We start from the raw sequence: 230,686 nt of genomic DNA on the forward strand, positions 1-230,686 counted from the left end.
CACTTCAACCTGTACTCTGGTGACATCTATAGTGATTGTCCTGCGCTAGACCCAACTCAATTCAAGCAAGACATGGCCGCTCTGCAAGCTAAAGGTAAGAAGTTTGTTCTGTCTCTTGGTGGCGCAGAAGGCACAATCACGCTCAACACAGACCAAGATGAAGCAAACTTCGTTTCAAGTCTGACCGGATTGATTGCTGAGTGGGGTTTTGATGGTTTAGATGTGGATCTAGAAAGTGGATCTAACCTGCTGCATGGTTCGCAAATCCAAGCTCGTTTAGGTGGTGCTTTGTTGCAAATCGAGCAGAACATGGGCGGCGATATGTACCTAACCATGGCACCTGAGCACCCTTATGTACAAGGTGGCTACATTGCTTATAGCGGTATTTGGGGCGCATACATTCCTGTGATTAACGAAACACGCAGCACACTCGACCTGCTACACGTTCAGTTATACAACAACGGTGGCTTGCCAAACCCTTACTTACCAGGATCGGCACCAGAAGGCTCAGTGGATATGATGGTGGCGCAATCTAAGATGTTGATTGAAGGCTTTGAATTAGCAGACGGCACCATGTTTGAGCCACTGCGTGATGACCAAGTCGCGATTGGCTTGCCGTCGGGTCCAAGTTCAGCTAACTCAGGTCAGGCGCCAACACAGAACATCCTAGACGCATTAGATTGCTTAACCAAAGGCACTTCATGTGGCACAGTGAAACCAGCATTCAACTACCCGAACTACGCTGGTGTGATGACATGGTCAATCAATTGGGATGAACACGATGGCTTTAACTTCTCGAAACCAGTGGGCGATAAGTTAACTCAGATGAATGCGGAATAACTCGTATAGATACTGAATAGTACCCATGTAAAAAGAGCGCCGATAACAGGCGCTCTTTGTTATTTGTGTTTCGCGAATTAAATCGTGAAGACTTGGTAATCTTTTAACGCTGGGATCTTCTTCAGCAGATCTTGCTCTTCACCTGCCATATTATCCAGTGATTCACACAAATCTTCCGCTTGTTTTTCGACGTCTTTCGAATGCTCAGCTAAGCGTTCTTGTACCTTGGCTTGCAGTTCCGTCATGCTTTCAGACAGCGCAGTCAAGTTCAAACCACCGTCTTCTTTCATCTTGGCAGACAAAGCGTCAAATGCGCTGGTTAGGAATTCTTTGTTAAAGATTTCTTGTGCCTTTTCGAAGTCTTGTGACCATGATTCTGTCATCGAGTCAAAACTGTCAGCAGGCAGAATAAAATCACCGTCTTTGTAGTAACGGGCTTCTACATCGGCAAAGAAATCCTTTACCGCAACCTTAACGTTATCAAACGAATCAGGCGCATCAAGGCTTACTGCGATATCATCGATGATGTCATTTGCTAGGGCTAAGCCATCACTCGCCAGCTGTTTCGCTTGCGGAATATAAGCATTCATCTTCTCGCGGTAACTTTCAATTGCCGCTTTTTGATCATCGTCTAGCTCGATCATTTCACCTTTGATGAACAAGTTATTGTCTTCATCGACGACCGCTTTTTCACCATTGGCATGTACGATTTCTAAGTTCTGACCATCCATACGAACTTCGTTGTTAATATCAACGCGACACTGAGCTGCGTAGCCACTGGCACTGATAGTCAACAAGGAGAGCGTGAGCAGTTTCTTCATTACTTTCTCTTTTTCATGGTTATCCTGTTTAACTATAACAGCCACCTATGGGTGGGATGTCAGCAAATCGTCACGACTTCATAACAAGTTGTTTTATCGCCAATTTTCATCTCCACTTCCTCCCCTTCTTCTTTCCCCATCAAAGCACGACCAAGGGGGGATTTCGGCGTAAGAACAAACACCTCTTTGCCTTGCCATTCGACAGTCAATCCGCCAGAGCAAGGCCCTATAAAGAAAGCTTTTTCGATATCATTTTCGTCCACTAATTCAATATAAGCACCAACCGCGATACGAGCATCGACAAAATCACGCAACACAAGAGTGCGGTACTGGCGAAGCTCTTCTTCACTTTCTTGCACGCGCAAGGCCTGTCCATGCGCAAGATAAGATGCCTCAAGTGCTAGTGTATCGTATTTATGCTCAGGGACAGTTTCTTCATCTGTCGCGGCGTCAATTGCTCGTTGTGTAGAGGCGTGAGCAACTTGCAGCTTCTCTTCTAAGTGTTGAATGATAATTTGGACTAAGTCAGCTTTGTTCATACTTTTAGGGCGCGCATTAAGCATTTAGAATGTGGTAATTTAAAGAATCGTTTTCTGCGACAGTTTACCATCAAATAGAGGTTTCCCTATTATGCAAAGTGACCCACTTCAGCAAACACTTCAGTCTGTGTTTGGTTTTGATTCTTTACGATCAGGACAGCAACCCGTCATTGAAGCTGTGATGAGTGGTCATTCCGCTGCCGCAATATTTCCGACTGGCTCAGGTAAATCACTGTGTTACCAACTGCCCGCGACTTTGCTACCCAATCTAACGTTAGTGATCTCGCCGCTTTTGGCTTTAATGAAAGACCAATTAAGCTTTTTACAAAGTCGAGGGATTCCTGCAGCATCAGTGGACAGCAGCCAAAGTCGCGAAGAAACTCAACAAGTAATGGCGGGCGTAAAAAGTGGCAAGATTAAAATCTTGATGATCTCGGTTGAACGCTTGAAGAACGAGCGCTTTCGAGAGTTTATTCGTCAAATTCCTATCTCTTTAATGGTGGTCGATGAAGCGCACTGTATCTCTGAATGGGGCCACAACTTCCGCCCTGATTACCTCAAACTTCCGCAATATCAGCAAGACCTCAACATCAAACAATCTCTATTGTTAACCGCCACTGCAACCCCTGCGGTTATTGAAGATATGCAGAAGAAGTTCAATATCGCGAGTGAACACATTACAGTGACTGGCTTTTATCGCCCTAATCTTGATATCTCCGTTATTCCTTGTGAAGAAGCGAATAAGCCCACTCAACTTGGCGATCTTATTACGGCTGCACCAAAACTTCCGACCATCGTCTACGTGACACAGCAGCAAACCGCCGAGCAAGTGGCAAAGTCTTTGATCCATTTAGGCGTCAATGCACATGCTTACCACGCTGGCATGAAAAGCGAAATCCGCGAACAGATTCAACATCAATTTATGGCGTCACAAATTGACTGCATTGTCGCGACCATCGCGTTTGGTATGGGAGTCGATAAATCCGACATTCGCCGAGTAATTCACTTTGACTTACCCAAGTCAATCGAGAACTACGCGCAAGAAATTGGACGTGCAGGGCGTGATGGCGAGCGTTCAGAATGCATTTTACTTGGGAATACTTCGGGCTTAACCGTCCTAGAAAACTTTGTGTTTGGTGATACCCCAGAACCGAGCTCAATTCATTATGTGTTGGAGCAAATTCGCGAGCATGCTCCTCAATGGGAAGTAATGGCTTTGCGTTTATCTCGAGACAGTAACATTCGTCAATTGCCATTAAAGACACTGCTAGTTTATTTGGAACTCGCCCAAGTTATTACCGCAAAATACAGTTATTTTGCTGAATATCGCTTCAAGTTTTTGCAAGATCAGCAATTCATTCTCAACCAATTTCACGGTGAACGTCGCCAGTTTATTGAGGCTATTTTTACCTGTTCGACAAGGGCCAAAGTTTGGTGTCAGGTTGATTTGGAAGCGCTGTGGATGCATTACCAATCGGAGAGAAGTCGAGTGGTTGCGGCTTTGGATTACTTCCATCAAAACGGCTGGATTGAGCTGGAAAGCAAACAACTAACAGATGTGTATTCTGTCCTTCCAGAAACTCAAAGCCAAGACGGACTCGCTCAGCATTTGGTTGAATTATTTCAATCCAAAGAACGCAAGGATATTGAACGTATCCATACCATGCTGAATTTATTCCAATCTGACGATTGCTTGAGTCATCAACTGGCCCATTACTTCGCTGATCACAATGCACCGACGCAATGTGGTCATTGCTCAGTATGTCGCGGGCACGTCGCTACGTTTCCAAGCTCTCAAAATGAAATACCTGAACTCACTCACCTATCAGCAAGGATTAACGAATTCATCCAACTATCACCTACCGCCCTCAGTAATGCAGCGGTTTCTCGCTTTTTATGTGGCATTAGTACGCCACTTATCACTCAGTTAAAAGCGAGTAAACTGCAAGGTTATGGAGCAATGGCGAATGTCTCTTTCGAGCAAGTATTGAAACAAGTGGAAATCGCTCGATCCTAGAAAAAGCTCAATTGACGAGCTTGTGCTTCGGGCTTGAGCATCACACTCAAGCCCAGCAAACGAATTTCTCGACCATTTTGGCGTTTAAGAATATCACGCAGCAGCACCTTGAAATCCTCTAGTTCCAACTGGGGATGAATGTGCTCAATCGTAGTAAGCTGAAAGTCAGCAAACTTGAGCTTGATGCCTTGCTTGATGATCGATTTATCTGGATTGGCTTTCTCTAGCCGTTTTTCTAATTCTGGGTAGAGTTTTTCTTCTATTACTTTCCAGCATTCATCGTAAGTCGAGATGTTCTCGCTAAACGTACGCTCAACACCAACTGATTTACGTTCACGCTCTACCACTACTTCACGATCGTCAATACCGTGACTGCGTTTCCATAACGAAGCACCTTGACGCCCGAACTGACGCAGCAGTTCACGATAGTCACTGTTTTTAATATCTTCACATAAGTAGAACCCAGCTTGATGAAGCTTCTCCAAACTGACTTTGCCTACTCCAGGAATTTTTTCGAGTGGAAGTTTGTCCACCACCTCCTGAACTTTATCCGGCGGGATCACAAACTGACCGTTTGGCTTATTCATGTCAGAGGCTACTTTGGCAAGAAACTTAATCGGTGCGATACCCGCTGATGCGGTTAATCCCAGTTCAACATGTATATCGTGGCGAATCGATTCGGCAATTAAAGTTGCAGAGCCTCGACATGCTGATGAGTCCGTGACATCGAGATAGGCTTCGTCTAAAGAGAGAGGCTCGATGATTTGCGTGTAACGCTCAAAGATGGCACGAATCTGCTGAGAAACTTGTTTATACACGTGCATACGCCCCGGAACCACAAGCAGGTTCGGACATAGTTGTAATGCTCTTGCGGTTGGCATTGCACTGCGTACACCAAACTTACGTGCTTCGTAATTGCACGTGCTGATAACGCCTCTCTGCTTTTCATGCCCACCAACCGCAAGGGCGACTCCCCGATAATTTGGGTTATCGCGCATCTCAACGGCAGCATAGAAACAATCCATATCAACGTGAATTATTTTTCTTATTCTTTCAAGCACGATCTACACACAAAACAAATACTGTTTAAAAAAACAGTATAGCCATAAATAGCCGCTTTGAAAATAGTGTTATCTGGAGTCAATAATCTGAATTATTGATAGCACTGTATTCACATTTCGTTATTATTGATGCAAGTAACACTAAAAGTAGGGACACTTCTTTGAGTAAGAAAATACTGGTTGTCGAAGACAGTCGCGCCTTTAGAAATTATTTGCATCAAATCTTAAGCCAAGCTGGTTATGAAGTGCTTGCCGTAGAGAGTTTTGAAGAAGCTAAATCCTTTTTGATGAATGAACATGACTTATTATGTGCCGTTCTCGACTATTGTTTGCCGGACGCACAGGATGGAGAGATCATCGACCTCCTCCTTGCTTGTAAACATAAGGTCATTGTGCTGACAGCCATGTTTCAGGAAGATATTCGAGAGCAAATGTTGGCAAAAGGTGTATTGGACTACATCCTGAAAGACAGCATGGCATCTGTCTCTTATCTTCTGCCATTGCTTAAGCGCTTGACCAATAACCAGCACCACAAATGTTTAGTTGTTGATGATTCGATGACCGTTCGTCACCATGTTGTTCAGCTATTAGAACATCAATATATTCAAACGCTTCAAGCCGAAAATGGACAAAAAGCCATTGAGCTCATCGAGCAAAATCCCGACATCACCTTGGTTTTGACAGATCATGACATGCCGGTAAAAGACGGCATCACTATGATCCGAGAACTGCGCCAAAAGCTGGATAAAAACCAACTGGCTATCCTAGGCATCTCTGGCAGTGACGACCACACCATGACCGCACGCTTTCTGAAGGCTGGCGCTAACGACTTTTTATATAAACCCTTCAACCAAGAGGAATTTTTCTGTCGTGTCCATCAAATCTTAGACATGAAAGAAGCGACTACCGAATTGTTCCGGATGGCCAACCAAGATTCATTAACTGGCTTATGGAATCGTCGATTTTTATTTGGTCAAGCTTGTTGCGGATGTGAACAGCGCAACATCGCGATGCTAGATATCGATTTCTTCAAAAAGGTGAATGATAATTACGGGCACGACGGCGGGGATGCAGCCTTGGTGATGGTAGCGAATATCCTGAAGATCTATTTCCCAGAAGACGTGATTGCACGCTTTGGTGGTGAAGAGTTCTGTATACAATCTTGTGGCAGTTATGATGAATTCGTCAATCGACTGGAACAAATGCGTCAACGTGTAGAGAAAACACCCGTACCTTATCAGGACGAGAGTATTCAAGTAACGATTAGCGTTGGAGTATCAAACATCGACGGCAACCTTGACCAACAGATTAAGGTAGCGGACGACCGGCTGTATCAAGCAAAAGGGAATGGCCGAAATCAGACCATTTACCAGTAACGAACATTCACTGCTCAGAAAAAATAAAACCCAGCGCGAAGCTGGGTTTTTCTGTTTAGGATTCACATATTAAGCAATGCGATCTTTTTCCCATGCAGCAAGTTTTTCAGCACGTAGTGCTTCACGAGCTTCACGCTTTTTACGCGCATCACATGGTTCAGGACAGTTACATACCTTCTCGATGCCTACCGCACCAAGACCACCACAACTGCCTTTCACTACCTTCTTCTGGAAGATGTAGCCAACTGCCATCGCGGCAATCACCGCAACAAAGACAGCAAAAGTAATTAGAAATGTACTCATTGGGACATGCTCACTAAGTTGTTATTTCTTCATGAACGGCTTGTATGCTTCCGAAGCCAGTTCTTTAAAACCATCGTCCGTTTTCACAATCATGAAAACTGGGATGTTATTTTCATTCGCGATTTCCATGCCTTTGTCTTCACCTAGCACCATAATACCAGTAGCAAGGCCATCAGCTGTCATCGACGACTTATCCAGTACCGTTACAGACACTACCTTATGATGAATAGGTTTGCCTGTTTGAGGATTGATGATATGAGAGTATCGCACACCATTGCTCTCAAAGTAATTACGATAGTCACCGCTTGTTGCAATTGCCATATCACCAGGCTCAATAATTTCTTGGATTGAGCGCTCATCAACAGTTGGCTTTTCAATCGCGATGCGCCATGGCACACCTTCGCGGTTAAGGCCTTTCAAGCGCATCTCACCACCAACTTCCACCATATAGTTGTGAATGCCTTGAGAGTGCAAGTAATCGGCTACTACATCCACCCCCCAACCTTTCGCAATAGTCGATAGGTCCACGTATAGGTTCGGGATGTCTTTTGACATCTTGTTACCTTCAACGGAAAGATGATGAATGCCAGTATTCGCTTTGCGTGCTGCCAGTTCTTCATCTGAAGGCACCACATCAGGGCGCGCTTCAGGGCCAAACCCCCAAAGATTAACCAATGGTCCTACCGTTACATCAAGTGCACCTAAAGTAAGACCGTTAAGACGAATCGCTTCTTTCACTACCGTAGCGGTTTGTGGCGAGACTTCAAACGGTTCACTGGTTTGATGCTGATTAAATCGACTCAGCTCTGAATCTTCACGGTATGTCGACATTTGATCGTTCACTTCTTCAAGTAAGCGATCAATCTCTGCCTGCAAGACATCTGGTTTTGGTAAACCATCTTGCTCGATGTATTTGATGTTATAAGTCGTACCCATTGTTGGGCCACTTAGGTGAATTTGATCTGCTGGTTGGTCACAGCCAGCTAAAACCAATAGAGAAGCGAATGCAACAAGCCATTTACTCACTTGTTTACTCCTATTGTTGTTAAATTGATATGGAAAATGGGTTCTCTTGAGATAAACCGATTTCCTATAGCAACTGTTGAATATCATTTTGTATTTTACAAAAAAGAATGGCTAGCTCTTAGAGAGCTAGCCATAGATTCAATCACTTAGAGGGATTAACCACCGAAGTCATCTAGTAGGATGTTTTCATCCTCTACACCTAGATCTTTTAGCATGCCGATTACAGCAGCGTTCATCATAGGTGGACCACACATGTAGTATTCACAATCTTCTGGTGCTTCGTGATCACGTAAGTAGTTCTCGTAAAGAACATTGTGAATGAAGCCTGTGTAACCATCCCAGTTATCTTCTGGCATAGGGTCAGACAGAGCACAGTGCCATACGAAGTTATCGTTGTCAGCCGCTAGGCCATCAAAGTCTTCTACGTAGAACATTTCACGCTTAGAACGTGCACCATACCAGAATGACATCTTACGCTTAGAGTGCAGACGTTTTAGCTGGTCGAAGATATGAGAACGCATTGGAGCCATACCTGCACCACCACCAACGAATACCATTTCAGCGTCAGTGTCTTTCGCGAAGAACTCACCGAATGGACCAGAAATCGTACACTTGTCACCTTCTTTTAGAGACCAGATGAACGATGACATGATACCAGGTGGTACGTCTGGGTTGTTCGGCGGCGGAGTCGCGATACGAACGTTAAGCATGATGATACCGTGTTCTTCTGGGTAGTTAGCCATAGAGTACGCACGGATCGTTTCTTCGTTTACCTTAGACTCGTAGCGGAACAGGTTAAATTTATCCCAATCACCACGGTACTCTTCAGGTACATCGAAGTCAGCGTATTTAACGTGGTGAGCTGGCGCTTCAATCTGGATGTAACCACCAGCACGGAAAGGTACTGATTCGCCATCTGGGATTTGTAGCTTAAGCTCTTTGATGAATGTTGCTTTGTTATCGTTAGAGATAACTGAACATTCCCACTTCTTAACGCCGAAGATTTCTTCAGGAAGCTCGATGTCCATGTCAGTTTTCATTGCAACTTGACATGCTAGACGCTCACCTTCACGTGCTTCACCTTTAGTAATATGGTCAAGCTCGGTAGGTAGGATGTCGCCACCACCTGATTTAACTTTTACGCGACACTGACCACATGAGCCACCGCCACCACAAGCAGAAGATACGAATACGCCAGCACCAGCTAACGCAGATAGTAGCTTACCACCTGGTTGTGTAACGATCGCCAGTGAAGGGTCATCGTTCACAGAAATTGTAATGTCACCTGTTGGTACAAGCTTAGACTTAGCGAAAAGAATCACTAGTACTAGCGCAAGTACGATCAGAGTAAACATCACTACACCAAGAATAATGTCCATTGACTATTCCTTAATTAATGCGGTTTACCCGACTTACAGTTGAACACCAGAGAAAGACATGAAGCCTAACGCCATCAGACCTACAGTGATGAACGTGATACCAAGACCACGTAGACCAGGAGGTACGTCTGAATACTTCATCTTCTCACGGATACCTGCAAGAGCAACGATTGCTAGCATCCAGCCCACACCAGAACCGAAGCCGTAAACAACAGATTCAGCAAAGTTGTAGTCACGTTGTACCATGAAAGATACACCACCGAAGATCGCACAGTTTACTGTGATCAGCGGTAGGAAGATGCCAAGCGCGTTGTACAAAGGTGGGAAGAAACGGTCAAGAACCATCTCTAGAATCTGTACAAGTGCCGCAATTACACCGATAAAGGTGATGAAGTTTAGGAAGCTAAGGTCTACGCCCTCAACTAACGCGTTCTCTTTTAGAACTAGGTTGTAAACTAGGTTGTTCACAGGAACCGCGATAGTAAGTACTACCACTACTGCAACACCCAGACCAAAAGAGGTCTTAACTTTCTTAGATACGGCAAGGAAAGTACACATACCTAGGAAGAAAGACAGTGCCATGTTTTCGATGAAAATCGATTTAACTAGCAGACTGATGTAATGTTCCATGACGTCCTTACTCCTTCGCTTCGATTTGTTCAGGTCTGATAATGCGGATAGCCCAGATCATGAAACCGATTAAGAAGAATGCTGATGGTGCAAGTAGCATCAGGCCGTTTGGCTGGTACCAACCACCGTTGCTCACTAGAGGTAGTACTTCTAGGCCAAATAGTTTGCCTGAGCCAAATAGCTCGCGGAAGAAACCAACAGTGATAAGAACGAAACCGTAACCAAGACCGTTACCGATACCATCAATTAGAGATGGGATTGGCGCAGACTTCATCGCAAATGCTTCAGCACGACCCATTACGATACAGTTCGTAATGATCAGACCTACGAATACAGATAGCTGTTTAGAGATATCGTATAGGTATGCTTTAAGCACTTGGTCTACCACGATTACTAGAGATGCGATGATCGCCATTTGAACGATGATACGCACACTGTTAGGAATGTGGTTACGGATTAAAGAAACAGAGAAGTTCGACAGTGCGGTTACGAATGTTACCGCTAGTGTCATTACAAATGCTGTTTCTAGTTTAGTTGTTACTGCAAGAGCAGAACATACACCAAGAACCTGCAACGCGATCGGGTTGTTATCCAACACCGGCGCCATAATGCTCTTTTTAATGTTTTGTGCGCTAGACATTAGTTCAGACCTCCGTCACGAACTTTTGCTAGGAATGGACCAAAGCCCATGTCACCTAACCAGAAGTCGAATGTACCTTGAACACCGTTACCAGTTAGTGTCGCACCAGATAGGCCGTCAACGCCGTGTTCAGAACCTTCTGGAGCACCACCTTTAACAATCTTGATTGCTGGTTTGTGGTTCTCGTCGAATAGTTTCTTGCCAACGAATTGAGCACGCCATGCTGGGTTCTCTACTTCACCACCAAGTCCAGGAGTTTCACCTTGCTCGTAGTAAGTGATACCAGACACAGTGTCACCGTCAGTTTCAACCGCAACGAATGCGTACATCATTGACCAAAGACCTGTACCGTGAACAGGGATGATAACTTTAGATACTTCATCACCGCTTTTCACTAGGTAAACGATACCTGTATTAGCACGACGTAGGATCTTAGCTTTGTCTTCATCAGCTGTTAGCTTGATAGACTCTGCAGGATCTTTCGCTGCTTTACGTTGGTCATAGTTAGCTGCTGTAGAACCGTCTTCTGCAGTCTCGACAAAATCACCTGTTTTGAAGTCAACTAGACGAGGTTCAATGTACTCAGCAAATAGCTCAGGTACTTTTTTACCGTCAGCTTCAATGCCAGCAACTTCTACAATCTTTGATTGCTTATCTAGGACAGCGTTAGCTTTTTGCTTATCACGCAGGCCTACTGCCGCTGTTGATACGATGATTGAACAAACAAGGCTCAACCCGATAACAACACCCAGCGTCTTTTTAATGCTGTCGTTATTACTTGCCATAGCGTGCTAGTCTCCGCTTGATGTTCTTCTCGATAACTACATGGTCGAACAGAGGTGCGAATAGGTTCGCGAATAGAATCGCCAGCATCATACCTTCTGGGTATGCTGGGTTAACTACACGGATCATCACACACATTGCACCGATAAGGATGCCGTACCACCACTTACCACCGTTGGTAAATGAAGCTGATACTGGGTCCGTCGCCATGAAGAACATACCGAATGCAAAACCACCTAGAACTAGGTGCCAGTGCCAAGGCATGTTGAACATTGGGTTGGTGTCAGAGCCAATCACGTTGAACAACGTAGACACTGCAATCATACCGATCATTACACCCGCAATGATGCGCCATGAAGCGATTCGCATGTATACGATCATCGCTGCACCGATCATTAGAGCTAGAGTCGATACTTCACCAATTGAACCTGGGATGTTACCGATGAAAGCATCCATCCAAGTGATAGGAGCGCCAGTGATGTTGTTGATCAACGCGCCGCTACCGCCGTGAGCCCATTGGCTAAGAGCAGTTGCACCAGAGAAGCCGTCAGCTGCTGTCCATACTACGTCACCCGAGATTTGAGCTGGGTAAGCGAAGAATAGGAACGCTCGGCCTGCAAGTGCAGGGTTAAGGAAGTTACGACCAGTACCACCGAAGATCTCTTTAGCTACAACAACACCAAATGTGATACCCAGTGCCGCTTGCCATAGAGGTAGCGTTGGTGGAACGATAAGTGCGAATAGAATAGAAGTTACAAAGAAACCTTCGTTAACTTCGTGCTTACGCACCATACAGAAAAGCACTTCCCAGAAACCACCAACAATAAATACTGTTGCGTAGATTGGTAGGAAGTAAGTCGCACCTAGTAGCATTTTACTGCCAACACCTGCTTCAGCACCTATGGTGCCGCCAAGCATTTCTGTTAGCCAGTAGTGCCAGTTACCAGAGATAACTGTCGCTAGTTGATCACCAGCGTACATGTGGTTAAGTGCTGCGATAGCTTGGCCACCCGCGTTGTACATACCCCAGAACATTGCTGGGAATACCGCGAACCAAACCATGATCATGATACGTTTTAAGTCAACGCTATCACGGACGTGCGAGCTACGTTTTGTTACTAGACCTGGCGTGTAGAAAAGCGTTGCCGCTGCTTCGTACAGTGCAAACCATTTTTCGTGTTTGCCGCCTGGTTCAAAATGATGCTCGATATCCTCTATGAATTTCTTAAGCATGGATTACCCTTCCTTCACAATGGTATCTAGGCATTCACGAAGTAGCAGACCGTACTCGTATTTACCAGGACATACAAAGGTGCACAATGCTAGATCTTCTTCATCCAGTTCAAGCGCACCCAGTGTTTGAGCACTGTCAGTATCGCCTGCACATAGATCACGAAGCAGCAAAGTAGGCTCCATATCAAGTGGCATTACACGTTCGTAGTTGCCAATTGGAACCATTGCACGATCACTACCGTTAGTCGTTGTTGTCATGTTGAACAACTGACCTTTAAAGATGTGACCAAGGAAAGATTTCGTGATTGAGAATTTGTTTTTACCAGGAACAGCCCAGCCAAACAGTTCTTTCTCACGACCTTCACGCAGGACAGAAACCTGCTGATGGTAACGACCAAGGTAAGCATGTGGACCAGACGCGTGAGTACCTGAAAGTACAGAGCCTGAAATCACACGAACTTCACCTGGCATCAATTCGCTGTCAGTTAGGTCTTCAAGAGAAGCACCTACAACAGTACGAAGAAGACGTGGGTTATTCACTACAGGACCAGCAAGAGATACAACACGATCTGTGTATAGCTCACCAGTAAGGAATAACTTACCGAACGCAATAACGTCTTGGTAGTTGATGCTCCAAGCCACGTTTTGTGCATTTACTGGGTATAGGAAATGCATGTGGGTGCCAGCAAGACCTGCTGGGTGAGGGCCATCGAAGACGTGTTCTTCTACGTTAGACTGAGAAGAGCGTGGCAAACTAGTGCCAGATTTACATACGTAAACCTTGTCTTCTGTCAGGGCTGAAAGAATGTCTAGACCTGCAACGAATGCTTCTTGTTGTTCATTAATGATCAACTCAGGCTGAGCTGCTAGTGGATTAGTATCCATTGCAGTTACAAAGATAGCCTTAGAATTTGAATCGATTGCTGGAACCTTGCTAAACGGACGAGTACGTAAAGCGGTCCAAAGGCCAGAATCAACCAGTTGAGTCTTGATCGCTTCACGATCTAGATTTGCTAGTTGAGCTGCTTCGAACTTATCAAATGTTACCTGCTCTTCGCCTGCCACTTCAATCACTACAGATTGAAGAACACGCTTAGCGCCACGGTTAACTTCGATCACTTTACCGGCTGCTGGTGCTGTGAACTTAACGCCAGGGTTCTTTTTGTCTTCAAAAAGAACTTGCGCTTTTTTCACTTCATCACCAACGCGGACATGCATGGTAGGACGCATGCCAACGTACTCTTCGCCAAGCAAGGCGACTTTTTTGATGGTCTTACCATCATTAATCACCTGGGATGGAGTTCCTGCGATAGGAAGATCCAAGCCCTTCTTTATTGTAATCATACGCACTTGCACTACTTTTATCGGGAAAAAGATTCTTTTGATTGCGTAACTTTTAGACACGACATCAGTGTCCGGTTTCGATGTTGTTTAAAACATCAAAATCGCAACATCCTATTAATTATCTCGTCACAAATATTAGGCGAGATTTATCAGGTGCGGTAGTCTAGCATTTTTTAGGAACTTGATGCCATGACCAATCTTAGGAAAGGAGGGTTTATTTCGGTAGAATTGAGTGTAAAAGGTTAAAGAATAGTCATAACTTTGACCCATCGCACAAATGCCAAATCCCTTGCATCTGCTAAGGAAATAAAACATTCACGCTTTGAAACATGCGTTAATTTTCATTCATTTGTTGAAACACTGTTAACACATTTTTTAACCTTTATTTGTGCCACATTTTAATCCCGTAAAGATGTAAAACAAAAAAAGATGGTCGAAACCATCTTTCTAAATCAGTGTTTTAATTACACTCTAACGACCGCCACCCATACACATCGGACTATCTGGTGCACCGTCTTGCTCTTGTTTCCATTCTTCATTGGTGTAGGTATGAATCGCCAATGCGTGAATGTGATTATCAAGTTCATCAGCCAGTACAGTGTGTACTTGACGGTGACGCCCAATGAGGCGCTGACCAGCGAATGCATCACTGACCACTATCACTTTAAAGTGACTTTCTGAACCCGGTGGAACGTTGTGCATGTAACTCTCATTGATCACTTTCAAATAATTAGGTTGCAACTCACTATGCAGTTTCTTTTCTATGATTTCTTGGATCATATTTCATCCTCATCGATGCCAATTCGCTAAGTATATACTCTCGATTGGCAAATTAAATAAGCGAACTCATATTCCCCTCTCTTTCAATGTGCCATGATTTAGCAAAAGCCTGTGAAAATCAGTAAATTTGACAGCTTTTTGTATCTTGAGCTCTCATCATTTGCGACAATAATCACTTATTTCCAAATTGACTTACGTTTAGCTATGAAAACCGAACTGAATCTTCACGAGAGAAGCCTATCGCTTCATCGTTTCCCTAAGCGCTCTAACGAGACTCTTCAAGCATGGGATGCGGGGGATGAGTACCTCATCAATCACGTGGAAGAGTTAGCAATACCAGATAACCAAAACATTGTTGTTATTAACGATAGCTTCGGCGCTTTGGCATGTTGGTTTTCGGACAATCACAATGTCACCCTCATGAGTGACTCCTTCATCTCACACAAGGGTGCACAGCAAAACCTCGAAGATAACCAATGTAAGCCAGTCGCCTTTCTCACTACGATGGACGATATCCCTGAGAATACAGACTTGGTCTTGATGCAATTGCCAAAAAGTAATCGCCACCTAGTTTGGTTATTAAGTCAACTACGTAAAACGCTACCTGACTCTTGCCCAATTATTGCCGTCAACAAAGCAAAAGAGATTCACACTTCAACACTTAAATTGTTTGAAAAACACTTAGGTGAGACAAAAACGTCTCTCGCGTGGAAAAAACATCGTTTGGTGTTTTCTAATGCTAATGCACTGCCAGTCCTAGAAGTCGATCCGATGACCGTTTGGGGAGTAGATGGAGAAAACATTCAACTGAAAAACCTACCAAATGTTTACTCAGGCGAAAGTCTGGACTTAGGTGCACGTTTTATGCTTCAACACCTACCTCAAGATCCAACGTTGAAACACATCATCGACCTCGGCTGTGGCAACGGTGTGCTATCAGTGAAAATGGGCCAATTAAACCCTCAAGCCCGCCTAACGAGTGTGGATGAAAGCTTTATGGCTATCGAGTCAGCTAAACAAAACTTAGTTGATAACCTAGGCGAACCTTACGACATTCAATGCATTGCAAATAACTGTTTGGATGGTTTTAACCCTGATAGTGCTGACATGGTGATGTGTAACCCACCATTCCACCAACAACAAGCAGTAACCGACCATATCGCTTGGCAGATGTTCTGCGACTCTAAACAAATTTTGAACAAAGGTGGCAGATTACTAGTCATAGGTAACCGTCACCTTGGTTACGATGCGAAGCTAAAACGTCTGTTTGGCGATAAAAATGTGAAACTAGTCGCTTCTAACAGTAAGTTCGTGATTTTACAGGCAACAAAAGATCCTGCTAAATTAGGCGCAAAGCAATAAAGCCCTGACTTTAGCAACATGTTTAAAAGGAATAATAAAATGAGAAAACTGGTACTCGCGGCTTCGGTTGCCTTGCTTGCTGCATGTTCAGCGCCACAACAACCACAACTGAACCTACAGGCTGAATCGACACTAAGCACTAACCCGATCGTGCAAGGCAAGACGTACAGCTTAACCAGTAAAGACGTTCGTGCAGCGCAATACGTTGCACTTGTCGATAACGGACGCTCTAACATTCTGCCAATCCATGCCAAGCAAAACCTACGTATTTCGCTAGAAGAGGCGCTAGAGAAACAGTTCTCTTCTCAAGGTTTTCACTCGGATTTAAACAGCGATAATTCTATTCAATTAGAAGTACAAGAAGCGCTAGTCAACGTTAAACATTCTGTGATGGAAAACGAGATGGACGCGAAAGTGATTCTTGAAATCACCGCAGAAACTCCGCAAGGCAAGCTAGTTAAGACCTATACTGGTACAGCTAAACGCTCAGGCACACTTAGCGCTTCAGACTCAGACATTGAACAAACATTGAATGATGTCGTGGCTTTAACTCTGAAGGAAATCGCAAACGATCCTGAGCTTCGTCAATACATGCAGGAGCGATTCTAATGTTACGCAAAGCGATTCTTTCTTTGGCACTATTAAGTTGCAGTGTTTTTGCAGGCCCTAAAGTGGCGTTTGAAACAACACTAGGTAACTTTACTGTTGAGCTTAATGAAGAGAAAGCACCTATTACTGTCGCTAACTTCCTTAAATACGTGGAAGATGGCAGTTACGAAGGTACCATTTTCCACCGTGTTATCCCTGGTTTTATGGCGCAAGGTGGCGGCTTCAACCAAGACATGCAGATGCAAAAAACTTACGCGCCAATCAAGAACGAGGGTAACAACGGCTTGAACAACGACCGAGCAACGATCGCTATGGCTCGTACAAACGCACCTGATTCTGCAACACGTCAGTTCTTTATTAACCTCGTCGACAATGACTTCTTAAACTATGGTGCTCGCCCACCTGGTTATGCGGTATTTGGAGAAGTGACGGAAGGTTTTGACGTCATTCAGAATATGGCGAAGCAGCCAACCAAGTCTATCGGTCGCATGCGCGATGTCCCAGAGACGCAAATCGTCATTACCAAAGCAACTCTACTCAAGTAGCCAAAACCATAAGCCCTTTGAATATTCGAAGGGCTTTCTCTTTTAGTGGCTCTATTTTAACGGATTGATTTATGTCTTCATTACCTTCCATCACTTGGTTGGAAACGGTAAAAAGTTACCTCGATAAACGCCTACTTTGGGTTTTCATGCTGGGTTGTTCCAGTGGTTTCCCTTGGGTCCTTATCGGATCTAATATGTCTGGCTGGCTAAAAGATGCGGGCCTGACGCTTTCTGCTATCGGTTACTTTGGTAGCGTGTTCGCGGTTTACGCGATCAATTTTATGTGGGCACCTCTGGTAGACCGACTTAAACTGCCCATTTTGCATCGTTTGCTTGGGCAACGTCGAAGCTGGATATTCCTTTGCCAAAGTATCGTGTTAGTGGCGACGCTGTTTATTGCCGGTGTAAACCCTGCCGAGAATCTTGTGTTGGCATCATTACTAGCACTCTGCATTGCGACCGCTTCTGCGACACAAGATATTGCTATTGATGCTTTCCGTATCGATACCTTCCCAAAAACAGAAGAATCTAAACTGCCACAAGCTTCTGCTATGGCGGTGATTGGTTGGTGGACGGGTTACTCACTCCCTGGGTATCTAGCCTTTATCAATGCAGACAGTATCGGTTGGAATGGTGTCTACTACGGAATGGCGTTTATTGTCATTTTACTGATGATTTTTACGCTGTTGGTCGGTGAACCGAAAACCCAACGAGAGCAACTTCAATCTGAAGCTGAGCAACGCCATAAAGAAGTGGTGGGTTCTAAAGTAGTAGCTTGGTTTACCGTAACGGTTGTAGAGCCCTTCTTAGACTTCTTTAACCGAAATGGTGTTCGCGTCGCTATCACGCTATTGCTGTTTGTTTTCTTATTTAAGATAGGTGAAGCTTTCTTAGGTCGAATGTCGATTGCCTTCTACAAAGAAATTGGATTTAGCAATGAACAAATTGGCTATTACTCTAAATTGATTGGTTGGGGCGCAACCATGTTGTTCACCTTTGTCGGCAGTATGTTTAATGTGAAGTTTGGTATCGTACGCGGCTTAATGATAGGTGGTATCGCAATGGCAGCAAGTAACCTGATGTTTGCTTGGATTGCGAAAGTGGGTCCAAACGAGCATCTTTACTTGGCAACGATCATTGTCGACAACTTTACAACGGCATTCTCGACCGTTGCATTTGTGTCCTTCTTGACTATCTTAACCGGACAAGCCTTCTCGGCAACTCAATACGCCTTGCTTGCATCTCTTGGCAACTTTGGTCGCACTACCCTCGCCTCTTTCAGCGGGGAACTGGTGGATTATCTCAATGATTGGACGACTTTCTTCATACTAACCGCATTGATGGTTGTGCCTAGTTTGATCATGCTTTATTCACTCAGACACTACTTTACTGAGCTACTTGAGAAAGCAAGGCAAAGAGATTAAAGAAAAATGATTGAAAAAAACCACCGAGATTCGGTGGTTTTTTGGTTTTGTCTGCCGCAGTGTTTAAGGGTACATACCTTTACCAAACAAGTTAAAGATTCTTGCTACGCCTTGTGTAAATATCATCGGCTCGGTGAGTACGGTTAAACATAAACAGTCTTCACCTGCTTTAGTAAATGGGCTGTGTTTAACAGACGCATCTCTGACAAGTACATCACCCACTTCGTAGTGACCATCTTCATCACTAAATCCACCGTGCAAAACCAACGTTGACTCTTGCCCTTTGTGTGTATGCTGAGGAATTCTCACGTCTTCACTTATGTACATAAGATTGACACGTGCATCTTCGCCCAAATCAATCTGTGCGCTGTAGACTTTACCACCGTAACTCTTCCATTCACCGACTAGATCAGAAAAACGACTCAGCGTTTTCGGCAACTTAAAATCTTTACCAGCCACGGCAACTCGCGCAACATCTTTTATAATAATGCTGTCTGATTTTGGCTCAGCGGTGATGATGTCATTGAACATACTGTCAAATTCGACGTCATATTCCATCACCGAGCTTTCTATTACTACGTCGGCCTGCGCCGCTTCTAACTGGTTTACATACGCCCGGCATTTTGAACAGGTTTCTAGGTGAGTGGCAACCACCAAACCAGAAACTGCATCAATGCTTCCCGAAGCGTACGCCTCTAACAAGTTGTTATCTGGATGTTTGTTCATAATTGCTCCGTATGCATCGAATGCCTCAGTTTTTCTACCGCTAACCTCAACCGAGATTTCACAGTGCCCAAAGGTATGTCGAACAACTCAGCGACCTGTTGGTGCGGCAGTTCTTGAAGGTACACCGCTTGGAGTACTTCTCTTTGGTTTTTCGGCAGTATGTCTAAAAATTTGACTACCTGATCTTTGAGCATATCTTGCTCTGGTGAGTAATGGTCAACCAAATCAGGCGGGTAATAATCTGAAGGCCAAATGTCGTCAGAATGAATATGTAAGTCTTTGCCTTTCTGCTTTCTCAGCAAATCAAAACAGAGATTACGAATTATGGTGTAAATCCATGTGGATAACGCACTCTTTGTACCATCGTACAAATGAGCTTTCTGCCAAACGGTTGCCATGGTCTCTTGTACCATCTCCAAAGCAACTTGCTCGTTTCCAACATGCTTGTAGGCGAACTGTTTCAACTTAGGCGCATAAAAACGAAAGACAAATTCGAACGCATTTTTATCCCGCGCCTTCACCTTGTCCATGTATTCATTCCAATCGCTACGCCCAAGTTTCTGCGGGCTTTCACTCATCATAATCGGCCTTAATCATTGGGAGGAGTGCCCTCCTCCCCCTTCGTCCTTAGTCTGTGATGTCATCAACGATTAGGTTGAAGCCACCATTGTTGCCATCATCGATAGCGACTACTTGGTATACGACGCCATTCTTTACCGTTACGGGTGCAGAATCTATGGCTACTGTAGATGGGTCACCGGCAACCGTCACCGTCACAAAATAAGACCCTTCCGTCACGTATACGCCTTGTACACTTTCTTTGTACGCAAAATTAGCTATTGCTGGATCACTTCCTTCGATTCCCGCGCTAGAAGTGAGATAAATATCGACCATTTCAGCCACAGGATTCGCAGCTGCATGCGTTACGTTCAAGGTTGCGCTGGTTGCAACTGCACGACGCATGTCTTCAACGACCAGTGGTTCGATTGCAATTGCAGGAGTGACAACACCAACTGCATAAACGCTATAATCCATACCGCCTTTCACTTCTAAACCGTCAACATCGATAATTGGGTCCGTCGTTGTGCCATCGACAAACACATCAATATCATAAGCTTTTGGCGCAAGGTCCAAGTACCCTCGAATCTGTTTAAACTCCAAATCCGCAAGCGGAGCAAACGCAGCGCCATCAACGTGGACGTCTACAACCGGAGCACCGTCAACTAAGTGCCCTACTCGCACTTCGGCTTGGCTTCCCATATCTTCAAGTATAGAAGAGCCAGAACCATCTAATACCACTAACTTCACCGGAGAGGTGCTATTTGAATCACCAGTCTTAATAGCAGCAATGGTCAAATTAGCATTGGCTGGGAGAGGAATGGTTCCCGAATCAAACGCTACTGTGTCACCCACGGCCAATCTCACTTGGTAATCGCCTGCAGGAATATTCAGCACATCCGTTGACGCTTTATAAGCGAGATTAGTAATCGGTGATGAATCTGCCAAGGCTGCACCGGGTGCAGTAACATAAAGGTCTACAGCTGGGACGCCAGAAGCGGCATGTACCACCTGAACATCTAAGCTGTTAGCATCCGCCATCGAAGTCGCGCTACGAGTAACAATTAAAGGTTCAACAGGATTTGGTGTTCCTGAAGCGTCACCCACGACAAATGCTGTATAGTTTAGGTCCGAGTCGAGATCTAATGAAGTTTTTGGTACGACAGTTACCGTTTCAGCGCCTGGAAGCTGTACATCAACTTGAACAGAGTTACTGCCCTCAGGTAACTTCACATATCCCGACCCGACGCCATAGTCTACGCCGGTTAACGCCGCTCCATCATTTATCCAAACGTTAGCCAACGGCGCGTCAGCGGAAGCATGTACTGCTTGAAGGTTTGAATATTCTATCGAGTCGCTATCTGAGCCGCAGGCAGCAATCCCTAGCACAGCAACCAGCGTTACTGCAGTTTTGGTTAGTCCTTTCATATCCTTGTCTCTCTTTGAGGTGGGGCTTCGATGGCATCATTAAGAAAATCGAGTGCCGGAAGACAGTCCTCTGCACTCACCAATCGTTCAAATAGAGCGCTGTCCAATGGCAATAGCTCGAGCCATCTTTGCACTACCCACGATGGGTCATCATAAAAACGATGTTGGTAAAGTGTCCCTAGTTGAGGAAACTGTTCGTACACGTGAGCGAGTTGATGACTTAGGTAAATGAAGTCTGGTGACGACAAAGGCTGCTGCCAGTTGTCTAACCACTCAACCTCTGCATGACGCAAACCATCTGAGTCTGCTCTAATTCGCTTGACCGTAAACCGTTTTTCACCGACTACGGTGATACCAAGAAGCCCATCACTGAGTGTTTCAAAATCAACGATGGTGACCAAAGTTCCGATGGATGACACATTTCCCACCGCTTTAGGGTCCCCCTCACTACCGACAAGACAAACACCAAAACCCACGTTTTGGAGGCTGCATTCTTTTACCATTCTTGTGTAACGTGGCTCAAAAATACGCAGATTCATTTTGCCTTCCGGTAAAACTACTGAGGTTAATGGGAATAACATGACTTCTTTCATTCAAACGTCCTCTTTGGTTCCCACACTCATACGAACGGACTATTAGTCAGATCACTAACGATTTATGTTGGTTAATCGACTGGCTTAAAAAGTCATAAAAACGTTTACGCAAACGACACTCGTCACATATTTATTGCAAATCAATGCAACAACCAAAAAGTTCCGTGAAATAAATGAATTTCGTGACAAGCCTCACTAAAAACCTTCATTTTTGCATCCTTTATCACTTTCATTTGAGATTTTTATCGCTATTATTCCCGCCAATTGGAAAGCGCGGCACAGATTGCGTGTTCTGAATCATTACAAACATAGAGAGTCCCCTTATGCGTAAATCACTTTTAGCTCTTAGCCTTCTAGCGGCTACTTCAGCTCCAGTTATGGCTGCTGACTACTCAGACGGTGACATCCACAAGAACGATTACAAGTGGATGCAATTCAACCTAATGGGTGCATTTGACGAACTTCCTGGTGAGTCTTCACACGATTACCTAGAAATGGAATTCGGCGGCCGCTCTGGTATCTTCGACCTTTACGGTTACGTTGACGTGTTCAACCTAGCAACAGACAAAGGCAGCGATAAAGTAGGCGCACCTAAGATCTTTATGAAGTTTGCTCCTCGTATGTCTATCGACGGCCTAACTGGTAAAGACCTGTCTTTCGGTCCAGTTCAAGAGCTATACGTTGCAACGCTAATGGAATGGGACGGTACAGATTTCAAAACTAACCCATTCTCTGTAAACAACCAGAAAATCGGTCTAGGTTCTGACGTAATGGTTCCTTGGTTGGGCAAAATCGGCCTGAACCTATACGGTACTTACGATGGCAACCGTAAAGACTGGAACGGTTTCCAAATCTCAACTAACTGGTTCAAACCATTCTACTTCTTCGAGAACGGTTCATTCATTTCTTACCAAGGTTACATCGATTACCAATTCGGTATGAAAGACGAATACACTACTGCAAGCAGCGGTGGCGCTATGTTCAACGGTATCTACTGGCACTCAGACCGCTTCGCGGTTGGTTACGGTCTAAAAGGCTACAAAGACGTATACGGCATCAAAGATACAGATGGCTTCAAGTCAACAGGCTTCGGTCACTACCTAGCTGTAACTTACAAGTTCTAATAGAACCGATAAGTTCCCCAAAAATGGCGCCTCTTGGCGCCATTTTTATTTGCTTTCCTTCTTTCCCTCATTATCCTTGCAGCAAACCTTTTTAATGAGAGCGTTTGGTGAATATTCTTATCCTTGGACCTGGAGCCGTTGGCTCACTCTGGGCGACCAAATTCCAACTTGCCGGACACAACGTCTCCTTGTGGGGAAGAACCTCAGATAGTAAGCAACTGCTTCAACTTGATGACTCTCCTGCAATTAATTTTGCTAATCAACACCTTCCTTCTGTACAAGCCGCAGACCTGATTGTTGTGACAGTAAAAGCATGGCAAGTGGACGAAGCGATAACCCCTCTTTTGCCGTATATCAACACTGATACCATTGTAATGCTGATGCACAATGGCATGGGAACAGCACCACTTTTGGAAACAAAGCTCACTGATAACCCTATCGTGATTGCAACCACCACACACGGTGCCTATAAACCAAGCAAAGCACAGGTTCTTCATACTGGTCATGGTCACACCCAATTAGGTGGTTTTAATACCAAAGGCAATCAATGCGAATTTCTCGCGCAAGTGATGAACCACGCTTTACCAGAAGTCAGTTGGAACCCAAATATCAACGCTGCATTGTGGACCAAGCTTGCGATCAATTGCGCTATCAACCCTCTGACGGCCATTCATCAATGTAAAAATGGTGAGCTTGCCGCTCCGGAATTTGCCACCGAGTTGGCGAACATCACCCGCGAGTTGGTGGAGGTCATGAATAAAGAACAGATAAAGGTCGATTTTGATTCTCTTCACACCACTGTTATGCAAGTGGTGAACGCAACAGCAGCCAACTACTCTTCAATGAGACAAGATGTTTTTCACCAACGTCGCACCGAAATTGATTTTATTACCGGTCATTTGCTGAAAGCTGCTGAAAAGCATCACATTAGTACGCCAGAGAACGCCAAACTCTATCAACGCATCAAACAGATTGAACAAAGCTGGACAGAACAATGAATAAAAAGATCTTAGTACCTATCGCTCCGGGCACAGAAGAAATGGAAGCGGTAACCGTTATCGACTTAATGGTTCGAGCAGGCTATGACGTAACCATCGCAAGCGCAGATTTCGATGGTGCACTGACTATGAAAGCGTCTCGAGGCGTGACACTAACCGCGGATTGCAAGCTAGTTGATATTGCCGATGACGAGTTTGATGCGATTGTTCTGTCTGGGGGCGTAGGTGGTGCAGAAACCTTCCGTGATAGCACCATCATGATTGAGATCCTGAAACAGCACATGTACGAAGGTAAGCTGGTTGCGGCAATTTGTGCAGCGCCAGCTTTGGTTTTGCAACATCACAACCTTTACCCAGAAGCCTTGATGACATGTCATCCAAGTTTTCAATCTCATATTCCTGAAGACAAATGGCGAGCTAAACGTGTCACCATGGATGTGAATCACAACCTACTGACAAGTCAGGGGCCAGGAACCGCACTTGAGTTCGCGATGGAAATCATCATCAAACTTTCTGGTAAAGAACATGGATGGATGGTCGCAGAACCGCTAGTTACCATCCCAACACTGCATTATCACGAGTTCGGTGACGAATAATGTTTGACGTAAACGCTGTACGCGAACAGTTCCCAGCCCTAAATCAAGACGTAAACCAATCACCTTTGGTTTACCTTGATAGCGCAGCAACAACGCAAAAACCACAGTGCGTGATCGATGTGATTAGCCGTTACTACAGTGTACAAAATGCTAACGTGCACCGTGGCAGTCATAGCTTAACAGCCAACGCGACCAGCCAATTTGAAGCGGCTCGTGAAACCGTTGCGAATTTTATTGGGGCGAGCAGTTCAAAGGAAATCATTTGGACTCGAGGCGCAACCGAAGCACTAAATCTCATCGCGCAAACTTATGCTCGAAGCACACTCCAAGCCGGTGATGAAATCTTAATCAGTGAAATGGAACATCACGCGAACATCGTGCCTTGGCAAATTGTCGCAGAGCAAACGGGCGCGAAAATCGTTAAAGTTCCTATGACCTCCGATTGCCAGTTCGATATCAATGCGTTTGAAGCACTGTTGTCGGAGCGCTGTAAAATCGTGGCGTGTGCACAAATCACCAACGTCACTGGCTCTCGTCAACCTATCGAGAAAATCATCGCCATGGCACATACGGTAGGCGCAGTTGTCGTTGTCGATGGAGCGCAAGGTATCGTTCATGAACAGTTGAACTTGGCAGAGCTCGATGTCGACTTTTATGTCTTCTCTGGCCACAAGCTGTATGCACCTGCTGGGATTGGCGTACTGTATGGCAAGCTTGAGCTGTTAGAAGCGATGCCACCATGGCACGGCGGCGGCAAAATGGTTGAAAGAGTCTCGTTCGAGAAGACCACCTTCTCTGCCTTGCCGGGTAAGTTTGAAGCGGGTACACCGAACGTCGCCGGCGCGATTGCTCTAGCGAAAGCCATCGATTGGTACCAAGGCTTCGATCAAACCGCAGTAGAGGCACATCTGCATTCTCTGCAGAACAAGGCTTACCAAGCACTAAGCCAATTGGATGACATTCAAATCCTCGGTTATCAGCCGAATGCTTCAGTGCTTACTTTTGTAATGGATGGCGTTCACCACCAAGACATTGCCACGCTGCTTGATCAACAAGGTATCGCTATTCGCGCTGGACATCACTGTGCTCACCCTCTGATGGATGCGCTTAACGTCAAAGGCACGGTGCGTGTTTCTTTTGGTATCTACAATACGTTAGAAGATGTTGAGAAGCTGATTGCAGCAATCGAGAAAGCAGTCGATATGCTTTAACAATATAAATACCACTGTAGATTTATAGGAAAAGGGTTGAAACCGTTTGGCTTCAACCCTTTTCTTTATTCTGTTCTTAGTGCGGTTTTAACTAACGCCAACTACTGAGCTTGTACTTTGATCTGCTCAACAATCGCTTTCAAACCATTGCCACGCGATGGGCTTAGGTGAGCAATTAAACCCAGTTTTTCAAAGTAAGCATCAATATCAAACGCTTGGATTTGCTCTGCCGTTTTGCCATCGTAAGCCGCCATCACCAAGGCAATCAAACCACGCACGATACGCGCGTCAGAATCAGCGCAGAAGTGCCATACACCTTCTAGCTCTTTACTCACCAACCACACTAAGCTTTCACAGCCAGATACCGTAACTTGCTCTGATTTAAGCTCTTCAGGCATTTGAGGCAGCTTTTTACCCCATTGGATCACCTGACGGTAGCGGTCTTCCCAACCTTTAAATTGCTGCATGGTTGCGGCGATGTCTTCACTGGTGATGTCAGTGCCAAACGGCGAGACAGGGAAATCAGTCATGATGCACTCTCTTCTCTGAATTACTTCTTATGCTTTTGAATCAGCTTTTCAACGATGCGTGATACCGCAACAAAACCGAACGTTGCAGTTACAACCGTCGCCGCGCCAAAACCACTCGCACAGTCCATACGTTTTGGACCTTCTGCTGTCGATTTCACGCCACATACTGAACCATCGGCTTGTGGGTACTTCAATTGCTCGGTAGAAAACACACAATCGATACCAAACTTACGCGCTGGATTTTTTGGGAAGTTATGATGACGACGTAATGTATCTTTGATCTTCTTCGCCAGTGGATCTTGGATCGTCTTAGTCAGATCCGCCACCATGATTTGGGTTGGATCGATTTGACCACCAGCGCCGCCTGTCGTGATCACTTTAATCTTGTTACTACGGCAGTAAGCCAATAGAGACGCCTTTGCTTTTACGCTATCGATCGCATCCAGCACGTAATCGAACTCTTTGCTCAAGTACTCGTGCTGGTTATCTGGTGTGATGAAATCGTCAATCAGATTGACCTTACACTCTGGGTTAATCAGCTTAACGCGCTCTGCCATCACTTCAATTTTGCTTTGACCAACCGTGCCAGTCATCGCATGAATTTGACGGTTAATGTTGGTCACACACACGTCATCCATATCGATAAGCGTCAACTCACCAATACCAGTACGTGCGAGCGCTTCTACCGCCCATGAACCAACACCACCAATACCAATCACACACACGTGTGTAGCGCGAAGGATTTCTACTTCGCTATTGCCGTAGAGACGACGAGTGCCACCAAAACGTTGGTTATAGCTGTCAGATGCCGGAGTATCGAGTTCACGCATATTGAAGTTCCAGATGATCGATAGAAAAACAAAGAGTGCGATTTATACGCACTCTTTGAGGAAATGTCTAGATGATGAGAGGTGATTCCTCTCGCTAGGCAGCTATTGTAACTTCTCTGGCGGCAAAGCCCAAGGTGCTTGCGTTGGCGTGTTTTCCAAACCCAACTTCCACACGCGACCAAAGTGCTTGTAGTGACCCGCTTCTGTACCAGCACGTGGTCCCATACCGTGGTATAGATCGAGATGGTTTTGCTTCACCGCGCCGCCAGTGTCTAACACAATTAGAAGACGAAGCTGGTGCGCGCCACTCCATGTACCGTCTTTATTAAGCAATGGCACTTCCGCCAAAATTGGCGTACCCATAGGTAGAATCGAACGATCGCCTGCTACCGATGCCATTGGTAATAGTGGAATACCTGCAGAGCCCGTTACTGGCGCATCCGCTTGTGGAGCAAAGAACACATAAGAAGGGTTTTGCTCTAGCAACTCACGAACCGTTGCTTCATCATTCTTCATCACCCAGTCTTTGATGGCTTTGAGTGACATCTCTTCACGTGGCACTTCACCACGCTCAATTAGAATTCGGCCAATACTCACGTACGCTTTATTGTTCTTACCTGCGTAAGCAAAGTATTCCAGCGTATCGTCATCTTCGAAATGAACAAAGCCACTGCCTTGCACTTCCATCATGAATGGATCAATACGGTTGGGTGCGTAACCCAATACCAGACCTTGACCGTCTAACGCTCCGTTATAAATTTCTGCACGTGTTGGGCAGTTTGAACCACAATTTGGCTTGCCATAAACCGGGTACTTATATGTTGCATTTGGTTGATGACGCAATTCCATCACAGGAGAGAAATAGCCTGTGAACAACACGTTGCCCTTCTTATCACCACCACCAAGCTGCGCAGCTTGAATACCGTAAGCACTGAGCGCTGTCGTATCACCACTCTGCAATGCCCATTCACTCAACTTCTCGTAAAGTGGCTGGTACATTTTTGCCATTGAAGGCGACTTAATCACAACCTGTTCAGCTTGTTTGTTGAACTCAGTGAAATCTTGCGGCTTGTTGGATTCAACGACATCAGCTTTGTTCAAGATATGCGAAAACTCGCCATCGTAATCTTGCTTAGCAAGTAGGTTCTGTTCTGGCTCAGCGGCACAGCCAAATAGCAGGCTCAAAGAAACAATAGGAAGGAGTTTTTTTAACACGTGTCTTTTCCGTAATAGAAGATAGCAAAAGGATGGCAAACAAATGCAAACGACGCAATTGAAAAGCTGCGACAAAGTGTATCAGCGATAAGGCAAAGGCTTTAGTTGCTGCCAATTCATCCATAAAAATAGAGAAGCTAGATAATAACAGCAATGTAATCAAACGATTGTCCGGACAATGTCTGATAGAAGTGGCAGGAATCTAAAGATCCCCAAAAACGCTGACCCTCTCACACTGAGACTCAGCAAGCAGTTATAGAAAGAATTTTACGAATATGAAGCACTAGCGAATAGCTAGGTTCGAATGACCTTCTAGGTGAAAAACGGGCAGATAGTGGGCATTTGAATCCAACTTCATTTCAGAATGATGCTGATCGAGAAAGTCAAATCGACGCACTGTAGAGCCAACCTTATAAGAAAGTGTGTCGCCATCAAATTCGAAATCCGTTGCGACGGTTGAACCTCTCACCATTACACCACGCTCACTAAGAATAAACTCTTCACGAGCATATGGCGCCACGTCTTGCTCTACCCACTTGCCATAAATCACTGACTTAGAAATTGGTGGGTTTATATATCGAGTAATCAAATCACCATACATCATAAATACAACTATCGTACCTACGATCGCCGTTAGCATAAGCGAACGCTCAATCCATTTACGAAGTGGCGATTTTGTAGAGATATTTTGCTCTGATTGAGCAGCGATCGCAGCATTCTTATTTACAACTGAAGACATGAGGCTCACGTGTTTGAACTAGACGAGAACATTGTACCCTCATCAACCAAATACAACCAAGCATCACGCTCACGATGTTTGTGCTTTATTCCAAAAAATTACCTTGCTAACTTTTGAATAAAAAGACAATATTAAAGCATAAATAAACACAAGGAATGACTGTAGTGAAAATTCGTAGTACTGCTCTGGTTAAAGGATTCCGTCAATCCACACCTTATGTGAATGCTCACCGTGGAAAAACCATGGTATTAATGCTAGGAGGTGAAGCGGTTGCCGATAAAAACTTTGGTAACATTATCAATGATATTGCTTTAATGCATAGCCTTGGCATTAAAGTCGTCGTTGTTTATGGTGCCAGACCACAGATCAACCAACTACTAGAGAAACAAGATCTTACTACGCCATACCACAAAAACGTTCGAATCACAGATGAAGCCGCACTTTCGGTAGTTATGCAAGCCGCAGGACAGCTTCAACTGGCGATTACCGCGCGCTTATCCATGAGTCTTAACAACACGCCAATGGCGGGTACCCAACTTAACGTTGTGAGCGGCAACTTTGTCATTGCTCAGCCACTCGGTGTTGATGACGGCGTCGACTATTGCCACAGCGGGCGCATTCGTCGAATCGATACCGATGCAATCCACCGCACACTCGATCAAGGCTCAATTGTGTTACTCGGTCCAATCGCCAGCTCAGTGACAGGGGAATGCTTCAACCTTCCCTCAGAAGAAGTCGCGACCCAACTAGCGATTAAGCTTGGTGCGGATAAATTGATTGGGTTCTGCTCTGAGCAAGGGGTTATTGATGATAACGGTAACGCCGTCGCGGAATTGTTCCCTATTGAAGCAGAGCATGTTATCACGAAACTCATGGCTGACACCTCACCAGATTCCGACTATAACTCTGGAACATTACGTTTTCTCAAAGGTTCGATTTCTGCGTGCCGTGCAGGTGTGCCAAGAAGCCATCTTATTAGCTACAAAGTTGATGGCGCACTCATCCAAGAATTGTTCTCTTTCGATGGTATCGGTACACAGGTTGTCATGGCCAGTGCCGAACAGGTGCGTGAAGCGGACATCGATGACATTGGCGGTATTTTAGATCTTATTCGCCCACTAGAAGAACAAGGTGTGCTAGTAAGGCGATCTCGCGAGCAACTTGAGCAAGAAATTAATAAGTTCACCATCATCGAAAAAGACGGCTTGATCATCGGTTGTGCGGCTTTGTACCCATATATTGAAGAGCAAAAAGCGGAAATGGCTTGCGTGGCTATTCACCAAGATTATCGCGATGGTAACCGTGGATTATTGCTACTCAATTACATGAAGCACCGTTCAAAATCAGACAACATCAATCAAATCTTTGTGCTGACCACACACAGCCTTCATTGGTTTAGAGAACAAGGCTTTTATGAAGTGAGCGTTGATTATCTTCCGGGGGCAAAACAAGGACTGTATAACTTCCAGCGTAAGTCAAAAATTCTGGCATTAGACCTGTGAGAATTAAAGAAACATAATTCAACCTAAACCTAAATAGTTATGCAAACCTTTACATTGACATTGGTCGCAATTTAACCTTTTCAATATACATACTGTTGGTTATACTCTGCGCGACAAACGGTCGTATTTTAAACAATCGGAAAATGGATCTAGGTGAATAACTATCACCCTAAAGTGCGGAGCAAGCTTGGCTGCTCTGCATGACGCATCAAGGACAGTTGTTACTCTTACAATGAATAAGATGAGCACTGTTATGAAAACCATTATTTGTAACTCACTTCAAAGCTTCTGGGATATGGCGGATAACCATTTTCTCGAAGGGCTCGACGTCCACTGCGTATTTCCCGTCAATGACGCCATTAAAGATTTTATCTTGGCTTATCAGCAACAATACAAAATTCGCAGCGTGTCATTTACCAATGCGTTTACACAAAATTAAAGAAGACCGAGCATCGCGCTCGGTCTTTTTGTATGTATGTTCAATAAAAGGTCATAATTAATAACGTCGAGAATATAACGAATAGAATGATTAGCAGTATCAACCAATAAACCAAGCTAACGTTAATTAGCCATTGAGGACTTAGACTGCGTACATCGCTCAATCCTCTTTTTCGACCAAGTCGAGGAAACGCGATGGCAGCAAGCAAGCCCGTGCCATAGATAAGAGAGCCAAAATGAAAACCGGAACTGATGGCTAGCTCAACTTTCATATAATGCTCCCGTGTATAAGCGTATTGCTTAACCTCTTCAGGAGTGACACATGTAAGAATTATACCGACAATCAGATACCAAAAAATGAGCATACCACCAGCTATAAAAAATACGACAAACGATAGCTCTACCAAAGACATGATAAGTCCAACTACCTTTGATAATTAAGAGATGGATAGCCATGTAATCATTGAGATAATGACTGTAAACATCAGAAGCAACATTACCGTTGTATAAAACACACACACATAAATAAACCCTCGTCCGCACACACTCCGAATATCTGCCAGCCCTCGCTTTCTTCCCAACAGGGGGAAACATACGCTAGCGATCAAACCAACTCCATAGATAAGAGAGCCAAAATGAAAACCGGAACTGATTGCTAGCTCAACTTCAGAAAAATGTCGCTCATTGAAAGCGTATTGCTTTATATTTTGGGGTGTAAAAAAGACGAGAAAAGCACCTAACACCACAAACCAGGCAAATAACGCCCCCCCCGAGACAAAAAAGGTAACAAACGCAATATCTAATAACTGCATACGTCACCAATTCCTGTATTTGCAGCAATATTAATATCCGAATAATGTTCCTTATAAGTTCTTGCGGCCATTTTACCTATAGTGTAACTCCCAAAAGAAGACACTGTACCCAGCACTAGTACACTGACCCAGCCAACAGGCGTTGCAAGAACAACTAGAGCTATCGCTGCGCCTGCGAGAGTGCCAACGGCTGTACTCGCCGCGGTTTCTACGATAATCGAACTCCTCTCTACATCAGTTTTAGCACGTGCAATTTGGTCACAAGCCAACCCAAGATTCACAGCGGTTAGAACCGTCCCTCCTTTTGCTGCCGCTTTTGACAACCTAGCAAGTTTGTCTGTATTTTTCTTTATAGCAGATGTTGCTGGAACTCCCCCCCTCCTTGAAATCCTCATTGATTCACGCGCTTTCTGACCGTTAAAGAAGAGCTTTTCTGTGGGACCTAGATTTTTTGCGACCGTCTCCAACAGCTTTCTTCTGCGATAGTCATACTGACCTTTTGTTAATCTACCGGCTTTATAGTCTTGATAAAGTCCATCGAGCTTTTTGAGTTCTGATATGTTCCCTTTGGATTCACTCCCTAACAAAAATCCCATTGAAGCAAAACTAGCACCTATTCCAGCACTTGCAGGTCCCCAGTTATCATCTAACCAAGACAGCGCCCAAAAAGCTTCTCGCTCAGGTATAGATAATGCTTTAACTGTAGAATCAAACTGTTTTTGGTCTGCTTCAGAGATAGTTTGGGCATTTGCACTAATTGGTCGACTTTCAACACTAGTTTGAGTATCTAACTTTCTTAGAATGAGCGATTGTCCAATCTTTATCTTATCGGGTTCATTGACTTGAGGGTTATCTGAAATAATTTGCTGAAGTGCAGCTTTATATTTATTACTTCCATATCTGACTTGATAAAACTTGAGTATTATTTTTGATAAGGTATCGCCTGGTTTTACGCTATAGATCGAAGTATATCGATTAACGCTATTGAAGTGAGTTGTGTTCATTGAAAGTCTAAAAATGCACCAAAGTGCATAAAATGATATCGCCAAGAATTCCAACACTTCAATTTTGAAAAAGAATTGCAGACATAAAAATGGCGGGATTACGACCCGCCACATAAAAAACATATTCAGTTCGTGAAAAATTCTCATTTTTGAATGAGTAAAATCAGTTTCTAAGTCGCTCAACCAACCCACTCGCTCGAGTAGTTTTCACCTTAATACCACGCTTGAGGACATTCATCTCGGCGTACATCGCAAGCCGTTTCTTCGCGCGAGTAATACCGGTGTAGATCAGCTCGCGAGTGAGGATTGGACTGAAATCTGGCGGCAAAATCATTAGCGTGTATTCAAACTCACTGCCCTGTGATTTATGAATGGTCATCGCATATGCAGTTTCATGCTCAGGCACTCGGCTTGGCAGCACCGACTTCACGCTGCCATCCGGCAATTCAAAGAACACTTTAAGACGCAGTTCACCTTCGCTGTCGTCTCGCATACAAATGCCGATATCACCGTTATACAATCCTAAACCATGATCGTTACGCGTGACCATCACTGGCCTGCCGTGATACCAAAGCTCGTCTTGGGTTTGAATCAACTTACGTGCAGCTAGTGCTTTTTCAATGCGTTGGTTTAAACCTGTCACACCAAAATCACCTTCACGGATAGCACACAATAATCGGCATTGATTAAAGGTATCCAACACGGCTTTAGCTTTGTGGGTCAGTGTTTCTGGTTCCCCTGTCTTTTGGTCAATCTCTTGCTGTCCGATGCGTTTTAAATAACGACCATATTCGGCAACCAAAGTCTGCATCATCTGATTGTAGTTTTGGCTGCTCAGTGCGAAATGCTCGATATCAGCAAAATCACGATTCCAAACGTCGTCTACTTTTGCGGCTGAGCCAGCGTTGACCGCTTTCGCTAGCTGACCGATACCGGAGCGAGCATCGAATCGGTAACTCTTTTGCAGCATACATAAGCTATCGGCAATCGAAGCATTACTGTTGGTGCTGTACGCCAAGGTGTCAAAGCCTGTCAACTTCGCGACCGCAGACGCCTGCTCTTTGCCAAAGCCAAATGCGTGGAACGAACAGATATCACCGAGCACCGCGCCAGCTTCTACCGATGCCAACTGGTCTTTATCTCCGAGGAGAATCAAACGTGCATGTTTTGGTAGCGCATCGACGACTTTGTACATCATCGGCAGATCGACCATGGAGGCTTCATCCACCACTAAAATATCGAGGTGCAGCGGATTTTGTTTGTTGTGACGAAACTCTGCACTGTTTGGGATCGCGCCCAGTAGTCGATGCAAAGTGCTCGACTCGGTTGGAATTTTCGCTTTAAGCTCAGGCTCCACTGGCAACTCTTGAATCGCTTTACCAATAGACTCCGTCAAACGCGCTGCCGCTTTACCTGTTGGCGCCACCAGCTTGATGGTGAGGTTTTTCTCTTGTCCTGCTTGCTCAATCAGCGCGGCAAGCAGTTTGGTTACCGTTGTGGTTTTACCCGTACCCGGACCACCTGAAATCACCGCGAAACGACGAGTCAGTGCTACTGCTGCCGCGACCTTCTGCCAGTTAACACAAGCCGATAATGGTACAAGCTTGTCCAGCACTTGCAGATCGTGAACTTGTTTCGCTTGGCAGACTGCCGCATCAATGGCAGCCCAATCGAGACTGTCTACAGTAACCACATCCAAATGGTCACAGACTAATTGCTGGCGTAGCACTTGGTTGCTGGTTCCTGCCTCTGCCACTTTGGCTAATGCATTGAACAGAAAGTGGTACTGACGAGCGAATAAATGATGCAGCAACTCAGACAAACGTGTGAACTCTTGAGGCTGAAGGTTTACAGCCGCACTGAGTTGATTGAGCTTGTCCGCCAACGTCACTTCATAGTGCCAGTAACGATGCAGGTAGAGACGCTCGCCATCAAACATCATTGGTAAGGCTTCACCTTGTGCACCGACCAAAGACGACGCTTGTAAAAGCTCACCCCAATTAACGCCTTGCAGCTGAGTATTAAGCGTCAGCGCAGACTCCCCAAACAGACCGAGCTTACTGGCAAGGTCTGTTGGCTGCCCTTGGCTGTCAAACAGAGACAAACAGATATGCCCTTTACCTAATTCACTGCTGACCACACCAGCAATAAATGCCAGTTCTTGGCTGCTCGCTTGTTGCTCAACTTGCGAATAGATAAAGCGCGCGAACTGGAAATCCAATTGGCGAATCGCCCCTTTACTCGCTAACGATTCTAAAGTTGCCACTAGATCTGGCGTTGTCATTGCGCTGCTTTGCTCAGAAAGAAGATCATTGGTTTTCATCAAATTAACTCCATCTGACCCGATTCACTGGATCGCGTGTCAGGTGCTTGACCATCAATCAAATGATCCATCTCTTGTAAAAATTCAAAGGTTGGCTTGGCAGAAAAAATACCGTGATCACTTTGCCCATCCATACCACGTAAGAACAGGTAATAAACACCGCCAAAGTGCTGTTCATAATCATAATTTGGCAATCTACTGCGTAAGAAACGATGCAGCGCCAAAGCATAGATTTGGTATTGCAGATCGTAGCGATGATCCGCCATCGCCGACTTCAACGCATCGCCATGGTAATGGAATACATCATCACCTAAGTGGTTCGATTTCCAGTCAAGGACGTAGTATTTGCCTTGGTGCTCAAACACCAAGTCAATAAAGCCTTTCAACATGCCTTGCACGGTTTGGAAACCCAGATCGCCCGCTTTGGCAGAGAGCGGATCATGACGTTGAATCACACGGTTCAATGCTGGTGCAGACAGCACTTCAATCGGCAGTAAGAATTCCATCTCAACCAAACGTTGCGCCGGACCTTTCTGATTGAGCAGCAGTGCTTTACTATCCAAAGGCGTTGCCAGCACGGTATCAATCAACTGTTGCAGGATTGGCAACCACTCTTCATCAAGCTGCTCACTTTCCATTAAACCGAGGATGATTTGGGTGTTCTCTTCCGTCGTCGCAGGTTGAGTAAACTCAATTTCCTCAAATAAGCTGTGCAGGAAGGTACCTGGGCGTGCGCCACGGGGGAAGTTGAAGATAGAGCGTTCTGGCTCAACCAATTCCGCTTCATCTTGCTCTTCTGAAGAGTCGATATCAAAGCCGGTGATTTCAATCGTCGCGTCATGTTCAGCATGATGAGAACCTTGCTTAACCAAGCCCGAGTAACTGGTGATGCGCCAGTTTCTATCAATTGGATTTTGCAGCTCTTTGGCAGTCAACGCTGCTAACTCGGTTTGCTCCGCAACATACATCTCATCGTGCTGCTTTGGAGGATCACAAATCACCACGTTATCGAGATTCTCTTGTTGCTTCTTCAACCCTACGAACAGGTCGTTGATGCCGCCTTCTTGACCGTTTTGCACCAAGTAACCAATCGCGCTGTGATGCACGCCAGTTGGCTCTTTGGTTGAGCGGCCATTGCGCAGCGGCGAAGCACCAATAAAGCAGGCATACACGGCACGCGTTAGCGCTACATAGATAAGGCGTAAGTCTTCAGCAAGGCGTTCTTTATCTGCCCGTTTTAACGACGCATCATTGCCCGTGATATCAAGTACGGTGCGATCGTTCTCAGCGTCGTAGTATTTGGCTTCACTCGCTTCTCGGTAACCAAACACAAATGGCAAGAAGACCAAGTCATATTCCAGACCTTTGGATTTGTGAATGGTGACGATTTGCACCAAGTTACGCTCTGATTCCAGACGCTGAATTTGGTCATCGCTGCCACCTAACCCGTGCTCTGCATCGCTGATGGATTGGGCTAACCAACGCAGCAAGCCGTGGTCGCTGTCTAATTCGTTGCTCGCTTGCTGCAATAACTCACCAATGTGCATCAGATCGGTAAGTACTCGCTCACCGTTTTCGCTTTGTGAGCTCGCCCCTTCTTCTAGCAGACGCTCAGCAATATGGCGCTTACTGATCACTGCTCGCAGCATAGGTAGCACACCACGTTGCACCCAAAGTTTGCGGTATTCTTTGAACTCGTTAACGGCGTTTTCCCACACGGTTTCATCGTTGTTGAGGGCGTCTAAGCTTGCCGCATCCAGTGCGAACAATTCTGATGCTAGGCTGGCGCGTAATGCTCTGTCATTTTCTGGCGTTAACACCGCTTGCAGCAAACGTTGTAAGTCTTGCGCCACAGAGCTAGTAAACACGCTATCACGGTTAGAAAGGTATACGCTGGCAATTCCTTGGCCTGCTAACGCCTGCTTGACCATGCGACCTTCGCTACCCGTGCGCACCAACACTGCAATGTCACCCGCTTTGACTGGATTCTGCTTTTCGCCATTGACCAGACACGCTTGACCTTGTTGTGCTGCGGTCAAAATGGTTTGAATTTGGCTTGCTGTCGCCTCTGCCATAGCGGTGAGGTATTCACCTTTTGGCAGAGGTTTATCTTCCGCTTCTTGCAGCCAATAAGTCAGTGCAGGCTGTTTTTGACCACCCATGGTCCAAACGCGTTTATCGGCACTTGGGCTGTAATCCACAGAATGGAATGGAATGTCAGAGTCATAAATAAACGGGCTATCTGGCAGAGCAAAAATCTGGTTCACTGCCAATACCATATCGGCACTTGAGCGCCAGTTGGTGCCAAGCGTGTAGTGAGCACTAACTTGGTTACGCGCCTTGATGTAGGTAAAGATGTCCGCACCACGGAAGCCGTAAATCGCCTGTTTCGGGTCACCGATCATAAACAAACCGCACTCAGAATTATTCAAATAAATGCGACTGAAAATACTGTATTGCAGTGGGTCGGTATCTTGGAATTCATCGATCATCGCAACCGGATAAAGCGTCCGAATGCGCTCTGTCAGTAGTGCGGTTTCATCGGTATCAATCGAGGCAGAAAGCTGAGTCAGCAAGTCATCAAATGACAACCATTGCTTCTGATTTTTTGCTTTTGCCAGCATCACACGACAATGCTCAATCGCATGAGCTAACAATGGCGCTTTTAAGCTGATTGGGTTGGCAAGAAAAGCTTCAATCGCGTCAAACACCGGGTGCTGTGGCGCAGTGCCTTTCGGGGTTTTCTCAAGCAGTACATTCTGGGCGAACTTCTCCAGTTTATCTGGATAGTCATAACCAGTGGTTTCTGTCGAAGCCCATACGTTGACCGCTTCTAACCATGTCGGTAAGGACTTTTTGGTGTAGCTGCGTTTGTTGACGTCGGAATCAGAAATCAGTGCGAGGAAATCTTCTTGGCTATCACACCATTGGGCTTTCAAAGCATCAATTTGCTTTAAATTTTGCTCATGCAAATCGGCAAGGCTACCTTGCATTGCAGGAACAGAGAGACTTAGCGGCGCGCCTGTGAGGTAGTTGCTGATGTCATATAACAGATCCGATGGCGAGCCCCAGAGTTGGCGAACTTCTCCAGCCAAAGCGAATGGCAGAGGGTAGAAGTTACGACGCCAGTAATCGGCAACGACTTGCGCTTTAAGATGGCTTTCGTCTGTCACAAACTCATTATTGAAACGACTACCGGATTCGAATGCGTTTTGCGTCAGCATGCGTTGGCAAAAACCGTGAATGGTGTACACCGCGGCTTCATCCATTTGGCGCTCTGCTTGCAAAAGGATCTCAGCGGCTTGCTTATGATCCTCAATTTCTTCCAACAAAGGCTGAATCACAGGATCTGAGCTTTTCCCGCGAGCGAATGCGATCCTCGCGTCGTGAATACGCGCACGAATACGATCACGCAGCTCCGCCGTTGCAGCCTCTGTAAAGGTCACTACCAGAATTTGATCCACGGTCAACGGCACACGGTGCTTCGTATCGACAGTGCCATGCCCTAGTAGGAGTCGCAGATACAAACCCGCGATGGTAAAGGTTTTACCCGTACCCGCCGATGCTTCAATTAGCCTTGAACCATGCAGTGGAAAAGTCATGGTTTGCAGTGGAGTTGGAACTGACATTTGCGCCATAACGCTGAATCTCTCCGGATTATCGACTGATCGAACTGTGATCTATCGTTAAAAATTCTATTAATATGTCTAATAGGTTGGAATATTTAGACCTTTGTGGGATCTCACTCACGGTTATCATTACGGAGTACCGTTAGTATGCGCCTCACGAGATAAGCCAAGCCTTTCAGGCGGCTACACTCAAACGAATCATGGTCCCTCTGACCTTGTGGCCGTACAGCGAACGCCCTACAAAAAATAATGATTTTCTGGCGGCCACCCTACTCTCTTTTTTATCTAAATAATCCAACTTACTTTTCATCATCGGCATCCATCGCCGTCAATCTTGCGCCTTGAAGAACCAATGCAGTCAGTGTGCGAACTTCTGCTGCAAGATCATCATTCCAAGCAGACCAAATACGCGAAATATACGCATTGTTTCCTTCGCCTGGACTCATGTAACCATCATTGAATGCATCCGCCATTTTCTTCAGCGATTTCTCTTCATCATCAGCCCAGTGGCCACGACTAAAGCCCGCCTCGACACCCGCCAGTGCTGTTTTCGGGAAGTATGGTAATGGCTTGGTCATGCCTTGAAAAAACAGACGTACTAGTTCAGCAAGCAGTTGTTTCGCTTGCACAGCGTCTGCCATTGCAGGGTAAACCAAATGCACCGCGCCTTCCTTGCGGTCATAACCGATAACGTGGGTCTTTCTAGCATGACCAGAGGCAGACATAGCAAGATGATCAATCCATGCAGCGAGGTAATCCTGCGCACGAATTTTACCGCTGCGGTAGCGAATCAAACCAGATTGATAGCATTGAGTTAGCCAACCGGTTAGACGGATATTTTTTCCTTCACCAAGCACATCGAAGGTAAGGTCAATTTCTAAATCGTCTTGCGATGCGCCGGATAAGAACGCCAACTTATCCACCAGCTCTTCCGCTTGCACGCGGTTGGTTTCAAACTCGATATCACCAAATGCGCCAACCGGTAATTTGCCCTGCGCGCGTTGCTCACTCATAAAATGTTTGAGTACGTCTGCTTTTGCGGACGGTTGAGTAATGGCGGTTTCGAGCAAGGTTTCTAGTAACTCATCGCGCATCTGATAGCTTTCTAAGCCACCTAACACGAATGGCTCATCATCTTCCATCACAGGCAATGGCGGCTCGAACATCACTTTCAAACGGCGGTTAAAGAAATACTGTACTGGCAAACGCCAGAAGCGCTGTAATTCCACCAAGTCCAATTCGATTGGGAAGGTTGCGCCAAGTAAGTAATCATCCAATGCGCGGTTAAACTCGCCACGCGCATGACCTTGCGATTGATTGCTTTGGGTCAACGCCGCTGGAATCCACTCTTTGGCATAGCTTGAGTGAGAACCTTGGAATGCACTTGGGCTAAATGGCACCATGGCATGTACGTTCACTAACTCGTTGAGTAGTTTATCTCCCGAGTCATCGACGGGCTGGTCTTGATCGCCATCTAGGCAGTAGTTCTGATGGCAATATTCCATCAACTCCGACACCAGAACAGACGGCACGCGCTCGGTGTTATCTTGGATAGAACGCCCAACGTAACTGATGTACAAACTTTGCTGCGCAGACAACATGGCTTCTAAGAATAGGTAACGGTCATCGTCTCGGCGCGAACGGTCACCCGGTTTAGTGCGCCCCGTCATTAAGTCAAAACCTTCCGGTGGCATTGAACGCGGGTAAACACCATCGTTCATACCAAGCAGACACACGGTTCTAAATGGGATCGAGCGCATCGGCATCAGAGTACAGAAGTTCACTTGTCCGGCAAGGAAGCGCTGGCTAACCCGTGTTCCTGACAGCTTGTTTTGCAGATACTGGCTAACAATAGAAGGCGACAAGGCATCATCAAATGCTGCATCGGTTAGCTGTTCTTTCAGTTGGCTTAAGGTATCTCGAATCGACTTAAGCGCCATTTCCCCTTCTAGCTCAACAGAGAAGAAGTCATCCAACATCGCCACCAAGGTTTCACGCCATGCATCAATCGACTGAACATGGGAAAGTTTGCGGCGATATTGGCTAATTTGTTGAATAAAGTGAGCTAACTTACCGGCAAGTTCTGCGCCCATGCCTTGCACTTCATTGTATGGCGAGAGGCTACCCTCTTGCGCTTCAAACAAACCGGCAGATTCTGGCATCGCGTAACCTAATAACATACGCTGAATACCAAATTGCCATGTGTTTTGGCGTGTTTCTGGCAGTTCAAATTCGCTGCCCGTATGGCTATCTAGCCCCCAGCGAATGCCAGATTCTTCCACCCATTGTTTAGCTTGAAGGAAGTCATCTTCGCTTAAGTCGAATCTCTTCAAAATCGCCGGCGTTTCTAACAGCTCAAGTAATTCAGAAGCCAAACAACGTGTATTCGGTAAATTAACAAGTTGCATGAAAGCCGCCAAAATTGGGCTTTCTTGATCGGCCGTTCGGTCTGAAATCGAGTAAGGGATAAATCGCTCACCCGGTGCATTGCCGAACACCGCCTGAATCGCAGGGCTGTAGGCATTGATGTCTGCCACCATGACAATAATATCGCGCGGTTTCAGTGTTGGATCAGCATCGAACATTGCCAAAAGCTGATCGTGTAGCACTTCCACTTCTCGCATTGGGCTGTGGCAAGAGTGCAAGCTCAGAGATTTATCGCCCAAACTCACCACTTGTTTGTGCTGACTGCTGTCGATTTGCTCGTCGTCTTGGTGCTCTTCTAAATTAAGAATATCGGCTTGAAGTTGATGGAGTAGACTGTCGCGCTCGACATCAACAAAAGCTTCTATCTCATGGGATTCAAGCTGCGACAACAGATACATGTTATCGCGTCCAAGTTTACCCATCGACGCCAACAAGCTGTTACCCACCACATCGGTATGCAGCTCATCCACTACGTTTTCTTCTAGTGAACCTTTTAACTGCTCACTCTCACCTTGCACTTCAGAATGGTCTTCTTGCCAGACCACGTGCTGGCGATGTTTTGCTGCTAAGCGAGCTAGGAATTTACGGTCGCGTACCTCCCCCCAGTAATAACGACAAGGGTTGGTAAACATCAAGTGCACATCAATGTGTTCACCAATGGCTTTGAGCGCATCCATGTAACGTGGCGGCAGTGAAGAGATACCAAATACAAACAGACGCTTCGGCAGATGGTCAAAGTTACCGTTGAAGTTTTCGAGCGTATCAATGAAGTGTTCGTACAAATTGGCACGATGATAAGGCGATTGCCCAAGGGTAACCGTGTGGTCGTACAATGCCTGCCACAAAACTGGCTGCCATGGGTGTTCGTCTTCAAGTTCAGGCACCGTTTGTCCTGCTTCCCAGCTTGCAATCCATTCTGGGCGATACACTAAGTAACCATCGAAAATATCGGCAATTTTCTCTGCCAATTGATACAGCTTGGAGTTGTCAGTGTCGTCTTGAAGATAACGTGCCAAAGGTTCGAATGATGCTTCGTTGAGCAACCCCGGAAGCAAGTGCATCAGCTTCCACGTCATGGCTTCTTTGTTGAAGGCACTGCGCTTAGGCACATCAGCCAATACTTGGGTGAACATGTCCCAAATAAAAGTCGCTGGCAGCGGAAATTCTAAGTTTGCCGCAACACCAAACTCTTTCGCCAATTCCATTTTTAACCACTGAGACATGCCCGGGCTTTGCACCAGAATTTGCTCTTTTTCGAATGGGTTTTCTAATGGATTGATGCGAATCAGTTCAACAAGAAGTGATTTTAGAACATCGACCTGATTGGAGTGATAGACAGTAAACAAAGTAGGAGCACCGAATGCCAATGGAAACTGCTAGCAAGCTTAGCACAGCCACATTTATTCCTAGAGCGATCTCGATAGCTTAAATAACAAAAGGTTAGAGATTAGACAAAGTTTGAACAAGTAATCAACTGGCTGTAGACAATGACTTCCCTTCCTCACTGAGTACTCAAGGTAGATATATAAAAATAGAGTGGAGTTGGAAGGAAGGGATAACTCACACCAGAGTATCCCCACTAGCGAGCATATTGATGAAGTAAGTGTTGCCTTAACACAGACACACTCGACAATATCACCCTCCTTTGGAACAAATGAGGGTGATAGTTCTTTGAACTGTAGCCGACAGGAAGCCCAGTTTTGTCATCAACTAACCAAGAGCCTGCTGGGTGACACTTATCCAATTTATAGATAAGTGACCAAACGCTGACACCTAGGATTTCAGCGACCGCTTTATTACTGGCTCTAAAATGGTTGTCGTTTAAGTAGTGTAAGATTTCTTCGAGAGAATACTGCATGCTGATACCGTGTCTGAGCATGTTATTTGCGCAGCAATCGGAACACAAAAAGCAAAATGACAGCGCCGATGGTCGCTGTAATAATCCCCTCAACGCTCAACACGCCAACAGCACCAAAACCAAACATTGAACCTACGTAACCACCGACAAATGCACCGAGCACACCAAGAATGATGGTTGCTAGCCAACTATTTGAAGTTCTCGTCGGCAATATCCATTGAGCCAATACACCAGCAACTAACCCTAAAACCGCCCAAGCAATGATAGCCATGTAAAAATCCTTCCTATTGAGAAAGTTAACATTCTAGAAAGTTATATTTTTTATACATTAGCACTCGGTAATTTATACATTTGCGAGTGCCTAAGTCAGCCAAAGGTTATGACTTTGAGTAGGCATAGTGAAGAGAGGTAAATTTCGAATTGCCATTTTCTGCATGAGAACTCTCGCTACAATGGCTGCGGTTACTAAAGTTTGATGTATTAAAATTGTATCTAATTTTCCGCCACCCTTTTGGGGTGGCATTTTTTATCTGCAGATTGGCTTTAGAGCCCACCCTACCGATACAAAAAAAGCCTCTTGGCGAGAGAGACCAAGAGACTTTGCTTTACGAGTAAGACTTATGCGTGATGTGTCGTCATCAAGCGTGGTTGGATTAGTAAGTTATTGATGTATTGCAAACCTACGTAAGTCACCACAATCGTTGCCACAATCAATTCGATGCCTGCTAGACCGCGAACTTGTTGTACATAGTGCGCTGCTAGACCATTTGCTTCCATCCAGTTTGCTGTTTTGAACAGAGCCGTTGCACCAATCACCATTGGGAAGGTAAACGCTGCGTAACCTGGGCTAAATGGCAGTCTTAGCAATTTAAAGAAGGCTAAGTAGATGATGGCTGTCATCAATACTGCGATACCAAACAACAGAGCAATAATCACTGGTGAAGGTGTTGCCGTTACGGTTAGGTAACCAGCCAACGATAGGCTTGCTGGTGCCGCCATGATTGCCATGGTTGGTTTTGCTGCATCTGGGATTTCATGAGTGAACATGAAACGGTAGATCATCATTGGCAACATCACCGCGTAAGCCACCATACCGAAGACCAACGCACCATGTGCAATAGGTGCAAGTACTGGGTTACCTGAGAAAGACACGTCTGCAACGATAATACCCACTGGTGGTACGAACCAGCTTGGCACCATGTGGTGTAGTTCGAAGTCTTTCGCGCGGTGGTACAAGAAGCTCACTAGGAACACGATATGTAGAGCTACCGCCACTAACCAAAGCACGTCACCTGCAACAGGGAAAAAGTGCCCTAGAGAATTTGAAACCACCATGGTTCCCATCGCGAAAGTTGGAACGACACTACCCACCACAGGGTGCGCAAGATCTTGTCTCAACAAATGATTGTGAAAAAGAAATTTAGTCGCCAAGATTGCTAATAGTACGCTTGCAATACCTGCGCTAATCCACTGTCCATAGCCATGTAATTCGGCGAAGTTTTCCCAACTCCAACCTAAGCTCGCAATACCAAGAGCCAGACCCGCCATTGGGGTTGGTGCTCCCATTACTTTTGCTTTTGTTCTTTGAATCATTACGACCTCAAAATCTAGGCTAACTTTCTATGGGGTGTATATTACTCTTGCACTTCGTTCCAATATATCTAATTATTTAAAACTAACGTTCAGATAAACTTAACGGAATGTCATGCCTAGTCATATCTCTCTTAAACAACTGAAAGTTTTTACTACGATCACTCAGCACAAAACGCTAACTGCGGCTTCGGAAAGCCTGTTTCTTTCTAAGGCGGCCGTGAGTATGGCGCTGTCTGAGTTAGAGAAACAAATTGGTCATCACCTATTTGACCGGGTGAACAACCGCTTAATTCTCAACCAAGAAGGACAAAAACTTTTGCCCCTCGCGGATGAACTCCTCAACCGAGCTCGGGATATTGAGAGTGTGTTCGATGGCGACCAAACCTTATCAGGGCTGCTTCGCATCGGTGCCAGTGACACCATCGGCAACCAAGTTGCACCTTACCTGTTAAGTGATTTTCGTGATGAAACGAATCACCAATCGCAAAGTTTGTTCATCTCCAACTCCGCCCAGATTTGTGACATGTTGATCGCGTACGAACTCGACATCGCGCTCATCGAGGGCAAGACCATACACCCAGAGTTGGAATCAACGCAATTCACTGAAGACGAAATGTGTGTGATTTGTCCGCCGGACTACCCTAACTTCGATGAAGGGCCAATCAGTCTAAACGAACTCGAAGACACAGAGTGGATTCTGCGTGAGGCGGGGTCTGGTTCTCGTGAGTTCTTCATGCGCGCCATCGCTCCGCGTCTAGAACACTGGCATGAGGCTTTTCAACTCAACACCACCGAAGCGCTGATCAATTCGGTATCTGCCGGACTTGGCCTAGGTTGTTTATCACGCCTATCTGCTGAACCTGCAATTAGCGATGGTCGTGTGAAAATGCTCAACATGCCACTGGACATGAAGCGTCGCTTCTGGCTTTTGATCCACAAAGAGAAGTATCAAAACCCGCTCCTGCGTACGTTCATTGAATTCTGCCAAGATTGGGAGCGACCAGAGAACCCACATCTTAAAGATGGCTAGTGCGAGATAGCTCGTTCACGGGAGATAGTTCAAGGCAGATAGTTCAAATGCTGGTCACTTAGTTGTACACGGCTCTCATTCTGAGGCTTGTCACTAGACTTAATTGGTCAAAAACTGTATAAAAAGCCAGTATAAAATTTAACAAATTAACTTAGAGGACCAACCATGGCTGTAATCGTCAAGTACGTGGTAGAACGCAATGGAGAAGAGAAAATGACTTTTACCTCTAAAGCGGAAGCTGACGCATACGACAAAATGCTGGATATGGCGGACGAGTTATTCTCACTGCTAGGTAAGAGTGAACTTCTAGAAGACGAAGGTAAGCAAGAAGATCTTGCAATGTACCTTGCGCAAAACAAAGAAGAAGTGCTTTACGCTCTAGGTGCAAAACGTAAACCTGCACCAAAAAAAGCAAAGAAGCTTGAAGCTGTTGAAGAAGATAGCGAGCAAGAAGACGCTGCATAAGCCTCTCATTTGTTTAGAGAAAACGTCGCATTATGCGGCGTTTTTTTATGCGTTGCATTTATCGCCATATATCTCTGAGAACATAAAGAACCGATTTAATATCCCAAATTGCTCTAAATTTCATGTTGCAGATTAATGTGACTTAGATCTAATCTAAATGGGCACGGTGATGGGGTGCCACCGGAATCGAAAGATTCGAACCGCTTTAAAGCTAATGACTCCTACAGAAACGAAAACAGGTCAGCCCTGTTGGAAATGCTTTCGCCTATATTGTGAAAGCAAGAGTTCTGTAGTGAGCAATTCAACTCTTCTCCAACCCCGCTCCTGTTTTCTCAAAAATTAAAAAGATATCCAAAATAGTTGTTAACTCAACAAGGCGACAAACGCGTGAGCCTCCTGAACATAGTTTTTCTATCTGATGGAGCGAATAAGAGCAGTCAACGCCGTTGAGTCTGACCAATATGCCGGATATCGTACACTGGGAAAACATTATGCAATACTCACACGAAATCCAATCAATGTGCCCGATTCAACGCGGCGATCTTCATGCATCTGCACCGATCCCTGTTGAAGGCGCAATGATTAATCCAAAAGACGTTATCGCGATTTCTGGTCTTAGCCACGGCGTTGGCGCTTGTGCTCCTCAACAAGGCGCAGCAAAACTGACTCTTAACGTCAAAAGCGGCATCATCGAAGAAGCTTTGATCGAAACGATCGGCTGTTCAGGCATGACTCAATCAGCAGCGATGGCCGCAGAAATTCTAACTGGCAAAACCATTCTTGAAGCACTCAATACTGACTTAGTGTGTGATGCTATCAACGTCGCAATGCGCGAAATTTTCCTTCAATTTGTTTACGGTCGTACTCAATCTGCTTTCTCTGAAGGCGGCTTAGAAATTGGTGCGGCACTGGAAGACCTTGGTCAAACTCAACGTAGCCAAGTGGGTACTAGTTACTCAACTAAAGCAAAAGGCGTGCGTTACATGGAGTTAGCTGAAGGCTACGTAACAAAACTCGCGCTAGACGAAAACAAAGAAGTGATTGGTTACCAATATCTCAACCTAGGCAAGATGATGAAAGCCATCAACGAAGGCGTATCTGCTGCAGAAGCCGCAGACAAAGCAACGGGGACTTACGGTCGTTTTGACGAAGCCGTAACTACTATCAACCCACGCCAACAATAATTGCCACCTAGAGGAAAGAGATTATGAACACTCCAATTACTGAATCTGTACGTCGCACATTAGACGAAATGCAATTTTCTTCTCTGGAAGAGGCTTACCAATACTGTATGGATCGTGGTATCGACCCTAAAGCACTAGTGATGGACACTCAACCTATCGCGTTTGAAAGTGCTGCCGATGCCTACACGCTAGGCACTGCTTTGGCGATTTTCCGCGGAGCAAAAACAGCAGAAGAAGCAGCAAACATCATCGGTGAAGGCCTTCAAGCCTGCACAAAACCAGGCAGCGTAGCAGAACAACGCCGAGTGGGTATCGGTCACGGCACATTGGCGGCTCGTCTATTAAATGAAGAGAGTGGCTGTTTCGCTTTCCTTGCGGGCCATGAGTCATTCGCAGCGGCAGAAGGCGCAATCAAAATCGCATTGAACGTCAACAAATCACGTAAAAATCCGTTGAAAGTTATCCTAAATGGTTTGGGTAAAGACGCCGCTTACCTAATCTCACGCATTAACGGTTTCACTTACGTGCGCACTCAATACAACTACCAAACTGGTGAATTAGTGGAAGTAGAACGTCGCCGTTTCTCCCAAGGTCCACGTGGTGAGATCCTTTGCTACGGTGCAGACGATGTACGTGAAGGCGTGGCTATCATGCATAAAGAACAAGTGGATGTGAGCATCACTGGTAACTCAACCAACCCGACTCGCTTCCAACACCCAGTAGCAGGCATCTACAAAGCAGAACGTAACCGTGAAGGCATGCCTTACTTCTCTGTGGCATCAGGCGGTGGTACTGGTCGTACTCTACACCCAGATAACGTGGCGGCAGGTCCTGCCTCTTACGGTATGACCGATACCATGGGTCGCATGCACGCCGATGCACAATTCGCAGGTAGCTCTTCAGTACCTGCACACGTAGCGATGATGGGCTTCATCGGTATGGGCAACAATCCAATGGTAGGTGCAACTGTTGCACTTGCCGTAGCCGTCGGTGAACTTAGCCTTTAAGCCGATTTAATCGCTTTCTATCCAAAGCGATTAAATCCAACAAACCCAGTGTAGGGGGAGTGACTTCGGTCCTTCCCTTATTTTTTGCTATGCCCCTTTTCCAACTTCACTTTGTCTTTACCCCAAATCGGTCTGAGAAGGCTTTTGCGACACATTTCTCATCAGACAAACATATCTCTAAAAAGACAAAAGGTATCCATCTACAGACTTTCTACATTTCCCCTCTTTAAACTCCCCAACACTCTCTTTATGATGACTGACAACTTAATTATTTCTTGTCAGTGAACAGACGAGACACAAGACTCAACACATGGAGATCAACTATGGCTTTCTTCTCTCTAGCTTTTGGTACGGCAACTAAAAATCGCGACGGCAAAATCATCGAAGCGTTTTTCCCAAACCCAGTTCTTAACCCAAGCGAAGCGCTTGTTAACGCACTAGCAGCAGTAGCAGGTTACGAGCAAGGCAACCAAGCTATCGAGATCTCTGCAGCACAAAGCGCAGAACTGGCAGCAGCATTTGAAGCAAACGGCGATGCGGCAAACGCTTCTTTCGCAGCAAAAGCAGCAGAATCAGCACAACCACTTGTACTGGTTATCCTTGCCACTGACGAGCAGCCACAAAGCGTTGCTGAAGGTTTCCTAAAACTTCAACTTATCTCTAACCGCCTAGTTCAACCGCACGGTACGGTACTAGACGGTATCTTCGGTCTACTACACAACATCGCATGGACTAACGAAGGTCCAATCGACCTACCTGAACTAGCAGAGCGTCAAATCGAAGCTCGCCTAGCGGGTCGTGCACTAAGCGTAGATTGCGTAGACAAATTCCCTAAAATGGTGGACTACGTGGTACCAACTGGCGTTCGTATCGCTGACACTTCTCGCGTACGTCTTGGCGCACACGTTGGCGAAGGCACAACGGTAATGCACGAAGGCTTCATCAACTTCAACGCAGGTACAACTGGCGTGAGCATGGTTGAAGGTCGTATCTCTGCTGGCGTAGTGGTTGGTAACGGCTCTGACATCGGCGGCGGCGCATCTATCATGGGTACGCTTTCTGGCGGCGGTAAAGTTGTGGTTTCTATCGGTGAAAACTCTCTACTAGGCGCGAATGCAGGTCTTGGCTTCCCAATGGGTGACCGTTGTACTATCGAATCAGGTCTGTACGTAACTGCTGGTTCTAAAGTGCGCATGCTAGATTCTGCTGGTCAAGAAGTAGAAGTAGTGAAAGCACGCGATCTTGCTGGTGTGTCTGACCTACTGTTCCGTCGTAACTCTGTAACAGGTCAAATCGAGTGTCTTGCAAACAAGAGCGCGGTTGAACTAAACAGCGAACTGCATAAAAACAACTAATAAGAATACCCAAATAACCTCGAGATGCTTGATTCAGCGAGGCTGACTTGGCTTGCAGACGCGGCAACGAGTTGAAGATCTAGTCAGTCTAAATCAAAGCTCGTTAACAAAGCATGAAAGCCAAGACAACTAGCCCTTTGGGAGCATCTTGAAGTCATTTGGGTATTGCAGTGAATTAGCCCTACGAAAAATCCCCCAGCAGGAAACTGTTGGGGGATTTTTTAATTATCAGTCTTAACTAGCGCTTTATCGGACGAATCCACATCGATAAATCAGGGCATTCGTACTTTAAGTGATCCATTAATTGCTTTGCTTCCGAGTATTTGAAATACACGTCACTAAACAAATAGTACGAGCCGTGAATATGGTGCTCATATAAAGGTGCAGTCGCACATTGTGCAAATACCTTGTTCGGAGGCTTAACGCCAGAGTAGAGCTGAACAACATAAGCCTTAGAGTTTGATGTCGATGGTCGAGATGGTTTTGGTGGTGGCGCTGGATTCGATTTCTTTTGACCAGTTTTTTTCTCTAATAATGAACAGCTGGCAGCGTTGATATCAAAAGACATCACTTTCGATTTATCCGCGGCATCCAGAATATTGACGCGCTGAGCCTTCGCATCTCCAAAACACTCTTTTGCCAACGCATAAGTTGCCAGTTCGCTCAATACACAAGATGACGAGTCGTAATAGATTTGCTGCACACCGTTGTTCAACTGCGCTTGCGGAGAGCATTTCACCATCTGACGGAACTCTGCGCCATCCAAGATCCACAAATCGACCGCTTCTTGAATCGTGAGCTCTGCTTGTGCACTAGAAGCAAACCCAAAACAACTCAATAGTAAGCCCCCCCAGAAATAAGGCTTACCTTTATTCGACGAAAACACCTACTCGTCTCCACCACCATCTTGATCCGAAGACGCTGGCGCTTTTCGTGCGTAATTTGAGAACGCCTCTGAGCCATCTCTCTCTGCAGCTAGCTTCTCGATTTTTTTATCCGTTTCGTAATTAACTAATGCGTATACAGACCAAATGGCAGCGGGCAACCAACCAACCAAAGTAATCTGCAATAACAAACAGATCACGCCCGCCCAATAACGGCCAATAGTAAAAAATTGAAGCCAAGGAATTAGAATGGCAAGTACTAGTCTCATGTCATGTCCTATTAAGTCTTTTATTATTCATGCTCGTATTGCGCACTAATGCTCGGCTTATCAGCGAATGAATTGCCGTCGGGATCGCTTTGTTCAAAAGAAAAGGCCGCCTAAGAATTTGGAGCTACGAGCCGACATGTGAAGCAAGACTTAAGCGGCAAGCTGAAAGGGCAAACTAAGCCACTGGAACACAGTCTTCTCCACAATGGCATTAGCAAAGGGCACCAATTTACAATACCCCTGTATAGTAACCATATCGGTGGTGTGAATATTTAGCATCTGCAAATCAAGAACAATGGGAATGCATACACAGCGGGAGCAATGAAAGAGAAGTAAAAGGTGTTGATCGCGTTCCATACATATAAAAAATCCCCCAACAGGAGAGTCACTGTTGAGGGATAATGATTGCTCAATGAGAGCCTATTGTTACGACATGGCGTGTGACGTAATACTGAGCGTTTCAAACACTCAGTTTTTTAGAACTTTACTTGTTCAAAAAGTTCACCGCTTTATCAGGGAAGTCAGTAAACAAACCATCCACTTTCACCTGATTGTAGAAGATGTCCATCATCCCATCGAAGCTGTCGGTGTAAGCAGGAATACGCCCAGGGTCCGCTCGGAAAGTATAAGGGTGTACTTGTAAGCCCGCGTCTTTTGCCGCTTTCATCAAAGGTTTGATGATAATGTTATCCTTGGTTGATTTGTCATCCACCAACATTGGCTTCCAAGGACCGATCCCTTCTGCGTATTCCGCGACCTTCTTCATACCATTGGCTTCAAACATCCAGTCATAACTGTATGGTGTTGCCTTGTCGCCTTTGTACTCCATGGTCTCGTTCCAGTCGGTGTAAGCCATGAGCTGAACGAGCTTTAAATCCATGTCCATTGCAGGCATGAGCTCACTGTTGATGCGTTGAAGCTCATTCGCATCAAAACACTGAAGGTATACTTTGTCGTCTTGCGAATCGTAACCGTACTGCTTTAAAACGTTAAGCACCGCTTTTGATATGTCTTTACCTTCATGGCGATGGAACCAAGGCGCTTTAATTTCTGGGTAGATACCGATGTCATAACCCAGTGTTTTATTTAAACCTTGGATCAACTCAATCTCTTCCGCAAAAGTAGGAACGGTAAAATCTGATTTCCACATTGGGAATCGTGTCGGATAACCAGCAACCTTGTTACCTTTATCATCGATGTTAAAGCCTTCAGTGACTCGCAATGATTTGATTTCTTCCAAAGTGAAATCAATCGCGTAGTAGCGACCATCTTTACGAGCACGGTCTGGGAATCGCTCAGCCACATCGGTCACGCGATCGAGGTAATGATCATGCAATACGACGAGTTGATCGTCTTTGGTCATCACCACATCTTGCTCGATGTAGTCCGGCTTCATTGCATACGCAAGAGCTTTTGCTTCTAACGTATGTTCTGGCAGATAACCCGATGCTCCTCGGTGCGCGATAACAAGCGGTTGTGCTACCACTCCAGCCGAAATGCCGAGAGCGAGAATCGTCATGCAAATTGACGTTGTTTTCATTGTTCTTTCCTTAACTTATTGAAGGAGCAGTATTCCACCGCCCCTTTAATGTTTTATGACGCCAATGCTTCTTTCTCACGTGCTTTTTGTTCGTGATGAGCGCGTTCACCCAAGAAAGCGTAAATCAAGCAGATAATAGAGGTAATACAAGACCCGACAAGAATGATGAACCCACCATCCCAACCGAAGTGGTCAACGGTGTAACCAAGAATAGCGTTCGCAGCAACAGCGCCACCTAAGTATCCGAATAGCCCGGTCAAGCCAGCGGCAGTACCCGCCGCTTTTTTAGGAGCAAGCTCTAGTGCATACAAACCAATCAACATCACTGGGCCGTAAATCAAGAAACCGATAGCCACCAGCGCCATCATATCGACGGCTGGATTACCTGCTGGGTTAAACCAGTAAACAAGCACCGCAACCGTGACAAGAACCATAAATAAGATGCCAGCAGGGGCGCGGCGGCCTTTAAACACTTTGTCAGAAATCCAACCACACAATAACGTGCCAGGAATGCCAGCCCACTCGTATAGGAAGTAAGCCCAAGAAGATTTATCTACTGAGAAGTCTTTTGCTTCTTTTAAATACACTGGAGCCCAGTCCAACACACCGTAGCGGATCAGGTAAACAAACGCGTTCGCGATCGCAATTGACCACAACAATTTATTAGAAAAGACATACTTGAAGAAAATCTCCTTCGCACTCATTTCTTTCTCATGAGACTTGTCGTAATCGTCTGGGTAGTCGTCTTTATACTCTTCAATTGGCGGAAGACCACAAGATTGAGGTGTATCTCTTACCGTGAACCAAATAAAGACAGCTACGAGCGTGGCAAAAAATGCAGGAACATAGAAAGCGGTGCGCCAATCGTCGTTAAATGCCCAAAGACCAAGAATAAATAGTGGACCAATTAAACCACCACCTACGTTATGCGCCACGTTCCAAACCGATACGATCTCACCACGTTCTTTACGTGACCACCAGTGAACCATGGTTCGACCACAGGCAGGCCATCCCATACCTTGGAACCAACCGTTTAGGAACAATAGAATAAACATCGCGGTAATGCTGCCCGTAGCCCAAGGCATAAAGCCGAAGCAGAACATCACAAGCGCAGACATTAACAGACCGCCACTTAAGAAATAACGAGGGTTAGAGCGGTCAGAAACACTGCCCATTAAGAATTTTGATAAACCGTAAGCAATGGAAACTGCAGCTAAAGCAACACCTAAGTCACCACGGCTAAAACCTTGTTCAATAAGGTAAGGCATCGCCAAGCTAAAGTTTTTACGCACTAAATAATAGCCAGCGTAACCGACGAAGATACCGATGAAGAGTTGCCAACGTAAGCGAGAATAGGTGCCGTCGATCTTATCGGACGATAAGCGATCGATATGCGCCTTAGGTTTGAATATTCCAAACATAGGAACCTCATTAATTATGTGAGCGATGGTAGGGAGTAATAAATCGCGAACGAGCAAAAAGGAGTTTCGTTCGAAAGTGAATGCATTTTATGAAATACAATTTTTATTTCTGTGATAAATGTTGCATAGGAATTAAATTTCAGTAAATACAGTAAACTAGAAGCATTTAATTAGACAGTGCTTCCATTTCCCCCACATTCCGTTACTGTCTATATAGAGCATGAAGTGCGCAAACGAACAAAACCATCGCTATCTTAAGTAAACCAAGCGCTCAAATGACCACATAAATGGATAAAAGGTAGAGGTTGAAGAGATAAAACACGCTATTTAAGTAATTAAAGACCAGCATGACGTGTTGCAACAATGTCACTTCGTTAACAATTAGCATCGACATCAGCCAACCAATCCCAAAGCGCATTCAAAACAAATCTCTAGTAAAAGACGTCGTATCAACCACAAATAAACTTCTTCATTCTTAACGGTGGTTTAACTCAGAGCAACGAGCTCATCAATATCAGCCTCCCCCTTATCATCATTAGTGTCAGCTAGCTCTTTAGGGTTAGTTTTCAACCAGTAATCTGAGTAATTTCCCACCATTCGCGAAGCAGCTTCACAAAACTCCTCTTACCAGTTTGTGCATTGATTTTCACATCGGTAGTTTTAGGCCGAAAAATAGAAGTAGAAGCTTCTGAATCGTTTTATCGAGTTTCCTTTTTGAGCAAAAGATGCGTCAATTAACAAAAACGAAGAGTTTGATTAACAAATTTATGCTCAAACGCTCACTTTTAACGCTCGTTTGTTTTCGCAAACGTTTATATATGCACAATAGAACCGTGCTAGATAAGCATAAATATTAAAGGACTCTTAACATGACAACGAACAAACACCCCTCACTGCTCGGAGAATGTTTGGCCGAGTTTATCGGTACCGGATTACTTATCTTTTTTGGCGTAGGCTGTGTTGCTGCACTCGTTTTGACCGGAGCTCAATTTGGTCAATGGGAAATCAGTATTGTATGGGGCTTTGGCGTCGCCATTGCAATTTACTGTACTGCGGGCGTATCCGGTGCACACATCAACCCTGCAGTTACCATCGCGCTGGCGATGTTCCATGGATTCGATAAGGCGAAAGTGGTGCCTTATATCATTGCGCAAATGCTCGGTGCATTTTGCTCTGCCGCTTTGGTTTACAGCTTGTACAGCAACCTATTTACTGATTACGAAATCGCACACAATTTCGTTCGTAGCAGCCAAGACGCATTAGCAACAGCAGGTATTTTCTCGACTTACCCACACGCTTCTCTCTCTTTCTTTGGCGCTTTTGCTGTGGAATTCGTGATTACTGCAGTGCTAATGTTTGCCATTCTTGCTCTTGGTGATGAGAACAACGGTGCACCTCGCGGCGCTATGAACCCATTACTTATCGGTATTCTCATTGCGGTTATCGGTGGTTCTTTAGGCCCACTGACTGGCTTTGCGATGAACCCTGCTCGTGACTTCGGCCCTAAACTGTTTGCTTACTTTGCCGGCTGGGATTACGCACTGACCGGTGCGCGTGAAATCCCATACTTTATTGTTCCAATTCTTGCTCCTATCGCAGGTGCTTGCTTCGGTGGTTGGTTGTACCCGAAAGCGATTGCTACATATCTGCCACAACAAGGTCATGGCTGTACTATCCCTAACCAGTGCGAGACCGAAGAAGAAGCAGAACAAGCTCAAGCTTAAAACCAACTCATTCGAACATTTACTAAAATATAAATAACGAAACAAAAGGATTCTTACCATGACTGAGCAAAAATACATTGTTGCCCTAGACCAAGGCACGACAAGCTCTCGTGCTGTCATTCTGGATCATGACGCGAATATCGTAAGCGTCGCTCAGCGAGAATTTACTCAGATTTATCCAGAGGCTGGTTGGGTTGAACATGACCCAATGGAAATCTGGGCAACTCAAAGCTCTACTTTGGTTGAAGCACTTGCAAAAACCGGTATCCGTAGCGACCAACTTGTTGGTATCGGTATTACCAACCAACGTGAAACCACAATTGTATGGAACAAAGAAACAGGCAAGCCGGTTTACAACGCGATCGTGTGGCAATGTCGCCGTACTGCCGATATTTGTGAAGAATTAAAAGCGCGCGGACTAGAAGATTACGTTCGCGACAATACAGGTCTGGTTTTAGACCCTTACTTCTCTGGCACAAAAGTGAAGTGGATTCTAGATAACGTTGAAGGCGCGCGTGAAGAAGCGGAAGCGGGCAAGTTGTTATTCGGTACAGTGGATACTTGGCTGGTTTGGAAAATGACACAAGGCCGCGTTCACGTAACCGATTACACCAACGCTTCGCGCACTATGCTTTTCAACATTAACGACCTATGCTGGGATCAGAAAATGCTGGATGAATTAGGCATTCCAGCGTCGATGATGCCAGAAGTCAAACGCTCATCAGAAATCTACGGTCAAACTAACATTGGTGGTAAAGGCGGTACTCGTATCCCAATCGCGGGTATTGCAGGTGACCAACAAGCCGCGCTTTACGGTCAGATGTGTGTTGAAGCTGGCCAAGCGAAGAACACCTACGGTACAGGTTGTTTCTTGTTGATGAACACAGGTCAAGAGAAGGTCACATCGAAAAATGGCCTGCTGACTACGCTAGCATGTGGTCCAAAAGGTGAACCAGCTTACGCCCTTGAAGGTGCAGTATTCATGGGTGGTGCTTCAATTCAATGGCTACGTGACGAAATGAAGATTCTGGCTGGTGCTGAAGACTCGGAATACTTCGCAACTAAAGTCGATTCTTCAAATGGGGTTTATGTCGTTCCTGCCTTTACTGGGTTAGGTGCACCATACTGGGATGCTTACGCTCGCGGTACGATTGTTGGTCTTACTCGTGGTGTTAACTCTAACCACATAATCCGTGCAACGCTGGAAGGTATCGCTTACCAAACTCGCGACGTGCTAGATGCAATGCAAGCAGACTCTGGCATCAAGCTCGCGAACCTGCGCGTTGATGGCGGCGCAGTGGCGAACAACTTCCTAATGCAGTTCCAATCTGATGTGTTAGATACCGAAGTTCACCGCCCTCAAGTGACCGAAGTGACCGCTTTGGGTGCTGCCTACCTAGCCGGCCTAGCGGTTGGTTTCTGGGATAGCATTGATGAACTGCAAGACAAAGCTGTGCTCGATCGCACATTCGAACCACATGATGATGAAGAGAAACGTAACCGTCGTTACAAAGGTTGGAAGCGCGCGGTGAAGTGTGCTCAAACCTGGTCTGAGCTTCACGACGAAGACGATTAATTTCTGATAAACGATTAGTTTCCCCCTGATTAATCATAAAGAGCGCCGAGTTGGCGCTCTTTTTTTGCGTTCGATCGCGGATTCCCTATTCCCACGACTTCTCACAATGCGCCAATTCGAGCACAATAGAGCGAGTTTCTATATTCGAATTTGAAGCATTGGCGATTACCAGTGCACAAGGGAGTGCTAAGTGAAGCAAATACCAAGACACCAACAGATTGTTGAGTTGGTGAAAAAACAAGGCTATGTCAGCACGGATGAGCTAGTAGAAAAATTTAATGTCAGCCCTCAGACTATTCGCCGCGACCTAAATGACCTCGCAGATGAAAACAAGATTCGTCGCTACCATGGTGGCGCAACTATACCTTTAAGCTCAGAGAATACCTCCTACAACACGCGTAAAGCACTTAACTTCAACGAAAAGGACGTAATTGCTGACGAGTTGGTTAAACATATTCCCGATGGCGCAACTCTGTTTATTGATATCGGAACGACACCAGAATCGGTTGCTCGTGCGCTCAATAAAAATCATAAACAGCTTCGCGTGGTGACCAACAACATTAATGTTGCCACCATTCTTTTACCCAACCCGGAGATCAAAGTGATTTTGGCGGGCGGTGAAGTTCGCAACCGAGACGGCGGCATTGTCGGTGAAGCAACACTCGATTTCGTCAAACAATTCCGCCTCGACTTCGGTATTTTGGGCATCAGTGGTATCGATTTTGATGGCTCACTACTGGACTTTGATTACCACGAAGTTCGCGTTAAACAGGCGATTATCGATAACAGCCGCAGCGTTTTCCTTGCGGTTGACCATTCGAAGTTTGGTCGTAATGCGATGGTGAAACTGGGCAATATCGCGCAATTGAACATGGTATTTACCAACAAACAACCACCAGAAGAGATTCTTGCGATTCTAAAAGAAGCAGCCGTTCCGCTCGAAGTGGTTGATACGCAAATGGAAAGAACCATAACCGAATAGCGTTTACACGCACTATTTACGCGCATAAATGACCTCTGTCTTAATTAGGCAGAGGTTTTTTTGTGCCCAAATCACACAAAACGCTCATAAACGAAAATAAATAATGACCACAAACGAAACCTAAGCTAGGATAAACTCATGTTCTAAAATGCTCGTTCGCTCACCAAGAGGTCAAATTTATGAGTATCCAACAAAATACTTCCACGACGAATTCATCCCCTACTCTAGACATGATCGTGATCGGCGGCGGCATTAACGGGGCTGGTATTGCTGCAGATGCTGCTGGCCGTGGTTTAAGCGTCGGTTTGTATGAAGCTAACGACTTCGCATCGGCAACCTCTTCTGCAAGTTCAAAACTGATCCACGGTGGATTACGTTACCTTGAACACTATGAGTTTCGTTTGGTTTCGGAAGCGCTCGCTGAGCGTGAAGTGATCTTACGCAAAGCGCCTCATGTGGCTCTGCCAATGCGCTTCCGTTTACCTCATCGTCCATTTTTACGCCCAGCTTGGATGATCCGCTGTGGCTTGTTCCTTTACGATAACTTGGGTAAACGAACCACTCTTCCAGGCAGCAAAACCGTCAACCTAGCAAAATCAGGTCTATTAAAACCTGAAATGAAAACCGGTTTCGAATACTCAGATTGTTGGGTAGATGACGCACGCTTGGTGTTGTTGAACGTTCTAGCGGCTAAAGAGAATAACGCAGAAGTTCGCAACTACTGCCGCGTAGAAAAAGCACACCGTGAAGGCGGCATTTGGCATGTCACTATTCATGACGTCACCACAGACCAACGTTTCGAACGCAAAGCGAAAGCTCTGGTTAACGCTGCTGGTCCATGGGTGAAACAGTTCTTTGATGAAGGATTAGAACAAACCTCCCCTCGCAACATTCGTTTGATCAAAGGCTCGCACATCGTTGTTCCTCGTATCCACAACGAGCCGCAAGCCTACATCCTACAAAACAAAGATAACCGCATCGTATTTATGATCCCTTACCTAGATAAGTTCTCGATCATTGGTACAACAGATGTGGAATACAAAGGCGATCCGCGTGAAGTCGCGATTTCCGAAGATGAAGTCGATTACTTGATCGATATCGTTAACCAACACTTTGTCCACCAGCTAAGCCGCGAAGACGTGGTGTGGACATACAGTGGTGTACGTCCTTTGTGTGATGATGAGTCTGACTCACCGCAAGCGATCACACGTGACTACACACTAGAACTAGACGCTGAATACGACCACGCACCTTTACTTTCAGTGTTCGGTGGCAAGCTCACGACTTACCGTAAGCTTGGTGAAGCAGCAATGAAGAAACTTGCCCCGTTCCTACCTGAAATGGGTAAAGATTGGACAGCAAACCAAACCCTTCCTGGTGGTAACTTCAGTTGCAACCGTGAGCAACTTGCGAAGATGATTCATGCGAAATACTCGTGGGCATCAGAAGCGATGTTGCTGCGCTACGTGACTCAGTTTGGTACACAAACTTGGGACCTAATGGAAGACACTAGCAGCGTAGAAGATCTTGGTCATTGCTTCTCAGAGCAAGCAAGCGGCGTATATCAACGCGAAATTGATTACTTGATGAATCACGAAATGGCGCTAACCGATGAAGACATCTTATGGCGTCGCACAAAACTTGGTTTATACATGAACGAAGAGGAGAAAATCGCACTGGCAGAATATCTAAAAGAGAAGCTGCAACAGAAAGTCGTTAGCCTCTCACAAGTAAGTTAAATTGGACTCTCCTAATACAAAGCCTGCACCCCGCAGGCTTTTTCTTTTTCCGGTGAATACTCAGCATCAAACGCTTCTATCGAAAGCACAAAAAGTTTTAATTTCAGGCGATTAGCACTCTTACTTATTATTTTCTTCAGTCGGCAATTGCCCTCACCTCTAATTTAATCGGTATCCGATGAAGAAATCGCTAATCCTGAGCTTACTCCTTCTCGGTGGTTGTTCTGTCGCTCCTGAAGAAACACCACCATGCGCATGTGATGACTACGTTCCTCCTTATGTAAAGCCACCAAGCGCAGCGAACGAAGACAACATCAAACAGTTACTGGCTTACATCGCTCAAAAAGCCAAAGATCGCTGGGGTGAAGATGAGTTCGTTGAAGCAGGCAAACACCGTTACGTGAAGTACCTTGACGGTTACAACACCCGAGCACACATCGACTTCGAAACGGGTAAGATTTATGTTTCGACAATTTCTCAGTACCAACCAACGGAGAAGCTGCAAAAAGCCATCGTTCAAACTCTGCTCATGCCTGCCGATCCAACTCATGCAGAATTGTTTAGTGACAAAGAAGCGGTTCTGCGTGGAAAACCCTTCTTGCTTGGCCAAGTGCTTGATCAAGATGGTAAACCAATAGAGTGGGAATGGCGTGCTAATCGTTATTCGGATTACCTGATCGAGAATAAGCTACAAAAGAAAGCCATCAAACGCGGCAGTGCTTACTATGTCGAAATCAATATGGTGAAAGATCACCTAGAGCAACGTGAGTATCAATATGCAGGCTTGGTTCGCGATGCTGCTAAACGGTATGGATTGCCAGAAGACCTTATCTTTGCCGTGATCAAAACCGAAAGTAGCTTTAACCCTTATGCGGTTTCTCATGCCGGTGCTTACGGCTTGATGCAAGTAATCCCCAAAACAGCGGGGGCAGATGTGTTTAATTTGGTGAAAAACAAACCGGGCATTCCAACCAAAGAGTACTTGTTCGATCCTGCCAATAACATTGATACAGGCGCGGCGTACTTCTACATCTTGAAGAACCGTTATCTAAGAGATGTAAAACATCCTACCTCGAAACACTTTAGTATGATTTCCGCCTATAACGGCGGTACTGGCGGCGTGCTTTCTACCTTCGATAGTGACCGAAAACGCGCGATGAATGAGCTTAACAGCCTTAACCCGACTCAGGTTTATGATGCGTTAACCACTCAACATCCAAAAGGGGAAGCAAGACGCTACTTGCAAAAGGTGCTGTATTTCCAGAAAGACTTTAGCGAAGGGAATATCTAATTTTATCTAGCCACAAAACGAAAAACGCCGCTTAGTTCCACGGAGGGATAGAACTAAACGGCCATGTAATTACACGAGAGACACCTATGGGTCTTAAACGTCAATTGGCTAGTTAATCACTCGTGTGCATACGAGTAATAACACATACAGGTTAGCGGACTCCGCGACTTCTAGCACGCTCAAATCCCGCTTTAGAATTCAACGTTTTTCACATTCCTAACAATTTCCTTACTAGAAATAGGTTAATTGCTAAACCAACCTCAAACAAAAGGGGCTCAGCATGCCGCTAAGCCCTTAAATTTGTCTCATTTTTTGCTGAAGATAATGATTATCCTGGGTGTCCATCCACACGAGGGGTCATCAACATCATGCCAAATCGCCATACGAACATACCGAAAGCCAGGATCCACAAGCCACCACTAATATCGATCCAAAGTAACATGTTCGCTGGGTCTAATATCACACCGAGACTTCTCACCAAGGCTGCTAAAAAGATCGCGACGAAGGCGATGCTCATGTTCGGGCCTTTGTAAATCATGCGACCTGTGTGCCCCATAGTCACTCGAGCAATCATCGCTAAGATCAATCCACCTAATGCGCCGATAGCAAACAGATGAATTAAGTTGTGGTTCGCAAACGCATTATCCCAACTTCCACGTAAAATCAGACTCAAAGGCAGACACAAATAAGCCGCATGTAACGACCACACCAACGGCTCGCTAAGCGTCAGCCAAGGCTTCCAGCGCAGGAATCGAACCAACTGCGCCACACCGGCAAACAACATAAGTGGCTGACCAAGTTCCGCAAACGTCACAGGGAAGAAACTCAATACGAACAACATGACTAAAGGTAGGTTTGCTAGCCAATCTAACCACATTAGCGGCTGAGCCTTTTCGAAGTTAAATCGACGAGCAGTGAAAAATGGAATCACTCGTCCACCCATGACGGAAAGCAGCAGAGTGAACCACCAAAGCATTGCTTGCCATACCGCTGACGAGGTAAATGGCGGCATGCCTTTCACCGTTGCGTAACTGGCAAAGTTGGCAAAGATGGCGAGCAAGAATAACGGCACAAAAAACAGGTTCCGCCAACCTTTCGCACGGTAAACACGAATGCCCACTTCGTACGCTACAAACAGCAAAAACAGCGCTTCAATGCTGCTGGTTAGCCAAAGTGGTGCTGGTGTCCAAAGCAGTATTCTCGGTGCAAGCCACAATGCAAATATCGCTAACAAGGTGTAGCGTTTCGTGCCATTAATGCCCGTCCAGTTTTGCACTGCAGTCAGCACAAAGCCCACTACTATTGCCATTGAAAAACCAAACAACATTTCATGAACGTGCCACCACAACGCCGGAACACTCAACGCACTTGGCTGTCCGGTTTGGAACATCCATACCCATACCGCAATTGCAACAACGGCATAAATAGAGCCAAATAGGAAAAACGGTCTAAACCCTAATCGCAGCCATGCAGGGATTTTCTCTTCCACTTTTTTATCGGTGATATTCAGCATTGTGATGCCCTTAAGTACCCATTTGATACCGTTCAAAAATTCTACGCGTTCGATATTAACACAAACATGCATAAAAAATACATGTTATAAAATCAAACTATCCTTTCGAGGTAAAACCTGTGCTTCACACGTTGCTTGGTTGGTAGTGTTTAGGTATAACGGATAACAGTGATTTCGTCGAAGCAAGGGAAGCAATCGAGATGTATATATTTGGCTACGGCAGTTTGATCAATGCCGCCTCGCGTAAGTTAACGGGTCAAACGGGAGAAGCCATCCCAGTCATCGCTCATGGACTGGTGCGCTATTGGGGCAAAGTTGACGACAGCTATATTTTGTCACCCTTGGTTGTGAATGAAGGCAAAGGGCAAGTCAATGGCGTACTGCTTGAAGTCAACGATCAAGCGCTAGCGGATTTTGACCGACGCGAGCGTGGCTACCATCGCATTCAAATCCGTCCTGATCAGATTGAAACAGAGGCCACTTTTAACTCTGAGCACAGCATTTGGGTTTATGTGAAAAACGATCCATTACCACCCTGCTCGCTCAGTCCCATCATGCAAAGCTATGTTGATACGGTCCTCGCTGGATGCTTAGAAGTCTCCCACGCCTTTGCTGAGCACTTCGTTCGCCATACCGTTGGTTGGCATCATGCCAAAGAAAACGACCGCCACCAGCCCAAATACGGCAACTTAGCGGGCGTACAAGATCATCATTATAAGTTGATTGATAACCTAATTAAAAAGGGAGCCTAGTGGCTCCCTTTTGCTATTCATGTTCTGTTAGTGTGAGATTAGAACTTGTAATCAACACCAGCGTATAGGCTGTCGAAATCAAAGTCGATATCACCACCGCCTTCAACATCGATCGTTACTGTAGAAACACGGTAACCACCAGAGATAATTAGGCCTGAAGCGAACTCATAGCCAACTTCTGCACCGTAGTTGAAACCAATATCACTACCATCGGTTTTAACATTAAGGTGTGAAAGGTTTGATTTAGACTCAAAATCGACACCCATTACGCCAAGACCAGCCACGGCACCGACGTAAAAGCCAGTACTAGAGAATTGGTATTTCGGTTTTGCATTTAGGTTGAAGCCGTAACCATCAACAGTCACTTTTGCCCAGTTCCCCATGCCTGACGCTTTTTCTTCAAAGCTACCGTAATAGACGTATTCGCCTTCTAGCGCCAGTTTAAAGTTTTCTGAATATTGCAGCTCTTTACCAACCGCAATACCAAGACCAGTCGCTGAAGAGCTTGACGAGTCCCCTTCAACTTTAAGGTCTGAATTTAAAATATCGGCACCAATATACCAGTTACCATTTGCTTGAACCGACGCTGAAGCAACCACTGCACCTAAAGCCAATAATGGCAATACTTTTTTCATTATAATGTCCTAATTTTTCATGCTGTTAGACAGCTTTTAAAAGCGCGGAGATTATAAATAAAGGTGAATATGATTCTATTGATTCATTTATAAAATGAGATCTAAAACATAAATAACTGTTATACAAACAATATATGATTAGATACTAAACGATTCTCACACCAGCAGGCATCGCGCGTTCAGGCGTTAGCAGAACACTTTCTGATTCATCATCGGTTTCGGCACAAAGCAACATGCACTCAGAGGTTTCACCACGCATCTTAGCTTTCGCAAGATTACACAGCACCACCACTTGTTTCCCCATCAACTCTTCTTCTGTGTAGTAAGGCACCAAGCTGGTGACGGTTTGCACTGTTTTCTCACCGATGTCGATCTGCACGATGTAAAGCTTATCTGCGTTTTCGTGACGCGCCACTTCGATGATTTTTCCGGTGCGAATTTCTAGCTTTGCGAAGTCTGAGTAAGCGATCGTTTCCATTGATTAAAACCTCAAGTAAAATTTTACTAAAACAAACTCTACATTATCACTTAGTACTTCAAATACAAGAGGTGAAGATCGCATTTTGATGAGCAAAGATCGTGCTGATTACAATCGCCCTTTACCAAATCTCACTCAACTTCGGCCAACCCCACGCCGTGATCTCTACACCTTTGAATATGTCTTGAAAGCTAAGTGTTTGTCTGTGGTGAAGCATAGGGCTGACTACGCCTTCATAGATCAGCACAGAGCCAAGTTGCTCTAACTGGGTGAGGTAACCTTCCGGAGCGCTAAACTGTCGAATTTGGTTGATCTCAGCCACCAGCCAGTCGCTGACGTCAGATCCGATCGTGGCGTGCAAAATGGGATCGCTGAGGAAAAACAGTAAAGCCGAGACTTGTCGGTTGTCATCCAAGTTAAAACTGCTCAAGACAATCTCTTCACTAAAGCCCTCTCCAAGCGCTTTTTCAATAAATGCTTCAAACGAATAAACGTTTACTTCAGCCTTGATGCCATGTTCCGTCAAGATTTGCTCAGCGGCTCTCGCACTGCGTTGAATACCAAGGTGGAAATAACAGGCGATTCGGATTGAACTCGGTAGCGCTACTTCATCGCTTCTCAGATATTTGACGTTGTGCCAGAAGGGGAAAAAGTTATGTGCGATCTCAGCCCCAAAGGTGGTTTCGTTACGTTCCAATTGCTGCCAAATGTTCTCACCACTCAAGGCATCACTCAGCCAACGTCGCTGAGCGTGTGATAAGTTAGGATGATTGTGATTGAAAATCATAAACAAGCATCCTTCTTCCACACGATCTTTCGATGCTGTGTGTTTGGCATCGATGATGCGCTCACCCACTTCTTCATCTGAAGAGTTGGTGATGACCTTTTTCGAGTACTGCTCTGTCTTAGGTAAATCGTGGGGGTAATTGGAAGCCTTTGCACCTTCCTTCTTTTCACTGTTTAACGACCAGATGGTGACTTTATCTGTGAGGGAGCGAAATCCGTGGAAGCGCTCATTCGCCATCAAGGTAAGTTTGTTGTTCGTGTGCGATTCCAGAGAGAAAATGCCACAGCCGATGCTGTCAGAAGATAGGTTATTGAGTTGCTCGACAGGTTGTAAGGAGTATTTCAGGTCACTCAATAATGCAGCGAAGCCTTTGTCTGGACGAGTAAGTTGAACGGAAAATCGATAAGGCGACTCGACGGAAACCGTTTCAAGGTGATCGAGTTCATTTTGATAATATGGAAGCTGCTGCCAATGATTTAGTAACTTCACCATCAACTCTGCATCCACTTTTCCGCCATGATGAAAGCAAACAGACGGACGAAGATAAAACGTCCATGTTCGCCACTCTTCATCGGCTTGCCAATGATGCGCAATGTTTCCGACTAACTCGCCATCAGATGTCATAGAAACCAAGCAAGCGTGAATTTGACGAATTAAGAAACGCTCGCTGTTTCGTTGCGGTGTGATTGGATTGAGCGTAGCAAAAGAGCGGTTATAGGTGAGTTGTACACTGACTTTGCCTTCTGTCACTTGGGCGCCGGAAGTCTGCTTGAGCAGTTGCTCAAACACGACTTGGTCGAAGCCAAGAAACTCAAGTGCTCGGTCGTATTTGCTCTCTTTGATCCATTCAAGAGCGATAGAGCGCTTCACCTCTGTACGATCGATGTTACGAATTAAGGTCGAACGTTGGTTACGCCCCACTCTGGGTATCCAAGCGATCCAGTTGAGCGCATTCATCTGCTTGAGAATAGCTCGGGCATGCCTTGGGCTGGTGAACATCTTGTCTGCAATCTCGGCAAGCGTCACCGCGTATTCCTCTCGCAGCTCAAAACTCTCTACACGTTCGTAGTAGCGAAAAAGATTAATACTCTCCAAAACAGGCACTCCAAAACTAAAATTCTGTTCCTTATATTAGCGTTTAATGCCTTCATTCAAGTAAAAAGGTCTAAAAACTTAGTTATCAGGAACAAGAAAAACAAAATTCACTCTGTTTTTTCATGCCTTATTTTTACCCAAAATACACTTAGATTCTGACGCAGTCCTAAGGTTGAGCGATCGAAACGGTGCCCTTCAATTAGTAAAAGCGCCCTATTTTTTAGCTCAGCACACCACTTATAAAGCTTTAGCGATAGCAACCAGTTTTTATGTTTATGCTCCAACCCCCGCAAACCATAATCACGATGCTATCGCTAATCTCCCCGCTTCCCACAGTTTATTCATGACTGCGCCACTCAAGATTTTTATCTAACAAGTTGGAGTATTTTTATGTTTGCTAACTTTTTTGCCAACCTTTCTAAGGTCGGTAAGGCGCTCATGTTGCCTATAGCCTCGATGCCCGCGGCGGGTATCCTTTTGGGTATTGGCTCGGCGCAATTTGGGTTTATTCCACCCGTCGTTTCTGAATTGATGGCAGAAGCGGGGGGCGCGGTATTTGGTAACCTGCCGCTTATCTTTGCGCTTGGCGTTGCTATCTCATTTACCAACAATGATGGTGTTGGTGCGGTTGCGGCAGGTATTGGTTATTACGTATTAGTCGCGACGCTAAAAGTCATGGCTGGCGTGCTGGGTGTGGATCATATCGACACAGGTGTGCTTGGCGGCATCATCTCCGGTGCAGTTGGTGCGTATATGTTTAACCGCTTCTACACCATCAAGATGCCAGCTTACTTGGCCTTCTTCGCGGGTAAACGATTTGTCCCGATCGTCACGTCATTTTCTATGCTGTTTTTAGGCATTGCGATTGCCTTTATTTGGCAACCAATTGGCTCCGGCATTGATTGGTTTGGCACATGGGCAACCGAGCAAAACCCATTGGTGGCATTCTGGGCTTACGGCACCGCAGAGCGTGCTCTGATCCCATTTGGTCTGCACCATGTGATTAACGTAATTATTCAGCTTCAAGCCGGTGAGTTTGTGAACGCTGCTGGTCAAGTATTCCACGGAGAGATCCCTCGCTTCTTCGCTGGAGACCCAAATGCGGGCAACCTAGCGGGTGGTTACCTATTCAAGATGTTTGGTCTTCCTGCGGCGGCAATTGCGATTGGCCGTGCAGCAAAACCAGAGAACCGCACCAAAGTTATGGGCATCATGATCTCAGCTGCGCTAACGTCGTTCCTAACTGGTATCACTGAACCTATCGAGTTTGCGTTCTTGTTCATCTCGCCTGTGCTTTACGTGATTCACGCGATCATTGCGGGTCTGGCTTACCCACTGTGTATCATGCTGGGCGTTAAACATGGCTACAGCTTTAGTGCAGGTCTTATCGACTACGTGACCTTCTTTGGTATTTCGACCAAAGGCTGGATGATCATCCCACTAGGTTTGGCATACGCAGCGCTGTACTACGTAGTGTTCACTTGGTTCATTAAAACGTTCGATCTGAAAACACCAGGACGTGAAGATAAAGACAGCAGCAAAGCCGTCAATGACACCAGTTCAGAGTTTGCCAGTGAGTTGGTTAGCGCGTTTGGCGGCAAACAAAACATCTTAAGCACCGATGCTTGTATCACTCGATTGCGAATCCAAGTCGCAGAGCAAGACAAAGTCGACGAAGCGAAATTGAAAGCACTTGGTGCAGCGGGTGTGGTGCGAGTCGGTACAGGCGTACAAGCTATCTTTGGCGGCAACAGCGATGTGTACAAAACTCAAATGGTTGATTGGATGAACAACAACTAGCATTCTGAGCGCCATTTTCTGTGGCTTGTAAAGAGAAAATAGAAACGACAAATCGCGGTCACATCAATGACCGCGATTTTTGTTTTCATGCGACTAATCAACGCCCGACTCAAGATAACGTTTACACATCACATATATTCAATAAATTCATAGAGTAAGGCCAAATTCATCGCAATATAAAAATGGTGTTGATTGCACTTATTACACAATGGGTGTTTAATACCCCAATTAACGTTTTTTAGCCCACGAAAGGTCCCTCATGGCAACAATCAAGGATGTCGCGAAAGAAGCCGGCGTATCGGTCGCGACCGTCTCTCGCGTGATCAATAAATCACCGAAAGCAAGCCAATCTTCTATCGACGCAGTGACGCAAGCAATGAGCAAACTGGGATACCGTCCAAACGCAGCAGCGCGTGCACTCGTCAGCCAAAGTACCAATACCATGGGCGTGCTTGTGGGTGATGTCTCAGACCCGTTCTTCGGCACACTGGTGAAATCGGTAGATAACGTGGCGCGTGAAAACGGCAAACACATTCTGATTGGTAATGGCTACCACAACCCAGAAGACGAACGCCAAGCGCTAGAACTTCTGATCAACAGCCGTTGTGAAGCCATTGTGATTCACTCTAAGGGTTTATCAGATGAAGAACTGATCGGTTACGCCAAAGAAGTCAAAGGCATGGTGTTGATCAATCGCCATATCCCAGAATTGGCAGAGCGTTGCATCTCTCTTGATAACCTTAAGGGCGCGTACTTAGCGACGGAATATTTGATTCGTCATGGTCACACCAAGATCGCTTGTATCGCCTCATCCCATGATATCGAAGATACCGATGAGCGTTTACAAGGTTACCAAGCGGCACTAAAAGATCACGATATCGAGCTATCAAAAAGCTATGTCGAATATGGCGAGCCAAACAGTGACGGTGGCGAAACAGCCATGACCAACCTGCTGACCAAATCACTCGCAATCACTGGCGTGGTGGCGTACAACGACTACATGGCAGCAGGCGCGCTGGCAGCGTTAGACCAAAACGGCATCGACGTACCAGAAAAAGTGTCCATGGTTGGCTTCGACGATGGCTTAATTGCTCGCTTCGTCAATCCAAGTTTGACCACGATTCGTTACCCAATCGAAATGATGGCAGAGCGTGCCGCGCGTTTGGCACTAGCGTTATCACGTGATGAGCAAGTGGAAGATGACACCATCATATTTAGCCCGACTTTAGTTCGCCGTAACTCGGTAGATCGCCTTTAGTTCTAATCTCTAAAAGACAAATACAAGAAAGCCCGCTCAATCCGATTAAGCGGGCTTTTTCACTTCAAAGGTTTATTAGCTTAATGCCTCATTGGCATTAGTCTGTGTCACTTCAACCCCATCCGCAAATTCACCACGTTGCAGTTTCTCACGCAGGATTGCATGCTGGTCTTCTGTGAAGGTATAACGAGACATAATAAAAATACGAACCAAAGCTCCTAGTGCAGGCAATAAAGCTATACAGAAAAACATGCCATTTAGCGCTGTTTCAGTCTGCTCCACATTCGGTACGTAGCCAATCATCGTTAGGATGATACCTGTTAAACCACCAGCGACTGCTACGGAAAGTTTGCCTGTGAAAGTCTGCCCAGAAAACGTAATCGCTGCCGTACGCTTTCCACTGTGGTAGTAAGAATATTCTACCGTATCTGCAATCATTGCTGAGATTAGTGGGTTCGTCATCATGAATATTCCCGTAACAACAGCTAACCAAGTCATAACTGCCGTTGGGTTATCGTAACCGGTAAGGTAAAAGCCAACGCGAGCGATGATCTCAAGCACACATAAAGCGATGAATATGTCGCGCTTTTTGAATCGCTTCGTTAGTACTGGCGTGGCTAAACAAGCGATCGCACTCACCAAAGTAATAGTACCAATCAAAGAAACCAAGCCTGCATCACCCATGTTGTAAGTAAAGAAGAAAATGTACAGGCCATTTACTAGGTTAAAGAACACATTCATAAAGAAAGCGGCAAGAATAAAGAATAATGGCTTGTTCTTACGTACCGCTTGGAAAGTTTGTTTAAGCGTGACCTTCTCACAGCTCGCAGTGGATATACGTTCTTTAGTGTTGAAAAAACCGTTCAACATGAACAACAGACCCGCAATCATCAACACTGCCACTGCAGGCAGGTAACCCTGATCTGCACGTCCGTCGGCAAAATAAGCACTCAGTTTAGGGAAAATAACTAACGTCGCACCAATACCCGCATTTACACCAAGCATTGCGCAAGTTGCTGCTTTAGCACGCTCTTGCGGCTCGTCTGTCATGACAGAAGACATTGACCAGAAAGGCACATCTGAAATGGTGTAAAGCGTTCCCCAAAGAATGTAAGTGATACCCGCGTACATTACCTTTGTAGAAGTATCGGCATCAATGTTGTAGAAAGAAGCGATCGTCACCAAGACGATAAGAAATGGTGTAAACAACATGTACGGGCGGAACTTACCAAACCGAGATTCAAGCGTATCCATATAGCCCGCAATCAAAGGATCGTTCACCGCATCCCAAACTCGGGCAATTAAGAATATCGTACTCGCCGCTATCGGCGATATACCTAAGATATCGGTATAGAAGTAAAGAATAAAAGAGCCGACTAGGCCAAAGCTAAAGCACTGGCCTACTCCGTAGCCGAAGTAAGACATCAGCTCCTTATTCGTTAATCTGTTTTGTAGAGTAGTCATAGTTCACGTCTCAATTGAGTTAATTATAGATTGGCTGCCGACCTAAATCTCAAGGTCGGCTCACAGGCAATTAATCCACTTCTGCGAGTATTTTGATTAACTGCACTTCACTTGGGTCATATGGCTGTCCTTGCTCATCAAGCAGATCGTGGAACCATCGACTTGCGTAGTCGGTATCGTTACGTTTAATTTCTGGCCAAGGTAAGTGAGTTTGAGTCTTGCCTTTCACTAACCCCCACTGGTAACAACCAATGGTTTTCTGTTTGAAAATAGGCAGTTGTTCATGCAGATGAGATTCAGCGTGACGCGCTAACCATTCAGTGCACATCATTGGGCGGTTATAAGCTTCCACAATTTCGACAGCGTTATGGAAGAGGTCGATGGGAAGATAAGCGTGGAACGTGATGATATCTGACAGCTCTAAAGCTTTGCGATCAGTAGGGTGTTCGAAGATCGGTAGGCTTCGATCTAGAATGCTAGGGGCGTGCCATGCTCCCACCGTAAGAGGCTGTGATGGGTTTTCATCTCGCGCCCATTCAAATGCCTTTACCATCAGATCATGACTGAATACTTCCATTTCTTCGTCATATGCAAACTCACCTTCATTGGTGAAAATCATACGATTGGTCGGTTCGTTATACAGATCCCAGATAACAATACGAGGGTCATTCTTGTAAGTTGAAATAATGTCTCGAATATAGGTTTCAACCTCTCCCCATAGTGTTTTATCCATTACGACATTACGGCCTGGGCTTGCGGCTGCTTGGCTATTGTGCAAATCCGGAACGGGTGCTTTTTGCTCACCAAGATAAGGATGATCGCCAGAAAAACCGCAATCATCCATCGGTGTCATCATCACCTTAATTTGGTTACGTTCACAAATATCTAGAAAGCGCTCAATACGCTCATGCAAACCTTGGCGATCCGCCTGCCAAACAATGAAAGGTAAGTTAGTACGTAATGTGTTGTAGCCAACTTCTCTCGCCCACGCTAACTCCTGCTCCATAACTTCAGGAGAGAACGATTCGGCTTGCCACATCTCATTCCAGTTAACCGCGGTTCTTGGCAAATAGTTAAAGCCACGCAGCCATCCATGTTCTTTTTGCCACTGCCATGCTTTCTCTTCTGACCATCTTGTCATCTTACTAACCTCAAAACTAAATTATTAACTAATAATATTAGCTAATATATTAATAAATAATTTGGCCGCCAGATCATCACAAAATAAACGTGGTGCTCATCACAACTTTAGTGGCTCTATGACATGACTTTGTGATCAACATCTTTTGGGGATGATCTGGTCTTAATCTTTAGCTAATATCTTTAGCTAAGAAAATTATCCGTAAATCGAAGAATGGCTAAAAAAGTAACTATGAGTGATATTGCTGCGGAAGCAGGGGTATCCCAGTCAACCGTGTCTTTGGTGTTGAATGGCTCTACATCGGTAAAAATTGCAGATACCACCAAACAAAAGGTCCTTGAAACCGCAGAGTCGCTTGGCTATAAGAATAAGAAAGTGGCTCATGCGCTTGGTCGCCCCCAAAAAATCGCCTTGGTGATCAATGGACTGACTAGCTACGATCCTTTTATTGATGCAATTAACGCCGCTCGTGAAGAAGCGTGGGCGAACGACTTTATTCTAGTGACGTTCAATTACAGTCACGATGAAGTATTGGCGAGTAAGATTGAAGCAGAAATAAATAGCGGTGATTATGCTGGCTTGGTTTATGCGTCGAGCATGACCCGTGAACTTGAACAACAACGCGTCAATACAGCACTACCAACCATACTTTTAAACTGTACAAACGAAAGTGCTCACGAAACACCAAGCGTTTTACCCGCAGATATGATAGGCGCTTACAAAGCAGTCTCTCACCTTACTCAACAAGGTTATCGTCATATTGCAATGCTCACTGGTGAAAACTGGATGCTTGCAAGTCAGCAGCGCAGAGAAGGGTATCGTCAAGCATTGATTGACGCCGATATTATTCCGAATAACGCGTACGTTGCTGAAGCGAATTGGTCTCTAAAAGAAGCGCACCAACAGACGCTAGCGCTGTTTAACTTGGAGCAACCACCTGAAGCGATATTCTGTGGAAGTGACTACATGGCGATGGGGTGTTACCAAGCATTGGCGGAGTTAGGTCTTAAGATTCCTCAGGATGTTGCGGTGGTTGGATACGATAATCAACAGATTGCCTCTGAAAGCTTTCCCGCACTATCCTCTGTTGAGCTGCCTTACTCAGATATGGGTAAGCTCGCCGTTGAATCCTTGATGGCTCTGATAGAAGAGCAACCTTTACTCTCCAACAAGCGAAAAGTAGAAGGTGAATTGATTATTCGAACTTCTTCGACAAAAACAAAAAAGGTGGGCATTTAGCCCACCAAAAAAGCTATCTAAAATTCAAAGCCATAGATGGTTTGATGCTGATAGCAGTCCCCAGAGTTCAACACCCCACTGTTGATACCCCATTCAGGTTTATTCGGCCCATCAGGAAAGTACTGTGTTTCCAGTGCTAGTCCATCATAGAGCTCATAACTTTTGCTCTTACCTGGTGTTCCTGCGAGGAAATTACCAGAGTAAAACTGCACGGCTGGTTTTGTCGTTTTGACCGTCATCGTGACTTCTTGTTGAGGTGAAATCAGAACCGCGGCGACAGACACGCCATTGGTCACTTCAGGCTTGAACACAAAGGCGTGATCGTAGCCGCCAGCGGTTTTCTGATCGGGTTCACTCAGGAAATCTCTCCCTACTAATTTAACGGATGAGAAATCAAAACTGGTTCCTTCTACGGGCTTTAGGTCTCCTGTAGGAATTAGACCTTGATCAGTCGGTAAGTAGTGAGCGGCATTTAGCTGTAATTTATGATCTAAGCTTTTAGCGTCAGAACCTTCTCCCGCCAAGTTAAAGTAAGCATGATTCGTTAAATTTACCGGGCATGCTTTATCTGTGCTTGCTTCATAAGCAATCGACACTTCGTTATCGTCCGTTAAAACGTAAGTCACCTTAACGTCTAGATTACCCGGGTAACCTTGGTCACCATCTTCAGAATGAAGTTCAAATACAACTTGCTGAGAATCCTGCTCGACAATAGTCCAACGCCTTTTGTCAAACCCCTCTAAACCACCATGCAGTGAGTTTTCACCATTATTGATGCCAAGTTGGTAGCGCTGTCCCTCAAGCTCAAACTCCCCCTTGCCAATACGATTAGCAAAGCGACCAACTATCGAGCCAAAGTAAGCCCCCTGCTTCATATGCTCATCCATATTTGGCGAGCGCAGTAACACTTCGCGATACTCTCCATGGATAGGCAAAGTGCAACTTAACCACGTCGCACCGACATCCATAAAAGACGCGGTCATTCCGTTACTGTTGGTTAAGTGAATCAGCTTCGCTGGGAGACCATCAAACGATGGTGTATTGGCCATCGCTTGCTGTAAATTTTCAAAATACTCTCTCATTCCAGCCTCTTAAAGTACTTCGACTAAACCAGCGCCATTTTTCGCTTGGCACACGTAGATGGATTCTTTTAGGCCCGTTGCTGCTTGGTACTTCGCTTCTACCGTTGCTTTCACTTCGTCAACCAATGCTGGCGGTACCATTGCAACGATACAACCACCAAAGCCACCGCCCGTCATGCGCACGCCGCCTTGCTCGCCAATCACTTCTTTCACCATCTCAACTAACGTATCGATTTCTTTGACTGTGATTTCGAAATCATCACGCATGGACGCATGAGACTCAGCCATCAGTTCACCCATACGCTTAATGTCGTGTGCGCGAAGTGCTTGTGCTGCTTCTACCGTGCGGTCGTTTTCTGTGATGACGTGACGAGCACGTTTTGCGACTATTTCATCTAGCTCAGAGACTTTCTCGTTGAACTGTTCAATGGTCACATCACGCAGTGCTTTTACACCGAAGATGCGCGCGGCTTCTTCACACTGCTCACGACGCGTGTTGTATTCGCTGTCGACCAAGCCACGTTTTTTGTTTGAGTTGATGATCACCACGGCCATGTCTTCAGGCATCGATACAGCTTCAGTTTCTAGACTACGGCAGTCCAATAGCATAGCGTGGTTTGCACGGCCTTCTGCCGAAATCATTTGGTCCATAATGCCGCAGTTACAACCGACGAATTCGTTCTCTGCTTGCTGCCCATTTAGTGCGATTTCCGCTTGGCTGATTTCTAGATTGAACAACACTTTGAACGTTTGACCGATCACGACTTCCAACGCTGCAGACGAGCTTAAACCCGCACCTTGAGGGACGTTACCGCTAACAGAAATATCCGCACCAGAGAATTGGTAACCACGAGCAAGTAGACACTTCACCACACCGCGAATGTAGTTCGCCCACATTTTGTCTTGTTGGAAGGTGATTTCTTGCGTGATGTCGAACTCATCCACGGCGTTGCCGTAATCCACAGAAACCACGCGCACTAAGTTGTCTTCACGCTTCGCTGCCGCCACAACGGTTTGGTAGTTGATCGCACATGGCAGTACAAAACCGTCGTTGTAATCAGTGTGCTCACCAATCAGGTTTACACGACCAGGCGCTTGAATAATATGACTTGGGGCGTAACCCAGCACTTGTTCAAAAGAGGTTTTCACATTTTGGATTAGATCAGACATAGGGACGTTCTCTTAAATTATAAATTTGGTATTGGTGTAACCAGCGTTAAGTCCTGATTTCCAGTTTCGTATTCACTCGGTCTAATCCTCCCCCTTAATAAGGGGGAGTTAGAGGGGGTTAGCCCTCCCCTCCCGAATAAAAGGGAATTTGACCGAGCTTTAGGTAAAACCAGCGATAACTCCGGCTATTCATTAATTGGTTTATTGCTCTTTGTAATGCACATCGCTTAAGTCACGCAGACGCTGCGCCGCTTGTTCTGCGGTTAGGTCGCGTTGGCTTTCTGCCAGCATTTCATAACCAACCATGAACTTACGAACCGTTGCACTACGCAGCAGTGGCGGGTAGAACAACGCATGCAGTTGCCAATGGTCGATATCGGTACCTTCTTCAAAGAACGGCGCGTAATGCCAGCCCATTGAGTAAGGGAAAGAGCATTGGAATAGGTTGTCGTAACGGCTGGTTAGCTTTTTGATTGCAACCGCAAGATCATCGCGTTGCTCATCGGTTAGCTCACTCATTCGACGAATGTGCGTTTTAGGAAGTAGCATGGTTTCGAATGGCCACGCCGCCCAGTAAGGAACAACAGCAAGCCAGTGTTCGGTCTCAACCACGGTACGTGAACCGTCTTTAAGTTCAGCTTGCACGTAATCCACTAGCAAGTTGCTACCATGCTCTTGGTAGTACGCTTTTAAGTTGTGTTCTTTGCGTTCGATTTCGTTTGGCAAGAAGCTGTTTGCCCAGATTTGACCGTGCGGGTGAGGCTGAGAACAACCCATGGTCTCGCCCTTGTTCTCGAATGCTTGCACCCAAACGTAGTCTTTCCCCAACTCTTCGATTTGATCATTCCACGTGTCAATCACGCCACGAATTTTGTCGACCGGTAGCTCAGGCAAGGTTTTGCTGTGATCAGGCGAGAAACAAATCACTCGGCTCAAACCGCGCACACCTTGTGTTTTGAACAGTGGGTTATCTGACTCAGGAGCATCTGGAGAGTCCACCATCAGTGCTGCAAAGTCATTTTGGAACACGTACGTGCCTTGGTAATCTGGGTTTACATCACCAGAAATACGCTCGTTGGTTGGGCAAAGGAAACACTTCTCGTCGTAGCTTGGTAGCTCATCAATCGCAGGTTTCTCATCAGCACCACTCCATGGGCGTTTTGCACGATGCGGTGACACCAAAATCCACTGACCCGTTAGTGGGTTGTAACGACGGTGTGGGTGATCCACTGGGTTAAATTCAACATTCGACATCTTACTTACTCAACTTTTAGAATTTCTTTCATCTGCATTCCCCAATGAAATTGGAGTTGCAGCTAGGCGGTCAATCAACAACGCTGCAGCATCAATTACGCAGGGGAATAGCCTTGCGGGTTATTTGACTGCCACTTCCACGTATCTGCCGTCATTTCCGCAACACTGCGCGTCGCTTTCCAACCAAGGTCTCGCTCCGCTTTATCTGTACTTGCCCAGCATTCTGCGATGTCACCCGGACGACGAGGACAAAGCTCGTAAGGCACTGGATGGCCGCAAGCCGTTGCGAACGCTTCTACCATTTCAAGCACGCTAGAGCCTTTGCCCGTGCCTAGGTTGTAAATGTGCAAACCGGCTTTTTCACCTACCGATTTCAGCGCTGCGATGTGGCCATCAGCCAAGTCCATCACGTGGATGTAATCACGCACGCCTGTGCCATCCGGCGTTAGGTAGTCATTGCCAAATACCGACAGTTTTTCGCGGCGGCCTACTGCCACTTGCGCGATAAACGGCATCAAGTTGTTTGGGATGCCCTGAGGGTCTTCACCCATAGTGCCTGATGGATGCGCACCAACAGGGTTGAAGTAGCGCAGCAAAGTCACGCTCCAATCGTTTTCTGCATTGAACAAATCGCTCAAGCACTCTTCCACCATGTACTTGCTGCGACCGTATGGGTTAGTGGTAGCCCCCGTTGGAGAGTCTTCCGTAATCGGCACAATGTCAGGATCGCCGTAAACCGTTGCCGATGAGCTAAATACAATGCTTTTCACGCCCGCTTTACGCATGCTGCGCGCCAACACCAATGAGCCATTCACATTGTTGTCGTAGTATTCCAATGGTTTCGCGACAGATTCGCCCACCGCTTTCAGGCCAGCAAAGTGAATCACAGCTTGAATGTCATGCTTGGCAAATACTGAGTCCAAAAAGGCTTCATCGCGAATGTCGCCTTGGTAGAAAGCCGGTTGCTTACCGGTTAGCGCTTCAATGCGGCTTAACACTTCCACTTTGGCATTACACAAGTTGTCGACAATGATTGGCTCCATACCTGCTTCAATCATCTGGACACATGTGTGACTGCCGATGTACCCCATACCGCCTGTGACAAGAACTTTCACTTTTGCTTCTCCACTTTTGCTGCTCGATGCTTGGAAATTGGTTGAGCCTGCTCACCAAGCAAATTCGCTTATCTCTTAACTGGCTAAAAGTCTACCAATCAAAACCGATCCAGATCCGTGATCAAACTCAAAATAGTGTAAACGTTTCCACAAAATTACATCACGATTTAAAATCAATAAAAATAAAGGAAACTGAGTTAGAGCAGAAAAATGGTAAAGATTTATGACACTTACATGTATAAACGTTTACACAATGTAAGAAAAACACGGTAATTCACGCAGACCAGAAAGATGATTTTCCGCAATCGATACCTGACATTGCTCTTACAAAGCAAGAGATAAAGCCCGCTACAGTAGCCTCGCCCCAAATGTAACCTTTTGTAACAAGACTCAAATCTGCGTCTTTTTCCTTTTATCGGGGCATGCTGAGAACAAAAACAAATCTGAAGGGCCCTCATGCTACGCAAGCGAAACGAATTTCGAGATCATAATCAAGAAGTAAGGTTATTTAAAAACCGTGCCGTCGTTGCCTTTCTCGGCATGGTTATTTTGCTGGGAGGATTGGTCGCGAACCTCTACAACTTGCAAGTTAATCATTTCAAAGATTACCAAACTCGCTCTAATGACAATCGCATTAAGATTCTTCCTATCGCGCCCACTCGCGGTCTTATCTATGACCGCAATGGCGTTTTGATTGCTGAAAACCGCCCAGTTTACAACCTCGATATGATCCCTGAGCAAGCAGGCGACCCCGATGCTTTGCTTGAGAAACTCGCTCATTACATCGACATCACACCAGAACAAATTGAGTCATTCAAAAAACGCTACAAGCACACTCGCCGTTTTCGTTCTGTCACCATTTTGAACGAACTCAACGACAAACAAGTTGCGCGTTTTTCGGTGCATCAACATGAATTTGATGGTGTATTTGTAACTGCAGATCTTAAACGTTACTACCCTTACGGGAAGGAATTAACACACGTTCTAGGCTATGTTTCTCATATTAATGACCGCGATCTACGACGCTTAGACAAAGAAGGCAAAGCACAAAACTACCAAGCGACTCAGAACATCGGAAAACTAGGCGTGGAGCGTTACTACGAAGACATTTTGCATGGCACCAAAGGCTATGAAGAAGTAGAAGTAAACAGTCGCGGGCGCGTGATTCGTACCATTAAGTACGTGCCGCCAATTGCAGGGAAAGACATCGTTTTAAACCTCGATATCGAACTACAAGAGTATGTTTATCAGCAACTGGATAATCGTCAGGGCAGCGCTGTTGTACTCGATCCAAGAGATAATAGCGTCCTTGCGATGGCATCTAGCCCAAGTTATGACCCAAACCCATTTGTGAACGGCATTTCCAGCAAAGCCTACAGCGCATTGTTGAACGATCCAGCCCACCCGCTCGTAAACCGAACCACGCTAGGTGTCTATCCACCCGCTTCAACCGTCAAACCCTTTATGGCAGTCGCTGGGCTTGAAGAACATGTGATCACGCCAAGTACGGTGCGTAACGATCACGGTTCTTGGCGTATTCCAGGTTCAAAACCGAATTCAAAAGCTTGGCGAGATTGGAAACGTTGGGGTCACGGCAACGTGGATGTTACCAAGGCAATCGAGGAATCGGTTGACTCGTTCTTCTACCAAACCGCATTTGATTTGGGTATTGACCGCATCTCTAAATGGATGAACAAATTCGGCTTCGGATTGCCGACAGGCATTGATATCTATGAAGAGAGCAGTGCCAACATGCCGACACGAGAATGGAAAATTGCCCGTCACCGTACGCCTTGGTATCAAGGGGATACCGTTCCGATTGGGATCGGACAAGGTTACTGGACAGCCACTCCGATGCAAATCGCCAAAGCCACTTCATTCCTTATCAATCATGGCGAGATGAAAGCACCACATCTGCTAAGAGCGGTGATTGAGCACGGCGAAGATTTTGAAAACCAAGTCGAAGTCGCACCGAAAGATCTACCACCAATTGAAGGTGTGCCAGATAAATACTGGGACATTCCAATCAATGCGATGCGCTTGGTAAACAATGGCGCACATGGCTCTGGTCGTCGCGCATTTAAAGGCGCGGAATACAGCAGTGGTGGCAAATCCGGTACCGCCCAGGTATTTGGCCTGCGCAAAGACGAGGTCTATAACTCGAAAAAGCTCGCGAACCACCTGCTTGACCACGCGTTGTTCACTGCGTTTGCTCCGTATGACCATCCAAAATACGTGGCGACAGTGGTTATTGAGCACGGTAACGGTGGTTCAAAAGTCGGGGCACCGTTCATTCGCCATGTATTTGACCACTTGCTTGTCGAACCAGATAAAACCAAAGGTAAAAAGTCTTAGGTTTAACCTTACCGCCCTACCACTCGTGTTAAGTGGTAATGATAAATAACAAAGCCCGAACGGATTGTCCTAGCCGTTCGGGCTTTTGTTTGCTTAAAAATTCCGCTTCTCGCGGTGATCGCTTCATTTCACTCCTCGCACAGTTTTACTAAAAATTTGTGCATCCATAAGTAGCTGTTTACAATGGTGGGATTATTGCTTATCTCACTGGGACAGTGAGCTTTGCCAACGGGAAGTGAACATGGCAACACTAAAAGATATCGCTACAGAAGCGGGCGTCTCACTTGCAACCGTATCACGCGTGTTGAATGACGATCCGACTCTGAGCGTAAAAGAAGAAACCAAACACCGCATCTTAGAAATTGCTGAAAAGTTGGAATACCGCACCAGCAGTTCAAAAAAGGCTACGAAAGAGGCCAAACTAAAACATCACTTTTTAGCCTTGTACAATTACAAGCAAGAAGCAGAAGTGAATGATCCTTACTATTTATCCATTCGCCACGGGATTGAAACCCAATGTGATAGATTGGGCATTACGCTAACCAATTGCTACAACAGCGAAATTGACGTCGAAACACAAAAGATCACCGGCATCCTTTTGGTTGGTAAAACCGATAAAGCGATCATCAATAAACTACCTAAGCGCCTCGCAGACAGCATTTGTTATATCGACTTCTCAGACAGCGAAAGCATGTACGACAGCGTTGATATCGATCTTGCTCGCATCAGTAAGCAAGTCGTCGACTTCTTCGTCGAACAAGGTTACCAGCGCATTGGTTTCATTGGTGGACAAGACGAACCAAACGCCGCGGACATTCGCGAAAACGCGTTTGTGGAATACGGCAACCTAAAAGGTGTCGTGTCAGAGAATGACATTTACCGCGGCGATTTTTCTAGCCTATCGGGTTACGACTTAGCCAGAGCGATGTTGGCAAAAGGCGATTTTCCGACAGCACTCTTTATCGCATCAGACTCGATTGCGATTGGGGTTTTACGTGCCATCCATGAATTCGGTTTGAACATTCCACAAGACATTGCTCTGATCAGTGTGAATGACATTCCAACCGCGCGCTTTACCTTCCCACCGCTTTCTACCGTGCGAATTCACTCAGAGATGATGGGCATACAAGGGGTAAACTTATTGGTAGAAAAATACCGCGATGGTCGTGCGCTGCCATTGCAAGTCCACGTACCAAGCAAACTCAAGCTGCGCGGCACGACTAAGTAGTTATCCCTCTTTATTCTTATTTTATAAAGCACTGAATCCTCAGTGCTTTTTTTATTTCTCTCATCTAAATTCCCGTCATTTTTTACTCATTTCACCCAGAAAATAAGCTTGGGATGCTATTCCTTTATGCTGATCACATCTTGCTCACCAATCACGTATTAAAACGTGATCAAGTTAAAGTTAAACGTTTTCACTAATTTATTTTAGTAAAACTTTTACTAATATCTTTCCCAGATAACTAATAAGCCTTTTCACAATACATCGGCTGCATTTCTTTTGGGCAGATTCGACGCTGACGATACCGCGTCGAAATGACCAAGCTAAGCCGAGGGGAGAACAAACGTGAACAACTGGGAAAACTTCCTTCACCTACATGAGAACCGTATGGCACCACGTGCTTACTTCTTCTCATACGATTCAGTTAAAAACGCACAAACGTTCCAACGCGAGCTGAGCAGCCGCTTTAAACTGCTGAGTGGTCAATGGACATTTAACTATTTCACTAACCCGCTTTTGGTGCCTGAAGCGTTTTACTCTCAAAAAATGGAAGATTGGGGACGCATTACCGTTCCGAATATGTGGCAAATGGAAGGCCACGGTGACCTTCAATACACTGACGAAGGTTTCCCATTCCCTATCGACGTACCGTTTGTCCCAACCGACAACCCAACTGGCGCATACCAACGCACTTTCACGCTTGGCCAGCAATGGGACAACAAACAAACCATCATCAAATTTGATGGCGTTGAAACTTACTTCGAAGTTTACGTAAACGGTCATTACGTTGGCTTTAGCAAAGGCAGTCGCTTAACTGCCGAGTTCGACATTTCTTCTTACGTTCAACAAGGCGAGAACTTATTGTCTGTGCGCGTCATGCAATGGGCAGATTCGACTTACATTGAAGACCAAGATATGTGGTGGACGGCGGGTATCTTCCGTGATGTTTACCTTGTCGGAAAAGAGCACGTTCACGTCCAAGATCTGACGGTTCGTACTGATTTCGCCGACGATTACCAAAGTACCACTTTAAGCTGCCAAGTTGAGCTAGAAAACCTGTCTACTACGGCTGTATCTGGTTACATGCTGGAATACGCACTACAAGACAAAGGTAAAGTGATTGCCAGTGGTCAATGTGATGCACTGACTATCCAAGACAACAGCCAAACAAGCTTTGCCATTGATGTAGTGAACCCAACCCATTGGACAGCGGAAAATCCATACCTATACCAACTGTTCATCACACTGAAAGATGCACAAGGTAATTTAGTTGAGGTTATCCCGCAGCGAGTGGGCTTCCGCGACATCAAAGTGCGTGATGGTCTGTTCTACATCAACAACCAATACGTAATGCTGCACGGTGTGAACCGCCACGACAACGACCACCTAAAAGGTCGTGCAGTCGGCATGGAGCGCATCGAGAAAGATCTGATTTTGATGAAGCAACACAACATCAACTCAGTTCGCACCGCGCACTACCCTAACGACCCACGCTTCTACGAACTGTGTGACATTTACGGCTTGTTCGTAATGGCAGAAACCGACGTAGAAACCCACGGCTTCGCGAACGTTGGCGATCTCAGCCGCATCACCAACGACGCTGCATGGGAAAGTGTGTTTGTAGACCGCGCAGAACGCCACGTTCACGCCCAAAAGAACCACCCTTCCATCATCATGTGGTCACTAGGTAACGAGTCCGGTTACGGCTGCAACATCCGCGCAATGTACGACGCAACCAAAGCGATTGATGACACCCGCTTGGTGCATTACGAAGAAGACCGTGATGCAGAAGTTGTCGACGTGATTTCTACCATGTACTCACGTGCGCAGCTCATGAATCACTTTGGTGAGCACCCACACGAGAAACCACGCATCATTTGTGAATACGCACACGCGATGGGTAATGGCCCTGGCGGTCTAACGGAATACCAAAACGTGTTCTATACGCACGACCACATTCAAGGTCACTACGTATGGGAATGGTGTGATCACGGCGTATTAGCACGTGATGAAAACGGCCAAGAATTTTACAAATACGGCGGTGATTACGGCGATTACCCGAATAACTACAACTTCTGTATGGATGGTTTGATTTACCCAGACCAAACACCTGGACCGGGCTTGAAAGAGTACAAACAAGTCATCGCTCCAGTGAAAATTCAAGCAGTAGAAGGCAAGACAAACACCTTCACCGTAGAGAACAAATTGTGGTTTACCAACCTTGATGATTACACCATCACAGCAGATGTCCGAGCGGAAGGTGAAACGCTGCGCAGCGTGCAGTTTAAGGTCGAAGAACTTGCAGCAAACAGCGCTCGTGAAATCACAATTAACCTGCCAGAACTGGACGAACGCGAGGCCTTTATTAACTTCACCGTGCGTAAAGACAGCCGCACTTTGTACAGCGAAGCAAACCACGATATCGCGGTGTACCAATTCCAACTGAAAGAGAACACAACAAGCGAAGCCGAATTTGTTAGCCACAATGCACAAGCGTTAGTCACCACAGAAAGCCGCTTAGAGCACGTGATTGAAGGTCACAACTTCGCGCTGACCTTCTCTAAAGTCAACGGCAAGCTGACCTCTTGGCGCGTCAATGGTGAAGAGCTGATTCAGTCAGAACCTAGACTGAACTTCTTCAAGCCAATGATTGATAACCACAAACAAGAATACGAAGGTTTGTGGCACCCAGCGCACTTACAAATCATGCAAGAGCACTTCCGCACACTACAAGTCGAAGCAATGGATGAATCGGTTTCGATTACGACCACCAGCATCATTGCGCCACCGGTGTTCGACTTTGGCATGCGCTGTACCTACCGCTACCAAATCAACGCACAAGGTCATTTGAATGTGGAACTGAGCGGAGAGCGCTATGGCGATTACCCGCACGTTATCCCTGTAATTGGCTTGGATTTGGGCATCAATGGCAACTTTGACCAAGTGAGTTACTACGGTCGTGGCCCTGAAGAAAACTACCAAGACAGCCGCCAAGCGAACTTGATTGATGTTTACCACAGCACGGTAGCCGACATGTTTGAGAACTACCCGTACCCACAAAACAACGGCAACCGCCAACACGTTCGTTGGGCGTCACTGACGAATCGCCACGGCACGGGGTTGTTGGTGAAACCACAGCAAGAAATCAACTTCAGCGCTTGGTTCTACACCAACCAAAACCTGCACGAAGCGCAACACACCATTGAGCTAGAAAAGAGCGGCTACATCACGCTCAACCTTGACCATCAAGTGATGGGACTGGGCTCAAACTCATGGGGCAGCGAAGTGCTTGATTCATATCGCGTGTACATGGATGAATTCCGCTATGGCCTAACGCTGATGCCACTTCAAGCAGGCGATTGCAGTGCACAAGCCATGGCAAACCATGATTTCGACAATGTGTTCTTCACTCAATCCAATACTCAAACAGCAAACGAGGCGTAATCCATGATCGTGTTAGACAACTTAGAACAATTCAAAGTCGTGTACCGCGACGGTCGTAAATGGAACCGCTGCGTGGAAGCAATTGAGAACATCGCCAACATCAAAGACGGCGTGATGTATTCGATTGGTGACTCTCTGGTTTACATGATTGAAGACGGCACAAAACTAACCGAACTGTTTGAAGGGAACCGCCGCTACTTCGACGTGCATTACTACCTAGAAGGTCGCGAAACAGTGGAGTTCGCCGACAAATCCGATTTACGCCTAGAGCAAGCATACCAAGATGAAACTGACCGCGAATTTCTCTCCGGTCAAGGTGAGACTCGTGAGCTTTGCGAAGGCCAAGTGGCAATTTTTGATAACGATAAAGCGTACCGCTTCCACGGTGACAACCGAGTAAGAAAAGTGGTGCTCAAAGTGACCATCGAAGATGGCTATTTCCTAAATAAATAACGGCTTACAGGCAAGGCCAGACAACGCGTCTGGCCTAACAACAAAATAATTAAATAAACCCAAAGTAATTCAGATCACAGATCAGTTGTAGACCTCAGCAACCCAACGCGATTACAAATAGTATTCGCCCAAGGATGATAAAACGGTCAATAGCACTATCACTGAGTTACGAAGGGAATTGACGTGATTCATCGGAGGACTCTATGTCTGAATCTATGCGCGGCACCATTGGCAAATTCGCCTTGCTGTCGATGACATTTGCGGCGGTATTTAACGTCCGTAACATCGTGAACAACAACATTGAACTTGGCCTTAGCTCTGCCCCTATCTTCCTTTTCGCGACGATCGTTTACTTCATTCCATTTGTATTCATCATTGCTGAGTTCGTTTCGGCGAACAAAAACTCTGAGTCAGGCATGTACGACTGGCTTAAACAAGCGCTTGGTTCTAAAGCGGCTTACCTAGGTTCGTTCCTCTACTGGTTCGTGAACCTATTTTGGTTTGTGTCTCTGCTACCAAACGTGATTGCTTACGCGTCTTACGCGATGCTTGGTTACGAATACACCTTCTCACCAATGGTCACGTCGGTAATTTCGATCGTTCTGTTCGCAGCGGCGACCCACATTTCAACCAAAGGCGCATCTTGGTTAGGTAAAATTTCTGAGCTGGTTGCTTACGGTGTGTTTGCCCTATTCGGCATTTACGTTCTCGGCGCGCTAATGGCGCTGGGCGGCGACACTTACACGCCAGCAGAACCAATCACACTAGAAGCAATGAGCCCAACCATTAACTGGGCAACGTTAGGCATTATGTGTTGGATCTTCCAAGCAGCAGGCGGTGCAGAAACAGCAGCGGCGTACCTAAAAGATGTAAAAGGCGGCCAAAAAGCCTTCATAAAAGTGATCATCATGGCGGGCGTCTTGATTGGTGCGATGTACGCTATTGGCTCACTTTTGGTGAACGTGTTCGTTCCGCGTGAAGACCTAACATACGCAGGCGGCATGGTAGAAATCTTTACCGGTATGGCTCAATACTTCGACATTTCAACAGTATTGGTTGGCCGCTTCGTTGGCATCATTTTGTTCATCGCGATGTTTGGCTCAATGATGATGTGGACTGCGGCACCAGTAAAAATTCACTTCTCTGAAATTCCAAAAGGTGTATACGGCGAGAAAACCACAGAGCTAAACGAGCATGGTGTACCTGTACGTGCAGCATGGTGGCAATTCGCGTTCGTTGTGGTGATGCTGATCGTTAACGGCTTTGGTTCAGAATCCGTGCAAGACATGATGAACCAAGCGATCAACCTAACCGCAGGTACGGCGATGCTACCGCCAATCTTCATCATGGTGGCGTACTTTGTGTTCCGTCTAAAACACGATGATACACCGCGCGACTTCCGTATGGGTTCACGCAAAGTGGGCATGAGTGTGGTGTCTGTACTAATTGCAATCTTTGTGGTGAGTATGACCGCGTCGGCATTCCCAACAGGCGTTGACTTGGTACGTGCGTTCTTCATCAACGTGTTTATGACTGCCGTCTTCTCTGCTCTGGCTTGGTGGTGGATCTCTCGCTTTGAAAAGAAGCAAGCTATCAAACAACAAGCAACGCAAGAAAAGGCGCAAGAGCCAGTAACGCAAGTATAAACGACCTATAGCTCGGTTACTTAAAGGGCACCCTCGTGGTGCCCTTATAAGATCAATTACCTGTAATCAATTCTGCCACCAGCTGACGCAGCCAAATCCCTTTATCCTCGTTGTTACGGCTGGTATGCCACAACATCGCGATATCAAAATCCGCTACCGCAATCGGCGGCTGGACGCTCACCAAATCGTCCGAGAACCCTTCCGCTTGCGCCATTTTCTCCGGCACAATCGCAACCAACTCACGCTGTTTAAGCAAGTTTCGAATCGTAAGGAAGTTACGTGAAGCAACGGTGACTTTTCGGCTCAAGCCATGCTCAGCAAGCTTTTTATCTACTTGTGTGCTCAGGCTACCATCAGGACTCACGAGGGCTTGTTCAATATTGGCAAAAGCGTGAATCGACAATTGTGTTTCGCCTTTCAACACTCGCTTATCACACAGACATACGTGCTTTTCTGTGTAGAGGTACTGGCTCTCAAAGTTATCGTCGAGTACCGGCATGCTGCCGATGATGACATCTAGCTTATCGTGCTCCGTGATCGCCACGTAATTGCTGCGATTGACGTTGATAAAACTGATTTGGGCTTCTGGCGCACGCTTACGGATTTCATCATAAAGCAGTGGGGCGAAGATAAATTCGGCGTAGTCGGTTAAACCAATGCGGCACACGCCAGCGTAGTTTTCTGGTTGGAAAGCGGACTTCGTCAGTAAGTCTTTGGCAATCGAGTCCAATAAATGATGCACCGTTGGCGCAATATGATGCGCATGCTCGGTTGGGTCCATCTTATGGCCTTTCCGTTCAAACAATGGGTCATCAAACAGCACGCGCAAACGCGACAAGCTGTGGCTCATGGCAGACTGACTGACAAAGCTTTTCTCGGCCGCCAAACTCACACTTCGATAGCGATACAGATAAGAAAAGGTCACCAACAGATTTAAGTCGATATTGCGCCACTGGATGTCATCTTTCACAGAACAAACCTCATCCCATTTAATTCATAGATGAAATTAAAACTATTAATTTGAATCATCTTAGTACATTTTTTACAGTAGATGCAGTTTTATTGAAGATTTAACAGGCTCAACATGTTTACCATTTTTAAAACCTTTTTTTGGCTTGGTTGGATCAGTTTCGGTGGCCCTGCGGCGCACATCGGTTACTTCCGCCAAACGTTCGTTGAAAAGCTCAAATGGATTGATGACAGCGAATACGCACAGATCGTGGCTTTGAGCCAATTCTTACCGGGCCCTGGTTCTAGCCAAGTTGGCTTTGCTCTGGGTTACAAACGCGGAGGCTTAGGCGGCGCATGCATGGCGTTTCTTGGCTTCACACTGCCTTCCGTGATCATCATGTTGGCGTTTGCTATGGTAAGCAGCCAGATCACTGATACCGCGCTGTTCCAAAACATCGTTCACGGCTTGAAGTTACTTGCGGTCGTTGTGGTGGCGGATGCGACTTGGGGAATGTACAAAAACTTTTGCCAAAGCAAACTAACAGCCGGCTTGTGTGTGGCAACCGCGATTGCGTTATTGGTTGCACCGAGCATCGCAACTCAAATGCTGGTGCTTGTGGTAGCGGGTTTGATTGGTACTCAATATCTAAAGAAAGAATCCACAGCACCTGCCGAACCTTTTAAACCAACCATTGCACCATTGGCACTGTTCGCGGTACTTCTGATTGGTTTGCCGTTTGTGGCTCATTCCCTGCCAATGCTTGGATTGTTTAGCGACTTCTTCCAAGCAGGTAGCTTAGTGTTCGGTGGTGGTCACGTGGTACTTCCCCTACTGCAAAACATCGTTGGCGATCAATTAAGTCAAGACGCGTTCCTAACGGGCTATGCCGCAGCGCAGGCGGTACCGGGGCCAATGTTTACCTTCGCGACTTACATTGGTTACGAACTATCTGATGCACCTATCCTAGGCGCGCTAGTCGCAACCTTAGGTGTGTTCTTACCGGGCTTCTTATTGCTACTTGGCGTGCTAAAGAACTGGCAAGCGCTGGCTGGTAAACCGGCAGTGTCAGGTGCAATCAACGGCGTAAACGCATCGGTCGTTGGTTTGCTATTGGCAGCACTTTACCAACCGGTATTCAGCAGCGCTGTCGTTGCCCCAATTGACATCGCTCTTGTGATAGCTGGCTTCTACTTACATAAGAAACTTAACTTGTCGGTGCTTTGGATGATTGTGTTCTTTGTCGCAGCAGGCATCGTAACAGGCATGATGTAAGCGCATCGCTAAGACAAAGACAAAGACAAAGACAAAGACAAGAGTACAACGCCCGCTTCCAATTGGAGGCGGGCGTTTTTAATTCCATCGAATCAGTAGTTAACACCTATTCCGTTGCTGATGGTTTTTCCTGTTCATCCGCTGGAATATAAACGTCTGCTCTACGGTTTTTAGAACGACCCGAAGAGGTATTGTTGGTTGCTATCGGTTCAGATTCACCAAAAGATTTAAGCGTGGTTTTCTGTTCGCTCACCCCGTAATAATGCAGCTCACGAGCGGTGCTTTTGGCTCGATTATGACCCAAGGTTTGGTTATAGGCTTTGGTGCCAATCCAATCGGTGTGCCCTTCTACTGTTACTTGATAGTTCGTTTGAGCAAGTTGACGAGCCACATCGCTCAATACATTTCTGGCCAACGGGGTAAGGTTAAACTTGTCAAAGGCGAAGTGCACTCGCGCAATCAATTTACCTTTATCGCTGACCTCTCCGCTAAACTGAGCAATACCTAAATTGGAGATATACGTCAGGCAATCATTCGGGTTAGTGAGCAGTGATGAGTTCTTCATCAGCGCCCACTTCAGTGCGGGGTCATTACTCACATCCGTTACCTGCAAATAGCCATCACGATGCGATGCTACACCCGTCACGTCGCCAACCTGAATCGAGTGCGAGTATTCATAATATGACGTCCCACAGTATTCGGTTACTTTTGAACTGACTTCACTGGCATTCGCACTAACGGTCGTGAAACCGGCCACCAGCATCCCTGTAATTAGCATTGTTTTGGTCATATCTCTCACCCATATAGTCTCGATACACCATTACCACGAGATCCTTTCTGAATTAGTTCTTCGATTTTCTTAATGAAGTCTTCCGTCTCTGTTACATCGATGATGTCTTCATCCGGATTCAACACACAATCTTGGAAACCGCTTTGCGAAGATGCACTGAAGTTCACGCCAATGACGCCAATGTACAAATTGCCGTTCTCGGTTTGGAAGTGCTCACGCGCTTTATCGCACATACCTTTGTTTACTAAACCAGGCAAAATTTCTGTGTATGGATACTCCATACCATCACTGATTACTATCAGCATTTTAAGACGGTCATTGTATTGCTCTGTTTCTTCTTCGCTATTGCCGTTTGGACGTCCATCTTCCATGATTTGCAAGCCACGCAGCATGCCTTGATAGGCAGCGGTATTCCCACCCGAGCTCATGGTTTGTACCTTGTCGAGGTTTGTTTTGTTGGCAGTCAGTGGAATGGTATAAAAGCCCGAATGACCAGTCCGCGTCATACTGGAGTTATAAAGCTTGTTATTGTTCGACCTAAAGTGAAAGGTCAAATTGTTATTCGCGACTTTATCGTCAAACATGTGTCTAACCGATTTTGAGTAACCGACATAGTCAGGAATCTCCAAGCGATTATTATTGATATTCACCACATCTGCGACTCGCTTCGCTTGGTCTCGCTCCCAACTTTTTTTGTTTGGGCAGTCGGTGCGTTTGTTGGCACATTCCTCCACAGCTTCTTCAGAGTAAGGAGACCAATAGTCCCAATTTACCTGCTCATACTTCACTGAAGAGACGCTTTTGCGGTAGTTACCTTTGTACCTTAACTGACTGGTAGAGTAGAGGTTGTCATTGATCTTCTCTTGCACTCGCAGGTTAAATGGAATGATGGCAATACGATTCAGTACCTCACTCTCGCCTTCTCGCGGAACTAAGATACGATTTGAAATTTGCTTAACCGCATCTTTGAGGAGATCAATTTTAATTTCGCCATCCCAGCTGTTGTTCATCGACCCAGAAAAGTCAGTCACCAAAACCAGATCAATGATTTTGTCTCCTAAATAAAAAGGATATTTCGCTGCAACGGCTTGTCCAGCGAGTTTCTCTTGAGCCTCAAAAGATGGAATTAAGTTACTGGCAAACCAAGAGTTGTGAGTGGTAACCGCTTGCACGGAATACTGAATTTTTTCCGTATTATCATTGTCTTCTGTTGGCTCTTCGTACGTCCTCACCGTTTGGATATCAACATGGGAAATATCACGCACATAGTCATTGATGTACATCGTCGCCAATGCATCCGCTTGGTTCGATTTGTCGTCTATCGTAATAGCCAATGCAGCAGTTTGCGCTGCGTCTCTCAGTCGACTTGTCTCTTGGATATAACGCGTCCCCTCTACAGCGAAAAATGTCATACCAAAAACAGGCACTAAACTCAGTGCGAACCAAATTGCCGCAATCCCTTTTTGACTGCGACCTGAATGAATTGGAGCTCGTTGTTTAATAGTGAAATTCATCGTTACCTCCCCACCACAACAGAACTGGATGTGATTGTCATCGTGGATGCGCCTGAATTCCCCCAAAGCTGGGTAAACCAAGAGTTTTCTTGCTGACAAAGCGTTACTTGATACAAAGAGAAAATCACGCCATTCTCAACGGGTGCTAACTCTGACTTCGTATCTAAACCCGCAGCCTCACAGCCGAGATTTTTGTACTCGTTACTTTCAAAAGCATTTAACGTCGCCTTATTGTGCAATGCTTCAATTTTGATAGCGACGCTGCCTGGTGTCGTATCAAGTAGACGTGACGCAAGTGTCTGCATGTCCGTTTCATCACTTGCGTTTAAAGGTAATCTTTCGTCGTAATAACGACTTCGCTCTTTAAGGATATTAGCTAGCGCAAAACTCCCACGATCAAGTTGAGCACGAGCTAATAACTTGTCACTAATGTCCGTCATGAAATAAAAAATGCTGATGAGAGCAATCAAAACAAAAAACAGCTCAATCGCAAAAACACCTTTTTGTCGGGATCGTATTTTCATCATCACTCCTCCCAACCTTCATGTTCTAGGTTAATCAGTGTGCTTTTGGTAATCGGGATAACATCGTTGGAAAATACGTTCAAAATTGGCGTGTAGTTATAGGTCAACGTAATTTCAGCGATTGCATACCCTTGATCGTCTTCTCCCATCTCGGCATCAGAATAACTGGTACCTGAAATCAGATCGGCGTATGTCAAATAGTACCGACCAGACACTTCAAAGTTTTCAGCAGGAACGAGTGACGTCCATAATGCCCCTCCGTCCTTCATCGCCGAATCCAATGTTAGGTTGTAGTTATCGTAGGAGTTTCCGCCTTCAAACACCTTTGTATTTCTGACTGACTCCCTCAACGCATACTCAACCAAGTTGGTTACGTAAATTCTAAATCCCATTTCAAAAAGCATGACGAGAGCAAGAGCAAGAACCCCGGCCCCTAATGCAAATTCAACTACGGTTACGCCCTTTACCTTTCTTCGAGAATACTCCATACCGTCCACCCTTATTACCGGTGTAACTTCCTCGAGATTTGCGCTACTTGAGAATCGGTAAATGCTCCTTCAAGTAAATCTCTCGCTTGATAGACATCCCCTACTTTGAACAGTGCGATAGCCAAATTCGCTCGCACTTTCTGGTTACTTGGGTTCTCTTGATAAACAGGAACCAATAGCGATATCACGTCGTCATACTGTCGTTGTGCAAGATAAACTACGGCTAAATTGTTTTTCACCGCCACGTCGTTATAGCCTTTTAGACGAGCTTGATTGAACGCATTTTTTGCTTGAGAGAACTGGTCGGTATTGCAATAGGAGATGCCCGATAAAACATAGATTTCTCCGCTGTTGTTGCCCATTTCAATCGAGCTTTTATAGCGTTTCAGAGCCAAAGAATCTTCACCATCTTGGCTATGAATCTGACCTCTTAATTGCAGGAGCTCACTATTCTTCACCCCTTGATTGAGCAAATGGTCAGCATAAAACTTAGCCGACTCGATATCGCCCTTATCAAAATACACTTTTGCCAATTCCTGCATGATCTGGACGTCTTCAGGTCGCTTTTCTAGATGCCCTTTATAGTGATTAATCAGGCCTGTATGGTTATCAACACGCTCCATGTTTTGCACCACACTCTCTTCACTCTCTATTGTGGAAGAGCAACCAAACAGCAAAAGTAGTGGAATACTCAAAAAAGTCGCCTTATTCATTATTTACCCCCTCTAAAGCTCGTAAAGTCGATTTGTAAAAAGCCAGGAGCAAGAATAAAAATGACGATTGGAAACATGATCAGCAAGATCAAAGGCACACTCATTTTGGCTGACAATTTACCCATTTTCTCTTCAATTTCGAGTAATTGAATCCGACGCATATCTTCGGCTAAATCACTTAAAACATTCGCAACGGATGCGCCATAGTGAAGGTTTTGAATAATCGTTAAGACAAAGCTGTTGATTTCTGGTGCAGGCAAGCGAACGGAAAGATCATGCAATGCTTTTTCTATCCCATGTACTTTGCCGGCTTCTGATGTTTTATTGATTTGATAACATAAATCTTTATCGAAGATTTTTAGCTCTTGTGCTAAATACGCAAACGACGCTTCAATTGTCATACCGGTTTGCACGCAAACAGACATAATATCGAGGACATAAGGAAGGTTTTTCGAAACCTTTCGCACTAACATGCGCTTTCGCATCTCGAGCAACAGATCTGGAACAATGATGATACTAATAACAGCAATGATTGAAACTAATAACTTATTAATTAATGCCATGTCTAACAACCATATAAATACGGTTACTAAAAGAAAAACAACTGCTTTTAAAGGGAAGTAATATTTCGCTAAATCTTTATTGTAGTATCCGGCGTTAAGAAGTTTTTGCTCTAAATCTTTTTTGTTTCCTTCACCAAATTTAACAATGAAGGAATCGATTTTTTTCTTTGCCGGTTGTTTTTGGCCATATTTAAGATACTTGCTCAGTACCAACTCTTTTTTACGAGTGAAATAATAGTCATAAATCAAAAATGACAACGAAAAAATAATCAATAAAATACTCAGCGATAAAATCATCGTCTTACTCCTTTTACAAGAAGCCAAACAACGAATAAACCTAACACCTCACTACCTACAACATAGTAAAGTACCATCCGCCCTTGAGGGTCATTAAGAATAAAGTCGATGTGGCTCGGATCAATTTGATTGACCATGAATGCAAATGCGATCGGTATTGCAGCGACTACTTTAGCGGAGATACGAGCCTCAGAGGTCATCGCCATTTTTTTCGACTCTAACGTTCTGGCATCAACCAAAATGCGAATTAGCCTTGCCAATACATTTTTTAGTTGTCCACCACGGTTAATATTGGCGCGTATCGTAATGGTAAAGAAGATGTATTCTGGATAAGGAAATGCTTTACAAGAGCGAAGTAACACCTTTTCTGCATTTTCCCCCAGCTTAAGTCGATCGCCCATCTCTTTAAATTCTCGCCCGACTTCTCCTTCCATGTTTTCGCCAACAAAAGAAAAAGCGTGCATTAAACTCTCACCAGCGGTTACGGCACTCATCAAAATGTTCAATGCGTCCGGAAATTTCTTCTCGAAATCTAAGCGACGTTTGTTTTGCAACCAGTAATAGGCCCAAACTACTGAAAATGTAAAAATACCAATAGAAAGTAGCATTGATTTAATATTGAGAACTTCATAAATGACGTAATAACTTAAATAAGCAGAAAGAACGATAAACACAAAAATAATGAAATTTGCTCTTGGTCCTAAAACCTTTATTGCGGGAGATAAATTATTTTTGAATCTCTGCCAACGCTTTTGTTCCATCAATGCGTTCAAATTAATCGCCGCAATAATATCTTCGTCGACTTCAGTCTCTGGAAAATAATTCCCTATTTTGCTTCTTCGATGGCTCGTTAAAAGCAAAACGGCAATACCAAATAAGATAAAAGCAATCCATAACATCATGATCTTGCTCCTTGGAAGGCTTGCATTAGCTCTTCATACAAGCCGTAAAAATGTGCTTTCTTAACAAGCTCGGAGCGCTGCATAAGGCCCTCGGTCATAAAGCGTCCTCTTACTGCTTCACCATAACCCACTTCGTCGTATTGAAAACGGAAGATTTCCTCCATCACCACGCTATCGCCTTCGAGCCCTACGATTTCAGAGATGCTGGTTATTTTCCTTGAACCATCACGCAGTCGGTTCACTTGAACCACCAGCTCAATAGCACTCACAATCGCGCGTCGAATAGCATCGAGAGGCTGATTTAAGTTCGCCATCATTACCATGGATTCCACGCGTGATATTGCATCTCGTGGCGAGTTAGCATGCAGTGTCGACATGGAGCCTTCGTGACCCGTATTCATTGCTTGGAGCATCTCAAATGCTTCTGAGCCACGACACTCACCGAGGATGATTCGATCAGGGCGCATACGAAGCGCATTAATAACCAAATCACGCTGAGTCACTAAGCCCGTGTGTTCCACACTCTCCGCTCTCGTTTCTAGGCGAACTAGGTTGGGTTGCTCTAAACGAAGCTCTGCCGCATCCTCAATTGTCACAATACGCTCGTCTTCACTGATGTATTGTGAAAGCGAATTCAATAAGGTGGTTTTACCTGAACCCGTACCACCCGAGATCAGAATGTTCATTCGGCAACGGGAAGCAATTGATAACAATCTCGCCATGTCCATCGACAGTGAACCAAAATCAACAAGCTCTTCTAGCCCGATATTTTGTTCGCGGAATTTACGTATCGAAATTGAGGTACCATCTAAGGCAATGGGTGGGATAACGATGTTGACACGACTACCGTCCTCAAGACGCGCATCTACGGTAGGAGAAAGCTCATCCACACGACGTCCGATCCGCGCAGCAATTTGTTTTGCTATCGTCAGGACTTGCTCTTCATCGATGAAGGTAATGTCCGACTTTTCTAATTTGCCATGCTTCTCAAAAAAGACGTTATTGGGGCCATTTACCATGATGTCGGTTATCGCTCGGTCATCAACCAGCGATTGAATCGGCCCAAGACCAAAGAGTTCATCCAGCATGCTTTTGACCAAACTTGACTTCATCATGGTCGTGACTGGACGATCAAAGTTCGTCGCTAAAACATCGACAGCGTTTCGGATTTGCCCTTCAATTTCCAAACGAGAAAGGCTTTGTATTGCTTCAACATCTAAAGCCTCAAAAATCTGTGACCGAAAAGCCGTGTAGATCTCTTTATTTGAACTCATCTTACCCCCAATCTAGCGAGCCAACCGCTAGCATGTTGAGTGGATTGTCCATTGATCAAACGAGTAAGATCATCGATAGCATGATTGATATTTCGATCGTGTTTGTGCGCGCGCTTGCCCTCAATAAGAAGGTGAGCCAGTGAGCGACAATACCCCATATCAAGATTGACTTCAGAACCAAGATATTTCTGGAGATCATTTTGTTCGATAACAAACGTGTTCTCTGGTCGGTGGTGATTTGCAAGTGTAATAATCCGGATCCGCTTGCTCATTGAAAGCTGCTTATTCTCAAGCTGTTCAAGTAACGCTTTGGCATTGCGGACGGAAGAAACCGAAGGCTCAAAAACCACCACGACCACGTCGTAATTTTCAATCAACATATTGGGGTCAACACGAAAGTCGACGCTTCCCGAGAAGTCTTCGATCATAAAGTTGGTATTTCGACTCAGTAATTCGCAAAGTGTCTGGCTATAACTGAAAATGTCTGACTGAGATCGGTCACTATTAAGTGAAAGTAAACGTAGGTTTTTACGCACTTTGGTCAGATGACTTAATGCCCCTTCCGTATCTAACTCATGGATAGGGACAGAGTATTCGTCGATGGAGCGAGATTTGAAGTCATCTAGCGCAAGGAGCACATCAATATTGCTGTCATTGTATTGATGGTCGACCAACACATTATCGATATTATTGGAGGCTAACTTCGAGCTAATTTCAGTGGCAATAAACGACGTCCCTATCCCACCTTTGCTTCCGACAACTGCAACACGCTTTGCTTTTCGCTGTTTACTTACCCCTGTGTAAGTCTGCAAATTACGATGTACATTCATGACGAAATCAGCAAACTCGTGCTTGTTGATTGGCCAATAAAGATAATAGAACCCTAACTCTTTGAGCTGACGTAAGACGCAGATGGAGTCTTCTGTACCGATGACAATAATACCTTTGTGGGTCGGCATTTGGTTGGTTAACGCTTGAGCATCCGTGACAATGTCAGATGACTCCGTGAGTTCAAGAATGACAATATTTCCGCTTTGCTCTGAGTAAAAACCTTTAGGAACTGAACTCTGTTTTACACACGTTGGTGCACTCCACCCTTCAAACTCGAACATTTCTTGAACCAGAGACATACATTCCAAGCTCTGGTAAAGCAGTACACACCCTGTTGGCCCATGTGCACTTTCTATGATTTGCGGTTTGCTCTCTTTGAGAGATTTTCCTAAGTCAAACATCACAATCCCTCCACGATACGTTCCTTGTGTGAGACTTGCTTCATCCGAGCTACTTCAGAAAAGCAATTCCGACTGACATTCACCTCTTCTATCTCAGAAGGTGCGCACTGGTGCGTCACTAATGCGTGGTAAGTAATCGTCAGTTGGATGTCATTCGACAGCGAACTGTTTTGGCGCACAACAAACTCATCCGCTCTCAAACGCAACGCCGTCTTGTCTTTAAGTGATTTATAAACCACTTTTTTACCCTTATTGCTCCGATATTCAACAAGGTAACTCGCCCCTGAATCTATCTCGTCAACCGTGTCAAAAATCATGTTCAACTTTTCTTCCGTTTGTTGAGTAGATTTCACCGTAAACTGATAGATATGGGTTTCAGGGTAAATAAGCGCTTCCGCTCCTGGTCCATTGAAATAACGCTCAGCACACCCAGAAAGTAATAACGCGCTTAGCACTGCTACAAATAAAGTTTTCATTGAATAAACCCTCCCTGAGACAGCAATTGAATGGTTGGGTCATTGCCTTTGTTGCCTTCTTCACTATCCGAAATTTTCAACCAACGGCGAAGTGTCGACGTTTTGCTCATGTAGGGCATTTGGATGTCTTTCTTCTTCATTGGTTTGACAAGATTAACGGTCGCAACAATGATCAGCTCCGTGCGTCGTCTATCTGTAGAGGCTTTGCGAAACGCAGCGCCGAGAACAGGAATATCGCCAAGAAGTGGAATTTTTTGCAGCTCTTCTAAATCGGCACTACTCATCAGCCCACCAAGTACAAAACTATCGCCATCACCAAGTTCAATCGTGGTCATCGCTCTTCGAGTCGCAAATTGGGGTACTTCCAGCCCAGCAGAGCGAATGTATCTTTCTACTTCGCTAACTTCAGGCATAAGGCGCATTCGAATTTTGCCCTCATGAAGGACTTTCGCGGTAAGGTCGAGTTTGATACCAAACTCTCGGAAGGTAATGTTGATATTATTATTGGTGGTAACAATCACGGGCACTTCGCCACCAACGAGAAAGCTCGCAGACTCTCCTGAGATAACGGTAAGGTTTGGCTCGGCGAGGACTTGGGCAACGTTTTCATTACCAAGTGCAGTGATCAAAGTGGTGAGATCGGCAGCATCAAATTGTTGGAATAAAAACTCACCGACATCCGCCCCAACAGAAGACCAATCCACACCTACAGTTTGAGCGAACGTTTCTGTCACTTGAGCGACCGATATTTTCACATTGACCTGTTGATCCGTCGCGACCTCAATAAGTTCTAATATGCCTTCCCACGTCATATTGCGAGCAAAGATCATGCTTTGAGGTTCTTCAACATCGTAAGCATCACTTTCAAACTCCAAGACTTGGGTCTCTTCCCACTTCTCCGTTTTGTCTCTTCCGAGCAAAGTAGCGACCATTCGATAAATATCATCACGTTGCTGTTCCGACTCAACAACCCCACTCACTGCGACCTGATTACCCACCGATTCAACTTTGATGTTGAGTTCAGGGTAGTGAAGCTTGATTTGACGTCGGACCAACGACAGATCAATATCGACAATAATTCTGTCAGAGAGCAGCACTTTCTTCGATTTACCGTAAATGATGAATCTGGCTTGCCCGACATCCTTGGCAAAAACAACGACGGTATTTTCATTTACAACGTTGTAGTCGACAATTTCAGGGTCACTGACAAATACGGTCGAGATCGGTTCTTTCACCTCAATATGTTGACCATCACTCACCGTGATATAACGATCGCCAGAGAAAGCGGAAAAACTAAATAAAAACACCAAAAACCAAGCGTATGAGAATATCCTTTTTGTTTTCATCACAGCTCCTCTCCTTGGGCAGATTGACGAGAAGATCCTCTTAACTCGGTCACGCCACTGTAATTTCCGATCACATCACGAACTTCCGCGAAAACAGGCTCTTTATAGCGATGGCTTCGATATACCTCTAGATGCATCGTTTTCTGCGCGATAGATAACTTGGCGATCTCACTGGGCTCGACTTCAACAACGATGACTATTTGATGATCATCTTCACTTGAGACATTTGATTTAACTCGGGAGTCCACTGGCTCTTTGGTATTACCGACACTGAGCACTTTGACGTTTCTCAAAATCAATTGTGCGTTCACGCCACTAAAATCAATTGCGTCGGTATCTTCATCGGATAAGTTTTCTTTTGGGGAGCCTACGGAAAGTACATCAACATTAGTACCTGGACGGATATAACCTTTGACCAAGTTACGAGTACTCACCAGTAAAGAATACGGCTCTTTCCCTTCGGTAATGAGAAGGTCGATATAACGAGGGTCGTTTTCTTTAACTTGATATTCAGAGAAGACGATTTTTCCAGCTTCAATGTTTTTTGAAAGGAGAGTAGACGGTGAGAAATCCAGCTTTATATCGGAGTTAATCCCCTCTTCTAAAGCGATATTAAGCAACATCTGCTCTTTTTGAACATCATCGATTTCAATAGGTGTTCCGCGCTCTAGATTGCTCTTCGCACGCCAGACCTGAACATAATGAGCCTGTGGCTCATCTGAATTGCTTGGTTGGGATACGGTTGGATTTTGCTGTTGAGGCTGGGCAGTCATATGGTTGTAAAGTCCGATGCCTCCAACCAGTAATGCTAACAGTGCAAAAACCATCCCTATACGAGATCGCATACGCCCCTCCCGTTTTTTAAACGGATGTTTTCAAAAGAAGTGCCGTATAAAACCCACAACAAATTGCAACACCGTAGGGGAGCCCGATCTGAGATTTCTTACCCTCTCCAGTAACGTGAGATGGTCGCGGTAGTATCAGGTAGGTTACTGCCAATATCCCTCCGTATATCCCAACGAAAATCAATGCCTCTAAAAGGCTTTGAGTTGGGAGTGAGAAAGAAAAAGCAGCAATAAGTTTTACGTCCCCTCCTCCAAGTACCCTAATTACATGGAGGAAAAGCAAAGCAGACCAACAAATACCTAAAACCCAAAGACTTGATAATGAAAAATCTGCAATGCCAATTGCAATCGCTAAAACGGCAATCACCAATACGTGACTGTTTTTAATAGTGCGCTCCCTGATATCAGAAAGCGACACAACAAGACAGACTGTTGCTAACGTGATGTATACAAACAACATTCAATATTAAAAAACCTGTTTTAGTTTCAGAATTTATCTAAGTTAGTTGCAATATCAGTAAACGCTCCCCCTAATGCTTTGATAAGAGTTCCATCAGAAGCAAAGGTAAGAATCAAGAATGCCGCCATTGCTACGCCGATTAATCCGTACTCAATTGCAGTAACACCCTGCTCATCATTTTTGAGTTCGTTTAGGTAGTTTGTAATGTCTACATAAAGTTTAGTAATCATGGTTTGTCCCTCTTTCCTTGTTTCGTACTAATTGCTTAGCACTTTGATCGTAGACACCGGATCACTGTCTCAAAAATGAACAACATCGGTGTGACCGATTCTGCCAATACTCTGTATTCCAATTGTCCTTATTCTTTAGAGGTATCAGAAAAAACTTCTATCTACAGTTCAGTCAATTAGCTATCACTCTTCTTCTTTGACTGGCAAAAATAAGATTTTGTACCATAAACTAAAATCGTGACGCACGTCACACTTAGCCAAATTATTAGTTAAGCCTTCTTCATACCCATTAAGCTAAAACTTAAGGACTAGAGGAAAGAGGAAGCACCTCGATGAAACTTCCCTTCGACAATCTGATCTCTTTTCATGCCGTGATCACTCATGGTTCTTTCAGCAGTGGAGCAAGAAAGTTAGGTAAGTCTCAATCGACGGTAAGTGGTGCGGTGAAGAGCTTAGAAGAGGAGCTAGGCTATCTGCTAATAGACAGAAGCAACAAACAAGTTGAACCAACAGAACGGGGAAAGAAGATCTATCAGCTGGCAACGCCCATCATCAACAAGTACAACGAACTGAGCCAAATCGCCGAATCCCTGTTGAGAACTGATCTATACCATATGCGAGTCGGCATTGATTCTCTGGTGTTTAACAACGAAGTCAAAAGTGCACTCATTGAGTTCTCAGAAGCCTTTCCTGAAATTGAACTTACTGTCGTCACTAAACCAAGTCGAATTCTGGGTCAATACGTCAATAATAACCAAATCGATATTGCCATCTGCAACCCTTATCACCGCACCAAATTAGACTTTAATATTGATGAGCTTTTTACCGTCAACTGCAATTGGATTGTGCATCGAGAGTTAATTCAAGAGGGTAAGCCCACAGAGTCTCGACTACTCTTATTGGATGGGTGCGAAGATTTGATCGACCTTTCGAATGTAGCCAAAAACAACATGTGGATACTCGATGACATCAGTACCATCATGGAATTGTGTATTGCTAAGAAAGGCATGGCGTTCCTTCCGCAACATACGATTGATAACTCCATGCATCAGGGGGTGTTAGCAAAGGCCCCCAGCGAAAGTGCGTTGTTTGGGAAGCAGCTGTACGCCTCGTTGATTTGGCCAATACACTCTGACTACGGCAAATACCATCAATGGTTGCACGATAAATTAAGAAAAGGGCACAAACACTTTTAACTGGAGTCGAGATGTCTTTCTACTCTCCATTATTCAAAAACTACCTTCTCATCGTCTTGAGCATTGTTTTGCTTTATGCCTCTTACCCAATTCAAGCAAAAATGACTGCGGTAGACAAAAACTCCGTTGCTCAACAAAATCGGCAATCATTGAAAAATAAAAAGCTCAAGCTGAAACCTGCTCCAACCGCCTCTAGCAGTTCAAGAAATCGCGTTATTGAACTTCGAGGAAAAAATACGCCTTCTTCCCAAACAGTTTATTCGTTCATCAAAAAGCCGACACCGCCTGCCGCGTTACAGTATTTACCCACCATCGTCGCAGCATCAAAACAATGGCAGATTGATCCTGCTCTTATTCTTGCTGTCATTCATACGGAAAGCGCATTTAACCCCAATGCGGTATCTCATGCCGATGCAATTGGCTTGATGCAGGTGATGGAAAACGGTGGAGCATTAGAAGTCTCTCAGCAGCTCTATTTTGGACGAAGGATAGAAAGAGAAGCATTGTTTGAGCCTGAGTTTAATATCGATATAGGCACGGCATATTTACATATTCTCGAAACGGAGTATTTACACGCTATTCACTCAGAAAAGAGTCGAACCTTACTCGCAATTGCGGCCTACAACTGCGGTTTATCGAATTTAATGCGCTACTTATCTTATACACAATCCATTCAAAATTTTACTAAAGAAATGAATAATTTAAATGATGATGAAGTCTATTTTCGACTAACACAAGCACTGCCAATTGAAGAAACTCGGCTCTATGTCGCGAAAGTGATGAAGCTTTATCAGCACTATAAAAAGCACCTCACCAATACACTTTAATGATGGGCTTAACCGTACTTTGGCCCAAAGAATCGATAAGCTGTGATCCTTGACAGCAAGTTACTGTTTTTTCTCTCCCCAAATAATCATACTCATGCTATCGTTAACATTACATTAACAACAACAAACCTGCGATTAACATGGAGTTAGAGAATGATTCAGCCTAACGAGTTAAGTGAGCAGACTTGCGCTCTCCCACCACCAAATGAAATGATTCTCAAATGGGCAGCGGAGCGCCCAGATGAAGTCTACTTAAAACAAATCATCAACCGACAGTTTGTTGAGTTCACCTACGCCGAAGTGGCCGACCAAGCACTAAAATTGGTTACCGCTTTGCGCAATTTGGGGATTCAACCGGGCGATAAAGTCGCGCTAGTTTCAAAAAACTGTGCCGAATGGTTTATCTGTGACCTTGCCATGATGCTTGGCGATTACGTCAGCGTACCTATTTTCCCGACTGCGGGTGCAGATACCATTGAGTACTGCCTCACACACAGTGAAAGTAAAGCGATCATAGGCGGTAAGTTGGATGATCCGGCCGCGACCCAACAAGTCATTGATGCCATGCCTGATGTGATCAGCATTGCTTTACCTTACGACACCGCGCCGAAGTGCCAACATCAATTTAAAGCATTGATCGCTAATGCGCAGCCGAGTGAGGAGCGTCCTCAGCACTACGATGATAAGCTAATGTCTCTGGTTTATACATCTGGTACTTCTGGCCTGCCTAAAGGCGCAATGCTGACCTATGGCGCGTTCAGTTGGTCAGTACAGCAACTGATCAACCATATTGGTATACAAGAAAACGATCGCTTGTTCTCTTACTTGCCGCTTGCGCACATTACTGAGCGGGTATACATCTTTGGTTCGTCAGTCATGGGTGGCGTAACGACTGCTTTCCCAGAGTCACTCGATACTTTTATCGAAGACGTGAAGATGCACCGCCCTACGCTGTTTATCTCCGTGCCACGCTTATGGACACTGTTCCAACAACGTATTCAAGACAAACTGCCACAGAAAAAGCTCAACATTCTGTTGAAGATTCCTTTCGTCAACTCTCTTATTAAGAAGAAGCTGGCTGACGGCCTTGGCCTTGATCAAGCACGTGTATTGGGATGTGGCTCTGCGCCAGTATCTCCTGCCTTATTGGAGTGGTACCGCAGTGTCGGCCTCAACATTACCGAAGCTTGGGGCATGACCGAATCTTTCGCTTACAGCACCCTCAACTACCCATTCCGAGCAGATAAAATTGGTTCGGTTGGTAATGCAGGCCCTGGTATTGAACTCAAAATTGCTGACGATGATGAAATCATGGTTCGTGGTAACGGCTTATTCTCGGGTTATTACAAAAACGACATCGCAACTCAAGAGTCATTTGACAGCGATGGTTGGCTGCATACAGGCGATATCGGCTTTATTGATGCGGAAGGCTACCTCACCATTCAAGGTCGTAAAAAGGACACCTTTAAAACCGCCAAGGGCAAGTTTGTTGCCCCAGTACCAATTGAGAATAAGCTCTTTGAGTACAGCCGTGTAGAAATGATGTGCTTGATCGGCTTAGGTCTGCCTGCACCGATTCTGTTGGTCGTGCCACATGACTTCCCAAACTTTGATCGAGAGCGCTACGCTCGTACCACTCGTAAAGTGATTGAGAGAATGAACCAAGATTTGGAGTCTCATGAACAGATTAAAGGGGTATTGATGATCCAAGACCCGTGGAGTATAGAGAATGGCGTGCTCACACCAACACTCAAGATAAAACGTCATGTGCTTGAACAAAAGTATCATGAAATTGGTCACAACTGGCCGAAAGGCGATCTCGTTGTTTGGGAAGAAGATTTGTAATTATCCTTCCTAACTCACCCCAATATCACCCCTGATGCTGACAAAGTTGCGCATCAGGGGTGATTCTTTTCATACCTTTTCATACTCCGCCCGCTCTAGCTTCACCGCTTATTTTCCTAACTTATTGTCTTATCGATATTTGTATTCTAGTCATTTGGTACTAACCTTTTTTAATACAGGTGCACATGATTTGTTAGCGTAGTTTTGCTTACAACAATATGAAAATGCATGAATCATATGCCGCAGTCTATTCGTTAAATACTTTTATACATCAACGCGTTGAGAACTAGGTTAATAAAAAATCAAAGACTAGACCTACAGGAATATTTGCCATGGAATTCAGTACTCAGCATTTTGTTGTACACCTTTTAAGTCGAGATAATTCATACTCTAGGGTGATTCGCGACTTAATTAAGGTTTCCTTTCCATACGTCAACTTCGTCAATAGCGACCGCTTCACCCAGTTGGATGAAAACAGTCTCAACTCAATCATATTGTTCGACGTACAGACCATGCCATGCCCTAAACGATATGGTATTGCGCCTAACGAACGAGATGAAAAGTGGATCGCCGTTAATGTCAGCTCCCAAACCTCATTAGAGTGGCTAGAAAAAGGCTACTCAGGGCAGATTTGCCATGGACTGGAACTGCTTCCCAAAGCCGTCTCTGCGGTCGCAAATGGCGATGTTTGGTTCCCGCGCCACATCTTAAATAAAGCCATTCATCACTACCAACAGGGGACTGAAAACCCTGTCGTCGCGGCCGAAGAGCTTAGCTCTAAATTCTTGCTTACCAAAAGAGAGAGTGAAGTCTGCAAACTCATGCTTCAAGGTCTTTCTAATACGCAAATTGCAAGACACTCAAATGTGAGTGTGAATACGGTCAAAACTCACGCGTCCAACGTATTGCATAAATTGGATGTACATTCTCGCTACGAGTTAATGGCAATGGCAAAAGAACAGTTCTAAGCTAACCATAAGAAATTAAAAAGGATTATTGATTAATTCAACATTAGACAGGGTGGAATCAAATAGAGTTGAACCAAGTTCACCCCTTTTTCACCCTAACTAATGACATCATCTCACCTTTGTCGGTGAGGTTGAGAGACTCCTCCCCTCATAAGCTAGTAGAGCGATGCAACGATATGCATTCATTACTAACGAGGGATTGAGTTATGAAAAAGTTACTTCTTGCTTCAGCTGTAGCTGCAGCTGCTGCTTCACTTTCTTTTGGCGCTTCTGCGGTTCAGTTTAACAACCCAGTAGACTTTACAACGCTGAGCAAAACTGACCAAAAAACGATTCGTATTGAAGGTCGTGTGCCAAAACGTTGTTTACTACGAATCGGTAAGAAAGATGTGAAAAACAATGTTCTGCGTAAAGCAAACAAAGTGCACTCAGATTCGTGGGATAACGGGTTCAACAACAAGAAAGTGTTAGTTGGTAACTTACGCGCTTGGTGTAACTACGGTACTGATTTGGACTTCTCAGTAACCGCTTACAAACTTCGCGGTGTTACTAAACACAATATGGGCATGAAAATTAACTACAAAGTAAAAATTGGCTCTGAAACCGTTGCGAACACTAAAAACCACCATGGCATGGAGCAAATGGCAACTCCGCTTCCATCAGTTGGTGAGCACTTGGTGAACAAGATCAACAAGCATCCAATTTACGTGAAACCTGAAGATTCAGGCTTTGCACGAGCTGGTAAATATAAAGGTCGTATCAAAGTAAGCCTTGCTGCATCAGGTCCAGTAATGCCTTAACCGAACGACATCTTTATAGATAATATCTTTTAAAGGTAAAGGCAAAAAAACTTGGCTCGGTTATCGAGCCAAGTTTGTTATAGGGAGATAAATCTATGGCTAGGATCACCACTCTTCTCTTTTCTTTATTGTTCAGTTCTGTCTTATTTGCTTATGAGGTAAGTCCGATTTACTTAGAGCTTGATGATGTAGGACGGGGTTCCCAAGGGCTTTATAAAGTAACAAATGTAGAAGAAGAGCCCATTCTGCTTGAAGTGAGTGTCTATCAAGCTGATTTCTCTAGTGGGGAGGAAATCTTAACGCCATCAGAAGAGGACTTCTTAGTTCTCCCACCTCAAGCCAAAATCGATGGACAAAAATCACAAACATTCCGCGTCCGTCACATGCCGAAAGGTAACATCAGCCAGACAGTCACCTACCGAATTATCTTTACTCAGATTGAACTTGAAAATCAGGTCGAAGACGAGACGGATGACAGTTCGATCTCAATGCTATTAGAGTTTGCGACCCTTGCCTTCGTTTCACCAGCATCCAGCAAATCCATTCCAAAAGCGTCGATTCAAAATAACCAAGTTGCGTTAACCAACGATGGCAAACGCGTACTGAATATGAACGGGATGGAATTCAATTTCTCCGGAGGCAAGTCAAACGAGACTATCGATTGGGAAGTGTTGAGCAATAAGAGTAGTGCTTATTTAATGCCGGGGAGCACGGTGAAATACGCCCTTCCTAGCAAGTTAGGACAACCAAAGAAAGTCACCGTAAAAACATTAGACTAATGAGGTTTTCATGAAGAATCTCATTATAGGCCTTATCTTCTTGCTGACCTTGCAAACTGCAACTGCTCAAAGTTGGTTATTTCCATTTCCGTTGATATGGGGGGAAAGGACCCTTGGAGAAATCGATGCGTATTCGGATGGGATCACAGTTGGCTCCATCAATGTAGAACAATTGACACAAGCAACTGAGCAATTAGTCAATGCTGGTACGCTCGACGCCCTCCGAAACTTACCAGATGAGTATGTCACGGTCGAGCAATTGAAGCAGATGGGAATAGCAGCAGAATTCAATTCATCAGATCAAAGCATCAACCTCGTGATTGATGAATCCGCAGCGGCTGATTTCCTGCTTTCTTTCGGCAGTAAATACGAGCCTGCGCAATATTCAGAGAGTGCATTTTGGACCATGCAAAACACTTTCAATGCCAGTACTGATTATACCTTGTTTAGCGATTCAGACAGTGAAAATACGCAGACATGGTTAGGAGAATGGTTGGTGAAGGCCAACATAGGTGGGGTTCGTGGTGCCAATATCGACGTCTCGGGTTTTATTACTGGTGGCGACGATATTGACTCTGACGTTTATCGTGGGGAGGCAAGACTCTTCTTCGATGAACCGAGCACGCCTTGGCGTTTAACCTTCGGTGATGTGACTCAAACCAGTGCCGGTCATTTACCTAGTACACCGTTAGGCGGCGTTGCATTTGAGCGTTTGTATCAAGACCTTCAACCAACTCGCAATATTCAAAATGGTGGTACACAACCTTTAGTGCTTAACGAAAGTGCTGATGTGGAGATTTACATCAATGATATTTTCCTCACCGAAATCCGACTTCCACCAGGCCGATACACCCTTGATGACCTTCCGTTGGTCTCTGGCACTAATGATGTTCGGTTAGACATCAGTTATCAATCAGGCCGCACAGACACCATTGTTTATAGCCAATTTTTCAATTCTCGCCTACTGCGTGAAGGCATCTCTGATTTTGGATTTTACTCAGGACTGATTTCGACGATTGAGGACAACAACTTCAAATACGATGATGAGCAATGGGTAACGTCTGGGTATTACGATTACGGTATCAGCGATACCTTAACGCTTGGCGTAAACGGCTTGTATCACCCAGATGGGCAACAACTTGGTGTTATCGCTACCATTGGTTCAGATTGGGGGAATTTGGGGTTAAGGGCCTCCGCTCAAAACAACAAACCCAATGATGAAACTGGCAGCATTTACAGCCTGGATTACTCTCATCAACTTTGGGGAACGGACAGTTATGGCTCACCAAACTTTCGTTTAGGTGCTGAATATCAAGATCAGTATTTTTCACTGCCTTGGCAAATTGGCCCTTCAGCGACAGGGTTACGAGTGTTCTCTAACTATGTATTTACCATTACGGATGATCTCAATCTCATCTTAACTGGGGACTATCGTGATTTTGAAGAAGAGGAAATTGAATGGCTAGTTTCGTCAGAAATTGCGTGGCAATGGTATAGCCTCTCGCTCTCTGCTGGTGTAGAAAAAGAGGAGAACCCAAACGACAATATTGATGAAACGCGCTTCACCTTCTCCGCGGATTGGGATTGGAATTCGGTTTCTGGGGAATATAACGCCAATGTTTCCTATTCGAATGAGCCCGATACTTATCGAGCACAATTCCAACGTCCATCCGATGATTACACTGGCAGCTATGGCTATGCTATGACCGCGGAAGGCGATGCAGATTCACAAACCTATTCCGTTGAAGGCGATTATGTAGCCAACCGATTTATTACCGATGCCAAAGTCTCCCACCTAGAATTTGATAACGCAGACAGTTACCAAACGGCTTCCGTTCGCGCGAGTACGGCATTGACATTAGCAGACGGTAACTTGGCGTGGTCGCGCCCAATAAATGGCCCAGTTGCGATTGTCGCAGTTCATGAGTCACTAAACGCAGACGTCGAGATCAATGCTGTCGCGGATGATCCCGCAGAAGCCATATCAACTTCTACAATAAATAATGCGGTTCAATTGTCTGGTGGGCACCAGTTATCAACGATATTTATCAATGTGCCTGATGCGCCCGTCGGGTATGACTTTGGCGACAGTGAGTACAGCATTACTCCAGGGTCTCAAACCGGACACCTCATAAAAATAGGGTCTGCAGCATCGAAAACCATCATTGGTACGATTGAACTTAGCCAGAATAAACCATTAAAACTATTCCAAGGTCAGTTAGTTGGACAACAGAAAACGTATGAATTTTTCACTAACCGATCAGGTAGATTTGTTGTAGAAGGCGTTGCGCCGGGCGATTACACCATCATGGTAGATGGCTTCTCCCCAACGAAACTGAACGTCCCTGATACAAATGAAAATCTGATTTATCTACCCACTTTACTTATTAAAGAGGGATAAACAATGAAACATCTAATCAAACTCTCAGTGCTTGGTTTTGCCCTACTTTCCCATTCAGTCTGGGCGGAATGCAGTGGTAAATGGACGCTCAATGTCGACAGAAGTAACGTCGAATTTAAACGCGATTTAGGCGCTTATATACCCGTCTACCTTGAACTCTCAAGAGACATCCAACGCTGCCGCTTTCCGATGGCCATGGTCTCGGTTAACAATAAGCAATCTAGCTACTTGAGCTCAATAAGTGGAAACCTACCCCTGACGATCTTAGACAAAAACTTTCGTCAATTAAGCCACTTTCCTAATAAAGGGTTCCAACTTCCACTTGATAATAGCCAGAGAACCAAGTTTTGGATTAAAGTCCCAGAGGCCAAAACATCTGCCTCTGGGAATTATACCGGCCTGCTAGAAGCCTCCATTTCACTAGATAGAAAAGAAGAGACCAAGAATGCAAAAGTAAAACTAAAGGTACCCGCCTTTGTCGCATTTAACTCTGCACCGAATACTCCCAACCTTCAGCGCTCCGGCAATTCAGGTTATCGCTTCCAGTTAGGTGAACTTGAATCCAACCGAACCTACCGGTCTGATTTTGATCTTCTGTCTAATTCAAACGTTCGCTTGGTCATTAAACAAAAGTATGGTGAGTTAAAACAAAAGTCAGAACCAGACTTTACGATTCCCTATACCCTCAAATTTAACCATACCCAGGTAAACCAGAAGTCGGTTTATACCTTCTCTAATAATGAAGATACTAAGCGGTGGGGTTTACCTCTCGAAGTAACGCTAGGCAACATTGATTTTGCCCGTGCGGGAAGATACCAAGACACGATTACGGTAGAAGTGAAAGCGATGCCTTAAAGTGAAACCACCAAGTACAAAGCCAGCGGTGAATTGCCCGTTGGCTTTTTCTTTAGCTAGCGTTCAATCTCGCCAAAACGGTTTCTGAATTTCCTTTTGTACTTCACTTTCGTTGTAACCAATATCATCCAAAAGATGCTTATTACCTTTGCGCTCACACTGGTTACCTGAAACGACAAAAAGCACTGTCGTTTAGCCAGTGGATAAAAGAAGAGATTGCTGAATTTGAGAAGACCACGGTTAGAGACTTTGAGACCATAACCTTGGCTCAATAAAACTAAGATTTAACGACGAGCCCTGCAACAAGTTCTGTTGATAGAAAGTGAGAGAACAGATAGTAAAAAGCCCCGCACTAGGCGGGGCTTTGAGATTTTAAAGAGTTAACTTAAGAATTACTTCTTACCGTCACGCTCTTTAACTTCTGCGATTACTTGCTCAGCAACGTTTGCTGGACATGCTGAGTAGTGTGCGAACTCCATAGAGAACTGACCACGACCAGAAGTGATAGTACGTAGGTGACCGATGTAACCGAACATTTCTGATAGAGGAACGTCAGCTTTAATACGAACGCCTGTAGTACCAGCTTGTTGGTCTTTGATCATACCACGACGACGGTTAAGGTCACCGATTACGTCACCAACGTTGTCTTCTGGAGTAAACACGTCAACGTTCATGATTGGCTCAAGAAGTTGCGCGCCTGCTTTAGGCATAGACTGACGGAATGCACCTTTCGCTGCGATTTCGTAAGCGATTGCTGATGAGTCAACTGCGTGGAAACCACCGTCGAATAGTTCAACTTCAACGTCTAGAGTTGGGAAGCCAGCTAGAACACCAGTATCCATCATTGACGCAAAGCCTTTCTCAACTGCAGGCCAGAATTCTTTAGGTACGTTACCACCAACAACTGTTGATTTGAACGTGAAGCCAGAGTTTGGCTCACCTGGTTTGATACGGTAATCGATCTTACCGAACTGACCAGAACCACCAGACTGTTTCTTGTGCGTGTAGCTATCTTCAACTGGTTTAGTGATAGTTTCACGGTAAGCTACCTGTGGAGCACCTACTTCTAGCTCAACGCCGTAAGTACGCTTAAGGATGTCTACCTTGATGTCTAGGTGAAGTTCACCCATACCTTTCAGGATAGTTTCACCTGAATCTTCATCAGTCTCAACTTGGAATGATGGATCTTCTGCAACCATTTTACCGATCGCGATACCCATTTTCTCAGTAGAACCTTTGTCTTTTGGAGAAACAGCAATAGAGATTACTGGTTCTGGGAAGATCATAGCTTCTAGAGTACATTCGTGCTTAGGATCACATAGAGTGTGACCAGTTTGAACGTTCTTCATACCTACTACAGCGATGATGTCACCAGCTTGAGCTTCAGTAAGTTCGTTACGTTCGTCAGCTTGCATCTCACACATACGACCGATACGCTCAGTCTTACCAGTTGCAGAGTTAAGGATTGTGTCACCCTTCTTCATGCGACCAGAGTAGATACGGATAAATGTTAGTGCACCAAAACGGTCGTCCATGATCTTGAACGCAAGTGCTTTTAGTGGCGCGTCAGCGTCTACTGTAGCTACTTCACCTGTTGCTTCACCAGTTTCTGGATCTGTTAGAGGCTGAGGATCAACTTCGTTTGGAGCTGGTAGGTAATCTACAACAGCGTCAAGGATAAGTTGCATGCCTTTGTTTTTGAATGCAGAACCACAGAACGTTGGGAAGAACGCTAGATCACGAGTACCTTTACGGATACAAGCTTTTAGTTGATCGATAGTCGGCTCTTCGCCTTCCATGTAAGCTTCCATTAGGTCGTCGTCTTGCTCTACAGCAGTTTCAACTAGCTCTTCACGGTACTGTTCTAGGTCATCAAGCATGTCCGCAGGAACGTCTTGGATTTCGTAGTTTTCTGGTAGACCTGTGTCATCCCAAACGTAAGCTTTACGGTTTAGTACGTCTACAACACCAACGAAATCGTCTTCACGACCGATTGGTAGAGTCATAACTAGTGGGTTTGCACCTAGTACGTTCTTAACTTGGTCAACAACGTTGAAGAAGTCTGCACCCATACGGTCTAGTTTGTTTACGAAGATCAGACGAGCAACTTCTGAGTCGTTCGCGTAACGCCAGTTTGTTTCTGACTGAGGCTCAACACCACCAGAACCACAGAATACACCGATACCACCGTCAAGAACTTTAAGTGAACGGTATACTTCAACTGTAAAGTCTACGTGTCCAGGAGTGTCGATTACGTTCAGGCGGTGACCGTTCCACTCACAAGTTACTGCTGCAGACTGGATTGTAATACCACGCTCAGCTTCTTGCTCCATGAAGTCAGTTGTAGACTCGCCGTCGTGTACTTCACCAGTCTTATGGATTTTACCAGTAAGCTTCAGGATACGCTCAGTTGTGGTAGTTTTACCCGCATCAACGTGCGCGAAAATACCAATGTTTCTGTATTTTGATAAATCAGTCATTGTCTTACTCTGTTAATAAGGTATAAAGTGCGCGCAGAGTATATCACAATCTGTCAAGACGGATACCTTTGCGTGCCATTGGAACAAAAAAAATTTTAACGTCGATTTTCCACCCTCAAATAATAGTCAAACTTCGCAATTTGTGTGCTTAATTCAAGAATAATGAGGATGGGTTCAACATTATTGTTACCCCTTAAATTGGGGCACAAGATGGCATTTACAACTCATCAAATGCTTCGATGGCCTCCGAGAGTTTTTTCACACCATGGATTTGCATACCAGGAATTCCGCCCTTAGGCATATTCGCCGCTGGCACTATCGCTTTCTTAAAGCCGTGTTTAAATGCTTCATTTAAACGCTCTTGGCCACTTGGTACTGGGCGAATTTCACCCGCCAAGCCAACCTCACCAAACACGACAACATCTTTCGGTAACGGGCGATCGCGGAAACTCGATAAAAGCGCCATAACTAACGCAAGGTCAGCACTGGTTTCTGTCACTTTTACACCACCGACGACATTCACGAACACATCTTGGTCTGCCATTTGAAGACCACCATGCTTATGCAGTACCGCTAATAATAAAGACAGGCGGTTTTGTTCTAGGCCAACCGCAACACGACGTGGGTTTGCCAATTGTGAGTAGTCCACTAGCGCTTGAATCTCTACTAATAGAGGACGCGTACCTTCCCACACCACCATAACGGAAGAACCCGATGTTTCCTCTTCACCACGGGATAGGAAAATCGCCGAAGGGTTATTGACCTCTTTCAGTCCCTGTCCCGTCATAGCAAATACGCCAAGCTCGTTCACAGCACCGAAACGGTTTTTATGACTACGCAAAGTACGGAAGCGGCTGTCAGTGCCACCATCGAGCAGAACTGAACAGTCAATAATGTGCTCAAGTACTTTCGGGCCGGCAAGGGTACCATCTTTTGTTACGTGACCAACAATAAAGACGGCGACATTGTTTTGCTTTGCGTATCTCGTTAATGCCGTTGCTGATTCACGTACCTGAGCTACACTGCCCGGTGACGACTGAACGTCAGACACGTGCATAACTTGAATCGAGTCGATAACCATAATGCGAGGTTGCTCTTTCTCGGCGATTTGGCAAATTTTATCGACGTTCGTTTCCGACAACATCTTTAGATGGTCTTTCGGCAGCCCAAGGCGAGAGGCTCGCATCGCGACTTGCTGCAAAGACTCTTCACCCGTCACATACAAGGTTGGCATTTGAGAAGAGAGTAAGCACATGGTTTGCAGTAATAAGGTCGACTTACCCGCACCAGGGCTACCACCAATCAAAATCGCAGCACCAGGAACAACACCACCGCCTAGAACACGGTCTAGTTCTTTAAAACCACTGGTGAATCTTGGGACTTCTTGTAAATCGATTTCCGATAAGGTTTGAACTTTCGATTCTGTTGCTGAACCAGCATAACCACTCAAGCGTTCATTGCGCGCAACCGTCGGAGAGGCTGCAATACGAACTTCAGTAATCGTATTCCACGCGCCACATGCGTTACATTGCCCCTGCCAACGCGGGAAGTCTGCGCCACAATCATTACAAACATACGCTCGTTTTGCTTTCGCCATGATGCCTCGATTTTTTCAACACTCGGTTTTTTCAACAAATGTGACCAAGCACAGCCATGTCAGACCTTATATGAGCAGAACTATTGATATACTCAAGTTTTGCTTTGCTTAGCCGATATAATTCGAATAACGACATACTTTAACAGAAATAATGCAGCAATCTGAAATTCTCTCGCTCGCAGAACGCCTCATCCCTGTTTATGGCGCTGATGACTTTGATTTCGTCCTGGGTCAATTGACTGAAGGAGAGCCACCATCGGCCAAAATTCTAGTAAAGATGGAGCTCAACCGTGTCATGGCTCCTTGTAAAAAGAGCATTGATTTGCGAGGTCGAGTGAAAGGTGAATGTCGTGAATACTTATTAGATGGCATTCCACATTGGCTGGATGATGTCGCCTTTAACGCTTACCACAAGAACCTGAAAAAGTACGGTGGTTACACCGAGGGCATGTGGGAGGCTTTGGTCAACACACGTAATAACTTCCGTGTGATGAGCAAAAATAATGGTAAGAGTGAAGAACGATCGCTGACCGATCCGAAAAGCCCTTTTCTTGCAGAGCCTGTGCACCTTGGGTATGACCTAAAACGTCAAGAGAAGCGTTTAAAAGTACAGTCCCAAGTGGAAATCGTTCGTTCAAAAGAGCAAGTGATCCATGGGTTGAGCATCGACCTTTCTTGTTCGGGGGCGAAATTCAAAGTCCCTAGCGCTTTTAAATACAGTCTGGGAGAAGTCATTCAGGTGACTTTTACTGAGTTTGCGAGCAAGTCTCAGGTCGCTGGCATTGAAAAGCCAATGACCTATCGTGTTCTGGCCGTAGATGATTGTTATGAAAATGACTCGATTCGCTACCTAAGAACGATTCGCCTGACGGAAACCAACATCATCGCTCGTGTGATTGACGAAGCACTAAATAGTGCAGCAAAACGAGCTCGTCATGACAACCAAGATAAAATCATTCGCGCTCGAACTCGTGGTTACGAGCACATTGCTCTCAAGCACACGAGCAATCTACCTCTGTTCTTCGAAGGTAGCGAACTTAAGTTAGCCATGTTAACGCCAAATAACCAAAAGTTATGGCAGTACTGGCACGATGAACGTAATCAGCAAGTATTTGGTTCGTTGTTCCATGAGCAAAGAATGGCATCGCTTATTACGCCAGGAGTTAAAGGAACAACCAATGTGCTTTATTCCTTTACCCATGAGCATGAAAATAAAACCTACTTCTATTCAATGCTCCGTCCAGAAGCGACTAGAGAACAACGCCAACTGTTTTGGCACTTAGGTGCAAAACGTTCAAGTTGGCGTGCGTTCCGTATTTCAATTTTTGAACTCTCTGAACAAGAGAAAAATGACCTTGCAGCGTTCTCTTCTGAGCTTGCTGAAAGCTCACAAAGACTGACACATGTCGGTATTTTGCAAGAGATCGCTGATGATAAATCCGGTCAAGATTACCTACTGACGGAGAAACCTCGTGTTCCTGCGAACACATTAAATTCATTTCGTCAGCCGAGGAAGATCATTGGCAGTCCTAAAGGTATCTATTTCGATGCGCAATCACGTCGCAAGGAACCTCGCTACCGTTTCAAAACGCCGTTGGTATTGGATGCTGGCAACCTAAAAGCCGCTGGTTTCACCATGGATATTTCCAAACGTGGCTTGGGCATCAGGTTAGATGAACCTACTGCGCTGCGTTCAGGGCAAGAGGTTCACATCAATTTCCGTGAGTTGCAGCTCTACGATAAGAAACTGCCCCTATCCGAGGTACCTTATCGTATTATTCGAGTGAGTCCTGATGGCCGTAGTGTGCAAATGGTGATAGACGAAGACAGCAAAACCATGCGTGTGATTGCTTTCTTTAATAGCATTATTGAACACAACCAAGACAAACTCATTCAACAAAAAGAGGTGCTACCAAGTAACCCACTGCTAGAAAGGCTGCACAGCGTGTTACTTTCTCGTACCTTGAGTACTCCGATCTTTATCAGTAAAAGTGCCACCTCTTCGGTTAAAACACCAGTGATAGGGGTGAACTTCCCACTTCCAAAACACATCGAGTTGTACGCTCGCTTGGGCCACAATCAACTGTTCTCGCTAGAACCTCTGTTTAAGGGTCGCTCCAGCACATTGATTGCCGACCCCATCAAGCGTATCGATGGCGCACAAGCAAGACATCAAGACATTTATATCAGCCTGATGAAGGTAGGCAGCAAGATCACGGGCCTCGAGTCGAAACTGCACCAAGATTTCACCAGTGTGAAAGAGCGCATTCAATTTATTAAGAAAGCGCGCATGATGGGCGAGTTCTACGCCACGCGTATTTCAACCGCGCCGATCTTTGATCCAATGACCTCTTTGCTGCGCCAAGATTTGAGCGACCTGACTCAATTTGGTGTCCATCAAGCCAGCAAGTTAGAAAAAGAACTGACTGCTCTCGTCGGTTACAGTGAGTTTGAAGACATCACGGAAGAGGTCGTCGTCAGGCTTGAACTCACCGAATAAAGAAACACCGCCAACTATAGGCGGTGTTTTCTATTGGTCGGTCTTAAACCTTGAGCTTATGGCTTTGCTTGCCAGCTGATTTTCTGTTGCTTAACCAAAGCGCCTGACAGAATGCATAACACTCCACCGAGCCCCGCAAATCGAACTGATGTCTGCGCTTGTTGTTCTACCTTTGGTTTCGCATGATAAGCAATACCTAGCCCTGCAGCAGACATCATCACCAAGTCATTGGCTCCATCGCCTACGGCCACTGTATTGTGTTGTTCAATGTCATACTCTTCTGCAAGTTCAACCAAGATATCCGCTTTTGTTTGTGCAGAGACAACATCGCCAAGTACCTGACCGGTCAACTTGCCATCGATAATTTCCAATTGGTTCGATTGAGCAAAGTCCAAGCCAACTTTGTCTTTGATGAAATCAGAAAAATAAGTAAAGCCACCGGAAGCAATCGCCGTCTTCCAACCTAGTGCTTTAAAGGTCGCAATCAGCGCTTCAAAGTCAGGCATAAATGGCAGTTGGCTACGTACTTGTTCCAAAATCGCTTCATCGGAACCTTTCAGTTTACCCACGCGCTGACGCAAACTTTGTTCGAAATCCAACTCCCCTTGCATGGCTCGTTCGGTGACTTCTGCCACTTCTTCACCAACGCCTGCCAGCTTAGCGATTTCATCAATACACTCGATTTGAATCGCCGTCGAATCCATATCGAAAACCACCAGCCCTGGCGTAGAGAGATCCGGCACTTCATTAAGCGACGCATAATCAAGGTTAAGGTTCTTCAAAATAATTTCGTGCTCTGGAGTGAGTTGCCCAGCCATCAATGCAACTTCATACTGCCCAACTTTCCAAGTGTCTAAGATTGGATTGTAGAAACCAGTAAAAAAATCGATGTCTTCGAAGTTACGGGGCTCAAGATGTTCACCAAACACAATCCAGTTAGCCTTGGCTTTATCAAGCTGGGTGGCAAAGCGAGTTTCGGGTAGTCGTTTTAAAAGAGTCGTATGCCTTCTGATAGGCAAGCTTTTTGACGCGTCCATGTATATAATCCCTTGTGACTTTGCTAAAACGTTACCTCAACAAGCTAAAAAGGCAAGTCTTTGTTTTGTTTTGAATGGACGAGTAAACAGCATGAGTGAATCCCTGTTCTCAGTGAGGAATGCCCTACGAATCCTAGCGCTGATCCTGCTATGCGTGATGCTATTTATCACCATAAAAAACAGTGTCGTGATCAGTAAGGGCAACGAGAAGATTCAAGCACAGCAGCTTGAAACACTGACAAAAGTTTTGATTTCGCAAGCGTCGTTATCCGCTAGTGAAATGATCATAAATAAAGATCAAGAAAGTCTACTTAAGTTAACCAACCAACTTGCGCAAGACCGTTTAGTATTTGATGCCACCATCTATGATGCGCAAGGTGTACGTTTGGCTTCCAGTGAAGAGGCGCTTTCGGTACGTGAAGTGCTAGGATTAGATACACCGCTGGCGACAGCCTCTATCGGGCGCCAACAATTGGTCGAGCCCGTATCGGCTGATGGCGCTGTGATTGGTTTTGTTCGCGTGACCTTTGAAACAGGTCGTGTAACAGCGATTTCCGATCACCATTACCGTAAGAGCGATCGCTACATGTACATGATGGTTCTGATGAGCTTTGTGTGCGGCATGCTGTTCATTATGATTTTACGCAGACAACCAATCCGCCGTAAAAAAGGTGAAAACCTGTTACTGACAAAGTAGCTCTCATTCGATCTCGGATAAAAAAACAGCCCGCACAATGCGGGCTGTTTTTGTAATGCTTTAAAGCGAAAAGAACGCTATCCCTTCGTCTTACTCTTCATCGCCTAGTAGTACTGAATCAAGTGCAATCAGCATCATATCGTTGAACGTATTTTGACGCTCTTCAGATGTGGTTTGCTCGCCAGTCTTGATGTGGTCAGAAACAGTACAGATAGTCAGAGCTTTCGCGCCATACTCTGCTGCAACGCCGTAGATACCTGCCGCTTCCATTTCCACACCTACGATACCGTACTTGTCCATTACGTCGAACATTTCTGGATCTGGCGTGTAGAACAGCTCTGCAGAGAATAGGTTACCTACTTTCACGTCTACGCCGCGAGCTTTTGCTGCTTCTTCTGCTGCACGAACCATTTTGTAGTCAGCGATAGCGGCAAAGTCATGACCTTTGAAGCGAATGCGGTTCACTTTAGAGTCTGTACATGCGCCCATACCGATCACAACATCACGTACTTTGATGTCTTCGTTCACAGCGCCACAGCTACCTACACGGATCACTTTCTTAACGCCGAAGTCTTTGATTAGCTCAGTCACGTAGATTGAACAAGATGGGATACCCATACCATGGCCCATTACTGAGATCTTACGACCTTTGTAAGTGCCTGTGTAACCAAACATATTACGAACGTCACACACTTGAACAACATCTTCAAGGAAAGTCTCTGCGATGTATTTTGCACGTAGTGGGTCACCCGGCATTAGAACGACGTCTGCGAAAGCACCCATTTCTGCGTTGATATGTGGAGTTGCCATGTTTCTTTTCCTTAACCTGTCTCTAGCGATCCGCGCTGCTGTTGGCGGTTTTGGCTAGAATATTCTCATTTCCGACAAGCAGCACTTTCATGCTGCGAACATAAAACTAGGAGCATGAAGCTCCTAGTTTTCAAAACCTAAATAATTATAGGAAGTTCTTACCGTAATCCATTGGAGAAATACCGAAGTACGTTGCCAATGTTTGACCGATATCAGCAAAGCTGTCACGACGGCCTAGTGAACCTGCTGGTACTTTCTTACCGTAAACAATCACTGGGATGTGCTCACGAGTGTGGTCTGTACCTGGCCATGTTGGGTCACAACCGTGGTCTGCCGTTAGAATAAGCACATCGTCTTCTTCCATAATATCCAGCACTTCATTGATGCGACCATCGAAGTACTCAAGCGCAGCAGCGTAACCCGCTACGTCACGACGGTGACCGTAAGCTGAGTCGAAGTCTACGAAGTTAGTGAATACGATCGTGTTGTCGCCCGCTTCTTTGATTTGTTCTAGCGTTGCTTCGAACAATGCAGGGATACCTGTCGCTTTCACTTTCTTAGTGATGCCGCAGTTTGCGTAGATATCAGCAATCTTACCGATAGAAACCACGTTGCCTTGCTTCTCTTCAACAAGTTTCTGTAGAACCGTTGCTGATGGTGGCTCAACAGAAAGATCACGACGGTTACCGGTACGCTCAAATTGACCTTTACCAGCACCAACAAATGGACGCGCGATAACACGACCAATGTTGTAATCTTCTAGCTCTTCACGTGCGATTTGGCAAAGCTCTAGTAGACGGTCTAGACCGAATGTCTCTTCGTGACATGCGATTTGGAATACAGAGTCAGCAGACGTGTAGAAGATTGGTTTGCCAGTCTTCATATGTTCTTCACCCAGATCGTCAAGAACTTGAGTACCAGATGCATGGCAGTTACCTAGGAAACCGTCAAGACCTGCACGCTCAAGAATGCGGTCAGTCAGTTCTTTCGGGAAGCTGTTTGCTTTGTCAGTGAAGTAACCCCAATCAAACAGAACAGGCACACCTGCGATTTCCCAGTGACCAGACGGTGTGTCTTTACCTGAAGAAAGCTCTGCAGCGTGACCGTATGCACCGATGATTTCAGCGTCTGCGTCTAGGCCAGGTGCGAAGCGACCTGTTGATTCTTTATGTGCCATTGCCAGACCAAGCTTAGATAGGTTTGGAAGACGAAGTGCGCCTTTACGCTGATCGTTATCCGCTAAGCCTTGCTCACACTGGTCAGCGATATGACCTAGTGTGTCTGAACCTACATCACCAAATTGCTTCGCATCAGCGGTTTCGCCGATACCGAATGAGTCTAGTACTAAAATAAATGCTCTTTTCATTGCTCGTTCCTTAGGCCCACTCGGCTTCTAATTATGATTGAGTAGGCCTTGTGTAATTACTTGTTCGATTAAAGATCTTCTGCACGGATTTGGCGGTAGACCTCTGGCGTTGGTGTGTATTCTCCACCTACTTTAATTGCGCTGCGAAGCGCTTTTGCCGCTTCTTCCCACTGCTCTTCTGTGCGAGCATGGATCACCGCTAAAGGCTTGTCACTGTCCGCTACTTCGCCTAAACGAATGAAGTTATCAAAACCAACCGCGTAGTCGATTTCGTCTGTTGCTACACGACGACCACCGCCCATAGAAACCACAGCCATGCCGATTGCACGAGTATCCATCGCAGATACAACGCCCGTTTCAGTTGCGTATACTGGTTTGATGATTTCCGCTTTCTCTAGGTAATTATCGTAGTTTTCTACGAAATCTGCTGGGCCACCTAGACCGGCAATCATCTTACCGAAGCACTCAGCCGCTTTGCCGTTATCTAGTGCTTCCATCAATTTCGCACGTGCGTCTTCTGTGTTCTCAGCCAGTTTGCCAAGTACTAACATTTCAGCACATGAAGCCATGGTTACTTCAAGTAGACGAGGGTTACGGTATTCACCTGTTAGGAAACGAACCGCTTCGCGTACTTCCACTGCGTTACCCGCAGAAGAGGCCAATACTTGGTTCATGTCCGTTAGGATAGCGGTTGTCTTAGTACCAGCACCGTTTGCTACTGCTACGATTGATTTTGCTAGCTCTTCAGACGCTTCGTAAGTTGGCATGAATGCGCCAGAACCTACTTTTACGTCCATCACTAGAGATTCAAGACCTGCAGCAAGCTTCTTCGATAAAATCGACGCCGTGATCAGTGAAATATTATCTACTGTCGCGGTGATATCGCGAGTCGCGTAAACGCGCTTATCCGCTGGTGCTAGGTCACCCGTTTGACCGATAATTGCCACACCTGCGTCTTTGGTTACTTGACCAAATACGTCGTTTGTCGGTGTGATGTTGTAGCCAGGAATAGACTCAAGCTTATCAAGCGTACCGCCCGTATGGCCAAGACCACGACCAGAGATCATAGGTACGAAGCCACCGCATGCAGCCACCATTGGACCAAGCATTAGAGAAGTCACGTCACCCACACCACCAGTAGAGTGCTTATCGACAATTGGACCACCAAAATTCATGTGGCTCCAATCGATAACCATACCTGAATCACGCATTGCACAGGTTAGTGCGATACGCTCTGGCATCGTCATTTCATTGAAGAAGATTGTCATAGCAAAAGCGGCGATCTGGCCTTCAGATACACTGTTGTTTGCTACGCCTTGAATAAAGAAGTTGATTTCGTCGGCTGTTAGAACTTCGCCGTCACGTTTTTTACGAATGATTTCTTGTGGTAAATACATTAGTGCCTCCCAAGCTCATAATGAGCCATGGTAAAAGTAGGATAGAAGAGGTTTGGTAGCACCAAAGCTGGTGCTACCGTTCAGACGCTTTTTTTGGAATTAGTACGCTGTTGGATCAGCGACTTGGTCCGATACTTCTAATGTATTTAGTAGGTTTGTTAGCAGACTAGACGCACCGAAACGGTAGTGACGAGCATCAACCCAGTTGTCACCAAGGATTTCATCAGCCATTGCTAGGTATGCCGCTGCATCTTCAGCAGTACGCACACCACCTGCTGGTTTGAAACCAACAGATTCTGCAACACCCATATCACGAATAACTTCAAGCATCATGCGAGCGTATTCTGGTGTTGCGTTTACTGGTACTTTACCAGTTGAAGTTTTAATGAAGTCAGCACCTGCTTCGATACAGATTTGAGATGCTTTCTTGATTAGCGCTTCTTCTTTTAGTTCACCTGTTTCGATGATCACTTTAAGAAGGATATCACCACAAGCTTCTTTACATTGCTTAACTAGTTCGAAGCCAACTTTCTCGTTACCCGCCATTAGAGCGCGGTATGGGAAAACTACGTCTACTTCGTCTGCACCGTAAGCAACCGCCGCTTTTGTTTCAGCAACAGCGATGTCGATATCGTCGTTACCGTGTGGGAAGTTCGTTACAGTCGCAATGCGAACTTCTGGCGTACCTTGCTCACGAAGTGTCTTCTTAGCAATAGGAATAAAGCGAGGGTAAATACAGATTGCAGCTGTGTTGCCTACTGCAGTTTTCGCGTCATGACATAGCGAGATCACTTTTGCATCAGTGTCATCATCATTTAGCGTAGTAAGGTCCATAAGTTTCAGTGCACGTAGCGCTGCTGCTTTTAAATCGCTCATTTCTATCTCCGATCAATATTCAAAAAATTCACTACTCAGCTTCACATCACTTCTCTAACTATAATCAACAAGTAGAGACAGCGTGAGATTTTAGCTAAGCAGTCTATTAATGAACGGACTTGGTTCCCTGAAGACTCGGCATATACTGCGAAAAATCATATACCAATTGCTATCCTTGTCACCGCACAGTACCAGTTTGGCCTATGGCACAACAATCTATGATTGCGGTGTCTTTAATATCACATCACACAATAAAACGCTTGTGGGAACTGATATTGGAGGGCAATTCATTTGCCCATCGAGTATGTAATATTCACTCTGTGATTAAGTGGTTGTCAGAACCACCATTTCATGATTACTACATTATAGAGTTTCACCGCAAAACTGTAGCACCAAATAGAGCGCAAACGGTTTGTATCTCAAAATTTCCCAGCCCCTATTCCATCGACTGCGTAAGCGAATTGCATCGACCTACATACGATAAAATTTTCAGGCCTGAAAAACGAAAAATGCCCCGCAGCAATCTCTTGCTACAGGGCATGATTTAAAACGGCGTCTATATATTAAGGACCGATTCTAATTATAGTGCTGCAAGGCTAAGGCAGAAGCCTGCAATAGTCGCTGCCATTAGGTTAGACAACGTACCAGCAAGAACTGCTTTAATACCCATGCGAGCGATATCTGAACGACGGTTTGGTGCAAGGCTACCTAGACCACCAAGTAGAATCGCGATAGAAGAAAGGTTCGCGAAGCCACATAGTGCGAATGAGATGATAGCTGTTGTCTTAGCAGACATTACTTCACCAGTAGCTGCAACAACTTGAGCGCCTTCACCTAGGTAAGGTGTGAAGTTCAAGTATGCAACGAATTCGTTGATTACTAGTTTCTGACCGATGAATGAACCAGCAACAACTGCTTCGTCCCATGGAACACCGATTAGGAATGCTAGTGGAGAGAACGCGTAACCTAGGATAAGTTCTAGTGTTAGTTCAGGCATACCGAACCAACCACCGATGCCACCTAGCATACCGTTAACTAGAGCAATCAGACCAACGAATGCGATTAGCATTGCACCTACGTTTAGCGCAAGTTGTAGACCAGAAGCCGCACCGCCCGCTGCTGCGTCGATTACGTTAGCTGGTTTGTCGTCGCCACCGTCCATTGCTTCTTCGATATCTTCGTGAGGCTTATCTGTCTCTGGGTGAAGAATCTTAGCGAACAGTAGACCACCTGGTGCAGCCATGAATGATGCTGCTACTAGGTATTCTAGTGGAACACCCATAGATGCGTAACCTGCTAGTACACCACCAGCAACAGACGCTAGACCACCACACATTACCGCGAATAGCTCAGATTGAGTCATTTTTGGAACGAACGGACGAACAACTAGAGGCGCTTCTGTTTGACCTACGAAAATGTTAGCTGCTGCTGACATTGATTCCGCACGAGATGTGCCAAGCGCTTTCTGTAGTGCACCACCAAGAATCTTGATAACCCACTGCATAACGCCAATGTAGTAAAGAACTGAAATCAGTGCAGAGAAGAAGATCAGTGTAGGAAGAACGCGGAATGCGAAGATGAAACCGCCGCCGCCGAATACTTCGAACATCTTGTCAGAAACAAGACCACCGAATAGGAAAGATGAACCATCGTTACCGTAGTTGATAACGTTAGATACACCAGTAGAGAAACCGTTTAGTAGATCACGGCCCCAAGGTACGTAAAGAACAAATGCACCTAGGATAAATTGGATAGCAAATGCGCCACCCACAGTTCTAAAGTTGATAGCTTTTCGGTTATTAGAAAATGCAAATGCAATAGCAAGAAGCACTACCATACCGACTAGGCTCATAAACAGGCTCATAGTTTATGACTTCCTTATAAGTTATTTATTGGCGTGTTACAAAATGGAGCTATAAAGCGGGGGCAATTATACTCATCCCGAATCAATTAAAGTAATGCCACCCTCACACTTTCTTATAAGATTCATCATTGATTCACTCTCGTTTGTGAGTTATCTCACAATAAGAAGGAAAACGTTTTCGCTTTTAAACACCATCTTTAGATTTTATTCACATATAGAGAAGGCAGAATTGCTATTTTCCCATAGCTGAGACGCAATCGATTGCTTGTTTTCTATATGCAACGCAGACAGCTCATTTAAGACATAAATGAGTTTTGAAGGGTGATTCGGTTCGCCCTGATAGCCAAGTATAGGCATATCTGGAGCATCGGTTTCGAGTACAAGATGTTGCAGTGGTAACCTTTGAATCGCGTCGCGTGTTTTGTTCGCTCTTGGGTAGGTAATTGTGCCCCCAACTCCGATAAGAAAACCTAATCGAACCCACTCCATCGCCTGTTGATAACTGCCAGAGAAAGCATGCAACACACCACCTTTCGGCAACTTAGCAGCTTTGACCATTTGGATGAGACGATTGTGTGCTTTTCGGCTGTGTAAAATAACGGGTAGTTCGAATCGTTTTGCCAGTTTGAACTGTAATTTGAGCGCCTGCTCTTGAAGCTCGGCGGGAACCTTGATAGCAAAGTCTAAACCACACTCCCCTATCGCAACGCATTGTCGGTTGCGTGAGGAAAGCAGAGATTCGAGCTCAGGAACAAACTGCTCAAACTCTTGTTGTAGAAAATAGGGATGAAAACCCAGCGCGTAATAAAGGTGAGAGTATTGATTGGCCAGCTCTTGAATACGAGCCCAGTTACTCGGCCCGATAGACGGAATCAAGATACGCTCAACCCCTCGCTCACGAGCGAGGTCGACTTGGTGAGCAAAATCCTGTTGAAAGACGTCAAAGTCAAAATGGCAGTGGGTATCAAACAGTTTCATTATTTGCTTTCCCCTTGCTCTGCTTTTTTAGCAGGCTCGTCTTCATGAACTGGGTCTTGTTTATACGGCACACAACTGCGCTTTTGATCAGGCGTCAGCCCCATCTCTTTGCACCAATCGTCATAGCGTTTGAGCCCTTTCTTAAACCAGTTCATCACACTCCCTTTTTAGCTAATAGAATTCGCGTTGCGCCAAATAAAAAGCCGCCGTTAGCTAAGTGTATAGCTAACGGCGGCTTATGATCTAGTACGCAATATAAAGCGAGTTAGATTCGATTAGTGCTCACGAGTCGCACGGAAATCGATATCAGGGAAACGTTCACGCGCTAGGTTTAAGTTAACCATGGTTGGTGCGATATACGTTAGGTTATCGCCACCATCCAACGCTAGGTTAGTTTGGTTCTTACGCTGGAACTCATCCAGTTTCTTCGCATCACCACACTCAACCCAACGCGCCGTTGCCACGTTAACGCCTTCGTAGATTGCCTCAACGTTGTATTCTGACTTCAAGCGAGCCACAACCACGTCAAACTGAAGTACACCAACCGCACCAACGATCAAATCGTTGTTTTGTAGTGGACGGAATACCTGTACCGCCCCTTCTTCAGAAAGCTGAACCAAACCTTTTAGTAGCTGCTTCTGCTTCAATGGATCTTTTAGACGAATACGACGGAACAGTTCCGGTGCAAAGTTTGGAATACCTGAGAACTTCAACGCTTCACCTTGAGTGAACGTATCACCAATTTGAATCGTACCGTGGTTGTGAAGACCAATGATGTCACCCGCGTAAGCGTGTTCTGCACGAGAGCGGTCACCCGCCATGAAGGTAACCGCATCCGAGATACTCACTTGCTTGCCTAGACGAACGTGGTTCATCTTCATGCCTTGTGTGTAAGTACCCGAAACGATACGCATAAATGCGATACGGTCGCGGTGTTTTGGATCCATGTTTGCTTGAATTTTGAATACAAAACCTGAGAACTTGTCTTCTGTCGCTTCAACGTCACGTTCAACCGCTTGACGAGTCTTCGGTGCTGGAGCCCACTCAGTCAGACCTTCTAGCATATGATCTACACCGAAGTTACCTAGTGCTGTACCGAAGTAAACTGGCGTTAGCTCACCCGTTAGGAACGCTTCTTGGTCAAACTCAGGGCAAGCGCCCATTACAAGTTCAAGTTCTTCACGAACGCTTGCGGCTAGGCTTTCACCTACTTTATCGTCAAGCTCAGGGTTATCTAGGCCTTTGATGATACGAACTTCTTGGATCTCATGACCGTGGCCAGATTCGTACAGAATCGTTTCGTCACGGTGAATGTGGTAAACGCCTTTAAACTCTTTACCACAGCCGATTGGCCAGGTAATTGGCGCACACATCATGCCAAGTTCGTTTTCAACCTCGTCCAATACTTCCATTGGATCACGAACGTCACGGTCAAGTTTGTTCATAAAAGTTACGATTGGAGTGTCGCGCAGACGAGTAACTTCCATCAGCTTACGAGTACGATCCTCGACACCTTTCGCCGCGTCGATAACCATCAAACACGAGTCAACCGCCGTAAGTGTGCGGTATGTATCTTCCGAGAAGTCTTCGTGTCCAGGAGTATCAAGTAGGTTAACCAGACAATCGTTGAAAGGAAACTGCATGACAGACGTGGTTACCGAGATACCACGTTCCTTTTCCATTTCCATCCAGTCTGATTTTGCGTGTTGTGCGTTACCACGACCTTTAACCGTACCTGCTTTTTGGATTGCGTTTCCGAATAACAGTACTTTTTCAGTAATGGTGGTTTTACCCGCATCCGGGTGAGAAATAATAGCGAACGTTCTACGCTTAGAAACTTCGCCTAAAAAAAGGGGATTTGACATTAGTTAATCTTCTAAATTACTTTCATGCTCACAAAATGGGCAAGCATATCTACTATTCGATATTGTGCGGTATTCTCGCTTATTATCGCTATGCTAGCAAACTGGAAAGACATGAACTCAATTTGCTCGGTTCATCCTCTCTTTCCCTAGGGCTCACATTCCCTAGCGCCAACAATGGAAAACTAGCTCCACACAAAGAGATGTAAAAAATTCAAAAAATTATTATTACATATTCAAAAGCCTCGAAGTCAGATACGCATTTATAGCATAAGTGTTGATGAGGTAATTCGTAATGACTAAAAACTAAATCAAAAATAAGTAACTCATAATGATGGCATCTTCTTTGCCATTACCCGTTTTAGCTGGGTAATAGTTATAACGACGATCCACTTCATTAAAGCCCGCTTGTTCATAAATATGAATAGCTGGATGGTTACTTTCACGCACTTCCAACCAAGCGCTCTCTGCTTTTGCTTGTTCACAGTATTCAAGGAAAGCATCCAAAAGCTTCTGACCTAAGCCTTTTCCTTGTTGGTGCGGTGCTATCGCGATGTTGAGTAAGGTCACTTCACCCACAATATTCTGCGCATAAAAGTAACCCAATACTTGATGATCTTCCGTCATCACATGATGACAAGCACCTCGACTCGATAAATCTCGAACCAGTGATTCAGCCCAAGGGTGAGAATGTGCTTGCTGCTCAATTTGCCAAACTTGATCTGAGTGTTTAGCTTCCATCGGCGTAATTTGAATCGTCACGCTTTTGCTCCGTTACGAATACGAACAGATCTGCTGCCACAAGGCGCGACGTTGTTCGTTGTTGCCATCAATATCTTTCAGTAGTGGGGAAGTCAGTTGTTTTGCATTAACGCTTGCATCTACTTCACACCCAGCAAACCATACCCACTCCAACTCGTGCTCGCCTAAAGAAGATACTCGGCTCGGTTCTAAATACAGCGCATCGTCGAGCGAGAGTTTAATGCTCTTCAATACACGCTCAAACATCAAAGCTGTCTCGTTTTCAGGACACATTGGCGATACCAATAGGAGTTTACAAGAACTTTGCAAATCCAATAATGGCGACTGATAGCCTTCCAATCTTTCTGGGTGAGTCAGCTCCCATGTGCTGATCCCCATTTCATGTAAATATTGTTTCTCGTTAATTGACATCTTTTGTCACCTATTTGAACGAGGCAATCCTACCAAAATTTCGCATTTAAAGTCAGAGGTGTTATGAAGCTTTTCCAATCATTCGCAATCACATTGCTCGTCGCGACCACCAGCTTTACTACTTTTGCTAAGGATAGCAACGATGGTTGGGAGCTGATCGCTGAAAAAACCGTAAACTTCCAAACGGAAACTGATACGGTTGAGCCAAATGGTCTTTTCAAAAATCGTAAATTCAGCAAGATTAAAATCAAGTGTACTCAAGGCACCATGAGCATCAAGAACATGAAAGTGACCATGACTGATGGCAGTGAAAAAAAACTCAAGACCATGGTCGGCACTTTAACTAAGGGCATGTCGACGCGCGCATGGACTCTACCAGGCTCTGAAGATGCTAAATTTAAGCGTCTGGATATGGAATACAAAAGCTGGGGGAACATGACTCTGAATGCCGCTGGTATGAGCAAAAAAGCCAAAATCGAGGTTTGGGGCAAAAAACGTATCCAAGAGCAAGATTAATCCACGTTTTCTCTTTGCGCATCGACAACAAAGCCCGCTTTTTAATGCGGGCTTTGTTTCTCTAAGTCGAGTAGATAGACGGCAAACTACAACTCAGAAAACTCTGGTGAGTAATCAATACGACCTGAACGACCGTCACACTGGCCTTCTACTAATTCAGCGACACGGAATGCACCTTGTGGAACTTCCCATGCACAGTCAAAACCCATCTCTTCACCAGCTTCAAAACCTTGACGAGCGTAGTATTCTGGCTCACCTAATACCACACAGACTGGGTAACCAAAATCACGTAAAGAATCGAAACCTTCTTTAATCATTTCAGCCGCAATACCTTGACGACGGTAGTCTTCATGTACCGCCAGTGGTGCAAGCCCTTGCCAAGACAAATCTTCACCGTTTAGCGTCACAGGACTAAACAATGCGTGACCAATGACTTCACCTTCATCTGTACATGCTACCAACGACAAAGTGAGCTTGCCGTTTTCACGTAGGCGCATCACTAGATTGGCTTCCGCCTCAGTGGGGAAAGCATGTTTCAATAGGCGGTCAATGGTCAGAATGTCCGCAGGGGCTTCAGTTCGAATAAGCATTCGCTACTCCGGTTTCTTGTGCTGGTGCTTGAACGCCTTTTTGAACAAAGTCAGCCAGTTGGTTCAGTGCAACCTGCATTGCTTTTGGTAACTGCTCTAAGTCGACACTGTCCATCAGGTTTTTCACTTCCAAGCCAAGCTCGGTGTCACCTTCAATAGAAAGGCGACGTTGGAAGAACAGCGTGTCAGGGTCTTCTTTACGACCAGCAATAAGTACTAGGTCGTTAAGGTTACCACTAAAACTCACATCTTCCTGAACCGGTTTCTCTGCTACCACTAACTTTTCATCTTGGTAGCTGATATACCATGCTAAGTTCAAGTCTTTAATCGCAACTTTTAGCCACTTGTCTTCAAGGAACTCAAAATCGCCATCTTCTAGGGCTTCTTTGAACACCATTTTTAGGCCTTCTAACAAGGCTTTTTTCTGAACAGTTTGTGGCAATAACTGGACTGGAGATCGCAAAATTGATGCTGCGTTCTTTACTAGTTGACTGCGAATCTTGTTTAACACGCTAATTATCCGTTACTTTGTCATAAGGTCGTTTATATTACGCAATAGAGTAATACCAGTACCTGTTATGTATCAATAAAACTGTTTGTTTTAGAAGTAGGCAGTTTACCAACCTTAGCGTCGTTTTTTTGACCTTACGTGTATTATTGACGCTAAGTCGTGGATAAACGCTTTAATAACGGTATGTTCAAAGTTATAGTTATCAAAATAGCGTTTTTATTACACGGACGAATAATCAGGCTCATTGGAGATCGGTAACACCTTAATGCCTTCCCAGCAATTACAACATTGGTTTGCAACGCTAACCTCAAATAGCCCTTTCTTTTTTGCCATTCTTGATAAGAAACACAATTATCGAATGGTAAGTGATCGCTATTGTGACATTGCAGGCTTAGGTCATGATGAAATCATCGGCCTTAACGACAGTCAGGTATTGGGAGAGCAGTTCTACAAAAAGCTCGCGCCCTACTATCAGCGTGCCTTCAAAGGCGAGCATGTCGAAGCAGAAATCACACTCGACGAAACCGATCTCGAAACCAGTTTGCACTTCAGTCTTTCTCCGATTCACGAAGAAAACGAAATCCGTTTTGTGGTTTTTCATGCCGTCGATACATCAGAAAAACAAATTCTGGTTCGCTCTTTAGAAGAATCTGAAAGCAAGTTTGCCAAGCTCACCCAGCTCTTACCTGACGGTTTATTGCTTGTTGAAGATGACATTATCATCTCTGCAAACCCTGCTTCAGCTCGCTTACTGGGGTTAAACTCTCCCCACGAATTACTGGGTGAAGAGCTTACTCGCTTGTTCATTGATGAAAACAGCAAAAAGGTTTTCACCCATCGCATCAGCACGCTGTTATCAGAAAAGCCCTTTGTTTGTTTAACCAGCGCACGTTGTGGATTTGAACGTAAAGTCCAATTGCATGCGGATACTACGGCAATTCTTGGTAGCGAGTCCCAAATCATATTAATCCAAGACGCTGATGATGCGCCAAAACTACTCTCTTCTGCCACCAATGAAGACGCGCACATTGATTCGCTGACCAAGTTGTACAATCGCTTTGGCTTTACTAAACGATTAGAGCAACTGATTAAGAGCCAGACACCGTTACTGGTTTTCTACCTCGACATCGATAACTTTAAGAATATCAATGACTCACTTGGCCATCACATCGGTGATAAAGTGATTCAAGAGGTTTCCGCTCGTCTAAAGCGTTCTTTGCCAAACCAAGCAATTATTGGCCATTTAGGCGGCGACGAGTTTGGCATCATCCTGCCTGAGCCTGAAAACACTCGCATGGCGGAGATTTTATCTGAGCGCATTATTTCTCTGATTAACCAACCTTTCGATCTGCACCATTTCAGTAAGCGCCTTGCGTGTTCTATTGGTAGTGTGCGTTACCCAGAAGACGGGCAAGACGCGCGCATTCTGCTACAAAACGCTGATACCGCGATGTACGAAGCAAAGGACCGTGGTCGTAACCGCTTGATTAAATTTAACGATCAGATGAACAAAGAAGCGCGGATGCGTTTGTGGTTAGAGATCGAGCTACAAAAAGCGTTGCAGCAAAACGGCTTGGAAGTCTGGTACCAACCGAAAGTTAACGCCCGCGACTTCAGCATTAACGGAGCCGAAGCGTTAGTACGTTGGAAGCATCCGGTTGAAGGTTACATTAGCCCGGGCGCATTTATCCCTGTCGCTGAGCGTGCAGGCTTGATTGAACACCTTGGTCGCGTGGTCATGCGTGATGTGTTTAACACAGTAAAACGCTGGAAACTGCAAGGTATTCTACCGGGACGCGTGGCGATCAACCTCTCTCCAGAACAGTTTGGGAACCCACAGTTGATCGACTACATGGAGAAGCTACTGCGTACTACCGAACTTGACCCAAGCTGCATTACCTTCGAGCTAACAGAAAGTGCGGTAATGAGCGACAGCGAACACACGCTGCAAATGCTTAATGCGATCAAGAAGCTGGGTTTCGCATTGTCTATTGATGACTTCGGTACGGGTTACTCTTCCCTTTCCTACTTAGCTCGCTTCCCTATCGATGAACTAAAAATCGACCGCGCGTTTATCAACGACATCGATACGCTCCCGAAACAAGTAACAGTGATTGAGAACATCATCAACCTTGGTAAATCATTAGATTTGACGGTTGTTGCCGAAGGTGTGGAAACCCACCAGCAAGCGACACTGCTCTCGAACCTGCAATGTAACTCGATTCAGGGCTTCCATTTTTACCGTCCTCAACCTAAACACGAAGTTGAAGAGTTGTTTGCGCAAAACCGCCGTCATAAGAACTGATCTCAACTGCAACAAAATCTGAGTGTTACCCCTTACTCTCAAGGGGTAAATCTCAACTTTATTGAGCTAAACCTAACTTAGGTCAATTTCGCTATTCATAATTCTTCATAAAATGCGGGCACCTTTTTATTCTCTAAAATTGTGAGCATATGGAACTCTTGTGTCCTGCGGGTAACTTGCCTGCGCTAAAAACCGCGATTGATTGCGGTGCAGACGCCGTCTATATCGGCTTTAAAGACGACACCAACGCTCGTCACTTTGCTGGTCTTAACTTCAACGGCAAGAAGCTAGAAAAAGCGGTGCAATACGTTCATGACCGCAACAAAAAGATCCACGTTGCGCTCAACACCTTTGCCCATCCAAATGGCTTTGATCGCTGGACAAATGCCGTCGATAACGCAGCGGCTCTTGGTGTTGATGCTTTGATTGTCGCTGACATTGCGGTTCTGGAATACGCTGCTCGCAAATACCCTGAACTAGAATTGCACTTATCTGTGCAAGCCTCAGCGACCAACGTTGCGGCTGTTGATTTCTACAAACAAAACTTCAACGTGAAGCGCGTTGTACTGCCTCGCGTATTGTCTATCCATCAGGTAAAACAGCTTTCTCGCAACATCACCAGCGATGTCGAGCTGGAAGTCTTTGCTTTTGGTAGTTTGTGCATCATGTCAGAAGGTCGTTGTTACTTGTCGTCTTACATGACCGGCGAGTCACCAAACACCGTGGGTGCGTGTTCTCCAGCGAAATACGTTCGCTGGCAAGAAACAGAAAACGGTCTGGAATCTCGTCTTAACGACATCCTGATCGATCGCTACAGCGCCGGTGAAAACGCGGGCTACCCAACCTTGTGTAAAGGTCGTTTCGACGCTGAAATTGAAGGCGAGAAGAAACGCTACCACGCACTGGAAGAGCCAACCAGTTTAAACACCCTTTCTATGATACCTGAGCTGTTTGCGGCAAATGTGGCTTCAGTAAAAATTGAAGGCCGCCAACGTAGCCCTGCGTACGTAGAACAAGTAACGCGCACATGGCGTGCAGCGATTGATCGTTACCAAGCAAACCCAGAGGCTTACCAAGTAGAAGCGGCTTGGGATGCAGCGTTGGCAAACGTATCGGAAGGTACGCAAACCACACTTGGTGCTTACCACCGTAAATGGCAGTAGAGGTTAAGATGGATAACTCAATGAAATACGCACTTGGTCCGCTGTTGTACTTCTGGCCAAAGCAAGATATTGAAGCGTTTTATGAGCAAGCAAAATCAAGTTCTGCGGACATCATCTATCTAGGTGAAACCGTGTGTTCAAAACGTCGAGAGATGAAACCTGCACACTGGTTTGATATTGCGAAAGAACTGTCTACATCTGGTAAACAAGTGGTGCTTTCAACGATGGCACTATTAGAAGCGCCAAGTGAAGTCAACATCATGAAAAAGTACATCGACAACGGTGACTTCGCGATTGAAGCTAACGACGTATCTGCAGTTCAATTAGCTTCTGAACACAAAGTGCCTTTCGTAGTAGGCCCAGCGGTTAACACTTACAACGCCCACACGCTTAACTTGTTCCTAAAACAAGGCATGACCCGCTGGTGTATGCCAGTAGAGCTATCGCGTGAGTGGCTCAGCAACACGCTGGTTCAATGTGACGAACTAGGTATTCGCAATAAGTTTGAAGTGGAAGTTTTCAGCCATGGTTACCTGCCACTGGCCTACTCGGCACGCTGCTTTACCGCTCGTGCAGAAAACAAAGCCAAAGACGACTGCGAAACTTGCTGTATTAAGTACCCAACAGGTATCCAAGTCAGCAGCCAAGAAGGTCAAGAAGTCTTCAACCTAAATGGCATTCAGACTCAATCGGGTTACTGCTACAACTTGGTCAATGATCTCCCGAGCATGGAAGGTTTGGTTGATGTGGTTCGTCTAAGCCCACTCGGTATCAGTACCTTCTCTGAACTAGACCAATTCCGTTCAAACGAGAAAGGCACTAACCCAGGCAAGATCCAAGACCGCCAATGTAACGGTTACTGGCATCAGCTTGCTGGCTTAGAAGTGAAGAACATCTAAGCCCTTCTCAGGGTTTTCAAGCCAATAAAAAAGCGAGGTGTTAACCTCGCTTTTTCGTTTGCGTTTTTCGATTAAGAAACTTGAACACTCGGCTCTACAGTACTCTCATTCATTAACTTCTTAATATCACGCCACAACATACTCATCACCACTAAGCTCAAAGCAATGTTAGACAGTGGGAATGCAATCCAAATACCAGTTACACCAAATAGCTTGGGCATAATAAACAAGAACGGTAATTGGATAACCATGTTGCCAATGGTCACAAACATGGCTTTGCTGCCTTTGTTCACCGATTGGTAGTACGCCGCAGCAACCACTAAGAAACCATCCAAGAACAATGCAAACATATGGAGGCGAATGCCGACTACTGTCGCATCAATCAGGTTTTGATCGGCATTGTTGAACACCGAGACAAACTCATACGGGAAGATGTTCATCAAAATAACAAACGCGACACCACCGAGCACTGACGTGCCCATTGCGACCTTCAACAGCTTACGAATATTGTCTTGGTTGCGTGCGCCATGGTTATAGCTCACTAAAGGCTGCATACCATTAGCGATGCCTTCCGCGATCAAGTAGTAGACCGTAACGATATAACCCAAGATGGCGTAAGCACCAATTAACAGAGCGCTACCATACTGAGCAAACAGCGCGTTGTGCAGCGCGACCATCATTGAGCCGTATGCGTACATGAAGAAGCTTGATGTGCCGATCATGACAATCTTAGGGATAACATCAAACTGCATCTTCAAGTCACTGAAAGACAAACGCATGTTGGCTCTGGAAGTAAAGAAGTATCCCACACCAAGAATGGTGACCACCATCTGTGCTAACGCAGTCGCAATAGCTGCGCCCTCAAGCTCCCAACCAAGCCAAGCAATAAACAGGTAATCAAGCACGATATTGATCACGGCACCAATCACCATCAAGATGGTGGCTAAGTTCGGGCTATCATCGTTACGCAGCAAAAACGGCACTGCGATTGAACCTAACGAGAACACACACGCCACGCTTAAGATGTGCAGGTACTGCAAACCAAGTTCGTATACTCGCCCTTCAGCCCCTTGCCAACCAATAAAGTCATCAGCGAAGAAGAACAAAGTTGTTGCTACGACAGGCATCAAAGCAACTAAAAGCAAAAGACCAGTTGAAAGAATACGTTTAGCACCTTCACTGTCTTTTTCACCTTGTTTGATCGAGGCGAGTGCACCCGTACCTACGCCCACCATCATACCAATACCAAGTATCGAGCCAATGATCGGCCAGGCTACATTGATCCCAGCTAATCCATCAGCCCCTACATAACGACCGATAAAAATGCCATCTACAACTTGATATAAGCCGTTGACCAACATGGCTGCAACGGTCGGAATTGTGTATTTCCAAAACTGTTTATATATAGAGTTTTGCATGACTACCACCAATAGTTAGCAAGGCTAACTAAATAGATAAAAGAATAAAATGTATGTTTAGTTTCCGAGCGCTTTATCCAGTAGCGCTTTCAGTTGCTGTGCTTCTTGTTTATCAAGTTTACGCACGAGTTGTTCAGAAATATCCTTGTAAACCACTTGCTCTAACGACATTTCTTGAATGACTTCTTCCGTTAAAAGAACACGCTTTGAACGTGCATCTTCATTACAAGCAATGCGTTGTACTAATCCTTTTTTCTCCAAACGAACCACCATGTTAGAAGCGGAAGGTTTTGTCACCTGAAGATCCTCAGCAAGGTCCGTAATTCGAACTCCCTCTGGGTAAAGCTGGATCACTCGTAGATAATCAAACTCGTTAAAGCTCAAATGAGAAAGCGGATCTTCCTTGGCATAAACACGCCACGCTTTTGCACAAAAACGTTCCAAATCAATCAAGCTTTTTTCTAATGCCATTGAGTACAATCCATTTAGTTAGCAAGGCTAACTATTTTAGTGAAGAGGTTCAAAATCTTCAAGCACAAAAAAGCCGCTCTAAGTGAGCGGCCTTCTGTTATTTTGCTTCTTCTTTTTGTTGCTCGGCTTTGAGTTTAGCCAGCTGTTCTTGTTGTAGCCTATCGTATATTTGAGCCAACTCTAGGAAAGAGTAACGATGCTCAACATACTCATACACATTGAAAGAAATCGCCAATTTATACAAGGCAATGGCATCAGCCACATCCCCTTCCAGTTGATAGCGCTTACCTAAATAAAAGTAGGTTTCTGTCAGACGCTCCGCAAGGCGGTAATTTTCACGCGTGCCATCCATAATAGCTTTAAGTGCGGCATCATCTGACACATCACGAAGCATAATGGCAACAAGCACCCATCCCCACTCTTCGCTGCGATCACGTTGGTAGCGTTTTTCTAAGTTCGCTTTCGCTTGCTCAGGGTTTTGCTCTGCTTCTATGATGTATAACCATAATGCACGGAATGGGTCACTAGGCATCTCTTCGTAGTGCTTAGTCATGTCCTCTAAAGCAAGATCAATTCGACCGCCGTAGTACAACGCAATGGCTCGATTACGTTCTGCGTAAGAGTTTTCTGGTGCTAATTCTAACGTTGAGTCAAAGGCTTCATAAGCCGCATCAAACTCACCTACCTGGGTAAAGTACACCCCAAGTAAGTTAAATATATCAGGTTGAGCAGGGTTTAATTGTAGAGACTGGTTGAAGTCCAAACGAGCAAGATCACGAAGACCAACACTGTCGTAGTAGTTACCACGTTCGTAATGCATTTTTGCGCGCACTTCATCACTTAGGTCAGGGCGTTGTAAAAGCTGAGACAGACGCGCGATCTGAACCTCTTGTTGAACACTCGGCTGCAGAGGAACGGCCATCGGTGGATAAATCCATTTCTCCGATGATTGTTGAGATGTATTAGCACAACCGGTCAGCGCGATAGCAACACATAAACTTGCGGTTTGAAACCATTTCACTAATTAGTACTCCTGTTTGGACCGCTCTGGGTCTGTTTCTCTTTTATGCACTATAGGATAGTTAACCTCATTTGAGGGTAAATACTTCGAAACAAACCAAAAAAAAGGGAGCGAAAATGCTCCCCTTTTATAGCATGCTTTCAGGCTCTTAAGCTAATAAAAGACCAAAAGTCGAAACTAAGATTACTCACCTTTCGCTTCAGATGCGTCAGACGCCTCTTCTGCTGGCTTCTCTACTGCTTCTTTCATGCTTAGACGTACACGGCCTTGACGGTCGATTTCAAGAACTTTAACTTGAACTTCTTGACCTTCAGCTAGGTAGTCAGACACTTTCTCAACACGCTTCTCAGCGATTTGTGAGATATGTACTAGACCATCTTTACCTGGAAGGATAGTAACGAATGCACCAAAGTCTGCTAGACGAGCTACTTTACCAGTGTAGATACGGCCTACTTCAACTTCAGCAGTGATCTCTTCGATACGGCGGATAGCTTCTTTCGCTGCAGCACCTTCAGTTGCTGCAATCTTGATAGTACCGTCGTCTTCGATTTCGATAGTTGTACCAGTTTCTTCCGTTAGAGCACGGATAACTGCACCACCTTTACCGATAACGTCTTTGATCTTCTCTGAGCTGATCTTCATTGTATGAATGCGAGGAGCAAATTCAGAGATGTCTTCACGAGCACCAGAGATTGCTTCATCCATTACAGATAGGATGTGCTTACGTGCACCTTGAGCTTGGTTAAGCGCAATTTGCATGATCTCTTTGGTGATACCTTCGATCTTGATGTCCATTTGAAGTGCAGTGATACCAGATTGAGTACCTGCTACTTTAAAGTCCATGTCGCCTAGGTGGTCTTCGTCACCAAGGATGTCAGAAAGAACAACGAAATCGTCACCTTCTTTAACAAGACCCATTGCGATACCCGCAACAGAAGACTTGATTGGCACACCTGCATCCATAAGAGCAAGAGAAGTACCACATACAGAAGCCATTGATGAAGAACCGTTAGATTCTGTGATTTCTGATACAACACGTACTGTGTATGGGAACTCATCTACAGATGGCATTACTGCAGCGATACCACGCTTAGCCAGTTTACCGTGGCCGATTTCACGACGCTTTGGAGAACCTACAAAACCAGTTTCACCTACACAGTATGGAGGGAAGTTGTAGTGTAGTAGGAAGTGATCTTTACGCTCACCAGTTAGCTCATCAATGATTTGAGCATCACGTTGTGTACCTAGAGTCGCTGTAACGATCGCCTGAGTTTCACCACGAGTGAATAGCGCGCTACCGTGAGTACGTGGAAGAACGCCAGTACGTACGTCTAACGCACGAACCATGTCTTTCTCACGACCATCGATACGTGGGTTACCAGCGATGATGCTACGACGTACAACTGTCTTCTCTAGATCGTGGAAGATAGTGTGGATTTCTTTTGTGTTCGCTTCTGGATCTTCAGCAAGTAGCACTTCGTTTACTTCTGCCGCGATTTCGTGAATGCGGTCGTAACGAGCCATCTTTTCTGTGATTTGGTAAGCTTCAACAAGTTTCGCTTCTGCTAGCTCAGCAATCTTGTTGTTAAGCGCAGTGTTCTCTTCAGGAGCAACCCAATCCCAAGCAGGAGTAGCAACTTCAGCTTTGAATTCGTTAATCGCGTTGATAACAACTTGTTGTTGGTCGTGACCGTAAACAACCGCAGCTAGCATTTCTTCTTCAGTTAGGTTGTCTGCTTCTGATTCAACCATTAGTACCGCAGATTCTGTACCTGCAACCACTAGGTCTAGCTTAGATGCATCTAGCTCTGTGTTGCTTGGGTTTAGAACAAGTTGGCCATCAACGTGACCAACACGCGCAGCTCCGATAGGACCGTTGAACGGGATACCAGAGATAGCAAGCGCAGCAGAAGTACCGATCATTGTTACGATATCTGGCTGAACGTCTGGGTTTACAGACATTACTGTCGCGATAACCTGAACTTCGTTTTTGAATGCATCAGGGAATAGTGGACGAATTGGGCGGTCAATTAGACGAGCTGTTAGCGTTTCGCCTTCAGAAGGACGGCCTTCACGCTTGAAGAAACCACCAGGGATTTTACCTGCCGCGTAAGTACGCTCTTGGTAGTTTACTGTTAGTGGGAAGAAATCTTGGCCTGCAACCGCTTCTTTCTTACCTACAACTGAAACGAATACTGCTGTATCGTCCATTGTAACCATTACTGCAGCCGTAGCTTGACGTGCGATAACGCCAGTTTCTAGAGTAACTGTGTGGTTACCGTACTGGAACGTTTTAACAACTGGTTTTTCGAACATTGTTATTCCTTGTTTCCGAGCGTTCTTTACGAATAAAGGCGCCTCAGAGTGTGTTAATTGACACTCAAGGTATTACGAATCGCGACTAGTAAAAATGGACTGAGTCAGACTGAAGTACACTTTTAATAGTCGCGACCTTTTGGTCGACTTGGTTGACTGTAATACGATGAGCTTAGTGAAAATCTCAAAACGAGATTTAGCCGCGTGTAGTATAACGGCATAAGTTTGATTTGGCTAAGTTATAGCAGCCAAAATAAGTAACGGGCAACAAAAAAGGGGCATAAAGCCCCTTTTAGACAAACTGCTATGCAGTCGCTTATTAGCGACGTAGGCCTAGACGCTTGATTAGGTCTTGGTAGCGAGCTAGATTTTTACCTTTTAGGTAATCTAGAAGCTTACGACGACGAGAAACCATACGTAGAAGACCACGACGGCTGTGGTGATCGCCTTTGTGTGCTTTGAAGTGACCTTGTAGGTGGTTGATAGAAGCTGTAAGTAGAGCTACTTGAACTTCTGGTGAACCAGTGTCGCCTTCGCCTTGTGCGTATTCTGCAACGATTGCTGCTTTAGTTTCTGCATTCAGAGACATAATTCTCTCCTAATAAGAGTAAGTTTAAAGTTGTAGCAGCCAATCTCTGATTCAGCCGCTACGCGAAGCGCGAATTATAGGGAAGTTTCCTTATCCGCGCAATACAAAAATACCGGCGATTTCGCCGGTATTTTCAATTCATTGGTGAGCTTATGCTTCGTCACGGAAAACCACTAAACGCTTTGGTGCCACTTTTCCGTCATCGTTTAGTTCAGCGACTCCGATGAAAAGTTTCTCTTCACCTGAAGTCATGCGAAGTGGCGTACCAGCAGGTGCGCCGAACACCTGTACAGGCATACCATGCTGAACAAGATTGGTAAGCTCTGCATTGAGGTTTACTTCTGGTAAATCTTCAACCGCAGTATCCATTGGTAGCAATAACGGATCAAGCAGCTCTTTTGGCGCAACTTCATCGCGATGAGCTTGCTCCAGAAGTTCGTTTAACTGCTCTAACGTCACCATTTTCTCATATGGGTACTTAGCAACCCCCGTACGACGCAGCATCGTCACGTGCGCACCACAACCAAGCATTTCACCAAGATCATCAACGATAGTACGGATGTACGTGCCTTTAGAACAATGTACTTCCATCTCAACTTCATCGCCTTCAAAACGGTGAAGCACAATTTCGTATACCATGATCTTACGAGACTCACGTGGTACTTCGATACCTTTACGCGCGTACTCATACAATGGTTTACCTTGGTACTTCAATGCAGAGAACATTGAAGGTACTTGGTCTGATTCGCCACGGAATGTATCGATGCACGATTCAAGCTTCGCTAGATCTACGTCGATTGGACGAGTCTCTACCACTTCGCCATCAGAGTCAGACGTATCAGTACGCTCACCCAACTTTGCGATTACGCGGTAGCGCTTGTCTGAATCCAACAAGAACTGAGAGAACTTAGTTGCTTCGCCTAAGCAGATTGGCAACATGCCCGTCGCTAGTGGGTCCAATGCACCCGTATGACCTGCTTTTTCAGCAAAGAAAATACGTTTTACTTTTTGCAGTGCATCATTTGAAGAAATACCTGTTGGTTTGTCCAACAAGATAACGCCATTAATTGGACGACCTTTACGACGACGAGCCATTACTCTTCCCCTACCTGATCTTCTTCGCGACCTGAATCTTGCTGTTTACGTTTATCTTCGCTCACAACTTCAGACACTAGGTTCGACATACGCATACCTTCTACTAGTGTGTTGTCGTAGTAGAAACGGATTTCAGGCGTTAGACGTAGGCGAATACGCTTACCAAGCATCATACGGATGTGCACTTCGTGCTCACGTAGTGCTGCTAGGCATGATTCTGGCGTTTGCTCACCCACACATAGGAAAGTAACGAATACTTTTGCGTAAGCAAGATCGCGTGATACTTCTACATCAGAAATCGTAACCATGCCTAGGCGAGAGTCACGAACTTCACGTTGAAGGATCATCGCAAGTTCTTTTTGCAGCTGCTGTGATACGCGCTGCGTGCGGCTAAATTCTTTTGACATATTCATTCTCTTAAATAGAAAGAATGGGGGGATGGTCAAGCCAGCCCCCCATGGTGTATTCAACAACCAATTACTATTTGTCTTTCAGACGTTTAGTAATTTTAGTCAATTAGTCTAGAGTACGTTTGATTTCAACGATTTCGAATACTTCGATCTGGTCGCCTACGCGAACGTCGTTGTAGTTCTTAACGCCGATACCACACTCGTAACCATTTTTAACTTCTTGAACGTCATCTTTAAAGCGACGAAGTGATTCTAGTTCACCTTCGTAGATAACAACGTTATCGCGTAGTACGCGGATTGGGTTGTTACGCTTGATCAGACCTTCAGTAACCATACAACCAGCGATTGCACCCAGTTTCGGTGACTTAAATACGTCACGTACTTCAGCAAGACCAATGATTTCTTGCTTGAATTCTGGAGCAAGCATACCGCCCATTGCTTGTTTAACTTCGTCAATCAATTGGTAAATGATTGAGTAGTAACGTAGATCAACGCTTGCTGCTTCAATCGCACGACGAGCAGAAGCATCAGCACGAACGTTAAAGCCAAGGATGATTGCGTTAGAAGCTTCTGCAAGTACTGCATCAGTTTCAGTAATACCACCAACACCAGAACCAACGATGTTCACTTTCACTTCGTCAGTAGACAGTTTCAGTAGTGAGTCTGCAATCGCTTCTACAGAACCTTGTACGTCTGCTTTTAGTACTACGTTTAGTTCAGCAACTTCACCAGCAGTCATGTTAGAGAACATGTTCTCTAGTTTAGATTTCTGCTGACGAGCAAGTTTCACTTCACGGAACTTACCAGCACGGTAGTTTGCTACTTCACGTGCTTTACGCTCGTCACGTACTACTGTTGCTTCATCACCTGAAGATGGTACGCCTGAAAGACCTAGGATCTCTACAGGGATAGATGGACCAGCTTGAGTGATTTCTTGACCTAGTTCGTCACGCATTGCACGAACACGACCGTATTCTTGGCCACAAAGAACGATATCGCCTTTGTTTAGCGTACCTGATTGAACAAGTACGGTTGCAACTGGACCACGACCTTTATCTAGGCGAGATTCAACAACAACACCAGACGCCATGCCTTCAGCTACAGCCGTAAGTTCAAGAACTTCAGACTGAAGAAGGATAGCTTCTAGAAGACCATCGATATTTGTACCCTGTTTAGCAGAGATGTGAACAAACATGTTCTCACCGCCCCACTCCTCAGGGATTACGTCGTATTGAGCTAGCTCATTCTTAACGTTATCTGGGTTCGCGTCTTCTTTATCGATCTTGTTCACAGCAACAATCAGAGGAACACCAGCCGCTTTCGCGTGCTGAATCGCTTCAACTGTTTGTGGCATTACGCCATCGTCTGCTGCTACAACAAGAACAACGATATCTGTCGCTTGAGCACCACGAGCACGCATTGCAGTAAACGCTGCGTGTCCAGGAGTATCAAGGAACGTGATCATACCGTTGTCAGTTTCAACGTGGTAAGCACCGATGTGCTGTGTGATACCACCCGCTTCGCCTGAAGCAACGTGTGTACGACGGATGTAGTCAAGTGTTGACGTTTTACCGTGGTCAACGTGACCCATGATAGTTACAACTGGAGCGCGAGGTACTGCTTCTGCGTTAGTGTCGCGATCAGATAGTACTGCTTCTTCCAGTTCGTTCTCTTTACGAAGAACGACCTTGTGACCCATTTCTTCAGCAACAAGTTGTGCTGTTTCTTGGTCGATCACTTGGTTGATAGTCGCCATAGCGCCCATCTTCATCATCACTTTGATAACTTCTGTCGCTTTAACCGACATCTTGTTAGCAAGTTCAGAAAGAACGATTGTTTCGCCAATTACTACGTCTTGTTTTGCTACAGTCGCAGACTTATCGAAACCGTGTTGCATTGAAGTTGGCTTAGCAAGTTTGCCTTTGTTACGGCCCTTACCACCACGTTGGTTACGACCACCACGTGACTGCTCTTCTCTAGCTGGTTTCTTCTTCTTACGACGAGCACCGCCTTCTTCTTTACGGTCAGCTGCATCTTCAGCTTCACGAGCGTACGTAGAAGTGGTTACGTGGTAGTCAGAGTTTTCAAGTTCTTTCTTCTTAGACTCTTCTTCAGACCAACGAGCTTCGTTTTCTTCTGCAAGTTTACGAGCTTCTTCAACAAGCTTAGCTGCTTCTTGCTCAGCTTTACGTTGGGCTTCTTCTTCCTGACGACGCTTTAGCTCGTCAGCTTCTTTCTTCGCTTGCGTATTAACATCCGCATTTTTTGCATTCATGTCTTTCTTAGCCTTTTCAGCTTGTGCGCGTTTTGCCTTTTCTTCAGCGTCACGTTTTGCATCCGCTTCACGTTTCACTTTCTCTTCGGCTTCGCGCTGTGCTTTCTCTGCAGCTTCACGTTTGGCTTGTTCTTCTGCCTCACGCTTCGCAAGCTCTTCAGCTTCACGCTTTGCTGCTTCCTCAGCCTCACGTTTTGCATCGTCTTCGATAGTGCTGCGCTTCACATACGTGCGCTTCTTACGCACTTCTACTTGAACATCCTTACTTTTGCCGCCACCTGCTGCAACACTTAGTGTGCTGCGAGTCTTACGCTGAAGCGTCAGTCTAGTAGGTTCAGATTCGCCCGACGTATCGCCGTGCTCTTTCTTCAGGTGAGAGAGAAGCTTTTGCTTCTCTTCATCCGATACATGGTCAGAACTCGCTTTGTTCATGCCAGCGTCAGCAAGTTGTTCCATTAAGCGGTCGACTGGAGTACCAATCTCTTCACTCAGAGCTTTAACTGTTAATTGTGTCATGCCGCTTCCTCCTTGCTGATATTATGCTTCTTCGCCGAACCAACAGATGTTACGTGCAGCCATGATAAGCTCACCTGCGCGTTCTTCTGTCAGGCCTTCAATACCTTCTAAATCGTCGATACCCTGGTCGGCTAGATCTTCTAGTGTTGCAACACCTTTCGCTGCTAGTTTGAACGCCATTTCACGCTCTAGACCTTCAAGACCTAGTAGGTCTTCAGCTGGCTCAAGACCTTCAAATGACTCTTCTTGTGCTAGTGCGATAGTGGTTAGTGCGTCTTTAGCACGGCTACGTAGTTCTTCAACAAGTTCTTCGTTAAGACCGTCTACGTCAAGCAGTTCGTTAACTGGTACGTATGCGATTTCTTCTAGCGTTGAGAAACCTTCTTCAACAAGCAGTTGAGCGAAGTCTTCTTCAATGTCTAGGTACTTCATGAAGTTCTCGATTGATGCTTGAGATTCTTCAGCGTGTTTTTTCTGAAGATCTGCAACAGTCATTACATTCAGTTCCCAACCAGTTAGTTGAGACGCTAGACGAACGTTCTGACCTGCACGACCGATAGCTTGAGCTAGGTTATCTGCTTCAACTGCGATGTCCATTGAGTGTGCATCTTCATCAACAATGATTGATGCTACGTCAGCTGGCGCCATTGCGTTGATAACAAACTGTGCTGGGTTATCATCCCAAAGAACGATATCGATACGCTCACCACCAAGTTCGCCAGATACTGCTTGTACACGTGCACCACGCATACCAACACAAGCGCCCACTGGGTCAATGCGTTTATCGTTTGTTTTAACCGCGATCTTAGCGCGAGAACCAGGATCACGTGCCGCACCTTTAAGCTCGATGATCTCTTCAGCGATCTCAGGCACTTCAACACGGAATAGTTCTGCCAGCATTTCAGGCTTAGAACGCGTGATGAACAGTTGGAAACCACGAGCTTCTGGAGCTACTTTGTACAGAAGACCACGAACACGGTCACCTGGACGGAAGTTTTCACGAGGAAGTTGGTCATCACGTAGGATTACCGCTTCAGCGTTGTTACCAAGGTCCATTACGACAGTTTCACGGTTTACTTTCTTAACAACGCCAGTGATAAGGTCACCTTCGTTGTCAATGAACTGTTCAACGATTTGTGCACGCTCAGCTTCACGTACTTTCTGTACGATAACTTGCTTAGCCGTTTGTGTCGTAATACGGTCAAAAGTAACTGAAGGGATATCATCTTCAACAAAGTCGCCTAGTTGAAGTTCTGGATCTTCATACTGTGCAGCTTCTAGTGAGATTTCTTTTGTTGGATTTTCAACATCTTCTACGATCAACCAACGACGAAATGTTTCGAATTCGCCCGTTTTACGGTCAATAGCAACACGTACGTCGATTTCGATCTCGTACTTTTTCTTAGTAGAAGTTGCTAGAGCAATCTCAAGAGCTTCAAAGATACGCTCACGAGGTACCGCTTTTTCATTCGATACCGCTTCTGCTACCGCTAAAATTTCTTTACTCATTGTATTTAGCCTCTAAGCTTAAACTTTTTTAGGGAACTAAAATTTAGGGATCAGGTTAGCTTTTGAAATGTTACTTAGAGCAAACTCTTCTTGTTGCCCTTCAACAGTAACCGCTATTGTCTCACCATCAACGCTGTGGATAGTACCTACCCACTTGCGGCGGTTGGCAACAGCCATTTTCAATACGATGCTGACCTCGTGACCAATAAATTGCTCGTAATGTGCTGCTTTGAAAAGTGGTCTTTCTAAGCCTGGAGAAGAAACTTCTAGGCTGTAAGCAACAGAAATTGGATCTTCAACGTCTAATACTGCACTTACCTGATGGCTAACTTCTGCACAGGCATCTACATTGATGCCATTTTCATGGTCGATGTAAATACGTAACGTTGAGTGCGCACCCGCACGAATAAATTCTAATCCAACCAACTCGTAGCCTGATGCCTCTACTGGAGCTTCAAGCATTTCAGTAAGTTGTCTTTCTAAACCAGTCATTTTAACCACTCCAGAAACAAAAAAAGGGCTCAGAGCCCAATCAAAAAACCAAGCAGTATCTGAGAGATTATAAAAACTCAGATAACAAAAAACCCCGAAAGTCGGGGTTTTATGCTGCTGGACCCTGATACGTTAAGAATAGCCAAAAATGCTTTTCTTAACTCACAGTGTGGTTAGCACTGTGCAAACTTGCCAATCGCATCATTCTTTCCAATGAAAGAAGAGATTGGTTGCGGGGGCCGGATTTGAACCGACGACCTTCGGGTTATGAGCCCGACGAGCTACCAAGCTGCTCCACCCCGCGTCCGACTTGCTGAGCATTATACCCTCAAACAAGTGATTTACAAGTTTGTAAATTCATGGTGCCGAGAGAGGGACTCGAACCCTCACACCAAAGGCACTAGCACCTCATGCTAGCGTGTCTACCAATTTCACCATCTCGGCGCATAAACTTTTACAGCTTATTGAGGAATCTCATCACCAGTAGGTGCTGGAACTTCACTCGCTGCATCTTTAACTTGTTCTACAACTGGTTGACCTAACGTTGGGTCTACCCATTGTGACTCAGTCTTGTGCGTAGACATACGACCAAGTAGCAAGCTAATGATAAAAAATACGGTTGCTAAAATAGCAGTTGTTCGGGTTAAGAAATTACCTGAGCCGCTTGCGCCAAACACTGTGTTTGAAGCACCTGCACCGAACGAGGCTCCCATATCTGCGCCTTTACCTTGTTGAATCAACACAAGGCCAATCACACCAAGCGCCGCCAACAGGTAAATCACAAGTAGAACTGAAAACATTTTTTCCACCTATGTTCCAAATTGTTGAGCCAGCGCCGTTCAAAAATAACACTTTCATTTTAGAACAAGGCTAGCGACCTCCTAACGGGAGGCGGAGCAATACTAGCGAAAGCCAGTAACGCTGACAAGGGAAAATTAGCAAAAAATCAGCACTAACGCATTAAGCGCTCAAAAAAAGGGCAAAAGTTGCCCTTTTCTCTCGCAAAAGGCATTAAAGCAATGATTAACAACTCGCTTTTACAGCTTCCGCAATCTTAAGCGCAGAGCTTTGAACGAGCTCTGCATCCTCACCTTCCACCATAACACGGATCAATGGCTCGGTGCCTGACTTACGAAGCAACACACGACCCTTATCGCCTAACTCCGCTTCAACCGCCGCTACAGAGTCTAGTACGGCTTGCTCTTCAAGTGGATTGTTATCACCAGCAAAACGAACATTCTCAAGCACTTGAGGGTAAAGTGTCATACCTTGCGACAAATCGTGCAACGACATATCACTGCCAACTACAGACGCAATCACTTGCAGTGCTGCTACGATAGCATCACCCGTAGTTACTTTGTCTAGCAAGATAACGTGGCCTGAATTTTCCGCGCCAATTTTCCAGCCTTTAGCAAGTAGCTGTTCCATGACATAACGGTCACCCACTGCTGCACGCACAAATGGAATGCCTAATTGTTTCAAACCATTTTCCATGCCTAGGTTTGTCATTAGCGTACCAACGACACCACCTTTTAGCTCACCACGACGCAGAGCATCACGTGCGATGATGTAAGCGATTTGGTCACCGTCAATCTTGTTGCCTAGATGGTCAACCATGATAATACGGTCACCGTCACCATCGAACGCCAAGCCGAGATGAGCTTGCTCTTCTACAACGCGCTTTTGTAAAGCACGAACGTCAGTCGCGCCAACTTCAGCGTTGATGTTCGTGCCGTTTGGCTCTACACCCATTGCGATCACTTCTGCACCTAACTCTTTAAATACGTTAGGAGCGATGTGGTAAGTCGCACCGTGTGCACAGTCAACGACAATCTTAAGACTTGCTAGGCTAAGCTCCGATGGGAATGTGCTCTTACAAAATTCAATGTAACGACCAGCAGCATCATTTAGACGTGTCGCTTTACCTAGCTCAGCAGACTCGACACACTCGATGTCTTTATCTAACTCAGCTTCAATAGCAAGCTCGATATCATCTGGTAATTTAGTACCTTCAGACGAGAAGAACTTGATACCGTTGTCGTAATAAGGGTTGTGTGAAGCAGAAATAACAATCCCCGCTTCCGCGCGGAAGGTTTGCGTTAGGTATGCCACCGCCGGTGTTGGCATCGGACCAGTAAAGGTCGCTTTTAACCCCGCAGCAGCAAGGCCGGCTTCCAGTGCAGATTCAAGCATATAACCAGAAATACGCGTATCTTTACCGATGATCACTTTCTTAGTACCTTGTTTTGCTAGTACACGACCAGCAGCCCAGCCAAGCTTAAGTACGAAATCAGGGGTAATTGGGTATTGTCCTACTTTCCCGCGCACACCGTCGGTACCAAAGTAACGTCTTTTATCAGACATAAAACTTTCCTTAATTCTTTTAGATATTATTTTTCGTCATCTCGACAATTTTCATTGCTTCAATGGTTTCTTCAAAATCATGAACTCGAATGATCTGTGCACCTTTCATCGCTGCCAAAGTCGCACAGACAACGCTTGCGTTAGCACACTCGCTCGCTGGCTTATCCAATAATTTAAAAATCATGGACTTACGCGAAAGCCCTGCCAATATAGGTAAACCAAACTCATGAAACTTGTCGAGATGAGCAAGCATATGATAATTGTGTTCTATGGTTTTGCCAAAACCAAAACCAGGATCAAGAATAAGTTGTGACTTTTCGATCCCTACCGATTCGCACGTGGTAATACGTTCATGCAGAAATTCAGCCACATCACTCATCAAATCATCATAGTGAGGGTTGGCTTGCATGGTTCGAGGTTGCCCTTTCATGTGCATCAAACAGATTGGTAAGTTTGATGCAGCAGCCACCTCTAACGCACCCGGCTCTTGAAGGGCGCGAACATCATTAATGAGATCTGCACCAGCCTCAATCGCTTGACGCATCACTTCAGCTTTACTGGTATCAACAGAAATCCAAACATCGTGCTTTTCACGGATAGCTTTGATCACAGGAATAACACGTTGCAACTCTTCTTCTAATGTAACGTCTGGCGCTCCGGGACGTGTTGATTCGCCACCGATGTCAATAATGCTCACTCCAGCCTTAATCATTTTCTCAGCTTGGATCAAAGCAGAATCAAGATTATTAAACTTGCCACCATCAGAGAATGAATCCGGCGTGACATTGAGAATCGCCATCACGTGAGGATGGGATAGGTTGAGGGATTTATTATTTGCTTTAATGATCATAGCTTTAATAATTACAACATAAACAAAAACCCCGAGCTTAACTCGGGGTTTATTATCAAAGACTACTCTTTATTCAGAGTCTTTCTTTTCTGGCACTTCGCTTGAAGTCGCTTCTTGAGTCGTTGATTGCTCTACTGGTTTAGTAGGCTCAACAGACTTCTCTTCCGCTTTTACTTCAGGCTTCGCTTGAGGCTTATCGTCGTCTTCTGGTTTATTAGTAGGTTTATCCCCCCAACCAGCAGGCTCACGAATATCTTCTTTACGTTCCATCAGGTCGTCAATTTGGCCAGCATCAATGGTTTCATACTTCATTAGCGCGTCTTTCATCGCATGCATGATGTCCATGTTATCTTCCAAAATTTGCTTCGCACGATCGTAGTTGCGGTCGATGATCTTACGGACTTCGTCATCGATAAGCTTCGCTGTATCATCAGACATGTGTTTAGTCTGCGTCACACTACGGCCAAGGAATACTTCACCTTCGTCTTCTGCATAAAGAAGCGGACCTAATTTTTCAGAGAAGCCCCACTGTGTCACCATCTTACGAGCAATATCTGTTGCACGTTCAATATCGTTGGATGCACCAGTTGATACTTTCTCTTTGCCGTAAATAAGCTCTTCAGCCAGTCGACCACCATACAAACTAGAAATCATCGACTCAAGATGTTGACGGTTCATGCTTACGCGGTCTTGCTCTGGTAAGTACATTGTCACACCAAGCGCACGTCCGCGTGGAATGATAGATACTTTATACACTGGATCATGTTCAGGCACGAGACGACCAACAATAGCGTGACCAGCTTCGTGGTAAGCCGTTGACTCTTTTGTCTCTTCAGACATCACCATTGAACGACGCTCTGCACCCATCATGATTTTGTCTTTTGCTAGTTCAAACTCAACCATAGATACATTGCGTTTGTTGCCACGAGCAGCAAACAGTGCAGCTTCGTTGACCAAGTTAGCAAGATCAGCACCAGAGAAACCAGGCGTACCACGTGCAATGAGAGAAGGCTCTACATCGCCAGCAAGAGGTACTTTACGCATGTGTACTTTAAGGATCTGTTCACGACCACGTACATCAGGTAGACCAACCACAACTTGACGGTCAAAACGGCCTGGACGTAGCAACGCTGGGTCCAATACATCTGGACGGTTAGTCGCAGCGATAACGATGATACCTTCGTTACCTTCGAAACCATCCATTTCTACTAGCATTTGGTTAAGTGTTTGCTCACGTTCATCGTGACCACCACCAACACCAGCACCACGCTGACGACCTACCGCATCGATCTCATCAATAAAGATGATACAAGGTGCCGCTTTCTTCGCTTGTTCGAACATGTCACGCACACGAGATGCACCAACACCAACAAACATTTCTACGAAGTCAGAACCTGAGATAGTAAAGAATGGTACTTTTGCCTCACCTGCAATGGCTTTCGCTAGTAGCGTTTTACCAGTACCCGGAGGACCAACCATTAGAACACCCGTTGGAATCTTACCGCCCAGCTTCTGGAAACGGCTTGGGTCACGCAGATAGTCCACCAGTTCTTTAACATCTTCTTTTGCTTCATCACAGCCTGCGACGTCAGCAAAAGTTGTCTTGATTTGTTCTTCGCTCATCATACGAGCTTTACTCTTACCGAAGGACATTGCGCCTTTACCGCCGCCGCCTTGCATTTGACGCATGAAGAAAATCCACACACCAATCAGTAAGATCATTGGGAACCAAGAAATAAAGATAGTACCAAGTAAGCTCTGCTCTTCAGGAGGCGTACCTTGTACTTTCACATTTTGGTTGATTAGGTCATCTAGAAGCTTCTGATCATACACTGGCATGTAGGTGACCATTTTGGCACCACCGCCACGACGAACGAAACTAATCTCACCGTCTTTAAAAGTTGCTTCTTGAATCTGGCCTTGGCCAACTTCCTGTACAAACGTGGTGTAGTCCACGGTTCTGCCGTTGCTCTCTCCAGGGCCAAAGCTCTGGAATACCGACATCAACACGACAGCGATAACAAGCCACAGAATTAAATTTTTTGCCATGTCACTCAAGGTGTCAGCCTCTCGATAACTAATTGTAATTAAAGGTAGGGTACTACAGTTTATTAGCTGTAGCTATAGTGTTAACCATGCTCTAAACGAGCGAAATAGTTAACCTTTGTAACCAGTGGCTACAACGAAGACTTCTCGTGAGCGAGCTCGCGATGAGTCTGGTTTTCTGATTTTTACGGCTTTAAACATGTTTCGGACTTCTTTAACGTACTCGTCGAAGCCTTCACCCTGGAAAACCTTTACGACAAAGCTACCATTAGGTGCTAGAACTTGTCGACACATATCTAAAGCCAATTCAACTAAATACATAGCTCGCGGCTGATCTACTGAGTTGTTGCCTGCAATATTAGGCGCCATATCAGACATTACTACGTCTACCATCGAAGGTTGGATTCTTTCCAACAACGCTTCTAATACCGCATCGTCACGAAAGTCACCTTGTAAGAAGCTTACACCAGCGATTGGATCCATCGGTAATAAGTCACACGCAATGATTTGTCCTTCGTCACCTAATATCTTAGCAGCATATTGAGACCAGCCCCCCGGAGCCGCGCCTAAATCGACGACAGTCATACCAGGTTTCAACAATTTATCTTTCGTTTGGATCTCATCAATTTTGAAGTAAGCACGAGAACGATAGCCTTTTTTACGAGCTTCGTTAGCGTATTTATCATCAAAGTGTTCTTTCAACCAACGACCAGAACTAGCCGAATGTTTTTGTTTACTCATTTTAATCCCAACAAGGCGTAAATAGGAGCTATTGTTCTAATAGGCTCAACCTATTGCTCAATAAATTATAGTCTTCAGCAATAGATGGCGTTAAAATAGCTTTTTTCAACCCTTATTTTAAAGAAAATTGGCCGCGTAATGAACCTAAGCACCAAACAAAAGCAGCACCTTAAAGGCCTGGCTCACAGTTTAAAACCTGTTGTGCTAATGGGCGCAAATGGACTTACAGAAGCCGTGCTAGCAGAAATTGAAATCGCTCTAAACCATCACGAACTGATCAAAGTGAAAGTTGCATCAGAAGACCGTGAGACAAAACAGCTAATCATCGACGCTATCGTACGTGAGACGGGCGCTGAAAAAGTTCAGACTATTGGTAAAGTACTTGTGCTATACCGCCAATCTGAAGAGCGTAAAATCGAAATTCCTCGTAAGTAATCTCAACTTACCCTATGGAAGAAGAAAAGGTCGCCAATGGCGACCTTTTTTGCATCTAACGATAAGACATATCGAGTGATTACACGTATTCTACGCTATCGATTTCGAAGTCTTTCGCACCACCTGGGGTTTGAATAACGACTTCGTCGCCTTCCATCTTACCAATCAAACCACGAGCAATTGGAGAACTAACAGAGATTCGACCCGATTTAATATCAGCTTCGTCATCACCAACAATTTGGTAAGTTTTTTCTTCTTCTGTATCGCAATCGATCAAAGTCACTGTTGAACCAAAAATCACTTTGCCTGTGTTGTCCATCTTGGTTACGTCGATAACCTGAGCCACAGACAGTTTGTATTCGATGTCACGGATTTGTGCTTCACAGATACCCTGCTCTTCTCGAGCCGCGTGGTATTCTGCATTTTCCTTCAAGTCACCAAGTTCGCGTGCTTCTGCGATTGCTTCTGAAATCTGTGGGCGAAGCTTTAGTAGACGATCGAGTTCTGTGCGTAGCAATTGTTCGCCACGCATTGTCATTGGAACTTTTTCCATTATATAACCTCAAGGCCAAAGGTGTCTTTGGACAAAAAAAGCCCACCCAACCAAATGGCTAGGTAGTGCGTTCGAAGATTTGTTTCAGTTAGTTTAAACAAACTCCGATATGAAATCACCCTAATTCGATTTCACAGCGTGACAGCGAAAGAAATACCTCGTCATGAATTGTTTTTAGATTTAACCATCATCGCAGTTTATTGGAAAACAACACTGTTCATTACACTAAAAACATCAAAAAAGATAAAAACAAATCAATGTCAGACCAATGTTAGCCCCAACCTAACCATTTAAATACAATAACTTACACTAAAAACCCAAACAATTGAACACCGTTCATTAGTTGGATTTATATCATTTTACTAACTCATAAGGAAACTTTAGCAGTAAAACATGTCCGGCAAGCTGTTACGTCATAGCTTTTTCGAATGTGGGCGATTCTCACGAGTGAAACTATACGCACAACAACAGCTTGTGAGAGATAACCTCTCCCCCATAAAACAATGATTATGGACAGCTAACTAGGACAAATAAGATGAAAAAGACTCTAATTGCTCTTTCTGTATCTGCAGCAGCTATGGCAACTGGCGTTAACGCAGCTGAACTTTACAACCAAGACGGCACTTCTCTAGAAATGGGCGGCCGTGCTGAAGCACGTCTATCTATGAAAGATGGCGACGTAGCGGATAACTCTCGCATCCGTCTAAACTTCCTTGGTACTCAAGCAATCAACGACAACCTATACGGCGTTGGTTTCTGGGAAGGTGAGTTCACTACAGCTGAAGAAGGCGGCGTAGACGGCAACAGCAATCTAGACACTCGTTACGCATACGCTGGTCTAGGCGGTGCTTTCGGTGAAGTTACTTACGGTAAAAACGACGGTGCGCTAGGCGTTATCACTGACTTCACAGATATCATGGCTTACGCTGGTAACACAGCTGCTGACAAACTAGCTGCGGCTGACCGTTCAGACAACATGTTCTCTTACAAAGGTCAATTCGAAAACCTAGCTGTTAAAGCTAGCTACCGTTTTGCTGACCGTGTAGAAGAAAACGGCGCATACAAAGACAACGGCGAAGATGGCTACTCTCTATCTGCAATCTACACTCTAGGTGACACTGGTCTTGACCTAGGTGCTGGTTACGCAGATCAAGCTGACGCTAACGAATACATGCTTGCTGCTTCTTACACTATGAGCGATCTATACTTCGCTGGTGTATTCACTGACGGCGAAAAAGAAGCTGACTTCAAAAACACTGTAGACTACACAGGTTACGAACTAGCGGGTGCTTACACTCTAGGTCAAACTGTGTTCACTTCTACGTACAACAACGCAGAGACAAACGGCGATACTTCAGCGAACAACTTCGCTATCGACGCGTCTTACTACTTCAAGCCTAACTTCCGTGGTTACGTATCGTACAACTTCAACCTAATTGATGCTGGCGATAAAATGGGTTCAACTGAATTCGCTAACCACAAAGCGACTAAAGCTGACGCAGAAGACGAGCTAGCTCTAGGCCTACGTTACGACTTCTAATTCAGTCTTAAGACTTGAAGATAAAATGCTCGCACTATGCGGGCATTTTTTATATCCAGAATTCTGCGATTTTTCGGTATATACTCAATTGCATAACTAACCTCACGAACTGTCACTATGCGCTTACCTTGGTCTTTATTACTTTTTTCTAGTCTCGCCCCACTCACATCTATGGCTTATCCTCATCAAGAGGTTTTGCCAGAAGGCTCCCGTGTCAGCTTGATTGCTGAAAAACTCAACGACCAAAGTGAGCTAACCGGTATTAATCCAACCGACCAATATTTCCCGCCAGCTAGCACGCTAAAAGTCGTCACCGCTTTGGCTGCGAAACTTGAACTGGGAAACAACTTTGCTTTTCGCACTACCCTAGAAAGCTCTAGCTCGGACGCCGTCATTCATTTTTCTGGTGATCCAACGTTGTTGACTGGCGATCTCAAAAATCTACTGACTCGCGCAAAGAAAAACGGTTTAACGCAAATCAAAGGCGACCTATGGCTCGATAATAGTGCCTTTACTGGATACAACCGTGCGGTCGGTTGGCCGTGGGACATTCTAGGGGTTTGTTATAGTGCGCCAGCATCGGCGATCACTCTAAATGACAACTGTGTTCAAGCTTCCATCTACACCAAGAAAAACGGTTCAACGCGGGTTTATGTTCCTGAGCATCAACCAATTAATGTCAGCACTAGTGTAAAAACCGTGTCTAGAAGCGTTCAAAAGAGCCGTCATTGCGATTTAGACCTAATTGCTAAGCCCGACAACCATTATGAACTTAACGGCTGCCTCGTTGACCGAGGGGACAAACCGTTACCTCTTAAATTTGCCGTACAAGACCCAGAAAGTTACACCAGCAAAAAATTAGAGAAGTTGCTTAAACAAGTTGGAATCAGCTTGAAAGGCAATATCCGTATCGGCACGCCTCCAGAAAAGCAGCGTAAATTGCTCGCGATACATAAATCGAAGCCTTTACCTCAATTGTTGGATAAAATGCTTAAACGCTCTGATAACCTTATTGCCGATACACTTACCAAAACATTGGGAGCGAAGTTTTTTGTCCAGGCGGGAAGCTTCGCCAATGGTACAGAAGCGATCAAGCAAATTATTTTTGCCAATACTGGGGTCGATATCCGTAATGCAAGACTAGAAGATGGCTCTGGCTTATCACGTAACAACCGAATCTCAGCGACCTCTATGGCAGCAATCCTGCGTTACATTTGGCAGCATGAGAAGGAACTCAACCTAATCGCCATTATGCCAAAGTCAGGTGAGTCTGGGACTTTGCAGTACCGAAAAAGTATGCGTAAAGCACCGATCAAAGGGCAGTTGATAGCAAAGAGTGGCTCGTTATACGGGACTTACAATATGGCGGGGTATGGGTTAGATAAGAATGGTAAACCAAACACTGTGTTTGTTCAGTTTGTATCGGATTATTTCCCAGAAAAAAGGGACGATAACAAACCTGTCGTCGCCCCTATTACGCGTTTTGAAAAACTCTTCTATCAAGACATTATCAGCTTCAGTCAGGCAATACCTAAGAAGTAGTTAACAACGGTAAAGTAAATCCACATACCTGAGATATCAACAATTGATGCTAAAACTGGGCTCACCAGAACGGCAGGGTCCAGTTTAAATGCTCGAGCAATAATAGGCAGTAGCCCACCTAATGTCGTCGAAATCGTCACCTGAATAAACAGAGCGACTGCAATAGCAAATGCGATGGTTTCAAGCTCAAAACCGCCCGTTGATTGATTACCGCTAAACAGCATAATTCTGCCAATCATCACGATAGAAATCGTAAACGCGATACATAAAGCGACGCGGCTTTCTTTCCAAAGCACTGCAAGCCATTGACGCTTCTTAAGCTCTCCAGTTGCAAGAGCTCGGATAACTAACGTAGCCGCCTGCGTTCCTGTATTACCACCAGCAGCAGCAATCACAGGCATGTATACAGCCAGCAAAACCAATTGGCTTAGTGTGTCCTCGTATTGAGCGATGATAAGTCCAGAGACAATACCAAGTAATGCAAGGGCAATGATCCAGCCAATACGCTGCTTCACATGCTCGATAACACTCGTCGATAAATAACCGTCCGGTGTATCAACCTCTGACATATGCAGCCCTAGCTGGTGCGCATAATGTCTCGCTCGTTTGTCATACCCTGCTTGTTCTAGTTGAGCAATTAGGCTGTTCACATAACCAACCGAGCAGTGCTGTAAAATACCGACGGCTTCGTCGATAGGCATTACGGTCAATAAGTGTAGCTGTTGCTCCTGCTCATATTGCAGAAATGCATTACGAGCGGCACCAATTTCAACCTCTGAGAAGTTTGGTGTTGTTTCAATAAAAGTGCTGTTCATTACCGTCATGGCGAATCTCCCGATTGGCATTGGTAACGACCATCGACAACGCACGCAAAAGGTTGTTCGCGCACTTGCTTTCTATATAACAAAATCAAGATGCGTGAAGACATCAATGCAATTGCACTGTCTGTTCAGAATCAGTTGAAGGAAATAACAGAAGGAAAAATAGAAAAGATGCCTTACCACTCAGGTAAGGCGGAGATCGCCAATACCGAAGCGGGTTATTTCGCTCCCTTAATCTTACTCACCCAGCAACTGGGAGGATGGTCGGTATTGTTCATGTAAATCTCCGATAAAGCTGCTCATTTTGCAGCGCGCGTATAGTAACAAAGTTCATCTGTTTTTACAGTCAATGTCACACGATTTCACTAAATTTTAATACAAAAAAAGCGCCGAGTAGGCGCTTTCATTTTGGGCAGTTATTGATTACTTAATAGTAATACGTGCAAATTTGCGTTTGCCAACTTGGAATACGTAAGTTCCAGATTCTGGCGCAAACTTCGCATCAGCAACTTTCTCGCCTTCAATCTTAGCTGCGCCTTGTTTAACCATGCGCATTGCTTCAGAAGTTGAAGCACATAGACCTGCTTCTTTCAGTAGGTTTGCTACTGGTGTGCCCGCTTCAAAATCAAACTCAGGCATTTCATCTGGAATTTGGTTCTTAGCAAAACGGTTCACGAATTCTTGCTCTGCCGCATCAGCATCCGCTTCACTATGGAAACGAGCAATGATTTCTTTCGCTAGCAGTACTTTGATATCACGAGGGTTCTTACCTGCTTCCACGTCAGCTTTGAACTGTGCAATTTCTTCCAATGGACGGAAAGACAGTAGCTCGTAGTAGCTCCACATTAGATCGTCAGAGATAGACATGATCTTACCAAACATTTCGCTTGGCGCTTCGCTAATACCAATGTAGTTACCAGAAGATTTAGACATCTTCTTCTCACCGTCTAGACCAACAAGCAGTGGCATCATTAATACCACTTGTGGTTTTTGACCGTGAGATTTTTGCAGTTCACGACCCATTAGTAGGTTGAACTTCTGGTCAGTACCACCAAGCTCAACGTCTGTTTCCATTGCTACTGAGTCCCAACCTTGCAGTAGTGGGTACATAAACTCATGAATAGCGATTGGCTGACCACCTGCGTAACGCTTTTTAAAATCGTCACGTTCTAGCATACGTGCAACCGTTTGGTTTGCCGCTAAACGAATCATACCCTCGGCACCAAGCTCAGATAGCCACTCAGAGTTGAACTGAATCTTAGTCTTAGCCGGATCAAGAATCTTAAATACTTGCTCTTTGTATGTTTCTGCATTGCGCAATACGTCTTCACGGCTAAGTGGAGGACGCGTTGTGTTCTTACCTGTTGGATCGCCAACCATTGCCGTGAAGTCACCGATTAGGAACGTCACTTCATGACCTAGCTCTTGGAACAAGCGAAGCTTATTGAAAATAACCGTATGGCCTAGGTGGATGTCAGGTGCTGTTGGATCGGCACCGAGTTTAATACGTAGAGGACGGCCTTCTTTTAGTTTCGCGATCAGCTCTTCTTCTGGAATCAGCTCTTCAACACCGCGCTTAATCTCGGCTAATGCAGCTTCAATGCTCGCCATTCTTGTTCACTCCCACAGATTTGGCAAAAATATAATAGCTGAACATCTTACTTGAATAGCGATGCATTTTGAAACACGTTAGACTAGGTAGTTGTCAATTTTTACGTTTAATTTAGCAATCAAGTACCTTATGCATTCGATTTTTGTCAGACTCCCACTCTTGCACAAAGTATTGATCGGCTTTTTTAGTGCCCTCATCATCTTTGCACTATTCTTTTTGCCTGATCCGCAAGACCTCGACCCGCAGCAAAGCCGACTCAAAGTTGGTGAGCACTATTCGGTACCAATTTCTGTAGAATCTCCCGAGCGCAGCGCCTCTTCTAATCTTCCTTCTGTTTTGCGTTGGGAAACCTACAAAGTCAAAAATGGCGAAAGCGCTGCCGTCCTGTTTAATCGTGTAGGGCTCTCCCCTCGTCTTCTTCACGAACTCATCACTTCAGATAAAGAGATCAAAGCGCAGCTTACTCGGCTTCGTCCCGGAGACCGGTTGCAATTTGGCTTTGATGAAAATAACGATTTTATACAGCTAAAACGTACATTGAATGCTTTTGAAACTTTCCGTATCAAGTTGCAGGGAAGTAAATACGTCTCTGAAGTCGACAAAAAAGAAGTCGACTATCAATACAACTACGCCGAAGCGACGATTAAATCTAACTTCTGGAATGCTGGTATTTCATCGGGATTGAATGCAAATCAAATCATGGAGCTGGCGGGAATCTTTGGTTGGGATATCGACTTTGCGTTGGATATTCGTAAAAACGACACCTTCCGAGTGCTTTATCAAGAAGAGGTCGTCGAGGGCGAAGTCATTGGACGTGGCAAAATTATCGCCGCAGTCTTTAAAAACCAAGGTGACACCTTCACCGCGATTTTAGATGAGAAGAGTGGTAAGTACTTCGACGAAAATGGTCGAGCAATGAAAAAGGCCTTCTTACGTGCGCCTCTGGATTTCCGCCGTGTAACCTCAAACTTCAACCCTCGTCGCCTTCACCCAGTAACCGGGAAAGTTCGCCCTCACCGTGGTACAGACTATGCAGCACCAGTTGGTACTCCAATTTGGGCTGCGGGTAACGGCGTAGTGCTGAAGTCGGCTTACAACAAATTCAATGGTAACTACGTCTTCATTAAACACAGCAATACCTATGTGACTAAGTACTTACACTTAACCAAACGCATGGTGAAGACAGGTCAACGTGTTAAACAAGGACAAACGATTGGTACTCTAGGTGGTACTGGACGAGTAACCGGACCTCACCTGCATTATGAGTTCTTAGTAAACGGCGTACACAAGAACGCAAGGACGGTAAAATTGCCGCAATCGAAATCTTTGACGGGGAAAGCAAAGCAAACCTTTATGGCTAACGCGAAAATCAGCATGGCGAAGCTTGACCGTTACAGTAAGTTACTCGCAATGAAATAATGTTGAGTGATGCGAGTAAAAATTGAATCACCAAGAGGCAGCCTAGGCTGCCTCTTTTGTTTCTGTTTGAGAATCATCAATATTATGCTCACGTCCAAGCATTAACAGGCAAGGCGTTAAAACCAAAGTCAGCACGGTCGCAAATGCCAAGCCACCAGCAACTGCGGTTGCTAATTGAGACCACCATTGGGTACTTGGTGCGCCAAATTCAACTTTTTGATTCACCAAATCGATGTTCATTTCTAACACCATTGGCAACAAACCTAATATGGTCGTCACTGTGGTAAGCAACACAGGGCGCAAGCGCTGAACCCCAGTCCGTAATATCGCGTCTGACTTTTCTAGACCACGTTTACGCATTTGGTTATAGGTGTCGATCAATACGATGTTGTTGTTTACAACAATACCAGCCAACGCAATCACCCCAATACCCGACATAATGATGCCGAACGGTTTTTGGAAGATGAGCAAGCCAGCAAACACACCAACCGTAGAGAACAGGACAGCACTTAAAATCAAAAATGCTTGGTAGAAGCTGTTGAATTGAGTAATCAGGATCAAAGCCATCACACCCAGTGCAACCATGAAAGCACTTTGTAAAAAAGCAGAAGAGTTTTCTTGCTCCTCGTTTTGACCGCGAATTTTAAACTCAATACCAGCAGGCAAGCCCAGCTGCTCTACTTCTGCCGCTATCTTTGGTAATTCAAGAGCAAGGTTATAGCCTTCAACCATGTCTGCTTTGATGTTCACTACGCGTCGGCCATCAACACGTCGAATTGTATCTTGCTTGTGGTCTGGCTTAATCTGAGCAAAGTTAGTGATCGGCACTAAGCCGGCCGCCGTTTTTACACGTAATTGGTCAAACCGACCGATATCCCGCTTCTCTTGCGGATAACGCACTAAGATATCGACTTCTTCATCGGCGTCATCGGGCAGATAATCACCAATCTTCAAACCGTTAGTCACAAACTGGACAGTATTACCAACCAAAGTCGCATCAGCGGCAAAGCGAGAAGCATCGTCCCTGCGAATATCAATCTGCCAGTCAATCCCCTCTTTATTAGTGGTATCACTCAAGTTAGTTAAAGCGGGATTACGATCAGCCCAGTAACGAACCATTTTGGCCGCACTGTCTAACTGATCAATGCTTGAGTTTTGTGCCGACATTTCAATGACGAGATCATGCTCTACTGGCGGACCAGCATCGGGGAATTTGTACTCCAACTCTACACCTGAGAATTGATTAGTAGTCTGTTTGAGCTCTTCAATGATGTCTTTCACTTTGCGACGATATTGCCAATCGACAGGCGTAATCTGAATCTGACCAATCTCATCACCATCATTTGAATCCGTTCCGGTACGCGTATAGACACTCTCAAACTCATCGTGTCCTAGCATGACTTTTTCGATCTCTTTCATCACGACGTCTTTTTCGTTGATCGATAAATCACCGTAAGAACGCACCTTGACGGTAAAGAATGCAGGATCTACCTCTGGAAAAAACTCCGCACCTAAGCCAGCTTTGCTGTAAGTAAAACCGACGCCACCCGCAAGCAATATCGCACTAAGTAACACTTTAAATGGGTGCTTAATCGCAATCGACAACGTACGATAGTAAAGCTTTGTAATGCCCGTCGCTTTCTCAAACTCTCCGTTGTGCAAGTCAACCATCTCTTGCTGGCTTTTCTGGTTAACAGCTTGAGGCTTACCAATGATTCCGCCTATAACCGGCACAAATAACAACGCCATTACAAGAGAAGCAGTCAAGGTTGCAATTAAGGTTAATGGTAAATACTTCATGAACTCGCCAGTAATATCTGGCCAAAAGAGTAATGGAGCAAATGCGGCGAGAGTGGTAGCCGTAGAGGCTGTAATCGGCCATGCCATACGTTTTGCAGCATCACGATAGGCTTCTTTACGTGGTATACCCTCTTGCATCCGCCTATCGGCAAACTCTGTCACGACAATTGCCCCATCAACGAGCATGCCGACTGCCATGATGAGAGCAAACAACACAACAATGTTGACCGTTAAGCCAAATACCGACAGAACTAATAACCCCGTCAGGAAAGAACCCGGAATAGAGATCCCAACAAGCAACGCCGTTCGAACCCCAAGAATTGCAATGATAACAATCACCACAAGAATGATTGCCGAGAGAATGTTGTTTTGCAGATCGTTGAGCATCAGTTTGACGTCATCAGACTGATCCCACGTGTATTTGACTTGTAGGTTATTCGGCCACTCTGAACGCTTTTGTGCCTCGAGCATTACTTGTTTGACTAACTCAACTGTCTCAATGATGTTTTCACCCGCGCGCTTTTTGACGTTGAGAACAACAGCAGGATTACCATCTAAGCGAGCAAAACTCTCAGGATCACGAAACGCCCTACGCACCGTCGCCACATCTCCAAAGGTAATCACCTCTTTGCCATTAACTTTAATTGGCAACTCTAAGACGTCTTTTAAAGAATCAAAAACAGAAGGGACTTTAACTGAGAATCGTCCATACCCCGTGTCGACAAAACCTGCTGCAACGACACGGTTGTTTAACGCGATCAAGTTGTAGATATCCGCTTGATCCAAACCGTAGCTTTCCATCAGCAATGGATCGACGACGATCTCTACAATGTCCTCCCGATCTCCCGCAATATCCACTTCCAAGACTTGGCGATAGCTTTCTAATTTATCGCGAAGTACACGGGCAATTTGTACAGTTGTACGTTCTGGTACAGTCCCGTAAAGCACAACCGTAAGTACTGGTTCTTCAGAGGCAAATGTGACTTCATTTACGGTCGGTTCGTCGCTGTCTTCTGGCAACTTCGGCTTAGCTAGATCCACAGCATCGCGCACATCCGCCATCGCCTCGGCCAGATCAACACCCACACTAAATTCAAGCGTGACCGAGGCATGACCTTCTGAAGCCACAGCGGTCATTTCTTTTACGCCTTCAATCGAACGCAACTCTTGCTCTATTGGGCGTACCAATAAGCGTTCTGCATCTGTTGGTGAAATCCCCTGATGCCCAACAGAAACATAAATGATTGGGATAGTGATGTCGGGACTCGACTCTTTGGGGATCGTGATGTAGGTGATCACACCTGCAATCAAAATCATCACCAACAAGGTGAGCATGGTACGTGCACGCGATAACGCAGCATCAATCAAAGCAAACATATTGCCTCCTTACTGCTGATTCGCGGCTTCGATGGCATCATCCACCTTCGTCGCCATCACTAAATCACCATCACGCGCAAAACCTTGTCCGAGCACAATGATGTCCACTTGGTCGCCCAATCCAGACAGCCAAACACCATCTTTTTCGGCTTTCACAAGTTGAATAGGAACAAAGTGGACATGCTGATCACGCAGTGTCTTGATGCCAAGGTTGCCTTCTTCATCGAGCGCGAGCATCGCTGCGGTCACTTTTACGGCCAACACTTCACTCAAAGACAACACGACTTCGGCACTGATCCCCGCCGGCATTGCACTCTCACGGTTATCAATTTCGATCTCAATTGGGAACGTATTGGTTGAAGTCGAAGACACACGTCCGATATAACGAATTGTGCCTTGGTGGTGGACGTTGTTGATAGTGCGAACGTCAGCGACTTGGCCTTCTTTTAAATACTGAATGTGACGCTCGCTCACATCCGCCTCGATGACTAACTTTTCAAGGTCAATAACGGTGGCAATCGGATCGCCAACACCAACAAAGTCACCAACTTCAACGAACCGATGGTCAAGAATGCCATCGAAAGGCGCTCTTACTTTGGTGTTTTTGAGTGCAGTTTCAACGTTACTTAGATTTGCTCGAGCATCAACCAAGGCAGCTTGTGCTGTGGCAAACGCAACTTCACCCTGTAACCCTCGATTTTTCAGAGACTCTGCGGCTTTAAACTCTTTTTCTTTAACACGCAGCATCGCTTTAGCGCGTTTGAGCTGAATATCGAGGTCACGTTCATCAATATTGGCAATCACCTGCCCTTGTTTCACGCTTTGCCCTTTTTGCACATTCAAACTGATGATCTTACCTGCGACTTCAGCCCCTAGGCGAGCTTGTCGATTTGGTGCAGTGCGACCGTACAGTTCAATGGTTTTGCTGGTTGGTTGGGCGGTAAAAGAGTTGAACATCACCTTAGCAACAGGCCTGTCTTCGGATTGAGAGTTTGAAGGAGAAGCCGTTTCGTCTTGTGCTTTAAGTTGACCCATTGCGAGCCAAGCAGCTAAAGCGACCACAAGCGTTAGAGAGACTAGCCATGGACGCTCTACAATACGACGTCCAAAAGAAGATCCAGACATACAAAGTCCTTTTTATTTTTAGCTCGCAGCTCTCTTTGGAACTGGGAGTGCGTTTACGTGACTTCCTGCTACGTAAAACTCAGGCAGCCAATTGGCTGCCTGTTGTCGTGTTAATTAAACACTGAATGATGCACCACAACCACAAGTTGTCGTCGCATTTGGGTTATTGACGAAGAAGCGAGCTCCTTCTAAACCTTCTGTGTAATCAACCACGCCACCGATTAGGTATTGCAGGCTCATTGGGTCTACAACCAGTGTTACACCGCTGTTTACGATTGTTGTGTCGCCTTCATTTACGTTCTCATCAAATGTGAAACCGTATTGGAAACCACTACAGCCTCCACCAGTAATGTATACGCGTAATTTCAGCGCTGGGTTTTCTTCTTCCGCAATCAACGTTTGAACGCGAGATGCCGCGGCATCAGAAAAAGACAATGGTACGTTTACTTCGCTCACGAAGACCTCTCTCACTCGTGTAATGCGTCAAGCCTGAAGCAAGACGTCAAATTTGTGCTAATTAGAGCGATTATCTAATACCTGACCAACTCGTTCAAGTATTCACCGCCGATTCTTTATATCCGATGCTGATATGTAAGATTACAACGCCAGACTACACATAAATTACCCAAAACGTTTCTAACTTGAAATTAGCTAGGTACAATGCGCTCCACTTGGTCCGAGCAATCAAAAGAGGATAACCCCATGACCAAATCATCAGAGCTATATCAAAAGGCTCAGCAAACCATTCCTGGCGGTGTGAACTCACCAGTTCGTGCATTCAACGGCGTTGGCGGTTCTCCGCTATTTATCGAACGAGCAGACGGTGCCCTGATTTTTGATGCCGATGGTAAAGCGTACATTGATTACGTTGGCTCTTGGGGTCCTATGATTCTAGGTCATAACCACGCAGTTATCCGTCAAGCAGTTATCGATGCAGCACAACGCGGTCTAAGTTTTGGTGCGCCAACTGAGATGGAAATCGCAATGGCTGAGCTTGTATCTGAGCTCGTGCCATCAATGGAACAAATCCGCATGGTGAGCTCTGGCACAGAAGCAACCATGAGTGCTATCCGTCTTGCTCGTGGCTTCACTGGCCGTGACAAGATCATGAAATTTGAAGGTTGTTACCACGGCCACGCTGACAGCTTGCTAGTAAAAGCGGGCTCTGGCGCACTAACTCTAGGCCAACCAAGCTCTCCTGGCGTTCCTGCAGATTTTGCTAAGCATACGTTAACGGCAACATTCAACGATCTAGATTCAGTCCGTGAACTGTTCGCTGCAAACAAAGGCGAAATCGCTTGTATCATCGTTGAGCCAGTTGCGGGCAACATGAACTGTATTCCACCAGTAGAAGGCTTCCATGAAGGTCTACGCGAAATCTGTGACCAAGAAGGTGCACTACTGATATTTGATGAAGTAATGACAGGTTTCCGTGTTGCTCTTGGTGGCGCGCAAGCACACTACAACATCAAACCAGACCTAACGACACTAGGTAAGGTTATCGGTGGTGGTATGCCAGTGGGCGCTTTTGGTGGTCGTAAAGAAGTCATGCAATACGTAGCGCCAACAGGCCCTGTTTACCAAGCAGGCACGCTTTCTGGTAACCCAGTTGCAATGGCAGCAGGCTTTGCATGTTTGAACCTTCTAAAAGAAGAAGGGAACGAAAAGCGCCTAGCAGCAAAAACTAAGCAACTTGCACAAGGCTTCAAAGAACTTGCCGACAAACACGGCGTGCCATTGGTAGTAAACCAAGTGGGCGGTATGTTTGGCTTCTTCTTCACTGACCAAGAAACCGTAACGTGCTACGAAGACGTGACTAAGTGCGATGTTGAGCGCTTCAAACGTTTCTTCCACCTAATGCTAAAACACGGCGTATACCTAGCGCCATCGGCATTCGAAGCAAGCTTCACTTCTCTTGCACACGGCTCAAAAGAGATCGATGCAACATTAGAAGCGGCAGATCGCTGTTTTGCAATTCTGGCAGAAGAAGCGAAGTAAGCTTTTCTCCCCAGAACATCAATACTAAAAAGGACCTTCACGGTCCTTTTTTATTGCCTGCATTACGCTTGCCAGTTAAAAATCACTAAGATAGCTAACACGCCAAGAACGATACCAAACCACGGAATACGCTTAGTTTTCTTTTCACTCTGACACTTCTTGTCACCGTTACAACAACCCATTTTTCTATCTCTTGATTGATAACTGCCTGATTTGTGGTCATTATAACAAGGTCCGTTGCACCTTCCCAATTCGGCTATGTCATAAGCTTGAAAGAATCGTCGGTGCAAAGTAATAAAGGTTTGACGCTGTGGTATAAAGCGCTAGCCGTAACATCATCCGTAAGTTGGATTAATCCCATGCCGAACAATGTAAAAATCACGTCGAGTCACCGAGTGTTAGTTGTTGCACTACTCGCCGCTGCTTTTGCCTGCTATTTATTGGTTGAGCCCTATGTAAACTCAATCGTAATGGCCTTTATCATCTCGCTACTTATGTTCCCAATACATGAGTGGTTTGAGAGCAAAATGCCTAACCATAAAAACTTGGTCTCGCTACTCTCTTGTGTGGTTCTAACCTTTATTATTGTGATTCCATTGTTGTTTGTCTTTGCTGCTATCGTTCAGCAAGGTTCCGTCTTTTCTCAAAACACCTATAAGTGGGTGACCAATGGTGGAATCCAAGATATCTTCCAACACCCTTGGGTAGTCAAAGGTTTAGCACTGGTTAATGAGTACTTACCTTTCGATAAAATAGAACCTCAAGCTATCGCAGAGAAGATTGGTCAATTCGCCACATCATTTGGTTCAAACCTTGTAGCTATTAGCGCAAAAATCCTCGGTGATGCAACGAACTTCCTAATGGATTTCTTCCTAATGTTGTTCGTTTTGTTCTTCCTACTGCGTGACCACGACAAGATCATCTCGGCGATGCGCCATATTCTGCCGCTCTCTCGTAGCCAAGAAGACAAAATACTGACCGAAATTGAGCAAGTATCGAAATCTGCAGTTATGGGCTCGTTCTTAACCGCAATAGCGCAAGGTTTCGCTGGCGGTATCGGTATGTGGCTTGCTGGTTTCCCGGGCTTATTCTGGGGCACCATGATGGGCTTCGCCTCTTTCATTCCAGTGGTCGGTACCGCACTGATCTGGATTCCAGCAGCAGCCTACTTGTTCCTGACTGGTGACACCACTTGGGCAATCTTCTTGACGGTGTGGAGTATCGTTGTCGTTGGTTCGATCGATAACCTATTACGTCCATTGCTAATGCAAGGCAGCGCAGGCATGAACACGCTAATGATCTTCTTCTCGCTGCTGGGTGGTCTGCATCTATTTGGTTTAATTGGCCTTATTTACGGTCCACTGATCTTTGCCGTGACCATGGTTCTATTCAATATCTACGAAGAAGAGTTTAAAGACTTCCTCAACCAACAAGACAATAGCTAACAACCGCTTATTCACTTCAAGCTTGGGCCAGATTATGCGAAAATCTGGCCCTAATTATTTCTGATGAACCAAATTTATGTCTGCTTATATCGCTCCAAGCCAAATAGCTCAGCGTCAACTCGAGTATTTTAACGGAAAACACGTTTTAGTTGCTGGTGAAGTAGAAGACTTATTTCCACTGGAACTGGTGGATCACTGTGAGTCTGTTGAAGTATTCACTTCAAACTACAGCTATTACCGTCAAATCAGTACTTCTGAAAAAATCAAAAGCCATTTTGGTTCAGAGTTTGATGCCGATACGCAGGCAGACATGGTGTTACTGTACTGGCCAAAGGCAAAGCCAGAGGCGGAGTACCTACTCGCTATGTTAATGGCGAAGCTAGGCATCAACACTGAGATCGTAGTCGTCGGCGAAAATCGCTCCGGCGTGAAAAGCATTGAGAAAATGTTTAAAGGCTATGGTCCTGTGAAGAAGTACGACACGGCTCGTCGTTGTTCATTTTACTGGGGAACATGCTTGAGCGAGCCAAAGCCGTTTGATCAGGCAGAATGGTTTAAATCTTATACCATTACTCTTGGAGAACAATCCGTTGAAGTAAAAAGCCTTCCAGGTGTATTCAGCCATGGTGAATTTGACTTGGGTAGCCAATTACTTTTAGAAACGTTGCCAAACCTGTCAGGTAAAGTGCTCGACTTCGGTTGTGGTGCAGGTGTTTTAGGCGCATTTATGGCGAAAGCCAATCCAGAAATTGCGATTGAAATGTGTGACATCAACGCGTATGCCATCACTTCAAGCCAAGCAACACTCGAAGCGAACGGGTTATCAGGTCGTGTTTTTGCCTCAGATATCTACTCAGACACGGCTAAAGACTACCGTTTTATCATTAGTAACCCACCATTCCATAGTGGTTTAGACACCAACTATAACGCTGCCGAAACCTTACTTGGACAAGCACCACGCTACATGACACGAGATGGTGAAATGATCATCGTTGCAAACAGCTTCTTGAAATACCCCCCAATTATTGAGCAAACATTCAATAATTGCGAGACGCTAAATAAGACTAATAAGTTCTCGATTTACTACGCGAAAAAACCTTAGCCTCTCTATTGCGCAGGTGAAATCCTGCGCACTTCTTACTTAAATTTCATTCAACTCTTCGAAAAACTGCGTCACTCCCCACGCTTTGCAATCAACTTTCTTGTCAAAGAAAAAAAACTCGTTAATTTTGTTAATTCTATCGAATCTAACTTCTTATCCGTTTTTAACGAGAACCTTGGCAAGCCCTAGTAATTTGGTCGCTGCCCTTTTATGAGTTGTAATCTTATTCATGTTTAAATTCTACAAAAAGCAGAAATTTAAGCGCCTGCAAAGCACGCTAATGACCGCGTTTTTGGTTCTTAGTATCACGCCTTTGACGATCACTGCGATTTTCTTCCTGCAGTCACACAGTAAAGATCTTCAAGAACAAAGTACCTCACACCTACTTTCTGTGCGTGACACGAAGCAACAACAGATCATCGACTACTTTGCGGCTCAAGAAACTGAGGTCATGGGCTTTGTTCGCTCAGAATTGGCGTATGCCAGTGGTGGTCGATTCTATGGTTTAGTCAATGCATTCAGTCGCCTAGGGCATGATATTGACGAAGCAAGAGAGAACGCACAGCAACGTTATATCCAAGGCAGTGGCGACCAGATAAAAACTTCAATTTTGCCAGAGTCCTCTAACTATGTTGGTAGTGAGCGTTATCGCCTATTACATAAACGCTACCACTGGGCGTATCTAGAACTGTTAAAGCGCTCTGACTTCAACGACATCTTGTTGGTCGACATTGACGGTAACGTGACTTATTCAATCAATAAAGATGACAATTACGGCACAAACTTACTGACTGGCAGCTATAAAGACAGCGCCTTGGGCCGAACATTCAAACGTCTGTCGGAGGACGTTAATGCGCGTCGTAAAGTCAATGAAGATTACACACCTGTTGTGTTTTCTGACTTTGAGATCGAAAACGGTAAGCAAGTCGCCTGGCTAGGTGCGCCGATTGTTCAGCAAGGTTACCTGCACAGCTATGCCATGTTCCGACTACCAAACAATGGCATTACAAAGCTAATTGCAGAAATTAACCGTGATTCTTCTATTGAGACTTTGTTGGTTGGCAGTGATCACAAACCTCGTACAATTAACACCAAGCAAGACAACATCCAAAACAGCCTAGAAATTATCGACAAAGCACTCGCGGGCGAAACCGAAGTAGGCACTTACAGCAACCGCTTAGGTGAAGAGATGATCGCGGCGTTTGCACCCATTGAAACTCGTGGTCTAACTTGGGCGCTAGTCGTACAGCTTCCTGAAAAAGAAGCGTTTGCCCGTGTCCATCAGCTTGAGAAACTGTTTGTGATTGCGATGTTGATTGCAATTGTATTAGTCGTTATCGCTTCACATTACTTATCTAATTTCATCACTTCGCCGCTACTCAAGCTTACTTGGGCAGCAGAGAAAGTGTCTGCTGGTGACTTAGATGAGACGACCTTTAATACTCAGCGAAAAGATGAGATCGGGCGTCTTGCGATCAGCTTTGAACGTATGCAGCGCTCAATTCGAGAAAAGATTCAAACGATTAAACAACAAAACGAAGAGCTTGAGAGCAACATTAAGTTGATTCAAAAGCAAAACGAGGAGTTGCAATTAGCAGACAAACTCAAAGATGAATTCTTAGCAACTACGTCTCACGAATTGCGGACACCGCTACACGGCATGGTGGGGATTGCAGAGACATTGGTATCTGGCGCAAACGGTGTGATTCCTGCGAGCCAAAAATACCAGCTAGACATCATTATTAAGAGTGGTCAGCGCTTGGCAAATCTCGTTGATGATTTATTGGATTATCATAAGATGCGCTATGGCAGCATGGATATCCAAAAATCAGCGGTAAGCTTAGCAAGTGCAACACGTTTGGTACTGGAACTCTCTGGCCACCTGTTAGGTAACAAAACAATCCGCATCATTAACCAAGTCCCTGCGGACTTAAAAGCGGTCTCTGCCGATCCACAACGTATAGAGCAAGTGCTTTACAATTTGATTGGTAACGCAATTAAGTACACCTCAGAAGGTAAAATTGTCATCTCCGCAAATGTGGTGGACGATCAGGTGCGCGTCCAAGTCGTTGATACTGGCCAAGGTATCCCAGCGGAACATTTGGAGCACATCTTTGAACCGCTCATTCAGGCGGGCCAAGATGCAAGTCGTTACCGTCAGGGTGCAGGACTCGGCCTATCCATTAGCCGTCAGCTTATCGAGTTGATGGGCGGCTCACTGTATGTAAGTAGTCAACCAATGGTAGGAACAACCTTTAGCTTCACTTTACCTCTTGCAACAGAAGAGGAAATAAAAGCAACACAAACTCTGGCGGCTCGTGGTCACTTCCAAATCCCTGAAGCAAATTTGGAAAACACCGACGACTTATCTCTGCCAGAAAACCCGGATGGTCCACTACTCTACGTCGCAGATGATGAACCAGTAAACTTACGCGTTTTAGAGAGCTTCTTACGATTGGAAGGCTATCGAGTGCGTACGATTTCAGATGGCCCTGATACGCTAGCGTTAATTGAACAAGAGAAACCAGAGCTGTTGCTATTGGATATCATGATGCCAGGCATGAGTGGCTACCAGGTATGTAGCGAGTTACGTAACACTTACGACCACGCAGAACTGCCGATCATCATGTTAACGGCATTAAGCCAGACAGAAGATCGTGTAAGAGGCTTCGAGGCTGGTGCAAATGATTACTTGTCCAAACCATTTAATAAACAAGAACTAGCCGCTCGAATCCAAGCGCATTTGACAGCAAGCAAAGCCGAAATGCGTCACATGGAAAACAAGTTGCTTGAATCTGAACTGCGTCAACGCGCAGAAGTCGAAGCCAGTTTACTTGAAACACAAGGACGTTTGTTAGAGCAACTTGAATCTGCTCCAGAGGCCATCATCTGTTTGCGAGAAGACCAACGAATTCGCTTTGCCAACGAGGCGGCTTGTAAACTCTTCAAACGCAGCCTAGAACAGTTAAAACGCTCATCAGCTGATGAACTCATTGCGCCAAAATTCTTAACCGTCAAGCAACCACACTACTGTGGCAAGATTGATATCTACATCGAAGATATCCGTCAAAACATTGAAGCAGACATTCTCAAACTGCCAGAAGGCTCTGGTTTAGACGTTATGTACATCTTTAACGTTGGTGGTGGAGCAAACGCAGCACGTATTCATAATCTGGAAACCGCAGTAGAAGTTCTTTCATGCTATGCGTTCGATGGAGACAAAGATCAACTACAAAAACTGAAAGAGCTGGGCGGAGAGTTTACTCGTCTTGCCGACAAAGCATTAGGCAATAAGAAAGATAAACAAGAGTTGATGCGTGAAGTACTGGTTGATGCGATGACACATGCTTTAGAATACTGGGAATCCGTTACAGGAGAAACCAAGTTTGCTTTCGCTGAGCAAAGTGGCTTTTGGCGTGTTTACCTAGACCGCAGTACATTACAGACTCGAACACTTGATAAATACATGCGCATCGAAACTCTGCCAAAAACACCACGCTGGAGAACCGTTTTAAACTCGATAGAGTTTATTCTTGAGCACTGTAAAGAACAAAGCCCAGAACGTGCTTACATCGAAGCACAGCGGGACAAACTGCAAAGGCTCCTCACGAGCTAAGCATGCCTATTTTAATTCAAGCCCTGCCTCGCGCAGGGCTTTTTTTGATAGTAAAAGCAGCCACCCTAGCTTCCACAGCAATGCTCAAATGTATTCACCTCATTCACCACTCAATAATGAACCACTTTCCCACCTCAGTCCTTCCTATAAGACTTGGAAGCAACATATCAGAATCATTTTTAAAAGACGATTAAACCAAGTTTTTTCTGGGTTGAGCGACGGCAAATAGCATCGTGTCATTTCGAACAAATACGCAGAAAAAACACTTCCTTTCCCCCATAAAAAAAGCATAATCAGCCGCCAAATTTCATCGCCGAAATGGGCTGTTTTTTACTTTTAAAGGGAAAATTGACCAACAATTAACGGAGATTGCGAAGTCAATCACAACAGAACGGCAGATTAAATTTCACCTAGTTAATTAACAAAATTTTCGTGTGTGAGCCAGATCGCCAAAGCAAAGAGAATGCAAAACAAACATACAATAAAAGACCTATGAAGTAAGCAACCACTAACACACAGTATTTGTGCGGATATAAACTGCGACACATATCAACGTTTGTTTTTTAGCCTACAGAGACTTAAAAACGAACAAAATGACGTTTGTAACGTAGTTGGCTTAGTTTTTAACGTTTTTAACGGGAATCGAGTTTGATTATTTTGTGGATAAGGTGTTTTCTTAGTCCTGCCTAAGGCCTACAGGCCACTCTTAGAGCGACACAATTTGAAGTGTAGTGAAGAGGTGGGCCTTGGAGAGTGTTTATCAATTGATGACATTCAATTCCATTAGTGAAATGAAAGCAAATAGTAAGGAACAGCTATGCTTGCCAATATTAAAAAAACAGCACTAGCAACAGCAATTATTGCAACGGCTACTACAGGTTTTGCATCAGTAGCTACAGCCGCTGAGCGCAGTGAACTGACTATCCACCCTAAAGAGTTTACAACTTTTGTTCGTAACTTTAACCCTTTCTTGGGTGCAACTAACCTGCACACAACTACTGACTTTATTTACGAGCCTCTAGTTGTTTTCAACGAAATGCACGGTAACACACCGGTATTCCGTCTAGCAGAAAACTTCCAAATGTCTGACGACCTAATGAGCGTAACTTTCGATATCCGTAAAGGCGTAAAATGGTCTGACGGCGAAGCGTTTACCGCTGATGACGTTGTTTACTCTTTCAACCTAGTTAAAGAGAAGCCAGAGCTAGACCAATCTGGTATCAACTCTTGGGTAACTGGCGTAGAAAAAGTTAACGATTACAAAGTTAAGTTCCGTCTAAGCGAAGCAAACTCAAACGTTCCTTACGAAATTGCTAAAGTACCAGTTGTACCTAAGCACGTATGGAGCAAAGTGAAAGATCCATCAACATTCACTAACGAAAATCCAGTAGGTTCTGGCCCATTCACAGTGATCGACACTTTCACTCCTCAGCTGTACATCCAGTGTGAAAACCCGAACTACTGGGATGCAGCGAACCTAGACGTTGACTGTCTACGTGTTCCACAAATCGCAAACAACGACCAATTCCTAGGTAAAGTTGTAAACGGTGAGATGGACTGGACTTCTTCATTCGTTCCAGATATCGACCGTACTTACGCAGCAGCGAGCCCTAAACACCACTACTGGTACCCGCCAGCAGGTACACAGGCATTCGTTGTAAACTTCAAGAACCCAGATGCAGCGAAAAACGAAGCACTAACTAACGTTGACTTCCGTCGTGCATTCTCTATGGCTCTTGACCGTCAAACTATCATTGATATCGCTTTCTACGGCGGCGGTACTGTGAACGACTTCGCATCTGGCCTTGGCTACGCATTCGAAGCTTGGTCTGACGAAAAGACTCATGACAAGTTCAAAGCTTACAACTCATACAACGCTGAAGGCGCTAAGAAGCTTCTAGCTAAAGCTGGCTTCAAAGACGTAAACAAAGATGGTTTTGTTGACACTCCATCAGGTAAGTCTTTCGAGCTTCTAATCCAATCTCCAAACGGTTGGACTGACTTCAACAACACTGTACAGCTTGCTGTTGAGCAACTTGCAGAAGTCGGTATCAAAGCACGTGCTCGTACACCAGATTTCTCTGTGTACAACCAAGCTATGCTTGAAGGTACTTACGATGTTGCGTACACCAACTACTTCCACGGTGCAGACCCATACACTTACTGGAACAGTGCTTACAACTCAGCACTTCAGTCTGGCGACGGTATGCCTCGTTTCGCGATGCACTTCTACAAGAACGATAAGCTAGATGGCCTACTTAACAGCTTCTACAAAACAGCTGATAAGCAAGAACAGCTAGAAATCGCTCACGGTATCCAGCAAATCATCGCTCAAGACCAAGTGACTATTCCTGTATTGTCTGGTGCTTACATGTACCAATACAACACAACTCGCTTCACTGGTTGGTGGAACGAAGAAAATCCTAAGGGCCGTCCAAACATTTGGGCTGGTATCCCAGAGCGTCTACTTCACGTATTGGATCTAAAACCAGTTAAATAAGTAGAAGTTCATTTCTAGCGGCACACATCCCGTGTGCCGCCTATAAAAATCCCCTTGTGACCAAACCAACATATGGCGCTCGTCGTCAGGGGATTTTTCGCTCTAAATTTCGCTAGGAGCGACCTGAAACCAGAAACAGGGAAAAAATCTGGGTGAGTAAGGTGTGAGTTATGGGTTATTTTTTAAGACGTTTGTCGTTCTATCTTGTCGCGCTCTTGGTTGCAGCGACGTTAAACTTCATTATTCCGCGAGCAATGCCTGGTGACCCAGTTACCATGATGTTTGCTAACGCATCAGTACAGGTAACACCAGAGCGAATCGCAGCAATGAAAGAGCTGTTAGGTTTCGTAGATGGTCCAATTTATGTTCAATACCTGTCGTACATTAAAAACATTCTAAGCTGGGAGCTAGGCACTTCTATCCAGTTCTACCCGCTTTCAGTTAACTCTCTACTAGGCAGTGCATTTGGTTGGTCACTATTCCTAGCTGGTACGGCAGTTGTGCTTTCATTCTCTATTGCATCTGTACTGGGTATCTTTGCAGCATGGAAACGTGGTAGCAAATACGATGCATTTGTAACGCCTGGAACGCTAATTATCCAAGCAATCCCGCAAATGGTTATCGCGATGCTAGCGCTGTTTATTTTTGCAATCGGTCTTAAATGGTTCCCATCTGGTTACGCTTACACACCGGGTACCATTCCTGACTGGACAAGTTGGGAATTCATAAAGGACGTTGGTTATCACGCGGTTCTTCCATTGTTCTGTGCAACGATTGTTCAGATTGGTGGCTTCCTAGTAAATATGCGTAACAACATGATCAACCTTCTTGCTGAAGACTACATCACGATGGCAAAAGGTAAGGGTCTAAGCCAAAACCGTGTTGTATTTAACTACGCCGCACGTAACGCACTACTACCAAGTGTTACAGCACTTTCAATGTCTCTAGGTATGGCAATCGGTGGTCAGCTTATCATCGAGATGATCTTCAACTACCCAGGCCTAGGCACAGTGCTTCTAAACGCAATTCACGCACGTGACTACCAAGTACTTCAAGGTCAGCTAATTATCATGACGATGTTCATGCTGTGCTTCAACTTAATGGCTGACATGCTGTACATGATTCTAGACCCTCGCCTACGTAAGGGAGGCAAATAATCATGAAAGAACTATTTAAACTGATTTTAGGTAACGCGTTCGCACGTGTTGGTTTAGCCATTATCGCTTTGTTTATCTTTGTTGCAGTGGCTGCTCCTTTAATTACTCAACACGCTCCAGACAAACGCACGGGTAACCCACATGAATACCCTGGCTTTGTTGTAAAACAAGCGCAAAACAACCCTGATGGCTGGGTGGCTAAAAATCTAGCCGATGACCGTCGTACGCTTATCATGTCGAAAAAAGCGGACCACGTTCTAGGTACGTCTCGCATGGGTCGTGACATTTGGTCTCAAGTGGCATACGGCGCGCGAGTATCTCTAGGTGTTGGTTTCGGTGCTGGTGTTATCGTGTGTTTCCTAGCAACGGTTATCGGTATCTCTGCTGGTTACTTTGGTGGTCGTGTTGATGACGTGTTAAGTGCCGCAATGAATATCATGCTGGTTATTCCACAATTACCGCTGCTGTTTGTACTTGCCGCCTTTATCGGGGAGGCTGGGCCACTCACCATTGCATTAATCATTGCCGGTACCTCCTGGGCTTGGGGTGCACGAGTGGTTCGAGCTCAAACCATGGCCTTGCGTGAAAAAGAATTTGTTAAAGCGGCTGAGGTTCTTGGTGAGTCATCTCTTCGTATCATCTTCGTTGAGATTCTACCAAACCTTATCCCAATCGTAGGTGCAAGCTTCATCGGTTCAGTAATGCTAGCAATCAACACGGAAGCTGTAATCTCGTTCCTAGGTCTGGGCGATGCGAACACCATCAGTTGGGGCATCATGCTGTACAACGTGCAAACCTCATCGGCGATGCTAATCGGCGCATGGTGGGAAGTTCTAGCTCCTTGTATTGCACTAACGTTACTGGTTACAGGTCTTGCTCTACTTAACTTCGCCGTTGATGAAATTGCGAACCCGCAGCTTCGCTCTCACAAAGGCATGAAGCGCTGGAAGAAACTAGCAGCAAAAGACAAGAAAGAGCGTGAGCCTGAACTGGCACCACAAAATGCACTATGGAGCGGAGATAAATAATCATGACTGCACCACTAATTTCTATCCGTAACCTATGCGTAGACTACATTACAGATGCGGGCGATGTCCGCGCCTGTAACAACGTCAGCTTTGACATCGCACCCGGCGAAGTATTCGGCCTAGCTGGTGAATCAGGCTGTGGTAAATCGACTGTTGCCTTCTCGCTAATGCGCCTTCATAAGCCGCCTGCGTTTATCACTGGTGGTGAGGTTATTTTCAATGGCGAAGATATCCTCCAGTACAGTGATGACCGTATGCAAGCGTTCCGTTGGAGCGAAATGTCGATGGTATTCCAGAGTGCGATGAACGCTTTGAACCCTGTTCTTACTATGGAAGAACAGTTCTGCGACGTCATCATGCGTCATACCAATATGACGCGTGCTCAAGCAAAAACACGAGCTGAAGGTCTGCTGGAAATCGTTGATATCCACCCTAGCCGCTTAAGCGACTACCCACACCAGTTCTCCGGTGGTATGCGTCAGCGTCTAGTAATCGCAATCGCTTTGGCTCTGAACCCAAAAATGATCATCATGGATGAACCAACTACCGCACTAGATGTAGTAGTTCAACGTGAAATTCTACAAAAGATTTACGCGCTTAAAGAAGAGTTTGGTTTCTCAATCCTGTTCATCACGCATGATTTGTCTTTGATGGTCGAGTTCTCTGACCGTATCGGCATCATGTACTCAGGTGAATTAATTGAAGTTGCACCTTCTAAGCAGATTCTGGAGAGTCCTTACCACCCTTACACCAAAGGTTTGGGTAGCTCTTTCCCTCCACTAACTGGTCCAAAGACCAAATTGACTGGTATTCCGGGTAACCCGCTGAACTTGCTAGAAGTGCCACAAGGTTGCCGCTTCCAAGCTCGTTGCGACCGCGTACATGAAGCATGTACACGAGTACCAACGCAACTACGTCAAATTGAACCAGGTCGTCTCTCAAATTGTCATTTGTACGGCGACACCATTGCTCAAGCTAAGGTTTAACAACAAAAAATAACGCTAGCTAAGAACAAAAATTACACTGGAGAGAATTATGAGCAAACAATTCGGCGAACTGCTGATTGAAGGTAAAAATGTCGTTAAGGACTTCCCTTTAAACAGTAACTCAATCAAACAATCTAAGATGCGTGCAATCAACGACGTGTCTTTCAAAATGTACAAGAGCCGCGGCTTGTCAGTGGTAGGTGAATCTGGTTCAGGTAAGTCTACTACTGCAAAAATGATTGCTAAAATGTACGCACCAACCGATGGCATCATTGAATACAAAGGTCGTGATATCCAAGACATCACTTCCCGTCACGATTTGATGACTTACCGTGAAGGTGTACAAATGGTATGGCAAGACCCGTTTGGCTCGCTAAACCCTACACACAACATCTTCCACCATATTGCTCGCCCACTTCTGATCCACAAGAAGGTTTCTCCGGGCAACAAAAAAGAGTTGGAAGAGCGCGTGTACGACCTACTAGAACAAGTTGGTCTTATTCCACCAAAGGAAACTGCCCAAAAATTCCCACATCAACTCTCTGGCGGTCAACGCCAGCGTGTTAACTTGGCTCGTAACATTGCGGTTGGTGCAGAAGTGGTACTGGCTGACGAACCAACATCAATGCTTGATGTATCGATCCGTGCCGGTGTTCTTAACCTGATGGAAGAGATGAAGTTTGAGAAACAAATGTCTCTGCTTTACATCACGCACGATATCGCTACAGCGCGTTACATCGCTGAAGATCTTGCGGTTATGTATGTAGGCCACATGGTTGAATGGGGCGATACAGAGGAAATCATTCATAAACCTCAACACCCATACACACAACTACTGGTTTCTGCCGTTCCTGATCCATCAAAGTCAATCCACGAGAAGTTGAAAGGCAACAAAGGCGAAATCCCACTTTGGACGCCAGAATCAGTTGGTTGTCCATTCGCAGGACGCTGTGTTCATGCCACAGACAAATGTCGTGAGCGACTGCCTGCTGTAACTCAGCTATCTGACAACCACTTTGTTCGTTGTTACTTATTTGAAGATTAATCATAACGAGGGTCAGGTATAAATCTGGCCCCTTTTTCCCTTTATATTTTATTTTTTCCCGGAGAAACTTGAATGCTGCTACTGACTAACCACATTGGTTACGAGCGTCTGGGCCCTAAAAAAGCGATCATCCAGACAAGCCAACCACGTCTGTCTTCTTATACTGCTTTATTGGTTTGTGCGGACAGCCACCAAACTGTCGCTACGCTAACAGTGGAAAAGCAAGGCAAAGTAGCGAGCTGGCATCAAGGTCATTTCTATCTTGTAGACTTTTCTTCATTTAATACTCCTGGTAACTACTACCTTCGTTTCGATCATTTGCGTTCATCTCACTTTGAAATTGGTGAACATATTCTTCTCGATCAAACACTATCTGACGTGCTCCACTACTTTAAGTCTCAACGTTGTGGTGGCATTTTTGATCAACAAGATCGTCAGGTTCCACTGCTAAATTCCGACGAAACCGCAGATGTTCACGGCGGTTGGTATGACGCTTCAGGCGATGTCAGCAAATATCTGAGCCATTTGTCGTACGCAAACTACCTAAACCCACAGCAGACCCCTATGGTGGTGTGGAACATGTTGAAAGGTTTGTCCCTGCTAGACGGCAACGACAAACTGGCTAAATTCACTGCTACTCGCCTTATTGAAGAAGCCCTGTTCGGTGCAGACTTCCTTGTTCGTATGCAAAACGAAAAAGGCTTCTTCTACATGACCGTGTTCGACAAGTGGAGTAAAGACACAGCTCAACGTGAAATCTGCGCCTACGAAACCCAACTTGGTCATAAGTTTGATGACTACCAAGCCGGTTACCGACAAGGAGCTGGCATTAGCATTGCGGCTCTAGCTTCAGCAGCACGCCTAGAGTTTCATGGTGAATTCGACCAACAAAAATACCGTAATGCAGCAGAAAACGGCTACTGGCACTTAAAAGAGCACAACACCCAATACCTAAACGATGGTGAAGAGAACATCATCGATGAATACTGCGCATTACTTGCAGCCGTTGAGCTATTCAAGACCACCAAAGAAGCACGCTACCTAGAAGAAAGCCGCGTGTGGGCAAACCGCCTTTCTGCTCGTCAAATGAATGATGAGCACATTCAACATTTCTGGGCAGCCAATCAAGATGGCAGCCGCCCTTATTTCCATGCGGCAGAAGCAGGACTTCCTGTTATCGCGCTGTGCGAATACTTGGCGATTGAAGACGACTCTGAGCGCGCTTCAGTAGCAAAACAAATCATCATTCAAGCTTGTGAGTTTGAAGTCTCTATCACCAATAGAGTAAAGAACCCATTTGGTTACCCACGCCAATATGTAAAAGGCGTGGACGAAGCAAAACGTGATGCGTTCTTTGTGGCACACAACAATGAATCGGGTTACTGGTGGCAAGGTGAGAATGCTCGCTTAGGTTCACTCGCAACCATGGCGTATTTGGTGCAACCATTTATCGAGTCAGAAATTCTAAAGCAGCAACTTTCTAAACTCGCACAAGATTCTATCAACTGGATTGTGGGTCTGAACCCGTACGACATGTGCATGTTGGACGGTCATGGTCGTAACAATCCGGACTACCTTCCTCAATATGGTTTCTTCAATGCAAAAGGTGGCGTGTGTAACGGCATCACCGGCGGTTTCGAAGACGAGGAAGACATTGCATTTAATCCACCAGCACAGAAAGACGACATGCTTCAAAACTGGCGCTGGGGAGAACAATGGATCCCACATGGTGCGTGGTACCTACTCGCAGTAATGAGTCAGGCTCAGCACATCTCGACTTTAGCGAACTCTCAAGAAATTAAGGAGCAATAACCATGGGGATGTATTTTGTAGGTATTGACGGCGGCGGCACTTCATGTCGAGCCCGTATCAAAGACGCGCAAGGTAACTTCATTGGTGAAGCGAAAAGCGGAAGTGCAAACGTCATGCTGGGAGCGGAAGTCGCAATGGCATCCATTCTTGAATCCATCGCTTCAGCAGCGCAGCAAGGCGGCCTAACTCAGCAAGACTTTGCCTCTATGCACGTTGGATTGGCACTTGCAGGCGCTGAACATAAAACCTCTTGGCAAGCATTCATGGCTTTGGAACACCCATTTGCCAGTATGACACTCAACACTGATGCTTACGGTGCTTGTATTGGCGCGCATAGCGGTAAAGATGGCGCAATCATGATTGCTGGAACCGGTTCTTGCGGTATTTTCCTGAAAGGCCTTGAGCAGCACGTTGTTGGTGGACGTGAGTTCCCGATCTCCGACCAAGGCGGCGGCGCAGTAATGGGATTACGCCTGATTCAACAAGTCTTGCTAGCAGAAGATGGCATCCGTGAAAAAACACCTCTAGCAGCGCATGTCATGGCTCATTTTGAAAATGACATCGACAACGTAGTGGCATGGTCTAAACAAGCTCTACCTCGCGATTACGGTCAATTTTCTCCAGCAATTTTCCAACATGCAGAACAAGGTGATGCACTAGCGATTGAAATGCTTAAGCAGACCGCAGCGGATATTGAGATGTTTCTGGTTGCGTTAAACAAACGCGGGGCGACTCGTATTTGCTTAATGGGCAGTATTGCTGAACGCATCCTGCATTGGCTGTCACCGCCCGTTCAACAATGGGTGGTAGAGCCTCAATTTGATGCGATTGAAGGAGCTATTATGTTTGCTGGTAAACCAGAGCATAACCTTTACGCCGTGAGTGTTGAGTAGGAGTGAGCATGGAATATCGTGTTGATCTAGTGGTCCTTTCTGAGCAAAAACAAAACTGCCGTTTTGGGCTCACCTTTCACAATTTGAGCGACCAAGACCTAAACAATTGGAGCCTGACTTTCGCTTTCGACCGCTATATTCTTCCAGACAGCGTTTCAAATGGTCAACTGACTCAAATTGGTAGCTTTTGCACACTTAAACCGGAAGGTATGGTACTGGCTGCCAACCATCACTATTACTGTGAATTCAGTATTGGTTCAAACCCATTCCGTTATTACTCGGATGGATTTAATGAAGCTATGATTGACTTTGTCGTTGACGGAAATCCACAACGCGCACAAGTTGATGTTACTCCTATCGTTTTGGCCTCACCTTATCGCGAACGCAGTGATATTCCAGCAAGCTTAACGCATGCACAACCTTTATTACCAAAGCCCAACCATATTGAAGTGAGTGACCTGTCGTTTAGCTTCGATGAGCAAGTTGGTGTCGCGATATACACAGATTTAGCGAATTCAGCAAAAGCATGGTTGCTGGAAGAGCTTGAACGCATTCACCAATTCAAATTGTCTTCTTCTAACAGTGGGAAAATCTTATTCAAAAGTAACCCAACACTGGACGAAGGTACTTACAGACTTAAAGTATCTGAAGAGTCGATCAAGATTGAGGCAGGGTCTTCGTCTGGCTTTACCCATGCTTGTGCGACCTTATTGCAACTACTAAAACGAGACGAGAGTGCCAACACTATGGAAGTGGTGTGCTGCTCTATCAAAGACAGTCCTCGCTTTCGCTACCGTGGCATGATGTTGGACTGCGCTCGTCATTTCCACTCGGTAGAGCAAGTAAAACGCCTCATCAATTTGTTGGCACATTACAAATTCAATACCTTCCATTGGCACCTAACGGACGATGAAGGTTGGCGTATCGAGATTAAGTCCTTACCTCAACTAACAGACATTGGCGCTTGGCGTGGTATCGATGAAACCATCGAACCGCAATACACCCATTTAACTCAGCGTTACGGCGGTTTCTACACTCAAGAGCAAATTAAAGACGTGGTGGCTTTTGCAGCACAGCGTGGCATCACTATCATCCCTGAGATTGACGTTCCTGGGCATTGCCGCGCAGCAATCAAATCTCTGCCACACCTACTTGTTGAAGCGGAAGACAAAACCGAATATCGCAGCATTCAGCACTATAACGATAATGTCATCAACCCTGCTCTGCCGGGTAGTTACGAGTTTATCGACAAAGTACTTGAAGAAGTAGCAGCTCTATTCCCAGCGCCTTATGTCCATATTGGGGCAGACGAAGTTCCTAATGGCGTGTGGTCTAAGAGCCCTTCTTGCCAAGCTCTTATGGAGCAATTGGGTTATACCGATTACAAAGAGCTACAAGGGCACTTCTTACGTCATGCAGAAGACAAGCTACGAAAATTAGGCAAACGAATGGTAGGTTGGGAAGAAGCCCAACACGGCAACAAAGTGAGTAAAGATACAGTGATCTACTCATGGCTAAGCGAAGAAGCTGCATTGAACTGCGCTCGCCAAGGTTTTGATGTAGTGCTGCAACCAGCACAAACCACCTACCTCGACATGACCCAAGACTATGCACCAGAAGAGCCAGGTGTTGACTGGGCAAACCCATTGCCATTAGAGAAAGCATACAACTATGAGCCATTAGCAGAAGTCCCTGCTGATGACCCAATCAGAAAGCGCATTTGGGGCATTCAAACTGCCTTGTGGTGCGAAATCATCAACAACCCATCGCGTATGGACTACATGATTTTCCCTCGCTTAACAGCCATGGCAGAAGCATGTTGGACTGAAAAACAACACCGCGATTGGACCGACTATTTATCACGTTTGAAAGGGCACCTTCCTCTGCTTGATTTGCAGGGAGTGAATTACCGTAAACCGTGGAAGTAATACCAAGCTAGATGACAATACATCTTGCTTAAAGAATTATTAAATTTGACTGCAAACGCAGTATTGTAAAAAGGAAATACACAAATGAAATACGGCTATTTCGATAACGAGAATCGCGAATACGTCATCACTCGCCCTGACGTACCAGCGCCATGGACTAACTACCTAGGTACTGAGAAGTTCTGTACCGTTATCTCGCACAACGCAGGCGGCTACTCGTTCTATAACTCTCCAGAATACAACCGTGTTACTAAATTCCGTCCAAACGCGACATTCGATCGTCCTGGGCACTACGTTTACTTACGTGATGATGAGACAGGTGATTACTGGTCAATCTCTTGGCAACCAGTTGCAAAAAGCCTAGATGAAGCAAACTACGAAGTTCGCCATGGCTTGTCTTACTCTAAGTTCAAATGTGAATACAACGGTATTACAGCAACGAAAACCCTATTCGTACCAAAAGGCGAAGACGCTGAAGTTTGGGATGTGGTTATCAAGAACACTTCAGACAAGCCGCGCACAATCAGTGCATTCTCGTTTGTAGAATTTTCGTTCAGCCATATTCAATCAGACAACCAAAACCACCAGATGTCTCTGTACTCTGCAGGCACGTCTTACAATGAAGGTGTGATTGAATACGACTTGTACTATAACACCAACGATTTCGAAGGTTTCTACTACCTAGCTTCAACGTTTGACCCAGATTCATACGACGGCCAACGTGACAGCTTCCTAGGTCTATACCGCGACGAAGCAAACCCACTAGCAGTAGAACAAGGTAAATGTTTTAACACCGCACAAACGTGTTACAACCACTGTGGCTCTCTACACAAGCAATTTACTATCCAACCAGGTGAAGAAGTTCGTTTCGCATACATCCTAGGTATCGGTAAAGGCAACGGCGACCGCCTTCGCGCTAAATACCAAGATCTCGCTGAAGTAGACAATGCATTTGCGGGCATCAAAGCACACTGGGATGAGCGTTGTAATAAATTCCAAGTGAAATCACCAAACGAAGGTCTAGATACCATGATCAACGCTTGGACCCTATACCAAGCAGAAACTTGTGTTGTGTGGTCTCGCTTTGCTTCGTTCATCGAAGTGGGTGGTCGTACTGGTCTTGGCTACCGCGATACAGCGCAAGATGCGATTTCTGTTCCTCACGCCAACCCAGCAATGACCCGCAAGCGTCTTGTTGACCTACTTCGTGGCCAAGTGAAAGCAGGTTACGGTCTGCACCTGTTCGATCCAGACTGGTTCGATCCTGAGAAAGCTGATGTTAAGCCATCTAAATCTCCAACCGTCGTTCCAACGCCTTCTGATGAAGACAAGATCCACGGCATCGAAGACACGTGTTCAGATGATCACCTATGGCTAGTTCCAACCATCTGTAAGTACGTGATGGAAACGGGTGAGCACAGTTTCTTTGACGAAGTGATCCCTTACGCAGACGGCGGTGATGCAACCGTTTATGACCACATGAAAGCAGCGCTAGACTTCTCGGCTGAATACGTCGGTCAAACCGGTATCTGTAAAGGTCTGCGCGCAGACTGGAACGACTGTCTGAACCTAGGTGGTGGTGAATCTTCAATGGTGTCGTTCCTACATTTCTGGGCACTGCAAGAGTTCATTGACCTAGCGAAATACCTAGGTAAAGAAGCGGATGTTGAGAAATACACAGTTATGGCAGCAAACGTTCGTGAAGCGTGTGAAACACACCTTTGGGACGACGAAGGCGGTTGGTACATCCGTGGTCTGACGAAGAATGGTGACAAGATCGGTACAGCGCAACAAGCGGAAGGCCGAGTGCACCTTGAGTCAAACACTCTAGCAGTACTTTCTGGTGCGGTTTCTCAAGAGCGCGGTGAAAAAGCGATGGACGCAGTCGATGAGAACCTGTTCTCTGAGTACGGCCTGCATCTAAACTCACCATCATTTGCAACGCCGAACGATGACATCGGTTTCGTGACTCGTGTTTACCAAGGCGTAAAAGAGAACGGTGCAATCTTCTCGCATCCAAACCCATGGGCTTGGGTAGCTGAAGCGAAACTGGGTCGTGGTGATCGTGCAATGAAATTCTACGATGCACTTAACCCATACAACCAGAACGACATCATCGAAAAACGTATTGCAGAACCTTACTCATACGTGCAGTTCATCATGGGTCGTGACCACCAAGACCACGGTCGTGCAAACCACCCATGGTTAACAGGTACATCTGGCTGGGCATACTTCGCAGTTACCAACTTTATCCTTGGTGTGCGAACAGGCTTTGATGGTCTGACTATCGATCCATGTATCCCAACGAACTGGCCAGGCTTCGAAGTGACTCGCCAATGGCTAGGTGCAACGTACAACATCAAAGTCGTTAACCCAGACTCAGTAAGCAAAGGCGTTAAGTCGATTACTGTGAACGGTGAAGCAGTAAATGGTGCCTCTGTACCAGTTCAAGCGGAAGGTTCAGTAAACGAAGTTATCGTTACTCTAGGTTAATCATCTCTTAGGGGAGAGCTTCTCCCCTTTTGATTTATCCGATGCACTTGAATTCGATAAGTGCATCGGTTCGCTAGCAAAGATTTAAGAAGCGGTGGGACGCCGCTCTTATCGAGGATCGAATCATGATCAAATTTGGTACAGGCGGCTGGCGTGCATTTATCGGTGAGGAGTTCACTAAAGATAATGTACGTTTGGTTGCTCAAGCAGTCGCAAACATTACCAACGCTGAGTCCGTTGCTGATCGCGGCTTTATTATCGGTTATGACCGCCGTTTTCTTTCTGATAAAGCTGGTCGCTGGTTTGCTGAAGTTTTGGCGGCAAATGGCATCGTAGTTAGCTTTATCGATAAGTTCGTGCCTACGCCTATCGTGATGTTTAAAGCAAAAGAGATGGGCTGTGCATACTCTGCGTGTATTACAGCCTCACACAACCCTGCGGATTATAACGGCATCAAAGTCTTCATCGAAGGTGGGCGTGATGCCGATGAAATCATCACAGAAAAAATTGAGTCTCAAATCGCAACGCTTACAGCACAAGATGTGAAAAGCGTCGATTTTGATCAGGCAGTACAAGACAAACTGATTGATATTATTAACCCGATGAACGAGTTCGTCGATTCGATCATCGACTTTATCGACATTGAAGCCATCAAAAAAGCGAACCTTCGCGTTTTGGTCGACCCGATGTTTGGTGTTGCTAAAAATGCGCTGCAAACCGTATTGATTAATGGCCGCTGTGAAGTAGACGTAATCAACGACGGTAAGAACCCTGACTTTGGCGGCTTAATGCCATCACCAAGTGCAGCAACCCTTTACCGCTTGATGCACCTTGTCGAGCAAGAAGGCTATGACATCGGTATTGGTACCGATGGTGATGCGGACCGTCTTGGTATTATCGACGAGAAAGGCAACTTTATTCACCCGAATGAAGTGCTACTACTGCTTTACTACTACTTGCTCGAATACAAAGGTTGGACCGGTTCAGTAGTGCGTAATATCGCAACAACACACTTGTTAGACAAAGTTGCGGAAGACCACGGTGAGAAGTGCTTTGAAGTACCTGTAGGCTTTAAGCACATCAGCTCTCAAATGGAAGCTGACGACTCACTAATTGGCGGTGAAAGCTCTGGCGGCTTAACTATTCGTGGCCATATTAAAGGCAAAGATGGTGTATTTGCATCAAGCCTATTAGTAGAAATGATTTCAGTCACTGGTAAGAAACTGTCTGAGTTACTGGATGAAATCTACGGCAAATACGGATATGCCTACATGGCAGAAGGCGATTGCAAGTTCAAACCAGCGCAAAAAGACGTACTGTTCAACAAGATTTATGTTGAGAAGCAGTTGCCTGAGTTTGAATTTGAAATCGAGAAAGTCAGCTACGAAGACGGTGCGAAAGTGTACTTCAAGAACGGCGGTTGGATTATTGCTCGCTTCTCAGGTACTGAGCCACTACTACGAATTTTTGCAGAAATGCAAGATAAGGACACTGCAGAACGTGTTCTTCAACAGTTTAAGGACTTCTTGTCTTTATAACTGAACCTTGTGCTCGCTTTGAGCACAATCCTATAGGTGAAGAACACTTGCCCGGCATCAGCGCCGGGCCTTTTTATTTTATAGATGTAAACATTACGCGAAAGCTAATACACCTTGGGTTTCAACTTTTACTATCACACTATCCCCGACATTCAACGCCTGAGCTGAAGTAGCCAACAGTCGGTCACCATTGACATCTATCACGTAGCGACAGTGATCCCCCATAAAGTGCTGTTCAAGTACTTTGATTGCACTCTCTTCATCCGCAGTAATTTGAACATGTTGAGGACGAAGCAGTAATGCACACTCATCATCTACTTGGATTTCCTGCTGAGCATTGGCTTCCACCACACCTAGGTGGGTTTGATATTCATTGTCGGAAATTCTCTTCGCAACAAGGTAGCTACCACCACCTAAGAAGTCCGCAACAAATTTGCTCGAAGGCTGGTAGTAAAGTTCAGATGCCGTGCCGTACTGCTCAATCACACCATGGTTCATCACGGCCATCTTATCGGCAAAAGCAAACGCTTCTTCACGGCTATGGGTGACAAAGATCGCAGTAACTCCCTGTTCTTTGAAGATTTTACGGATCTCACGGATCAGTTCATGACGAACTTGGGTATCAATATTGGAAAACGGTTCATCCAACAACAGAAGGTCTGGCTTGTAAGCCAATGAACGAGCAATCGCCACACGTTGCTGCTGGCCGCCAGAAAGCTGGTGAGGATAACGGTCACAGTAACCTTTAAGGTGAACCAAGCCGAGCATTTCTTCGACTTTAATCAGCTTTTGCTGCGCCGACTCGTTCTTCAAACCAAAAGCAATGTTCTCAGCGACTGTCAGGTGCGGGAACAAAGCGTAATCTTGGAAGATCATACCGATATTACGCTGCTCTGGTGGTAGCCAGTTTTTACCGTCATCAATCGTAAGACAGTTCAAACTCATTTGACCTGAACTCAAAGGAAGCAGGCCAGCAATCGCTTTCAAAAGCGTTGTCTTACCGCAGCCACTCGCGCCAAGTAGGCAGACAATCTGCCCTTGCTCAACTTCGAGAGAAAGTGATTCAAGGACAGTCTGATCGTCATACTGACAAGTTAGGTTTTTAATCGATAATGCGCAGCTCATCAGTGACTTTGCTCCAGTGAACGGTTAACAACAACAAGCGGGATCAACCCAACGAGAACCAGTAATACAGCCGGAAGTGCGGCAAGCTCTAAATGCTCATCCGAAGCGAAGTTGTATACATACGTCGCTAAGGTTTCAAAGTTAAATGGTCGTAATAGTAATGCAGCATTGAGCTCTTTCATTGACTCAATAAACACCAACAAACCAGCAATTAGGGCACCACGTTTAACCAACGGGAAATGCACTCGCCAAAGCATGGTATTTGGCGTACAGCCCATGGTACGGGAAGCCATATCCAACGATGGAGAGATCTTATTTAAGTTACTTTCCACACTGCCAATTGCAACAGCCGAGAAACGTACCACCATCGCGAAAATCAGCGCAAACATAGAACCAGAGAAAATAAGCCCAGGTCTACCCCATTCCATCGCTTTCGCAATATCGTTAACACGATGATCCATAAACAACACAGCAACCATCACACCTATAGCCAGTACCGTACCGGGGACGGCATAGCCCAACGAAGACAAACGCATAAACGCCAAGCTAGAGCGGCCGCCATTTACGCGTTGACTGAAGTTCACAGTCAACGCAATCGCAACACCAATGATTGCAGCCACGACTGACACCACCAAACTGTTCCATGCGTATTCACGAAACTCCGGCGTCCAACTTTGTGCAAAGTAAGTGATGGCGTAATCAATTAACTGTAGCAATGGGAAGATAAACGCGATTGCCACCAAGCCCCAACACCAAATTAATGCGCCCCACTTTCGCCAACCTCGTAGCTCATAACGGAAGTCTTCATGGCTATTAAACTGACTTTGGAACAGCTTCTGCTTACGACGACTGTAGCGCTCTGCACTCAATAACAACACTACAATCATCAACATCATTGCTGAGATTTTCGCGGCTGCATTGAGGTTCGAATACCCAAGCCAAGTATCGTAAACCGCCGTAGTAAGCGTGTTCACAGCAAAATAGCTGACGGTTCCGAAGTCACCGATGGTTTCCATCGCTACCAGAGACAAACCAACAGCGATAGAGGGTCTTACAAGCGGTAAAGAGATACGCCAAAAGCTTTCCCAAGGGGAACATTTTAACAAGCGAGCACTCTGCAGTAGAGAAACGTTCTGCTCCATAAATGCAGCACGACAAAGCAAGTAAACGTATGGGTAAAGAACAAGAGAAAGAACGAAAGTCGCACCACCTAAGGTACGAATATCAGGGAACCAATATTCACCCGGCCCCCATCCCGTTATATCACGTAAGAAGATTTGAATTGGCCCAGCAAAATCGAACCAGTCCGTAAAAATGTAACCAATGATATAACCCGGCATCGCAAGTGGTAGAACTAAGGCCCACTGCAACCACTTCTCAGTTGGCAATTTACACATCGCCATAAACCAAGCACTTGGAATACCGAGAATCAAAGAAAGGAGCATCACACCAGCAGTCAAAACTACGGTGTTATAGATGTAGGTAGGCATGACCGTCGACATCAAGTGTGTGAACAGGTCATCCGTTTCGCCAATGGCGGTATAGAAGATCGCTAAGATCGGCAAAACCAGTAACAAGGTGATAGCCCCACTACTGGTTTTCCATAGAGAATGTTTATTCTTCATTGCCTAAATACTGCAAGGCTGTATGAAATACAAATGCAGCTGCAAATACATCTCATATCCTTTAATTAAATGGGGGTACAGTTATACCCCCACATGGAATTAAAGGTCAAATTTCACTTCATCTAGTAGCTTGATTGCTGCTTCATGGTGAGAAGCAATATCATCTAGAGAAATCGTATCTGCTTTGTAGTCACCCCAAGATTCCACAAGCTCAGAACGCTTAACACCTTCCTTCACTGGGTACTCGTAGTTTACTTCTGCGTACATTTGCTGCGCTTTGTCACCCGTTAGGAACTCCATAAGCTTCACAGCGTTGTCTTTGTTTGGAGAGAACTTCGCCATCGCCATACCAGAGATGTTCACGTGCGTACCTGTTGTCTCTTGGTTAGGGAAGTTGATGTATACCGCGTCTGCCCAAGCTTTTTGCTCTTTGTCGTTAACCATCTTACCTAGGTAGTAGCTGTTACCTAGAGAAACGTCACATAGACCTTCTTTGATTGCTTTAACTTGAGCACGGTCGTTACCTTGAGGCTTACGAGCTAGGTTCGCTTTTACGCCTTCTAGCCACTCTTTAGTCTCAGCTTCACCGTGGTGAGCGATCATAGAAGATACTAGAGATACGTTGTAAGGGTGCTTACCGCTACGAGTACAGATTTTGCCTTTGAACTCAGGCTTTGCTAGGTCAGCGTAGTTGAAGTCGTCACCTAGTTTACCAACACGGTCACGTGAAGAGTAAACGTTACGAGTACGTAGAGTAAGAGCAAACCACTCGTTTTCTTTGTCTTGGTACTGTGCTGGTACGTTTTCTTCGATGATTTTGCTGTCTACCTTTTGAACCAGACCTTTGTTTGTCAGTTCAGCTAGACGGCTGATATCTGTAGTAAGGATTACGTCAGCTGGGCTGTATTCGCCTTCTTGAGCCAACTTCTCTGCTAGACCTTTTTTCGCAAACTTCACGTTTACTTTAATGCCAGTTTCTTTAGTGAACTCGTTGAACATAGGTTCAACTAGGAAAGGTTGACGGTAAGAGTACACGTTCACTTCTTCAGCAGCCATTGCCGTTGGAGCCAGAGTAGCGCAAGTAATCGCTGAAAGAGTTAGCAGTTTTTTCATTGTTTAATCCTTTACCATGCTAATGATAACGTTTATCAGTTGCGTTATTATATGCATGTTCAATAAGAAAACAATTAATCAATAAAAAAACCTGCTCATTGGAGCAGGTTTTTTAATGTTAAGTTTGTAACTATTTATTACATTGTGAGTGTTATTTCACAGTCACGAATTCTGGGTAAGCACCAACACCACAGTCGTGCATATCCATACCTTCTAACTCTTCGTCTTCCGATACGCGGATACCGATTGTCGCTTTCAGGATTGCCCATACCACTAGGCTTGCACCAAATACCCAAGCAAAGATAACTGCCGCACCTAGAAGCTGTGCACCAAACGTTGCATCACCGTTGCTCAGTGGCACAACCATTAGGCCGAAGAAACCACACACACCGTGAACTGAGATAGCACCTACTGGATCATCAATCTTAATCTTATCCAAGCCAATGATGCTGAAGACTACTAGCGCACCTGATACCGCACCAATCGCCACAGCATAAAGCGGTGATGGAGATAGAGGGTCTGCCGTGATAGCAACAAGACCAGCTAACGCACCGTTCAAAATCATCGTTAGGTCTGCTTTACCCCAAGTTGTTTTACATACAAATAGTGCGGCAATTGCACCTGCTGCAGCTGCAGCGTTGGTGTTTAGGAAAATTTGACCAACTGCAGTCGCGTTCTCAAAATCCGAAACCATAAGTTGAGAACCGCCGTTGAAACCGAACCAACCGAACCAAAGGATAAACGTACCCAATGTAGCAAGAGGCATGTTTGAACCTGGGATTGGGTAGATTTCGCCATTTTTACCGTATTTACCTTTACGTGCACCCAGTAATAGTACGCCTGCTAATGCTGCTGAAGCACCCGCCATGTGTACGATACCTGAGCCCGCAAAGTCACTAAAGCCTGCTTCTGATAGGAAGCCACCACCCCAAGTCCAGTAACCTTCCATTGGGTAAATAAATGCAGTCAGTACCGCTGAGAAAATTAGGAAAGACCAAAGCTTCATACGCTCTGCAACCGCGCCAGAAACCACTGACATTGCTGTTGCTACAAATACGACTTGGAAGAAGAAGTCCGACTCTAGAGAGTGGTCTGCACCTTCACCTTGTGTGCCAATTAGTGCACCAAATGATGGTAACCAACCGCCTTCACCGTTATCAACATACATAATGTTGTAGCCAACCAATAGGAACATGGTACAAGCGATCGCGTAAAGACAGATGTTTTTAGTTAGAATTTCTGTTGTGTTTTTAGAGCGAACTAAGCCCGCTTCTAACATGGCAAAACCTGCTGCCATCCACATGACCAACGCACCGGAAATGAGGAAGAAAAAGGTGTCGAGTGCGTAACGTAATTCAGTTACCGTTGTTGTTAATTCCATGATAGTTCTCCAATCCCTTGAATTCTTAAAGTGCTTCTGCGTCCATTTCGCCAGTACGTATACGCACCGCTTGGTTTAAGTCGTAGACAAAAATTTTGCCGTCACCAATCTTGCCGGTTTGCGCCGCTTTAGTGATGGCTTCTACCACGCGCTCCACATTGTCTGCATGGGTAGCGATTTCTAGTTTTACTTTGGGTAGAAAGTCGACTTGATACTCGGCGCCACGGTATAGCTCCGTGTGGCCTTTCTGACGACCAAAACCTTTAACCTCTGATACTGTCATCCCTTCAATACCGACATCAGCCAATGCTTCGCGTACATCGTCTAACTTAAAAGGTTTTATAATGGCATTAATGATTTTCATTGAATCTTCTCCGCAGCTTTCATCCTGAAACATTCATATTAATCCAAGCGGCGTGCCAACTTTTTATCCCATTGATTTATATAGAATTAGTAAAATTAACAAACTTATAAACAAAAAGGGCGCACCATATCGGTGCGCCCTTTTCACAAATATAAGGCAATCCTAATTAGACTACCCAAAACTGTGCATTAAATGTTCAAAAAGTCTTTCCATTGCTCTATCAAGGCACAAAAATCTTCTATACCACAGCTGGCTGTACTCTCTGCATCGTAGAAATCAAACTCGCTTTCCATTTCCACTTCATACTCATGGCCCAGCGCGTTTTCTTGCACTAGCACCTCATCACCGTGGATCATCAAACTGATCTCTGCACCGGTCAATCTATGCTCTTGAGATGGCGAAGAAAATGCCTGATTAATTAAAGCTTCTACCTGAGCAATTTTTGCTGGGTCTTTGCCTATTTCTTCTTGCAACCAACGACCCACAATCTCATGCCCCATGCTGCATTTGACATAGTATTCGCCCATCAATGTGTTGCGGATGAATTCAAATTCCATCGTGATCGCCTTTTCGTATCAATTTGGTGCGGAGTATACAGAGAGATGTTAGATGGGAGAAGCGAGAGACGAGAGACGAGAGACGAGAGACGAGAGACGAGAGACGAGAGACGAGAGACGAGAGACGAGAGACGAGAGACGAGAGACGATTTCATTTTGCCGATTTAGGAACAATTACTGTCAACACCTTTGAGCCCATGCATTTATCTCTAATATTCCTGCATGTACCTCCCAACACTTAGAGCGAAGCGTTCTGCAAAAAAAAACGCCCACCAATCGGTGAGCGCTTATTCAAGTATTAACAAAACTTACTAAGATTATGCAGGCTCTTGGAAGATCACATCATCTGCTTTCTTGGTGTACTGTTCCATCTTGTGGAAATTCAAGTAGCGGTATGTGTCTGCTGCTGTCGCATCAATCTGGTCCATGTAAGACAGGTATTCTTCCTTAGTTGGAATCTTACCTAGAATCGCACCAACCGCTGCAAGTTCAGCCGAGGATAGATAAACGTTCGCACCAGTACCTAGACGATTCGGGAAGTTACGAGTAGACGTCGACATTACCGTTGCTTTATCCGCAACACGAGCCTGGTTACCCATACATAGCGAGCACCCTGGCGTTTCAATACGAACGCCGGCACGGCCATAAATACCGTAGTAACCTTCTTCAGTTAGTTGGTCACGGTCCATCTTGGTTGGTGGTGCTACCCATAAGCGAGTATCAAGCTGGCCGTTAAACTTGTCGAGCAATTTACCTGCTGCACGGAAGTGACCAATGTTCGTCATACAAGAACCGATAAATACTTCATCAATCTGAGTACCCTGAACGTCAGACAGAAGACGCGCATCATCTGGATCGTTAGGTGCACAAAGAATTGGTTCGTTGATTTCCGCTAGATCGATTTCAATCACATGTGCGTATTCAGCGTCTGAATCTGCTTCCATCAACTCTGGGTTTGCTAACCACTCTTCCATCGCAGTAATACGACGTTCAATTGTACGACGGTCACCGTAACCTTCCGAAATCATCCATTTAAGCATAGTGATGTTCGAGTTTAGGTATTCATCAATCGACTCTTGAGAAAGCTTCACAGTACAACCCGCTGCTGAGCGCTCTGCCGATGCATCTGAAAGTTCAAATGCTTGTTCCACAGACAGGTGTTCAACACCTTCAATTTCTAGGACACGGCCTGAGAATTCGTTGATCTTACCCGCTTTCTCTACTGTTAACAGGCCTTGCTTGATACCGTATAGAGGAATGGCGTGTACAAGATCACGTAGCGTGATACCTGGCTGCATTTCACCCTTAAAGCGCACCAAGATTGATTCAGGCATATCAAGAGGCATAACGCCTGTTGCTGCTGCAAATGCCACTAGACCAGAACCTGCTGGGAATGAAATACCCAGAGGGAAACGAGTATGCGAATCACCACCAGTACCAACAGTATCTGGCAGAAGCATACGGTTCAGCCATGAGTGGATAACACCATCGCCTGGACGAAGCGATACACCGCCACGGTTCATAATGAAATCAGGTAGTGTGTGGTGCGTGTTCACGTCGACTGGTTTCGGATATGCTGACGTATGACAGAATGACTGCATCACGAGATCCGCTGAGAAACCAAGACACGCAAGATCTTTTAGCTCATCACGCGTCATAGGGCCTGTCGTATCCTGAGAACCTACCGTTGTCATCTTAGGCTCACAATATTGACCAGCACGCACACCTTCTACGCCACATGCTTTACCTACCATCTTCTGAGCTAATGTATAACCTTTGTCAGAAGCAGTTGGATCAACGGGTTTAGCAAACAAATCTGTCTCTTCAAGACCAAGAGCTACTCGAGCACGGCTCGTTAGACCACGACCGATGATCAATGGAATACGACCACCAGCACGTACCTCATCAAGCAGCACTTTACTCAGTTCAAAGCTTGAGATCTCAGAACCTTCTTTACGAACCACACCTTCGTACGGGTAAATGTCGATCACATCGCCCATATTCATGTCTTGTACGTTTAGTTCAATTGGTAACGCTCCTGAATCTTCCATCGTATTGTAGAAGATAGGCGCAATCTTACCGCCTAGACAGATACCACCAGTACGCTTGTTTGGTACAAATGGGATATCTTCGCCCATAAACCATAATACTGAGTTGGTCGCTGATTTACGCGAAGAACCCGTACCAACAACATCACCTACGTATGCTAGTGGAATGCCGTCTTTTTGCAGTTCTTCAATTTGGTTGATTGGACCAACGCTGCCAGGTTGATCCGGGTTGATGCCATCACGTTCCATCTTAAGCATCGCTTTCGCGTGTACTGGAATATCTGGACGAGACCAAGCATCTGGAGCTGGAGACAGGTCATCGGTGTTAGTTTCACCGGTTACCTTAAAGACTTTAACCGTGATTTTTTCCGCTACTTTCTCTTTCGTTGTAAACCACTCGGCTTCCGCCCAAGATTGAAGGACTTGTTGAGCGAACGTGTTGCCCGCTTTCGCTTTTTCTTCAACATCATAGAAAGCATCAAACATTAACAGGGTATGAGACAGTGCTTTTGCTGCGATAGCCGCAAGAACATCATCATCTAAAAACTCGACGAGCGGAGCGATGTTATAACCACCTTGCATCGTACCTAGTAATTCTGCTGCCTTTTCACGGCTAACAAGTGGAGACGATACTTCGCCTTTAGCAACCGCAGTCAAAAAGCCAGCTTTAACATAAGCCGCTTCGTCTACGCCCGGTGGGATACGGTTCTCTAGCAGGTCAAGAATAAAGGCTTCTTCACCTTGCGGGGGATTTTTCAGAAGTTCAACAAGTCCAGCAACTTGTTCTGCGTCTAGCGGTTTAGGAACAACTCCTTCGGCAGCACGCTCTTCGACGTGTTTACGGTAGGCTTCAAGCACGACTTTTTCCTCTCATTGCGGTTCCTCCTTCTTATTACTGTTTTTAAAAATAAAGGAGTGAACATCCTTGGAAACTTGGCTCTCCATTGCCCTTGTTTTCATTCAATTCTTGATTGAGAAACAGCGCCGCAGAGGCCAAACTGTGGGCGAAAGGATAGCAAATTTAACCTTAAATTAAAATCTCATCATTTTGACCAACATAGCAACTTACGACTAAAGTCCTGTTTATTTTGGCTAAATATGCGGAGATATTGCTGTCCTTTTCCCGGTTATTTAAATGATGTTCCAACGATCAGGTACACAGCATCTAAATCTTGCTCTGTACGACCGTATGCCAACATGATTGGTCCTACTGGTGAATCAACACCAAAGAAAATCGATGCGGCATTATACAGTGGCGCTTCATTAAGCTTCAGATCGTTATCTGACCAAACACCACCGTGTTCAAGTGATGCGCCTAGGTACACTGGCGCTTCAAACAGACCGAAGTCGTTATCCATCCATTTATAACGATACACCAAGCTGGTATAGAATAAGTTCTGCCCAATCAGGCTATTACGTGGAATACCAGATAGATTCAAGAAACCACCAAGTTCACGTGGGTCTAACGGGATCGAGGAGTTTTTGCTTTCTACAAAGCTGTATTCCGCCTGTCCGACTAAAGTATGACGACTGTGCGTCACTGCGCCTTTGAAACGTGCCGTGATCTCATACACAGTATCTTCGATATCACCATTAGTATTGGTTTGACGAAAATCTTCAGGGCTCTTGTCATGAGACACCAGGTAATCCAAATCAATCAACATACCATGCGTGGGAAAAGCAAAGTCGTCTAAGGTATCTAGACGGTAGTTAGCAAATACCCCCAAACGCTCGTAATCAAAAGTCCCAGCAGATGCGAGCGTTGAGGCCTCTATTTGCCCTTTGGTATAACGCCCACCAACACGGAACTCTTGCCATAACGTCGGTTGCACACCCGCAGCAAGTTCCGTTATGAACTCGGTATACGAGACAGGAAGAAAATCGTAAACCGAACCTATATCCGGGTTTTCTAAATCACTAAAAGGCCAGTTTCGGTTTTCGTTGTTGTAATTCAACTTACCCGAAACAAACAACTCCTGACTCGACAGTACCGGTGAATAAAGCTCGGCTTCAATCAACTTATCTGTACCCATGTCAACATTCAGCGTTAGCTCGGCACCATGTGAATTTAGATTAGTGAAGTTCGACGAGATACCAATGCCATATTGGCTGTCAGTATTAAAGTCATCTTCTAAGAAAAAGCGGAAGTTCAGGTAGTTTGGTCCCCAAGACTTCTCATTCACTTCAAAGACAAGTAGGTTAACACCTTCAATCTCTTCAAAATGGTAAGTAATCAGTTCAAAACGATCTAAGGCATAAAGATTTTCGACTGCTTTTTCGATTTCAGCCGTTTTGAGAGGACGACCAGTATCAAGCTCGAGTCGGTTGGTAAGTAAGACATCACTGTAGTGGGTGTTATTGACAATAACAATTTGATCAACAACCCGCTCATCACCATATTCTAATCCTTTACGAACGTCTTGTTTGTGCTCGATATATTTTTGGTATTCCGCGTTAGAGACACTCAAGGATTCAAGCTTGGATTTGAGTTTTTTAGTGATGTCGTAGCCAGCTTGAAATGCACTCGGCATCTTTTCAAATTCTACGGTTTCCATTTGCCCAACATCTGGACGAATGTAAACATCATCATCTTTCAGAGTTTCCGCTTGCTCTTGAGTGCTACGACGCACCAAATAATTCGACAACTGATCCGCAACCGCAAACAAGCCGGTGAAGTCTTCTTTGTTTTTATAATCTGTACTGATGTCGACCGCAATGACTATATCCGCTCCCATCGCGCGCGCTACGTCGACAGGCATGTTATTGACAACGCCACCATCCACCAGCATATGACCGTTGAGCTCGTATGGAGGAAGCGCGCCCGGTACCGACATGCTCGCCATCATCGCATCAACTAAGTAACCGTTATCGAGCACGACTTCATCAAGCTCGACGATGTCAGTCGCGACAGAACGATAAGGGATAGCAAGTTGGTCAAAAGAGTCAAAGCGTCCTAGATTGCCCGTCGTTTCGCGCAGAATGCGCAACATGTTCTGCCCTTGCACAACACCAGTTGGGGAACGCACCTCACCAAACCTCAGACCAAGATCTGTCGTTATTTGGTAGCGGTCTTCGTATTCTTTGTCGCGAACGCGACGTTGGCTGCGATCAACGCGATCTCGGTAACCACTGTTCCAATCCACGCTGTAGATAAAACTCTCAATTTCATCAGCACTCATACCCGTCGCGTACAAACCTCCGACATAAGCGCCCATGCTTGTACCGGTAATGATATCAACGGGAATGTTCATCTCTTCAAGGGCTTTAAGCACACCAATATGCGCAGCGCCTTTCGCACCACCACCAGCGAGAACCACCGCAATTTTAGGACGAGAGCCGTCCTCTTCGAGATGTTTAGCAAAGGAAGGTGTGGCAATCAAAAAGGAGCAGACCCAAAGCGCAAAACCATGCACTAACGGGCTATTGGACATCTTTTTGAACATTCACATCTTCCTTTACTGAATATTGATCAACTACTTTTACTAAGAATCGACCAATGAAACAAGTCAGTGATAGCGTTTTTGGTAGCCTTACCAATCAAATAAATTATTCAACCAGTTCGATTTTTTCTCGCACTGCTGTTTTATTTGGCCTGTTTTATCCCACACTGGCAACTTATATTCGCTACGACAGTTCAGTTCCAACGCACCATTCGCCGCTTTTTGGAAACCCAATGTCGTCACTTCTTTTGGCCATGGCAATTCCAGTCGCTCAGGGATACGTTGCTGCAAATATTCGGCGTAAACACGCAGAGCACCGCTTGAACCCGTCAACTTGGTAGATTTATTATCATCGCGCCCCAGCCAAACGGTTGTCACTTCCCGACCATCAACACCGACAAACCAACTATCACGGCTGTCATTACTGGTGCCCGTTTTACCTGCTAACGCCGCCCATGAGAATTGGCTTTGTAAGAAACGGCCAGTTCCTTGTGCAACACCTTGCTTCATTGCGTATGTAGTTAGCCATGCCGCTTGCTGATCAACAGCCTGAGCCGAACGAGGCAGTGATTGATAAATCACATTACCATCCATATCGATAACCGAACGCAATGCTGACAGTTTCGCGCGTTTACCCGAGTTTGTTACCGTCTGGTACATCTGTGCGACTTCATATGGCGTCAGAGAGAAAGAACCTAAGAACATAGATGGCACTGGGCGGATCTCATTTTTATCAACGCCGAGACGTTCTAGCGTATCAGAAACCTCAGGAATACCGAGTTCCATCCCCAAACGAACGGTTGGCACATTAAGAGATTTCGCTAGCGCTAGGTATAGAGGCACATCACCACGGAATTTACGGTCGAAATTACGTGGCGACCAAACGCTACCCTTACTGCCTTTCAAACTTAACGGCGTATCGTGAAGCGTGGTAGCGAGGTTGTATTTCTCTGGTTGCTCTAATGCCGTCAAGTAAATTGCAGGCTTCACTAACGAACCAATTGGACGACTCGCATTCAATGCTCGGTTAAAGCCCTCGTAGCCGACACGCTTACCACCAACCATGGCACGAATCTCGCCACTATGACGGTCAACCGCAACCGCTGCAGCTTCAAGTTCTTTACCTGCTCGCTTAGCCAACTCAGGTACCTTTTTCGCAATCGCTTGTTCTAGCTTACTTTGCGAAACAGGATCGAGAGACGTAAACAAACGTAACCCCGTTTCAGCTTTGAAGTTATCACCCACTTTTTCTTTCAGCTCAATATTCAGTTGCTGGAAATAAGCGGGCTGACGGCTTGCTATACGAGGTTTACTTTGCGTATCTAACGGACGATTGACTGCTTGTTCATACTGTTCAGAAGTCAGCATGTCTTGTTGCATCAAGAGGCGTAAAACTAGATCACGACGTGTTTTCGTGCGCTCAGGGTAACGAATTGGATTGTAGTAAGATGGCCCTTTAACCATACCCACCAGCATCGCAAGTTGGTCGATACGAAGCTCCTGGATTGGTTGTCCAAAGTAGTATCGTGATGCCAAAGCAAAGCCATGAATCGCATCCCCGCCACTTTGACCGAGATAAACTTCGTTGAGGTAAGCCTCAAGAATTCGATCTTTGCTGTATCGATAATCCAAAATCAGTGCGATATACGCTTCACGAACTTTACGCCATAACGTTTTATCGCGAGTTAAGAATAAGTTTTTTGCTAACTGCTGGGTCAGCGTACTGCCACCTTGTACGGTACGGCCTGCCTTGATGTTGGCAACAAGTGCACGACCAATCGCCAAAGGAGAGACTCCATCATGCTGGTAGAAATCACGATCTTCGGTCGCAAGAAGTGCATCGACAAGAATTTCAGGGAATTGATCACGACGTAGGAACAATCGTTGTTCGTTTTGATCTTTCTCCAGCATACCCAACATCTTAGGTTCAATACGCAAGTAACCTAAATCTCCTTTTGATTCGAGAGATTGAATGCGCGTTAAGCCGCTGCTTGAGAAATGCAACATCACGTGACGATCAGGCTCAGGGCCATCAGCAAATTCAAAAGGACGACGGATGAGCTCAATACGAGTGGAAGAGGAAGAGTATTCGCCAGGATAACGCGGTTGACTAACCTTACGGTAATTCAAAACATCTAGCTCGTTACGCATCTCTTTGATGGTAATGTTCTCACCCGGACTCAAATTGAGGATACGCGCATAAACGACAGTTGGCAGATCAAACAGCTGGCCGTCAAAGCGATCTTTCACCACACTATCAAGATAGATACCGACAAACAGCAACACCGCCGCAAGCGCTACACCCGCTTTCCAGCTAAATGACCAAATGATTTTAAGCCAAGACCGCTTGCCATTACTTGGCTTCTTCGATGGCGGTTTTCTCGGTCGCTTCGCACCGCTTTTCTTAGTGGCAGTCGTTTTACTTGACGTTGTTTTCTTGGCTGGTGCTCTTTTTGCACCGGGCTTTTTTGTATCAGTCATTATTCAATTGTCTTTTTGTTTTTGTTGTCGCTACATGAGTGGCAGGATCGTCAGGCCAAACGTGTTTTGGATATCGGCCTTTCATCTCTTTTTGCACTTCTTTGTAGCTTCCTGCCCAAAAGGCAGCTAAATCCGTTGTCACCTGAAGAGGCCGTTGTGCTGGAGAAAGTAACTCTAACACCAATCGCTTGCGACCTTGTGCCACCGTTGGAGAAGTGCTCTCTCCAAACACTTCTTGCATACGCACTGACAGCACAGGCTCATGACCAAATTGGTAACGAATGCGCTTTTTCGAACCTGTTGGTAAGCGATAATCTTCTGGCAACCACTCATCAATCTGTTGATTCAACGGCCAACCTAATCGAGCATTCAATGCTTCCACAAGGTTCACTTTCGCCAAATCTTTCACCGATGAAACCGTGCTCATGTACGGCTCTAGCCACTCTTCTAGGCCATTAAGCAAACTGGTCTCATCAAAACTTGGCCAGGCTTGCTCAGGTAACCATTCCACTGCGCAGCGAATACGTTCTAACAAATTTTCCGCTGCCGACGTCCAGTTTAGACTCTGTAAGCCCTGACGGCGGACATAAGTGAGTAAAGCTTGTGTCATTTTTTCTTTACCCGGACTAGGCAAGGCTTCACGCTTAATCACCAGTTGACCAAGTTTGATTTGGCGTTCAGCAATCAAACGGCCTTTTTTCTCATCCCAATCAACCAACTCAGCCGTAGTAAAAAGGTGCTCGAACATTTCTTGTAATGCATTGATATCTAAGTCACAAGCTAGGTTAATTTGGCTTGAGTTAGAATGCGAGCGCATCAAATCAATCGCAACTAAGTAATCACAACCACCGAGTGTCTCTTCTGGTCGACACTCAGCACCATGCCCGTTCGACAAAGTAAAACGACCATATTGGTTAACACGCTGCTGCGCAATGCGATCGGGGAAAGCTAAGCTCAATACTAACGCTAGCACTCGCTCATCAACATCAGGTAGGCTGAATACTATATCCAGTTTGTGCGCCAGCGCTTGAGATCGCTTGTGCAATATAGCTTTCTTTGCATGTGTACCACTTACCCAGCGATGTAGACTATGCGCGATGTTAGTCACATTGCGCTCGGGCTCTTCAATTAGGGCGACCGCAGCCAAAGCGGTATTTAGCATTTTTTCACTGCACTGCTGTGCTTGAATCAGCATTGCTGCTGAGCGCGGCTCTACACCAAGAGCGTGGGCCGTTTTACCTGCAGAAGTGAGTTGGCCTTGCTCGGTAAGTAACCCTAAAGAAATCAACAGCTGTTTAGCCTGAGCAAGCGATGCTGAAGAAGGAATATTCAACCATTTAAGCTCTGCGATATCCCCTGCTCCCCAGAATGATAGTTCCATGACCAAGCTTGCTAAATCTGAGTGCAGGATTTCTGGTTGGGGAACTTGCGGTTGCTGCTTGAATTGGCTTTCCGAATACAACCGGACGCAAATGCCCTCTTCAATACGACCGGCACGACCTGCCCGTTGAATTGCCGACGATTGAGCAATTCGAACTTGTTCGAGACGCGTTAAACCGTTTTTCAAATCAAATCGTGCAACTCGTTCTAATCCTGAATCGACCACTAAGCGAATACCTTCAATGGTTAAAGACGTTTCCGCAATGTTGGTAGCCAACACAATTTTTCGTTTACCAGATGTCGTAGGAGCAATAGCTTTTTGTTGCTCGGCAAAGCTCAATTGACCATATAAAGGGCAAACTTCCACAGTATTAGGAAGGTGTGACAAACGTTCCGCGACCTGCTTAATTGCCCCAACGCCGGGCAGAAAGGCGAGCAACGACCCTGTTTCTTTCTGAATTAGACTTTCAATCGTCCTTGCCATTGATGTGGGCAAATGATCATTTGTACCCAGAGGTAAATAACGCGTTTCCACCTCAAAACTTCGCCCTTCAGACTCAATATATTCAGCCTCTGGCAACAAGGTTTGTAAGGCATCTTGGTCAAGCGTAGCTGACATCACGACCAGCTTGAGGTCGTCTCTCAACGCTTCTTGAACCTCTAAACTAAAGGCCAATGCCGTATCAGCATGAATACTTCGCTCATGAAACTCATCAAAGATCAGCAGGTCGATGCCATCTAACTCTGGGTCATTTTGGATCATCCGAGTCATGATCCCTTCCGTTACAATTTCAAGTTGCGTATTTTTACTTACCTTCGTCTCACCACGTACACGATAACCAACTCGATCTCCAACTTGTTCCCCCAACTGCTGTGCTAGATAACGCGCAATATTACGAGCCGCTAAACGTCTTGGTTCTAGCATGATGATTTTGCCCGTGACGGTTTGGCTTTGAAGAAGCTTTAGAGGAAAGAATGTCGACTTACCGGCACCCGGCGCAGCTTTTAAGATCACTTGATGTTGATGATTAACCGCAGCAAGTAATTGCGGCATCACGGCTTCAATCGGCAATTGTGACAAAGGAAATACCTTGTGTTGTAATGTTGGCAACATTGTACATAAAAACAGTCCCCCCTAAAGAAGCAAAATGCATTTCGAACCTACTCTAGAGTCAGCGACTCTGCTCAAACGCTACAAACGCTTTCTTGCCGATATCGAATTGGATAACGGCGAAGTTCGCACTATCCACTGTGCCAATACTGGTGCAATGACAGGCTGCGCCACACCAGGCAACAAAGTTTGGTACTCCACTTCTGATAACCCTAAGCGCAAATACCCCAATAGTTGGGAGCTCAGTGAAACACAACAGGGCCATAAAATCTGTATTAACACCGCTCGAGCTAACCAACTTGCCGTAGAAGCAATTGAAAATAATGTCATTTCAGAACTGTGTGGGTATGACAAACTTCAAACTGAAGTGAAATATGGCAATGAAAATAGTCGAATTGATATCTTGCTCAGCGCAAGTGACAAATCAAAGTGTTATATAGAAGTGAAAAGCGTCACGCTGTTGGATGAAGAAAGCGCATCCGGCCAAGGCTATTTCCCTGATGCCGTGACTACTCGAGGACAAAAGCACCTGCGAGAGCTCACAGAAATGGCACAAACTGGAAGTAGAGCCATACTTTTATTCACTGTTTTACATTCAGGTATTGAAAAAGTATCTGCGGCGCACCATATAGACGCGAAATATTCAACTTTACTAAAACAAGCACAAGACGCTGGAGTGGAAGTTCTCTGCTACAAAGCTGAACTGAGCAATACTGAAGTCAAGCTAATCTCTGCTATTGAATTTATCAATTAAGAGAAAAAATGATGTCATCTTCACAATGACGATAAGTTTGCAATTCAGTAATTGCCTGCACCGCCTCTTTTTGCTATAGATACCCGCCTTAAATTGACTGCAAAGCAGTTGACTAGGTGTAAGTAGGAGATGCTGTATGCCAGAATCAAAGAAGAAAACGATAGGCATCCTAGCCATTGCCGGTGTGGAGCCATATCAGGAAAAGCCTGGTGAAGAGTACATGTCACCAGAACAGGTTGAACACTTTACGAAAATCTTAACAGCTTGGCGTAATCAGCTCAGGGAAGAAGTCGATCGCACTGTACACCATATGCAGGACGAAGCAGCAAACTTCCCAGATCCAGTTGACCGTGCTTCTCAAGAGGAAGAGTTCAGCTTAGAACTGCGTAACCGTGACCGTGAGCGTCGCCTGATCAAGAAGATCGAAAAAACACTAGATAAAATCACTGAAGAAGATTTCGGCTTCTGTGAATCATGTGGTGTTGAAATTGGTGTTCGTCGCCTTGAAGCGCGTCCAACCGCAGACCTTTGTATCGACTGTAAAACACTTGCAGAGATCAAAGAGAAACAAATGCAAGGTTAATCAACCAAGCATGATGATTATTGAAAGGGAGCTCAGGCTCCCTTTTTGTTTTGGCTTAGCTTTATTAGAATAATTTCGAGATACACGCATGACACGCTATGTAGGTCGATTCGCACCATCCCCTTCTGGGCCATTACATTTTGGATCGTTAGTAGCTGCGCTCGGCAGCTACTTTCAAGCGAAAGCCAATCACGGAGATTGGTTGGTACGTATCGAAGACCTTGATCCACCGAGAGAAATGCCGGGAGCTTCTGACGAGATTCTAAGTGCACTACGCGCTTACCATTTGCACTGGGACGGCAACGTCGTATACCAAAGCGAACGTCATCACTTATACCAAACACAAATCGATGCTTGGTTAAAGAATGGCGACGCTTATTATTGCCAATGTACTCGCAAGCAAATTAAAGAACACGGCGGCTATTATCCGGGAACATGTCGAGATAAAGGCTTGAAAGAAGGCGCGATTCGCCTAAAAATGACCAAACCTATCGCTGATTTTCTCGATAAGAAACAAGGCACCATGACGATTCCAGAAGCTCTAGTAAATGAAGATTTCATTATTAAACGTCGAGATGGATTATTTGCCTATAATCTTGCGGTAGTATTAGATGACATCGACCAAGGGGTTACCGAAGTCGTTCGTGGTGCGGATTTAATTGAGCCCACAGGTCGTCAAATCAGCTTGTACCAAATACTTGGGCAACCAGAAGTAAGCTATTTACACTTACCGTTAGCGATGGATTCAAACGGTAATAAGCTGTCAAAACAAAACCATGCGACGGCTATTGATGTCGACAATCCGAAGCCAGCTCTGCTGCATGCCATGACATTTTTAGGCTTTGATATACCTGACGATGTAAAAGGCGCAAACCTTGAAGAAATACTGCGTTGGGGTTGCGAAAATTGGCACTTAGAACAGCTTCCAGCAGAGATCGAGATCACACCGTGATTCTCAAATGGCACTGCGTAGGCTATCATTAGCCGCAAAATTGGCCCTCGAGGCGTAGAAACTAACCAAAGCAAGATTGGATTAAACCCAGTTATTGCCAGATGCACATGAATACAAACGACTATACACCAAGCGAATCTGCCATGATCCCAGAACTCGCTCTTAATGTAATTACTCGTGAAGAGCACAACATCTCGCGTAAGCATATCAGTGACAATGCACTGAAAGTGCTATACCGACTGAACGGTGCCGGTTTCGATGCTTATCTTGTAGGTGGCGGGGTTCGAGACTTACTGCTTGGACAAAAACCAAAAGACTTTGATATTGCAACGAACGCGACACCAGAGCAGATCAAACAGTTATTTAGAAACTGCCGTTTGATCGGTCGTCGCTTCCGTCTCGCACACATTATGTTTGGTCGAGACATCATCGAAGTTGCAACGTTCCGTGGTCACCACCAAGAGCAACAGAACAAAAGTATCTCCCAGCAATCGAAAGAAGGGATGCTACTTCGCGACAACGTATACGGCACCGTAGATGAAGATGCCGAACGTCGCGACTTCACGATTAACTCGATGTACTACAACATTGCAGACTACTCAATTCACGATTATGCGCGTGGTATTGAAGATCTAGAAGATCGCCTTATTCGCCTGATCGGTGACCCAGAAACCCGTTACCGCGAAGACCCAGTACGTATGCTGCGTGCAGTTCGCTTTGCGGTGAAATTGGACTTCGATATCGAAGAAGATACCGCGGCACCAATCGAAGAGATGGCACCACTACTACGTGATATTCCATCGGCACGTCTGTTCGAGGAATCACTGAAACTGCTTCAGTCTGGGTATGGGCTAGAAACCTACCATTTATTGCGTGAATACAACTTATTCCAACAGTTGTTCCCTGCAATTTCAGAGCACTTCACTGAAGATTATGAATCTCACACTGAGCAAATGCTTGATTTAGTGTTGGATTCAACCGATATGCGCATCGAAGAAGGTAAGCGTATTAACCCTGCCTTTATGTTTGCTGCAATGCTGTGGTACCCACTGTGTGCAATGGCAGACAAACTCATGGAACAGCGTAATCTGTGCCATTACGATGCCATCATGGAAGCAAGCAACATCATTCTTGATGACCAAGTACGTTCAATCGCCATTCCGCGCCGTCATACCGCGACCATACGCGAGATTTGGCAGCTGCAATTACGTCTTCCACGTCGCAATGGTAAACGTGCTTTCCGCCTGATGGAGCTCAATAAATTTAGAGCTGGCTTTGATTTTCTTGAAATGCGCGGTGAAATTGAAGGCGGCGACACTCAGAAGCTTGCTAAGTGGTGGGAAACTTTCCAAAATGCTGGCCGAGAAATGCGCCAAGCCATGGCGGCAGACCTAGATGGCCAAGCACCAAAAACAGGCCAACGACGTCGTAAAACCTATCGCAAGAAAAAGAGTAAACCAAACTCATGATCACAGCGTACATTGCGGTAGGCAGTAACTTGGCTGATCCCGTCAGCCAAGCTAAATTAGCGATTGAAGCACTGAAGACCCTGCCTAAAACAGAGTTTATTCAAGCTTCTTCGCTATACAGCAGCACACCAATGGGTCCGCAAAACCAGCCGGATTACATCAATGCGGTTGTGGCAATTAAAACCAATTTGACGCCACTTGAACTGCTCGATTGCACCCAAGCAATAGAGCAAGAGCAAGGGCGTGTCCGTAAAGACGAGCGTTGGGGACCAAGAACCTTGGATCTCGACATCGTGTTATACGGCAATGAGGTGATTGATTCCGAAAGACTGACAGTTCCACATTATGGAATGAGAGAGCGCGAGTTCGTACTCTACCCTCTTGCGGAAATTGCACCAAGTTTACAACTCCCAGACGGGATCGAGGTGTCGTCACTACTTGAAAAAGTAGATCGCAACGGCCTCAATATTTGGCAGTCATAGCCAACTCCTAGTGAGGATAAAACAATGAAAAAAATGACCATTAACGACCTGATTAAGTGGAAGCAAGAAGGTCGTAAATTTGCTACTTCAACTGCATACGATGCAAGCTTTGCCCAACTTTTCGAAAGCCAAGAAATGCCAGTTTTACTGGTAGGTGACTCTCTAGGCATGGTTCTGCAAGGTAAGACCGATACGTTACCTGTTACTGTTGAAGATATTGCTTATCACACTCGCTGTGTACGCGCTGGTAGCCCGAATTGTCTTTTGATGGCTGATATGCCATTCATGAGCTATGCAACGCCAGAGCAAGCGTGTGAGAACGCAGCAGTACTCATGCGTGCTGGCGCAAATATGGTAAAAATTGAAGGCGGCGACTGGTTAGTAGATACCGTAAAAATGCTAACGGAACGCGCGGTACCAGTCTGTGCACACTTGGGCCTAACACCACAATCTGTAAACATCTTTGGTGGTTACAAAGTGCAAGGTCGCGATCAAGAAAAAGCCGATCGTATGGTAAAAGATGCATTAGCACTGCAAGAAGCCGGCGCTCAAATTGTTTTACTCGAGTGTGTTCCAGCTGAATTGGCAGCTCGTATTACTCAAGTACTTGATGTACCAGTAATTGGCATCGGTGCAGGTAACGTAACGGACGGTCAAATCCTAGTTATGCACGATATGTTCGGAATTTCGGCGAACTACATGCCAAAGTTCTCGAAAAACTTCCTTGCTGAAACAGGCGATATGCGTACAGCTGTGGCAAAATACATGGCAGACGTTGAAAGCGCAGTGTTCCCAGACGACGCTCATACTATTGCCTAGAGGATAAATGCATGCACACTTTTGCAGAAATCTCAGCCATTCGTGAACAGATCAAGACGTTCAAACGTGAAGGTCGTAAAGTTGCGTTTGTCCCAACCATGGGCAACCTACACGAAGGCCATCTAACACTGGTTCGTAAAGCACGCGAGTACGCCGATGTCGTTGTGGTAAGCATCTTTGTCAACCCGATGCAGTTTGAACGTGCAGACGATTTAAATAACTACCCTCGTACACTTGAAGAAGATCTTAACAAGCTCAGCGGTGAAGGCGTCGAGTTGGTATTCACACCGACACCAGAGATCATTTACCCTGAAGGCTTAGATAAACAGACTTTTGTCGATGTGCCTGGGCTTTCTACGATTCTTGAAGGCGCTTCTCGTCCGGGCCATTTCCGTGGCGTGACGACTATCGTAAATAAGTTATTCAACATCGTTCAACCTGATGTAGCTTGCTTTGGTGAGAAAGATTTCCAACAGCTTGCTGTTATTCGTAAGATGGTTGATGATCTAGCAATGGACATCGAAATCGTAGGTGTCGCAACCGTTCGTGAAATGGACGGCCTTGCAATGAGCTCTCGCAATGGCCTGCTAACGATTGATGAGCGTCAACGCGCACCTGTTTTAGCACGTACTATGCGCTGGATCAGTAGCGCGATGCGTGGTGGTCGTGACGATTACGCTTCAGTGATTGAAGATGCGAATGATCAATTACGCGCTGCCGGTTTGCAGCCAGATGAAATCTTCATTCGTGATGCTCGCACACTTCAAGCAATCACAACAGAGACCACTCAAGCCGTGATCTTGATGTCTGCCTTCTTAGGTAAAGCACGCCTCATCGACAACCAAACTGTTGATATGGCGGTAGAAGCTAAAGAAGAAGAATCTAGCGAAGCGAATTTAGCAAACGCTGAATAAACGAAATTCGCAAATAAAAAGGTCGGCACTAAGCCGACCTTTTTTGTATCCCTCTTACGCATAAACGCCACTCAAACCTTCCGGACGAGTTTTAAACCGCTTATGCAGCCACATCCAAGCTGGCACGTCTCTTCTTATCATGCCTTCAAGTTCTTGATTTAAGATACTTGCCGCTTTGACTGGATTACGGCGCTCGAAACGTCCACTGAGATCTTCACCAATATAGAGCGTGTAGTGAGAATGTTCACTGACCGTAACCCCTGACATCACTGCACATTTTGTCGCATCAATAAGCACACTTGATCCTGCAGTACTCGCGGCTTGCTCAACAGCGAAAAACGGGGCGAAGACCGAATTTTTAACACCGTAATCATGGTCAGGTAAGTACCACAGTCGCTGACCGTTTTTCAGCACTTTAAGCATTGATTTAACGTCTTTCCGGTCAATCATTTGATGGCCGCAACGCGTGCGTCCTCGATGCTGAACAAACTCATAAACAGGGTTTGAATTCGGTCGATAAACACCATAGCCTTTGGCAAATTGACTAAAAATACGCGCCGTCATTTCCAAATTTAGGTGATGACTGCAAACCACCAGTACACCACGCCCATTTTTCTCTTGTTCCAGTAAACGCTCTTTTCCAACCACCTTGGCTAGACGCTTCACTCGCCACTCAGGCCAAAACCAAGCCATTCCGGTCTCGATCAGCGCCATCCCTGTGTATTTAAAGTTTGTCTTTACCAGTACATCGCATTCTTGAGCGCTGTATTCGGGAAAGCAGAGTTTTAAATTTTGCTTTGCAATGCCTTTACGGCGCTTCATGGCCAGCATCGCAAGCGAACCAATGCCCCTACCTAACAAACGTAAGGCTGAGTATGGAAGCAGATTGACAATCAGCGCCAACAGACCAAAGGCGAACCAAACAGACCAATATTTAGGAAGAAGCAATTTAAAAGAGAAAGATGGAGAGGGGACAATATTCATGGCTTCACTCATTTACAACAAATGAATCAAACCTAACATGTTAAAAGTCGAAAAATTGTATGGGAATGTATTGGTGTGCATTAAGAAAGGGCAGCTCTCATGGCTGCCCTTTGAATGTGTTGTTAAGGTTAACTTCTTAACCCAATCCCCTTAGTCACTAGATAGTGAGCCACCGCGTAGAGCGCAACCACAAAGACGATCAATACGCTAAACGACGTAACGATACCCACATCAGACACACCAAGGAAACCATAACGGAAAGCGTTCACCATGTAGACGATTGGATTTAGCTTAGAGACTCCTTGCCAAAATTCAGGCAATAGACTGATGGAGTAAAAAACACCGCCAAGATAAGTCAGCGGAGTCAGAACGAACGTAGGGATAATCGAGATATCATCAAACGTTTTCGCATAAACCGCATTAATTAAGCCACCAAGTGAAAATACCACTGACGTCATAAAGACGGTCGCAATGATGATGCCCCAGTGATCGACTTGCAAATCAACAAAGAAGAGCGAAACAAACGTGACAATCGTTCCGACTAATAGGCCACGTACGACGCCGCCCATCACAAAGCCGAGAATGATGATGTAGTTCGGCACTGGCGCCACTAACAATTCCTCGATGTTTCTTTGGAATTTGGAACTAAAGAAAGAGGAAGCCACATTCGAGTACGAGTTCGTGATCACCGACATCATGATCAAACCCGGAACAATGTATTCCATGTAACTAAAGCCGTTCATGTCACCGATGCGAGAGCCAATCAAGTTACCGAAAATAATGAAATACAACGTCATCGTAATCGCAGGTGGTACCAAAGTTTGCACCCAAATACGCGTAAAACGGTTCACTTCTTTTGTAACTAGGCTACAAAAAGCCGTCCAATACAATTGGTACATTATTGGTTACCTCCACGTACGATACTGACAAACAACTCTTCCAAACGGTTCGCTTTGTTTCGCATAGACAGCACTTTTACGCCTAGATCAGATAATTGGTTAAACACCGAGTTCAACCCTTGGCTCTTATCTAATTCGATTTCCAATGAACCATTGACCATCGATTGGCTACTTACCCCTTGAAGTGCTGGCACTTCACCGTCGAACTCAATATCTAGGATAAAAGTTTCTACCGTCAATTTACCCAACAGCGCCTTCATGGTCGTATTTTCAATCAGTTCACCTTTGTTGATGATACCGATATTACGACACAGCATTTCTGCTTCTTCCAAGTAGTGCGTGGTCAAGATGATGGTAATGCCCTGCTCTTGGTTGATCTCCTTTAAGAAGTCCCACATTGAACGACGCAGTTCAATATCCACCCCTGCGGTTGGTTCATCAAGGATCAGCAATTGAGGCTCGTGCATTAGAGCTCGCGCAATCATCAAACGACGCTTCATACCACCAGACAAGTTACGCGCACGTTCCTTACGTTTCTCCCATAAGTCGAGTTTGGTCAGGTACTTTTCTGCACGCTCTTTAGCTAGCGCTTTTGAAACCCCATAATAACCCGCTTGCTGCATGACAATCTGTTCGACAGTTTCAAATTGGTTGAAGTTGAATTCTTGAGGAACCAAACCTAGGTTTTGCTTCGCCAATTCAAGATGCGTATCAATGTCATACCCAAACACCTTAGTGGTGCCAGATGTCTTGTTGACTAAAGAAGAGATAATGCCAATGGTGGTTGATTTACCAGCCCCATTCGGCCCAAGAAGTGCGTAAAAGTCACCTTTCTTTACTTGTAAGCTGATGCCCTTCAACGCTTCAAATCCGCCCGCATAGGTCTTGCGAAGCTGTTCAATTTCTAATGCGTACATTGCGTAATACTTGCCATCTGTTGATGAATCGTGAATGCCAATACCAAATGGGGAAACTGCTGTCGGCGTCATAACCGACTATCGGTATTGCACTAAAGTTGAATTAGTTTATCGTTGAATAACGATGAATACAAATAAACCTTTCTATAAAATTAGAAATACCTATCTTTTATGATTCTTAATCACTCAATCTAAAAACAATAAAAAGCGCTCCCAGAACCCCAGCAGCGCTTAGTTAAAAGAGACTGTTGATTAAAGCGTCAGCATTTGATGCTCATCAGTTTCAACATGCCTGATAGCCGCATTGAGCGCTTCATAGCGGAACTTGTATGTATTCGCATCCGGCACTAAATCAATCACATGGAATTTCTCTAGTTGCTCACGAGTACGTTGGTTAGGACACAACAAGTACACTTCACAGTTCGCGTCTAAAGCATCTTTAATGGCGTTTTCCAAAGCCAAGCCGACCGTCACATCAATCATAGGGACATCTGTTAAGTCGAGGATCATGACCTCATAGTCAGAAATGCTCGAGTGTTGACGAGAGATCGCTTTAGAAACACTAAAGATCATCGGACCGGACAGATAGAAGAACAACACTTTACCATTAGCTCTGTCCAACAAGCCTCTTTCGCTATCGGTCAGTGGTACATCGTCTTCATCAGCATCACTGATGGCTTTAACTTGGCGTGCTTGCTCACGACTCAAGCGTTCAATGATGATGATATTAGAAATAAATACCCCTAGCCCTACAGCCACAATCAAATCGACAAATACTGTCAGCAGCATGACGCCATACATGACCGCCATCCCCGGAAAGCTCACCTTATGGGCACGTTGGATAAAGCTCCAATCCAGAATATTAAAGCCAACATAAACCGCAATACCGGCTAATACAGCCATCGGAATGGGTTCAGTCAAACCGCTAGCGACCAACACCACCAGCGCGAGAATCAGCGCACGAATCACACCGGATAACGGTGAGCGAGCGCCAACTTGGATGTTGGTCACCGTTCCCATCGTCGCCCCCGCACCTGGCAGAGCGCCAAACAACCCAGAAATCATGTTCGCCAAACCTTGGCCACGCAGTTCCTTGTCTGAATCATGCTCTTTACGCGTGAGTGAGTCACCAATAACCGCTGTCAATAAGGTATCAATACAACCTAACGTACCCAATACCAATGCATCGATGACCATTTCGGTAAACATCGCAGGATCGATATGTGGCACCACCAAAGAAGGTAAACCTGCTGGGATTTCACCAATTCGGCGAATATCATCGGCATCAAAGACAAAGACAGAAAGTAACGTTACCGCCACAAGAGCCACCAGCTGCGCTGGCACGTATCTGCGATATTGCTTAGGGAAGAAGAACAAGATACCCAACGTCAACAAACCTAAAAACAGTTCGCTGAACTTAAGATTAGAAATCGTATCTGGCAGAGCCGATAGTGTCCCTATCACACCGCCAGATGGCGCAGCATGGCCAAGTAAAGGCGACAACTGCAAGATAATGAGAATGACACCAATACCCGACATAAAGCCGGAGATAACACTGTATGGCATTAACGTTACGTATTTACCAAGCTTTAATGTACCGAGCACAATTTGGAACGCGCCCGCCATCATCACCACGGTAAAGGTCATGGCCATGCCCGTTTCTGGGTATTTGGCCACCATACTGGTTAATACCGCTGTCATGATCACCGTCATGGGACCGGTTGGCTCAGAAATAAGTGTATTGGAACCACCAAACAGTGAAGCAAATAACCCCACCATGATCGCGCCCCATAAACCAGCTTCTGCACCAGCTCCTGAAGCCACACCAAATGCTAATGCGAGAGGAAGTGAAATGATGGCCGTTGTGACACCACCAAACAGATCCCCTTTGAGGTTGATATCCTTAAAGCGACTACCGAACACGAATTTGCTCCCTGCATTAAAAAGACAAAATGCCATCAATCTAACAAATATTTCGCTAAAGAAATAAACGAAAAAAAGCCACGACCAAATTGGGCTTATTTGCTTACTGAATGATGGCTGCATATTTTATGATTTTCACAGCGAGAACTAGTCAGACGAGTCATCTTGAGTGAATATTTAACGGGATCGAAATTGTAACATTGTGTATAGTTACAGCGCTGATCGCTTAGTAAGCACTAGGGAGTGGTTGGTTTTTTTAATTTTAGGGAAGTAGATGTCAGATGCCGGAAATTAAACAATTATTCGAAAATAACTCGAAATGGTCAGAAGAAATAAAATCTGATCGTCCAGAATATTTCGCAAAACTAGCGGAAGGTCAGAAACCAGACTTTCTTTGGATTGGTTGTTCAGACAGTCGCGTTCCAGCAGAGCGACTAACGGGACTTTTCTCAGGCGAGTTATTTGTTCACCGAAACGTTGCTAACCAGGTCATCCACACCGACCTAAACTGCCTCTCTGTCGTGCAATACGCCGTCGACGTACTCAAAGTAAAGCACATCATCGTTTGTGGTCATTATGGTTGTGGTGGTGTGAATGCCGCAATTGATAACCCTCAACTCGGCCTTATCAACAACTGGTTACTTCACATCCGTGATCTTTACTTTAAGCACCGCGCTTACCTTGACCAAATGCCTCTTGACGATCGCGCCGATAAACTAGGTGAAATCAACGTAGCCGAGCAAGTATATAACTTGGGTAACTCAACCATCATGCAAAACGCATGGGAACGCGGTCAGGATGTTGAAATTCATGGAGTGGTGTACGGCATTGAAGATGGTCGTCTTGAGTACTTAGGGATTCGTTCAAATTCAAAAGAGACCGTGGAAGCGTCTTACCAAAAAGCGCTCTCGACCATTCTTAACGATGACAACAAATTGTTATGTCGCGATTAATCATCACAAATAAATCGTCAACAAGATAAATAAAAAACGCCCATTTAAGATGGGCGTTTTTTTAATTCTAAAACTGGCGACAGAAATTATTCCTGCGGAACCACTTTACCAATAAATGGTAGGTGACGATATTTCTGAGCGTAATCAATACCAACACCAACAACAAACTCATCTGGAATAGAGAAACCAGCCCAATCAACCGGAACTTCTACTTCACGGCGAGATGGCTTATCAAGCAGCGTACAGATAGCGATAGATTTTGGTTCACGTAGAGACAGGATTTCACTGATTTTGTTTAACGTGTTACCTGTATCAATGATGTCTTCTACGATCAGTACATCTTTGCCTTTAATGTCGTCATCAAGGTCTTTCAAGATACGTACATCACGTGAGCTTTCCATCGTGTTACCGTAGCTAGAAGCGGTCATAAAATCGACTTGGTGAGTCAGTTCGATAGCACGTGCTAAGTCAGCCATAAATACAAATGAACCACGTAGCAAACCAACCAATACCAGATCTTCACTGCCTTGGTAATGTTCTGTAATTTGCTTACCTAATTCACGAATTCGATCCTGAACTTCTTGCTCAGAAATCATCACTTCTATTGTATGTTTCATACTGTGCTCAATTTTCTTTGTGGGTTGAGGTTGGTCGTACGCAAACGATCACCTTATCTTGCGGCGTGTAGTGTAACACCCCACTCAGTAGGTGGAAAGTCGCATCCCATTCCATTGAATTCTTGGATGAAAGTCTTAGTTTTCGGATTTATCTAGTTGAATGAATCATCAATAATGACATTACTGTCTATAAATTGGGCATCAGATGTTGACCTTGCACATATGCACCATTACACTCATCAATGCTTTAAGCAACTATTAAAATAATCAATTAGGGGGTTACCCCCAAATAATATCAACTCAATGGCAAGGAAAAGAATATGGACTCAATAGCTAAGAGACCTCGCACTAGGCTTTCCCCTTTAAAACGTAAACAGCAACTAATGGAAATCGCTCTTGAAGTGTTTGCTCGTCGCGGTATTGGCCGTGGTGGTCACGCAGACATTGCTGAAATTGCACAAGTTTCTGTTGCAACAGTATTTAATTACTTCCCAACTCGTGAAGATTTGGTTGATGAAGTACTGAACCACGTTGTACGTCAGTTCTCAAACTTCCTTTCGGATAACATCGACTTAGACCTTCACGCACGTGAAAACATCGCCAACATCACAAACGCAATGATCGAACTTGTTAGCCAAGATTGCCACTGGCTAAAAGTATGGTTCGAATGGAGCGCATCAACACGTGATGAAGTATGGCCATTGTTCGTGACAACTAACCGCACTAACCAACTGTTGGTGCAAAACATGTTCATTAAAGCAATTGAACGTGGGGAAGTTTGTGACCAACATGAACCGGAACACTTGGCGAATCTGTTCCACGGTATTTGTTACTCTATTTTCGTTCAAGCAAACCGCTCTAAGAGCGAAGCCGAGCTAACGAACCTAGTAAGCGCATATTTAGATATGCTATGCATCTACAACCGTGAACATCACTAAAAAATAATTAGGCTTAAAAAAGCAAAGGCTGATACTTAGGTATTGGCCTTTTTTCGTTTTCGGGAAACGGGAAACGGGAAACGGGAAACGGGAAATATTTTGTCTTTCTGGGAACAAACTCTGCCAACTCGGTTTAGATACAATTGCCTTCGATTAACCTTCCAACGAACACCTCTCGATTTTTAGAGCGAAGCGTTCGCGACTCTCGAAGCGCAGCGTTACATAGAACAGCCTGTTCTCGCCTCTCAAGCTCCGCGCACAAAAAAACCGCTGACGAATCAGCGGTTTTTATCATTCAACGTTCAAGAAAAATTACTTTTTCTTTTTAACTGCTTTTTTGTTTGGAAGGTCAGTGATTGAACCTTCAAATACTTCAGCAGCTAGACCCACAGACTCGTGTAGAGTTGGGTGAGCGTGGATAGTTAGTGCGATATCTTCAGCATCACAACCCATCTCGATCGCTAGGCCGATTTCACCAAGTAGTTCACCACCGTTAGTACCAACGATAGCGCCACCGATTACGCGGTGAGTTTCTTTATCGAAGATTAGCTTAGTCATACCGTCTGCACAGTCAGATGCGATTGCACGACCTGATGCTGCCCATGGGAATGTCGCCACTTCGTAGTTGATGCCTTCTGCTTTCGCTTCTTTCTCAGTCTTACCAACCCATGCCACTTCTGGCTCAGTGTAAGCGATTGAAGGAATAACTTTAGGATCGAAGTAGTGCTTCTTACCAGAGATAACTTCTGCGGCTACGTGGCCTTCATGCACACCTTTGTGAGCAAGCATTGGTTGGCCAACTACGTCGCCGATTGCGTGGATGTGAGGAACGTTAGTACGCATTTGCTTATCAACGTTGATAAAGCCGCGCTCGTCCACTTCAATGCCCGCTTTTTCAGCATCGATAAGCGCACCGTTTGGTACACGACCGATAGCAACAAGAACCGCATCGTAACGCTCAGCTTCTGCTGGCGCTTTTTTGCCTTCCATTGAAACGTAGATACCGTCTTCTTTCGCTTCAACTGCAGTTACTTTCGTCTCAAGCATTAGCTTGAACTTGTCTTTAATACGCTTAGTGAAGACTTTAACGATGTCTTTATCCGCCGCTGGGATAACTTGGTCAAACATCTCTACTACGTCTACTTTAGAACCTAGTGAGTGGTAAACCGTACCCATTTCTAGACCGATGATACCACCACCCATGATAAGCAGTTTTTCTGGTACTTCTTTCAGCTCTAGCGCATCCGTTGAATCCCAAATACGTGGGTCTTCATGTGGGATGAATGGCAGTTTGATTGGGCGAGAACCCGCAGCAATGATAGCGTTGTCGAAGTTAACCGTTGTTGCTTCGCCTTCGCCTTCTACAAGGATAGAGTTAGGGCTTGTGAACTTACCGTAGCCGTTTACTACAGTAACGTTACGCATCTTAGCCATACCGCTAAGACCGCCAGTCAGTTGGTTTACAACTTTCTCTTTCCAGATACGGATTTTGCTGATGTCTGTTTGTGGTTCGCCAAACACAACACCGTGCTCAGCCATCGCTTTCGCTTCTTCGATAACTTTTGAAACGTGAAGAAGTGCTTTAGATGGAATACAACCAACGTTTAGACATACACCGCCAAGAGTGCTGTAACGTTCAACTAGTACTGTTTCTAGACCTAAGTCCGCACAACGGAATGCAGCTGAGTAACCAGCAGGACCAGAACCAAGTACAACAACTTGGGCTTTAATTTCTTTGCTCATTGTGACCTCTTGTAGTCATTATCCCTAACAGGCTGAGTAGATGTTCTTAAATTATTAGGCTTTCAAACGGTCAATATTTTACAGAGATGTTAACAGTGTGAAAGCAGCTTTAAGTTAGCCTGTGAGCTAGACAACAATTCATCTTTCAGTTTCTGAACGATGGAAGAAATTGTCGTCTAAAAATAGTCTTTTATATAAAGAATTAAGGTGACCCGAAAGTCACCTTAACTATTACTTTCTCAATTACAGTACTAGACGACGAATGTCTGATAGTGCACCGTTTAAGAAAGTAATGAAGCGTGCACCTTCTGCACCATCGATCACACGGTGGTCGTATGATAGAGACAGTGGAAGCTGTAAACGTGGTTCGAACTCTTTACCGTTCCACACTGGCTTCATTTCAGATTTAGATACACCTAGGATACCAACTTCTGGCGCGTTTACGATTGGCGTAAACGCTGTACCGCCGATACCGCCAAGGCTAGAGATTGTGAAACAACCGCCTTGCATATCAGCTGCAGTTAGCTTACCAGCACGTGCTTTCTTCGATACTACCATCAATTCTTCAGATAGCTCGTAGATGCCTTTCTTGTTCACGTCTTTAAATACAGGAACAACAAGGCCGTTTGGCGTATCGACTGCGATACCTACGTTCACGTACTTCTTAAGAATGATGCTTTCGCCATCTTCAGAAAGTGAAGAGTTAAACGCTGGGAATGCTTCTAGTGCTTTCGCTACCGCTTTCATGATGAACACAAGAGGAGTGATCTTCATGCCAGTGTCTTTCTTCGCTTCGATTGCGTTCTGTTCTTTACGGAATGCTTCTAGCTCAGTGATGTCAGCGTTATCCCACTGTGTAACGTGAGGAATCATCACCCAGTTACGGTGTAGGTTTGCACCAGAGATCTTCTTGATCTTAGACAGCTTCTGAACTTCAGTTTCGCCGAACTTGCTGAAGTCAACTTTTGGCCAAGGTAGTAGACCAAGCGCTGCACCGTCGCCTTTGCCAGATGCTGCTGCACCTGCGCCAGACTCAAGACGCTTAAGCGCATCTTTAACGTAAGCTTGAACGTCTTCTTTCAGGATACGGCTCTTACGACCAGTACCTTTAACCTTAGATAGGTTGACGCCAAATTCACGAGCTAGACGACGAACAACTGGAGATGCGTGTGCGTAGTCACCGTTCTCTTGGAAATCGTTCGCTGCAGGTGCCGCCGCTGGAGCTTCAGCTTTTGGTGCAGGTGCAGAAGCTGCTGCTGGAGCAGGTGCAGGTGCTGCGCCTTCAACCGGGGTGCCGGCCACAACGAAAGTCATGATTAGAGAGCCAGTCGTTACTGAATCGCCTTCAGCAATCTTGATCTCTTTAACTGTACCTGCGAATGGTGCAGGTACTTCCATAGAAGCTTTGTCGCCTTCTACAGTAATTAGAGATTGCTCTTCTTCTACTGTATCGCCAACTTTAACCATGATCTCAGTAACTTCTACTTCGTCACCGCCGATATCTGGAACGTTAACTTCTTTGTCCGCTGCTACCGCAGGAGCCGCCGCAGGTGCTGCTGGCGCTTCAACCGCTGCAGGAGCTGGAGTCGCTGCGCCTGAGCCAGCTACCGGGGTGCCGGCCACCTCAAATACCATCACAAGAGAGCCAGTTGTTACTGAATCGCCTTCAGCAATTTTGATCTCTTTAACCGTACCTGCAAATGGTGCTGGTACTTCCATAGAAGCTTTGTCGCCTTCAACCGTTAGAAGAGATTGCTCTTCTTCTACTGCATCGCCAACTTTAACCATGATCTCGGTAACTTCTACTTCGTCGCCACCGATATCAGGAACGTGAACTTCTTTTAGTTCTGCTGCCGCTGCTGCTGGAGCTGGAGCTGCTGCTGGAGCCGCTTCTGCCACAGGAGCAGGTGCAGCGTCAGCTGCACCCTCGGCTTCGAAAATCATGATAAGAGAACCAGTTGTTACTGAATCGCCTTCTGCAACTTTGATTTCTTTTACAATACCTGCTTGAGACGCTGGAACTTCCATAGAAGCTTTGTCGCCTTCAACAGTGATCAGAGACTGTTCTTCTTCAACCTTGTCGCCAACGCTTACAAGAATCTCAGTAACTTCAACCTCATCCGCACCGATGTCAGGTACATTAATTTCGATTGCCATTGCTTATTTACCTTCTAGTTAAGCGCTGTATTAAGCGTAAAGTGGGTTTGTTTTTTCAGTGTCGATGTTGAACTTAGCAATTGCTTCAGCAACAACAGACTTCTCAACATCACCACGTTTCGCTAGTTCAGTTAGTGCAGCAACTACTACGTAGCCCGCGTTAACTTCGAAGTGACGACGTAGGTTCTCACGGCTGTCTGAACGACCGAAGCCGTCAGTACCAAGAACTTTGTATGACTCAGTTGGCATGAACGCACGCACTTGCTCAGCGTAGTTCTTCATGTAATCCGTCGCAGCGATTGCTGGTTCGTTACCAAGAACAGTAGTGATGTAAGGTACTTTCGCTTCTGCTTCTGGGTGAAGCATGTTGTAGCGCTCTGCATTTTGACCATCACGAGTTAGTTCGTTGAATGAAGTTACAGAGAACACGTCAGATGCTACGCCGTACTCTTCACTTAGGATAGTCGCTGCTTTACGTACTTCGTTCATGATAGTACCAGAGCTCATTAGCTGAACTTTACCCTTAGCACCTTCGTGAGACTCAAGCTTGTAAATACCTTTACGGATGCCTTCTTCAGCGCCTTCTGGCATTGCTGGCATTGCGTAGTTTTCATTCATTACTGTTAGGTAGTAGTAAATGTTTTCTTGCTCAGGGCCGTACATACGACGGATACCGTCTTGCATGATTACTGCTAGCTCGTAAGCGAATGTTGGGTCGTAAGAGATACAGTTCGGGATAGTGTTCGCTTGAATGTGCGAGTGACCATCTTCGTGCTGTAGACCTTCACCGTTCAGTGTTGTACGACCAGCTGTAGCACCTAGTAGGAAGCCACGAGCTTGTTGGTCACCTGCTAGCCATGCCATGTCACCAATACGTTGGAAACCGAACATTGAGTAGTAGATGTAGAACGGGATCATTGGCAGATCGTTTGTGCTGTAAGAAGTAGCAGCAGCAACCCAAGATGCCATTGAACCTAGTTCGTTGATACCTTCTTGAAGAACTTGACCTGACGTTGCTTCTTTGTAGTAAGAAACGATGCCTTTATCTTCAGGTGTGTATTCTTGACCGTCTGGGTTGTAGATACCCACTTGACGGAATAGACCTTCCATACCGAACGTACGCGCTTCATCACAGATGATAGGAACGATGTTCTTACCGATGTTCTTGTCTTTAAGCAGGATGTTCAACGTACGTACGTAAGCCATAGTCGTTGAGATTTCACGCTTCTGAGCACCAAGTAGAGGAGCAAACTCTTCTAGCTCTGGTACTTTGAACTCTTGTGTGAACTTAGGTAGACGCTGTGGCGTGTAACCTTTCAGTGCTTTACGACGAGCATGTAGGTATTCGTACTCAGCAGAACCTTCTTCCAGTTTTAGGTAAGGCAGTTCAGCTACTTTCTCATCAGAAAGGATGTCTTGTAGACCTAGACGATCACGTAGGTATTGTACGTGAGTCATGTCCATCTTCTTAACACCGTGAGCGATGTTCTTACCTTCAGCCGCTTCACCCATGCCGTAACCTTTAACAGTCTTAGCTAGGATTACCGTTGGCTTACCACCTGTCTCTTTTGCATTGTTGAATGCAGCAAACAGTTTAGAAGAATCGTGACCACCACGCTTCAGTTCGAAGATTTGGTCATCAGTCATGTCTGCAACTAGTGCAGCAGTCTCAGGGTACTTACCAAAGAAGTGCTCACGTACGTATGCGCCATCTTTAGATTTGAATGTTTGGTAGTCGCCATCGATCGTTTCGTTCATAAGCTGTAGTAGCTTACCAGTCGTATCTTTAGCTAGTAGTGCATCCCAGTTGTTACCCCAGATAACTTTAACTACGTTCCAACCTGCGCCTTTGAATAGACCTTCAAGTTCTTGAATGATCTTACCGTTACCCATTACAGGGCCATCTAGACGCTGAAGGTTACAGTTGATTAGGAAACATAGGTTGTCTAGCTTCTCACGCGCAGCGAAAGAAATTGCACCACGTGATTCTGGCTCATCCATCTCACCGTCGCCTAGGAAAGCGTATACACGTTGAGCAGAAGTATCTTTAAGGCCACGGCCGTTCAGGTACTTAAGGAAACGAGCTTGGTAAATAGCAGAGATTGGACCTAGACCCATAGATACTGTTGGGAATTGCCAGAACTCAGGCATCAACTTAGGGTGTGGGTATGAAGGTACACCTTTACCGTCTACTTCTTGACGGAAGTTGTCTAGCTGCTCTTCAGTTAGACGGCCTTCAACGAACGCACGAGAGTAGATGCCCGGTGAGATGTGGCCTTGGTAGTAAACTAGATCGCCACCGTCCGTCTCGTTTGGAGCACGGAAGAAGTGGTTGAAACAAACTTCGTAGAACGCTGCTGCTGACTGGTAAGAAGCCATGTGACCACCAAGGTCTAGGTCTTTCTTAGAAGCACGCAATACGATCATGATTGCGTTCCAGCGAATAATCGAACGAATACGACGCTCAAGAGTTACATCACCAGGGTAAGCTGGTTCTTGTGCTGCTGGAATAGTGTTGATGTAGTTTGTGTTGATGCCAGTTGGCATATCAACGCCGTCTAGACGTGCTTTTTCTAGAACGGTTTCTAGTAGAAACTGTGCACGTTCTACACCTTCTTCACGAACAACTGATTCAAGGGCTTGTAGCCAATCTTGAGTTTCCAGTGCATCTACGTCATGCTTCATGTCAGACATGGCGATCTATCCTTCTGTTGGTTGGATCTACTTATTTAAGTAAGCGGTTCTTGTATTAAGAATCGTTACCTTGCTGAATTCGACGCAGAGAACGCTCTCGTCGAGACTCTTCTCGAGTCAAATCCAACAATGTTTCTTCGATATAAGCTAAATGTGAGTGAGACATTTCACGCGCCTTTTCAGGCTGACCAGAAACAATCGCATCCACGATATTAGCTCTGTGTTTACTTACTTTATCGACCACTTCATCGCGGCGATGTAAGAGCTTTAGATTCTGTAGAACATTCTGCTCAAGCAAAGGCGCAAGGCTACGAACAATATGAAGGAGAACGACGTTGTGCGCTGCTTCGGTTAATGCAATCAAAAATTGCATTACTGCTGCCGCTTCTGCTTCAACGTTGTCGCCTTTTTGCTCTGCACTGATTTGATTCAGGCAAGCTTGAATACGAGCAAAATCTTCATCGGTACCACGTAATGCTGCAAAGTACGCTGAAATGCCTTCCATCGCATGGCGCGATTCAAGCAAGTCCAATTGCGTCTCTGAGTGGGTAGATAACAAATTCAGCAAAGGGTCTGAGAAACTCTTCCAGATGTTTTCACTTACGAATGTGCCACCGCCTTGACGACGAGTAAGCAGACGTTTCGCTTCCAAACGCTGAATGGCTTCACGGACAGATGGACGAGACACATCGAACTGCTTTGCGAGTTCGCGCTCTGGTGGCAATTGCTGCCCCGGAGAGAGTGTTCCTTCCACAATCAACCTTTCTAACTCTTGTTCAATAACATCAGAGAGTTTTGGCTGACGAATCCTTTGATAAGCCATAATTTATTGTTCTTCTACTCTTGCAGGTAATTGGTAATACCAATTTTAAGTTGGTGCAGAAATTAACATAATTAAAACGTGACTGTCCAGCCAAAAGTTGACCTAAATCATAGAACGGACTTACAACCAACACTTTGATAACAATCGACCATTAAAACAGCAATAAAATTGGTATGACCAATTACATAAACAAAACAGATGGGAAGTCTTCGTGCTAGTAAATTTGATCAACAAAAACAAAAAATGACAAAAAAACCGGGTCATTTTTTCGTCACGAACCGTTTTAACGCCCCAAAATGTCGTTAACTTTTAACAAGCCTTCATATTTCTTGTATCAAAAAAAGGCATACCTGAGTGTATGCCTTATTTATTTCTGTTTTTTGAATTTACACTTTTGCTACAAGTTAACTTTGTACTTGTTGTCTGAACTTGGCCCAGTCAAAGCTTAGCCCAGGATCGGCTTTTCTCAAGGGAGCGATATACTGATGCCCCGTAATTCTCGGCAAGGTAATTTTTGGGTAGGAATGCATAACGGATTGGGTCAATGCAGTAAGTGATTGATATTGCTCTTCTGTGTACGCAACAAACTCGGTGCCTTCCAACTCAATACCAATTGAATAGTCATTACAACGTTCACGGCCAGCGAAGCTAGATTGTCCGGCATGCCAAGCTCTGTCTAAAAAAGAAACAAACTGAACAATCTCGCCATCACGCTTAATTAAACAATGTGCCGAAACGCCCATTTTGTGAATTACTTCAAAAAATGGATGGGCATTGGGGTCAAGATTGCCGGTAAAAAAGTCCTCTATATAACATCCACCAAATTGACCCGGAGGCAAGCTGATGTTGTGCACCACCAGCAGAGAGATATCTTCTTTGTCTGAACGAGCATCAAAAAATGGCGAAGGGACATGCTTCGCTTGCGTCAACCAACCATTCTCGATTTTTAGGCACATATCAACCTCTCTACTTTGCAAATTAACTGCTGAAATTATTGACACCGGAGAGTATCATTCGTTGCCATCTCCCTTTCAAGACTAGATTTGCGATGAAGAACACACACAACAGCCAAGAACGCCTAGAATATCTTAAGCAACAACTTCCATTAGAAATCACTCGCGCTGTAGCCGATACCCTAAAAGAAGATCTAGGTGGTACATTGGATGTCGATAAAGACATCACCGCATCGCTTATCCCAGCTGACGCGATTAACACTGCAACCATCATCACTCGTGAACACGGTGTGTTTTGTGGCCAAGCGTGGGCAGATGAAGTATTCAAACAACTGGGTAGCAAAGTAACCATCGAATGGCATGTCAAAGATGGTGACAAGGTAGAACCAAATCAGACACTGTGTACGTTGACTGGTCCTGCTCGTGATTTGCTCACTGGCGAGCGCAACGCAATGAACTTTATTCAAACCCTTTCAGGTTGCGCGACCATTACCGCTGAGTACGCAGAAAAAATTGCTCATACAGAGTGCCGTCTATTAGATACACGTAAAACGATTCCAGGTTTACGTAGCGCGCTTAAATACGCAGTAGCTTGTGGTGGCGGTTTCAACCATCGTATTGGTGTATTCGATGCTTACCTAATTAAAGAAAACCACATCATTGCTTGTGGTGGTATTACTCAAGCGATCACGACAGCAAAAGAGTTGAACCCTGGTAAACCAGTTGAAGTAGAAACCGAAAGCTTGGATGAGCTAAATGAAGCGATTGAAGCGGGTGCCGACATCATCATGCTCGACAACTTCACTACCAACATGATGCGTGAAGCGGTAGCCATCAACGCTGGTCGTGCGGCATTAGAAAACTCAGGTAATGTAACCTTAAAAACCATCGCTGAATACGCAGAAACTGGCGTCGATTACATCTCGGTGGGTGCTTTGACTAAGCACCTAAAAGCGATGGACCTTTCGATGCGCTTTAAGTAAATAGAGTACCGACAACAATATTAACTTCCGAAAAGTCAGCATGTTGTAATCTGATTCACTAAATAGAGAGCCGCAAGGCTCTTTTTTTTATCCACTAAAAAAATAACACCACTCGCAAAACCTTGCATGCAATATGCAACTACAGTGCAAAGATCTTTATCTCACTCGAGAGCCACTTCGTTTCCAGTTTCCACTTGTTTCTACTCTTTTTACTCTTCTGCCCCATGCATAAGCATTAACTAAATTTATCTTAAGGAAAGAAGATGAAAACGAATAAACAGAAAAAGCAGCAAGGTTTTACGCTGATTGAATTGATGATTGTGGTTGCAATTATTGGTATCTTGGCTGCGTTTGCAATCCCGGCTTATCAAGATTATACGAAGAAAGCAACAATGGCAGAGTTCCCTAAAGTTGCATCTTCTACAAAACTAGCAGTTGAGCTTTGTGCTCATGAACACGCAGCAGATGCTGGCGCATTTAAGACTAAATGTCACCAAACGGCGAATGGTATACCTGCTGCCTTCACCCTAAATAATCTAACAGTAACGCCGGCAGCTGGTACAGCTTCAGGTGCAATTAGCATTACAGTAAATGCAGCAAACGACAAAGGTCCAATTAAGCAAAACGAAAAATACATTTTAACTGCAACTTATGCTACGAATGGAGTTACATGGTCCTCAGAATGTAAAGATGCGACCAACGCAGTACAAACCTCTTACTGCCCATAATGCTAACCAACCTCTCAACAGTTCTTCGCCAAGCTGGAATACTGACTTTTTCCCAAGAAGAACTGTTACTTGAGCAAGCTAAAGCTTCTGGTATCTCAATGCCGGAGGCTTTGCTCAATTCCGGCTTTTTCCAATCTTATGAGTTAACGGAGCACCTAAGCTCTGTTTTTGGGCTTTCTTGCACCTCTCTCAATCAATACGAATACGCTTCGTTATGCCAAACGCTAGGTTTGCGAGATTTGATCACTCGGCACAACGCTCTGCCGCTCAATCGCAGTTCTTCGACTCTGATCTTGGCGGTAGCTGATCCGACTAATCTCCAAGCTGAAGATGACTTTCGTTTTGCGACAGGACTACAGGTTGAGCTTGTTCTTGCGGATTTTCGTGAACTCAGTGCGGCAATTAGGCGCTTATATGGTCGAGCACTAGGACAGGAAAAGTCCGGATTAAAAGAGATCAACCAAGATGAACTGGCAGGTCTGGTTGATATTGGTGCAGATGAAATCGACAACATCGAAGATCTCAGCCAAGACGAAGCACCTGTCAGTCGTTACATTAATCAGATTTTGTTGGATGCCGTGCGTAAAGGCGCTTCGGATATTCACTTTGAACCCTACGAAAACATGTATCGAGTGCGCTTACGTTGTGATGGTATTCTCGTTGAAAGCCAACAACCACCGAGTCATTTAAGTCGCCGTTTATCGGCGCGTATTAAAATCTTATCCAAACTCGATATCGCCGAACGACGCTTACCGCAAGATGGTCGTATCAAGCTTAAGCTAAACCAAGATACTGCAATTGATATGCGCGTATCGACACTACCAACGCTATTCGGCGAAAAAATAGTACTGCGTTTGCTCGACAGCAGCTCCGCCTCACTAAATATTGACCGCTTGGGTTACAGCGATGAGCAGAAGCAACTTTATCTGGATGCGCTAAAACGACCACAAGGCATGATTTTAATGACAGGCCCGACGGGAAGTGGCAAAACCGTCTCGCTCTATACAGGCTTAAGTCTTCTAAACAAAACAGAGATCAATATCTCTACAGCGGAAGACCCCGTTGAAATTAACCTGCCTGGCATCAACCAAGTGCAAGTCCAGCCCAAAATTGGCTTTGGTTTTTCTGAAGCACTTCGTTCTTTCTTACGTCAGGATCCTGATGTGGTCATGGTGGGTGAGATCCGCGATCTAGACACGGCAGAAATCGCTATTAAAGCCTCACAAACTGGCCACTTAGTTCTGTCTACTCTGCACACCAACTCTGCCGCTGAAACCGTGATTCGCTTATCCAATATGGGGGTTGAGAGCTTTAACCTTGCTTCATCATTGAGCTTGATCATCGCTCAACGCTTGGCAAGAAAGCTATGCCCTCAGTGCAAACAACCTCAAGAGCCGAATGCACAACTGCAACATATTGGCATCCACTCCACGGAAAACATCTTTCAAGCGAACCCAGATGGCTGTAACGAATGTACCCAAGGTTATTCTGGTCGAACCGGCATTTATG

Annotated in this window: 190 protein-coding genes, 2 tRNA genes, 2 pseudogenes and 1 riboswitch (2 of these 195 only partly in view); of the genes and pseudogenes, 79 read left to right on the forward strand and 115 right to left on the reverse strand. The window is 45.3% G+C overall.

Going from position 1 to position 230,686, the window contains the following annotated elements:
• Positions 1-840: the 3' portion of an Ig-like domain-containing protein gene (locus L1076_RS08060; RefSeq protein ID WP_237303482.1), read on the forward strand. It extends 1,701 nt beyond the left edge of the window; only the last 840 of its 2,541 coding nucleotides appear in the window; its start codon lies off the left edge, out of view; its stop codon occupies positions 838-840.
• A gap of 77 nt (positions 841-917) precedes the next feature.
• Here L1076_RS08060 and L1076_RS08065 read toward each other — a convergent pair whose 3' ends face one another.
• Positions 918-1,661, reverse strand: coding sequence for a YggN family protein (locus tag L1076_RS08065; protein WP_237303483.1), 744 nt, complete (start codon positions 1,659-1,661; stop codon positions 918-920).
• Positions 1,662-1,720: 59 nt separating this feature from the next.
• Positions 1,721-2,200, reverse strand: a complete 480-nt coding sequence (locus L1076_RS08070) for a GreA/GreB family elongation factor (RefSeq protein ID WP_237303484.1) — start codon at positions 2,198-2,200, stop codon at positions 1,721-1,723.
• A gap of 91 nt (positions 2,201-2,291) precedes the next feature.
• Between L1076_RS08070 and L1076_RS08075 the strand changes: the two genes are divergently transcribed.
• Positions 2,292-4,217: a RecQ family ATP-dependent DNA helicase gene (locus L1076_RS08075; RefSeq protein WP_237303485.1), complete on the forward strand. Its 1,926-nt coding sequence runs from the start codon at positions 2,292-2,294 to the stop codon at positions 4,215-4,217.
• Here the strand turns inward: L1076_RS08075 and dinB are convergent.
• The gene (dinB, locus tag L1076_RS08080; protein ID WP_042603798.1) at positions 4,214-5,242 is read right to left on the reverse strand and encodes a DNA polymerase IV; all 1,029 of its coding nucleotides are present in this window, start codon (positions 5,240-5,242) and stop codon (positions 4,214-4,216) included. The two genes, L1076_RS08075 and dinB, sit on opposite strands and share 4 nt — an antisense overlap.
• A gap of 197 nt (positions 5,243-5,439) precedes the next feature.
• On the opposite strand from dinB, the gene L1076_RS08085 reads away from it, so the two are divergent.
• Positions 5,440-6,654, forward strand: a complete 1,215-nt coding sequence (locus tag L1076_RS08085) for a diguanylate cyclase (RefSeq protein WP_038864651.1) — start codon at positions 5,440-5,442, stop codon at positions 6,652-6,654.
• Between the two features lie 69 nt (positions 6,655-6,723).
• Here L1076_RS08085 and nqrM read toward each other — a convergent pair whose 3' ends face one another.
• The 9 genes from nqrM to bolA form a co-directional block, all read right to left on the reverse strand.
• Positions 6,724-6,957, reverse strand: a complete 234-nt coding sequence (gene nqrM / locus L1076_RS08090; RefSeq protein WP_005427386.1) for a (Na+)-NQR maturation NqrM — start codon at positions 6,955-6,957, stop codon at positions 6,724-6,726.
• Positions 6,958-6,978: 21 nt separating this feature from the next.
• The gene (locus L1076_RS08095; protein ID WP_038864649.1) at positions 6,979-7,983 is read right to left on the reverse strand and encodes an FAD:protein FMN transferase; all 1,005 of its coding nucleotides are present in this window, start codon (positions 7,981-7,983) and stop codon (positions 6,979-6,981) included.
• Between the two features lie 155 nt (positions 7,984-8,138).
• Entirely contained in the window at positions 8,139-9,362 is a 1,224-nt protein-coding gene (gene nqrF, locus L1076_RS08100) for an NADH:ubiquinone reductase (Na(+)-transporting) subunit F (protein WP_038864647.1), read from the reverse strand.
• A 33-nt stretch (positions 9,363-9,395) separates the two neighbouring features.
• Positions 9,396-9,992 carry an NADH:ubiquinone reductase (Na(+)-transporting) subunit E gene (gene nqrE / locus L1076_RS08105; RefSeq protein WP_005436652.1) on the reverse strand — a complete coding sequence of 199 codons (597 nt, stop codon included), beginning with the start codon at positions 9,990-9,992 and terminating at the stop codon, positions 9,396-9,398.
• Positions 9,993-9,999: 7 nt separating this feature from the next.
• Entirely contained in the window at positions 10,000-10,632 is a 633-nt protein-coding gene (locus L1076_RS08110) for an NADH:ubiquinone reductase (Na(+)-transporting) subunit D (RefSeq protein ID WP_005436651.1), read from the reverse strand.
• Positions 10,632-11,417 carry a Na(+)-translocating NADH-quinone reductase subunit C gene (locus L1076_RS08115; protein WP_038864645.1) on the reverse strand — a complete coding sequence of 262 codons (786 nt, stop codon included), beginning with the start codon at positions 11,415-11,417 and terminating at the stop codon, positions 10,632-10,634. The genes L1076_RS08110 and L1076_RS08115 overlap by 1 nt, the downstream gene beginning before the upstream one ends.
• Positions 11,407-12,648 (reverse strand): NADH:ubiquinone reductase (Na(+)-transporting) subunit B, encoded by a 1,242-nt coding sequence (locus L1076_RS08120; RefSeq protein ID WP_005436648.1) that lies wholly within the window; start codon positions 12,646-12,648, stop codon positions 11,407-11,409. The genes L1076_RS08115 and L1076_RS08120 overlap by 11 nt, the downstream gene beginning before the upstream one ends.
• A gap of 3 nt (positions 12,649-12,651) precedes the next feature.
• The gene (locus L1076_RS08125) at positions 12,652-13,992 is read right to left on the reverse strand and encodes a Na(+)-translocating NADH-quinone reductase subunit A (RefSeq protein WP_038864644.1); all 1,341 of its coding nucleotides are present in this window, start codon (positions 13,990-13,992) and stop codon (positions 12,652-12,654) included.
• Between the two features lie 471 nt (positions 13,993-14,463).
• Positions 14,464-14,772, reverse strand: coding sequence for a transcriptional regulator BolA (gene bolA, locus L1076_RS08130; RefSeq protein ID WP_005427328.1), 309 nt, complete (start codon positions 14,770-14,772; stop codon positions 14,464-14,466).
• Between the two features lie 204 nt (positions 14,773-14,976).
• Here bolA and L1076_RS08135 point away from each other — a divergent pair, with 204 nt between their 5' ends.
• From L1076_RS08135 to L1076_RS08150, 4 genes are all read left to right on the forward strand, one after another.
• Positions 14,977-16,134 (forward strand): class I SAM-dependent methyltransferase, encoded by a 1,158-nt coding sequence (locus L1076_RS08135; protein ID WP_237303486.1) that lies wholly within the window; start codon positions 14,977-14,979, stop codon positions 16,132-16,134.
• A 39-nt stretch (positions 16,135-16,173) separates the two neighbouring features.
• Positions 16,174-16,743: a YajG family lipoprotein gene (locus tag L1076_RS08140; protein WP_038864641.1), complete on the forward strand. Its 570-nt coding sequence runs from the start codon at positions 16,174-16,176 to the stop codon at positions 16,741-16,743.
• On the forward strand, positions 16,743-17,288 hold the full coding sequence (locus tag L1076_RS08145; protein WP_038864639.1) for a peptidylprolyl isomerase: 546 nt from the start codon (positions 16,743-16,745) through the stop codon (positions 17,286-17,288). Before L1076_RS08140 ends, L1076_RS08145 begins: the two co-directional genes overlap by 1 nt.
• Before the next feature lie 71 nt (positions 17,289-17,359).
• Positions 17,360-18,712: an MFS transporter gene (locus tag L1076_RS08150; protein ID WP_038864637.1), complete on the forward strand. Its 1,353-nt coding sequence runs from the start codon at positions 17,360-17,362 to the stop codon at positions 18,710-18,712.
• Positions 18,713-18,775: 63 nt separating this feature from the next.
• On the opposite strand, the gene L1076_RS08155 is transcribed toward L1076_RS08150, so the two are convergent.
• The 4 genes from L1076_RS08155 to L1076_RS08170 are packed head-to-tail and all read right to left on the reverse strand — an operon-like array spanning position 18,776 to position 22,017.
• Positions 18,776-19,438, reverse strand: a complete 663-nt coding sequence (locus L1076_RS08155) for a ChrR family anti-sigma-E factor (protein ID WP_038864634.1) — start codon at positions 19,436-19,438, stop codon at positions 18,776-18,778.
• Positions 19,435-20,019, reverse strand: a complete 585-nt coding sequence (locus tag L1076_RS08160; RefSeq protein ID WP_038864633.1) for an RNA polymerase sigma factor — start codon at positions 20,017-20,019, stop codon at positions 19,435-19,437. Before L1076_RS08160 ends, L1076_RS08155 begins: the two co-directional genes overlap by 4 nt.
• A 46-nt stretch (positions 20,020-20,065) precedes the next feature.
• Complete coding sequence (locus L1076_RS08165; RefSeq protein WP_039976936.1) at positions 20,066-21,424, reverse strand: DUF4397 domain-containing protein; 1,359 nt, start codon at positions 21,422-21,424, stop codon at positions 20,066-20,068.
• On the reverse strand, positions 21,421-22,017 hold the full coding sequence (locus tag L1076_RS08170; RefSeq protein ID WP_038864631.1) for an LON peptidase substrate-binding domain-containing protein: 597 nt from the start codon (positions 22,015-22,017) through the stop codon (positions 21,421-21,423). Before L1076_RS08170 ends, L1076_RS08165 begins: the two co-directional genes overlap by 4 nt.
• Before the next feature lie 323 nt (positions 22,018-22,340).
• Between L1076_RS08170 and L1076_RS08175 the strand changes: the two genes are divergently transcribed.
• From L1076_RS08175 to csdA, 4 genes are all read left to right on the forward strand, one after another.
• The gene (locus L1076_RS08175) at positions 22,341-23,141 is read left to right on the forward strand and encodes an outer membrane protein OmpK (RefSeq protein WP_039976934.1); all 801 of its coding nucleotides are present in this window, start codon (positions 22,341-22,343) and stop codon (positions 23,139-23,141) included.
• 107 nt (positions 23,142-23,248) lie between these two features.
• Positions 23,249-24,139, forward strand: coding sequence for a 2-dehydropantoate 2-reductase (gene panE / locus L1076_RS08180; protein WP_237303487.1), 891 nt, complete (start codon positions 23,249-23,251; stop codon positions 24,137-24,139).
• Positions 24,136-24,735: a DJ-1 family glyoxalase III gene (locus L1076_RS08185; RefSeq protein ID WP_039976932.1), complete on the forward strand. Its 600-nt coding sequence runs from the start codon at positions 24,136-24,138 to the stop codon at positions 24,733-24,735. The genes panE and L1076_RS08185 overlap by 4 nt, the downstream gene beginning before the upstream one ends.
• Positions 24,735-25,946 (forward strand): cysteine desulfurase CsdA, encoded by a 1,212-nt coding sequence (gene csdA / locus L1076_RS08190; protein ID WP_237303488.1) that lies wholly within the window; start codon positions 24,735-24,737, stop codon positions 25,944-25,946. Before L1076_RS08185 ends, csdA begins: the two co-directional genes overlap by 1 nt.
• Before the next feature lie 101 nt (positions 25,947-26,047).
• Here the strand turns inward: csdA and csdE are convergent, their stop codons facing one another.
• From csdE to L1076_RS08210, 4 genes are all read right to left on the reverse strand, one after another.
• Entirely contained in the window at positions 26,048-26,476 is a 429-nt protein-coding gene (gene csdE / locus L1076_RS08195; RefSeq protein WP_237303489.1) for a cysteine desulfurase sulfur acceptor subunit CsdE, read from the reverse strand.
• Positions 26,477-26,496: 20 nt separating this feature from the next.
• Positions 26,497-27,306 (reverse strand): tRNA cyclic N6-threonylcarbamoyladenosine(37) synthase TcdA, encoded by an 810-nt coding sequence (gene tcdA / locus L1076_RS08200; RefSeq protein ID WP_237303490.1) that lies wholly within the window; start codon positions 27,304-27,306, stop codon positions 26,497-26,499.
• 102 nt (positions 27,307-27,408) lie between these two features.
• Complete coding sequence (gene mltA, locus L1076_RS08205; protein WP_045421049.1) at positions 27,409-28,521, reverse strand: murein transglycosylase A; 1,113 nt, start codon at positions 28,519-28,521, stop codon at positions 27,409-27,411.
• A 283-nt stretch (positions 28,522-28,804) separates the two neighbouring features.
• Positions 28,805-29,260 carry a DUF2850 domain-containing protein gene (locus tag L1076_RS08210; RefSeq protein WP_038864621.1) on the reverse strand — a complete coding sequence of 152 codons (456 nt, stop codon included), beginning with the start codon at positions 29,258-29,260 and terminating at the stop codon, positions 28,805-28,807.
• Positions 29,261-29,424: 164 nt separating this feature from the next.
• Between L1076_RS08210 and argA the strand changes: the two genes are divergently transcribed.
• Both argA and L1076_RS08220 read left to right on the forward strand, forming a co-directional pair.
• The gene (gene argA / locus L1076_RS08215) at positions 29,425-30,762 is read left to right on the forward strand and encodes an amino-acid N-acetyltransferase (protein ID WP_042600078.1); all 1,338 of its coding nucleotides are present in this window, start codon (positions 29,425-29,427) and stop codon (positions 30,760-30,762) included.
• A gap of 253 nt (positions 30,763-31,015) precedes the next feature.
• Positions 31,016-31,201 (forward strand): hypothetical protein, encoded by a 186-nt coding sequence (locus tag L1076_RS08220; RefSeq protein ID WP_005427310.1) that lies wholly within the window; start codon positions 31,016-31,018, stop codon positions 31,199-31,201.
• Positions 31,202-31,637: 436 nt separating this feature from the next.
• On the opposite strand, the gene L1076_RS08225 is transcribed toward L1076_RS08220, so the two are convergent.
• From L1076_RS08225 to L1076_RS08260, 8 genes are all read right to left on the reverse strand, one after another.
• Positions 31,638-32,012, reverse strand: coding sequence for a hypothetical protein (locus tag L1076_RS08225; protein WP_104037317.1), 375 nt, complete (start codon positions 32,010-32,012; stop codon positions 31,638-31,640).
• Positions 32,000-33,199 carry a LysM domain-containing protein gene (locus tag L1076_RS08230; RefSeq protein ID WP_237303491.1) on the reverse strand — a complete coding sequence of 400 codons (1,200 nt, stop codon included), beginning with the start codon at positions 33,197-33,199 and terminating at the stop codon, positions 32,000-32,002. Before L1076_RS08230 ends, L1076_RS08225 begins: the two co-directional genes overlap by 13 nt.
• Positions 33,180-35,339: an exodeoxyribonuclease V subunit alpha gene (gene recD / locus L1076_RS08235; protein ID WP_237303492.1), complete on the reverse strand. Its 2,160-nt coding sequence runs from the start codon at positions 35,337-35,339 to the stop codon at positions 33,180-33,182. The genes L1076_RS08230 and recD overlap by 20 nt, the downstream gene beginning before the upstream one ends.
• Positions 35,339-38,977, reverse strand: coding sequence for an exodeoxyribonuclease V subunit beta (gene recB / locus L1076_RS08240; protein ID WP_237303493.1), 3,639 nt, complete (start codon positions 38,975-38,977; stop codon positions 35,339-35,341). The genes recD and recB overlap by 1 nt, the downstream gene beginning before the upstream one ends.
• Positions 38,978-39,267: 290 nt before the next feature.
• Positions 39,268-42,741, reverse strand: a complete 3,474-nt coding sequence (gene recC / locus L1076_RS08245; RefSeq protein ID WP_237303553.1) for an exodeoxyribonuclease V subunit gamma — start codon at positions 42,739-42,741, stop codon at positions 39,268-39,270.
• 233 nt (positions 42,742-42,974) lie between these two features.
• Positions 42,975-43,253: a hypothetical protein gene (locus tag L1076_RS08250; RefSeq protein ID WP_146075866.1), complete on the reverse strand. Its 279-nt coding sequence runs from the start codon at positions 43,251-43,253 to the stop codon at positions 42,975-42,977.
• Positions 43,254-43,275: 22 nt separating this feature from the next.
• The gene (locus L1076_RS08255) at positions 43,276-43,524 is read right to left on the reverse strand and encodes a GlsB/YeaQ/YmgE family stress response membrane protein (protein ID WP_005436595.1); all 249 of its coding nucleotides are present in this window, start codon (positions 43,522-43,524) and stop codon (positions 43,276-43,278) included.
• Positions 43,525-43,871: 347 nt separating this feature from the next.
• Positions 43,872-44,846, reverse strand: coding sequence for a TDT family transporter (locus L1076_RS08260; protein ID WP_038866047.1), 975 nt, complete (start codon positions 44,844-44,846; stop codon positions 43,872-43,874).
• Between the two features lie 112 nt (positions 44,847-44,958).
• Here L1076_RS08260 and L1076_RS08265 point away from each other — a divergent pair, with 112 nt between their 5' ends.
• The 5 genes from L1076_RS08265 (at position 44,959) to dapD (ending at position 49,887) form a co-directional block, all read left to right on the forward strand.
• Positions 44,959-45,876 carry a LysR substrate-binding domain-containing protein gene (locus L1076_RS08265; protein ID WP_237303494.1) on the forward strand — a complete coding sequence of 306 codons (918 nt, stop codon included), beginning with the start codon at positions 44,959-44,961 and terminating at the stop codon, positions 45,874-45,876.
• Positions 45,877-46,041: 165 nt separating this feature from the next.
• On the forward strand, positions 46,042-46,341 hold the full coding sequence (locus tag L1076_RS08270) for a YebG family protein (protein ID WP_005386503.1): 300 nt from the start codon (positions 46,042-46,044) through the stop codon (positions 46,339-46,341).
• A gap of 156 nt (positions 46,342-46,497) precedes the next feature.
• Positions 46,498-46,572: riboswitch (Fluoride riboswitch) on the forward strand.
• 260 nt (positions 46,573-46,832) lie between these two features.
• On the forward strand, positions 46,833-47,525 hold the full coding sequence (locus L1076_RS08275) for an iron-sulfur cluster assembly scaffold protein (RefSeq protein WP_104037320.1): 693 nt from the start codon (positions 46,833-46,835) through the stop codon (positions 47,523-47,525).
• A 23-nt stretch (positions 47,526-47,548) separates the two neighbouring features.
• On the forward strand, positions 47,549-48,532 hold the full coding sequence (locus tag L1076_RS08280; protein WP_104037321.1) for a GGGtGRT protein: 984 nt from the start codon (positions 47,549-47,551) through the stop codon (positions 48,530-48,532).
• 323 nt (positions 48,533-48,855) lie between these two features.
• A complete protein-coding gene (gene dapD / locus L1076_RS08285) occupies positions 48,856-49,887 on the forward strand; it encodes a 2,3,4,5-tetrahydropyridine-2,6-dicarboxylate N-succinyltransferase (protein WP_005391708.1) in 1,032 nt (343 codons plus the stop codon).
• A 238-nt stretch (positions 49,888-50,125) separates the two neighbouring features.
• On the opposite strand, the gene L1076_RS08290 is transcribed toward dapD, so the two are convergent.
• The 4 genes from L1076_RS08290 to glpT form a co-directional block, all read right to left on the reverse strand.
• A complete protein-coding gene (locus tag L1076_RS08290; protein WP_104037322.1) occupies positions 50,126-50,773 on the reverse strand; it encodes a hypothetical protein in 648 nt (215 codons plus the stop codon).
• Complete coding sequence (locus L1076_RS08295) at positions 50,774-51,040, reverse strand: YqaE/Pmp3 family membrane protein (RefSeq protein WP_039976299.1); 267 nt, start codon at positions 51,038-51,040, stop codon at positions 50,774-50,776.
• Between the two features lie 484 nt (positions 51,041-51,524).
• Complete coding sequence (glpQ, locus tag L1076_RS08300; protein ID WP_237303495.1) at positions 51,525-52,580, reverse strand: glycerophosphodiester phosphodiesterase; 1,056 nt, start codon at positions 52,578-52,580, stop codon at positions 51,525-51,527.
• Positions 52,581-52,633: 53 nt separating this feature from the next.
• The gene (gene glpT, locus L1076_RS08305) at positions 52,634-54,001 is read right to left on the reverse strand and encodes a glycerol-3-phosphate transporter (RefSeq protein WP_038879065.1); all 1,368 of its coding nucleotides are present in this window, start codon (positions 53,999-54,001) and stop codon (positions 52,634-52,636) included.
• Between the two features lie 869 nt (positions 54,002-54,870).
• Between glpT and L1076_RS08310 the strand changes: the two genes are divergently transcribed.
• From L1076_RS08310 to mltC, 5 genes are all read left to right on the forward strand, one after another.
• Positions 54,871-55,725 carry an MIP/aquaporin family protein gene (locus L1076_RS08310; RefSeq protein ID WP_186176745.1) on the forward strand — a complete coding sequence of 285 codons (855 nt, stop codon included), beginning with the start codon at positions 54,871-54,873 and terminating at the stop codon, positions 55,723-55,725.
• Positions 55,726-55,783: 58 nt separating this feature from the next.
• Positions 55,784-57,301, forward strand: coding sequence for a glycerol kinase GlpK (gene glpK / locus L1076_RS08315; protein ID WP_039976295.1), 1,518 nt, complete (start codon positions 55,784-55,786; stop codon positions 57,299-57,301).
• Positions 57,302-57,491: 190 nt separating this feature from the next.
• Positions 57,492-58,283 (forward strand): DeoR/GlpR family transcriptional regulator, encoded by a 792-nt coding sequence (locus L1076_RS08320; protein WP_237303496.1) that lies wholly within the window; start codon positions 57,492-57,494, stop codon positions 58,281-58,283.
• Between the two features lie 179 nt (positions 58,284-58,462).
• Positions 58,463-60,022, forward strand: a complete 1,560-nt coding sequence (glpD, locus tag L1076_RS08325) for a glycerol-3-phosphate dehydrogenase (RefSeq protein ID WP_237303497.1) — start codon at positions 58,463-58,465, stop codon at positions 60,020-60,022.
• A 178-nt stretch (positions 60,023-60,200) separates the two neighbouring features.
• Positions 60,201-61,313 carry a membrane-bound lytic murein transglycosylase MltC gene (mltC, locus tag L1076_RS08330; RefSeq protein WP_042603819.1) on the forward strand — a complete coding sequence of 371 codons (1,113 nt, stop codon included), beginning with the start codon at positions 60,201-60,203 and terminating at the stop codon, positions 61,311-61,313.
• 328 nt (positions 61,314-61,641) lie between these two features.
• Here mltC and L1076_RS08335 read toward each other — a convergent pair whose 3' ends face one another.
• The gene (locus tag L1076_RS08335) at positions 61,642-62,826 is read right to left on the reverse strand and encodes an NnrS family protein (RefSeq protein ID WP_237303498.1); all 1,185 of its coding nucleotides are present in this window, start codon (positions 62,824-62,826) and stop codon (positions 61,642-61,644) included.
• A 200-nt stretch (positions 62,827-63,026) separates the two neighbouring features.
• Between L1076_RS08335 and L1076_RS08340 the strand changes: the two genes are divergently transcribed.
• Positions 63,027-63,578 carry a gamma-glutamylcyclotransferase family protein gene (locus tag L1076_RS08340; protein WP_237303499.1) on the forward strand — a complete coding sequence of 184 codons (552 nt, stop codon included), beginning with the start codon at positions 63,027-63,029 and terminating at the stop codon, positions 63,576-63,578.
• Positions 63,579-63,616: 38 nt separating this feature from the next.
• Here L1076_RS08340 and L1076_RS08345 read toward each other — a convergent pair whose 3' ends face one another.
• The 3 genes from L1076_RS08345 to L1076_RS08355 all read right to left on the reverse strand — a co-directional run bounded on the left by L1076_RS08345 (position 63,617) and on the right by L1076_RS08355 (position 66,582).
• Positions 63,617-64,213, reverse strand: coding sequence for an outer membrane beta-barrel protein (locus L1076_RS08345; protein WP_061035937.1), 597 nt, complete (start codon positions 64,211-64,213; stop codon positions 63,617-63,619).
• Positions 64,214-64,358: 145 nt separating this feature from the next.
• On the reverse strand, positions 64,359-64,691 hold the full coding sequence (locus L1076_RS08350) for a tRNA-binding protein (RefSeq protein ID WP_237303500.1): 333 nt from the start codon (positions 64,689-64,691) through the stop codon (positions 64,359-64,361).
• Positions 64,692-64,812: 121 nt separating this feature from the next.
• A complete protein-coding gene (locus L1076_RS08355) occupies positions 64,813-66,582 on the reverse strand; it encodes an SgrR family transcriptional regulator (protein WP_237303501.1) in 1,770 nt (589 codons plus the stop codon).
• Between the two features lie 381 nt (positions 66,583-66,963).
• On the opposite strand from L1076_RS08355, the gene ptsG reads away from it, so the two are divergent.
• A complete protein-coding gene (gene ptsG / locus L1076_RS08360) occupies positions 66,964-68,373 on the forward strand; it encodes a PTS glucose transporter subunit IIBC (protein WP_237303502.1) in 1,410 nt (469 codons plus the stop codon).
• 259 nt (positions 68,374-68,632) lie between these two features.
• Positions 68,633-69,631: a substrate-binding domain-containing protein gene (locus tag L1076_RS08365; RefSeq protein ID WP_039976289.1), complete on the forward strand. Its 999-nt coding sequence runs from the start codon at positions 68,633-68,635 to the stop codon at positions 69,629-69,631.
• Between the two features lie 75 nt (positions 69,632-69,706).
• Here L1076_RS08365 and L1076_RS08370 read toward each other — a convergent pair whose 3' ends face one another.
• Together L1076_RS08370 and L1076_RS08375 are read right to left on the reverse strand one after the other, a co-directional pair.
• Positions 69,707-71,056, reverse strand: a complete 1,350-nt coding sequence (locus tag L1076_RS08370) for an MFS transporter (RefSeq protein ID WP_039976288.1) — start codon at positions 71,054-71,056, stop codon at positions 69,707-69,709.
• 109 nt (positions 71,057-71,165) lie between these two features.
• On the reverse strand, positions 71,166-72,236 hold the full coding sequence (locus L1076_RS08375) for a cellulase family glycosylhydrolase (protein WP_039976287.1): 1,071 nt from the start codon (positions 72,234-72,236) through the stop codon (positions 71,166-71,168).
• Positions 72,237-72,449: 213 nt separating this feature from the next.
• On the opposite strand from L1076_RS08375, the gene L1076_RS08380 reads away from it, so the two are divergent.
• A complete protein-coding gene (locus tag L1076_RS08380) occupies positions 72,450-73,475 on the forward strand; it encodes a LacI family DNA-binding transcriptional regulator (RefSeq protein WP_343231843.1) in 1,026 nt (341 codons plus the stop codon).
• A gap of 17 nt (positions 73,476-73,492) precedes the next feature.
• On the opposite strand, the gene galM is transcribed toward L1076_RS08380, so the two are convergent.
• The 4 genes from galM to galE all read right to left on the reverse strand — a co-directional run bounded on the left by galM (position 73,493) and on the right by galE (position 78,096).
• On the reverse strand, positions 73,493-74,557 hold the full coding sequence (galM, locus tag L1076_RS08385) for a galactose-1-epimerase (RefSeq protein ID WP_237303504.1): 1,065 nt from the start codon (positions 74,555-74,557) through the stop codon (positions 73,493-73,495).
• A 9-nt stretch (positions 74,558-74,566) separates the two neighbouring features.
• Positions 74,567-75,727, reverse strand: a complete 1,161-nt coding sequence (gene galK / locus L1076_RS08390; RefSeq protein ID WP_237303505.1) for a galactokinase — start codon at positions 75,725-75,727, stop codon at positions 74,567-74,569.
• 201 nt (positions 75,728-75,928) lie between these two features.
• Positions 75,929-76,981, reverse strand: coding sequence for a UDP-glucose--hexose-1-phosphate uridylyltransferase (locus tag L1076_RS08395; RefSeq protein ID WP_102388463.1), 1,053 nt, complete (start codon positions 76,979-76,981; stop codon positions 75,929-75,931).
• A gap of 95 nt (positions 76,982-77,076) precedes the next feature.
• A complete protein-coding gene (gene galE, locus L1076_RS08400; RefSeq protein WP_063344834.1) occupies positions 77,077-78,096 on the reverse strand; it encodes a UDP-glucose 4-epimerase GalE in 1,020 nt (339 codons plus the stop codon).
• Between the two features lie 456 nt (positions 78,097-78,552).
• Between galE and mrdA the strand changes: the two genes are divergently transcribed.
• The 5 genes from mrdA to L1076_RS08425 all read left to right on the forward strand — a co-directional run bounded on the left by mrdA (position 78,553) and on the right by L1076_RS08425 (position 87,219).
• Positions 78,553-80,451 (forward strand): penicillin-binding protein 2, encoded by a 1,899-nt coding sequence (gene mrdA / locus L1076_RS08405; RefSeq protein WP_038879032.1) that lies wholly within the window; start codon positions 78,553-78,555, stop codon positions 80,449-80,451.
• A gap of 241 nt (positions 80,452-80,692) precedes the next feature.
• Entirely contained in the window at positions 80,693-81,679 is a 987-nt protein-coding gene (ebgR, locus tag L1076_RS08410) for a transcriptional regulator EbgR (protein ID WP_237303506.1), read from the forward strand.
• A gap of 342 nt (positions 81,680-82,021) precedes the next feature.
• The gene (gene ebgA, locus L1076_RS08415; protein WP_237303507.1) at positions 82,022-85,120 is read left to right on the forward strand and encodes a beta-galactosidase subunit alpha; all 3,099 of its coding nucleotides are present in this window, start codon (positions 82,022-82,024) and stop codon (positions 85,118-85,120) included.
• A 3-nt stretch (positions 85,121-85,123) separates the two neighbouring features.
• Positions 85,124-85,573, forward strand: coding sequence for a beta-galactosidase subunit beta (locus L1076_RS08420; RefSeq protein WP_237303508.1), 450 nt, complete (start codon positions 85,124-85,126; stop codon positions 85,571-85,573).
• A 203-nt stretch (positions 85,574-85,776) separates the two neighbouring features.
• The gene (locus tag L1076_RS08425) at positions 85,777-87,219 is read left to right on the forward strand and encodes an amino acid permease (protein ID WP_237303509.1); all 1,443 of its coding nucleotides are present in this window, start codon (positions 85,777-85,779) and stop codon (positions 87,217-87,219) included.
• Positions 87,220-87,271: 52 nt separating this feature from the next.
• Here the strand turns inward: L1076_RS08425 and L1076_RS08430 are convergent, their stop codons facing one another.
• Positions 87,272-88,189, reverse strand: coding sequence for a LysR family transcriptional regulator (locus tag L1076_RS08430; protein WP_042603897.1), 918 nt, complete (start codon positions 88,187-88,189; stop codon positions 87,272-87,274).
• Positions 88,190-88,303: 114 nt separating this feature from the next.
• Here L1076_RS08430 and chrA point away from each other — a divergent pair, with 114 nt between their 5' ends.
• Positions 88,304-89,443: a chromate efflux transporter gene (gene chrA / locus L1076_RS08435; RefSeq protein WP_237303510.1), complete on the forward strand. Its 1,140-nt coding sequence runs from the start codon at positions 88,304-88,306 to the stop codon at positions 89,441-89,443.
• Positions 89,444-89,549: 106 nt separating this feature from the next.
• Here the strand turns inward: chrA and L1076_RS08440 are convergent, their stop codons facing one another.
• Genes L1076_RS08440 through L1076_RS08505 form a run of 14 tightly spaced genes read right to left on the reverse strand, consistent with a single transcriptional unit; the run spans position 89,550 to position 101,097 of the window.
• Positions 89,550-90,233, reverse strand: coding sequence for an OmpA family protein (locus L1076_RS08440; RefSeq protein WP_104037341.1), 684 nt, complete (start codon positions 90,231-90,233; stop codon positions 89,550-89,552).
• Between the two features lie 5 nt (positions 90,234-90,238).
• Positions 90,239-91,747 carry a pilus assembly protein gene (locus L1076_RS08445; RefSeq protein ID WP_045405539.1) on the reverse strand — a complete coding sequence of 503 codons (1,509 nt, stop codon included), beginning with the start codon at positions 91,745-91,747 and terminating at the stop codon, positions 90,239-90,241.
• 2 nt (positions 91,748-91,749) lie between these two features.
• Positions 91,750-92,274: a tight adherence pilus pseudopilin TadF gene (gene tadF, locus L1076_RS08450; RefSeq protein ID WP_038865953.1), complete on the reverse strand. Its 525-nt coding sequence runs from the start codon at positions 92,272-92,274 to the stop codon at positions 91,750-91,752.
• Positions 92,274-92,759 (reverse strand): TadE/TadG family type IV pilus assembly protein, encoded by a 486-nt coding sequence (locus L1076_RS08455; protein ID WP_038865950.1) that lies wholly within the window; start codon positions 92,757-92,759, stop codon positions 92,274-92,276. Before L1076_RS08455 ends, tadF begins: the two co-directional genes overlap by 1 nt.
• Positions 92,760-92,773: 14 nt before the next feature.
• Positions 92,774-93,472, reverse strand: coding sequence for a tetratricopeptide repeat protein (locus L1076_RS08460; RefSeq protein WP_038865949.1), 699 nt, complete (start codon positions 93,470-93,472; stop codon positions 92,774-92,776).
• Positions 93,472-94,332 (reverse strand): type II secretion system F family protein, encoded by an 861-nt coding sequence (locus L1076_RS08465; protein WP_038865948.1) that lies wholly within the window; start codon positions 94,330-94,332, stop codon positions 93,472-93,474. Before L1076_RS08465 ends, L1076_RS08460 begins: the two co-directional genes overlap by 1 nt.
• Complete coding sequence (locus L1076_RS08470; RefSeq protein WP_045405601.1) at positions 94,329-95,231, reverse strand: type II secretion system F family protein; 903 nt, start codon at positions 95,229-95,231, stop codon at positions 94,329-94,331. Before L1076_RS08470 ends, L1076_RS08465 begins: the two co-directional genes overlap by 4 nt.
• Positions 95,231-96,508 (reverse strand): CpaF family protein, encoded by a 1,278-nt coding sequence (locus L1076_RS08475; RefSeq protein ID WP_038879009.1) that lies wholly within the window; start codon positions 96,506-96,508, stop codon positions 95,231-95,233. Before L1076_RS08475 ends, L1076_RS08470 begins: the two co-directional genes overlap by 1 nt.
• A complete protein-coding gene (locus tag L1076_RS08480) occupies positions 96,505-97,740 on the reverse strand; it encodes a chromosome partitioning protein ParA (RefSeq protein ID WP_045405536.1) in 1,236 nt (411 codons plus the stop codon). The genes L1076_RS08475 and L1076_RS08480 overlap by 4 nt, the downstream gene beginning before the upstream one ends.
• Entirely contained in the window at positions 97,740-98,216 is a 477-nt protein-coding gene (locus L1076_RS08485; RefSeq protein WP_038865944.1) for a hypothetical protein, read from the reverse strand. Before L1076_RS08485 ends, L1076_RS08480 begins: the two co-directional genes overlap by 1 nt.
• A complete protein-coding gene (locus L1076_RS08490; RefSeq protein ID WP_050566679.1) occupies positions 98,213-99,562 on the reverse strand; it encodes a pilus assembly protein N-terminal domain-containing protein in 1,350 nt (449 codons plus the stop codon). Before L1076_RS08490 ends, L1076_RS08485 begins: the two co-directional genes overlap by 4 nt.
• Positions 99,562-100,407 carry a Flp pilus assembly protein CpaB gene (gene cpaB, locus L1076_RS08495; protein WP_038865943.1) on the reverse strand — a complete coding sequence of 282 codons (846 nt, stop codon included), beginning with the start codon at positions 100,405-100,407 and terminating at the stop codon, positions 99,562-99,564. The genes L1076_RS08490 and cpaB overlap by 1 nt, the downstream gene beginning before the upstream one ends.
• Before the next feature lie 16 nt (positions 100,408-100,423).
• Positions 100,424-100,867, reverse strand: a complete 444-nt coding sequence (locus tag L1076_RS08500; protein WP_054756452.1) for a prepilin peptidase — start codon at positions 100,865-100,867, stop codon at positions 100,424-100,426.
• 26 nt (positions 100,868-100,893) lie between these two features.
• Positions 100,894-101,097 (reverse strand): Flp family type IVb pilin, encoded by a 204-nt coding sequence (locus L1076_RS08505; protein WP_054756421.1) that lies wholly within the window; start codon positions 101,095-101,097, stop codon positions 100,894-100,896.
• 332 nt (positions 101,098-101,429) lie between these two features.
• On the opposite strand from L1076_RS08505, the gene L1076_RS08510 reads away from it, so the two are divergent.
• The 9 genes and pseudogenes from L1076_RS08510 to L1076_RS08550 form a co-directional block, all read left to right on the forward strand.
• Positions 101,430-102,293 (forward strand): LysR family transcriptional regulator, encoded by an 864-nt coding sequence (locus L1076_RS08510; RefSeq protein ID WP_038878998.1) that lies wholly within the window; start codon positions 101,430-101,432, stop codon positions 102,291-102,293.
• Positions 102,294-102,304: 11 nt separating this feature from the next.
• Positions 102,305-103,120, forward strand: a complete 816-nt coding sequence (locus tag L1076_RS08515; RefSeq protein WP_054756419.1) for a transglycosylase SLT domain-containing protein — start codon at positions 102,305-102,307, stop codon at positions 103,118-103,120.
• Between the two features lie 153 nt (positions 103,121-103,273).
• Entirely contained in the window at positions 103,274-104,965 is a 1,692-nt protein-coding gene (locus L1076_RS08520) for an AMP-binding protein (protein WP_038865934.1), read from the forward strand.
• A 332-nt stretch (positions 104,966-105,297) separates the two neighbouring features.
• Positions 105,298-105,933 carry a response regulator transcription factor gene (locus L1076_RS08525; protein WP_042603847.1) on the forward strand — a complete coding sequence of 212 codons (636 nt, stop codon included), beginning with the start codon at positions 105,298-105,300 and terminating at the stop codon, positions 105,931-105,933.
• A gap of 206 nt (positions 105,934-106,139) precedes the next feature.
• A complete protein-coding gene (locus tag L1076_RS08530) occupies positions 106,140-106,733 on the forward strand; it encodes a hypothetical protein (protein WP_038865931.1) in 594 nt (197 codons plus the stop codon).
• 95 nt (positions 106,734-106,828) lie between these two features.
• Positions 106,829-107,512, forward strand: coding sequence for a fimbria/pilus periplasmic chaperone (locus L1076_RS08535; RefSeq protein ID WP_038865930.1), 684 nt, complete (start codon positions 106,829-106,831; stop codon positions 107,510-107,512).
• 10 nt (positions 107,513-107,522) lie between these two features.
• A complete protein-coding gene (locus L1076_RS08540) occupies positions 107,523-109,913 on the forward strand; it encodes a fimbria/pilus outer membrane usher protein (protein WP_237303511.1) in 2,391 nt (796 codons plus the stop codon).
• Positions 109,914-109,916: 3 nt separating this feature from the next.
• Positions 109,917-110,768 (forward strand): hypothetical protein, encoded by an 852-nt coding sequence (locus tag L1076_RS08545; RefSeq protein ID WP_038865928.1) that lies wholly within the window; start codon positions 109,917-109,919, stop codon positions 110,766-110,768.
• Between the two features lie 128 nt (positions 110,769-110,896).
• Positions 110,897-111,043: pseudogene (locus L1076_RS08550) on the forward strand (transcriptional regulator); the annotation flags it as partial.
• Positions 111,044-111,160: 117 nt separating this feature from the next.
• Here L1076_RS08550 and fusA read toward each other — a convergent pair.
• Both fusA and radA read right to left on the reverse strand, forming a co-directional pair.
• On the reverse strand, positions 111,161-113,248 hold the full coding sequence (gene fusA / locus L1076_RS08555; RefSeq protein WP_038878985.1) for an elongation factor G: 2,088 nt from the start codon (positions 113,246-113,248) through the stop codon (positions 111,161-111,163).
• Between the two features lie 217 nt (positions 113,249-113,465).
• A complete protein-coding gene (gene radA, locus L1076_RS08560) occupies positions 113,466-114,845 on the reverse strand; it encodes a DNA repair protein RadA (protein WP_038865921.1) in 1,380 nt (459 codons plus the stop codon).
• A gap of 151 nt (positions 114,846-114,996) precedes the next feature.
• On the opposite strand from radA, the gene L1076_RS08565 reads away from it, so the two are divergent.
• Positions 114,997-117,345: a PilZ domain-containing protein gene (locus L1076_RS08565; protein ID WP_038865919.1), complete on the forward strand. Its 2,349-nt coding sequence runs from the start codon at positions 114,997-114,999 to the stop codon at positions 117,343-117,345.
• A 56-nt stretch (positions 117,346-117,401) separates the two neighbouring features.
• On the opposite strand, the gene serB is transcribed toward L1076_RS08565, so the two are convergent.
• Complete coding sequence (serB, locus tag L1076_RS08570) at positions 117,402-118,382, reverse strand: phosphoserine phosphatase (protein WP_039976178.1); 981 nt, start codon at positions 118,380-118,382, stop codon at positions 117,402-117,404.
• Positions 118,383-118,473: 91 nt separating this feature from the next.
• On the opposite strand from serB, the gene L1076_RS08575 reads away from it, so the two are divergent.
• Positions 118,474-119,079 carry a YtjB family periplasmic protein gene (locus tag L1076_RS08575; RefSeq protein ID WP_038866054.1) on the forward strand — a complete coding sequence of 202 codons (606 nt, stop codon included), beginning with the start codon at positions 118,474-118,476 and terminating at the stop codon, positions 119,077-119,079.
• A 90-nt stretch (positions 119,080-119,169) separates the two neighbouring features.
• Here the strand turns inward: L1076_RS08575 and deoD are convergent, their stop codons facing one another.
• The 10 genes and pseudogenes from deoD to L1076_RS08625 all read right to left on the reverse strand — a co-directional run bounded on the left by deoD (position 119,170) and on the right by L1076_RS08625 (position 129,405).
• Entirely contained in the window at positions 119,170-119,889 is a 720-nt protein-coding gene (deoD, locus tag L1076_RS08580; RefSeq protein ID WP_038865914.1) for a purine-nucleoside phosphorylase, read from the reverse strand.
• 145 nt (positions 119,890-120,034) lie between these two features.
• Complete coding sequence (locus L1076_RS08585; protein WP_237303512.1) at positions 120,035-121,255, reverse strand: phosphopentomutase; 1,221 nt, start codon at positions 121,253-121,255, stop codon at positions 120,035-120,037.
• 68 nt (positions 121,256-121,323) lie between these two features.
• Complete coding sequence (deoA, locus tag L1076_RS08590; protein ID WP_038865909.1) at positions 121,324-122,652, reverse strand: thymidine phosphorylase; 1,329 nt, start codon at positions 122,650-122,652, stop codon at positions 121,324-121,326.
• A 99-nt stretch (positions 122,653-122,751) separates the two neighbouring features.
• On the reverse strand, positions 122,752-123,528 hold the full coding sequence (gene deoC, locus L1076_RS08595) for a deoxyribose-phosphate aldolase (RefSeq protein WP_038865907.1): 777 nt from the start codon (positions 123,526-123,528) through the stop codon (positions 122,752-122,754).
• Between the two features lie 580 nt (positions 123,529-124,108).
• Positions 124,109-125,392: a NupC/NupG family nucleoside CNT transporter gene (locus L1076_RS08600; protein ID WP_038865906.1), complete on the reverse strand. Its 1,284-nt coding sequence runs from the start codon at positions 125,390-125,392 to the stop codon at positions 124,109-124,111.
• 204 nt (positions 125,393-125,596) lie between these two features.
• Complete coding sequence (locus L1076_RS08605; protein ID WP_104037352.1) at positions 125,597-126,370, reverse strand: TatD family hydrolase; 774 nt, start codon at positions 126,368-126,370, stop codon at positions 125,597-125,599.
• Positions 126,357-126,525 (reverse strand): annotated as a pseudogene (locus tag L1076_RS08610) (DUF5363 family protein). The gene L1076_RS08605 and the pseudogene L1076_RS08610 overlap by 14 nt, the downstream one beginning before the upstream one ends.
• A 120-nt stretch (positions 126,526-126,645) precedes the next feature.
• Positions 126,646-128,235 (reverse strand): peptide chain release factor 3, encoded by a 1,590-nt coding sequence (prfC, locus tag L1076_RS08615; protein ID WP_039976183.1) that lies wholly within the window; start codon positions 128,233-128,235, stop codon positions 126,646-126,648.
• 303 nt (positions 128,236-128,538) lie between these two features.
• Positions 128,539-128,994, reverse strand: a complete 456-nt coding sequence (gene rimI / locus L1076_RS08620; protein WP_038865902.1) for a ribosomal protein S18-alanine N-acetyltransferase — start codon at positions 128,992-128,994, stop codon at positions 128,539-128,541.
• Positions 128,995-129,006: 12 nt separating this feature from the next.
• A complete protein-coding gene (locus tag L1076_RS08625; RefSeq protein ID WP_039976184.1) occupies positions 129,007-129,405 on the reverse strand; it encodes a DNA polymerase III subunit psi in 399 nt (132 codons plus the stop codon).
• Positions 129,406-129,468: 63 nt separating this feature from the next.
• Here L1076_RS08625 and L1076_RS08630 point away from each other — a divergent pair, with 63 nt between their 5' ends.
• Positions 129,469-129,921 carry a hypothetical protein gene (locus L1076_RS08630; RefSeq protein WP_042603165.1) on the forward strand — a complete coding sequence of 151 codons (453 nt, stop codon included), beginning with the start codon at positions 129,469-129,471 and terminating at the stop codon, positions 129,919-129,921.
• An 86-nt stretch (positions 129,922-130,007) separates the two neighbouring features.
• Here L1076_RS08630 and L1076_RS08635 read toward each other — a convergent pair whose 3' ends face one another.
• Together L1076_RS08635 and L1076_RS08640 are read right to left on the reverse strand one after the other, a co-directional pair.
• Entirely contained in the window at positions 130,008-130,511 is a 504-nt protein-coding gene (locus L1076_RS08635; protein WP_038865898.1) for an N-acetyltransferase, read from the reverse strand.
• Positions 130,495-131,022, reverse strand: coding sequence for an SCP2 domain-containing protein (locus L1076_RS08640; RefSeq protein WP_005431915.1), 528 nt, complete (start codon positions 131,020-131,022; stop codon positions 130,495-130,497). Before L1076_RS08640 ends, L1076_RS08635 begins: the two co-directional genes overlap by 17 nt.
• Positions 131,023-131,287: 265 nt before the next feature.
• On the opposite strand from L1076_RS08640, the gene L1076_RS08645 reads away from it, so the two are divergent.
• The 3 genes from L1076_RS08645 to L1076_RS08655 all read left to right on the forward strand — a co-directional run bounded on the left by L1076_RS08645 (position 131,288) and on the right by L1076_RS08655 (position 135,389).
• Positions 131,288-133,327, forward strand: coding sequence for an EAL domain-containing protein (locus L1076_RS08645; protein ID WP_038865896.1), 2,040 nt, complete (start codon positions 131,288-131,290; stop codon positions 133,325-133,327).
• Positions 133,328-133,476: 149 nt separating this feature from the next.
• On the forward strand, positions 133,477-134,490 hold the full coding sequence (locus L1076_RS08650) for a peptidase U32 family protein (protein ID WP_038865894.1): 1,014 nt from the start codon (positions 133,477-133,479) through the stop codon (positions 134,488-134,490).
• A 20-nt stretch (positions 134,491-134,510) separates the two neighbouring features.
• The gene (locus L1076_RS08655; protein ID WP_038866052.1) at positions 134,511-135,389 is read left to right on the forward strand and encodes a U32 family peptidase; all 879 of its coding nucleotides are present in this window, start codon (positions 134,511-134,513) and stop codon (positions 135,387-135,389) included.
• Positions 135,390-135,460: 71 nt separating this feature from the next.
• Here the strand turns inward: L1076_RS08655 and vmrA are convergent, their stop codons facing one another.
• The 17 genes from vmrA to rlmE all read right to left on the reverse strand — a co-directional run bounded on the left by vmrA (position 135,461) and on the right by rlmE (position 153,502).
• Positions 135,461-136,807 (reverse strand): sodium-coupled multidrug efflux MATE transporter VmrA, encoded by a 1,347-nt coding sequence (gene vmrA, locus L1076_RS08660; protein ID WP_038865891.1) that lies wholly within the window; start codon positions 136,805-136,807, stop codon positions 135,461-135,463.
• A gap of 57 nt (positions 136,808-136,864) precedes the next feature.
• On the reverse strand, positions 136,865-137,278 hold the full coding sequence (locus L1076_RS08665; RefSeq protein WP_038865889.1) for a MarR family transcriptional regulator: 414 nt from the start codon (positions 137,276-137,278) through the stop codon (positions 136,865-136,867).
• Positions 137,279-137,375: 97 nt separating this feature from the next.
• Positions 137,376-138,299, reverse strand: a complete 924-nt coding sequence (gene nlpI / locus L1076_RS08670) for a lipoprotein NlpI (RefSeq protein ID WP_038878965.1) — start codon at positions 138,297-138,299, stop codon at positions 137,376-137,378.
• Between the two features lie 183 nt (positions 138,300-138,482).
• Entirely contained in the window at positions 138,483-140,615 is a 2,133-nt protein-coding gene (gene pnp, locus L1076_RS08675; RefSeq protein WP_038865885.1) for a polyribonucleotide nucleotidyltransferase, read from the reverse strand.
• Between the two features lie 319 nt (positions 140,616-140,934).
• Positions 140,935-141,204: a 30S ribosomal protein S15 gene (gene rpsO, locus L1076_RS08680; protein WP_005380094.1), complete on the reverse strand. Its 270-nt coding sequence runs from the start codon at positions 141,202-141,204 to the stop codon at positions 140,935-140,937.
• A gap of 150 nt (positions 141,205-141,354) precedes the next feature.
• Positions 141,355-142,299, reverse strand: a complete 945-nt coding sequence (truB, locus tag L1076_RS08685; RefSeq protein ID WP_237303513.1) for a tRNA pseudouridine(55) synthase TruB — start codon at positions 142,297-142,299, stop codon at positions 141,355-141,357.
• Positions 142,299-142,706, reverse strand: a complete 408-nt coding sequence (rbfA, locus tag L1076_RS08690; protein WP_104037356.1) for a 30S ribosome-binding factor RbfA — start codon at positions 142,704-142,706, stop codon at positions 142,299-142,301. Before rbfA ends, truB begins: the two co-directional genes overlap by 1 nt.
• Positions 142,707-142,815: 109 nt before the next feature.
• Positions 142,816-145,500 (reverse strand): translation initiation factor IF-2, encoded by a 2,685-nt coding sequence (gene infB / locus L1076_RS08695; protein ID WP_038865880.1) that lies wholly within the window; start codon positions 145,498-145,500, stop codon positions 142,816-142,818.
• 21 nt (positions 145,501-145,521) lie between these two features.
• Positions 145,522-147,009, reverse strand: a complete 1,488-nt coding sequence (gene nusA / locus L1076_RS08700; protein ID WP_038865878.1) for a transcription termination factor NusA — start codon at positions 147,007-147,009, stop codon at positions 145,522-145,524.
• A 36-nt stretch (positions 147,010-147,045) separates the two neighbouring features.
• On the reverse strand, positions 147,046-147,501 hold the full coding sequence (gene rimP, locus L1076_RS08705) for a ribosome maturation factor RimP (protein ID WP_054756408.1): 456 nt from the start codon (positions 147,499-147,501) through the stop codon (positions 147,046-147,048).
• Between the two features lie 227 nt (positions 147,502-147,728).
• A tRNA-Met gene (locus L1076_RS08710) sits at positions 147,729-147,805 on the reverse strand.
• Positions 147,806-147,861: 56 nt separating this feature from the next.
• A tRNA-Leu gene (locus L1076_RS08715) sits at positions 147,862-147,945 on the reverse strand.
• A 17-nt stretch (positions 147,946-147,962) separates the two neighbouring features.
• Positions 147,963-148,301, reverse strand: a complete 339-nt coding sequence (gene secG / locus L1076_RS08720) for a preprotein translocase subunit SecG (RefSeq protein WP_010649836.1) — start codon at positions 148,299-148,301, stop codon at positions 147,963-147,965.
• 223 nt (positions 148,302-148,524) lie between these two features.
• Positions 148,525-149,865, reverse strand: a complete 1,341-nt coding sequence (glmM, locus tag L1076_RS08725; RefSeq protein WP_045420981.1) for a phosphoglucosamine mutase — start codon at positions 149,863-149,865, stop codon at positions 148,525-148,527.
• 19 nt (positions 149,866-149,884) lie between these two features.
• A complete protein-coding gene (gene folP, locus L1076_RS08730; protein ID WP_038865870.1) occupies positions 149,885-150,715 on the reverse strand; it encodes a dihydropteroate synthase in 831 nt (276 codons plus the stop codon).
• Between the two features lie 69 nt (positions 150,716-150,784).
• Positions 150,785-152,764 carry an ATP-dependent zinc metalloprotease FtsH gene (gene ftsH, locus L1076_RS08735; protein WP_038865868.1) on the reverse strand — a complete coding sequence of 660 codons (1,980 nt, stop codon included), beginning with the start codon at positions 152,762-152,764 and terminating at the stop codon, positions 150,785-150,787.
• A gap of 108 nt (positions 152,765-152,872) precedes the next feature.
• Positions 152,873-153,502 carry a 23S rRNA (uridine(2552)-2'-O)-methyltransferase RlmE gene (gene rlmE / locus L1076_RS08740; RefSeq protein WP_038878958.1) on the reverse strand — a complete coding sequence of 210 codons (630 nt, stop codon included), beginning with the start codon at positions 153,500-153,502 and terminating at the stop codon, positions 152,873-152,875.
• A 138-nt stretch (positions 153,503-153,640) separates the two neighbouring features.
• Here rlmE and yhbY point away from each other — a divergent pair, with 138 nt between their 5' ends.
• Positions 153,641-153,937, forward strand: a complete 297-nt coding sequence (yhbY, locus tag L1076_RS08745) for a ribosome assembly RNA-binding protein YhbY (protein WP_005380066.1) — start codon at positions 153,641-153,643, stop codon at positions 153,935-153,937.
• Between the two features lie 79 nt (positions 153,938-154,016).
• Here the strand turns inward: yhbY and greA are convergent, their stop codons facing one another.
• Positions 154,017-154,490 (reverse strand): transcription elongation factor GreA, encoded by a 474-nt coding sequence (gene greA, locus L1076_RS08750; RefSeq protein WP_038865864.1) that lies wholly within the window; start codon positions 154,488-154,490, stop codon positions 154,017-154,019.
• 535 nt (positions 154,491-155,025) lie between these two features.
• On the opposite strand from greA, the gene L1076_RS08755 reads away from it, so the two are divergent.
• On the forward strand, positions 155,026-156,030 hold the full coding sequence (locus L1076_RS08755; RefSeq protein ID WP_038865862.1) for a porin: 1,005 nt from the start codon (positions 155,026-155,028) through the stop codon (positions 156,028-156,030).
• A 117-nt stretch (positions 156,031-156,147) separates the two neighbouring features.
• Positions 156,148-157,572 carry a serine-type D-Ala-D-Ala carboxypeptidase gene (gene dacB, locus L1076_RS08760; protein WP_054756406.1) on the forward strand — a complete coding sequence of 475 codons (1,425 nt, stop codon included), beginning with the start codon at positions 156,148-156,150 and terminating at the stop codon, positions 157,570-157,572.
• Here the strand turns inward: dacB and L1076_RS08765 are convergent.
• Positions 157,551-158,396 (reverse strand): magnesium transporter, encoded by an 846-nt coding sequence (locus tag L1076_RS08765; protein ID WP_054756404.1) that lies wholly within the window; start codon positions 158,394-158,396, stop codon positions 157,551-157,553. The two genes, dacB and L1076_RS08765, sit on opposite strands and share 22 nt — an antisense overlap.
• A gap of 90 nt (positions 158,397-158,486) precedes the next feature.
• On the opposite strand from L1076_RS08765, the gene L1076_RS08770 reads away from it, so the two are divergent.
• On the forward strand, positions 158,487-158,675 hold the full coding sequence (locus tag L1076_RS08770) for a hypothetical protein (protein WP_237303514.1): 189 nt from the start codon (positions 158,487-158,489) through the stop codon (positions 158,673-158,675).
• A gap of 141 nt (positions 158,676-158,816) precedes the next feature.
• On the opposite strand, the gene tyrS is transcribed toward L1076_RS08770, so the two are convergent.
• Positions 158,817-160,004: a tyrosine--tRNA ligase gene (gene tyrS / locus L1076_RS08775; protein ID WP_038865855.1), complete on the reverse strand. Its 1,188-nt coding sequence runs from the start codon at positions 160,002-160,004 to the stop codon at positions 158,817-158,819.
• 130 nt (positions 160,005-160,134) lie between these two features.
• Between tyrS and L1076_RS08780 the strand changes: the two genes are divergently transcribed.
• Positions 160,135-161,424 (forward strand): peptidoglycan DD-metalloendopeptidase family protein, encoded by a 1,290-nt coding sequence (locus tag L1076_RS08780; protein WP_042603158.1) that lies wholly within the window; start codon positions 160,135-160,137, stop codon positions 161,422-161,424.
• A 42-nt stretch (positions 161,425-161,466) separates the two neighbouring features.
• On the opposite strand, the gene L1076_RS08785 is transcribed toward L1076_RS08780, so the two are convergent.
• The 3 genes from L1076_RS08785 to erpA all read right to left on the reverse strand — a co-directional run bounded on the left by L1076_RS08785 (position 161,467) and on the right by erpA (position 166,182).
• Complete coding sequence (locus L1076_RS08785) at positions 161,467-164,601, reverse strand: efflux RND transporter permease subunit (protein WP_237303515.1); 3,135 nt, start codon at positions 164,599-164,601, stop codon at positions 161,467-161,469.
• 9 nt (positions 164,602-164,610) lie between these two features.
• Complete coding sequence (locus tag L1076_RS08790; RefSeq protein WP_054756402.1) at positions 164,611-165,726, reverse strand: efflux RND transporter periplasmic adaptor subunit; 1,116 nt, start codon at positions 165,724-165,726, stop codon at positions 164,611-164,613.
• Between the two features lie 114 nt (positions 165,727-165,840).
• The gene (gene erpA / locus L1076_RS08795) at positions 165,841-166,182 is read right to left on the reverse strand and encodes an iron-sulfur cluster insertion protein ErpA (RefSeq protein WP_005439421.1); all 342 of its coding nucleotides are present in this window, start codon (positions 166,180-166,182) and stop codon (positions 165,841-165,843) included.
• Between the two features lie 246 nt (positions 166,183-166,428).
• Between erpA and hemL the strand changes: the two genes are divergently transcribed.
• From hemL to L1076_RS08865, 14 genes are all read left to right on the forward strand, one after another.
• The gene (hemL, locus tag L1076_RS08800; protein ID WP_038865849.1) at positions 166,429-167,724 is read left to right on the forward strand and encodes a glutamate-1-semialdehyde 2,1-aminomutase; all 1,296 of its coding nucleotides are present in this window, start codon (positions 166,429-166,431) and stop codon (positions 167,722-167,724) included.
• Positions 167,725-168,083: 359 nt separating this feature from the next.
• Complete coding sequence (locus L1076_RS08805; protein WP_038865847.1) at positions 168,084-169,169, forward strand: AI-2E family transporter; 1,086 nt, start codon at positions 168,084-168,086, stop codon at positions 169,167-169,169.
• Between the two features lie 76 nt (positions 169,170-169,245).
• Positions 169,246-170,271, forward strand: a complete 1,026-nt coding sequence (gene rsmC, locus L1076_RS08810; RefSeq protein WP_038865846.1) for a 16S rRNA (guanine(1207)-N(2))-methyltransferase RsmC — start codon at positions 169,246-169,248, stop codon at positions 170,269-170,271.
• A 229-nt stretch (positions 170,272-170,500) separates the two neighbouring features.
• Positions 170,501-173,887 (forward strand): response regulator, encoded by a 3,387-nt coding sequence (locus L1076_RS08815; protein WP_038878951.1) that lies wholly within the window; start codon positions 170,501-170,503, stop codon positions 173,885-173,887.
• An 817-nt stretch (positions 173,888-174,704) separates the two neighbouring features.
• Positions 174,705-176,387 (forward strand): ABC transporter substrate-binding protein, encoded by a 1,683-nt coding sequence (locus L1076_RS08820; protein ID WP_038865843.1) that lies wholly within the window; start codon positions 174,705-174,707, stop codon positions 176,385-176,387.
• A 170-nt stretch (positions 176,388-176,557) separates the two neighbouring features.
• Positions 176,558-177,544, forward strand: a complete 987-nt coding sequence (locus tag L1076_RS08825) for an ABC transporter permease (protein WP_038865841.1) — start codon at positions 176,558-176,560, stop codon at positions 177,542-177,544.
• A 2-nt stretch (positions 177,545-177,546) separates the two neighbouring features.
• Positions 177,547-178,572 (forward strand): ABC transporter permease, encoded by a 1,026-nt coding sequence (locus L1076_RS08830; protein WP_039976207.1) that lies wholly within the window; start codon positions 177,547-177,549, stop codon positions 178,570-178,572.
• Between the two features lie 2 nt (positions 178,573-178,574).
• Positions 178,575-179,558 (forward strand): ABC transporter ATP-binding protein, encoded by a 984-nt coding sequence (locus L1076_RS08835; protein WP_005386550.1) that lies wholly within the window; start codon positions 178,575-178,577, stop codon positions 179,556-179,558.
• Positions 179,559-179,607: 49 nt separating this feature from the next.
• Positions 179,608-180,603: an ABC transporter ATP-binding protein gene (locus L1076_RS08840; RefSeq protein WP_042603152.1), complete on the forward strand. Its 996-nt coding sequence runs from the start codon at positions 179,608-179,610 to the stop codon at positions 180,601-180,603.
• 72 nt (positions 180,604-180,675) lie between these two features.
• Positions 180,676-182,415, forward strand: a complete 1,740-nt coding sequence (locus tag L1076_RS08845) for a glycoside hydrolase family 9 protein (RefSeq protein ID WP_237303516.1) — start codon at positions 180,676-180,678, stop codon at positions 182,413-182,415.
• 2 nt (positions 182,416-182,417) lie between these two features.
• Complete coding sequence (locus L1076_RS08850; RefSeq protein WP_045405523.1) at positions 182,418-183,308, forward strand: N-acetylglucosamine kinase; 891 nt, start codon at positions 182,418-182,420, stop codon at positions 183,306-183,308.
• Between the two features lie 8 nt (positions 183,309-183,316).
• Entirely contained in the window at positions 183,317-185,236 is a 1,920-nt protein-coding gene (locus L1076_RS08855) for a family 20 glycosylhydrolase (RefSeq protein WP_038878942.1), read from the forward strand.
• 84 nt (positions 185,237-185,320) lie between these two features.
• On the forward strand, positions 185,321-187,729 hold the full coding sequence (locus L1076_RS08860; protein WP_102388488.1) for a N,N'-diacetylchitobiose phosphorylase: 2,409 nt from the start codon (positions 185,321-185,323) through the stop codon (positions 187,727-187,729).
• Positions 187,730-187,854: 125 nt separating this feature from the next.
• Positions 187,855-189,267 carry a phosphoglucomutase/phosphomannomutase family protein gene (locus L1076_RS08865; RefSeq protein WP_105068533.1) on the forward strand — a complete coding sequence of 471 codons (1,413 nt, stop codon included), beginning with the start codon at positions 187,855-187,857 and terminating at the stop codon, positions 189,265-189,267.
• 93 nt (positions 189,268-189,360) lie between these two features.
• On the opposite strand, the gene L1076_RS08870 is transcribed toward L1076_RS08865, so the two are convergent.
• From L1076_RS08870 to hrpB, 10 genes are all read right to left on the reverse strand, one after another.
• Complete coding sequence (locus L1076_RS08870; RefSeq protein WP_237303517.1) at positions 189,361-190,392, reverse strand: ABC transporter ATP-binding protein; 1,032 nt, start codon at positions 190,390-190,392, stop codon at positions 189,361-189,363.
• Complete coding sequence (locus tag L1076_RS08875) at positions 190,392-192,017, reverse strand: iron ABC transporter permease (protein WP_038865820.1); 1,626 nt, start codon at positions 192,015-192,017, stop codon at positions 190,392-190,394. Before L1076_RS08875 ends, L1076_RS08870 begins: the two co-directional genes overlap by 1 nt.
• Before the next feature lie 99 nt (positions 192,018-192,116).
• Positions 192,117-193,130 carry a Fe(3+) ABC transporter substrate-binding protein gene (locus L1076_RS08880; RefSeq protein WP_038878931.1) on the reverse strand — a complete coding sequence of 338 codons (1,014 nt, stop codon included), beginning with the start codon at positions 193,128-193,130 and terminating at the stop codon, positions 192,117-192,119.
• Between the two features lie 151 nt (positions 193,131-193,281).
• Complete coding sequence (locus L1076_RS08885; protein WP_005439399.1) at positions 193,282-194,511, reverse strand: ammonium transporter; 1,230 nt, start codon at positions 194,509-194,511, stop codon at positions 193,282-193,284.
• A gap of 25 nt (positions 194,512-194,536) precedes the next feature.
• The gene (locus tag L1076_RS08890) at positions 194,537-194,875 is read right to left on the reverse strand and encodes a P-II family nitrogen regulator (protein WP_005439398.1); all 339 of its coding nucleotides are present in this window, start codon (positions 194,873-194,875) and stop codon (positions 194,537-194,539) included.
• Between the two features lie 188 nt (positions 194,876-195,063).
• A complete protein-coding gene (locus L1076_RS08895) occupies positions 195,064-195,432 on the reverse strand; it encodes a YacL family protein (protein WP_038865812.1) in 369 nt (122 codons plus the stop codon).
• Between the two features lie 317 nt (positions 195,433-195,749).
• Positions 195,750-198,338 (reverse strand): bifunctional aconitate hydratase 2/2-methylisocitrate dehydratase, encoded by a 2,589-nt coding sequence (gene acnB / locus L1076_RS08900; protein ID WP_038870528.1) that lies wholly within the window; start codon positions 198,336-198,338, stop codon positions 195,750-195,752.
• Positions 198,339-198,607: 269 nt separating this feature from the next.
• On the reverse strand, positions 198,608-200,923 hold the full coding sequence (locus L1076_RS08905; RefSeq protein WP_038878927.1) for a patatin-like phospholipase family protein: 2,316 nt from the start codon (positions 200,921-200,923) through the stop codon (positions 198,608-198,610).
• 87 nt (positions 200,924-201,010) lie between these two features.
• On the reverse strand, positions 201,011-203,401 hold the full coding sequence (gene mrcB, locus L1076_RS08910) for a penicillin-binding protein 1B (protein ID WP_237303518.1): 2,391 nt from the start codon (positions 203,399-203,401) through the stop codon (positions 201,011-201,013).
• Positions 203,394-205,862, reverse strand: a complete 2,469-nt coding sequence (hrpB, locus tag L1076_RS08915) for an ATP-dependent helicase HrpB (protein ID WP_237303519.1) — start codon at positions 205,860-205,862, stop codon at positions 203,394-203,396. Before hrpB ends, mrcB begins: the two co-directional genes overlap by 8 nt.
• 67 nt (positions 205,863-205,929) lie before the next feature.
• Between hrpB and sfsA the strand changes: the two genes are divergently transcribed.
• The 7 genes from sfsA to panC all read left to right on the forward strand — a co-directional run bounded on the left by sfsA (position 205,930) and on the right by panC (position 211,865).
• Positions 205,930-206,646: a DNA/RNA nuclease SfsA gene (gene sfsA / locus L1076_RS08920; protein ID WP_038870521.1), complete on the forward strand. Its 717-nt coding sequence runs from the start codon at positions 205,930-205,932 to the stop codon at positions 206,644-206,646.
• 136 nt (positions 206,647-206,782) lie between these two features.
• Positions 206,783-207,229: an RNA polymerase-binding protein DksA gene (gene dksA, locus L1076_RS08925; RefSeq protein ID WP_010450149.1), complete on the forward strand. Its 447-nt coding sequence runs from the start codon at positions 206,783-206,785 to the stop codon at positions 207,227-207,229.
• An 88-nt stretch (positions 207,230-207,317) separates the two neighbouring features.
• Complete coding sequence (gene gluQRS / locus L1076_RS08930; protein WP_038878922.1) at positions 207,318-208,181, forward strand: tRNA glutamyl-Q(34) synthetase GluQRS; 864 nt, start codon at positions 207,318-207,320, stop codon at positions 208,179-208,181.
• Positions 208,182-208,282: 101 nt separating this feature from the next.
• Positions 208,283-209,650, forward strand: a complete 1,368-nt coding sequence (pcnB, locus tag L1076_RS08935) for a polynucleotide adenylyltransferase PcnB (RefSeq protein ID WP_038870516.1) — start codon at positions 208,283-208,285, stop codon at positions 209,648-209,650.
• Entirely contained in the window at positions 209,647-210,132 is a 486-nt protein-coding gene (folK, locus tag L1076_RS08940; protein ID WP_038870514.1) for a 2-amino-4-hydroxy-6-hydroxymethyldihydropteridine diphosphokinase, read from the forward strand. Before pcnB ends, folK begins: the two co-directional genes overlap by 4 nt.
• A 24-nt stretch (positions 210,133-210,156) precedes the next feature.
• On the forward strand, positions 210,157-210,951 hold the full coding sequence (panB, locus tag L1076_RS08945) for a 3-methyl-2-oxobutanoate hydroxymethyltransferase (protein WP_038870513.1): 795 nt from the start codon (positions 210,157-210,159) through the stop codon (positions 210,949-210,951).
• 11 nt (positions 210,952-210,962) lie between these two features.
• Entirely contained in the window at positions 210,963-211,865 is a 903-nt protein-coding gene (panC, locus tag L1076_RS08950; protein ID WP_237303520.1) for a pantoate--beta-alanine ligase, read from the forward strand.
• A 54-nt stretch (positions 211,866-211,919) separates the two neighbouring features.
• Here panC and L1076_RS08955 read toward each other — a convergent pair whose 3' ends face one another.
• From L1076_RS08955 to L1076_RS08970, 4 genes are all read right to left on the reverse strand, one after another.
• On the reverse strand, positions 211,920-212,849 hold the full coding sequence (locus L1076_RS08955) for a Kdo(2)-lipid IV(A) acyltransferase (protein WP_039976914.1): 930 nt from the start codon (positions 212,847-212,849) through the stop codon (positions 211,920-211,922).
• 128 nt (positions 212,850-212,977) lie between these two features.
• Positions 212,978-213,748 carry an ABC transporter permease gene (locus tag L1076_RS08960; protein WP_038870509.1) on the reverse strand — a complete coding sequence of 257 codons (771 nt, stop codon included), beginning with the start codon at positions 213,746-213,748 and terminating at the stop codon, positions 212,978-212,980.
• Positions 213,748-214,665 carry an ABC transporter ATP-binding protein gene (locus tag L1076_RS08965; protein WP_038879226.1) on the reverse strand — a complete coding sequence of 306 codons (918 nt, stop codon included), beginning with the start codon at positions 214,663-214,665 and terminating at the stop codon, positions 213,748-213,750. Before L1076_RS08965 ends, L1076_RS08960 begins: the two co-directional genes overlap by 1 nt.
• A gap of 252 nt (positions 214,666-214,917) precedes the next feature.
• Positions 214,918-216,588, reverse strand: coding sequence for a SulP family inorganic anion transporter (locus L1076_RS08970; RefSeq protein ID WP_237303521.1), 1,671 nt, complete (start codon positions 216,586-216,588; stop codon positions 214,918-214,920).
• 281 nt (positions 216,589-216,869) lie between these two features.
• On the opposite strand from L1076_RS08970, the gene can reads away from it, so the two are divergent.
• Entirely contained in the window at positions 216,870-217,541 is a 672-nt protein-coding gene (gene can, locus L1076_RS08975) for a carbonate dehydratase (protein WP_038870504.1), read from the forward strand.
• A gap of 86 nt (positions 217,542-217,627) precedes the next feature.
• Here can and hpt read toward each other — a convergent pair whose 3' ends face one another.
• Positions 217,628-218,158 (reverse strand): hypoxanthine phosphoribosyltransferase, encoded by a 531-nt coding sequence (gene hpt / locus L1076_RS08980; protein ID WP_038870502.1) that lies wholly within the window; start codon positions 218,156-218,158, stop codon positions 217,628-217,630.
• A gap of 320 nt (positions 218,159-218,478) precedes the next feature.
• Between hpt and opaR the strand changes: the two genes are divergently transcribed.
• Positions 218,479-219,096 carry a transcriptional regulator OpaR gene (gene opaR, locus L1076_RS08985; protein WP_038870500.1) on the forward strand — a complete coding sequence of 206 codons (618 nt, stop codon included), beginning with the start codon at positions 218,479-218,481 and terminating at the stop codon, positions 219,094-219,096.
• A gap of 312 nt (positions 219,097-219,408) precedes the next feature.
• On the opposite strand, the gene lpdA is transcribed toward opaR, so the two are convergent.
• From lpdA to ampD, 5 genes are all read right to left on the reverse strand, one after another.
• The gene (gene lpdA / locus L1076_RS08990) at positions 219,409-220,839 is read right to left on the reverse strand and encodes a dihydrolipoyl dehydrogenase (RefSeq protein ID WP_005438019.1); all 1,431 of its coding nucleotides are present in this window, start codon (positions 220,837-220,839) and stop codon (positions 219,409-219,411) included.
• Between the two features lie 243 nt (positions 220,840-221,082).
• On the reverse strand, positions 221,083-222,996 hold the full coding sequence (aceF, locus tag L1076_RS08995; RefSeq protein WP_237303522.1) for a pyruvate dehydrogenase complex dihydrolipoyllysine-residue acetyltransferase: 1,914 nt from the start codon (positions 222,994-222,996) through the stop codon (positions 221,083-221,085).
• Between the two features lie 30 nt (positions 222,997-223,026).
• Positions 223,027-225,690, reverse strand: coding sequence for a pyruvate dehydrogenase (acetyl-transferring), homodimeric type (gene aceE / locus L1076_RS09000; protein ID WP_038870495.1), 2,664 nt, complete (start codon positions 225,688-225,690; stop codon positions 223,027-223,029).
• A gap of 55 nt (positions 225,691-225,745) precedes the next feature.
• A complete protein-coding gene (gene pdhR / locus L1076_RS09005; protein WP_186175115.1) occupies positions 225,746-226,513 on the reverse strand; it encodes a pyruvate dehydrogenase complex transcriptional repressor PdhR in 768 nt (255 codons plus the stop codon).
• Between the two features lie 404 nt (positions 226,514-226,917).
• Positions 226,918-227,469, reverse strand: coding sequence for a 1,6-anhydro-N-acetylmuramyl-L-alanine amidase AmpD (gene ampD / locus L1076_RS09010; RefSeq protein WP_038870491.1), 552 nt, complete (start codon positions 227,467-227,469; stop codon positions 226,918-226,920).
• A 92-nt stretch (positions 227,470-227,561) separates the two neighbouring features.
• On the opposite strand from ampD, the gene nadC reads away from it, so the two are divergent.
• The 3 genes from nadC to pilB all read left to right on the forward strand — a co-directional run.
• Positions 227,562-228,449 (forward strand): carboxylating nicotinate-nucleotide diphosphorylase, encoded by an 888-nt coding sequence (gene nadC, locus L1076_RS09015; protein WP_237303523.1) that lies wholly within the window; start codon positions 227,562-227,564, stop codon positions 228,447-228,449.
• A gap of 263 nt (positions 228,450-228,712) precedes the next feature.
• On the forward strand, positions 228,713-229,177 hold the full coding sequence (locus tag L1076_RS09020; RefSeq protein WP_054756388.1) for a prepilin-type N-terminal cleavage/methylation domain-containing protein: 465 nt from the start codon (positions 228,713-228,715) through the stop codon (positions 229,175-229,177).
• Positions 229,177-230,686, forward strand: partial view of a type IV-A pilus assembly ATPase PilB gene (gene pilB, locus L1076_RS09025; RefSeq protein ID WP_237303524.1) — the 5' portion only. The gene runs 176 nt beyond the window's last position; the window shows 1,510 of its 1,686 coding nt (coding positions 1-1,510); the start codon lies at positions 229,177-229,179; its stop codon lies off the right edge, out of view. Before L1076_RS09020 ends, pilB begins: the two co-directional genes overlap by 1 nt.

Origin of the sequence: Vibrio sp. MMG023, from assembly GCF_021654215.1 — a bacterium.
Taxonomy (GTDB): Bacteria; Pseudomonadota; Gammaproteobacteria; order Enterobacterales; family Vibrionaceae; genus Vibrio; species Vibrio jasicida.

Excerpts from the sequence above, each read along its gene's own strand:
- folP (WP_038865870.1), bottom strand. The coding sequence starts at position 150,715 with ATGATCATTAAAGCAAATAATAAATCCCTCAACCTATCCCATCCTCAC.
- deoD (WP_038865914.1), bottom strand. The coding sequence starts at position 119,889 with ATGGCAACTCCACATATCAACGCAGAAATGGGTGCTTTCGCAGACGTC.
- ftsH (WP_038865868.1), bottom strand. The coding sequence starts at position 152,764 with ATGGCAAAAAATTTAATTCTGTGGCTTGTTATCGCTGTCGTGTTGATG.
- mltC (WP_042603819.1), top strand. The coding sequence starts at position 60,201 with ATGAAGAAATCGCTAATCCTGAGCTTACTCCTTCTCGGTGGTTGTTCT.
- recB (WP_237303493.1), bottom strand. The coding sequence starts at position 38,977 with ATGGCGCAAATGTCAGTTCCAACTCCACTGCAAACCATGACTTTTCCA.
- cpaB (WP_038865943.1), bottom strand. The coding sequence starts at position 100,407 with ATGCGATCTCGTATAGGGATGGTTTTTGCACTGTTAGCATTACTGGTT.
- L1076_RS08145 (WP_038864639.1), top strand. The coding sequence starts at position 16,743 with ATGTTACGCAAAGCGATTCTTTCTTTGGCACTATTAAGTTGCAGTGTT.
- tcdA (WP_237303490.1), bottom strand. The coding sequence starts at position 27,306 with ATGCGTGAACTCGATACTCCGGCATCTGACAGCTATAACCAACGTTTT.
- L1076_RS08420 (WP_237303508.1), top strand. The coding sequence starts at position 85,124 with ATGATCGTGTTAGACAACTTAGAACAATTCAAAGTCGTGTACCGCGAC.
- L1076_RS08210 (WP_038864621.1), bottom strand. The coding sequence starts at position 29,260 with ATGTCTTCAGTTGTAAATAAGAATGCTGCGATCGCTGCTCAATCAGAG.
- L1076_RS08465 (WP_038865948.1), bottom strand. The coding sequence starts at position 94,332 with ATGATTTTATCGCTGAGTATTTTATTGATTATTTTTTCGTTGTCATTT.
- L1076_RS08440 (WP_104037341.1), bottom strand. The coding sequence starts at position 90,233 with ATGACCAAAACAATGCTAATTACAGGGATGCTGGTGGCCGGTTTCACG.
- L1076_RS08905 (WP_038878927.1), bottom strand. The coding sequence starts at position 200,923 with ATGTTCAAAAAGATGTCCAATAGCCCGTTAGTGCATGGTTTTGCGCTT.
- L1076_RS08665 (WP_038865889.1), bottom strand. The coding sequence starts at position 137,278 with ATGGCATTAGAAAAAAGCTTGATTGATTTGGAACGTTTTTGTGCAAAA.
- L1076_RS08110 (WP_005436651.1), bottom strand. The coding sequence starts at position 10,632 with ATGTCTAGCGCACAAAACATTAAAAAGAGCATTATGGCGCCGGTGTTG.
- L1076_RS08065 (WP_237303483.1), bottom strand. The coding sequence starts at position 1,661 with ATGAAGAAACTGCTCACGCTCTCCTTGTTGACTATCAGTGCCAGTGGC.
- L1076_RS08475 (WP_038879009.1), bottom strand. The coding sequence starts at position 96,508 with ATGAGTTCAAATAAAGAGATCTACACGGCTTTTCGGTCACAGATTTTT.
- L1076_RS08455 (WP_038865950.1), bottom strand. The coding sequence starts at position 92,759 with ATGGAGTATTCTCGAAGAAAGGTAAAGGGCGTAACCGTAGTTGAATTT.
- L1076_RS08185 (WP_039976932.1), top strand. The coding sequence starts at position 24,136 with ATGAATAAAAAGATCTTAGTACCTATCGCTCCGGGCACAGAAGAAATG.
- L1076_RS08225 (WP_104037317.1), bottom strand. The coding sequence starts at position 32,012 with ATGCAGTTATTAGATATTGCGTTTGTTACCTTTTTTGTCTCGGGGGGG.
- L1076_RS08135 (WP_237303486.1), top strand. The coding sequence starts at position 14,977 with ATGAAAACCGAACTGAATCTTCACGAGAGAAGCCTATCGCTTCATCGT.
- sfsA (WP_038870521.1), top strand. The coding sequence starts at position 205,930 with ATGCATTTCGAACCTACTCTAGAGTCAGCGACTCTGCTCAAACGCTAC.
- pdhR (WP_186175115.1), bottom strand. The coding sequence starts at position 226,513 with ATGGCTTATCAAAGGATTCGTCAGCCAAAACTCTCTGATGTTATTGAA.
- L1076_RS08830 (WP_039976207.1), top strand. The coding sequence starts at position 177,547 with ATGAAAGAACTATTTAAACTGATTTTAGGTAACGCGTTCGCACGTGTT.
- L1076_RS08600 (WP_038865906.1), bottom strand. The coding sequence starts at position 125,392 with ATGAGCCTGTTTATGAGCCTAGTCGGTATGGTAGTGCTTCTTGCTATT.
- aceE (WP_038870495.1), bottom strand. The coding sequence starts at position 225,690 with ATGTCTGACATGAAGCATGACGTAGATGCACTGGAAACTCAAGATTGG.
- L1076_RS08635 (WP_038865898.1), bottom strand. The coding sequence starts at position 130,511 with ATGCTTATTCGAACTGAAGCCCCTGCGGACATTCTGACCATTGACCGC.
- L1076_RS08865 (WP_105068533.1), top strand. The coding sequence starts at position 187,855 with ATGATCAAATTTGGTACAGGCGGCTGGCGTGCATTTATCGGTGAGGAG.
- L1076_RS08845 (WP_237303516.1), top strand. The coding sequence starts at position 180,676 with ATGCTGCTACTGACTAACCACATTGGTTACGAGCGTCTGGGCCCTAAA.
- rsmC (WP_038865846.1), top strand. The coding sequence starts at position 169,246 with ATGTCTGCTTATATCGCTCCAAGCCAAATAGCTCAGCGTCAACTCGAG.
- L1076_RS08260 (WP_038866047.1), bottom strand. The coding sequence starts at position 44,846 with ATGATTCAAAGAACAAAAGCAAAAGTAATGGGAGCACCAACCCCAATG.
- L1076_RS08805 (WP_038865847.1), top strand. The coding sequence starts at position 168,084 with ATGCCGAACAATGTAAAAATCACGTCGAGTCACCGAGTGTTAGTTGTT.
- nqrM (WP_005427386.1), bottom strand. The coding sequence starts at position 6,957 with ATGAGTACATTTCTAATTACTTTTGCTGTCTTTGTTGCGGTGATTGCC.
- L1076_RS08160 (WP_038864633.1), bottom strand. The coding sequence starts at position 20,019 with ATGATGAGTGAAAGCCCGCAGAAACTTGGGCGTAGCGATTGGAATGAA.
- L1076_RS08605 (WP_104037352.1), bottom strand. The coding sequence starts at position 126,370 with ATGAAACTGTTTGATACCCACTGCCATTTTGACTTTGACGTCTTTCAA.
- L1076_RS08625 (WP_039976184.1), bottom strand. The coding sequence starts at position 129,405 with ATGTCAATTAACGAGAAACAATATTTACATGAAATGGGGATCAGCACA.
- L1076_RS08765 (WP_054756404.1), bottom strand. The coding sequence starts at position 158,396 with ATGACGGTAATGAACAGCACTTTTATTGAAACAACACCAAACTTCTCA.
- L1076_RS08575 (WP_038866054.1), top strand. The coding sequence starts at position 118,474 with ATGAGTGAATCCCTGTTCTCAGTGAGGAATGCCCTACGAATCCTAGCG.
- L1076_RS08140 (WP_038864641.1), top strand. The coding sequence starts at position 16,174 with ATGAGAAAACTGGTACTCGCGGCTTCGGTTGCCTTGCTTGCTGCATGT.
- L1076_RS08825 (WP_038865841.1), top strand. The coding sequence starts at position 176,558 with ATGGGTTATTTTTTAAGACGTTTGTCGTTCTATCTTGTCGCGCTCTTG.
- L1076_RS08345 (WP_061035937.1), bottom strand. The coding sequence starts at position 64,213 with ATGAAAAAAGTATTGCCATTATTGGCTTTAGGTGCAGTGGTTGCTTCA.
- prfC (WP_039976183.1), bottom strand. The coding sequence starts at position 128,235 with ATGTCAAATCCCCTTTTTTTAGGCGAAGTTTCTAAGCGTAGAACGTTC.
- L1076_RS08425 (WP_237303509.1), top strand. The coding sequence starts at position 85,777 with ATGTCTGAATCTATGCGCGGCACCATTGGCAAATTCGCCTTGCTGTCG.
- L1076_RS08885 (WP_005439399.1), bottom strand. The coding sequence starts at position 194,511 with ATGGAATTAACAACAACGGTAACTGAATTACGTTACGCACTCGACACC.
- csdA (WP_237303488.1), top strand. The coding sequence starts at position 24,735 with ATGTTTGACGTAAACGCTGTACGCGAACAGTTCCCAGCCCTAAATCAA.
- tadF (WP_038865953.1), bottom strand. The coding sequence starts at position 92,274 with ATGATGAAAATACGATCCCGACAAAAAGGTGTTTTTGCGATTGAGCTG.
- L1076_RS08530 (WP_038865931.1), top strand. The coding sequence starts at position 106,140 with ATGAAAAAGTTACTTCTTGCTTCAGCTGTAGCTGCAGCTGCTGCTTCA.
- panB (WP_038870513.1), top strand. The coding sequence starts at position 210,157 with ATGAAAAAAATGACCATTAACGACCTGATTAAGTGGAAGCAAGAAGGT.
- L1076_RS08770 (WP_237303514.1), top strand. The coding sequence starts at position 158,487 with ATGCGTGAAGACATCAATGCAATTGCACTGTCTGTTCAGAATCAGTTG.
- L1076_RS08515 (WP_054756419.1), top strand. The coding sequence starts at position 102,305 with ATGTCTTTCTACTCTCCATTATTCAAAAACTACCTTCTCATCGTCTTG.
- L1076_RS08485 (WP_038865944.1), bottom strand. The coding sequence starts at position 98,216 with ATGAAAACTTTATTTGTAGCAGTGCTAAGCGCGTTATTACTTTCTGGG.
- glpT (WP_038879065.1), bottom strand. The coding sequence starts at position 54,001 with ATGTTTGGAATATTCAAACCTAAGGCGCATATCGATCGCTTATCGTCC.
- L1076_RS08445 (WP_045405539.1), bottom strand. The coding sequence starts at position 91,747 with ATGAATTTCACTATTAAACAACGAGCTCCAATTCATTCAGGTCGCAGT.
- L1076_RS08340 (WP_237303499.1), top strand. The coding sequence starts at position 63,027 with ATGTATATATTTGGCTACGGCAGTTTGATCAATGCCGCCTCGCGTAAG.
- csdE (WP_237303489.1), bottom strand. The coding sequence starts at position 26,476 with ATGACTGATTTCCCTGTCTCGCCGTTTGGCACTGACATCACCAGTGAA.
- L1076_RS08820 (WP_038865843.1), top strand. The coding sequence starts at position 174,705 with ATGCTTGCCAATATTAAAAAAACAGCACTAGCAACAGCAATTATTGCA.
- mrcB (WP_237303518.1), bottom strand. The coding sequence starts at position 203,401 with ATGACTGATACAAAAAAGCCCGGTGCAAAAAGAGCACCAGCCAAGAAA.
- L1076_RS08480 (WP_045405536.1), bottom strand. The coding sequence starts at position 97,740 with ATGTTTGACTTAGGAAAATCTCTCAAAGAGAGCAAACCGCAAATCATA.
- folK (WP_038870514.1), top strand. The coding sequence starts at position 209,647 with ATGATCACAGCGTACATTGCGGTAGGCAGTAACTTGGCTGATCCCGTC.
- deoA (WP_038865909.1), bottom strand. The coding sequence starts at position 122,652 with ATGTATTTACCACAAGAAATCATTCGTAAAAAACGTGACGGCGAAGTT.
- L1076_RS08960 (WP_038870509.1), bottom strand. The coding sequence starts at position 213,748 with ATGTACCAATTGTATTGGACGGCTTTTTGTAGCCTAGTTACAAAAGAA.
- L1076_RS08630 (WP_042603165.1), top strand. The coding sequence starts at position 129,469 with ATGAAGCTTTTCCAATCATTCGCAATCACATTGCTCGTCGCGACCACC.
- glpK (WP_039976295.1), top strand. The coding sequence starts at position 55,784 with ATGACTGAGCAAAAATACATTGTTGCCCTAGACCAAGGCACGACAAGC.
- L1076_RS08250 (WP_146075866.1), bottom strand. The coding sequence starts at position 43,253 with ATGCAGTATTCTCTCGAAGAAATCTTACACTACTTAAACGACAACCAT.
- galK (WP_237303505.1), bottom strand. The coding sequence starts at position 75,727 with ATGTCTGATCTAATCCAAAATGTGAAAACCTCTTTTGAACAAGTGCTG.
- L1076_RS08790 (WP_054756402.1), bottom strand. The coding sequence starts at position 165,726 with ATGTCTGGATCTTCTTTTGGACGTCGTATTGTAGAGCGTCCATGGCTA.
- L1076_RS08150 (WP_038864637.1), top strand. The coding sequence starts at position 17,360 with ATGTCTTCATTACCTTCCATCACTTGGTTGGAAACGGTAAAAAGTTAC.
- ampD (WP_038870491.1), bottom strand. The coding sequence starts at position 227,469 with ATGTGCCTAAAAATCGAGAATGGTTGGTTGACGCAAGCGAAGCATGTC.
- L1076_RS08175 (WP_039976934.1), top strand. The coding sequence starts at position 22,341 with ATGCGTAAATCACTTTTAGCTCTTAGCCTTCTAGCGGCTACTTCAGCT.
- serB (WP_039976178.1), bottom strand. The coding sequence starts at position 118,382 with ATGGACGCGTCAAAAAGCTTGCCTATCAGAAGGCATACGACTCTTTTA.
- pcnB (WP_038870516.1), top strand. The coding sequence starts at position 208,283 with ATGCACATGAATACAAACGACTATACACCAAGCGAATCTGCCATGATC.
- L1076_RS08470 (WP_045405601.1), bottom strand. The coding sequence starts at position 95,231 with ATGTTATGGATTGCTTTTATCTTATTTGGTATTGCCGTTTTGCTTTTA.
- L1076_RS08365 (WP_039976289.1), top strand. The coding sequence starts at position 68,633 with ATGGCAACAATCAAGGATGTCGCGAAAGAAGCCGGCGTATCGGTCGCG.
- L1076_RS08220 (WP_005427310.1), top strand. The coding sequence starts at position 31,016 with ATGAAAACCATTATTTGTAACTCACTTCAAAGCTTCTGGGATATGGCG.
- rpsO (WP_005380094.1), bottom strand. The coding sequence starts at position 141,204 with ATGTCTCTGAATGCAGAAACTAAAGCAGCAATCGTTGCAGAATACGCA.
- L1076_RS08520 (WP_038865934.1), top strand. The coding sequence starts at position 103,274 with ATGATTCAGCCTAACGAGTTAAGTGAGCAGACTTGCGCTCTCCCACCA.
- L1076_RS08115 (WP_038864645.1), bottom strand. The coding sequence starts at position 11,417 with ATGGCAAGTAATAACGACAGCATTAAAAAGACGCTGGGTGTTGTTATC.
- L1076_RS08510 (WP_038878998.1), top strand. The coding sequence starts at position 101,430 with ATGAAACTTCCCTTCGACAATCTGATCTCTTTTCATGCCGTGATCACT.
- L1076_RS08955 (WP_039976914.1), bottom strand. The coding sequence starts at position 212,849 with ATGAATATTGTCCCCTCTCCATCTTTCTCTTTTAAATTGCTTCTTCCT.
- nqrE (WP_005436652.1), bottom strand. The coding sequence starts at position 9,992 with ATGGAACATTACATCAGTCTGCTAGTTAAATCGATTTTCATCGAAAAC.
- L1076_RS08335 (WP_237303498.1), bottom strand. The coding sequence starts at position 62,826 with ATGCTGAATATCACCGATAAAAAAGTGGAAGAGAAAATCCCTGCATGG.
- chrA (WP_237303510.1), top strand. The coding sequence starts at position 88,304 with ATGTTTACCATTTTTAAAACCTTTTTTTGGCTTGGTTGGATCAGTTTC.
- galM (WP_237303504.1), bottom strand. The coding sequence starts at position 74,557 with ATGAGAGAGTATTTTGAAAATTTACAGCAAGCGATGGCCAATACACCA.
- mrdA (WP_038879032.1), top strand. The coding sequence starts at position 78,553 with ATGCTACGCAAGCGAAACGAATTTCGAGATCATAATCAAGAAGTAAGG.
- L1076_RS08165 (WP_039976936.1), bottom strand. The coding sequence starts at position 21,424 with ATGAAAGGACTAACCAAAACTGCAGTAACGCTGGTTGCTGTGCTAGGG.
- ptsG (WP_237303502.1), top strand. The coding sequence starts at position 66,964 with ATGTTTGCTAACTTTTTTGCCAACCTTTCTAAGGTCGGTAAGGCGCTC.
- L1076_RS08270 (WP_005386503.1), top strand. The coding sequence starts at position 46,042 with ATGGCTGTAATCGTCAAGTACGTGGTAGAACGCAATGGAGAAGAGAAA.
- L1076_RS09020 (WP_054756388.1), top strand. The coding sequence starts at position 228,713 with ATGAAAACGAATAAACAGAAAAAGCAGCAAGGTTTTACGCTGATTGAA.
- L1076_RS08535 (WP_038865930.1), top strand. The coding sequence starts at position 106,829 with ATGGCTAGGATCACCACTCTTCTCTTTTCTTTATTGTTCAGTTCTGTC.
- L1076_RS08375 (WP_039976287.1), bottom strand. The coding sequence starts at position 72,236 with ATGACAAGATGGTCAGAAGAGAAAGCATGGCAGTGGCAAAAAGAACAT.
- L1076_RS08785 (WP_237303515.1), bottom strand. The coding sequence starts at position 164,601 with ATGTTTGCTTTGATTGATGCTGCGTTATCGCGTGCACGTACCATGCTC.
- can (WP_038870504.1), top strand. The coding sequence starts at position 216,870 with ATGCCGGAAATTAAACAATTATTCGAAAATAACTCGAAATGGTCAGAA.
- secG (WP_010649836.1), bottom strand. The coding sequence starts at position 148,301 with ATGTTTTCAGTTCTACTTGTGATTTACCTGTTGGCGGCGCTTGGTGTG.
- dksA (WP_010450149.1), top strand. The coding sequence starts at position 206,783 with ATGCCAGAATCAAAGAAGAAAACGATAGGCATCCTAGCCATTGCCGGT.
- yhbY (WP_005380066.1), top strand. The coding sequence starts at position 153,641 with ATGAACCTAAGCACCAAACAAAAGCAGCACCTTAAAGGCCTGGCTCAC.
- L1076_RS08125 (WP_038864644.1), bottom strand. The coding sequence starts at position 13,992 with ATGATTACAATAAAGAAGGGCTTGGATCTTCCTATCGCAGGAACTCCA.
- greA (WP_038865864.1), bottom strand. The coding sequence starts at position 154,490 with ATGGAAAAAGTTCCAATGACAATGCGTGGCGAACAATTGCTACGCACA.
- L1076_RS08075 (WP_237303485.1), top strand. The coding sequence starts at position 2,292 with ATGCAAAGTGACCCACTTCAGCAAACACTTCAGTCTGTGTTTGGTTTT.
- dacB (WP_054756406.1), top strand. The coding sequence starts at position 156,148 with ATGCGCTTACCTTGGTCTTTATTACTTTTTTCTAGTCTCGCCCCACTC.
- L1076_RS08380 (WP_343231843.1), top strand. The coding sequence starts at position 72,450 with ATGGCTAAAAAAGTAACTATGAGTGATATTGCTGCGGAAGCAGGGGTA.
- L1076_RS08295 (WP_039976299.1), bottom strand. The coding sequence starts at position 51,040 with ATGAGACTAGTACTTGCCATTCTAATTCCTTGGCTTCAATTTTTTACT.
- L1076_RS08755 (WP_038865862.1), top strand. The coding sequence starts at position 155,026 with ATGAAAAAGACTCTAATTGCTCTTTCTGTATCTGCAGCAGCTATGGCA.
- vmrA (WP_038865891.1), bottom strand. The coding sequence starts at position 136,807 with ATGCAAAACTCTATATATAAACAGTTTTGGAAATACACAATTCCGACC.
- L1076_RS08890 (WP_005439398.1), bottom strand. The coding sequence starts at position 194,875 with ATGAAAATCATTAATGCCATTATAAAACCTTTTAAGTTAGACGATGTA.
- lpdA (WP_005438019.1), bottom strand. The coding sequence starts at position 220,839 with ATGAGCAAAGAAATTAAAGCCCAAGTTGTTGTACTTGGTTCTGGTCCT.
- L1076_RS08565 (WP_038865919.1), top strand. The coding sequence starts at position 114,997 with ATGCAGCAATCTGAAATTCTCTCGCTCGCAGAACGCCTCATCCCTGTT.
- L1076_RS08855 (WP_038878942.1), top strand. The coding sequence starts at position 183,317 with ATGGAATATCGTGTTGATCTAGTGGTCCTTTCTGAGCAAAAACAAAAC.
- glpD (WP_237303497.1), top strand. The coding sequence starts at position 58,463 with ATGAGTATCCAACAAAATACTTCCACGACGAATTCATCCCCTACTCTA.
- nadC (WP_237303523.1), top strand. The coding sequence starts at position 227,562 with ATGAAGAACACACACAACAGCCAAGAACGCCTAGAATATCTTAAGCAA.
- L1076_RS08840 (WP_042603152.1), top strand. The coding sequence starts at position 179,608 with ATGAGCAAACAATTCGGCGAACTGCTGATTGAAGGTAAAAATGTCGTT.
- L1076_RS08875 (WP_038865820.1), bottom strand. The coding sequence starts at position 192,017 with ATGAAGAATAAACATTCTCTATGGAAAACCAGTAGTGGGGCTATCACC.
- L1076_RS08645 (WP_038865896.1), top strand. The coding sequence starts at position 131,288 with ATGCCTTCCCAGCAATTACAACATTGGTTTGCAACGCTAACCTCAAAT.
- hemL (WP_038865849.1), top strand. The coding sequence starts at position 166,429 with ATGACCAAATCATCAGAGCTATATCAAAAGGCTCAGCAAACCATTCCT.
- L1076_RS08850 (WP_045405523.1), top strand. The coding sequence starts at position 182,418 with ATGGGGATGTATTTTGTAGGTATTGACGGCGGCGGCACTTCATGTCGA.
- L1076_RS08275 (WP_104037320.1), top strand. The coding sequence starts at position 46,833 with ATGCAATACTCACACGAAATCCAATCAATGTGCCCGATTCAACGCGGC.
- L1076_RS08490 (WP_050566679.1), bottom strand. The coding sequence starts at position 99,562 with ATGAAAACAAAAAGGATATTCTCATACGCTTGGTTTTTGGTGTTTTTA.
- rimP (WP_054756408.1), bottom strand. The coding sequence starts at position 147,501 with ATGACTGGTTTAGAAAGACAACTTACTGAAATGCTTGAAGCTCCAGTA.
- L1076_RS08525 (WP_042603847.1), top strand. The coding sequence starts at position 105,298 with ATGGAATTCAGTACTCAGCATTTTGTTGTACACCTTTTAAGTCGAGAT.
- L1076_RS08895 (WP_038865812.1), bottom strand. The coding sequence starts at position 195,432 with ATGGAATTTGAATTCATCCGCAACACATTGATGGGCGAATACTATGTC.
- L1076_RS08350 (WP_237303500.1), bottom strand. The coding sequence starts at position 64,691 with ATGGAAACGATCGCTTACTCAGACTTCGCAAAGCTAGAAATTCGCACC.
- L1076_RS08880 (WP_038878931.1), bottom strand. The coding sequence starts at position 193,130 with ATGAAAAAACTGCTAACTCTTTCAGCGATTACTTGCGCTACTCTGGCT.
- gluQRS (WP_038878922.1), top strand. The coding sequence starts at position 207,318 with ATGACACGCTATGTAGGTCGATTCGCACCATCCCCTTCTGGGCCATTA.
- pnp (WP_038865885.1), bottom strand. The coding sequence starts at position 140,615 with ATGTTCGAAAAACCAGTTGTTAAAACGTTCCAGTACGGTAACCACACA.
- bolA (WP_005427328.1), bottom strand. The coding sequence starts at position 14,772 with ATGATCCAAGAAATCATAGAAAAGAAACTGCATAGTGAGTTGCAACCT.
- L1076_RS08255 (WP_005436595.1), bottom strand. The coding sequence starts at position 43,524 with ATGGCTATCATTGCTTGGGCGGTTTTAGGGTTAGTTGCTGGTGTATTG.
- L1076_RS08815 (WP_038878951.1), top strand. The coding sequence starts at position 170,501 with ATGTTTAAATTCTACAAAAAGCAGAAATTTAAGCGCCTGCAAAGCACG.
- fusA (WP_038878985.1), bottom strand. The coding sequence starts at position 113,248 with ATGACTGATTTATCAAAATACAGAAACATTGGTATTTTCGCGCACGTT.
- L1076_RS08965 (WP_038879226.1), bottom strand. The coding sequence starts at position 214,665 with ATGTACGCATTAGAAATTGAACAGCTTCGCAAGACCTATGCGGGCGGA.
- L1076_RS08310 (WP_186176745.1), top strand. The coding sequence starts at position 54,871 with ATGACAACGAACAAACACCCCTCACTGCTCGGAGAATGTTTGGCCGAG.
- L1076_RS08155 (WP_038864634.1), bottom strand. The coding sequence starts at position 19,438 with ATGAACAAACATCCAGATAACAACTTGTTAGAGGCGTACGCTTCGGGA.
- L1076_RS08395 (WP_102388463.1), bottom strand. The coding sequence starts at position 76,981 with ATGTCGAATGTTGAATTTAACCCAGTGGATCACCCACACCGTCGTTAC.
- radA (WP_038865921.1), bottom strand. The coding sequence starts at position 114,845 with ATGGCGAAAGCAAAACGAGCGTATGTTTGTAATGATTGTGGCGCAGAC.
- L1076_RS08070 (WP_237303484.1), bottom strand. The coding sequence starts at position 2,200 with ATGAACAAAGCTGACTTAGTCCAAATTATCATTCAACACTTAGAAGAG.
- L1076_RS08540 (WP_237303511.1), top strand. The coding sequence starts at position 107,523 with ATGAAGAATCTCATTATAGGCCTTATCTTCTTGCTGACCTTGCAAACT.
- truB (WP_237303513.1), bottom strand. The coding sequence starts at position 142,299 with ATGGCTCGTCGTCGTAAAGGTCGTCCAATTAATGGCGTTATCTTGTTG.
- rbfA (WP_104037356.1), bottom strand. The coding sequence starts at position 142,706 with ATGTCAAAAGAATTTAGCCGCACGCAGCGCGTATCACAGCAGCTGCAA.
- L1076_RS08120 (WP_005436648.1), bottom strand. The coding sequence starts at position 12,648 with ATGCTTAAGAAATTCATAGAGGATATCGAGCATCATTTTGAACCAGGC.
- L1076_RS08650 (WP_038865894.1), top strand. The coding sequence starts at position 133,477 with ATGGAACTCTTGTGTCCTGCGGGTAACTTGCCTGCGCTAAAAACCGCG.
- aceF (WP_237303522.1), bottom strand. The coding sequence starts at position 222,996 with ATGGCAATCGAAATTAATGTACCTGACATCGGTGCGGATGAGGTTGAA.
- L1076_RS08780 (WP_042603158.1), top strand. The coding sequence starts at position 160,135 with ATGCATTCGATTTTTGTCAGACTCCCACTCTTGCACAAAGTATTGATC.
- tyrS (WP_038865855.1), bottom strand. The coding sequence starts at position 160,004 with ATGGCGAGCATTGAAGCTGCATTAGCCGAGATTAAGCGCGGTGTTGAA.
- deoC (WP_038865907.1), bottom strand. The coding sequence starts at position 123,528 with ATGAGCGATTTAAAAGCAGCAGCGCTACGTGCACTGAAACTTATGGAC.
- L1076_RS08460 (WP_038865949.1), bottom strand. The coding sequence starts at position 93,472 with ATGAATAAGGCGACTTTTTTGAGTATTCCACTACTTTTGCTGTTTGGT.
- panC (WP_237303520.1), top strand. The coding sequence starts at position 210,963 with ATGCACACTTTTGCAGAAATCTCAGCCATTCGTGAACAGATCAAGACG.
- infB (WP_038865880.1), bottom strand. The coding sequence starts at position 145,500 with ATGACACAATTAACAGTTAAAGCTCTGAGTGAAGAGATTGGTACTCCA.
- L1076_RS08870 (WP_237303517.1), bottom strand. The coding sequence starts at position 190,392 with ATGAGCTGCGCATTATCGATTAAAAACCTAACTTGTCAGTATGACGAT.
- hpt (WP_038870502.1), bottom strand. The coding sequence starts at position 218,158 with ATGAAACATACAATAGAAGTGATGATTTCTGAGCAAGAAGTTCAGGAT.
- nusA (WP_038865878.1), bottom strand. The coding sequence starts at position 147,009 with ATGAGTAAAGAAATTTTAGCGGTAGCAGAAGCGGTATCGAATGAAAAA.
- glmM (WP_045420981.1), bottom strand. The coding sequence starts at position 149,865 with ATGTCTGATAAAAGACGTTACTTTGGTACCGACGGTGTGCGCGGGAAA.
- recD (WP_237303492.1), bottom strand. The coding sequence starts at position 35,339 with ATGAAAACCAATGATCTTCTTTCTGAGCAAAGCAGCGCAATGACAACG.
- glpQ (WP_237303495.1), bottom strand. The coding sequence starts at position 52,580 with ATGAAAACAACGTCAATTTGCATGACGATTCTCGCTCTCGGCATTTCG.
- L1076_RS08170 (WP_038864631.1), bottom strand. The coding sequence starts at position 22,017 with ATGAAAGAAGTCATGTTATTCCCATTAACCTCAGTAGTTTTACCGGAA.
- L1076_RS08500 (WP_054756452.1), bottom strand. The coding sequence starts at position 100,867 with ATGTTGTTTGTATACATCACGTTAGCAACAGTCTGTCTTGTTGTGTCG.
- L1076_RS08370 (WP_039976288.1), bottom strand. The coding sequence starts at position 71,056 with ATGTCTTACTTCGGCTACGGAGTAGGCCAGTGCTTTAGCTTTGGCCTA.
- L1076_RS08505 (WP_054756421.1), bottom strand. The coding sequence starts at position 101,097 with ATGATTACTAAACTTTATGTAGACATTACAAACTACCTAAACGAACTC.
- dapD (WP_005391708.1), top strand. The coding sequence starts at position 48,856 with ATGGCTTTCTTCTCTCTAGCTTTTGGTACGGCAACTAAAAATCGCGAC.
- nqrF (WP_038864647.1), bottom strand. The coding sequence starts at position 9,362 with ATGGACATTATTCTTGGTGTAGTGATGTTTACTCTGATCGTACTTGCG.
- rlmE (WP_038878958.1), bottom strand. The coding sequence starts at position 153,502 with ATGAGTAAACAAAAACATTCGGCTAGTTCTGGTCGTTGGTTGAAAGAA.
- L1076_RS08545 (WP_038865928.1), top strand. The coding sequence starts at position 109,917 with ATGAAACATCTAATCAAACTCTCAGTGCTTGGTTTTGCCCTACTTTCC.
- L1076_RS08860 (WP_102388488.1), top strand. The coding sequence starts at position 185,321 with ATGAAATACGGCTATTTCGATAACGAGAATCGCGAATACGTCATCACT.
- L1076_RS08265 (WP_237303494.1), top strand. The coding sequence starts at position 44,959 with ATGCCTAGTCATATCTCTCTTAAACAACTGAAAGTTTTTACTACGATC.
- L1076_RS08655 (WP_038866052.1), top strand. The coding sequence starts at position 134,511 with ATGAAATACGCACTTGGTCCGCTGTTGTACTTCTGGCCAAAGCAAGAT.
- ebgR (WP_237303506.1), top strand. The coding sequence starts at position 80,693 with ATGGCAACACTAAAAGATATCGCTACAGAAGCGGGCGTCTCACTTGCA.
- dinB (WP_042603798.1), bottom strand. The coding sequence starts at position 5,242 with ATGGATTGTTTCTATGCTGCCGTTGAGATGCGCGATAACCCAAATTAT.
- L1076_RS08280 (WP_104037321.1), top strand. The coding sequence starts at position 47,549 with ATGAACACTCCAATTACTGAATCTGTACGTCGCACATTAGACGAAATG.
- opaR (WP_038870500.1), top strand. The coding sequence starts at position 218,479 with ATGGACTCAATAGCTAAGAGACCTCGCACTAGGCTTTCCCCTTTAAAA.
- L1076_RS08835 (WP_005386550.1), top strand. The coding sequence starts at position 178,575 with ATGACTGCACCACTAATTTCTATCCGTAACCTATGCGTAGACTACATT.
- L1076_RS08585 (WP_237303512.1), bottom strand. The coding sequence starts at position 121,255 with ATGAAAAGAGCATTTATTTTAGTACTAGACTCATTCGGTATCGGCGAA.